Below are 182254 nucleotides of genomic sequence, written 5' to 3' on the forward strand. Positions count from 1 at the left end.
TAGGGCTTAGGAAAAACCACCAGCTAAGCTGGTGGATATTTATTATAATTAGACAGATTTTTTTCTTATGTTGGCCAGATAATTCATGAGTTCTTCTTTTAAATCCTGTCTCTTTAAGGCATAATGTATGTTTGCCTCTAAAAATCCCAATTTATCTCCGGCATCATATCTTTTTCCATGAAAATTATAAGCATACATGGGTTCTATTTTTGCAAGGGATTTCAACGCGTCAGTCAGCTGTATTTCTCCATTTTTATCTGGTTTGGTTTTGTCAAGAATTTCAAATATCCCTGGTGTTATTATATATCTTCCCAGAATGGCAATATTTGAAGGAGCCTTTTCTATCTCGGGCTTTTCTACTAGATCATTCACTTTATAAACCAGATTCTCAATTTTTGTTCCACTTACAATGCCATATTTGGAAATCATACTTTCACTTACTGGCTGTACTCCTAAAATGGATCCATTGTGTTTATCATAGCAATCCATTAATTGTTTAAGACAAGGTACTTTGCTGTCAACTATGTCATCACCTAACATAACTGCAAAGGGTTTGTCTTCTATAAAACTTTTAGCCAGGCTTATGGCATGACCTAATCCTCGTGGTTCTCTTTGTCGTATATAATATATATTCACCATGTTGGATATATTTTGAACGAGCTTCAGTAAAGTCACTTTATTGCTTCTTTTAAGCTCATCTTCCAATTCAACGGATTTATCAAAATGATCCTCGATAGCTCTTTTGTTTTTACCTGTAATTATTAATATTTCCTCAATACCGGAAGATACTGCCTCTTCCACTATATATTGAATAGTTGGTTTATCAACTATGGGCAGCATTTCTTTAGGTTGGGCCTTTGTAGCTGGCAAAAATCTTGTCCCCAGGCCAGCAGCAGGAATTATTGCTTTTTTAATACTCATATTTTAGCTTTAATGGAAAGCCATGTTCCCATTAAGTATTCACTCCTCTCTATGTTGACTGTGTAAGGTATATACATTAAGATAAAAAATTTCCTTATTATTAATTTTTGTCTTTTAACCTTAAAAACCCCTTAAAAAATCCATACTAAATGTAAACTAAGTTTAAATATTATGTAACGGTTTATTATTGTCTGAAATAGTATAAGTTTTTCCTCTAAAAGCAATATCAATTAGTATCTTTGCCAGATAAAAAAACAGGATGATATTTAACAGGGAAATCCCATCAGTTATCAGACTGTGTGAATTGGAATTCATACGCCCTAAAGCTCCAAAGAGTATATGGTAAATGTTGCCGTATATGGTGATAGTGTATCCTAATACCAATGTGAGAAATCTTTTATCCTTTAAATAGATGAGAGCTAAAATACACAGTGCAGCAGCCGGAAATAAATATCTTTCATGCATTCCAGTAGAAAAGGTAAAAACTCCTGAAATCTGAATAAGTGCGCAGGAGAAAGCCAGTGTTCTGCTTTTTAACTTGGCGTAGATTATCCACGAAAATACCGTGATCGCAATAATTGCAGCCATTCCCCAGATCTTATAACTGAATATGAAAAATATATTTGAGTTCTTTTCATAATTTGCTCCTATTAAGTTAAAAAAGTTAAATCCGTTTACAGATGCATAAGGGTATTCGGATATGGTATTTGAATATAATTTAAAAATCCACAGTGCATTTTGATTGGAGGAAAATGGAATTATGAGTACTAAAGCTGTTGCAAGAGCTGCAGCCATAGACTTCAATATGATCTTTAGGTTTTTTTCCCGTACCAGTTCAAATAAAAGCACAGGGAGGAATATAATCCCCTGAGGTTTCATAAGTACTGAACAGGTAAACAATATGGAAGAAAAAACAGTTTTCCTTTCCGATAATAATAAAAATGCAAGTACTACAAGCAGCGTAAAAAATGAATCCACCTGTCCCCAAAGGGCAGAATCTATAAAAACAGCGGGATTAAAAATGTAAAATGCACTTAGAAAGATACTTATCCCTAAAGGAAGATATTTTTGAGCCAATTTATATATCAAGTAAGCTGTAGCTACATCCGCTATTATTGATGGGAGTTTTAAAAGCAGAGTATAGTAGGGACTTATTGAACTTATACTTGCTGCCTTGCCAATGAAGAAGAGTACATATATATAAAGAGGCGGGTAGTCGCTGGATCTAGAATTTACGTAAAACTGAGAAAAACTATTTGCTGCAGAAGAGGCCCAACTTTTAAACAAACTTACGTCTCCACCATAGCCTTCCATAGAGGTGGATAATGCAATTCTCAAGAACAAGCCTATAAAAAGCATTGAAAATACAAGCATTTTAGTATCTTTAGTATTTATTTTCATATTTTTTCGGGTGAAAAAATAATAGATCGCAACACACAATACAAGAAATATTGCCAGATATACAGTGAGCAATGGTGCAAATTTGTTGCTTGAAGAAGTAAACCCATTTTCACCGTTTACACCAGGCCTTGTCATATTGCCTCCCTTATTTTGACTTTGTGCATTGCCAGAAGATGCAGTCCCGTTTCCATTATTCTGATTTTGTACATTGCCACCAGATGATTTCCAGTTTCCACTTGGAATGTTTCCATTATTCCTTTGACCGGTTGAATTTTGGTTTCTGTCCCTATTTGCCATATGACCATTGAACTGATTAAATTGCCCTGTTATATTTTTGGATGGTGTGTTGAATTTATAATGTTTTATACTGTAAAGGCATAAAAACAGAGATAACAGTGCCAAAAAAATCAGAATTATCTTAAATAGACCTTTTTTTGAAAGTATTCTTTCCATACTGTTCTAAAACTCCTTTCATGAAATTTAGTATAGTTGTATAATTGTCATATATATATTTTCCAGGATGAAGCTTAAAATAGCCTTAAAAGCTTATCTCTTATTTAGAATTTGAATATTTTCCCTTTAGTATGATATAATTTAAGTTAAGTAGGAGTAAAAGGAGGAACTTTATGGAAAAAATTGCACTTTTGACAGACTCTGCTTGTGATATAGATTGTGAAACCATAAAAAAGTATAATATAAGTATTTTACCTTTTAGAATTATATACAAAAACAGGGAATACATAGATAAGATTGAGATTACTCCAAAAGAAGTATATGATAATATGAACATTGAAATTTCAAAGTCCTCCCTGCCCTCAATAGAGGATATGGAAAAGGTTTTTGATAAGTTGGAAAAAGAAAATTATACCCATGTAATAGCCGTGGCGATTTCCAGCGGGCTTTCAGGCACATATAATGCATTGAAAATGGTAAGCCAAAGGCATAAAAAATTAGTTACATATATTTATGATTCCAAGTCAACTTCCCTTGGAGAGGGAATTATTTTAAAGGAATGTGGAAATCTCATTGAACAGGGCAGGAGCTTTAATGAAATTGTAGATGATATACCAAAAATAAAAAGTAAAATGCACTTCCTTTTTGTTTTTGGAACACTTGAGTATGCCAGAAAGGGCGGGCGCATAGGAAAAATATCCGGTACCATAGGTGAAGTATTGGATATAAAACCCATAGTATATTTTGATGATAATCAGGGAGTATGTTTTACCTATGACAAAGTAAGAGGCAGAAAGAAATCCTTAAGTAAGATGATAGATATAGGCAGGCAGTTTTTGAGTAAATCTCCCTGCGATGTATATATAGTTCATGGCAATGCGCAGGAAGATGCTGAAAATGTCTATAATAGAATTTCCAAATTGCCCAATGTAGAAAATACATATATGATAGGACAGATAAGTCCTATAGTAGGAGTTTATTCCGGACCTGGAACTGTGGGAATATGTTATAAAGAACAAAATTATAGCCATTGACTTAATAAATGTAAATAGTTATAATTAATAAAACAATAAATATAAATCTTGAACTTATCAAGAGAGGTGGAGGGAACAGGCCCTTTGAAACCCGGCAACCAGTACATTGTATAGTGGTGCCAAATCCTGCAGCGGAAGCTGAAAGATGAGAATGTATTTTGCAATTTTAAGTCTGAGGTGTTTCCCCAGACTTTTATTTGTTTACGGATATTTATCCCATCCTTATGAGCAGGCTCCGTCTGGACCTAAAAGAATCACTTGACTATGGAATTATTTGAAAGGATGTGTTTGTATGCCTCAATTAAGTAAAAAACTAGTTAATTTTACTGACTCGGTTATAAGAAGAATGACCAGAATATCGAATAAATATGGAGCAATTAATTTATCCCAGGGTTTTCCGGACTTTGATCCACCTAAAGAAATAAGAGAAGCACTTAAAATAGCAGCGGATAAAGGGCCTCATCAATATGCAATTACCTGGGGTGCACAAAACCTGAGAGAAGCTCTTGCAGAAAAACAATCCAGATTTATGGGACTTGATATAGATCCTGAAACTCAAATTGCAGTTACCTGTGGAAGTACGGAAGCGATGATGGCCTCTGTTATGACTGTATGTGATTCCGGAGATAAGGTAATAGTATTTTCTCCTTTTTATGAAAATTATGCGGCAGATGCAATATTAAGCGGAGCGGAGCCTATATATGTACCCCTTTACCCGCCTGATTTTTCTTTTAACAGGGTTGAACTCGAAAATGCTTTTAAGCAAAAGCCGAAGGCTCTTATACTGTGCAATCCATCCAATCCATCGGGTAAGGTGTTTACTTATGAGGAATTGAAATTCATAGCCGGCCTGGCAGAAAAATACGATTCTTTTGTAATAACTGATGAAGTATATGAGCATATTGTGATGGATCCGCATAAACACGTTTATTTTGCTTCACTTCCAGGTATGTTCAACAGGACTTTAAGCTGCAGCTCTTTTTCCAAGACTTATTCTATAACCGGATGGCGGATAGGTTATGTCATAGGTGATGAGAGAGTCATAGAAAATGTAAGGAAAGTACATGATTTTCTTACGGTTGGGGCGGCGGCGCCGCTTCAGGAAGCAGTTGTAGCCGGACTTAAATTGCCTATGGAATACTATGATTGGCTGAAAAATTTATATACTAAAAAGAGGGACTTGTTTCTTCAGGGATTAAGCGAGGCAGGACTTAAATATGTCAAACCACAGGGAGCCTATTATGTTCTCATAGATGTTTCAGAGTTTAATGTAAAGGATGATTTGAAATTCTGTGAGTGGCTTGCAAAAGATGTGGGAATAGGTGCGGTGCCTGGCTCAAGCTTCTTTAAGGAGGATATAAATTATTTAATAAGACTGCATTTTGCAAAAAAGGATGACACTCTTTTAAGGTCTATTGAAAAACTGAAAACACTCAGGGAAAAAGCTGGATTTTATAGAGAGGGATAAGCAATTGATAATTCACAATTCACAATTGATGATTTACAATTGACAGCGGACAATGCACAATTCAAAGTTCAGAGAACAAAGATTAAAGTTCAGAGTTTAAAGTATAAAGTTAAAGACAATCCGGGGTCAGATTCCCAATTGTCTTTTTTCTTTAAACTTATTTTTTAAAACATCTACTTAATGGCATTTTGATAAGCTGATTTTAAAATAATATATTAAAAATTATTGCACTATTATTCTATCTGTTATATATTATATATAACAGATAGAATAGGAGGGCAGTTATGATAATTAAAATAGATTTTGAGTCAGAAGTACCTATATATGAACAGCTCAGAAGACAAATTATAGAAGGAATAGCCCTGGGAAATCTAAAATTGGGAGAAAGTCTTCCTTCTGTAAGACAGCTGGCGGAGGATATCGGAATAAACCTTCATACGGTAAATAAAGCTTACAATGAATTAAAGTCAGATGGCTACTTGAATATAGACAGAAGGAAAGGAGCCGTAGTAAGCGAAACACTTCCTGAAAGTACGGAAGATTTTGATAAAAAACTTGAGGAAGGGTTCACTTATTTAATATCAGAGGCTTATTTGAGGGGTAAAAAAATAGATGATATTTTACAGCTGTGTTCTGGCATATTTAAAAAATATATTAAAATCGATAAATGAATCATTAAGGTAGGTGAAATTAGATGAATGAGAACTTGTTTATGTGTATATATTTATTCTTTATTTTTATTATAATACTTGTAATTACTATATTGACTCCCAAATTTACGAGAAAAGAAATTGTTTTTGGAGTGAGAGTTCCAGAAGACGAAGCTGATTCAGATGAAATCAAGCATATAAAAACCCAATTTATAAGAAACAATTTAGTGGTAGAAATTCCTTTTATTCTGTTGTTTAGTTTTTTAAACTATAAATTCTTGAATGTAGGCATGATTTTGTTTACTACATTTGCTTTTGTTTTCATAAATTTTTTAGTATATATGATATCCAATAGAGCTGTAAAAAATCTTAAATTACAGAAGTTGTGGCTTCAGGGTAAAAAACAAGTTGTAACAATAGATATTGATTTTTCCAAGAAAAAAAGTGACATGCTGGTGTCAGTCTGGTTTTTCATGATTCCGGTATTTATAATTATAATAAATATAATTTTAGGTTATACCCATTATTCTTCTTTGCCCTATAAGGTACCCACTCACTGGGATTTTTCGGGAAATATTACAGGCTACCAGATAAAATCTAAATTTTTGATCTGGGAGATGCCGCTTGCACAAATTATAATCACTTTTATATCTTTTATAGTTTACAAGGGAATTGGATGGTCAAAACAGCAGATTAGTTCTTTAAATCCGGAAGAATCCGTAAAGAAGAACAGTATATTTAGGAGAAGCTGGTCTATATATATGGTGATCCTTGCTTCTGCCACTGATATTTTGTTAAGTGTTGGTACAATTCAAATATTTAAAGTGATTGATGTAAGCAGTGCATTTTCCAATGCTGTAATAATAGCCTTTTTAACAATTACAATCTTAGCCAGCATAATTCTATCATTAAAGATCGGACAGGGAGGCAGTAATATAAAAATGGGGAAAGACAGCCTTCAAAGAGATGAATCTGAGCTTACAAATAAAGATGATGATGATTCCTGGAAACTGGCAAACACCATATATTATAATCCTGAGGATCCATCCATATTTGTAGAAAAGAGATTTGGTGTAGGTTGGACAGTAAATGCGGGAAGACCAGCTGGAATGGCAATATATATAGGTATTATTATATTTACAATTGTAGTTATAGGTATTTCAATTTTTGCTCAAAGTTAAGAATTGTGAGTTGAAGTTTAGTTAGGAGTTTATAGTGAAGAATAAATTGTAAATGAAAGTTTCCGGCAGCATTCGAAAATCAACCAAAACTATTAATTCATGACTATAAACTCCTAACTTTGATTAATCTGTAGCTTGTCCGTTGTTAACTGTGAATTGTGCATTGACAAATGAATATAGATATCAATTATATTACCAGGGACGTTTATGATCCAGCCATCCCTGATTTTGCCAATATTTTTTATCAACAGTATTGAAAACAAATCTTTTTTGAATAAAACGCATAATATAGAAGAGAACTTTTACTTTTAGACTAGGTTTTACATTACCATAACCATATCTGTGTAGAATTTTAGAAGATAATTTTGTCATATCCCTGTAAATTTCTATCTTTTTCTTTTCACTTACACCTTGCCAGTTTACGGCGGCAACTGCTTTACCGTAGGTAAATATTTTACCTATTCCCCAAAAAGTTAAGCTATCCACAATATCTTTATTTGTTGATTTCATTCCTTTGCCGGCAGCTGTTGAAATGACTAGAGCCATTTTGGAGAACATTGTTTTATTAGGACGGTGTACCATCCATTGAAAGCCAAAATGATCTAATAGTGTTTTCATCTGTCCGCTCACATGAAACACATATACAGGACTTGTAAAAATAATCAAATTTGCCTTTTCAATTGCTTCTCTGATTGGATTGACTTGATTATAATGGGGGCATGCTTCTTCGCTCACAGTAAAACATGAACTACATCCACAACAAAAATTTGGCATATCTTTAGGCAGAAAAAATTCTATAATTTCACTTGTTTCCGATTGCAGTTTTTCTAAAAATAGCTGGGAAATATTATAAGTACTTCCTCGATGTTCCGTACCGTGTACTACTACGATTTTCATAAGCTTCTCCTTATTTTAGTATGTTAATTTATTTATATAATTGAGTTTATCAAGATTATAATCTAATTGCAACTACTTGCTTACACTCACTGGATTTATTTGATCTCTAACTTTAATATTTTGCCAATTATGAACTGTTAATTGTACCTTTGTATTGTAAGCTGTCAACTGTCAATTGTACATCGTAAATCGTTGTGTTAAAATATTTTTATAGTCTCAAATATCAACTGTGATATTGGAGTTTTAACATCTGAACTTTGTTATTTGAACTTTAAATATAAGGGGGGAAAATTCTGTGATATCTGATAAAATGAAAGAATATGTGTCCAAGAGTTCTGTAATAAGGGCCATGTTTGAGGAAGGGAAGAGACTGTCTTCAATTTATGGGGAGGAAAATGTATTTGATTTTAGTCTTGGTAATCCCAATGTAGAACCACCTGAATCTATAAAAGAGGCTGTATCTGAAATCTTCAGGAAAGAGTCTCCTAACTTAGTCCATGGATATATGAACAATTCCGGTTATGAGGATGTGAGGGCTAAAATTGCAGAGCATATCAACAAAAAATACAATTTAAAATTAACTGAGAATAATTTGATAATGACCTGTGGTGCAGCGGGCGGATTGAATATTATTTTGAAAACCCTTTTAAATCCAGGAGACGAGGTTATTACCTTTTCACCATTTTTCGGGGAATATGAGAACTATGTAAAAAATTTTGATGGTAAACTTGTAATTGTGCCTTCAAATACGGAGACCTTCGAACCTGATCTAAATGAGCTGGAGGATAGAATAAATTCCAATACTAAAGCTGTAATAATAAATTCACCCAATAATCCGACAGGAGTGGTTTATTCAGAAAAGCTTATTAAAGACTTGTCGGAAGTTTTAAATAGAAAACAGCAGCAATTAAGCACCAGCATATATCTGATTTCTGATGAACCCTACAGGGAAATAGCATATGATGGAGTAAAAGTACCTTATATATTGAATTACTATAGAAATTCACTTGTTGGATATTCTTACAGCAAATCACTTTCCATTCCTGGAGAGAGAATAGGATATGTAGTATGTAATGGTGATGCAGATGATTTCAATGATATAATGCAATCTTTAAATGTTGCAAATAGAATTTTGGGATTTGTAAATGCACCTTCACTGTTTCAAAGGGTAATTGCAAAGTGTCTGGATTCGGAAGTGGACGTAAATATATACAAGAAAAACAGGGATCTTCTATATAATCACCTTGTTGAAATAGGGTTTTCCTGTGTTAAACCTGAAGGAGCTTTTTATCTGTTCCCTAAATCACTGATACCGGATGATGCTCTATTTGCAAAAGAAGCAAAGAAATTTAATCTGCTTATAGTTCCGGGATCCTCTTTTAAATGTCCAGGCCATTTCAGGCTTTCCTACTGTATTTCCTACGACAAAATAAAAAAATCCCTGGATAGTTTCGATAAATTGGCTAAAGAGTATTTGTAAAAATTGTTAAGGGGTCAGACCCTCTGACATTTATTGTCAGGGGGTCTGACCCCCATCCAAAAAAAGGAGATAATTATTGTGAGCGAACAAAATCAGATTTGTGCTTTTATAAATTGCAATATAATAGATGGTAAATTTGAAAATGAATTAATAAAAGAAGGTATTATAGTAGTAGAAAATTCAAATGGCATTGGTAAAATAAAATGCCTGGGAAATAAAGACGAGGTGAGCATACCTGAAAACTGTAAGATAGTTGACTTGAAAGGTAAATATGTGCTCCCGGGACTTATAAATGCTCATGCCCATCTCTTTGGAAACGGGAATCCTTTTATAACGGGAGAGGTGAAGAGAACTCCTGATGAGAATCTGGAATTTATGAAATCATCACTTGGAAAATACCTTCTTAAACAGGGAATGAAAAAGAATGCCATGGCCGCACTTCATGCAGGAGTGACTACTTTTAGAAGCGTTGGAGATCCTTTTTACTATGACATAGAAGTAAGGAATGAAATAAAAAATTCCGGAGAAATTGGACCAGATATGCTTTGCGCAGGTCCTATGATATGTATAACAGGTGGACACGGATATAAATTTGTGTCTGAGGCTAGTGATTCACCTTGGGAAGGAAGAAAAAAAGTAAGGGCCCGTATTTATAATGGAACTGACCTAATAAAGATAGCCAGCACGGGAGGAGTTACTGATTCTAAGAGAATAGGCGAAGCAGGAAGGGTGCAGATGACCTATGATGAAATTGCAGCCATATGTGATGAGGCCCATAGAGCAGGTTATCTTGTAGCAAGCCATTGTCAGAGCACCAGAGGACTTAAAGAAGCTCTCAGAGCAGGAGTTGATACTATAGAACATGGTGCTTCTATGGATGATGAAATAATACAGCTTTTTAAACATAATCCTAAATCCTTGAGAGGATACAGCGCTCTTATACCTACCTTTGCCGCTGCAGTTTATGTCTCGGAAATCAGCACGGAGTACACTAAATTGGATAATGTTCAGCTTACCAATGGTAGAATTATAAGAGATAAAATGACGGAAGGATTTAAAACAGCTGTTAAAGAAGGCATCAGAGTTGGCCTTGGTACCGATGCAGCCATGCCTTTTGTAACCCACTATGGTACGTGGAGGGAATTGCACCTTCAAGTAAAATATGGTGGAATTTCAAATGCACAGGCCATATCTTGTGCGACCAAATCAAATTCTGAAATTTTAGGAATTGACAGTGAAGTGGGGACATTGGAGCCTGGAAAATTTGCAGATTTTATTGTTTTACAAGGCAATCCTCTTGAAAACTTAAATTATTTTGAAAATCCAAGCATGGTAGTGAAAAAGGGGAATATTATAAAGAGTACCCAGGATTATATCATACCTGAAGTGGAAAAATTTATAAAAGATATTTAGACAAAACGGGGTCTGACCCACTGACAAAAAATGTCAGGGGGTCAGACCCCTAGCTTGTCCTTTTTAATAATAAGTAAATACCATTTTTCCGTCTCTTAAGGCAATTGGTTTTGACCACAGCCATTTGTTTGTGGTACTGTCATCAAAATAATAGAGTGCACCTTTTGTGGGATCATAGCCGTGAAGTGCATCGTAGGCCGCATTTCTTGATTCCTGGGTAGCAGGTTTGTTTATCCACCCGTTTTCCACTGGAGTGAACTGGTAGTATCCGCCTGATTTTTCGTATATCACATCTTTTATAGTGGATGGAAATCTTGAGTCCCGGACTCTGTTTAAAACTACGGCAGCCACACCAACCTTAGCCCTATAGGATTCACCTTCGGCTTCTGAATTTACCAGCCTTGCAAGTAAATCCAGATCACTCTCACTGTATGGTACTACAGCAGGAGAAGTTGTTGAGGTACCCTTAAAAACAGAACCTGCAGGTATATTCAGTACCTGACCTGGGTAAATATACTTGTCCACATTAGAGTTAGCTGCAATCAATGCATCAAGAGATATATTGAATTTTTTTGCTGTTAGATAAAGGGTGTCATTAGCTTGTACAGTATAAGTTTTTGAAGTTACATTTAAAACTTCACTTGGATATATTTCAATTCCACTTAAATTGTTATCCCGTATTATTGTATCTGCACTGCTTTTAAATAACACACCTATTTTAAATAGAGAATCACCGGGTTTTACTTTGTAACTTGCTGCGTGAACCTGGGTAAAAGATATGGTACAAAGAGATACTGCAAAAAACAGCGTACTGATTTTTCTGAAATTCATATTATGTTGTCCCCCTTAATTTTGCCTACGAGGTTAGTTGACGGGTTCGGGAATGGGATACCCCTACTTTTTGACAAAAAGATTCACCCCTGAATATTATCCCCCGCATTTCATCTCTGAAATTTAGGCTTGTCTTGTTTGTCATTTTAACAGCATTTCCAGAAAATATCCATATGGAATTGGTGGGATCCATGGCAGGTGAAACCATAAACCCCACTATATTGTTAATTTAGAATTTTAAAGTTTGAATTGACCTATTATTTTTGCAATATTCTGTGCAAGTGCTGCCAGACTTTGAGCTGAATCAGCTATGCCTGTTGAGTATTTTCTCAATATAAAGTAACATAAGTTAATAGTTATAATACTATATATTAAGCAGGACTTTAGTTGATTGTTGAAACCTTTGTTTTTATGCTACATAAAAACAAAGGAGGTGTTATTTTGAGAAATGAATGTATTCATCGTAGAAGAATTCCAATGGACTTAAAGCATTGCAAGTATTTAGGAGAAGGTCATAGTGGACAAGTATATCTCATGCCCGATGGAAGGGTATTAAAAATATTTAACAATTCGCAAAGCTGCAGAGATGAATTTTATATATTAAAAGCAGTAGAGAAAAGCGGATATTTTCCAAAGGCCTACGAACTTGGAAGACATTATATCATAAGAGAATATGTAGGTGGAATGAATGTAGGGGATTACCTGAAAAAATATGGATTAAAGAGAGAATTCGTTATAAGGTTGGCAGATTTGATTGATAATATGAAAATGATGGGATTTAAAAAACTGGAAGTCAGATTCCCTCACTTGTTTGTCCAGGAGGATGGATCACTTATGGTAATAGATCCTAGAAAAAGTTATGAAGAAAATATACCTTATCCAAAATCTTTTTTGAGAGCATTAAAAAAGATGGAACTTCTGGAACAATTCATGGAGATACTAGATAAGGAAAGGCCCGATATGGATTGGGGTGAATATATCAAAACTAAGAAATAATTAAGTTGAAATAAAATGCAATTAAAAGAGCTTATAGTGAATTAAACTCCTGTAAGCCCTTTTTTATTTTTCCAGGGAATATATATCGGAGAATTCTATATTTATTTTTTCTACATTGGTTTTAAATGATGCATTGTTTTCAGCACTATTTTCATCAATCAGTTCTGCAGGCAGCTCTACGGAAAATTTACTGCCTTTTCCCTCGGTACTTGTAACGCTTATTATCCCATGATGTAAATCCACCAGGGATTTCACCAGATACAACCCTATGCCGCTTCCTTCACAATCTCTTGAAAGAGAACGGTTTGCCTGGCCAAAACGCTCGAATATAAGTCCCAATTTGTCTTTTGGAATACCCTTGCCGTCATCTTCTACGGTAATCAATACGGTTTTATCCCTATCTTCTACATTTACGTATATGTGTCCTTTGGAGTCCGTATATTTAAAAGCATTGGACAGCAGATTTAACATTATACGCTCAAGTTTGCTGTGATCAAAAGCCATGATTTTTTCTTCTACATCTGTGTCAAATATAAGTTCTATATCCTTGCTGTTTATATAAGAAACTACGGATTGGGTGATATCTTCAACCACGCTTACTATATTGTCATTTTGTCTGGTTATTTTAATAGCACCTGAATCCAATCTGGTTATGTCCAGCAGATTATTTATGAGCCTTATTAATCTGAGGCAGTTCTGCTCCATGGTTCTTAAATAGAATTTGCATTTACCCATATTTTCATCAGAGCATTTATTCAAATATATGCTCATGGTCTGAATGGCCACATATATGACGTTGATGGGAGTTTTCAGCTCATGGGACATATTTACGAAAAAGTCTGTTATAAGAGTGTTGAATTCTCTGGTCTCATTCAGCAGTTTTAAGTTTTTTTCTGCAGTGTTTTTTAAGTTTTCCATCTGTTTTTCAGGTGTCAGATCCAGTAGTAAGGTCATTACTGCCCCTCTGCCGTCGTAGACAAAAAATGAAGAGGTATTTCTTACTGATATGATATTGCCCTGGCAATCCAGTATATTTTCTTCCGTAGTGACTTTGGACAGTTTTTTATCTATAATATCAATACATTTCTTCTTGGAATTCATTATACATTCCTTGGAATAATGTTTATACAATAATTTATCATTCAGCTCCAGGGGGCTTGCATATCCTAAAAGCTTTGCAGCACTTTCATTTGCGTATACTATTTTACCTCCTTCATGGACTATGATGGAATTTACGGAGTTCTCAAAAAGCATGTCGAAACATACCTTGTTTTTCAGCAGGGAGGATTCCATATCTTCTCTTTTTATATTTTGTTCCCTCAATTTGTGGCTGAGCAAATTGAGCCTGGAGTCCTTGTCTTTATTATTTTCGGCTTCTATGTCCACATAATATCCCAGCACCCAGGATATGAATATGAATATACCCACCAGTATCAGATCCCTCTGGAAGTAAATATTTATACCATTGACAGTGGGGGCATACAGTAAATCTGCCGTCAGTACGAAAAATGAACAGAAAAAAGAAGTTATAATTCCATATCTGGAGCCGTATTGTATTACAGAAGACAGTATCAAAAGCAAAAACAGGTATTTGTACTCATTTTCATAGGAAGTGGATATATATATGGGTATGGAAATAATCAAGGTGAAAAATAAAGTTTCTATAAGCCAGGATTTTTTAAATACATTTGAGGAACGTTCTAATTTGATGTTTATTATTAGCGAAGCTATGTAAATTGACAACATAATGCATAGTATAAATATAGTGCTGTATAAATTGAAATGACTATTAAAATTAACTTTTAAATCTAAGTAATATTCAGGTAGATCAATACATATTATGATGACAATAAACACTATTATGGCTATTTTTATAATAGACAGCATAATGGATATATTGTTTGCAATACGTTTCATGAATGAATTCCCCCCAAAGTATAGATAAAAATTCAAGTTAAAAAGTAAAAATTACCAATTATATAAATCAGTAATTTTTACCATAAAGCTGTTTAAGTTTTTTGATTACTTTCTCAAACATTTAGGTTCTTCTGGTTGATAGGTGAACCAAGTGCATGCTGAAGCTGAAATTGTAAATGCCATAAGTGTGCATACAAGAGCGGATAAAGTGATGAATACTTTTGCAATTTTGCCTTTCAATTAAATTACCCCCTTTCCGTTATGTTTTTTAAGATTAAGTCAGCTTTTTTAAAAGCTGTTGTTCCCCTGTCTGTTAAAGTTAAAGACTGCCACAGGAAACCAAGGCTTATGCAATCTATGATTTTTAAATAATACAATTTATAATTTGTATTATAAAATAAGCACAAGATAATTATGATTATAGAAAATACTAATATTGTTATAATGGAATTTTTTTTAAACATCTTTTTCATATTTATATCAGTAATGGGTTTTTGAATACTGTCCACTGGAGCTTTTAAAAATACTATTATAAAGCCAATTACCATGCAGAACATACTCATGATTATAGTAAATGAAAAAGAAAAGCTGTAAAAAAATCTGTCCACTAAAAGCCCAACTGCAGCAGATACAACAGTGCCAAATATAATGCAGCGATTGGGAGAAGAAGCATGTACACCACCGGAGTATTTTCTCAATATGCTTGCTGAAGCGGAAAATATAAAAGCTTCATACAGTACTCCCAGAATAAATCCCACAATCACCACCCATAGTATAGAAAAAATGGTCTGAAGCAAATTGATTGCCCCGTATACTATAATTTCCTCTTTATCTTTGTCAGCATTTAAAATGATTCTGGACTTTTTTCCCAGAGAAACTGCCAGTCTTTCAATTAAGTGCATTTTTAGTTCTCCTCTTATTTAATAAATATTTCATTATCATCAGTATTAAAAGCATAATTATCAATGAAGGGATTCCCAATAGAGACTTTTTAATAGGGGCTATGGAATTAAGGTTTATATTAATAGCTAATAATTTAAGTATTAGCATATTTAAAAATTCGCTTAAAGAAAGTATTAGAAGCATAAATAATGTTCCGTATATAGAAGTAATTATTGGAATACCTATAAGTACCATTATACTTATAATCAGAATAAGCATAATCAGAGTATGTACTCCAAAATATATGGGGAGCTCTCTTAAAAAAAAGACAATTATACTCATTATAATACTTAAAGGTATACATTTTTTTGCATTAAAAGGTTTTTTAGCTATCATGTGTATTCCCCAAATCATTAAAAGCATTTCGGGAATACCTCTTAAAAAAAGTTCTATCCAATTAACTCCCAGCATATTCAAGCCTCACTTTTGATATCTAGTGTTTTAAAAATATTCGACAATTATATACATTTTATGCATTTATTTCACAGCATTTATATATAATATTCTACGTAAAAAACAAAATTCCTTCTTTAAAATTAAAAAATTCCTATAAAAAAGATATGTTATAGGAGATAAAATATTATTTGCATATATTTGAATGTACTTTTTTTATAATATACTGTATTATCATGACGGATAAAAATACGATAATCAATGAGGGAAAAGTCAATATGGATTTTTTAATGGGATCCATGTTAAGGACTACTCTTATATTAAAGAAACGCAGCAGCAGCATATTTAAAGATTCTCCTGTTATAAGTATTAACAGCATAAGTAATGTGCTGTATATTGAGGTAATTAATGGAATACCCTGGATTATCATGATACTTATGATTGTAACTGTTATAATTATAGTGTGAACACCAAAATATATGGGGAGCTCCCTCACGAGAAAGGAGTACAACCCCATAATAATGCTTAAAATTATATAATTTCGTCTTTTAAAAGATCTTCCAGCAATTACGTAAATCCCCCATATCATTACCAACATTTCAGGAATGCATCTTAGAAAAATCTCTATCCAATGAAGTTTTAACATATTAAATGTCCTTTCCTGTAACTACATTATTTAAATATTTTAGTAAAAAATGTACAAAAATGTACATTTTGTTTACATTAAGGAATTCTACATAAAAAGTAAAAATCCTGCTTAAAAAATCTTTTAGTATATAATTAAAAAGCATTTTTCACTGTGGAGAAATACATACTATTGATGTATAATTTTATTTACAACTATTATAACTTATGGGAGAGAAATAAAAGTGATCTTGATAAGAAAAGATGTATTTAAATTAGCAATTCCTATTCTAATGGAGCAATTATTTGTAATGTCATTGGGTATGGTAAATACCATGATGGCAGGACATATTAATAAAGAAGCAGTTTCCGCCATAGGCATGGTGGATTCAATCAATAACATATTCATTGCTTTCTTTTCAGCCTTGGCAGTAGGTGGAACTGTAGTAGTTGCACAATATGCAGGGAAGAAAAAAATAAGGCGGGCAAATGAGGCGGTGAAGCAGGCGCTTTATTCTGCAGTATTGATATCCCTTGCAATTACCAGTATCATGTGGATATTTAGAAAGCAGCTTGTAGGCATCCTATATGGCTCGGCAGATGTACAAGTTATAAATTATGCATATACTTATCTGAAAATAACTCTATTAACCTATCCTCTCATTGCACTGGATCTTGCAGCCAATGGGGTGCTGAGGGGGGCAGGTGATACTAGAACACCTATGAAGATCACCATGTTTATGAATATTATAAATGTAATTTTGGGCTATTGCCTGATTTATGGAGTAAATATAAAAAATCTTCATATCTCAAGCTTGGGAGTAGAAGGCGCTGCCATTGCAATTGCTACGGCAAGAACATTGGGAGCAATTATGGTATCCATTGTATTATTAAGAGGTACAACCATTGTAAAATTGACTAAAATAACTAAATTTAAATTCAACAGGGAATTGCTGGGACCCGTATTTCATGTGGGGATTCCTGCCAGTGTAGAATCATTTTTATTCAATGGGGGAAAGCTTATAACCCAGGTTTTTATTGTAAATATGGGCACTGTGTCCATAGCAGCCAATACTATTACGAATTCCATAGCAAATATGCTTAATATACCTGGAACTGCTCTGAGCATTGCAGCTACTGCATTGGTGGGGCAGTATATGGGAAGAAACGACAGCAGCGGGGCAGAAAATTGCTTATCCTATTTAAATAAGGTATCTACAGTATGCCTTGTTGTTTTAGCACTTCTTTCCGTGCCTGCTGCAGGATTTTTATCCTCTCTTTATACTACAAATTCCACAATAATACACTTGTGTGTAAATTTATTGAGAATAAATGCATTGTTTATTCCACTGTGGTCCATTTCCTTTGTCCTGCCGGCAGGATTAAAAGGAGCAGGAGATGCCAAATATACCATGGTAACATCCATCATAGGCATGTGGATTTTCAGGATAACTATGGGTTATGTACTGGGAGTACCTTTAAAGATGGGTGTTATAGGAGTTTGGCTTGGAATGTATACGGATTGGCTTGTGAGAGGTATATTATACTATATCAGGTTTAAAAAGGGAAAATGGAAAAACTTTGTACTTATAAAAAACTGATGGATTACACCAACTAAAATATATTTATGCTTGTGGAGAGAATATGTAATTTGATGAATATTATAAATTACCTGTAATATAATTTACTGGTAATTTTTTTTATGAATTTTTATATGATTTATATTTTCATTGGTTAATAAATTATTTATTTGAGGTGAGGAAAATGGCGGAAGACGTCAAAAAGAAGAAAAAATTAACACTAGTTCCACTGGCATTGATGTGTGTTACCACTGTATTTATGTTCACCAACATACCTAGGTCCTTTTTTCTTATGGGATATTTTGCAATTCCATGGTATGTTTTATCGGCTATTGCATTTTTTGTTCCATTTGCTTTTATGATAGCAGAATATGGAGCTGCCTTTAAAAATGAAAAAGGAGGAATATATTCCTGGCTTGAAAAATCTGTAGGTCCTAAGTATGGGTTTATAGGAATTTTCATGTGGTATATTGGATGGCTTGTATGGGTAGTATTGACCTGTAGTTCTATATGGGTCCATTTTTCTACTATATTATTTGGAAATGATACCACATCAACATGGGGTTTATTTGGATTGAATTCAACCCGCAGCTTAGGAATATTATCCATAATTTTTATTGTAACTCTTACCTTTATAGCAACTAGAGGATTGGATAAGATAATTAAAGTAACCTCCCTCGGAGGAATTTCAGTTGGATTTATAAACATTGCAGCTTATGTGGGAGCTGTAGTTGTACTTTTACTTAATCATGGACATATAGCACAGGCTATTAATGTGCAGACATTTCTACATTCACCAAATCCGGGTTATTCTTCTCCTGTAGCTATATTATCCTTTGTAGCTTTTTCAATAGTCGCCTATGGAGGTATAGAAGTAGTTGGAGGAGTAGTAGATCAAACCGAGGAACCGGAAAAAACCTTTCCAAAGGGAATATTGATGGGTGCTGCCTTTATTTCCATGGCATATGCAGTAGGCATATTTGCAGTAGGTATATTTACTAACTGGGCTCATGTGCTGTCAGGTAAAAATGTAAATATGGTAAATGCAGTAATTATAGTAATGAATAATTTGGGGTATGAAATTGGCTCCGGACTGGGTCTTACTCAAGCAGGAAGTCTGACTTTTGGCAGATGGGTGGCAAGATTTGCAGGATTATCTATGTTTTTAACCTATGTGGGATCACTTATAAATGTATCCTACTCTCCGCTAAAACAGATGATAGAAGGTGTGCCAAAGGAATTATGGCCGGGCAAATTGGGGAAGCTTTCCGATGATATGCCTAAAAATGCCATGTGGGCACAATGTGCTTTAATAGCAATCATTCTTGCCCTGGTAAGCTTTGGAGGAGAAGGTGCCAATAAATTTTTTAATAAACTGGTATTGATGACTAATGTGGCCATGACATTACCTTATATGTTTATAACCGGGGCATTTCCGAAATTTAAGAAAAATGAGTCTATTAAAAAACCTTTCAGCATGTTTAAAAGTTGTAGAAGTGTTTTAATATGGTCTGTAATAGCTACTCTTACTGTAGGTTTTGCCAACTTTTTCCTAATAATTCAACCGGCTACCACAGGGGATTGGAGTACTACTATTTGGACTATAGCAGGTCCGGTAGTGTTTTCGGCAATTTCTCTGTTGATGTATAAAAGATATGAAAATATAATGAAAACTAAAGAGAAACAGAAAAATTGAGAGGGGAAGTGAACTTTAATGGGTTGGGGAATTTTATCACCTTTCCCATTAAACATATTGATGAAAATATTTGATGGACATTCTGATATTTTAACTGATGTAACTATTAAAAGAATGGAAGGCAAAAAAAATATATTAAAAAATTACCACATTGACAGATTGAAAAAAGGAGGAGTCGGGGCATCAATACTTGTAAACTGGGTAGACCCTCCTTTTGATAAGAACCCTATGAATAGAATGATTCAGGTTTTAGGTTCAACTTTTGAAGAAATTCAAGATATGGCAGATTGTGCTGCCATTGCCTATAATGCTGAAGATATTGAAAAAATTAAAGAAAATGGCAAATTTGCTATAATTTTGGGATTTGAAGGCTTGAGTGGCCTTGGTAAAAATGTAAGTTTTTTAAATGCCCTCTATTTCCTTGGAATAAGACATTCAATGCTTACGTGGAATGAAGAAAATGAATTTGCAACTGGAGTTTTAAGTCCTCATGAGGATAGGGGAGTTACAAAACTTGGAGTACAAGCTCTTAAAAAAATGGAACAGCTGAAAATGATAGTGGATGTATCCCATGCTAATGAAAAGACATTTTGGGATATATATGAGAATACCACAAGACCTTTTATAGCATCACATTCCAATTGTTATGCAATCTGCCCTTCAAATAGAAACCTGAAAGATGATCAAATCAAAGCCGTGGCAGAAAGAGGCTGTGTAATAGGAATGAATGCATGGCCAGATTTTATAAGCAATGATGGAAATCCCACACTGGAAAAATTTGCATATCATGTAGATCATATTGCAGACCTGGTGGGAATTGATCATATAAGTCTTGGATTTGACTTTTGTGATTTTTTAGGGACTGATTCTACAGAAAGTTTTCAACAAGGTAGTTTAAATGCTACTCCTGGTATTGAAGATGCATCCAAAATCTCCAATTTTCTAAAAATACTTAAAAAAAGAGGTTATACTAAAGAACAAATAGAAAAAATTTCTTACAGGAATATAATGAGAGTCATTAGGGAAATTTTAGGTTAAAACAATTTATATTAAAACATTTTAAGTCAAGGGCAATCTCTGAGTCTTCAGGGTATGTGCCCTTGACTTATCTTGCAATTTAAACTCTAACTTTAATCCATATTGTATCCAAATCCATATTTTTGATAATTCAGATTAGCGATTATTGTAAATTTTATACATAATAAATAAAAATTGCAAAAATATTCTTATTATAAGGTTTATTTTTAGGAAAAGAGGTGATATAATTACCTTGAATATATATTATAAATTAAGTTATATTTGTAATTATAATTTTATATAATATGTAACAAACCTTTTTGTAAAGGTTAAATTTCTGGATCTTAATCTTATTAATTAATTGTTTGAATTAAGAGATGTTTTTTTCTAAACAGTTCATATAATACAATAATTATCAATATAATTTATATGTAGTGCAGTTTTGTGTAATAAAAATATAATTATTAATGATATGGAAATGGGTGTGAGAATATGAATAGTTTTAGTGAACAGAGTAAAGGCAATTATAATAAATTACAAAAACCTTCTGTATTAGATGTTTTTTGCGATATGACTTTGGAAAAACAAGTTCAAAAGCTTAAAAATGATGTAGAAAAAAATACTGAACTTTTAAATGAAAGCCAGGAGTTTAATAAAAAAATTACGGAATTCATATCCAATGTTTCTCATGAGTTAAAAACCCCTCTGAATGTTATCTTTTCTGCGATACAGGTATTGGGACTGTGCAAGGATTATACAGATAAGGAATACATAAACAAGCAAGATCAATACCTGAAAATAATGAAACAAAATTGTTACAGGCTCATGAGACTTATAAATAATTTGCTGGATGTAAGCAAGCTGGATTCGGGGTTCATAAAATTAAATCTTCACAACAGGAATATTGTAAGTGTAGTTGAGGATATTACATCTTCATTGGTTCCCTATATGGAGAGCAAGGGAATTAGCTTGACTTTTGACACCAATGTGGAAGAAAAAATAATAGCTGTGGATTCAGATAAAATAGAGAGAATAATTTTAAATTTACTTTCAAATGCAGTAAAATTTACTTCTGAAAAAGGTGAAGTATATGTAGCTGTTCAGGATGAAGGGGACAATGTGTATATTACAGTGAAGGATACGGGCATAGGAATACCGGAAGACAAACTTCAGGTTATATTTGAAAGATTTGCCCAGGTGGGCAGAGATTATATAAATGACAGCAAAGGCAGCGGTATAGGTCTTTATCTGGTAAAGTCATTTGTGGAGCTTCATGACGGTGAAGTCAGTGTAAAAAGTACCTTGAATGTAGGCAGTGAATTTACCATAAGACTTCCTGCAAGGCTTGTAAAGGAAAAGTGTTTTGAAGAAGCCAGCTGCGAAAATAGAAAAGAACAGATTGGTATGGAATTTCCGGATATATATTCTAAAATTTAATACTACATTCCACCTTTATAAGTGATATAATATTTTGGTAAAGGCGGGGTGATGGCATGAGTGAAATTGGAGGAACTGGATGCGAAATATTGGTTCCCTTTAACGAGAGAAAACCGTTAAAAGAAATAGAACATAGTATTACTAAAAGGTATAGGACACATATATGGTCAAAGTTTGTAAAGGCCATAAGTGAATACGATCTGGTGGAAGAGGGAGATAAAGTTGCAGTAGCAGTATCCGGAGGCAAGGACAGCCTGCTTATGGCAAAATTATTTCAAGAACTGAAAAAACATTGGAAGGTTGATTTCCAATTGGAGTTTATTTCCATGGATCCCGGCTATCATAAAAGTATTAAAGAACTTTTAATAAGCAATTGTAATTATTTAAATATTCCCATACACATTTTTGAATCTGATATTTTTCATGTAGTAGATAATATTGCCAGGGATTATCCCTGTTATATGTGTGCTAAAATGCGAAGAGGGGCACTTTATACTAAAGCTCAGGAGCTTGGATGTAATAAGCTTGCATTAGGACATCATTTTAACGATGTAATAGAAACCACACTTTTAAACATCCTTTATTCTGGGAGCTTTAAAACCATGCTTCCAAAATTGAAGGCTAAAAATTTCAAAAACTTGGAACTCATAAGGCCTCTTTATTATGTGGAAGAAGCATATATTCAGCGTTTTATACAAAACAGCGGTATATGGCCCCTTAACTGTGCCTGTATGGTTGCAGCAAAGAAGATCGGAAGCAAGCGCTATGAGATCAAAGACATGATAAAAGAATTGAAAAAGAAGTTTAAGGATATAGACAGGTCAATCTTTCATGCAGCTGAAAATGTAAATTTGGACGGTGTGCTGGCCTGGGAGAAAAACGGCAAAAAACATTCTTTTTTAGAATCCTACGATAAGGGTGAAGAACAAAATATAAAGAACAAATAACAAAAAATGAAGATTTTCGGCAGTATCTGAAAATCAACCAAAATCGATATTTGAACTTTGATATTTGAACTTTGAATTATGAATTGTGAATAAATATAGGGGAGTACAAATGATAAGAATATGGGGAAAGATAATTAAAAATAATAAAATAGTAAAAGATAAAGTGGTTGAATTTACAGGCAGCGGAAATTACCAGCAGGATTTGAAAAATTCTATTATAGAACTGTGCAATAAATTTGATATTGAAAAACCATATTGGCTTCCCGGTAATTTGGATGAGTACAATAAGAGAAGCAAAACCATCTTCACCCAGGATAACTTTATGGATGAATTTCCCTTTGATAAATTTGTCATAGAAGAACTTGATTCAGACAATACAAAATAAATAACCAGCGAAATTAAGTCAATTCACTTCACTGGCTGAGTAAAAATTAGACCGGCAGCATTATAAACTGTCGGTCTAATTTTTTTATGGAGTATCAAATATAACTACAAATTTTATAGAGTATATATCTGCCAGTTCACTTGCATTTGTACCTTCCTCTCTTAGTATTATATAGCTTATTCCTACGTTTTCCAGTATACCCGTTCGGTCCTGGAGAGTTCCGGTACCCAGTAAAAATGTAACCCTTACTCTTTTTCCTATTTGGGTTCTTAAGTAACCTTGAATATAATTTGTATCCTGCTGTATGGGAGAGCCGGGAGCCATCTCAAAACTAGTAGGTGTCTGAGTAATGTGAGGTGTTTGAGAAGGTGTGTGATTTTGTCTTACCTCAATTGTTTCTGTCGGGGATGTAGTTTTGGACATTTCAATTTCAGGCATTACTTCCGGAGTCATTGGCATAGTCCTAAAATAATTAGGATAATTTGAAATCATTAAAATACCTCCATATTATATTGGTTATTAATAGTTAACATTTAACTGCCCATATATTTTATCTTTCAATTAAGTTTGAGCATAAAGTTCTGTTGGATCATAAAAACAGTGGTTCAATACTTTTATTTGAAAAGTTCCTACGCCATTATAAGGGAATATACCGGGACATGGAGCATAAGGATTAAAATACCATAGTGAGTAACCTATGTTAAACAACCTGTTTCCGGCTAATGCCCAATCCGCTATATCATAGTGTATTTGATCAGGAGGAGTGGACCAGACATTCTGATTATTAACTACTCCGTTTATTTCCGTACGCATACAGTCGAATTGACCGGTTTGGTAAAGTATCCGTCTCAAATCCCCCTGGCCTATTCTGTGATACTCACCATAAGGGACTCTAACCCTGTTCATAATAGTGGTAGCTACAGCTCTCATTCCAACGTCTCCCTCTCCGCCGGCTTCGCACTTTACAATTCTAGCCAGTAGTTCTCTATCTGAGAAAGCCATAGATTTTCACCTCACACATTTTACTTACAATATTATTTTATTTATAAAAGTTTAAAAAGTTACAACTATTTATCTTTGCTAAAAATTAAAGCTATGACAATAAAGTGTACGGTAAAGCGGTTCCCGGATTCAGATGAAATTTGTCTATAAGCAGGGGTAGCATCTGATAAAGAAATTCCTATATTTACTGTAAAAAAATTTCTCGGTGTTATATAATAACTATATGAATTGATAATGATTGAAAGAGAGGTAAATTGATGGTGAACAGGAAAAGATTTTTAAGTCCGGTACTGACTGCATTGGTATTATCCCTGACACTTGGAGCTGTAACTGTACAAGCACAGACAACCAGTGCAAAAGTAACAAGAATAGGACAGGGAGATAGAATAGGTACTGCCGACCAGGTAGCATTGGATTCATTTAAAAGTGCCCAGAATGTAGTGCTTGTAAATGGATATGGCTATGCAGATGCGGTAAGTGCCACTCCGCTTGCAAAACAGTTGGGTGCCCCAATACTTTTAACTCATGGTGATACTTTGGAATCCGAGGTATCTTCAACTATAACAAGTCTTGGAGCAACAAAAGTATACATAGTAGGAGGTACAGGAGTTGTATCACAATCCATAGAAGATAATTTAAAATCCAAATATGGAGCAGGACAAGTAGAACGTATAGCTGGAACTACTGATAACACCAGAATGGGTACAAACGCAGCAGTTGCAGAAAAAGTTTTAAGCACAAGCAATCAAAAAACAGCAGTGCTTGTAAATGGACAGGATGGGTACGCAGATTCTCTTTCAGTTGCTTCTATTGCAGCTCAAAAAGGATATCCGGTTTTATTTGCGGATAAGACAGAAGTACCGGATGTAGTTAAAAATGTAATAACATCAAAGAGCTTGAGTGTACAAGCTGTAGGCGGAAGTACGGTTTTGCCGCAGACTGTAGTAAGTTCAGTAGGCGGAACTAAAGTCACCAGTGATTCCGATACGGCAAACAGATTTGCTACAAATTTGGCCGTGCTTAAATACTTCCAAAATAATGGCGGATTGGATTTCAGCAATATATATGTAGCAGCCGGAGGAGCAGCAGATGATCAATTTGCAGATGCCCTGGTAGCCTCCGCAGCAGCAGCCAAAACAGGTTCGCCTGTTGTGCTTACGGGAGTTGGTGCAGGAGATACTCAGATAGAAAATGCAAATGTATATATATTATCCAATGCCAATGACAATTCCAACGTAACAATAGTAGGTGGAACAGCTTCTGTTTCACAGGATATACAGTCAACACTTGAAAATGATGATTTTCAAATTATAGGTATTGAGTAAAAAAGAGCCATAGGCTCTTTTTTTTTATATCCATTTCTAATAAACATAGTCATTTGCATGGCAAATGATCATGTTTATTTAAAATGACTATGTTTAAGATCATATTTATTATATAATTGCTTCTCAAAAATGGAAAGAATAATTGACTTATATAGTTGATTTTCGGCTATGATCGAAAACCTTCATTCTCTGTTCTTTTGTATAAAGTATATTTAGATAATTTTTAACAGCAAATTTTCAATTCATTAACAATTTAAAAAAGGATTTTTATAGATTTTGTAGAATAATATATCAAAGATGCAAGTATAATTAACTAGTTTATTGATAAATAACCATATTTTTAGGAATATATTTCTTGTAACGCCTTAAATTACTAAGGATTAAAGTATGGAAAAATTAGAAATGTTGTTGTATAATTGAAATATGCCTTGACAATGCTAATTCATAAATTATATATCATAATATATAAACTATAGAAATTATGGATTTATTATGTTATAATGGGGAATGAATTATTGAAAGCAGAATTAAAAATGTAAATATTAAATTTTTATGAAAAATCATGTTAAATTGTACAAGATTAGTAGAATGTACAATTCATATATGATATAATAAATTCTGTTTCAGAAATGTTGACCAAGCAGTATGGGTTTGAAAAGGATAGGACTGCAATAGTACATATAGATGAATGGACATATCTATCACACTTGGAGAGGCATTTTGAGAAAGTATATATTTAAAATATATATATATATATAAAGAATTTTAATTAAAATTCACTTAAATCGAGGAGGGTATTACAATATGAGTAAGAAAAGTACAAAGGCACTTGCAAGTGCTGCACTTATGTCTTTAGTTTTAACTACAGCTTTATCAGCTGGTCCGGTTAAAGCAGCAGCAGGACAGGTAACAAGAACAAGCGGCACTACAAGATATGCAACAGCTGCTCAGGTTGCTACAACAAACTGGACAAGTGGCAGTGACAATGTAGTATTGGTATCAGGAGAAGGCTATGCAGATGCAGTAAGTGCTTCAGCATTAGCTAAAAAATTAAATGCACCGATACTTTTGACTACACCTGACACATTGAGCGCAGATGCTCAAACAGCACTTACTACATTAAAACCAAAGAACATATATGTTATTGGTGGAACTGCTTCAATTTCCCAGAGTATAAGAGATGGACTTAAGGCAAATTATACTTTGACAGAATTAGGCGGAGCTAACAGATATGAGACAAATGCAGCAGTAGCTGACGAATTGGTTAAATTGGGAGTTGATCCTAGCAACGTTATGGTTGTTGGAGGACAGGGATTCTCAGATGCTCTTTCAGTAGCACCAGTAGCAGCAGCAAAAGGACAGATATTGTTATTGGCAAGCAATGACCAAGCTTCAACTCAGCCAGTAATTGATTTTATAAAAGCAAATAATTCAAAGGCTACAGTTGTTGGAACTTCAAATGTAATAAATGATACTATCTACAATGCTCTTGGAGCAACTACAAGAGTAGATGGTGGAACAAGCAGATTTGATACAAACTTAAAGGTATTAGCTGCATTCAAGGACAGCTTGAAGACTGATAAATTATACATTGCAAATGCAAGTGCAGCAGATCCAGACAACCTGTATGCAGATGCGCTTGTAGCATCAGCAGTAGCTGGAAAATACTCAGCACCACTTGTATTAGTGGACAAAGATCCTTCGGCAAATGTAGCAACTAGTCCAGATACAACAAATGCAACAGATAATGCAATAGCTTATATCAAGGGAAATACTACATCAAGTACTGATTTACAGTTAGTTGGTGGAACTGCAGTTGTTTCACAAGCTACTCAAGATGCAGTGAATGCTATTTATAATCCAACTGGAAATATAGATCCAGAAGTTTCGTCAATTAGTACTAATGGATTAAGACAAATAAAGGTTGTATTTAATCAGGAAGTTGATCAGGACACAGCTGAAGAAGTAAGTAATTATAAATTAGATGGATCATCACTTACTGACGATAAAGCAACTGCATCACTTCAGGATGATAATAAGACTGTTTTAATAACTCTTGCAGATGCAAAAAAACAATCTGATGATGTAGATGTTACAGTTAAAAAGGGAATATTGACAGCTGATAAAGCACAGACTGTTCCTGAATTTACACAGAGTGTTACTTTTTCAGATACTACAGCACCTACATTGACTTCTGTAGAAGCTAGAGGAAATAATAAGTTGACAGTTGAATTCTCAGAACCTGTTAATTTTGGAAGTACGGTAACTTCAGCAGTAAACAAATTAAAAATAAATGATAAGAATCTAAGTTCATTTGGACTTAATACAACTGGAACAGATGGAAATGGAAAAACTCTTTCAAAAATAGATAATTCTGCTACAGATACTGCTGGTAATGTATGGTCAAATAAAATTGAACTTTATTTTGATTCAGCACTTCCAACAGGAAATAATACTTTAAAAGTATCAACTGGAGATGAGACAACATTAGAAGATGCAGCTGGATTCCCAGTACAAGAAACTACACAGGATTTTAATGTTGATACATTGGCAAGTACTCCTGTAATAAATAGTATAACAGCTAGTGATGATGGAACGGTTTATATTAATTTTGATAGAGCAATGGATGCTAAAACAGCTACACAAAAAGCTTATTATGCAATAAATGGAGATAGCACTGGCAATTTTACTAAGGCTGAACTTAAAAAGAATGACACACAAGTTAAAATTTCAGGAGCTACTCTTAATAAAAACTCGAATACTATATACATTAAGAATAGTGTAAAAGATGCCTATGGAAATAAAGTGGCTGATGATACTTATGAATCATTTACATTAACTGAAGATACTACTAAGCCAGCAGTAAGTTCCATATATGCTCTTGATGATAGCACAATTCGTGTTAAATTCAATAAGAGCGTAGATGCAGTCTATGCTGTAAATAAATCAAATTATAAATTACAGGACAACAGTGGAACTGATATAACTGATGAAATAGTACCAACAGATTCAACTTCATCTTATCAAGATACAAATGCTATTACTATTCCGGGTAATACAAGTGCACCTGTTGATGGTGACACTACAGATGTAGTTGATATACATGTACCTTCAAAATTAACTGATTCTCAGTATACTATAACAATTAAGAATATACAGGATAGAGCTTCAACACCAAATGTAATGGATGATTATACTACTACATTTGCAGGATCTAGTGATGTAAATGCAGAGGTAACAGGAGTTTATGCTGTAGATGATTCAACTAATTTGGGCAGAAAGATCACTCTAGTATTTAATAAGGAAATGGATTCAAGCACACTTGCTGATACATCGAATTATCAGTACGTAGATAACTCTGGAAATACAAAGGTACTTCCAAGCAACTCTGATATTTCAGTAAGCTCGGATAACAAGAGTGTGACTATTAAATTACCTTCTTCATACACTTATTACTATGGTGGCACTGCAGGAAATCCTGCCATAACTTCTAAAGATAATCAGGTAACAGCTGTATATGCAACAGGTGTTAAAGATACTAATGGAAATGTGTTACAGGTTGGAAGTTATGGTGGAAAGATACAAGCAGCCGGTAGTGGAGCAACAGTAAAGGCTAATTCATTGAAAGTTTATTATGATGGCGATGATTTAAAAGCTGATGTAAGTTTTACTAATCCAATTGATTCGGATACTTTAACTGCTTCGGATTTTGAATTGGCTGGTCAACCAGCAAGTTCAGCTAGTGCTAATGGAAGCAAGGTAACTCTTACGTTTAATAATAATGATAATGATGCCAGTGATCCAACTACTTTGATTAATAAAATTAAAGCACAAGGTGAAAATGCTACATTAACAATCGTAGGTTCTAATACAAAGGATGTAACAGGGGCTGTAGTTTCAACTACTGGAGTAACGCCTTATTTCTATGATGCTGCTCCTAAGACAATTGTAGAAAAAACTAATGGTGCAGTAACTAATTGGATTGCAGATGCAACTGCTAAGACAGTTAGTGTTCAATTTGATACTCCAATAGAACCTAGCAGCGTTAAACCATCAGATTTCACATTTAATGTAGGTGGAACTACTTTAAGTGCTAAGACAGCAGCGGTTTCGAGTACCGACAGCAAGACGGTTGTATTTACATTTGATACTACTAATAGTGATGTAATTAGTAATTTTAAAGCTAGTAATACAATTAAAGTTACTCCTAAGACAACATCACAAATTTCAACACTTGAAGATAAAAACAATAGTTATGCTTACTATGTTCCTTCTTCTGATGATTTAAAGGGCATTAGTATTACTATAACTGATTCAGGTGCAGCAGCACAAACAGCAGTAAATGCAGTAGCAGCAGGTATAACTTCATTTACTCCATCTACAGCAGCAGCAGGCACTATAGAATTACCTACAGTACCTGCGGGATATACTATTTCCGTTAAATCAACTGATACTCCAGCAGTATATGATGCTAATGGTAAGATCCAAGCAGCTGGTGCAAGTAATGTAGTTTATACAGTAACTGATACAGCAAGTGGAAAAACAGCTGATACTATTTTAATTCCAGTAAGTGTTACAATAGGATAGTAGCACGTTCGACCTTGCTTCACAAAGTTCCCTGGGGTTAATGAACAAGGCGTGAACAAAAAGGGAACGGACAAAACAATATAAAAAGAGGACTGCCAGGAGTGATATGCTTCCTTCTAGGTAGACAAGTGAAATAATAAAAACTTGTTTACTTGGAAGGGAGCATTTTTATGTCAGAAAATAAAATAAGTCCAGATGAAAAGATTTGTGCAAGAATAATATTTTTAAAGACTTTTTGTAAGAACTAATGTTTGTATAAGACTAATTTTTTATGGCCATAATATGTGATATAATAAAATAAATAGAACTAAGGCAGGTGATGGAGCTGGCAGATGAAAAGATAAAATGGCATCCAGCCTTTGCAGCAGCGATGCAGCTGGAGCTAAAAGAATACAGAGAATATTTGGAGTTTACAACAGAATATCAGCTGACGGATGAGCCGCTTAGGATAGATGTACTGGTTATAAAAGAAGATATACAGATAACTAAATCCATAGGAAAGATATTCAGAAAATACAATATACTTGAATACAAATCTCCAACAGACTATATATCAGTAGATGATTATTACAAAGTAAGGGCATATGCCTATCTATACAAGGCATTGTCACAGAAAACAGATGCTGTGGATATAGATGAAATGACTGTTACCCTTACATCAAGCAAATATCCAAGAAAATTGATGGATTATCTAAAAAATAAAAAGAAAACATCAGTGGAGGCTGTAGGTGATGGAATATATTATATAAAAGGCACAGATGTAGAAACACAGCTTATAGTATCAAAAGAACTGAATGACAATGAGGCAAAATATCTGAAATTACTTCAAATCCAGCAGCAGGATAAAAGTTTAATGGAGAACTGGATGGAAGAATACATAAACAATATAAAAGATCCATTATATGCAATGATAATGGATGTGTTGGCAAAAGCAAATCCAAATAAGATAATGGAGGTGTATAAGGATATGAGGAAAGTAGAATTAAATGAGGATAATAGAGTGTTTTTACTTGATATGATGAAAAAATTTAAACTTGATAAAAAACTTAAGCAGGAGGGAATAGATGAGGGGATAGAAAAAGGAATAGCTGATACTAAAGCAGTATAAAAAGGGACTTTCAGTGGAGTATATAGCGGATATAAATGATATTGACGTTGAATATGTAAAGAAAATTATAAAGGGATTTTCAAAAGAGGTCTGATTCTCAATGAGGAAGAATCGTCAGAGATGGCGATCTTTTTTAATTATTTGATTTAAATTCACGAGGCCAGCCAGGGGTTTGTTCCTATAAGTTCACTAATAAATTGATGGGATAAGGAATTGGCAGAAAGAGCAGAGTCATTTGCTCTTTTTTTAAAAAATGTTTTCTATAAATTCAGCCCATATGGTACAATATTCATATAATGCTAAAAAGGACTGGAGGTAGTAAATTTTATGAATAAAAATACCATGAGAACTATAGGGAGTACTGCTGTATTTTCATTGGTCGTTACTGCAGCTTTTCCCATGCTTTCTGTAAAAGCCTCAGGAAATCAGCTTAATCAGTTAGGTGGCTCGGACAGCTATGAGACTGCAGCAGCTGTTGCGGATTCAAATTGGACCAGCAGTGACAATGTGATCCTTGTGTCCAGTGAAGGCTATGCGGATTCTATAAGTGCAGTGGTACTTTCCAAACAGCTTAAGGCACCCATACTTTTGACTGGAAGTTCCAGCTTGAACAGTACTACATATGATGAGATAAGTAAGTTAAAACCGAAGAATATATATGTAATAGGTGGACAAAATGTTATATCTAAATCCATAAGGGATGAACTCAGAAGTAAAGATTACAATTTAATTGAACTTTCCGGCAGTAACAGATATGAAACCAATGCAGCCGTTGCAGGTGAACTTGTAAAACTTGGAATGGATCCTTCCAATGTAATGATGGTGGGTGGAGAGGGATTTTCCGATGCACTTTCTGCAGCTCCTGCAGCATCAGCCAAAGGTCAGATGCTTCTCCTTGGTGTTAATAATAGTACAGCCATGACTCCTGTGACTAATTTTGTGAAGAAAAACAATTCAAAAGTAACAGTAGTTGGTACAAGCAACCTTATAGATGACAGTACCTATAAGGCAGTGGGTGCAGTAGGCAGGATAGATGGTGGTCTGGATAGATTTGCAACTAATCTCAACGTGCTTAAAGCTTTTGACGGTGATTTGAAATCGGGCAGCATATATGTGGCAAATGCCAGCGGCGACAGATATGCTGATGCCCTTGTAGCAGCTTCTGTTGCAGGAATAAATTCTGCACCTTTAGTACTTGTAAACAACGAAGGAGACATCCAGACTGAAGATGCATTGAACTATATTAAATCAAAGTCTAGTTCTTCTACAGCACTGAATGTGATATCTCAAAAGGGTGTCATTTCAGACAGCACCGTTTCGGACATCAAGAATGCAGCAGGAGGAACAGTAAATGACAGCCCCACGGTTAATTCTGTAACTGCAGTGGGATTAAATCAAATAAAGGTTGTTTTCAACACTGCTGTGGACAAGAGCTCTGCTGAGAGAGTTGCAAATTATCAGATAGACGGCAATTCTCTTGGAGCAGAAGCACAGACACAGTCCTCTGCTTATCTTCAGGATGATGACAGAACTGTTGTAATTACCTTTAGAAATTCATTTTCACAGGGAAAAAAGGTTACTTTCACTGTTAAAGACAATGTACTCACTGATGGTGTATCTTCCAGCATAACTAAATATGAAAAGGAGGTCACATTTCAAGAGACAGGTTCTCCTTCTATTGACTCTGTAAGTGCAGTGGGAGGCAATAAACTGGCGGTAAAGTTTTCAGAACCTATAAGGATGGATGAAAGTGATTTGTCTTCTATGAAGATAAACAAGAGAAGCGTTAAAAACTATGGACTTGATACCTCATATACAGAACTTACAAATCAATGCGGGGACTGGGCGGATGGCGTGAATTTATATTTTGATTCCACACTTCCCATAGGTGACAATACTTTTACTATGCCTTCCGGTACCTCAGGCAGCAAGTTTGACAATGGAGCCAATATCCCTATACAGAGTCAGTCAAAAGATTTTACCGTTGAATCCGTATCGGGCAGCCCTCAGGTTGAAAGTGTTACCACCAACAACGCAGGAACCATATATATAAAGTACAACAGGGCTATGGATACGGACACAGCTCTTGAGCCTTCAAATTACGAGATAAATGGAACTACGGTAAGTGTGGATTCCTCTTATGTCACCTTTGACTCCGGATCAGGAGACAGCGTGGTGAAGATAAAAAATGTGGGAAGCATGCTGAATCAGGGCACAAATACCGTTTTGGTTAAAAGTAATGTAGCGGATACTTTTGAGAATACAATTACACAGACAAGTACTACTCTTTATTATGGAAGCAGCAGCCAGAAACCTGCAGTTGTATCTGCAAATATTTTGGATGAAAATACTATAAGAGTTAAATTCAATAAAGATGTTGTGAGAAGTTATGCTACAAATATTGGAAATTATACTATTGTGGATTCCGATGGAAATGATGTGAGTTATAAGCTTAACAACGTAAACACCATAACCGTGGATGGGAACAATAACAGAACCTTTGATCTCAAATTTGATGATAATGCATTAAATGGTTCAAAATATACCCTCACTGTGAAAAATATCATAGATACAGAAGCAGTGCCAAATATAATGGATACTTATACTGCTGTGTTATCAGGCATGGACAATGAAGGATTTACAGTTACTGAAATAGTTAAAAGAGCCGACAATGACCAGGCTGTTGCAATGTTCTTCAACCGCACTATGGATGATGATTCCATATCAAATAAATCCAACTATGTGTTCAGGGATGGAACAGGAGAGGTAAGAAGTCTACCTGGTGGGGCAACTGTAACATCTGCCTATGATGACAAGAGCGCGACTATTGAATTCCCTTCCAGCTATACTATAGGAAGCGGAACTTCATCTACAAGTGTAATTCAGGTCGGTGTTAAAAATGTGGTTGATCAAGATGGAAATGCTCTCGATTTAGGATCATATATAGGGGATATAAGTACATCCAGCAGCAGTGGACCTGGAATTATATCCGGTGCCGCTAGCATGACTTTCAGCGGCGATGACATAAGGGTTAAGGTTTCTCTTTCATCAGCACTGGATTCTCTTGATTTAAATGACTTCAGGGTTGATGGGTGTAGTCCTGACAGTGGTACTATAAGCGGGAATGATGTGATTTTAATATACAAATCCGGTGTAAAAAACGGTGAGAAGATAGATGATATAAAGAACTGTGGTGAAAGCACTACTGTAAGTGTAGTAAATAATAATTCTGTGGATTCTGCAGGGCGTAATATAAGAACAGGTTCCACTAAAGTCTATATACCTCCTGTAACAAAATCTGATCAGTTTACAGCAACCAGTGCTTCAAATACAGATACTGTAAATGTGGTTTTCAATCAGAATGTGGATACAGCTGTACAAAATCAATATAGTGACGATTTTGTATTTACAGATGTGACTACTGGGAGAGCACTTACTCCAACCTCTGTAAGTGTTGACGGAAAAACGGTTATCTATAGATTCAGCGCTTCTTCCTTTGACAAGGGTGACAGCATCAAGGTTGCTGCCAGCGGCAATTCCTCAAATATAAGCATAAGAAGTGAAAAGCACGACAACGCTGCATACACCACCTACTCGCCTTCCAGCGATGATTTGAGCGGGTACAGCATTACTGCAAAATAATACCAGAGGGTCAGACCCCCAACCAATTTTTGGTAAGGGGTCTGACCCCATTCCATTTTTTGCTTTTGTTTTCAGAAGTTCTGATTAGAAGCAGATATTCATGAACATAATGAAAAACAAAAGGAGTGGAGGAAAAATGGCCAGAAAAAAGAGAGAATGGTATGCAGGGGCAAGATATCATATAATGTGCAGAGGGAATCATAAAAACGATTTGTTCTTAGATAAAAAGGATTATCAAGTTTATTTAAATATATTGAAACATGTAAAGAAAAAATTAGAATATGAATTATATTGTTATTGTTTTATGACAAATCATGTTCATATGGTTATTGAAACTGAAAAAATACATATAGGTACTATCATGAAAAGAATAAATATGATTTACTCAATTTATTTTAATAAAAAATATAACCTAATAGGTCATTTATTTCAGGATAGGTATAGATCAGAGCTGATAAGAGATGACAGGTATATGGTTGAAGCAAGTAGATACATACACTTGAACCCTGTAAAAGCCAATATAGTGAAAAATCCTGAAGACTATAGATGGAGCAGTTACAAAAGCATCATAGGATTATCTGAAGAAAAAATAATAAATTCACAAAGGATACTTTCTTATTTTAAGGCTGTTAGAAATAAGGAAAGCTATAGAGAGTTTGTTGAAAGCGCCATAAAGGAATAAAGTGGGCGAATAAAGGGGTCAGACCCCCAACCAAATTTTGGTAAGGGGTCTGACCCCTTTCCAAATCTTGCCAAAAAAATAAAAGGATTTGTAAGCACCTCGAGGGAATTATAATATATAAGATAATAGGGAAATATAAAGCAGAGAAAATTTTTTATGTCAGGAGAGGATAAAAATGGATGGATGTTTTGTAAGAAATTCAACGGCACCACTAAAGAAGGTACTCATGTGCCCGCCTATCTATGCGTATTTGAAGAAAAATGTAAGCGGGGATGACGGAGTTGAAATAGATGATGAGCTTTGTATTAAGGAACATGATGAGCTTGTGGATGCGTACAGGTCAAACGGGGTGGAAGTGGTTTTGATGACTCCGGATCAGAAGCTCCATGATCAGGTATTTGCCCGGGATTTTGGTGCTTGTATAAAAGAAGGCTATATTCTTGGAAACTTTAGAATGCATGACAGAAAAGGTGAAACAAAATCTTATCAGGAGAAGATGGATGAGCTTGGAATTCCCTGCGTCGCAAAATGCAGCAATGGTCACTTTGAAGGCGGTGACTTCTGGATGCTGGATGATAAAACTATGGCTATAGGAATACTGGAGCGTACTGATGAAACCGGTATTGATGAAATAAGAGGGCAGGTAGGCAGGTATGGTTATGAAATAATACCGGTTAGATCCTCGGAGAAATGTCTGCACCTGGATATGTGTTTCAATATAGTGGCGGAAAAACTTGCTGTAATATGCAGTGAAGTTCTGCCCCGTGATTTTTTAAATATACTGAAGGACAGAAACTTCAAACTTATAGAAGTGGATAGGAAATATTTGCTGGAATGTCACTGCAATCTTCAGGCACTGGGAAATGAAAAAGTAGTGTCCTTTAAGGACAACAGGGAGGTAAACAGTGCCATAAGGTCATACGGAATTGAAGTAATAGAAACCCATACAAGTGAAATGTTTAAGCACGGTGGCGGAATACACTGCATGACCTTTCCATTAAGCAGGGGATAATACGGTACCACGCACTTTGCAGATAGATGAAGATAGAGGACAGCTGGGACAGCTGCTTGCCGGTAATTGAAAGCTTGATTTGATATTTAAATGCAGCCTTATAAATGTTATAATAAAAAGAACAATATGTTTATTGGTGGTGAAAAGTTTGGATAAAGAGGCAAAACAGATGTTTGAACTTGTCCTGCAAAAGCTGGATAACATGGAAGGTAAGCAGGACAGCATGGAAAGAAAGCTGGATGAAATGTATTTAATTCAGAGATCCTTGGAGGAAAACATCAAAGTGACAAGAGCAGAACAGGATAAAATGACATACATACTTTCGGATATTCAGGGAAAAGTAACAAAATTAACTGAAAAAGTAGATGAACATGAAGCGGTAATTGAGCAGATTAGAGCAATCAAGTGATTCCTGGGTTCAGGTGGAAGTTTGGGTCATAAGGAATACTTTTTCGTACCTTAACCTTAAAAGAAATTATCCAGGGGCGCAGTATTTGCCTGTCCACTTGTGGGAGTTTAGCAATAAGCAATAATAGTCACCGGATAAAATAATCTTATTATAAGAAACAGCCCTTTAAAAGGCTGTTTTTGTTTATTAAATTTAAATTTTTTCATTTTTTCTAGGAACTATCAGAAAAGCATCAATATATACAGTTTATTTTCAAATATAGTGTTTATACTAAATTATATGGTTATTGCTTTTAATGGCTGATAGTTTTAAAGCAAAACTGTATTTTTTAGACTTTGACTTTCTTTGACCTTTGTTGTATTATAATAATTGTAATAAGGATTACCGATACAGAAAGTAATTCAGAAGAATAGAAAATATATTATGATAGCTTACAAGGAGGTTGTTTATTATGTTCGATATGATTCCATTCAGAAGAGATAATTCTTTAAGCAGAGGTGATGAATTTGACAGATTCATAAAATCTTTTTTCAATAATGATTTTTCACCTATTGGTATAAATGGTTTTGGCAAGGATTTTAAAGTTGACCTTAAAGAAAATGATAATTCTTACGTAGTTGAAGCAGATCTTCCTGGAGTAAATAAAGATGCTGTAAATTTAAGCTTTGAAAATAATTATTTGACTATATCTGCAAAAAGAGAAGATTCCAAAGAAGATAAAAAAGAAAATTTTGTAAGACGTGAAAGAAATTATGGAGAATTTAGAAGAAGTTTTTACATTGACAATGTAGATGACAAAAACATCAGTGCATCTTTTAAAGATGGAGTTCTGAAGGTAGACCTTCCAAAATCTGAGAAACGTAAAAATGAAAGTAAAAAAATTGACATTAACTAATATATCACAGCACTGTGATTAATTTCACAGTGCTATTTTTTTTATGTTATAATTAAATATTATAGGATGTTAAATAAAATGATTTGATTAAGGGGTTTATTTTTTATTTTCTTTCATATAAGTATAAGTACAAGAGGTGATTTTATGAATAATCAGTGGGAAATGATACTTAGATTGGTCCTTTCAGGAGTACTGGGAGCTTTAATAGGTTTTGAGAGAAGAAGCCACTTCAAGGAAGCAGGGCTTAGGACTCATTTTGTCGTGGCAGTGGGAAGTGCACTTATTATGCTGGTATCTAAATATGGTTTTGGGGATTTGGTAAATACACCTTCAGTTTCCTTGGATCCAAGCAGAATAGCTGCCCAGGTTGTAAGCGGAATTGGATTTCTTGGAGCTGGCACTATAATAGTAGAGCATCAATTTGTAAGAGGATTGACCACTGCTGCCGGTTTATGGGCTACTGCAGGTATTGGTATAGCAATTGGTGCAGGCATGTATATTCCCGGCGTCAGTGCGACTGTGCTTATACTTATAGGGCTTGGAATATTTAATAAGTTTCAGAAAAATGTTACTTATTCCATTGGCAAGGCAGATCTCTCGGCAGAAGGAATCAATCCTGCACTGGATACCTTGAAAAATTCAAAAGTAAAAATATCCAATATACAGGTAAACAGACATCATAATAAAATTGACAAGGACTTGGAAACAAGGCTTACCTTTAGGATGTACAGCAGAAATCAGAATGAAATGAAAAAAATTATGGTAAGTCTTTTAAAAATACCCTATGTAAAAAATGTAAATGTAGAATAATATAGTAGTATATAATAAAAAACACATAATAATATTATTATTAAGACTGGGTGTTGTCGGTTATACACCGGTTATGTAAAGAAGGTGTGGAGTATATGATTATTAATTGTGATAAATTGTTAAAAGAACACAAGAGAATAAGAACTAAAAAAACAGCGAAAAGAGTAAACTTTATAGGAATATTTAACAAGGATGTGTATAATATAACAGCTCCTTTTTTAAATAATGGCAGGATTGTAATAGCTGGAAGGGTTGAGTCCAAAATGGGCAGGGATTCCATGGTGTTGTTTTTCGAAAAGTATGAGAATGCCTGGTGCCATATAGTGGAATCACCTATTATGGAGCTGGAGGATCCCTTTTTCACCAGAATAGGGGATGAAATAGTAGTAGGAGGTGTGGAGATATTTAGTAATATAAACAACCCCTATAATCTTATATGGAGAACTATAATGTATAAGGGAAGGGATATTTTTCACCTTAAACTTTTCTTTGTGGGTCCTGACGGTATGAAAGATTTACGTATAGCCGAACTTAAAGATGGAAGTATAGGTGTTTTAACCCGTCCTCAGGGAGCCAAGGGTGGAAGGGGAAAGATAGGATTTATAAAGATTAGAAGGCTGAACGATCTGAGTATGGGAGTTATTGAGGATGCCCCTATTTTAAATGACTTTTTAAATGATGATGAGTGGGGGGGAATAAACAGCATATATCCTATTGACAAAGACAATATAGGGTTGCTTGGACACATAGCCAAAATGGATGAAAATGGAATGAAACATTATTATTCCATGACTTTTGTACTGGATATGAATTCCATGATTTATAAAGATGTAAAGATAATTGCAGCCAGGGAGGATTTTCTGCCTGGACCAAGCAAGGATGAGAGCCTGTATGATGTTGTATTCAGCGGAGGTCTGGCATTTAAAAATAAAAAGGCGGTTTTATATGCAGGCATAAGTGATATTGAAGCTCAGACTATTGAAATAGACAATCCTTTTTACGATTATATGAATAAAAAAGGGGAAGTGTAAGAATGGGTATAAAAAGGCATGAGTCCAACCCCATTATAACTTGTGAAGATGTAAATCCCTCCAATGAGGATTTTGAAATTATAGGTGTATTTAATCCGGGAGCAGCCCGGTACAAAGGGGAGATAATACTTGCCATGAGAATTGCAGAAAGATTTATGGACAGCGGCAATGATTATATAAAAGTTCCTGTTATTGATAGGCAAAGCGGCCTTTTGAAAATTTTGAATGTAGATAAAGGGGATAGCAGATATGATTTCAGTGATTCCAGGGTAATTAAAGAAAAAGGAAGTCCCTATGATTTTGCCTGTCTTACATCTATGTCCCATATAAGACTTGCCAGAAGTGCAGATGGAGTGAACTTTAAAATAGATAGCAGGCCCTTTATCTATCCGGGAAATGAATATGAGAGTTTTGGAATCGAGGATCCAAGAATAACTGAAATAGATGGCAGCTACTATATAACCTACAGTGCAGTATCTCCATATGGCATAGTTACCGGCCTGGCTGTGACTTCTGACTTTAAAAACTGTAAAAAGCTTGGCAATATTTTTGGTACGGAAAATAAGGATGTGGTGATTTTCCCGGAAAAAATAAATGGCAGGTATTTTGCCTTGAACAGGCCAGTATCAAAAAGTACGGGTGATCCCGTAATATGGATATCAGAATCTGACAACCTCCTTTATTGGGGGAACCATAAAGTTCTGGCATGTAATAGAAAAGGTTTTTGGGATTCTAAAAAAATAGGGGCGGGAATACCACCCGTAAAAACGGATGAAGGCTGGCTGGAGCTGTATCATGGAGTAGATGAAAGGGAGCATTATAGTATGGGAGCACTTTTGCTTGATATGAACTGTCCCTCAAAAATCATTGCCCGCAGTGAAAAACCTCTTCTTAAGCCCCAGGAGGATTATGAAACAGGAGGATTTTTTTCAAATGTGATTTTCCCCTGTGGCGCTGTAAAAAGGCAGAAAAAACTGTATATATATTATGGAATATCAGACAATTCTATCGGGCTTGCAGTTACAAGTGTGGAGGATATTTTAAATACATTGGTATAACAGCTGAATATATATCCTTTTAAGTAAAAAGTAGATCTATAGTTCTGCTATTATATTTCCTGTTTCAGTAAGATCGTATCCACCAATGCCTGAAAGCTCCTGCTTGAATTTGTCGGACTGCAGTATTTCAATTATTGATTTGAAAGGAGGATTATCCATATCCTCTTTTTTTATTACAAGTTCATATCTTTCTTTTTGGAGAGGTATGAAATCTATATTTTGAACCTGCAGTCCGGTTTTTTCATTTCCAAGTCCTACATCTGCATCTCCTCTGGCTACGGTACTGGCTACGGCCAGATGGGAGAGACACTCGTTGTTATAACCCCTTATGTCTTTGCCATTAATTTTAAGCAGTCTTAAATGTTCATCAAGGAGAATTCTGGTGCCGCATCCTTTTTCCCTGTTTATTAAGTTGATATCCGGTCTCTCAAAATCCTCCCAGCCCTGAATATTTTTAGGATTTCCCTTTGTTACATAAAAGCCCTGTATCCGGCAGGCCAAGTGAATTACAACAGTGGGGATACCAGGGATCAGCCTTCTTACAAAAGGTATGTTGTATTGACCGGAGTCTCCATCCCATAAATGGGCGGTAGCCGCCTGTACCTTTCCCATATAAAGTCCCAATAATCCATTATAACTTCCTACATATGAACGAAATATTCTAATCCCCGGCGAGCACATCTCTATATAACGGGATAATATATCCAGAAGCACATCCTGGCCGCAGATTACAAAATCATCTTCCATATTATTTCCCGGGTAAAAGGTATCTGAAGATGAAAAATTGCGGCTTTCAGGCATGCCAACCTGATTATTGCCCTTATTTTTTTCTCTGTTTTTATATTCTTCAACATCTTTTGTATCCACTCGAATTTTTTTGCCTACTTTATAACCTTTTAGATCTCCTCTTTTTATCAGCTCATATACCGTGTTTTTGGCTATTTTCAGCATATCTGCAACTTCCTGTGGAGTCAAGGCAGTATTCTCTATCATAATGTATCACCTCCATATGATTTTAATAATAATTTTAGTACATATACTCCAAAAACACAACCTCAGCTACTTTCCCCGAAGTGCTTATATTATTTAGCAGCGCATTTTAAAACTGTTTGTTATTTTACTGAATATAATGACTATGTTAAAATAAATAATAAATATGTTTTTTGGTTTCAGCAGCAGTCTTTATTACCTGTGAGACTTAGAGGGAGGAAAAAATATGAAGATAGCAGTTATTTCTGATATACATGGAAATCTGGAAGCCCTGAAGGAGGCTTTCTCCAATATAGAAAAGAGGAAGACAGACACTATAGTATGTCTTGGAGATTTAGTAGGATATGGCCCTTATCCCAATGAAGTAGTAGAGTTTGTAAGAGAAAATCACATATTAAATATACTGGGAAACTATGATGCAGCAGTGCTGGAGAGAGAGTTCAATTATATAAGAAACACCAGGATAAATGAATTTTGTATGCCCTGGGCTGCAGGCGAGCTTAAAGAGGAAAATATAGACTACTTGAGTACACTTCCAAGAGAAATAAATTTTCAATTTCAGAATAAAAAAGTTTGCTTTGTCCATGGAAGCACCAGATCCATAAATGAATATCTCAAGGAAGATTCCAAAGAAGCTGAAGAAGTTATGGAAGCTTTTACGGGAGATGTTCTGGTATGTGCTCATACCCATATACCTTATGAAAGTAAATATGGCTCCAAAATACTTTTAAATGACGGAAGCATAGGAAAACCCAAAATAGGCAGGCCCAACGGAACCTATATAATTATGGATGTAAAAGATAAAAATGTATATGCTGAGATGATAGAATTCACCTATGATTATGAAAAAACTGCAGCTGCCATGGAGAAAAAGGGTATATTAAAAGCCTGCATTGACAACATAAGAACAGGAATGGAATAACTTAAGTCCCCCGAGACATTTATAGAGACCGTAAGCACCCTAGAGAAACTTACAATATTTTACAGAATATTTTAAATAAAAAAGGTATACCGCTGGGTATACCTTTTAAAACTATTGGTTTAAGTTATTTAAAGCATCTGTAAGCCTTGTATATAAACTGTATATTCCGCTATTGCCATCTTGGGCATTTGAAATGCTGCTCATTTCCTGGCTCAGGTCTTGTAATTTTTGAGATTCAGTTTCTATTTTGTTGGCATCTAAAGTGTCTATCCCGTCTTCGATGGAATTCAGTATCTCTATACAGTTGTTTGCGTAATCTATAGACTGATTTACAGAATTAATTTGGACATTTATGCTGTCTATATACTGCGTGTTTAAAGTCTCCAGACCTTCAGGTACTGACAGCTTGGATACAGCATCTCTGTATACCGTCAGATTATTTTTATAAGTTGACAAATCAGAACTGCCCTGTTGAAGTGTCTGAATCATCTGATCCAGATACTGGCGCATTTCATCCACACTGCTGGCAGAATCTAGATTTGACATGGTATTAGTGGCATCACTATAGGTCTGGTTCAATTCATCCAAAGTATTGGAAGTCTCATTTTCATAAGATTCACAATAGGTTTTTAAACTGCTTACATAATCTTTTTCAGCTTGTGGCACTGCTGAAGGAGCTTTTAACAGATATTCAACAGGTAAATCTATTGAACTTATTCCTCCAAGGAGGGTTATATCCGTATATCCTTTTTCATCTATAAAGGTTTTTTGATTTGATATATCACTTCCGTCGGTTAAAATTATAGGTGCATTTAATTTAGCAGCCAGTGCGCTTCCTGAAAGTGCATCAGGAAAGTTTGTGCCATTTGCAAGTACTGCTGTATTTGAATTAAAATTGAAATTTTTACATATGCTCATAGATGTATCATATCTTGTAGTTCCGCCCAACCTTGTTATGTTATCATCAGTTAAAGATGGCAGTTGGGATTTTAACTCATCTATGGCAGATTCAGACACAGAAGCTTGTCCTCCGATTACATATACCTTGGATGGATTTATAGATGAAATCAAGTCCTTGGTTTCTGCCGGCAGGCTGTCCGTGTTTACCATGAATATGGGATATCCATTTGATGCAGCTATGCTGGATATGCTCAATGCATCTGCAAATCCCCATCCGTTTGCCAGTACTATTGGAGTTCCGGTTTTTACACCCATGGAATTGATTATGGATTTGTTGGTGTCAAATCTGTTGGAGCCGCCTAGTCTTGTAATATTCTGGTATCCTAATTGTTTGATGTAATTTAAAAGGTCTTCACTTATGGATGAACTTCCCCCAAGAACATAGATATTTCCGGAAGTACTTAAATGGTTCTTTATATAGTCGAAAGCATCTGAATTATCATCTATGCTGTCATTTAATAAGAGTATGGGAGCATTGTATTTTTTTGATAGAACACTGCCGCCCAGTGCATCTGGAAAATCTCTTCCACTCGCAAGTATTATGTTTTGCAGATTTCCACTTTGAAAACTAGTTGCAATTTTTACAGATGTTTTGTATCTGTCAGTGCCGGCAAGTCTTGTTACATTATATGTAGTTTTGGCATAAGCTGGAACTGAAGTACAAAGTAACATGGTCAAACCTACAACTAGTCCTACTATTTTTTTCATCATATGTATTTTCCTCCTTTGAAAAGTATATACCTAAATTTTAGCACAAATGTGGAAAAAACTATATAAGAAAAACCTGGAATTCACACTGCATATTGTGTAAAATTATAATTATAACTATGGAAATATAATTATAGTTATGGTAAAATTAGTCCATTATTGAAGTATTATCTTCATTTAAGAAAATATTATCATATATTTTCAAAAAAATGGATTATCAAGTAAACAATTCAATACATTAATATGTGAAAGGGGGAAAATATGAACAAATTAAAAATATTTGCTGCAGCAGTTTTGATGACCTTTTGTACAAGCACTGTGGCTTTTGCCCAGGGAAATACTTTGGATATTGATGCCTCCATTGATACTGCAGTGACGGAATCTTATGAATTGAAAAATGCTGACATTTCAATACAGCAGGCCCAGAATTCCTACGATCAGGCAGTAAAAAATGCCAGCAGTTATGCGGATCAGCTTGATAAAGGAGGTTCAAATTTAGACAGTTATACCAGGCTTACACTTATGCAGGGCATAGGGAACCCTCCCGCAGAAGCAAAATTCTCCATATATAAATACTCCAATATGGAAAAAGTTGCTGAAAATCAGGTAAAGTTGTCTGCATATACTGAATATACGACTCTTATGGATGCAAAAGATGCTCTTGATCTTGAAAAACAGAAATTTCAAACTGCAAAAGAACAATATGACAGTTCACAGCTGAAATTAAATTTGGGAATGGCTTCGCCGGCAGATGTAAAGCAGGCCGAAGTATCTTATTATAGTGAAAATGCCCAGCTGAACAAAACTCAGAGACAATACGATTTGGAAGTTATGAAGATGAATAAGGTTTTGAATACGGACATATATACAAAATACGATGTACTGCTTAAAGATAAAATTACAGAATCACCTTATATAAGAAATTATAATGATTATGTAAATGATTCACTGAAAAATAGGGCGGAAATTTTAAATGCACAGGAAAATATAAACCTCAAGAAATTTGAATACAATGTTATAAAGGGAATATTTCCTTCTAAATATGATAATATGAATCAGATTGGACAGTATAATGTGGATCAGGCAGGAGATGCTCTTGATCTTGAAAAAATAAATATACCTATTGAAATAAACAGCCTTTATAATGACTTGCAGAACAAATCAAAAATGCTGAGCTCTAAAAAGGATGCACTCAATCTGGCGCAGAGAAATTATGACACTGCACGGGTAAAATACAATGTAGGTGTGATGAGTAAAATAGATTTTGACGCCCAGGCAGATAATTTGAAATCTGCACAAAATGATCTGAAATCCTTTCAAAGAAATATATGGATGGCACAGCTCAAATTGAATCTTGCCTGCGGCATCGGAGACGATACATCAAAACTCACCAATTAGTAGAAAATTAAATTATGTAGGGAGGCAAAAAATTGAAAAAAAAGTTAAGTGCAATAGTTGGACTTGCCACAGTCTTGGTACTAAGCATGGGAAGCACCTGTTTTGCGGAAACAGCTGTTGCAGCTCCTGTTAATGCTGCAGCTGCAGCCAGTACTTCAGATAGCAGCAGTGCGGATCTCACTTTAGACGGGGTGCTGGGCGGTATAGAGAAAAACAATGTGGAAATTCAGATGTATGATCAGAAGATACTTCTTTATCAGAGGCAATTTGACAGGGATCAGCAGAATGCGTCTTTAAATAGTGATAAAAGTCCTGTGAATTATCCTGCTGGACAGTATGCAGCTGTGAAAATTCAGATAGATGTGACACCAAAGCAGGATGAACAAAATATTAAAGATGCAAAACATGACAGAGATGATGCACTGCAGAACCTGAAATTTTCCACAGAACAGCAGTATTTAAATGCAGTAAGCGCTCAGGATCAGATAAGTACAATAAATGCTCAATTGGCGAATCTGGATAAACAGATTGCCCAGACAAATGCCAAAATACAGCAGGGGCAGCTGACAAATGATGCCCTTCAGTCTCTTCAAGTTCAAAAAAGCCAGCTTGAGGCGTCTCTTAATACTCCGAAGTCCCAGCTTCAGCAGTGTGAACTCAACATAAAGCAGGCCATAAACATGGACTTGAATACCGATGTGACCTTGGTCCTGCCTGCAGCGAAACAATTTGTAAAATTTGATGATTCAAATATTCAGTCTCAGATTGACAATGAAGTGAATAATTCCTATGATATGGCAAAGATAACAAATAATATTGCCATACTTAAAATTCAGCAGGACATATACAAGCAGTATTCCTATAATGATGCTACAGGAGAGGTAAATACAGGCCTCAGCATACAGAACCTTCAAAACAGCCTTTATAATACACAATTAAATCTTAAAATCAATTTGTGGAACAGCTATTATTCACTGAAAAACAGCGAGGATTTGGTGCAAACGGAAAATATAAAGGTTGAAAATGCACAGATGAATTATGACAATGCTTCAGCTAAAGTCAAAGCAGGAGTACTCACTGAAGTTGATTTGGATTCCGCTGCCCTTGCCCTGCAGAGCGAAAAGATAAATTTGAAAAATGCCCAGGACAATTACATGATAGCTTCAGAACAGCTTCAATATAATCTTTCCAAGTAAATTTTTTATGAATAACCTAAAGGACAGATGTTAAATTCCAGTAAATATGATAGAATGTAACCGTAAGTAAGGGGCTGCCCAAGCTTAATTAATTGGTTATATAGGGAGAGATAATTGATGAGAGACAAAATTAAATCACTGGGAATTACTGCAATTATTATGATGCTGGTTATATCTTTTACAGCTTGTTCTTTTGGAAATAAATCGGCACAGGGAAATAATAATTCTAAGAAGACGACCCAAACTTCTGGGCAAACTAAAGGACCTAAAATCACTGAAGATGCAACCAAGACTGCACAGCTCAAGAAGGAAAAGCCCATACTCAATGGAAAAGTATATGTGCAAAGCAACAGGGCTATAGCAACCATGGTAATTAAAGATGGTGTCAGTGATAAGGAAGCAAAGGATCTGGCGCAAAAATATGCCAAGGATTTAAAAAAGAAGTATAAGAATATGCAGGTTAATGTAATGGCAGTAAGGGATAATAAAAACATAGCAAACATAACTGTGAAGTAAAACAGGGGAGCGTATCCAGATTTATACAAATCAAGGTGCGTTCCCTTTAAATTATCAGTTGCTTATTGAAAATGGTATTTCTATAACAGAAGGTTTTAAAGTATTTCCGTTTTTGTCCTTTATATTGTATTTATTGTTGCTCAATATGGTAATGGTATAATCCTTGGAAGTTTCATATCCGTCATAAGGTGGATTTATTGTTATGGTGTTTGGATTTTCCAGTGTAAAGGACACATTCACATACTTTCCATCGCTGTCTGTAACCTTGATGTTGTCTGTCATGGTCATATCCATATCGTTTATTACAGTGTCATCATTTTTATCCTTGGTTACTTTATCATCAAGTGATTTGCTGAATTTTATTTTCCAGATCTTAAAAGGGTCTTTTGCAGTGAGGTCTGGCATGAATTTTATATCGGAATTTTTTATAATACTGCACTTATTGTCTTTTAATACCAGGGCAGTACCACCATTAAAAGAGGAAGCACTGTCAAAATCATAGGATATAAAAGTAGATCCCAACCTGTCAATATAACCCCACTTTATATATTTTTTTATAAGAGCTGTATCACCTGAATCTTCAATACTTGAAGATCCTGTATTTTTTTTCACTGCCGCATAACCTTCATTAAAATCCGAGGCATCATCAAATACAGGTTCTATTACGGTATCTCCCTTGTCATCTATGAAACCCCACTTCTTTCCCTTCTGCACTCTGGCAAGTCCTTCGCTAAAGGCATATATTTTATCAAATTCAGATTTGTATTTTATTTCTCCGCTGGTATTTACAAACCCATATCTGCCGTTGGATGTTACAATGGCCTTTCCCTCCTGATAGCTGTCTATCCAGTCAAGTTCAGGCTGGACAATTATTTTGCCGGAAGCATCTATGATGCCGCATTTTCCGCTTTTGATTATTTGGGATAAACCATTGCCTATAGGTGTGATGCTGTCATAGCTTAAATCCAGGATCAATCGTCCGTTTTTGTCAATGATGCCATATTTGCCGCCGCTGGACACCTTTATCAGATTCTTACCTAAATAAGATATGTCCTTGTATTTAGGCTCCAGTACTATTTTGCCATCCATATCGGAAAGTCCCCATTTGCCGTCAGCTTTTACAGGAACAAGTCCCAGCACAGGTGATTTTATTTCATCAAAGTTAAAAGCTTTAAAATTTCCTTCGGTATCTACTAGTCCCCAGTAGTTGTTCACTTTTACAGCGGCATAGCCATCTTGAAAATCATAGGCATTATCGTATTTACAGTCTAAAAATATATTTCCAGAAGTATCTATAAAACCATATTTTCCACCTTCTCTTACTCTCATGAATCCCTGCTGGAATCCGTATACTGCATCAAATTCAGGCTGTATAACAACGCTGCCTTTAGTATCTACAAATCCCCACTTTGAATTTGTGCTCACTGCCGCCAGGCCCTCTCCTGAAAAATCCAATTCATCTTCATATTGGGGCTGTACTATGACTGTGCCATTTTCATCTACAAAACCAAACTTCGTACCCTTGGAAACTTTTGCATATCCGTTCTTGAAAGAACCTATGGAAGTAAATTCAGGCTTTGTTTTTATTGTGCCTTCTTTATCCATTAATCCATAGTAATTGCCATCTTTAAATTTTGCAAGTCCATTTTGAAATGAGTATATATTGTCTGCGGATATGTCCAAATCTGTAATTGTATACTTTTTATTGTCTGCTGCCTTTACTCTTGATGAATTCCATGTAAATGTGCTGCTGAAGATAAATAGAAAAGCAAGTATGATCCCAAAACATCCTTTAAAATTTCTCTGCAAGACCCTTCCCTCCTTATATATGTTTTTAGGTTATTATACCATTAATAGAAATTAATCACTATCCTTTTTACAGCCTGAATTGTGCTAAAGTTTTAGACTTTTTGCAGCAGGTGAAGAAAAAATTCATTAATTATTAACTATCTGCTTTTAACTCATCAACGGTTTAAAAATGCGTTTGATTTTATAAAATCGTTATGATATATTAAGTTAAGATAATCAATAGAACTGTATGGATAAATGTGTTATTATAAAGAATTTGGAGGTATAATATGGTTAAAAAAACACAGCATGACAAGGAAAATAACGGTGAAGAATATGTTTCAACTGTTCTTTCACTTTTAGATCAAGAGGAAAATGTAGTTTCGGATGTACAAAAGGAAATCTTTATAGATGAGATAAAGGAACTGCCCCCAATAAAAGAAGGAGAGCTCAATGTATCAGGTGTATATGCTTATGATGCAGGAGATAAAGTTGAAGTTAAAGTATACATTAGAAACGGACTTTCATATAATTTAAATCTACAGAAAATACCCTTTTTAATTGTAAATTCCAAGGGAGAAACTCTGGCAGCCCAGACCTTTAATCTCTCCTCTTTAGGACAACTTCCACCTCATTCTGCAAGGCCTGTAAAACTTTATTTTAAAAAGGAAAATCTTAAAGTTGATAAAATACCTGCAGATGATTGGGAAATTGTTTTAAATGGTGAATTCAATGTAACTTCCAAAGTCAGGCCAAGATATGAAGGACTGCCTGATGAAATAAGTGTTGAGGACAAGCTTGTTTTTGACAAGTTTTTAGATGAACTGCCGGAAATGGAAGAAGGAGAATTCAGTATATCCACTTTTAGCGTAGGGCTTCAGACAAATGGAAATATACTTGTAACAGCAGTTATGAGAAATGCTACAAACAAGCCAATTACCATTAATAAAATGCCTATGACTGTACTTGATAAAAACAGAAGAGCTGTTAAGTCGCAAAATTTTATAATGAAGGATTTTACAGTGAACCCTTACAGAGCCAAGGTATGTAATTTTGCATTCCCAACAGATGTCCATCCGGAAAATGATCAAGCTTTAGATGGCTGGTCGGTAGTCTATAAGTTGGTAAACATAGATGGCGGCAAACATATAAAAAGAGTATAGAGTATTATAAAACTATGAAGTTATTTTAATTTATAAAAAGTGATTTCATAGTTTTTTTATCAATTGCTTCTTGGGTGCGGTGCAATTTCTCCATGAAGGAATGATTATCCTATCTGAACCTTATAAAAATTTATCCAGGAGTTCAGCATTGATTATTGGCCTGTTTTGAAGCATTATCAATGGCAGTCACTGGGTGAATTTCAAATAACCCCTAAAATAAGTTGGAAAATGAACGAATATAAATAGTGAGCAATACTTTTATACAAACTGTTGGAAAATAGTGATTTCAATAGTATAATGTAAATATGTCAAAATTGTAAACATGAAATGGCATATTAGGATATTTTAAGGACAACCTATAGATAACTTCAACTTATGTCAGAGGTGGAACTATGTCAGTAATCGACTTAGTTGCAAATTGACTTCCATCTACAAAGAGGCTTGCAGAAACAGACAGATACGAGACCAATATAGCTGTATTGAAAGAATTTGCTTCAGATTTTAATTCTGGTAATATCTATTCAGCACTTGGCAATGGACTTACAAGCGATGAATTTGCAGATGCCCTGATAGGCGGTGCACTTGCAGCCAGGGGCAAGTGCCCTTTGATAATAACAGACTACACATTAAGTTCTGAAGCTGCAGATTTCTTGAAGGAAAAAAGGATATTCGGGAACTAAACTTACAGTGTTGGGTGTGACACTTGACATATGGTAAAAATTTAATCAGTGATTTAAAAGGTAGTTGACTTTATACTAGCTAATCAAAATTTTAAATACATAGCTCGGGCTGACCCCTGTGTTTTGTTAATAAAGAATAGAGAACATATTATGAATTGAAAAGAAAGGTGTTACTTATGATTAAAAAAAATAAAATGTTTTTAAAATTTATACTTGGAGTATTTTTTGTATCCTCTGCAGGTATTGTATTGCCGCAAAAAGCATTTGCAGATGTACCTAGACTTGGAGGACAGGACAGATACCAGACTTCAAGCAAAATATCCCAAAGTGGGTGGGACACTTCGGATTATGTAGTACTTGCCAGCGGTGAAAATTATCCGGATGCACTTTGTGCCGCACCTATAGCTAAAAAATATTCAGCTCCTATACTTTTAACTACAAGTAAAACTCTTAATGGTGATATTAAAGATGAAATAACAAGACTTAAAGCAAAACATGTAATAGAAATAGGTGGAACGGCATCCATTTCGGATGATATAGAAAATGAGCTTAAAACAATGGGACTTGATCCTCAGCGAATTGGAGGACAGGACAGGTTTGAAACCTCGGTAAAAGTGGCAGAAGCTCTTGGAACTGTTACAAATGCAGTTGTAACTTCAGCTTATGGTTTTGCAGATGCTCTTTCCATAGCACCCATAGCTGCAAGTGAAAATATACCTATACTTTTAACAGGATCTGGTTCACTGCCTGATGTAGTAAAAAATTATATAAGTGAAAATGCATCATCCATAAAAAGTTCTTATGTAATTGGAGGAAATGCCGTTATAAGCGATAATGTAGTATCTGAGCTTCCTTCAGCTGAAAGAATAAGTGGACAAAACAGATTCGAAACCAACGTGAATGTCCTTAACTATTTTAAAGACAAGATTAAATTTGACAATTTATATGTAGTCCAGGCTGATGGACCTACGGGAAATGAATTTGCAGATGCACTTTCAACTTCTGTACTTGCTGCTAAAACAGCTTCACCAATAATTTTGACCTATAATTCAGTGAGCCTTCAGACAGAAAATTTTCTGAAAGCCAATGCAGCACAAGATGCTAAAGTCACTGCCATAGGAGGAATTATTGCAGTACCTGAAAGTATTGTAAGTTCACTTCAGGATATTTTAGATGGAAAGATCCCTGAAAATCCTGCACCTGGAGCTGATGGTTCGCAATCTGACTACGATATCTTCAGTTCTGCTTTGGAAAAACTTAAAACCATAGATACCTCAAGCAGTTTATCACTTAATGATACTCAAAAAGAAATAATATCGGATACAATAACTTCCATAGGTAAATATGTGGCGAATTCAAGTTATAATTATAAACAGGATGCTCCAAATATAGAAGCCCTTTACAATACACTTTCAGAAAGCCAGAAAAGTAATTTAAAAAGTGTTATAGTAAATTCTGGGATTACTCCTGCTGAAGGCTTTACCCTTATAGACAAATTTGGGCTGTAGAGGAAGATATTAATCTCATTATTAATTCTAAATTTACATATAAGTTATCTAAAGATGTGCTATAATAAGTAATGTATTTTTGGATAACTTATATGTCTTTTGGTTGATTTTATTTTTCAAATTTACATAGTTAAATTAGGGCATTGATTGATATTGCCTCAATATTTTAAATTTTGGGAGAAAGTATATGAAAAATTGGAAGAAAAGTAAAAAACCGATATTTTTAATTGTGATTATTGTTTTAATTCTGGCAGCAGCTGTTTTTGCAAAACTTGCCTTCTGGCAGTCTTCTTACAGCCCGCCTAAATATAAATTTTCAGTAGGGTTATTTGACAAGATAATCAAAGCCCAGGATACAGGCGGCACTGCAGAACTTACAAAAGATGAAGTAAATCAGATTATATCCTTGTATTTTAAAGAATACAGAGGTAGTGATATTACGGTAAAGGCAGTGGAAGCAGATTTTAGCGGTGATAATATGAAATTCTACATACCGGTGACTTATAAGAATTTTAATGTGCTGCTTACATCTGAGGGAAGTATTTTCAAGGAAAGTGATAAAATCAAGTACACTCCCCAGTACTTTAAAGTGGGAAAAATTACTTTACCAAAATCCTATGTGATGGAGAAATTAAAAAGTAGATTAAAAAATTCGGCAACTGTTGAACAGGATTCCATAATGGTCAGCACCAAGGGATTTCCGGTAGGTATTACTGCACTAAGTGTTAAAAATGAAAAACTCTTAGTTACGCTGGAAAAAAGGCAGTTGAACATTGAAGATATACTCAAGGGAAAACTTGACTCTATAAGAGATTTAATAAAAAATTATTCCAGTATAAAGAATTTAAATTTGCCCACGAAAATTAGTGGCGGAAATCAGGGAGCTGTAGAAAACAGCAGCACCTTGAATTCTGATGGCACTTCAAATTCAAATACCTCATCAGGAAGCAGTTCTGCTTCAAGCGAGAGGCAGCAGGCAATTGGCAAGGTGCTAAGTGGATTAAATGCAGCTTCAGGATCCGTCAGTACAGGATCTCAAAAGGCAGTTATATCCCAGATGATATCCGTGGTAGAGAGTATGAAGGATCCATCATACAATCCTTATTCAGCAGAAGGCAGTGTCAAGGCCATGTATGGGAAATTATCCTCTGGTGAGAGAGCACAGCTGAAAGCTGCAGTATTTTCAAACGTAGATACATCATCTGCAGACATACTGGCCAATATGATTGAAAAATAGAAAAGTTAATTTATGGAAAGGCATGAAGATTTTTAGTATGAAAATTATCTTTATGCTTTTATTTTTTTGCAAAAAATTTTTGCCTGCTTTTCAAAAAGAGCATATATACTGTATGAAAGGAGGCGATGAATATGGCCATAAATTCAACAATGCTGCAGACCACAGTGGTATTAAGCTATAAAGATGGTCTGGATGCACAGGGAAAAGAGATAATTAAAAAGCAGAGCTTTTCAAATATAAAAATAAATGCATCTGCCCAGGATATCTATGATGTTGCCAGGGAAATAGAAAAACTTCTTGGAAAAACGCTGGATGAACTTGTAAGGCAGGATGAAAGCGGGATAACAAACGCTTAAACAGTGAACAGTAACGCACAATTAGTGTAGGGGATTTCCTACAAAAAATCTATAATGTAGATTTTCTGGAACACAGCTAAAGAAAATCCTCCTTAACTGTGAACTGTCAATGGTGAACTGTAAATTGTGAATTGAAAAAAGGGGGTGATTTCATGTCTAAGTCACTGATTATGAATTTTTTAACTGAAGAAGGAAAAAAGACTTCTATAAGAGTTGCCAATGTAAAAGAAGATATAACGGATTTGGAAGTAAAAACTGCCATGGAAGCAATTATTGCAAAAAATATATTCACTTCAAAAAACGGTGATTTAAAATCTATAGACTCAGCTCATATATTGGACAGCTCAACTACTGAACTTGAAGTGAAATAAGCACAGATAAGCAGATGGATTTAGATTGTACATTACTGTCTAAATCCATCTGTTTTGTACAAATTCTTCATATAATCACCAAAATCTAAATTTATAATACAATATTTAAGACAAGAAATATATACCTGGCAGAAATAGTTAAATTCAGGAAAACTAATGAAGAATTCACAGACTATCAAGTGATTCTTAGGTTTAGGATAAATTTAAGATTAGGGAGAGAATAATATGGTGTATAAATTCAAACCCAATGCTATTATGGACAAGCATCCTGATATTAAAGTCAATACAGACTATGATTCACTGAAAACACTTAAATTGGAAGAACTACTGATAAGAGCTAAAAATGGTGATAAAACTGCGGCAGGGGAAATCTGTGAAAGGTTTAATGGAATGATTATAAATCTGGCCAGATCCTTTTATATAAATGGATATACCATGGAAGACATGATGCAGGAAGGAAGGGTTTCTCTTATAAAGGCCATTCAAAAGTATAACTTGGATTCCAGGCACCCATTTGCATCCTATGCTGCAAGTGCTGTTAAAAAAAATTTTTACTGCAAGATAAGGGATAATGTTAAAAAACTAAGCTGCTGCAGTATTCACAGCGTGAACAGCAATGGCAATGAACTCATAGGCATGATAGCTTCAGAGGAAAATATTGAAGAAGACTTGATAAAAAGGCAGCAGCAAGGGGATCTTTGGAAGGCTGTAAAGAAACTTCCCAAAGAAGAAAGAGATATAATAATCTGGTATTATGTACAGGACAGAAATTTAAAGGAATATGGAATAAAAAAGGGAATACCCTATAGAACAGTAGCTTATAGAAAGAGAAAAGCAATGGAGCATTTAAAAAAGGCGACTGTAACCCGAAATAAAAAGTAAATTTATAAGAATTTATTAAGTAATGATTGAGAAGAGAAACGTATCTGGATTTCATTTAAATAAAATCTAGATACGTTATTTTAAAAGCCTATAAAAAATTTTGTGTAAACTGAATAAAAATCACTCTTTCTTGGCAATAATTTCAGATAGCTGAGCCACAATTTTTTACAAGTATGATAAATATAATATATCTGAAAAACAAACTCAAAACAGCAGGAATTTATATTTTAAAAAAACTATAAATTCAGAGATGTATAATTCACCAATTAAGATCCAGTATGAAATACATACCTCATAAGGATAAAAAAGAATTTGCTAAATATTTAAAATCCGTTTATGGAGCAGTAAATAAAGATACTACACTTGAAAATCTAATGGCTGCGAAAGAAAAATGGGATACCAAATATCCAAATGCCATAAAAAACTGGGAAGATAACTGGGATAATCTCATAACTCTCTTCATGTTTCCTGAGTATATTTGAAGAATTATGATGTTAGTATAAAAGTGTAGACATAAATTAATAGATTTACTGAAGATATATAATAAAATTAAGGAAAGTGTCTACAAATGGTAAGAACATCTAGAAGTTATACGGATGGATATAAAAATACTATTGTTGAATTATTCAATTTCCCTGTAAATATAAGGGCCTGTACGTTCGTGGCACTTTCCAAAAACTCTGGCCTGAGGTATTTGTGCTTCTGAATCAAAAGATACTGCATATACCGCAAATGTATGAACTGTTTCAAGCCGCCTAGATATGTACCACCTAGTATAATTAGGATTCAAAGATGCCCACTGAATTGCTAAGTCAGCTGTGAGAGCTGTTCTTTATTGATTTTCGCGTAAACTACTGTACTGTCCAAAGATTCGTGTCCAAGTATGTCAGCAACCATTTTTAGTGAATTTTCTCTATTTCTGTAAATGATCCTTCATATAATGAGCACGTGCATAATCCCATTAAAATATAGTAATTACAATTCGATGGAATTTCCGGCCTGGAGTAGCAAATGTAAGCATTTTAGGTTTTATTTTCACTTGTTGTAAATGTTTTTACAATAGACAAAATGTGAACAAATTGTTACAATATAATAAAATATTCACAAATAAAAGGTGGGATTATATTGGATAATAATAAAATGACTAAGTGTAAAGCTTGTGGTGCCGATATCGCAAAAGGGGTAAAAAAATGTCCACATTGTGGCAAGGATCAAAGAAACTTTTTCATGAAACATAAAATAATAACTTTTATAATAGCAATTATATTAATAGGTGGAATTGGATCGGCATTAAGCGATGGAAAAGATAAAAAGGATACATCGGTTAAAACCAGTACAAAAGAGGTATCTCAAAAGAAACAGGATGAACCAAAGAAAGATGAATTAAAAGATTTTTATAATGTTGGGGAAACAGCAAATTATAAAGGAATTCAAATGACAGTAACGAAAGTGGACAAGTCCAATGGCTCAGAATATGATAAACCTAAAGAAGGAAAGGAATTTGTTATAGCCACTGTTAAGATAAAAAATGGTTCTAAAGATAAAATATCATATAATCCATTTTACTTTAAGATTCAAAATAGCAAAGGACAAATTGAAGATGGTACGCTTTCTACAGTTGATCAAGATACTGCCTTAAAGTCAGGAGAATTAGCACCAGGTGGTGAAGTAGAAGGTACAGTAATTTTTGAAGAACCAATAGGTGATAAAGGAATGTTATTGCAGTATCAAGATAATATTTTCAGCGATAAAATTAAAATACAATTTAAAATTAGTTAAATATGATACTAACTGTGATTTAGGATGAAAAGGAAAATAACAGTTACTTTAAGAAGTAAGTAACTCAGTATGAATATCTTTTCCGGTGGCTTGAAATATGGAAGCTGCCAGATTTTTTATAGGTAACTTTGATTTAGTATTGAATAAAAATATATTGGTGGTTATTGATAGTTGAAAAATGTAGAATTCCTTTATTATTGTGTGAGGAACTTTTCCCGGATGCAGTACAAATATTAGATTTTTATCATTTTAGCGAGAATGTACATGAATATGCAAAAGCAATTTATCCTGAAAATGAGGTAATAAGAAAAGCTTGGGTGAATAAGCTTCTTGGTTTTGTTACTAGAGGTGAGGTGACAAAAGCTGCTAACTTTATAGAAAAACATACTTTAATAAATCAGCCTGAAGGCACAGTAAATCTACCTTTGTATATAAATAATAATATTAAAAGGATAGACTATAAATATTTTAAAGACAATAAATATTATATTGAAAGTGGAAATAAAACTGTAATACAAAAAAGAATGAAACAGTCAGGAATGTGGTGGAGATTGTCTGGAGGACAGTATATAGCCACCCTGCGAGGTAAATACAAAAGCGATCTTTGGGATGAAGTAAAAAAGGCAATAGAAGCTTTATGAATGATTGGAGAGTCATAGAATAATGGATTTCCGATATGGACAATGTAAATTTAGCTGATATGTTTACCTACTATCAATATTATTTATTGGCAAGTAATCCCAAACATTCTTTGGTTGAAGAATTAAAAAGGCAGTTTAAAATAAAGATTCCAACAAGGTATTGGCCGATTTTAAAAAATTTGTCAATGAGTATAAAAATATATATGAATCTTCAGATAAGGTCACAAATAGTTTTTGGTATATATCATGGAGTATTTATTGCCTGACATCACTCATTACAGCCCAGCATGAGAAATATGCTGGAATGGATAGGTTGAAAATAGTATTGAGATGATTTTATTATTTGTGTTTAATAGCAGGAAAAACTCTTAACGGCATCAAGCAGACCTGTTTTAATATTATAGCTGCAATAAAAAATAAAGAAAGCATTGAAAACATTGAAAAAATCATAAATGAGAAGTTGAAAAAAGATAATATAATAGGAATTGCCATGGAAAAGCTGAATGGGGAAGTTTACTTTGAAAATTGGATTAAGCCCATTCTTTTATTGGTGGAATATAAGCAGAATGACAGCAATTCTGAAGGAATTACGAGTTTTAGAATAACCCAAAAAATTGTAGATGACTATAATTTAGATAAATATCAAAAATTCTGGAATGTACAATCAATAATAGACAGACACGATTGGCTTATTAATGAAATTAAGGAAATTAGTGTAACAGGGTCAGACCCCATTACATTTTTTGGAAATAAATTATAATAAGCACTACTTTAATCGTAAGGATAAATTATGCTCTAGATTGTTTTGTATATATGATTAAGTACAAACTCCAAATACTAAAATCCCTAAATGCATATTATAGGGCATAAAGTATCTGGAGTTTCAATTATTAATTGTTTATTCATCGGCAATTTACTGCTATTTCTGGGAAACTCTGGTTTTAAGTTTGTTTGCCTGGTTATAGAAATAAGTGGCGGTTTTAATATCCTAATGGATTAATAGGAGATGATGAATTTAAGACATGTAGAACGCATGTAAAAATAAAAATCTGAAAACACTGCATTGCAACAAAAAATTTCTACTATACAAAATACAGCTGGAATTGCAGTACAGAAATAATTTAAACCTAGGATAGTTTAAAAGTTATTCTAGGCTTTATTTTTTATAAAATATGATTTAAAATAATAAATAGGGTATATCTGTATTTTTCTGTGGTATCTATGAAAGCATATTTTTTCATATGGGCAGCATCTCCATTTCAAATTTTTATCAATAAGTATTTATTCTTCAATAATATTCAAAAATCCTGCTGTAAATCACCCTGTGAGAATAATGAACAACATATTTTTATCCACAGTGTGGATTATTTTAATATGTTTTGATAAAATGAAGATATAAAGCTTAAACTTAATGATATCTTAGATATGGACGGAAGATTTAATAAAAAGGTTTATATTTAAGGTATATGTTCTTAATAAAATAATTTCTGAGCAGTTTGACATATTGAAAGTCTGGCTGAAAAGTATAATGAAACCCAGGATGGATGCAGAATCATTGCAATATATATGTTGTAATACTGGTCATTATGTAAATGTGATATCCAGGAGGATACAAAATGATAGGTGTAATTGTTAATACCATGGCTGTTATAGCAGGCAGCATTATAGGACTATTGTTTAAAAAGGGAATCCCTAAGAAAATTACCGATTCGGTTATGATTGGAATAGGCTTATGTACTATTTATATTGGAATATCGGGAACATTAAAGGGTAAGAATACTCTGATACTTATAATCTCCATTGTTATAGGTACTGTCATAGGAACATGGATTGATATTGACAAGAGAATAAATGCCATGGGGGAGTATATTGAGGAACACTTCAAAAAATCTTCTGACAATGCTGTTTCAGTTGCCGAAGGCTTTGTTACAGCCAGCCTTCTATTTTGTATAGGTGCAATGACTATTGTGGGTTCATTAAATGCAGGCCTTACTGGAGATAATACAATGCTTTTTACAAAATCCGTACTTGATTTGATATCGTCTGTAATACTTTCTGTAAGCCTTGGTATAGGTGTATTATTTTCTGCTTCTTTTGTTTTCTTATTTCAGGGTGCCATTGTTTTTCTGGCACAGTTTTTACAGCCGGTTCTAACTAATTCAGCTATTGGAGAAATTACTTGTACAGGCTCTCTGATGATTATAGCACTTGGATTAAATATAATTGGTGTTGCTAAAATTAAGGTGGCAAATTATTTACCTGCAATTATTGTGACTCCGGTTTTATGCTGGATAGTAACGCTAATGTGAAATATTAAATTCTGCGTTGTAGGGGGCTCACCACCTGACAGAAAATAGGAAAACAAAGTATCTGGTTTTGGACTGTGCAAACCCAGATACTTTTCAATAGCTGGAATGTATACTTATCATACAAATATTGACTTAATTTTGATTTTTTACAGTTGGTTTCACTACATTTTGCCTTCCATCTTATTTCTGGCTTTAGTGATATCATGTTCATCAAGTCCTGTAATTTCTTTTATCTCTCCCATGCCTATGCCCTTATCCAGCAGATCTTTGGCTTTTTCCATGGCCTTTTCATGTAATCCTTTATTTTTATGCCATTCCATACTTGTCCCTCCTTTAACGGTTTCTTCTTATTATTTTTAATTTACTTTTTATGGACTCAAATTATTGGATAAACTTGTAATTTGTTTTTTATATAGATTCTATTGCAAAATATCAGCTATTAAAAGCTAATCCAGATGTTTTTCTGATGGAGAGCCGAATTTTGCTCTCGAGCTTTCAGCCTGAGGGTCATGATTTATATTTTTCTTCTTAAATTTACCATCTTCTTTTTTATTGTTGTTGTGCTTTGTTTTATTATGCATAAATATACCTCCTTTCCTAATATAGGTTTTCCTCAGGTGTTGTTTTTATGCTGAAGTATAAATGGTTAAGAATAATATAAATTCCTTTATTGTATACTATTTTAAAAAAAAGGGAAAAGGTGAGTAATCCAGATCATTTTACTCCGCTTCCCCGGGCGGCAATTATTTTATCCGCATTTTTTACAGCTTTTAAAATATAATGGCCATTTTCCCTGCCCACAGGGTCTAAAATATTTTTCAGGCATTTTGCATCAGTGGATCTGTATGCAAAGAGATTTACTATTTCCAATGATCCGAAATCTCAGCGCCTTGCAAAAGAGATACATTTTTTAAGGTTCTATTGGAAAAGGAAAGTGGCGTATTATCAGATAATAATTGCTTTTTAGTTCATCAGATTTTTAATAAGATGCCCCGTTTAAACTGGGCTGACATTAATGATATTCCTTTTAACGATTGCTCAAATCAAAGACTTTATTAAACAAATTTTAGACAGGTCAAAAGAAGACAATCTTGAATATATTGATATTGCATCCGGTGATATTCATCTGATTTGAAGCTTTCTGCAGTAAAAGACTATCTTGCTGGAATGGGTTCACAAGATGATATTTGTATGAAATATGGTATTCGTTCAAAAAGTAAATTACAAAAGTGGATTAATCAGTATAATAGTAATGAGGAGTTTAAAACTTCTGGAACAAGAGGAGCACCTATCATGACTAAAGGACGAAAAACCACTTATGAGGAATGAATTGAAATAGTTCAATACTGTATTCAACATGAAAATAAATATGTTGAAACAGCTGAAAAATATCAAGTATCATACCAGCAGGTTTATACTTGGCTTAAAAAATATGAGGCAGATGGAGTTAAAGGACTGCTTGACCGTAGAGGTCGTACTAAGCCTGAAGATGAAATGTCAGAGTTGGAAAAACTTAGCGCTGAGAATCGTCTGTTAAAGGCAGGAGGGAGCTACCATGGAATATGAAGGTATTGTATATAGACCTCCTAGTGAGGCCGGAAGTTTTATAATTCAAGTTACTATAGGTTGTGCACACAATAAGTGTACCTTTTGTGATATGTACAAAGGGAAGAAGTTTAGAATAAGAAATATGGAGGAAATATACAGGGATTTGGAAGAGGCAAGAGAAATATATGGACATATAAATAGAATATTTTTAGCTGACGGAGATGCACTTGTACTTCCAATGAAAAATTTAAGAGATATATTGCTTAAGATAAAATTGCTTTTTCCGGAATGTAACAGGGTTTCATCCTATGCTGCTCCAGGGGATGTATTGGCAAAATCCCAGTATGAAATGAAGAAGTTAAAAGACTTGGGACTTAAAATGATATATATGGGTGTGGAAAGCGGAGGTGATGAAATATTAAGGAAAATAAAAAAAGGAGCCAGTTCCAGGCAGATAATAGAGGCAGGTAAAAAGATTAAAAACAGCGGCATAAAACTTTCAGCTACATTTATTTCCGGGATAGGCGGAAAGAAGTATTGGAAGGAAAACGCAGTGGAATCAGCAAGAGTTATAAATTCCATGCAGCCTGATTATGTTGGCCTGCTGACTCTTATGGTTGAGGATGGGACAGAACTGTGCAGAGACGTGAGAAGTGGAAAATTTGAACTTTTAAATCCCAGAGAGATTATGCTTGAAACCAGGCAACTTATTAAGAATATTGATATAAGCAATTGTATTTTTAGAAGCAACCATGCTTCCAATTATGTAGCTTTAGGTGGGACTCTTTCTCAAGACAAACAGAAATTGATTGATAAAATTGACGGAGTTCTAAAAGGGGATCAGGGATATAAACCTGAGGAATTCAGGCTGCTGTAGTTAAGAATTTATTTGTTTGTCTGCGTATATCCTTTCTAATAGGTATTCGTATTGAAGACCTTGTCATTACAACTGAAAATGGCTGCGAAGTATTGAATGAATATACAAAGGATATAATTGTCGTTTCTGAATGTAAATAGAAAAGAGGAGATTATATTTATGAAAATTACTGAAGGTTATATGCCCTATTTAGAATATAAGACTTATTATCGTATAGCAGGTGAATGTACAGGAAATAAAAAGCCATTGCTTTTGCTGCACGGTGGACCAGGCTCTACCCATAATTACTTCGAGGTACTTGATAAAGTTGCAGAAGATGGGCGAGCAGTTATTATGTATGACCAATTGGGATGTGGATTATCTGCAACACCTTCCCGTCCTGACCTATGGTGTGCAAAGACATGGATTGAAGAATTAATCCAGCTGCGTAAATACTTAGGCTTAGGCGAAATTCATCTATTAGGGCAATCCTGGGGGGGAATGCAGGCAATTCAATATGCTTGTGAATACAAGCCCCAGGGAATCAAAAGTTATATTTTATCCAGTACTTTACCATCTGCTGCAATATGGGAAAAAGAACAGCGCAGAAGAGTTGCATACCTTCCTCAGGAAATGCAGGATGCCATTTCAAAAGCAGAAAAAACTGATGACTATTCGTCAAAAGAGTATAAGAAGGCAGAAACAGAATTCATGCACCGTTACTGTGCAGATCCAGCAGGACCAGAATCGCCGGAATGTTTAACACGTCCAAAGATTGTTGGAACAGAGGCTTATACAACTGCATGGGGTCAAAATGAATTCACTCCATCTGGCACATTAAAAAATTTTGATTTTATGGAACAGATTGGAGATATTCAGGAACCCTGCTTAATTACCAGTGGTCTGATTGATCTTTGCTCACCGCTTATTGCCAAGACAATGTATGACAAGATTCCAAATTCAGAGTGGCAATTATTTGAATTCAGCCGCCATATGCCCTTTGTAGAAGAAAATGAGAAATATATAAAAGTGCTTAATAAATGGATGAATAAAAAGGATTAATCTTCTGCCGCAGTTAGATAACTATTATTATAATAAAATAGCTTAGCAGCAAAAATTTTTCTGGCTTTTGCTGCTAGGTTAAATAATTTTATAGCAGATTAATTCATTTAGGCTGAGTACCAGCTTAAAGACAGCGGAATCAAGTTATTTAAAATGGGCAACAGGGGTACCTGCTATACGGAATATTTGGAAACGAAAATTCCCCATAATGGGAAACTGGGGTTTGATGGACGTGTCATTACCATGCAGGAAGGAGAAGAGCTGGTTCAACGGCTTGCTGATAAGAATGTGACGGTTGAGTACAATCATGATCTTATTAACGGAGTGTGGGAAAATCGTCCTGAGTTGGCAAATGAACCTGTTTTCCTTCTTGAAGAAAAGTATTCTGGTGAAAGTACAATGTCCAAGCTGCGCAGAGTAAGGGATGTGATGAAAGAAGCAGGTGCAAATTATCATGTTTGTAGAAGGTTAGAATTGTAACTGTATATGATATATCTTTGAATATTATATATAGGTCATATAAGTAGTAAAGTTTTGTGGTACGGAGATGTATTAAAGTAATAGGATTTTATGATACGAAAATAATTATGGAGAATAAATTTGAAAAAGGTATATCAGCCGTTATTAACACTTAGAAGAGAAATAGCTTCAAGTTTTCCCTATTAAAACATACTTAAATATCTAATATCTAGTTCCATGTGATAAAATATAAATAAATAGGAATATAATTTCAATTATGGGTGATTAGTTATTTTAAAAATAGAAATTCTGGAAAATATAATTCCTACACAAGAAATTATTAATTCCTGCAAAATTTTTAAAAAAGCGGATTCACAATTGCACTGGATGATTTCATATTTGATGATAAATATGTTGAACTTGTTAAAATAGCAGATATTATAAAAGTTGATTTCCTTATAATTAAGGAATATGAAAGAAAAAAAGTGATAAATTGAGATATTAAAGTTGATAAATTCTTCAAAATATTTTTTCCAATTAATGCATACCTAACAGGGATCATATCACTTATGGATGTGATTTTATAAAAACCTCTATATGAGATATTGGATGAACTGATGATCCCACAGGATATAAAATATGCCTTAATGGGTAGAGAAAAAAATTATTACAGCAAAATACTTGATATAGTTATTGCATATCAAAGGGGAGAGTGGTCAAAAATTATAATAATGGCATCTTATCTTGGTTTCAATAGAGAAAATTATTTTTTAAATATGGGGTCTGACCCCAATACAAAAAATGGAAATTATTTATAGCTTGAGAAGCAAAGCTGTTACAATTGTTAACCAGGGTACCAATTTAACTATTATAGAAAGTAAAATAAATAAAATTGGTGAATTTTATATAGGATTATTTTTACCTGCTTAAGGATCCTGAAATCAAGTATTTTCATCAATTCTGGAGCGATGGCAGTGTTTTCTTCCAGGTGAAGGATAGTTTACAAGAAAGAAGTGGTATTTTGAATTTGATAAGTGAAAGACAAATAGAAAAAATCAGGAGTGGAAATGAAAGACGAAAAGTAAAATTGCCTGATGGCACTTTTGTACCTGCACTGGGACAGGGAACCTGGTATCTGGGAGAAAATGCCTCAAGCAGGGAACGTGAAATAAGGACTCTTAAGCTTGGAATAGAACTTGGAATGACTCTTGTGGATACTGCCGAGATGTATGGTGACGGTGGCTCCGAGCGTCTGGTGGGCGAAGCAATAAGTGGAATCAGGGATAGTATATTTCTGGTGTCAAAAGTATATCCTCATAATGCAGGATTTAAAAATATATTTACTGCCTGTGAAAATAGTTTAAGAAGACTGGGTACGGATCATTTGGATATGTATCTGCTTCATTGGAGAGGAAACATACCTTTTGAAGAAACCATAGAGTGTATGGAAAAACTCAAAAAACAGGGGAAGATTTTAAGATGGGGTGTGTCAAATCTTGATACAACCGATATGGAAGAACTCATGAGCTGTAGAAGCGGCGAAAATTGTATGGTCAATCAGGTACTGTATCATCTTGGTTCACGTGGTATTGAGTTTGATTTGCTGCCATGGCAGAGAAGGCATCATATGCCTGTAATGGCCTATTGCCCCCTGGCAAAAGGCGGCAGATTAAAAGAACAGCTTCTTAAAGATAAAGTGGTAAATGAAATAGCACTGAAATATGGTGTGAAGCCTCTGCAGATACTTCTGGCCTGGGTTATAAGAGAAGATGATGTAATAGCAGTCCCCAAGGCTTCTCGGGAAGAGCATGTGATAGAAAATGCAGAATCAGGATCTATTGTCCTGTCAAAAGCTGATCTGGATAAACTTGACAAGGTATTTCCAGAGCCGGACAGAAAGATGAGCCTTGAGATATTGTAACAGGGTCTGACTTCCATACAAAAAATAGAAATTGTGCAGGCATGATTTCAAGGCAGTACAAATTTATAGTTTTTCAAAAGGGATAAAACCCGGTGGTATTTATTATACAGGTTACCTCCATTTCCCCGGGCGGCAATTATTTTATCCGCAATATTCAAAAGTCCTGCTGTAAATCACCTTCCGAAAATCATGAACAAAATATTTTTATCCACAGTGTGGATTATTATAAATTATTTTGATAAAATGAAGATAATGAATATGTGTTTAAATGAATAGGAACTTATGTTCTGGTAAATCCTAATAATACAGTAATATAGTATTAGGAGGAAGATGATATGCCGGGAGATAGAGTTCATCATGAACACGATGTAGGCTACAAGTATATATTTTCCCACAAGGAAACATTTCTGGAGCTATTACGGGGATTTGTCAAAAAGGATTGGGTTAACCTGATAAAAAGTGAAGATCTAATGCTTGTAGATAAATCTTATATACTTGAAGATTTCAGTGAAGAAGAATCGGATATTGTATACAAGGTAAATATAAAAGGGCAGGAAGTGATATTTTACATCCTTCTTGAATTCCAATCCAGTGTGGATTACAGGATGCCCATGAGGCTGCTGTTTTATATAGTAGAGATATGGAGAGAGATACTGAAGAATACTTCAAAATATGACAGGCGCAGAAAGGATTTCAAACTCCCGGCAGTTGTTCCCATGGTGCTTTACAACGGTAAAAATAAATGGACTGCTTATAGAAATTTTAGAGATGTATTAAGCGGCAGTGAGTTGTTTGGTGAAAACATGATAGATTTCAGATATATATTGTTTGATATTTACAGATATGATGAAAACCAGCTGGAGAGTATGGCCAACATGGTATCTACGGTATTTCTGCTGGACAAGGAAATAAGTAAAGAGGATCTGATGAAGAGGCTTAGACTGATGGCATATGTCCTTAAAAAGATAACCCCTGAGCAATTTGACATACTTAAAATCTGGTTGAAGGGTATAATGAAACCCAGGTTGGACAGGGAATCTAAAATAAAGGTAGAACAAATATTGGAAAAATCCAGTCAAGGGGAGGTGGATTCTATGGTATCTAATTTAGGTAAGACTATAGACAATATTATAAGAGAGGGTAGAAAAACAGGCTTGGAAGAAGGCAGAAAGGAAGGCAGAAAAGATGGATTACTTCAGGGATTGAAAAAATTATTGGGTATTAAGTTTTCAGATACTTCCTATATGAGTAAAATAGAAAAGATAGAGGATGAAAATACTTTGAACTCTGTATTTGAGGATGCAGTTAAGAGTAATTCCATTGAAGAATTTAAAGAAAAATTGAGACAAAGAAAATTGAATTAAGAATAATGGATTTGTCTTTGCAGGGCAGATCCTATTTTTTAATATGGGGTCTGACCCCAATACAAAAAATGGGAAATGATTATAACTTGTGAATATAATCTGCTTACTGCTGGAACAACCAAAACTGCAGGTGTAATCATTATAGGACTGTTTGTTCCTTCCGGGTTATTAGCGAAAAATAAGACCACTCTGATCTGATGAATGGCCTTTGTTTTTACAAAATAATCAAACTCCATCTGAACCTAAGAATGACGTTATTCTGTTATAATCTTGTGAATTAAAATCGGTTTCTCTGCATGATTGCTAATAGAAATATTTTCATAAATCTTATTTTCTACATCTTCTACATCTTCACGATTTGAATAAATGGTCATAAGTGATTCACCTTTTTCTACCTTGTCACCTACTTTTTTGTTGAGAACTATTCCTACAGACAAATCGATTTTGTCCTCTTTTGTAGCTCTTCCCGCACCTAAAAGCATTGCTGCCATACCGATCTGGTCCGCTACTATGTTTGAAACGTATCCGCTTTCTTTTGCAGGAACAGAAATTTTATATTTTGCTTGTGGTAATTTTTCAGGATTGTCCACAACTGATGGATCTCCGCCTTGATTCTGAAGGAATTCCTTGAATTTTTCCAGGGCTTTACCGCTTTTTACTGCTTCAAGCAGTTTTTCTCTGGCTTCTTCCAGTGTCTCTGCCTTCCTGCCAAGTACCACCATCTGGCTTCCAAGGGTTAAAACAAGTTCTGTGAGATCTTCAGGACCTTCACCTTTTAATGTATCAATGGCCTCCTTTACTTCAAGGGCATTTCCAATTGCAAATCCCAGGGGCTGGGACATATCGGAGATTATTGCCATGGTATTTCTTCCAACGCTGTTGCCTATTTTAACCATGGCATGTGCAAGCTTTTCCGAATCTTTCTCTGTCTTCATAAAAGCTCCTGCACCAGTTTTCACATCAAGTACTATTGCATCTGCTCCTGCTGCAATTTTCTTGCTCATTATTGAACTTGCAATCAGTGGAATGGAGTTGACGGTTCCCGTTACATCCCGGAGAGCATATAATTTTTTATCTGCGGGAGTCAAGTTGCCTGTCTGCCCCATAACTGCAATTTTACTGCGGTTGACAAAATCAATAAATTGTTCTTTTGTAAGCTCCACATGGAATCCCTTTACTGATTCGAGTTTATCAATGGTTCCGCCTGTATGTCCGAGACCCCGTCCCGACATTTTTGCAACAGGAACTCCCAGGGAAGCAACCATAGGTGCAAGAACAAGAGTTGTTGTATCTCCTACTCCTCCCGTTGAATGTTTATCAACTTTTACACCGTCAATTGCTGAAAGATCAATGGTTTCTCCGGAGTGAACCATTGCAATGGTAAGATCTGCTCTTTCCCGGTCCGTCATATCCCGAAAATAAATTGCCATTGCAAGTGCACTAGCCTGATAATCAGGAATAGTTCCTTTTGTATATCCTTCTATAAAAAAATTGATTTCTTCTGCAGTTAGTTCTCCGCCTTCACGTTTTTTTTCAATTACGTCCACCATTCTCATTTTTACATACCACCTTTATATTAATTTTTGTAAAAAACTTTCACCGTATTTTGGCATTTTTACTTTAAAATTATCTGCAACTGTTGCACCCACATCTGAAAAAGTTTTGCGGATTCCAAGATCCCTTCCTTCTTTAAATCTCTTTGAATAAACAAGTAAAGGTACATATTCCCGGGTATGATCCGTTCCCGCGTATGTTGGATCGTTACCATGATCTGCTGTAATAATGAGCAAATCATCTTCTCTTAAATTTTCAAATACCTCAGGAAGTCTTTTGTCGAATGCTTCCAGGGCATCTCCATATCCTATGGGATTACGTCTGTGGCCATAAGACGCATCAAAATCTACTAAGTTGGCAAAACTGAGTCCGTGAAAATTTTCATCAAGTACTGAAATAAATTTATCCATGCCGTCCATGTTTGATTTGGTCCTGATTGCTTTTGTAACTCCTTCACCGTCAAATATATCCCGAATCTTTCCAATGGCAATGGAATCCAGATGGTCATCCTTCAAGTAATTCAGCACTGTTTTGCCAAAAGGTTTTAGTGCATAATCATGCCTGTTTGAAGTTCTCTTGAAGGTATCCGCTGTTTTACCCACAAAGGGTCTTGCAATTATCCGTCCCAGTTTATAGGGCTCATCAAGTGTTATGTTCCGGCAATACTGGCATATTCTGTACAGTTCATCCAGTGGTATGACTTTTTCATGTGCGGCAATCTGAAGTACAGAATCTGCAGATGTATATACTATCAGTTCACCGGTTTGGAGCTGCCTTTCTCCAAGTTCCTTTATGATTTCCGTACCGCTGGCAGGTCTGTTTGCCATAACTTTTCTTCCGGAAAAATCCTCGATTTTTTTAATCAATTCATTTGGAAAACCCTTGGGGAAAACTCTAAAAGGTTTGTCGATATACAGACCCATCATTTCCCAGTGACCTGTCATGGTATCTTTTCCGCGGGAAGATTCCTGCATTTTTCCAAAATAGGCTCTGGGGCGGGAAACTTTTTTTACCCCTTTGATTTCATATATGTTGGATAATCCCATGGACTCCATATTGGGGAGTTTCAAACCATCCTTCTTTTCTGCAATGTGTGCCAGCGTATTAACTCCAAAATCATTGAAATCTTTTGAATCCGGTGCTTCGCCAATACCCACAGAATCCATTACTATAATGTGTATTCTCTTAAATTCATTCATCAGAATCCCTCCTTACATACATTATACAATTAATCCTATAATAGTTGCAGTAAGTACACTTACTAGTGTTGCTCCATATAATAGTTTTAATCCAAAACGTGCAGCTGCATTACCCTGTTTTTCATTTAAGCTTTTGACTGCGCCTGCTATAATTCCAATTGACGAGAAATTTGCGAAGGAAACCAAAAATACAGATACAATAGCTGTTGCCCTATAAGACAAACCCAAATTTCCCTGGGCAAGTGTAGTCATTGCCACAAACTCATTTGATACAAGCTTTATGGCCATTATGCTTCCTGCTTTTACTGTCTCATTAAATGGAACACCCATGAAAAATGCAAAGGGGGAGAAAATATATCCCAGAATATCCTGGAAGGAGATACCGCATATACCTTTGAATATCGCATTAATCAGGGCTATTATTGAAACGAATCCAATAAGCATTGCAGCAACTGTAATAGCAACTTTAAATCCGTCCATAATATATTCTCCAAGCATTTCAAAGAATGATTGCTTTTCCTTTTCTTCAACTTCAAGAATATCTTCTTCCGGTTTCACAGTATATGGATTTATAATTGAAGCTATAATGAATCCGCCGAATAAATTTAATACAAGTGCTGTTACAACGTATCTGGGTTTTATAAGCAGCATATAAGAACCCACAACAGATGCGGATACTGTGGACATAGCTGATGCACAGAGTGTATATAGACGATTTTTAGGTAATAGACCAAGTTGTTTCTTTACTGAAATAAATACTTCTGATTGACCAAGAATGGCCGATGCCACTGCATTATAAGATTCCAATTTACCCATGCCGTTTACTTTGCTTAAAGCTAGTCCAACATACTTGATTATGAAGGGCAGTATTTTAGAATACTGTAATATACCAATTAAAGCAGAAATGAATACAATGGGCATGAGAACGCCTATGAAAAATGTGAATTTTCCTGCATTCACCATATCACCAAACACGAAATTTACACCTTCCGCCGCACACTTGAGAAGTGCTCCAAAACCGTCTGCCACTCCACCTATGAGAATATTGCCTGCTTCGGTATTAAGTAATATAAATCCAAGAATAAACTGCAAAACAACCATTATTATCAGTGGTTTTATCTTTATTTTTTTCCTGTCACTGCTGGCAAGCAGTGCAAGTCCCATTACAATAGCCAATCCAGCTATTCCGATAATGTACTTCATCTTATGTACCTCCTTGAAATTTTTAATTTGAATACATTTAAATACCGATTACATCTTCTTTAATTGGCATCTAGGGATTGAATATAAAACTGAATATACTCTTGCAGGGACTTATTCAGATACAATGGCAATACCTGCACTTGCACCTATACGGCTTGCACCTGCTTTAATCATCTCTAAAGCTTCCTGTCTAGTATGAATGCCGCCGGATGCCTTGACTCCCATATCTTTTCCAACGGTATCACGCATTAGTCTGACATCTTCTGCTTTAGCTCCGCCTTTTGAAAATCCTGTTGATGTTTTTACAAAATCTGCACCAGCTTTTTTAGCTATCCTGCAGGCCCTGACTTTTTCTTCCCGTGTTAGAAGACAAGTCTCTAGAATAACTTTTACCAGTGCCTTTCCTTTTGCAGCTTTTACAACGGAATTTATATCATTTTCCACATAAGCATCATTTTTATTTTTTAATTCTCCAATATTAATGACCATGTCAATTTCCTGTGCACCATTTTTGATTGCATCTTTTGTTTCAAATACTTTTGTTTCAGTTGTACTGGCGCCCAGAGGAAATCCAATAACTGTACATACTTTGACTTCGCTGTCCTTTAACTTTTCACTTGCCAGTTTAACCCATGTTGGATTTACACAAACCGAAGCAAAATTGTACTGTTTTGCTTCTTCTGTCAATTTGATTATCTGACTTTTTGTTGTTTCCGGCTTTAATGCCGTATGATCAATGAGTTTAGCAATATTCATATAAATCTTCCCTCCTGTTGCAATATAATATGGATTTTTTGAACATTTGTATATTGCATGATAAAATTTTGTTCACAATTTTTCAAATTAAAAGCATTCCTTGTAAGCTTGTCACAAAACAAAAGAACACTTTTTATAACTGCGTATTTATTTATTTAAATCTTCTTTGGTAAAAGCTCCCGGCAGCAATTCCTCAAGGGTTTTAACCAAATATTCATCTTCATTTTTCCCCAATATTATTTTTGTATCCTTTGAAGCAAATTCCGATATGACCTGTCTACAGATACCGCAGGGGTATGTATAATCGTTTTCTATTCCCACAATGGCAATGGCCTTTATAGCTCTGTTGCCTTGAGATACAGCTTTGAATATGGCAGTTCTTTCTGCACAATTTGTTGCACCATATGAAGCATTTTCTATATTGCATCCCGTATAAACTTTTCCATCTTCAGCAAGTACTGCGGCACCAACTTTGAATTTGGAATAAGGAGCATAGGCATTTTTCCTTCCCTCAAAAGCCTTGGACACTAAATCTTTATAATCCATTGAAAATATATCCTCCTTTCAATATCTATTACGAGTACATGATAAACCTTTTTTGAACAATTGTAAATAGGTATATGAAATTTATTTCACATACCTATTTTAAAAGTTTTCTGGCGGTATATTTATCTGTAATAAGTATATTGGCATTTTTACCTTTTAAAGCTCCCCGGATTGCCTTGATTTTGTGTGAGCCTCCTGCAACTAAAATTGACTTTTCCTTTTTCTTTAAATTTTCCAATGATATGCCTATAGTTCGGTTGTTTATCTCCTCATCACAAATTTTCCCGTTTTCATTGAAAAATCTTGAACAAATATCTCCTACACCCTCTCTTTTCAGCCTTTTTTTCTCGGATTCATTAAGATATCCAAGTCTAAATAATAATGCTTCATCTCTTACAGTACCAACTGTGAAAATTGCTATATTGGCGTATGTTCCCATTTCTATAATACTCTTGATATTTCTATCATTTTCAACCATTTCTTTTACAGTTGCATTGTCAAAAATTACAGGCAGGGGCAAATACCTGGGTACTGTGTGAAAGGCTTCAGCAAAGAGTTCCATAGTCTCAAAAGCATAGGTATTTACTTCTGAATAGCTAATGCCCCCTTTTAGTTGAATTACTTCAATACCTTTGAGATTTTGAGACTGAAGATTTTTTGCAACTTCATACATGGTAGTTCCCCAGCTCACCCCAAGTATGTCTCCATTTTTTAAAATTTCACTTAAATATTCTGCTGCCTCTTTGCCGATATACTGCCTTATAAGTTCATAGTCGTCTTTTGGAGAAAATACAACTCGAACATCTTTCAGTTCATATTTTTCCCTTAGTTGATGGGACATCTTATCCAAATCGTCAAAGGGATCTACAATATCGATTTTTACAAAGCCTTTATCTTTGGCGTATTGGAGAAGTCTGGATACCGTAGGTCTTGATATTCCAAGCTGGGATGCAATCTCCTGCTGGCTGTAGTCTGATTTATAGTACAGTCTTGCTGCTTCAATACTCAATTGCTGCTTTTCGCTGTCCATAAAATTCACTCCTTATCTTTTGAGTTTCCTAATCTTATTATATAGTCTTTTTCAAACAAATCAAAAATTAACGGGATGAATTTGAGATGAAAGTCAATGGGGGTAATATGAAGAAAAAATAAAACATCTGTAATGATCCAAAGGTTATTGATAGACTTTGCATAAAGATTATAATTATCTTTATTTTCTATATAGGGTGAAAATAAGAATTTACAAAAAATAAAAAATTATATATAAAGTCTATTTACTTTTGGTAATTACTATGATAATATATAAACATAATATAACTTGCATGCAAGTTGAATACAACTTAAATATAAGTTGTATTCAATAAGCTTTATTATAAAAGGAGATATTAAGATGAATGAAAAGTATGAGGCATGTAATGCACTTCTAACTACCTGCTCTAATTGTAAAAGAGATGAGAATATCTTAATTGTAACTGATCCATCAAGTTTTGAAGTGGCTGATAATATGTGGAATTCCATGGGTGAATACACAAATAAGTCTCTTATATTGATGGATGAGCGTACAATGCATGGACAAGATCCTAACAAAGTTGTTGCCGCAGCAATGGCTGAGGCTGATGTCATATTTGGATGTACTAAATTTTCATTATTTCATTCCAAGGCAAGAAGAGATGCTGCTGCTGCTGGTGCAAGGTTTGTTAACATGGCGGATTACAGTGTATCAATGTTGAAAAAAGGAGGCCTTTATTGTGACTTCGAATCAATTGGCAAAATTTGTACACAGGTTGCTGAAAAATTAGAGGGTGGGAAGGTATGTCATATATCTACGGCCAGCGGCAGTGATTTTACATGCAGTATCGCTGGCAGAGCTCCTACTCCGCAATATGCCAGAAGCTTGATGCCTGGAGAATCATCTTCCCCTCCTGATATTGAATGTGCTACATGTGCCGTAGAAGGTACTGGAGAAGGTGTTGTCTATATAGATGGAAGTATACCCCATCCAGAACTTGGGCTTATTACTGACAAGATTAAGTTGACTATTAAAAAGGGTCTGATTGTGGATATATCCGGAGGAAACCAGGCAAAAAAATTAGAGAAAATCATGAAAAAATTTAACGACCCCAATGTATATAACATAGGGGAAATTGGTATTGGATTAAATTCAATGTGTGAATTGAACGGCAGAATGCTTGAAGATGAGGGATGTGGTGGAACCGTTCATTTCGGATGTGGTGATAACAGAGGCTTTGGAGGAGTTGTCCCAAGTGCCTACCATCTGGATATGGTATTTAAAAATCCAACACTGACAGTAGATGGGAAGACTATACTTCAAGAAGGTAAAGTCGTTTAAAATTTATTAGTTGAAATAATTACAAAATTAAAAATGAAAGGAAAGTTTATTATGATTGATACAAGTATACAAGAAGGAATACTTTTTAGCGATGAATTGCAGAAGGAAGTCAAGGAAAAATTTTGGCATGTTGATAAAGATCCATTAAGGGAAGGCAGAAGAATATTTTTTGATAATGCTGGTGGAGCATTTAGGTTAAAAAGCGTAGTAGAATCTATAGCAAGAATTGATGCAATTCCAGACTGTCCTGAAAGAGCACATGCTACAGCCCGTTATCTTCAAAAGGTACAAGCTGATGGTGAAAAGGATATAAGAATTATTTTAAATGCAAAGGATGGAAGTTTGCTTACCACTCTTACAGCTTCCCAGGCTATGTTTGAAATGGTGGGAGCCGTTGCTGAAAATGTACCGGGTACAAACATTGTATCTACTGTACTAGAACATCCTTCAGCTTATGATGCGGCATTTTATTATGCTAAAAAAACTGGAAAAGAATTTAGACCTGTTAAAACAAACCCTGTTACAGGTGGTGTGGATGTTGATGAAATTGTAAGCAAAATTGACTGTAACACTTGTCTTTTGAGCTTTATGTATGCATCCAACATTTCTGGTGCCATTTTCGATGCCGAAGCTATTATTAAGGCTGCAAGAGCAAAAAAACCGGACCTTTACATCATAATTGATGCGGTTCAGCACGCTCCTCATGGTGTTATTGATGTTGAAAAGCTTAAGGTGGATGGAATGAATTTTGCCCCATACAAGTTTTTTGCCAATAGAGGATCAGGTATTGCATATGTTTCGGACAGGCTTTCAAAACTGCCTCATCATACACTTCTTGCAAAACCCGAAGGTACTTGGGAGTTAGGATCTCCTGCACCATCCCAATTTATAGCTATAACCGAAGTTGTAAATTATGTATGCTGGCTGGGTGCCAAGTCTATAAATAGCACTGATAGAAGAGAATTATTCGTTGAAGGCATGAACAGAATTAAGATGCACGAAAGAGGGCTTATGAATAGAATGCTTAATGGCAGCGATAAAATTGAGGGCCTTAGGAAAATGAAAGGTGTAGATGTTTACCTTGACTACCCTGATATGACAAAGAGAGATCTTATTATTGCTATGGGAATTAAACGTCTGGGATTTACAGAGGCTGTTAGAGAGTATGAAAAGAGAGGCATTATTGTATATGAAAGAATTAATACAAGCCTATACTCAAAGAGAATGCTTGATTCTTTTGGTATGGAGGGATGCATCAGGGTGTCACCATTGCACTGCAACAGTATAGAAGATATTGATGCATTTTTGGAGACTACAAAAGAATTGGCTTAATACTAAATATTTCCGATATTGTACGCCGTGCAAAATCAACGCAGTTTTTGACTTGAATCCTCTATGTAAATGTTTTCTCAAAAGTTCACAAAAAGAAATTGTCATACTTTCAATTGTTCTGTATTGTTCATAGGGATAATTGATAAATAGGGTTATTTCTTTGGAAATTTGTCCCATTAAGTTGATCTGATGGTTTTAATTCAAGTGAATGTTTGAGTATGATAAAATGGATATTTATCATACTCAAACCACCAGATTAATACAGGATTGTAATAATAAAAATTAGTATATATTTAGGAGGTCATTTCTGTGAGTATAAAAAGTAGTATAGGTCCGAGAATGGATAGATTACCTACATCAAAATGGTTCTACAAAGTTTTTTGGATGATTGGCTGCGGTCTTTTAATAGATGGTTTTGATAATTATTCTGGTGGTGCAATTCTAGCTCAACTGGTAAAAAACGGATGGTCTAACAACTATCTAAATGCTGCTTTTACGTCTACTACGATGATAGGACTTTTTTTTGGTTCCTTGTTTGCAGGATTTTCGGGAGACCGTTGGGGAAGAAAATTTGCTTATCAGGTAAATCTTCTTATATTTGGTCTGGCTACATTAGTAGCAGCGTTTACTCCCAATATGACTGTATTGATTGGCCTAAGAGGAATAATGGGGTTTGGTCTTGGTGCGGAGCTTGTTGTTGGTTTTGGTACATTTGCTGAATTTGTGCCCGCAAAGACTCGTGGAAAATGGACGTCAACATTATCTCTCTTAGCAAATATTGCACCACCTGTAGCAACTTTAATTGGTTTGTTTGTTATGTCTGCATTGGGACCCCAATATGGCTGGCGTGGAATGTTTGTTATTGGTGGAGTCTGTGCATTGATATTGTGGTATATACGTCATGATTTTCCGGAGTCGCCGCGATGGTATGAATCACGTGGTGATGTGGAAAAAGCAGATGAAATACTTACAGAAGTTGAGAAGCAGATTGAAAGAGAAAAAGGAATTAAACTGCCGCAAGTTGAAGAAACGGAAGAAATAAAATTACATGACGAAGTAAAACAGATTCCCTTTTCAAGTTTGTTTAAAGGTAATTTATTGAAGTGTACAATACTTGGCAGCTGCCTGCTTATTGCTATGAATACAGCAGTGTATAGTATTACTACATGGATTCCAACAATATTTGTTAAATCCGGTATCACTGTTACCAGATCTGTATTTATGACTACAATAATTTTATTTGGTGCTCCATTTGGTGTATTTATTGCATCACGAATAATGGACAAATTTCCCCGCAGGCAGATGGGAGTAGTTCTTTTAATTACAATAGCTGTACTTGGATATATTTATTCATTGCAAAAACAGGAAACTGTAATTATTATAGTCGGATTCATCTTGATTTCCGTTCTTTACATGTATGTTTGTTTTGCCTGTTCTGTATATGCTCCAGAATTGTGGCCCACTGAAATACGTCTCAGAGGTTTGGGAGTATGTAATGCAATTGGAAGAGCTGTAACAATTTTTACTCCTTATGGAGTAGCAATGATTATGACAAAGTATGGATCCGTTGCAGTTTTCATAGCAATTGGAGTGATACTGGGCCTGGTGGCATTGGTTATACTTATTTTTGGTATAGAGACAAGACAAAAAACAATTGAGAAAATAGGACAGGAAGCAATGGATAAAAGTTGTGTTTAGTTATGGAAAGGCTGAAATTAAAAATATGAATTGTTACTGGAATAAAAGAGGTACAGCATGTTTTGCGCCTTGAACAAAGCGAAGGGAATGATTATGAAAATGAAAATTGTTGTATTGGATGGTTATACTTTAAATCCTGGAGATATTAGTTGGGACAATATGAAAAAATTGGGAGAGCTGAAGGTATATGATCGTACTTCATATGATTCCAGCAAAGAAGATTTAATAATAGAGAGAGTGGGAGATGCTGAAGCAGTATTTACAAACAAAACTCCCATTACAAAAAATACACTTGAGAAAATGCCTAATTTGAAATTTATAGGTGTGCTGGCAACTGGATTTAATGTTGTAGATGTAGATGCTGCAAAAGAGGCAGGAATAGTTGTAACTAATATACCTACATATGGTACGGATTCAGTATCACAAATGGCTATAGCACTGCTTCTTGAAATATGCCATCATGCAGGGGAACATAGTAATTCGGTCAAAGCTGGTGACTGGACCAATAACCCCGACTGGTGCTACTGGAATTATCCTTTGATTGAACTTGCTGGAAAAACTATGGGAATAATAGGCTATGGCAGAATCGGGCAGAGAACAGGAAGGATAGCACAGGCTCTGGGTATGAGAGTACTTGCTTATGACAAATATAAAAACCCGCTTCTTGAAAGTGAAACCATGAAATATGTCGAATTTGCTGAACTGACAGCTAAATCAGATGTAATTGCTCTGCACTGCCCGTTATTTGATAGTACTAGAGGTATAATAAACAAAAATTCAATATCAAAAATGAAAGATAATGTAATAATAATTAATAATTCCAGAGGACCTCTCATAGTGGAGGAAGACCTTGCTGAGGCATTAAACAGCGGAAAAGTTAGGGCAGCAGCAGTAGATGTAGTTTCCACAGAGCCTATAAAAGTTGACAATCCACTGCTTAAAGCAAAAAATTGCATTATTACCCCTCATATTTCCTGGGCTCCTAAAGAAGCCAGAGAGCGGCTTATGAATATTGCGGTGGAAAATCTGAAACAATTTTTATCAGGTACTCCCGTTAATATTGTGAATAAATGACTTGATTCTTATTGATGATTGTTTTAATGCATATTGACAATAGCTTAGAATTGTTATATTATAACTTTGCCATGGTATTATTGAAATTTAACTTACATGCAACTTGAATTTTAGACTTATTTTACAATTATCCGGGTAAACTACTATATGTTGAGGATGAAATTATAATTGCAAAATTAATTTTGCCATTGGGAAAGGGTTAGTTAAATGGAAACAAATAAAGTTGAAAATAATAATTTAAATGGTTTGACTAAAACTGCATATGAAATAATTAAAAAAAAAATAATAATTGGTGAACTTAAACAAGGAGAGGTAATTAGTATATCTGCCATGAGTAAAAAATTAAATATAAGCAGAACTCCTGTTACCTATGCTTGTCAAAGACTTGAATATGATAAATTTCTGACTATTGTACCTAAGCAGGGAGTAATTATAAATACTATAACCATAAATGATGCTAGAGAAATATACGAGTTAAGGGCTGCAATTGAAACATATGCTGCTAAACACGTTTTTGATCATATTAACAAAACTGACATTGATTATTTGGAGAATTCTTATAAAAAGCAAATCCAGGATGTAGAACAAAATGATCCAAAGCTATTTATGTTAGAAGATATTGATTTTCATAAATACATTCTGAAAAAATATGAAAACTCACATTTCTTTTCTATTATAGATAATCTTTTTGATAGAGCATATTTATTAGGTATTGAATCCTGCAAAAATTCAACAAGACTTAGAAAAAGCCTGGAGGAGCATAGAAGAATCATTGATTGCATAACAAACAATGATAAAGATTGTTTTGTGGAAGAAATAGAACAAAATATCTTAAATGGTTACATCAGTCTTACAAGCGGCTATATGATTTAATTGTCAAGATAAATGCAAAATTAATTATTTAAAGATGCCTGATTAAGATTATTTATTATTAGGTATCTCTTTTTGTAATTTTAAGAGGTGTAAATAGGATAAAAAATTTGTTGACTTATTTAAACGTTTACTATATAATAAGATTGAGAAGAAGGATAGGCTTTCTTCTTATAATCCTAACTCAGAAGAGTACTTGAAAAAGTATTTTAAGAATAAAAAATTTAAGAAAACCATATATTAATAAAATTTACTAAAAAGAGTTAAGTAACAAAAATAATTATGAATAGTTCATTTGCAACAATGTTTCAAAGAGATAAATAACTTTTGTAGATGCTGTGAAATATACAGATATAGTTTTAGAAGTAAGTTATTTATTGAAATGTCAATTAATAATTAAATTTATCTGCTGGAAGTGTATGTGAAAAATAATTTTTATAATGTAACACTTAATAGAAGGTAATTGAAAAAAGGGTGATAAATATTCAGATAGAATCGGAGTGCTCGGATGAGTTAGGGATTTCTTAACCACCAATTAGTATAACAGCTAATTGGTGGTTTTAACTTCTGCAAATTCCCCCGAGATACAGGAGATAATTTCCTGTACCTCGGGGGAATTTGTTTTATGAAGTATGTTTAAAAGTTGTTAAGCTTTTGATTATAGCTTCCTCTTGTTTTTGTGTTATTGTTCCATTATTTACAAGAGTATCAAATTTATGTTTGAAAAATACGGTCAGGTTATCAATATGCTCCTTTCTACAAGAAATCAATAGATTTTGTACGGAAGCCTTTTGATTTTTATTTATGGTACCCTTATTTACTAGATCGTCCAAGCCATTGTCAAAAGAATTTCTAAAATTTTTCCCCTGCTTTTTAGAAGAAGAAAATACTTTTTTTATGGAAGATTCCTGTTCTTTAGTTATGGTTCCATTTTCAACCAGAGTATTCAATTTATTTTTTGAACACTTGTGATTTTTTTTCATGAATTCACGAAAGTCATCGGATTTTATTAAATCCAGTGCAGCATTTTCCTGCTTTTGAGTTATGACTTTATCCTTTACTAGCGCATCAAGACGGGATTTATAATCATGATGTTTATGATTATTATTTTTTTCCAATGTGGTTTGACTTATTGCAGAGATATCCTTAGCTGATGAAGCTTGAACCGTCATGAAACTAATATTTAATGATGTCAAAACAGTTAAAGCAGCTATTATTTTAATATTTCTTTTTAACATTTTATTTTCCTCCCAAAATAGATTTATTTATAGTTTGCCGATTTATGTGGTAATTATTCGCAAAAATTGTTTAAAAGTTGACATGTAAAAACGTTTACCATATAATGAAATTGTAAAGTTGTTTAATCACTAATTAGTTTGCAGTTACATAGCTAATTGGTGATTTTATTTTAAACTTTTCTATAGTTTTAACTTAATATGGGGGGGAATCGTTGTTAGTATGGATAATAATATATTACTGGTGGCTCCATATGATAAGCTTGAGAGGTTGGTACGGGACATAAGGGATAATATAAATGTACCATTTTCTATAATAAAGGGAAATTTTATAGGAAAGAAATGTGAAAAGATAGGTGATATATATAAAAGTATTGCTCATGGTACAAAAATTATAGTTACAAGGGGCGGAACAGCAGCATATTTAGGGACTAAGATAAATATACCTGTGATAGAAATTCCAGTAACTTCATTTGATATATTGAGATCTATAAGCAGTGTTACTAATAGAGGTTATAAAAAAATTGCAGTTGTTACCATATCCAATATTATCTATAAAAAGAACTATTTTAATAATATATCGGATATCAATGTTGAATTTGAATCCTGTAATAATGTGGAGGAGATTCCGGAGGCAGTGGACAAAATTATAAAAAACAATAAAATAGATGCCCTGATAGGAGATGTTATAGCTGTTTTAGAGGCAAAGAAACACGGCATTTACAGTGAAATACTTGAATCAGGTCAGGAAGCTGTTGTACAGGCACTGAATCAGGCTGTGAGAATGATTCAATATAATATTGAAGAAAAGGCCAGGGTAAAAGAAATAGAATCCATATTGAATGTAATAGATGAAGGTGTACTGACAGCGGATAAGGATAATAGAATCAGTGTTTATAATAAATCCGCTCAAAAGATACTAGGGTATCCTCAAAGTGAAGTAATAGGTAATAAAATGCAGAACATCTTTCCGGTTCGCTGCTTTGAAAAGATTAACAAGGGCAGCCCAATTGAACTTGGAAAATTGATAAAATTAGGTGACAGGAGAATTGTCTCCAATATAATAAAAATTCTGGTTGACAACAAGATCCAGGGAACTGTGGCAATATTTCAGCAGGTGGATGATATTCAAAAACTGGAATTGAATATAAGAAAGAAGCTCAATGAAAAGGGACTTGTAGCTAAATATAATTTTGATGATATTATAGGAAACAGTGATAGTATAATGAAAACTAAAAGTTTGGCATTTAAATTTGCACATTCTGAAGGCACTATACTTATAGTCGGCGAAAGTGGTACTGGAAAGGAGTTGTTTGCACACAGCATTCATAATGTGAGCAGAAGAAAGAATGGTCCCTTTGTATCCATAAATTGTGCCTCCCTAAATGAAAATCTGCTTGAAAGTGAGTTATTCGGGTATGAAGAGGGTGCCTTTACGGGTGCTTCAAAAGGGGGTAAAAAAGGACTTTTTGAAATTGCCCATGGAGGAACATTATTTTTGGATGAGATTGGAGAGATATCTCTTAATTTTCAATCCAGACTCTTAAGAGTACTTCAGGAAAGGGAAATAAGAAGGGTGGGGGCAGAAAAAATTATACCGGTAGACGTAAGAATAATCTGTGCTACAAATAAAAATTTAAGAGATGAAGTAATAAATAAAAATTTTAGAGAAGATCTGTATTACAGGCTCAGTGTATTGGAGCTTAGGATTGATCCCTTGAGAAATAGGAAAGAAGATATAATACCAATGGCAATATCCCTTATGGAGAAAGAATGTGCAAATGAAAATAGACATTTGTACTGGAAAAATGAAGATGTATTTAAGTGCTTGCTGGATTATAGCTGGGCAGGAAATGTCAGGGAGTTAAAGAATTTTATTGACAAGCTTGTTATATGCAATGAAGGAGAAGAGATTACGGAGAAGTCGTTAATGGAAATCCTAAATTATAATTTTAGGGATAGAGACTGTAACAGAGAGATGAAGATAAGGGTATCCGATAACTTAAAGGAAATGGAAAGTGATATTATATATAATTTACTGAAAGAATATAACGGAGATAAAGACAGATTATGCAGGAAGCTCAATATGAGTAAAACCACTCTATGGAGAAAATTGAATTTCAAAAATGAAAAATAGATTTCATTTCTGAAATAAAAAAATATATATCGGATAAAGGGAAATCCCATGACAAGGGTTTCCCTTTATTTTTTCAGAAGTTTTAAAATTGGCATGGATATTGCTGTGAAAACTATTGCAGGATTATTTGTAAAAATTATTGTATAAGGAGATGAATTGAGATATGTACAGTGGAATTTTCACACCGATGATAACAGTCTTAGACGAAAACAGGGACATTGATTTTAAAGGTAATGGAGAGCTGATTGACTATATTATTGGAGGCGGAGTCAATGGAATCTTGATATTGGGAAGTACAGGAGAATTCTTTAGTATACCTCTGGATAAAAAGAAAAAATTTATCAGCTTTGTGATTGAAAAGGTGAATAAAAGAGTTCCGGTTCTGGTTGGAACAGGTGGAACAGATGTAGATGAAGTAGTTGAACTTACAAAATTTTGTAAAAAAGAAGGAGCGGATGCAGTAGTCGTTGTCTGTCCATATTATTTTAAACTAGGTGAAGACAGTCTGTATAGTTATTACTCTGAGATTGCAGAGAATACTGATATACCAATTATCATGTATAACTTTCCTGATAGAACCTGTGTCAATATGAGTGCAGAGCTTATATTAAAATTAGCTCTAAAATACAAGAATATTGTGGGAATTAAAGATACTGTAGATAATATGAGTCATACCAGAAAGGTAATTCAAGTTGTGAAATCACAGCTAAAAGATTTCATGGTATTTTCAGGATTTGAAGAATACTTTATCCCAAATTTAATTTCGGGTGGAAATGGATTAATCGGAGGTCTTTCAAATTTTGCTCCCGAGTTATTTTCGGAGATCTTTAGTGTATACAATAAAGACGATTTTAAAACGGTAAAAGTATTACAGAATAAAATAAATAAATTTATGGGACTGTATGATATTGCACAACCTTTTATACCTACTATTAAGACAGCGGTATCATTAGTTAAAAAGGATATAAAACCGGTGAGCTGCAAGCCTCTGGGAACTTTAAATGAGGTACAGGCTGCAAAATTAAAAGAAATTCTTAAAAATGAAATCGATTTTTAGAAAGGAAAATAGCTATGAATGATAATATAAATTCTTTGATTGTGGACAAGAAGGATAATGTAGCTGTAACCATGATGGAATTAAAAATTGGGGATACAGCTGTGTACAAGATTGGTGATGAATTGAAAAAAGTTTCTATTATAAACAATATACCTGTCTATCATAAATTTTCAGTATCCAATATAGATAAAGGCGAGGAAATTTATAAATACGGTCAGGTGATAGGAAAAGCCATAAAGGATATAAAAATAGGAGAACATGTTCATTTACACAATTTAATAAGTATAAGAGAAAATATATAGCAAAATAGTGGACAGGAGGATAACGTTATGAAATTTATGGGATATAGAAGACCTGATGGAAAAGTCGGAATAAGGAATAAAGTTCTTGTACTTCCTACTTGCGCATGTTCAAGTGAAACCTGCAGGATAGTAGCGGAGCAAGTAAAGGGTGCTGTTAATATAGTTAATCAAAATGGGTGTGGTCAGGCTAAAGGGGATTTGGATATCACTGTGAAAGTGTTGGTAGGCTTAGCGGCAAATCCCAATGTGTATGGTACAGTTCTCATAGGACTTGGATGCGAAAATGCCCAGCCTGATGAAGTTTCAAAACTAATAGAAGCTGTGACGAATAAACCTTTAAAAAAATTGGTTATTCAAGAAGAAGGAGGAACAAGTGCTACTATTGCAAAGGGTATTGAGTATGCCAGGGAGATGGCACAGGAAGCATCAGAACTTAAAAGGGAAGAGGCTGATATATCTGAACTCATAGTGGCTACGGAATGTGGAGGATCTGATCCTACTTCCGGGCTGGCGGCCAATCCGGTTCTTGGTGACATGAGTGACAGACTTGTGGATCTGGGATCGACTTCAATACTATGTGAAACAACTGAATTTATAGGAGCAGAACATTTACTTGCGGCAAGAGGAGCTACTCCGGAAATTAGCGATGAAATTATATCCATAGTTAAAAGATATGAGAACCATTTGAAGACTGCAGGGGAAAACTTAAGGGAGGGTAACCCTTCACCTGGAAACAAAGCAGGTGGTATAAGTACTATTGAAGAAAAATCATTGGGATGCATACACAAAGGCGGACATAGACCTATAGTAGAAGTGGTGGATTATGCTGATTTTCCTAGTAAAAAGGGATTGGTTATAATGGATACCCCAGGGTTTGATATAGCATCGGTAACCGGACTTGCAGCTGGTGGATGCCAGATAATAGTGTTTACTACAGGAAGGGGAACTCCTACAGGCAATATAATATCTCCAGTATTAAAAGTAACCGGCAATAAATATACTTTTGAAAAGATGAAGGGAAATATAGATTTTAATGCAAGTCAAGTTATATCAGGAGAAAAAACCATAGAACAATTAGGTGAGAATTTGTTAAATGAAGTCATAAATGTGGCAAATGGCAAAGTTACAAAGGCAGAGGCATTGGGTTTTAATGATACCGCAATAAGCAGATTGTGTAATTATGTATAGATTGTTTGTATAAATGTGGGAGTTGAAATAATATGGAAACGTTTATTATATTAAGGGGGAGTATAAATGCAAGAAAGTATAGATAAAGTAATACCTAGTGGGCGTTGGCTTCATATAATTCCACCTACAATACTGGTTTATATAGTAGCTTTTATGGATCGTACAAATATAGGCTTCGCAATGGCAGGTGGAATGAGTAAGGATCTAGCTATGACGGCCAGTGTTACAGGTCTTGCTGCAGGAATATTCTTTGTAGGATATCTGTTTTTGCAAGTGCCGGGTGGACAAATAGCTGAGAAGGGAAGTGCCAAGAAATTTATAGCCTGTTCAATAATGGCTTGGGGAGGACTTGCAGTTATATCCGGATTTGTTCAAAATGTGCCCCAGCTGCTTGCAATTCGTTTTTTACTGGGAGTCGCTGAGGGTGGTGTGTGGCCGGCAATACTTACTATTATAAGCCACTGGTTTCCAAATGAAGAAAGGGGCAGGGCAAATGCATATTTCATAATGAATGTGCCAATAGCTTCCATAATAACCGGTCCCCTTTCCGGATGGATTATAACTGTATACAGCTGGCGTGCTGTTTTTATAATAGAAGGTCTGATATCTCTTGCATTAATATTGGTTTGGCTGCCGCTTATAAGTGATAGACCTGAAGATGCCAAATGGATATCTAAAGAAGAAAAAGAGTATATCACACAAAAAATAAAAGAGGAGCAGAAAAATGTAAAAGATAAGGAAGGAACTGCGGTATCTCTTAAAGACATATTTTCCAATATAAATATGTGGAAATTAATTGTAATATATTTTTGCTATCAGACCGGAATATACGGGTTTTCACTCTGGCTTCCAACTTTGATAAAAGAACTTACTAAATCAGGAATGAATGGCGTAGGGTGGCTGTCCACATTGCCATATGTGGGTACCATAGTCGGGTTGTATGTCTTCTCTCATCTATCTGACAAAAGCGGAAATAGAAAACTGCATACTGCATTGCCCCTGATTGGATTTTCCATATGTCTGTTATTGTCAGTTCAAACAAAATCCAGTATATGGTTGTCATTTGCTTTTTTAATTGGCTGCGGTGTATTTCTTCAAGCGGCTTCAAGTGTATTCTGGACAATACCTCCAATATTGTTTAATACTGAGATGGCAGGAGGTGCCAGGGGAGTTATAAATGCACTTGGAAATTTGGGCGGTTTCCTGGGACCATATATAGTTGGATGGTTGACTATGAAATACAGCTCGGGTATAGGGACTTATAGTTTAGTAATAATTTTAGCAATTGGATTTTTAGTAACGGTATCATTGCCAAAAGAAACATCTAAAAGTGAAGGACTGTAATAGTGAAATAGATTATTTCGAGTATATATAAAATATTATATAAGTGGGAGATGTAAATATGGAGTCTTTGGATTTAACTAAATTTCCTAGGATAGAATTGCCTAGATTTTTAAAAATAAAACAGAATTTTGAGAAGGATAGAGTTGAAAATATAGAACTTGAAGTAGCAAATAAAGTAAAACAAAGTATAAAAAATATGAACCTGAAAGACAAGAGGATTGCAGTAGGAGTTGGCAGCCGTGGAGTTGCAAATATTGCTAAAATGGCAAAGACAGTTGTGGACTGTCTGAAAGAAGCTGGAGCAAAGCCTTTTATTATACCTGCAATGGGAAGCCATGGAGGAGCTACACCAGAGGGACAGGCAGGTATTCTGGCTTCCTATGGTATTACAGAGAAAACAATGGGAGTTAAAGTGGATGCATCTGTAGATGTTGAGCCAATTGGAGAATACGAGCCTGGATTGACTGTCTATGTTGCCAAAAGTGCACTTGAAGCGGATGGAGTAATTATAATTCCAAGAATAAAACCGCATACCTGTTTTAGAGGCAGAGTTGAAAGCGGTGCTTGTAAAATGCTTGTTATAGGGCTTGGCAAACAGCGCGGGGCGGATTCAGTCCACAGCAAGGGATTTGAAAGATTTCATGAATTGATACCTGGAGTTGGATGCATGATAGCTAAAAAAATTAAACTGCTTTTTGCAGTATCCACAGTTGAGAATGCCTATGATGATACTTACAAAATCACCATACTTACAAAAGATGAAATACTTGGGCTGGAGAAGGAAGCAGCTCTTCTTGAAGAGAGCAGAAAAAGGATGGCCCAAATACTCATACCGAAGTTTGACGTACTTATAATAGGAGAGATAGGTAAAAATATAAGTGGAGATGGACAGGATCCAAATGTAACGGGATTATATTTTACCAAATGTGCCAGCGGGGGACCTGAATTTAAAAAATGTGTTATATTGGATGTAACAGATGAGTCTCATGGAAACACAAATGGAGTTGGAATGGCTGATGTTACAACTAGAAAATTGTTTGATAAAATAGACTTTATTTCAATGTATACAAATTGTTTTACCAGTACGGAAATAGAACCTGCTAAAATACCTATGGTTGCCAGAAACACTGAGGATGCTGTGAGAATAGCAGCTAAATTATGCAATGGAATACAAAAGAAACAGCATAAGATAGTCTGGATTAAAAATACAATGGAGTTAGGAAAAATATGGGTAAGTGAGCCTTTGCTGGGTGAGGTTGAAAAAAATTCCAAGTTGGAAATCCTAACTGAACCGAAAGAAATGGAATTTCAAAATGGCGAACCCATAAATATATGGTAAGCGATTGCTGGCAAAAATGAGTTAGAAGTTTTTTAACCACCAATGAGTGAGTGTGGATTTGTGCAAAAATCAAATCCATGCTCATTCTATTTTTTACATTTAAAATTATGAAGTGTGCTTAAAGGTTGTTAGGCTTTTGATTATAACCTTCTTTTGTTTTTGTGTCATTGTTCCATTCCACTGTAAAATGCTTTAAAATCAGCGTGTTCAGATAAGTTAGGAGTTCCTGATCACCAATTAATCTTTGGAGATAAAGCTAAAATGGAAAATATAGTTTTAATATACCCCCAAAAAATGATAAAATCTGCGTATATATTAATAAAGAACAATACAAAAATGAAAATTTTGGTTTAATTGAGTACCAGTATTTTTATAGGTAGGTTAAGATTTGCCTGACTGCCAATTAATTTTTAGAAATAAAGCTAATTGGTAGTTTTAATTTTTTGAAAGAAGAAAATAAAATATTTCAGATGAAAAGAAGAAATATTTGAAGATATCCAGTTTGGCTAAAAGACTATTTTTGTTAGCAATAATAAATATGTAGGGCAGGGGGTAAGCTATTGAAGAAATTTATAATATTTTCTGGAATTATTATTCTATTATTTTTTTTAGCTTTTAAGTATATGTTTATCGTTAGAAATAAACTTTCTGTATATAAAAATGATAATATATCATATATTTCAAAATTGGACAGTAAATATTTCTACATATATAGGTATGGTAAATGGCAAAAGTTGTTTATTAAAGGAGTAAATGTCGGTGCTTCAGAGCCTGGTTCTTTTCCTGGGGATCTGAGTATAACTGAGGATCAGTACCTGAGATGGTTTAGGGAAATAGCAGGTATGAATGCCGATGCAATAAGAGTGTATACAATACTTAAACCTGAATTCTATGATGCCTTATATGAATACAATAAAAGTGCATCAAAGCCGCTGTATGTTTTTCAAGGTGTATGGATTAACGAAAATGATATATCAAAATTTGAAAATGCATACAGTCCTATAATTAAAAATAATTTTGAAGAAGATATAGAAAGTACTATTAATATAATACATGGTAATGCCAAGCTTCCTGTCAGAAAAGGCTATGCCAGTGGAACATATACTAAGGATGTATCCCCTTATGTTATAGGATGGATTTTAGGTGTTGAATGGGATCCGACTTTTGTGCAGAATACCAATAAATTAAATCCAAATAAAAATAGTTTCGATGGCAGGTATCTGTATACAAAAAATGCTTCACCTTTTGAAGCATTTTTAAGTGAAATAGGAGATTATGCTGTTAGGTATGAAACTGAAAAATATGGAATGCAGAGACCTTTGAGTTTTGTTAACTGGGTTCCTACAGATACTCTAAAACATCCCAATGGGCCTTTAAAAGATGAAGATATGGTTTCAGTAAATACAGAACACATAAAAAAGAAGAATTCCTTCAAACCGGGATTATTTGCATCCTATCATATATATCCATATTACCCGGATTTTATGAATTATCAACATGAATATGCTGATTATAGGGATAAAGATGGCAAAATAAATACTTACAGAGCATATTTGAAGGATTTGATAAAAAACTATAAAGTACCGGTTTTGGTAGCGGAATTTGGTGTGCCGTCATCCAGGGGAATGGCTCATAGAAGTATTTATATGGGATTCAATCAGGGAGATGTAGATGAAAAAAGTCAGGGTGAAATGGATGCCTTTATGCTTCAGAATATTTCCGATGAGGGTTATGCAGGAGGTTTGGTTTTTACGTGGCAGGACGAGTGGTTTAAGAGAACCTGGAATACCATGGATTTGGATTTGCCGGATAGAAGGCCTTACTGGTCCAATCCACAGACAAATGAACAGGAATTCGGAGTTTTAGCTTTTGATCCAGGAGAAAACAAGAGTACATGTTATGTGGATGGAGATATATCAGACTGGAAAAAAGACAAGCCTTTGGTAGATACCGGTGGTATGAAGTTATATGTGAAAAGTGATGAAAAATATTTATATATAATGGGGGACATAAGTGGATTTGACTTTGAAAAAGATAAATTGTTTCTGCCTATTGATATAACTCCAAACTCCGGAAATTTAAAATATAATTATTACAATCTGAAATTTAAGAGACCCACGGATATGGTGATTGTGTTGGATAAAAAAGCTGGATCAAAAATAGTTACGGATTCTTATTATGATGTTTTTTACTATATTTATGCTCATCAATTGAATGTGATTAGCAGGAATGCAGCTTATGAAAAAAAGAACAGTGGTATATTCAATCCCATTTATTTGTGTCTGAGCGGGTCATTGAATTTGCCCCAGGATAAAAAAACAATCCCTCTGGAAAAATATGAAACGGGCAAACTGGTTTTAGGAGATGCTAATCCGAAGCATGATAGTTACAATTCTTTAACTGATTATTCTGTGAAAGGAAATAAAGTAGAAATCAGAATACCCTGGCAGCTTTTAAATGTCATGGACCCTTCTACCAAAATGATCATGGATGATTTTTATAACAAGGGGAAAATAACTTCCATGAAAATACCGGGACTTTATATAGGAGGTATTTTAGTTAAAAATGATGTCGTAATGGAGAATAGTAATATGGAGTTATACAACTGGAAGGAATGGGATACTCCCACTTATCATGAGAGATTAAAGCCCTCCTATGATATTCTTAAAAAAGCTTTTAAGTCAATTGGGAATGATTAGACAAGGAGGTAAATATGGAGCAATATGTATATTTCTCAATAGTGTTTTTTTCCTTAATAATATTTTTTTTATACATTTATATAATATATGAGAAAATTGCGGAAGTCCATAAAAATAAAAAAATTGAAAAGTATAAAAGAGAAGTGACACCTTATGTTAACTTTAATATAAACAAGGTTATAAATGGACAAGATATAACTAGTGATATACTGAAAAATATTAAAAGATACTGTAAAAATAAATATAAAAGAGAGATAATCAGGAAGAGGTTAGTATACTATCTTGAAAATTTTAAGGGCGATTTTTCTCAAAATATAACAAAAGTGTGTGAATATATTGGAATTGTTCAATATGAAATCAATAATTTTCAACATGGAGATAATTTTAAAAAGGCATTATCTGCTAAAAGATTGGGGCAATTCAGAAGTAAGAATGCAATCGAACCACTTCTGGAGGAATCTGATATTTCAGATAATGACGTTAAATACAATATTTTATTGGCTCTTGCGAAGATAGGAGAGGAGGAGACTTTCATTAGGGCTTTTGAAAATGTTGATTCATCAGTGGGTTTAAGTGAAAGAGGTTTAATAGAAATAGTGGATAGTTTTGAAGGAGACAAAAATAAAATTTATAAGAAAATGATACATTCAGATAACAGTTTGGTTGCCCGTGTGTTTATTAAATCAGCAGGAAATTATAAGCATGCTTCATTGAGCAGGGACATATCAAAATATTTATTTAGTGAAGATAAAGAGAGAAGAATTGCAGCTGTAAAAGCTATTGGCAGTATTGGCGATGCAAGATATTTAGATGATGTTATAAAACTTCTGAAGGATAGTGAATGGGAGGTAAGGGCTGTAACTGCAAAGGCGCTGAATAATTTTACCAATAGTAAAATACTGATCCCGCTAGCTAGATCACTTTCTGATAATAAGTGGTATGTAAGGTATAACGCAGCTATGTCAATATTAAATTATGAGAAAGAAATAGGAATGAGTATAATTTCTTATGCTTTTCAAAGAAAGGATAAATTTGTTAGAAATATAATAATATCTGCCATAGAAAATTCATCAAATAATAAGTTATATTTATATGAAACTTCAAAAGATAATACCAAAAGGGCAGTAGAGTGTATAACAATGGAAAAAAAGGATGAGGAATATGAATATAATGTTAATTAAGCAGATAATTATGTATTTTAATTATTTCTTGCTTTATTATGTATTGTGTATCAACACCATATATTTTATACAGTTGATATTGTCTGCGTTTGGCCTGTATGATTATATAAAGAAAATGCATTACTCCGATTACAAAAAATATATTACTTCTCATAATATGATACCAGTTTCTATATTAGTTCCTGTATATAATGAGGAAAATACCATAGTAGACAATATAAAATCTTTATTGAATTTAAATTATCCGCTGTTTGAAATTATTGTGATTAATGATGGCTCAAAAGATGATACCTTGAAAAAAGTAATTGAAACCTATAATTTGCTTAAAATAAATCAACCAGTGAGATATCTGTTAAAAACCAAAAAAATTAAAGGTATATACAAGAATATGGATATTCCATGGTTTACTTTAATTGATAAGGAAAATGGCGGCAAAGCAGATGCCCTTAATGCCGGAATAAATGTGTCAAAATATCCGATATTTACATCTATAGATGCGGATTCAATACTTGAAAATGATTCTTTAGTCAGAGTGATTATGCCTTTTATTGAGGACAAATCAACAGTTGCAGTTGGTGGAATTGTCAGAATTGCCAATGGTAATGAAATTGAAAATGGAAAGATAAAAAATGTTGGATTGCCCAACAATAAATTGGTAATGTTTCAGATTGTTGAATATTTAAGAGGATTTCTCAGCGGGAGAATGGGATGGGATGCTCTAGGGTGTTTGTTGATTATTTCAGGGGCCTTTGGAGCATTTAAAAAAGATACTGCCGTGCAAGTAGGGGGATATACCAATAATACCATCGGAGAAGACATGGAATTGGTAGTTAAGATGCATGAATATTTGAGAAAAAATAAATTAAAATACAGAATTAAGTTCATACCTGATCCTGTCTGTTGGACACAGGCACCTGAAAAGATAAAGGATTTGAGAGTTCAAAGGAGACGCTGGCAAATTGGATTGATGGACAGCTTATTTCGCCATAAAAAGTTATTGTTGAATCCTAAATATGGTGTTATAGGTATATTTGGAACTCCATATTTTTGGATATTTGAAATGCTTGGACCCATAGTTGAAGTGTTAGGGTATATATTTATTCCACTAGCTTATATTTTAGGACTGCTTAATATCCAGTATTTTGTGATGTTTCTGGCTGCATCAGTACTTTATGGCATAATACTGTCCATAGGTGCGATTTTGCTGGAAGAATATACTTTCAGCAGCTATCAATCCATTAAGCAGCTATTTAAAATTTCATGGTATGGAATATTAGAAAATTTTGGATACAGGCAGATGACAACATTTTTTAGGGTATATGCAATCATAAGGTTCAAAAAGTTTAAAAATAGCTGGGGAAAAATAAAGAGGAAAAGTTTCACATAAATCCTAATTGTATGTCTGCTGCAAATCATGCCTGAATAGTAAGTGTAATAAAGTTGTATAGTGTAGTGCACATTATAAAGAAAATTAGAAAAGAGTGATGGATATTCAAATAGAGCCAGAGTGTTTATATGAGTCAGGAGTTGTTTGACCACCGATTAGTCTATAGAATTATAGCTGATTGGTGGTTTCAATTTTTGCATATAATATAAAGTGAATACAATTATTAAGATGATAAAAAGCATTGACAAAAATTTATCATTATTATATAGTAGTATTAAATGATACTACTAATCGTATAAGAGGAATAATTGAGGGATAATTATGGATAGAATATTGGAATTGTTAAAAAACTTTGATTTAACAGATGTTGAAGCAAAGGTTTATATAGAATTATTGAAAAATGGGCCGTCTACAGGTTATGAGATAAGTAAAATATCGGCAGTACCGAGATCAAGAGTATACAATGTACTTTCAAAATTAGTAAAAAATGGATTTGTAGTAGCCTCAAAATCTAAAAATCCTACATATTATAATTGTATATCTGTTGATGAATTTATAAGCAACAAAAAATTTGAATATAATTCATTATTTTCGGAAATGTCCAATGAACTGAAGAAAGTTGAACGATCAAATAATATGGATTACATATGGTATATAAATGGTTATAACAATATATTCAACAAGTGCCGAAATATTTTAAAAAAATCAAAGAAAGAAGTATATGTGCAGGTATGGATGGAGGATGTACCACAAATACATGAAGAATTAAAAACATTGGATAATAAAGATATTCCACTATTGACGGTGTTGTATAGTAGTGAACATAAATATAAATTGGATTTAAAGCTAGTATACAGGCATGGCTTTGAAGATGAAAAACATGCAGAATTAGGCGGGAGATTAATTTCCCTTGTTTCAGATGATAAAGAAGTGGTCTTCGGACGCATATTTGACAACGAAGAATCAGAAGTCATATGGACTGAAAATCGTTCTCTTGTATTTTTGGTTAAAGAATATGTAAAACATGATGCTTATTGTCTTAAATTGATTGATTCTGTTGAAAAATCAAATTCCAATAAGTTAAATCAATGTATATCAAATATAAGAGATATATTTTAAATTAAATATTATAAAAAGTAAAGGAGACAATTTCATAATTGCCAGGGGTTGTAACAGCAGTTATATTATATTCAGGATTAACAATGCTCATTAAAGAATTTAAAACAGATAAATAAATGTTTAATATTAAGGGAGGATGCTAAGTTATGTTGTTGCTTAATAAAAGCGATATAAAAAAGGTTTTTAATATGAAAGAGGCTATTGACGCCGCAAAAGAAGCATTATCTATATTTTCAGAAGGTAAAAGTGTAGTTCCCTTGAGAACAAATATTGATGTACCAAAATATGAAGGCCAGAGTTTATTCATGCCAGCATATGTGGAGGGGCTTGACAGTGTTGGTATCAAGATTGTTTCAGTTTTCCCGAAGAATATCGAAAAGGGCGTACCTTCAGTACCGGCTAAAATGATATTGCTTGATGGTAAAACCGGTGATGTAATATGTATCATGGACGGTACTTATCTGACTCAACTCAGGACAGGGGCCACATCTGGGGCGGCAACTGATATATTGTCAAGAAAAGATGCAAAAAATGGTGCACTGTTTGGAACCGGTGGTCAAGCAGGGTCCCAGCTGGAAGCAATGCTTACTGTAAGAAATCTTGACAGGGTAAAGGTATTTGATATTGATAAAAAAAGAGCTGAAGCTTTTGCTGAAAGGATGAGCAAAGAACTTAACCGCTTTTCTACAAAAATTATTGCCGCCGAAAGTTCGGATGATGCTGTTAAGGATGCTGATATTATCACTACAGTAACTACTTCCAAAAAAGCTGTTTTTAATGGAAAACTTGTAAAAAAAGGAACACATATAAATGGAGTTGGATCATACACTCCTGTTATGGAGGAACTTGATGAATATATAGTTCAAAATGCTGATAAGATTTATATGGATTCAAAAAGTGCTGTTCTTTCTGAAAGCGGTGACTTTATAATCCCTATAAAAAAAGGACTTATTGATGAAAGCAAAGTCAACGGTGAATTGGGAGAAGTAATTTCTAAGAAAATCGAAGGAAGGACTTCAGAAGATGATATAACTATTTATGAAACTGTTGGAATTGCTGTAATGGATGTGGTCACAGCATATAAAATCTATGAAAAGGCACTTAAAGCCAAAATCGGTATAAACATAGAATTGTAAAGGCCCAAAGAGAAATTTAAAGGTAATTGTGATGTGGGTAAAGTACGGCAAATAAATGACTTAGAAGGAATTTGATTTCCGGCAGCTTGAAATATGAAGGCTGCCGGATTTTTTATGTTGAAGTTATTTATCAGACAGTAATTTAGGAGGGAATTGCCTTTTACTGATACTGTAAGCTTGAAATAATATTTGAAAAAACACTTGACGTATATAAAGGTTTAACATAGAATGAAATTAAGAAGAAGATAAAACTTCTTCTAGTACTCCTGATCCAGAGAATGTCCACAAATAAATGGCATTCTACGGTAAAATTTTATGGCAGTGAAAGATAATTTGATGTAATTTGTTATCGGCAATTGCTGTAGGAAAATATCTAAAAATATGGGTGAACATGCGGCCTATGATGAGTGTTCATCAGTATAGGGTGGCAGTTGACAGAATCAGTGGCCTGAAAAATATATGATGTTGGATATATTTGAAAGGAATGATAGCTGTTGGTGCTGCTGAAAGAATAATATAGTTGAGGAGATGGTTGTAGAAAGTTAGAGTTATAACTGTATATGATATATCTTTGAATATTATATGTATAGGTCATGTAAGATCATAAAATTTTAATTTTATGGTACGGAGATGCGTTAAAGTAATAGGATTCCATGATACGGAAATACTATGGATAATAGTTAGAAAAAGGTGATAGAAATTCAAATAAAATTAAATAGTGCGGATGGGTCAGGAGTTACTTGACTACCAATTGGTTTTTGAAATAAAGCTGATTGGTAGTCTTAATTTTTGTAAAGGACAAGCTTAGGGTCTGACCCCTGCTTGGGGATGAAATTTATAGAAAATTACAATCAAAATTGTAGTATAATTTAAGGTAGAATGTAATTTACAGGTAAAATGAGAATGGGGGTTTTAATTTATGTTGATACAGTGTACACAAAAGCTTTTGAAACAACTTAATATAAAGCCGGCAGAAGTTGAATATGGTGACCCTCTTTTTTCCTGCCATGCCAATTTGATGATGGTTAATCGCAGAAAAGCAGTAGTTTTTGTCAATGATAAAAACAGGTATGTTATTGTTCTATATGGACTTAAGACTAAAGATTTTAAAAAGCTTGATGAGCTTTTCATAAAGGCTGTCCGTGAGGTATTGGAGAATGAATGTATAAAGAATTATTTTATAGAACAGTTTATAAATTATTCCCCGAAAATTGTTTATTCAAAAACAAGGGATAGAAAGTCCGTGGCCAGAATGAACAAATCATGTGAGGCTGTATATTATTATGCGGATTTTCTGACAGCAGATTCAATTTACCAGAGTGCATTAAGCAAAAAATTAGGACGTTATCTTGTGGGAAATGGAAAGAATAATTTTATAACTCCAGTAGAAGAAATGTATAAGGATCTTGAGAATTTTTTCAGAAAACCTATCTTTAGTTGCAAAGCTGTACAACTGAAGATAACTTTGGAACTTTGTAAACATAAAGTCTGGCGAAGATTGGTAGTTCCTCTAAATATCACCTTTGATAGGCTGCATAAAGTTCTACAGAAATTGTTTGGCTGGAAGGATTATCATCTGCATGAGTTTTATATTTATGACAGTACAAGTTTTTGTAGTAAATTGTCTATAAATGATTCTGCATATAATGAGCACTCGTATAATCCTATCATAAAATTGGTTTGTGATGAAGAGGCTTTTGAGTATCCGGATGATATACAGACGAAACTTGAGACAGGTATAAAGCTGTCAGAGTATATTCCCCGATATAAGTGGTTGAAATATGATTATGATTTTGGGGACAATTGGCAGCATTATATTGAAGTGGAAAAGGTTATAGATGACTACAATCTGAATTATCCTGTCTGTGTTGATGGGAATGGGAAGGCTCCACCGGAAGATGTGGGCGGAGACCCCGGTTATGAAGAATTTCTTGGAATCTTACGAGATAAAAATAACCCTGAATATGACAATATGCTGGCCTGGGGGTCAGGTCAGGGATATGAAGATTTTGATATTGAAGCAATAAATAGCAAGATTAGATATATTTGAAATCTAGATTAATATAATATCTTGAAAAAAATGATTTTTCCAACCTCACACATAAATTCAAGTGACATAAGCCTTGAAATATAAAGACTTATGCCACTTTTCTATATCAACCATTAAAAAATAGAAGGCGGTTGGAAAAATTTCAACTGATCTCTTTATTATGAGTGCTTTTAGGGATATAATAAAAATAAAGAGCGGCTATTTCACACTGGTTGAACCTTAACATGGGATGTATTTAAATAAAATTATTTTTTGCGGAGGCTCCGAGATTTTTTCGTTGAACTTCAGCATAAGATGTATTTAAATAAAGTGCTGAGGTTTAGTACAACTGGTTTCTGCCTGTTGAACCTCAATATGAATACTGCTTAATGTGTGGTAAATGTGTAAAAAATTATCCAGTTAATGCAATATCCATAAAAAACGGGAAAAACCATAATATATGTTCTGAATTCTTGAATGAGACAGCTGAAAAATACAGACCTAGATATGGTTGTGGAAAATGTCGGGTAAATGTACCCTGTGAACATAGAATACCTGATAACTTAAAAATTCTATAGGAGGGTTCATGTGAATGTTAATTTTAAATTTAGTAAATTTATTTGTATACTGTTGTTCTTAAAATCAATGTATAGGAATTATTTTTTTAAATGTTTTAAATATACTTTTATATTTTATTTCTTAATAATGATAACATTTCAGATCAAGATTTATTAGAATTAAACTTGAATTTATTTGATGGTGTCAGTTTCAGCAATGAAAGTCATAAGTGCAATAGCTGCGGCTTTGTGTTATCCATTACAAAATGGTTGGATCCCATTTCTTTTACAGGTGCACCAATAATATGTTTCATAATATAAGCTGTACAGGCCAGGGAAAATGGCAGAGAAATTGTGATAAATCATCTAAAAAATAAAGCCTGGCCCTTGCTTATAATTAAGCTGTAATACCTTTCAGTCCAAACTTAGGTTTCATAAAAGGTATTTTTGTTTTTTGATAAACATTTATATCTCCAGTAACTTTTAAATTTTTTAAGACAAACAACTTGACTCCTTCATATTCATATATATCATACAGCTCTTGGTCTGCCACTTCCGTTTCAAATAAAACCTTGATTTTAAGAGTTTTGACATTGTTATGAATATTTCCACAGTCACAATCTATTGACGTATTTTTAACACATACTACAAAGCATAGATTTTTACCGTGAACATAATCCAAAGACTTGTTATCAATTTTTATCATAATTTAATACCTCCAATTACATATAATTAATTAACATTTTTTATTCTTGAATTTTAGTGAGGATCTAATTCTAACATTAAAAATATAACAGTTTTGCTATATTATACGTTATTGATATGTAGATTTTATGAAGATAGAAAATATAAATTTTTAATGAACCACCTAAAAAATAACAAAATCTACGTATATATTAGCAAAAGACAATATAGAAATTTTGGTAGTAGCTTGATTTTAGCAATAAAAAAGAAAAAGTTATTTGGGAGGTAAATAATGGTTAAGTCAGAGATTAAAAAATTTATTTTCAGTAAATATTTAATTTTTAGCTGCCTGAAAAAGGACGTGAATATCAAAAAGCTTATCAAGAAAGCAATGGTATTTACCTTTACTGGAGTGTTACTTTTAGGGAGTGGATATCCGGCTTTTGCGAAGGAAAAAGACAATATGGATTACAAAAACACTTATGATATTTCTCATATCACCCGTTATGACATGCTTAAAATACCTGGACAGCAAAATAGTGTACAATTTAAGGTACCTCAATTCGATGCATCAACCATAAAGAATATCTCTTCAGCAAAAGGTTATGATAAGTCAGGTAACTTAATCAATCTAGATGTGTGGGATAGCTGGCCACTGCAAAATGCAGATGGAACGGTGGCAAATTATAATGGATACAATCTTATTTTTGCTTTGGCAGGTGATCCAAAAAACGGGAATGATACTTCCATTTACTTGTTCTATCAAAAAATCGGTGACACATCTATTGATAGTTGGAAAAACGCTGGTAGAGTATTTAAGGATAGTGATAAATTTGTTCCAGATGATCCTTATCTTAAATATCAGACACAAGAATGGTCAGGATCTGCAACATTAACATCTGATAATAAAGTTCGTTTATTCTATACAGATTTCTCGGGTGCTCTAGAAGATGGAGGAACAGGTGACGGGAACCAAGTATTGACAACAGCTCAAATCAATTTATCTGAACCGGATGCTGATACGCTTAAGATTGACGGAATAGCAGATCACAAATCTATCTTTGATGGTGGAGACGGTACGATTTATCAAAATGTTCAACAATTCAGGGATGAAGGCATGTATCTTTCAGGAGATAATCATACTTTAAGAGATCCACACTATGTTGAAGACAATGGTTATAAATATCTTGTTTTTGAATCCAATACAGGGACAGCAGATGGCTATCAAGGTGATCAATCTTTATACAATAAGGCTTACTATAGCGGAAGTGAAACTTTTTTCCGGACAGAAAAAAATAATCTGCTGCAGAGTCCTAAAAAGCAACTTGCATCCTTAGCCAATGGTGCATTAGGCATTGTTGAATTAAATGATGATTATACAGTTAAAAAGGTCATGAAGCCATTGATCACATCAAATACAGTAACAGATGAAATCGAACGTGCCAACATATTTAAAATGAATGGTAAATGGTATCTATTTACGGATTCGAGAGGATCAAAAATGACCATTAATGGGATAGGTGACAAAGATATTTACATGTTAGGTTATGTATCAGGTTCCTTAACTGGCCCATATAAACCATTAAATAAAAGTGGACTTGTATTAAACATGGATCTTGACCCTGCTGATCTTACATTTACTTACTCTCACTTTGCTGTTCCGCAATCCAGCGGCAATGATGTAGTCATAACAAGTTACATGACTAACAGAGGTTTTTATGCAGATCATAATGCCACCTTTGCACCTAGTTTTTTACTTAACGTTCAAGGCTCAAAGACGTCTGTTGTACCAAACAGCATCCTTTCACAGGGACAGTTGATAAGTAATCTTCATTAACTAGTTTGATATTAATATTTTTATATATGAATTAGTATTTACCTAACCACCAATTAATTTTTAGAAATAAAGCTAATTGGTGGTTTTGATTTTTTGTAAAAACTAATTCGCTATAAAAAATTATTGTTAAATCCCCAATATGATAAAAAAATTTTGCTTTATAGAAACATATGTTCTATAATATTATAAAGGAAAATAAGGGGATGATTTTATGGATATGTTTCATAAACTTAAAATTCTCACTGATGCAGCAAAATATGATGTGGCATGTACCTCAAGTGGAGTGGACAGAAAGGCTGCAGCCGGTGGCATTGGAAGCTCTGAAGCCTGTGGCATATGCCATAGTTTTTCAGCAGATGGAAGGTGTATCTCTCTGTTGAAGGTTTTGATGACGAATGTCTGTGCTTATGACTGTAAATATTGTGTCAATCGCCGTTCAAATGATGTGCCAAGAGCTTCTTTTACACCTAGAGAACTGGCGGATCTTACAATGAATTTTTATCGCCGCAATTACATTGAGGGCCTTTTTTTAAGTTCCGGTGTGCTGAAAAATCCTGATTACACCTGTGAACAAATGATTGAGGTACTGCGAATTTTAAGGCAGGAATATAGATTTTTTGGATACATCCATGCAAAGGCCATTCCAGGATCAGACAGTGTGCTTATTGATCATCTTGGCATGCTGGCAGACAGGATGAGTGTGAATATAGAGCTGCCTTCCCAGAACAGCTTGAAGCTTCTGGCTCCGGATAAGTCAAAACATTCTATTTTAAAACCCATGGGATATATTAAACACCGCATACAGGAAAATTCCATGGATCTGGTAAAGTATCGAAGCACACCTAAATTTGTGCCCGCAGGTCAAAGTACTCAGATGATTGTCGGGGCAACGGGTGATACAGATTTTCAGATTTTGAATTTAACTGAAGGCCTTTACAGAAATTACAAGCTGAAAAGAGTTTTCTTTTCTGCCTATGTTCCAGTTTCTGAAAACTCTCTGCTGCCTCAGATAAATAGAGAGCCTTTGCTTTTAAGGGAACACCGCCTTTACCAGGCGGATTGGCTTATAAGATATTATGGCTTTAAGGCAGGTGAAATTCTGGATGGGAATCATCAGAGTTTTAATCCTTACATAGATCCAAAATGTAATTGGGCATTGAATCACAGGGAATACTTTCCTATAGATGTAAACTATGCACCCTATGAAGATTTATTGAGGGTACCGGGTATTGGAGTTAGAAGTGCCAGACGGATTGTAACTGCCCGCCGTAATTTTTTATTGAATTTTGACGGCCTGAAAAAACTGGGGGTTGTGCTTAAAAGAGCACGGTATTTTGTGATTTGCAGCGGTAAATCGGCTGAGAATCTTAATACAACAAGGGATGCTGTAATTAGATCCCTAATGTCCAAAGGAGCAGCGGACAGATATTACAAGAATTTTGCCTCTCATGAGGACTATGAGCAGTTATCTTTTTTGGATAAATTATCATTGATATAGTAGGAGGATTTATAAAATGCCTGGAAAATCGAATCTTATTTATAAATATGATGGTAGTTTTGATGGACTCATGTGCTGCGTATTTGAAAGCTATTACAAAAGGGAAATACCCATGGATATTATCTCTCCTGTCCAGCTTCAAACCACCTTTTTCCCACTAAAGGAAATTAAAACAGATTTGCGGAAATCCAGCAGGGTAATTGACTCCATACCTAAAAAAATCAGCATTTCAGCACTGGATTTTGTGAGACATGCTTTTTTAACCTGTATGCCCCAAAAAGAATTATATATATTTTTGTTTTTGAGAAGGGGATATCATTATGGACCACCTGTTATGGAGATGTTGGCGGATGATGTAGTAAGCAGTCTGTTTAAGGCTGTAAAATATTTAAAAAATGAAAGCCACCTTATAAAGGGTTTTCTTAGATTTTCTGTTTTTAAGGGCGGGCTTGTGGCGCAAATCGAGCCTAAAAATTATGTTCTTCCTCTTATCACGCAGCATTTTTGTGAGAGATATCCTGAGGAATATTTTTTGATCTACGATAAAAATCATGATATGGCACTTGTATATAATACCCATGAACCTGCTATTATCCCTGCTGAAGATTTGCAGGTGCCGGAGCCGGATGCCAGGGAGAAGTATTATAGAAAATTGTGGAAGCTTTTCTACAATACCGTTGAAATTAAAGAGCGGAGGAACCTTAAATGCCGTATGGGAAATATGCCAAAACGCTATTGGAAGTATATGACAGAGTTTGCTTCTTACCAATAATTTTTTTATACTCAATGTTTAATGTTGTATTTGGTGGTTATTGGGTTTTATAGAAGGATAATTCATAGTATAATGGATTTATTCAATCGGGAGCCAGTGAAGATGGATTATAAAATGTTAATTTCTAAGGCTTTTCAGGGAAGAAAAAATGCTTATGCACCTTATTCCAAATTCAAGGTGGGAGCGGCCGTACTAACTGATGATGGAGAAATATATACAGGATGTAATATAGAAAATGCATCTTATGGTGCAACTAATTGTGCAGAAAGAACTGCTATAAAGATGAAAGGAAGATTTGTGATGAATATTGCTGAAATGATTGATCACACAGCTTTAAAACCGGATACTACAAAGAAACAGATAATTCAATTAATAGAGGAAGCAAAGCAATATCAATTTGCTTCTGTTTGTATAAATCCGATGTGGGTTAAGCTGGCAGGTGAGAAATTAAAGGATAGTGGAATTAATGTATGTACCGTTATAGGATTTCCCCTTGGAGCCAACACAACTGAAACAAAGGCATTTGAAGTAAAGAATGCTATTAAAAATGGGGCGTCGGAAGTAGATATGGTTATAAATATAGGTGAACTGAAAGATAAAAATAATGTTTATGTAGAGAGGGATATAAGGGCTGTTGTCGAGGCAGCAAAGGGAAAAGCTCTGGTAAAAGTCATTATTGAAGCTTGCCTTTTAACACAGGAAGAAAAAATAAGAGCTTGTAAAATAGCTAAAAAGGCGGGAGCCGATTTTGTAAAGACGTCAACAGGATTTTCAAAAGCTGGAGCTGCAGTGGAAGATGTTGAATTGATGCGGAAGACAGTGGGTGATGATATGGGGGTCAAGGCTGCCGGTGGTATTCATACTGAAGAAGAAGCCGTGAAAATGATTGAAGCAGGTGCAAATCGTATTGGAACAAGTTCTGGAATTTCCATTATGTCCGGAATTTGAAAAAATTGCAGCAGGAGCCGATGCCATAGTATTGGTTGTATTGGCTGAAAAAGCAGATACATTGAAGGAGGCAAGAGAAAAATTTGTTGAAGCAATAGAAAAAAACCGATATTAATACACAAGATAATTACGGAATAAATATAGCTGCTTTACATGAAAACATCTATATTTTTCCGTTTTTTTTGCAACAAGGTTTTTAATACATTGAGGTTTTGCTTTAGTTGCTTTAATTCAGCCTTATATTTTTTTGAATTAAACTAAAGTTCACTTGAATTCAGTGTCAGATAAATAGATTAACATTTGAATCCTCAGCTTCACCTAGATAGTAGCCGACACCTCCAATTTTAATACCATCAATAAGCTCTTCTTTTCTAAGTCCCATAACATCCATGGACATTTGACATGCTACGATCTCTATGCCATTGTCCAAGGCTGATTTAATTAAGTCTTCAAGGGAGGTTACATTTTTATTTTTCATGACCTTTCTTATCATTTTCGCACCCATTCCCATCATGTTCATTTTAGACAGCTTTAATCTTCTGCTGCCTCTTGGCATCATAAATCCGAACATGGAATCCATAAAGCTTTTTTTAACAGATACCTTTTCATGTTTTCTCAGAATATTTAATCCCCAGAATGTGAAGAACATGGTAACCTTTTTACCCATTGAAACGGCTCCGTTTGCTATGATAAAAGAAGCTATGGCCTTGTCTAAATCACCACTGAATACTACCAGGGTTTTGTTGTCTCTTATAGAAGAAGCATTTTGAATGTAATTTTCTACTTTAGTGCTGCTTTTTTTTATAAAAGCAGTGATAGTGCTTTTATCTCTATTTAAATCAACAAGTTTATTGCTGGTTCTTTGACACCATGCCTTTATATCTTCATAAAAGCCGGGGTCAGAAGCGGTTACTTTAAGAATTTGGCCTTCCGTCAAATTATCCATAGATGCTTTAACCTGCATGAGTGGACCGGGACAGCAAAGGCCGCAGGCATCAAGACTCTTATCATAGTCTAATTTATCCAAGGCCACCTCTGATTTTACAGTCTGTGTATCCTGGTCTAGAATTTGTTTTTGAGAAGTATGACTGTTTTTATCATACTTTTTAGGAGTAAAGTTTAAAATTGATAGGCTTTTGTATCCACCAGTTAAGTTTTTAGCTTTGTATCCATGCTGTGAAAGTATTCTTGATGCAATATATCCTCTGAGACCAATTTGACAATATGCAATGATTTCTTTATTTTTATCCAATTCTCCAAGTCTTTTTCTTAAATTGTCTAAAGGTATGTTTAAAGCTCCTTCAATGTGACCATTACTGAATTCTATCTCTGAACGTACATCTAAAAGAATAGTGTTTTCTCTATTATAATTTAAAAATTCTTTTGGAGTAATAACATCCGTTTTTCCAGAAATAACATTTTCAGCTACAAAACCTGCCATGTTTACCGGGTCTTTTGCTGAAGAAAATGGCGGTGCATAACACAATTCCAGTTCTGTTAAATCTGATACTGAACCGCCAAGTCTTATTGTTGCAGCAATAACATCAATCCTTTTATCAACACCGTCATAACCTATAGCCTGAGCGCCTAGGATTTTACCGTTATCAGTAAATATAAGTTTTAATGATAGGGGAAGAGCACCGGGATAATAAGATGCGTGAGAAGCTGGGTGAATATAAATAACTTTGTAAGGTATACTAAGCCTTTTTAAAGTTCTTTCATTATTTCCTGTGCTTGCAGCTGTTAAACCGAAGATTTTAATTATTGCAGTACCTTGAGTGCCTTTATAAGTTGAATTCAATCCTGCTATATTGTCTGCAGCTATTCTCCCTTGTTTATTTGCCGGCCCAGCCAGAGGTATTGCAGTATTTTGATTGTTGACAAAATCAACTACTTCAACGGCATCTCCAACAGCATAAATATTTTCAATATTTGTTTTCATTTTATTGTCAACTAGTATATGTCCCCTGACTCCAAGATTTATTCCACTATCTTTTATAAAATTAGTATCAGGCCTTACTCCAATTGCCAATATAACTAAATCAGCAGTAATTTTTGTATTACTGTTCAGGGTAACTTCAATACTATGTTCACTATCCTTAAAGGATTTTACTCCATCATTTAATACTAAATCTATGCCGTTTTCCACAAGTTCTTTTTCAGCCATGACTATCATATCTGAATCAAAGGGCGCAATAATATGTGGTGCGGCCTCAACTAAAGTAACCTGCAGTCCTCTTTTTTTCAGGTTTTCAGCCATTTCAACACCTACATAACCACCGCCAATTACTACAGCACTATTTACTCCACTTTTATCAACTGATGATTTTATTCCATCTGTGTCCGGTATATTTCTTAAAGTAAAAATTTTATTGCTGTTTATACCCTCAATTTTTGGTTTAATGGCCTCTGCACCAGGAGACAATATTAAATAGTCATAACTTTCTTCATAGATTCCACTATTTTTGCTTTTTACTTTAAGTATCTTTTTGTCGACATCAATACCTAAAACTTCACTATTAATTCTTACATCTATGTTAAATCTATCATGCATGCTTTCAGGTGTCTGAACCAGGAGCCTTTGTCTTTCTTTAATTGTTCCGCCTATGTAATAAGGCATTCCACAATTTGCAAAGGATATATATTCATCTCTTTCAAATATTATTATTTCAGCATTTTCATCCAATCTTCTAAGTCTTGCAGCCGCGGATGCTCCGCCTGCAACTCCGCCCACAACCAATACTTTTTTACTCATAGAAATTCCTCCTTTTATTTGTGTATTGCTGGTATCAGTTAAACTTTTGATTTTATATAAAGATTAGAATAGAACTTCAAGCAATTTGATAACTATTGGATTGCAAATTTTATAGTTGATTTCAAGACCATTTCGTTCACCTTTTATAATTCCTGCAGTTCTTAGTTTTTGTATGTGCTGGGATAATGTAGATTGGGGTATTTCAAGACAATGCTGCATATTGCTGACATTGCAGGTTCCCTTTTCTAATAATCCTTTAACAATGCACAGCCTAACAGGATGTGCCAGTACTTTGAGAATTTCAGCTTTTTCATTGTATTTCACAAAATCCTTATCCATAATTCTACCTCTTTCAAAATATATATATCGTTATATTTATATATTACGATATAATGATGAAATTTTCAATAGGTCTAATAGGAAAATTTATATATTTTTTTTGCATTATAAAGGAGCTGCCTCAAAATTTATTTTGGGGCAGCTCCAGTTACCTTTTTAAATCTTTTCTGTTTCTAAATTAACTTTTAGGCGTTTCTTTTTATTTCTTTTGCTTAAATAGGTTACAAGTATCGGACAGAGAAATGCTGTAATTACCACAGATGCAGATACCTGTATAGTTGCACTCTGGGCAAATTGAGCCAAAGATGGATCTATAGCTGCTATTGCCATAGGGGTAGCTGTAGCAATCCCCGCTGTAGTTCCTATGGCTGCGCCAATAGCCCTCTCGCCATGAAATATTCCATATACAAAATAACCTGCAAAACCTGTAAGTACAAGTGTAGTTATTCCCAATATTAATCCTGGAGCACCTGCATTAATTATGGATTGAAATTTCAGCGAGGATCCAATAGAAAATCCTAAAAATGGTATTAACATGTTCCCATGTGATAATAGATCTCTCCACTCTGAATCTATGTTTCCAAGTATAAACCCAACTACAACTGGTATTAATACGGCAATAAATGAAGTGAAAGGTATATTTGCGAGCCCTGATGTACCTAGTATGATCATTGAAAATAGAGGTCCATTATTAATGGCTATTATAGATACTGCACCAACATCCGTATCATCACCTGTTTCACCGGCTATAGCAGCAAATAGAGAACTATTTGAATTTGTCATGGCCGGAATTATTGCAAGAATACTCAATCCCCAAATTCCTGAATTTCCAAATACTTTACCTATTAGTAAACCTATACAGGCTCCAACCAGGATTTTTGTTATTGTCAGTATAAATCCCTTTCCAAGAGCTATTTTAGCTTTCCTTATATCTATTTGTGCACCGGCGCAAAGCATAAAAAGTGCGAGGAATGGTGTAGTAGCACCCTTAAAAAGGGCAGTTGTAAAACTACCGATTTTTAGTGCATCAGGGAATGTGCTATTTATTGTCAAACCAATAATTGCAGGAATTAGCAAGACCCCTCCAGGCATTTTTCTCATTGCTTGCATTACCTTCATAAAAAATCCCCCTTTATATTATTAAAATCGTTTACCCATGTTAAAAAATTATACAGCATTGATTTTATAATTCTATAGTTATGGACGAAATACTATTTTTATTGCAGTATCATCCTTGTCAGCCATATCAAATCCCTTTTTAATATCTGAAAGCTTAAATTCATTAGTGATAAGGGATTTAACATCTATAAGGCCCTGCTGCAATGGTTTTAAAGTATCGGGTACCCATACATATCTGTGATGCCATGTGTGATGAACAAGACATGTATTGATGAATTCAAGACCATCATCATGCCATCTGCTGATATCTAAGGTAATTGGTTGAGTTACCCAACTGTAAAATACAAACTTTCCATTATGTTTTATAATGTCACTTGCCATGTTAAATGATTCCTGAGTACCTGCAGCTTCTACAACAACGTCAGCACCGGTACCATTTGTAAGTTCATCTATGACTTTTTTGACATTTTCTTTCTTTAAATTGATTGTCATATCTGCACCGAGTTCTTTAGCCAGTTTAAGTTTTCCATCAAGAACATCTACCAGTATTACTTTATAGGCACCTTTTTTCTTTGCACATTGTGCAATAATTTGTCCTGCAAATCCTCCTCCCATTACTACGACGATATCACCGAGCTGAACGCCACAGTTTAGTCCGGAATACATTGCACAGGATATAGGCTCTCCGAGACTCGCAATATCCATATCCAAGCCATCTGGGACAGGCTGAAGCTGCCATGTTGGAGTTTTGAAGTAATCGGCATAATTATTGTTCCAGCCAAAGGCAATAACTTTATCTCCAACTTTGTAGTCCGTAACTTTACTTCCAGTTTCTACTATTACTCCTCCGCTTTCATGCCCCAGTTCAAAAGGAAATTTAGGATCCTTTCTAAATTCTGCTGTTTTTTTAGGCATAAGACCTCTGTAGAAATTTTTGTCTGATCCGCATATACCGATGAGATGATTTTTTACTATGACTTCATTTTCACCACAAACTAATTCCTTTTCCACCAGCTCAATATCATATGGGCCCTTTAAGAGGGCTGCTCTTGTTATAACACTCATTTTTTATTTCTCCTCTCCGACGTGTAAATTTGTTTATATTATAAATATAAGCAACTGCTGTGCCAAAACTTAAGTTCTATTAATTCTCAGAAAGTATTGCTTATGGATTAAGCTTTATGAAGTAAAGGTTTATTGAATATAGAAATGTTAAGTGCTGTGTTTTACACCATTGCAAATGTTTTCATAAAGTTGTATGATTGAAATATATTGATGTTGCATCTGCAACACATGCAACACTTTTAATAATTATTGGAGTGATTATTAATATGATTAATATAGTGTTTGTCGTACCATATCCCGAGATGGAGGAAACAGTAAAAAAAATATTTAACACTCACCCCCAGAAGAACATACTGTATGAAAATATTTCTGTTGTATATGCTGAAAAAGTCAAGGTAAATGAACTAAAAGGGGATATTGTAATTGCGAGGGGACTGACATTTCAAAAAATAAAAAAATATAAACCATTAATGCCTAAAATTGAATTATCAATAAGTGCACTGGATATAATAAATGCATTAAGACAATGCATTAAAAAATATAACCCTGAAAAAATTGCTCTTATAGGGAATTATTCTTCCATAGCAGAAGCTGAACCTTTTTTTGATCTTTTAGACTGCAATATAGAAGTTTTTAATAAAGATATTTTAAAAAATATTTCTTCAACATTTAAGCTTGCAAAACAGCATGGTTGTGATGCTTTTATAGGTGGCTATTCAGTATACATATATGCAAAAGAAAGAAATGAAAAATGTTTAATTATAAAAACTGGCAAAGAAGCCATTTTAAATGCTATCAATGAGGCAATAAGAACCTATGAAATTTTAAAAAATAATAAAATCTTCAAAATTATTATAGAACACTCAAAATCAGGTATAGTTTATGTAGATAAATATTTTAAAATAACTATTATGAATGAAGAGGCACAAAAATATCTAAAAAACTCTAAAACAAATAATTTTTATCAAAAACATATTAAAGATGTATTTGACTTTATGTTAGATGGTATTAAAAATGTTTTTTCAAAAGGAAAAGAGATAGCCAATGAACTTCATAAAATTGGAGATGTTAAAATAACTGCAACGTATATGCCAATATTTATAGGAAATATTGTGACAGGAGTTATAATAACTTTTAACAATGTGGAAAAAATTCAGCAGGATGAAATCCAAATCAGGAAGAAATTGAGCTTGAAAGGATTATATGCCAAATATACATTCAAAGATATCATATATAAAAGTAAAATAATGGCTCAAACTGTTGAACAAGCAAAAAAAATAGCTAAGGTTTCATCAAATGTACTCATAATGGGCGAAACCGGAACCGGGAAGGAACTTTTTGCTCAAAGCATACACAATGCAAGTTCTCGTAAAAATGGACCTTTTGTGGCAATAAACTGTGCTTCTCTCCCTGAAAATCTAATAGAAAGCGAACTGTTTGGATATACCAGTGGAGCATTTACAAGTGCAGTTAAAGGTGGAAAAACTGGACTCATAGAACTTGCACACAATGGTACATTATTTCTTGATGAGATTTCTGAAGTACCTATATCATTTCAAAGCAAATTATTAAGAGTTCTTCAGGAACATGAAGTTAGAAGAATTGGTGATGATAAAACCATATCAGTTGATGTAAGAATAATATCTGCACTTAATAAAAATATATATCAGCTTGTAAAAGATGGACTTTTCCGCAGAGATCTTCTCTATAGGTTGGATGTATTGAGGCTGTATACTCCTCCACTTCGCTCCATGCCTGAAGATATAATAGAGTTATTTATGTATTATGTCCGCGCTTTTAATAGAAAAATAGGAAGCAAAATCACACATATAACGCCTAAAGCTGCAAAACTTTTGGAAAATTATAAATTCGAAGGAAATGTACGGGAAATGAGAAATATAGTAGAGCGGGCATGTGTCATAAGCAGCTCAGCTGTTGTAAATTATGATGATATGTACAATGCGCTATATAATAAAAATGTTGTGTACAATAACTCAAATATGAAAAATAAAATATCAAATATAAAAAATAAGGATTCTGAAAAACAGATTATAGAACAGACCTTAATAGAAACAAAGTTTAATAGAAAGAGAGCAGCAGAACTTCTTGGAATGGATCGTACTACCTTATGGAGAAAAATAAGAAAAATGAATATAAGAATTTAAAAATCAATATTGTAATTTGACAGGAGCAAGGCCTGAAATATATAAAGGTTTTGCTCTTTTTAAATACTTTTCTTATAACTTTACAGAGGACTGCCAGTCATGTTATAATGAGAATTATTTTTAAAGGGGGTTGGTGGAAAGTGTATTTCAGAAAATAGCAGAAAGGACAATAGCGAATTTTATGAAAATATTAAAAAAATTTTTGCAATATTACAGGCCTTATAAATTTCTTTTTTATGCTGATATATTTTGTGCACTTATAGTCTCATTGGTGGATTTGACATTTCCTTTAATTCTAAGTTATCTTTCAAAAAATGTTTTTACAAAAGATAAAATGGTAATACTGAATTCAATAGCGTACATTGGTGTAATTTTACTTGCAATTTATGTACTTAAATATTTCTGTCAGTATTTTATCGCTTCCTGGGGACATATAATGGGTGCAAGGATGGAAAATAACATGAGAAAAGATTTGTTTTACCACCTCCAGAAAATGTCTTTTTCTTATTATGATGAAAACAATACAGGGCAGATGATGTCAATACTTGTATCGGACTTGTTTGATATATCGGAACTTGCTCATCATGGACCTGAAAATGTATTTATATCTGCAGTTAAAATAATAGGCTCTTTTATAATATTGATGCTTATCAATTCTAAAATGACTCTTATACTTTTTGCGGTAACTGTAGTAATGGTTTTATTTTCAGTTTGTGAAAATAAAAAAATGCAGAGGATATTTTTTGATAATAGAAAAAAGATGGGTAACATAAATTCATCTGTTCAGGACAGCCTTTTGGGAATAAGGGTTGTAAAGTCTTTTGCCAATGAAGATATTGAAAGGGAGAAATTTGACAGAAACAACAATGCATATCGTGTGTCAAGAGAAAAAAGTTATAAAATAATGGGCAGATTTATAGCGGGAAATACTTTTTTTGAAGGCCTTTTATATATGGTGATACTTGTTACGGGAGCATTTTTTATAGCAAACGGTTCATTGAGAATATCGGATCTTGCCGTTTATGCTCTATATATAAACATATTTATAAATCCTATAGATATACTCATAAATTTTGCAGAGCAGTTTCAGAAAGGATTTGCTGGATTCAAAAGATTTTTGAATATTGTAGATACCAAACCTGAGATAGTGGATAAAAAAGGTGCCATACTTCTAAAGGATGTAAAGGGAAATATAGAATATAAGAATGTTTCCTTCAGTTATAATGAAAAAAAGCAGATACTTGATGATGTGAATGTAAAAATAGAAGCTGGCAGAAAAATTGCATTTGTGGGACCTTCAGGAGGAGGAAAGACAACGATTTGTTCACTTCTTCCAAGATTTTATGATGTTTCATCGGGTTATGTAATGATAGACGGAGTGGATGTGAGGGATGTTACTCTTGAATCACTGAGAAATTCCATCGGAATAGTACAACAGGATGTATATTTGTTCTCTGGAACTTTGAAGGATAATATAAAGTATGGAAAACCTGGAGCCTCTGATGAAGAAATAACAAGGGCAGCTAAGGAAGCCAATATTCATGATTACATAATGAGCCTTGATGATGGATATGATACTTATGTAGGGGAAAGAGGAGTCAAGCTTTCCGGCGGTCAGAAGCAGAGAATTTCAATTGCCAGGGTGTTTCTTGAAAATCCCCCTATTTTAATATTGGACGAGGCCACATCAGCATTGGACAATGAAAGTGAGAGCTTCATACAGAGATCTCTCGAAAAACTTGCTAAAAACAGAACTACCATAGTTATTGCCCACAGGCTAAGTACTATAAGGAATGCAGATGAAATAATAGTTATTGATGATGAGGGAATCAAGGAAAGGGGAAGCCATAGTGAACTTCTTAAAAAAGGAGGAATTTACTCTTACTATTATAACATGCAGTTTGAAGGCCTGGATATAAGGTAAAGCAATAAAAATGCTCTCTTTGTCATTAATAATTTTTTCTGATAGATATCAAATCCAGTGGAGCCTTTCTCTCAAGGAGGATAGGTATCACAGGAAGCTTGTTGAAACTTCGGATTTGTGAATGATATTGGCAAAGGGAGCATGATTATTTATTTAGTTTTTTATCATTATAGGTTATTATCCAGTCCTTTTATTAGCTCTTCAACTTCAGGTATGATATAGTCATTTGTTTTCTCTAAGATATTTCCACTTTTAACTACCATGTATGGATTGCCTAAATAATTTAAATCCTCAACAGGATTTCCATCAACTGCAATAAAATCTGCAAATTTCCCAGGTTCCAGTGTACCGACTTCTTTATCTATACCTAAAATTTCAGCATTTGATTTAGTTGCGATCATTATAGCTTGTTCATTTGTAGCTCCGTATTTAACATCAAGTTTTAATTCTTTCCATGTACCATAATGAGTTACATAAGGCATGGCAGCATCAGTACCAAGGGCTAATTTAATTCCTTCTTTAAGTGCTGTCTTAAATCCTGAAATCATACGTTTTTCTATAATTTTTCCATTGGCAAGCTGAATATCGGTTAGTTTAGTATATTTTGTACTTAGCCCTGATATATAATATATTGTAAGGAATGTTGGAGTAAGAGAACTATACCCTCTTAAAGAATTAGGATTGTGTTTAAATAAGGATATTACTTCATCGTCCATTTCAGCTCCATGTTCTATAGTATCCACTCCTCCTCTAAGGGCTTCTTTTAATCCCTTAGTACTCTGACAATGACTTGCTACAAGATAACCTGCCCTGTGTGCTTCATCACATATAGCTGCAATTTCATCATAGGTCATTTCCGCTCTTCCAGCTTCACCTATTTTCTTGGAATCGGTGACTCCGCCGGTGTTGGCTATCTTTATTAAATCAGTACCGTTGTATATATGATTTCTGACTTCTTTTCTTCCTTCCCAGGGGGAATCTATAGCTTCAGATACGAATTTATATCCATGGCCTCCAGTTATGCATATCATAGGCCCTGCACATAACATTGTAGGCCCAACTTCTGCACCATTTTTTATTTCATCCCTGACTTCTAGGTCATAATAAAAAGGATCCCCTACACTCCTAAAGGTAGTTACTCCTGCATGAAGTGCTGCCATTGCATTTTTTTTCATGGTTTCCTTAATTAAATATTTTCCAACAGAAGATTTCATATATTTTAAATTTTCATCAGGGGTTCTCTTTACTTCCTCTGGAGAATTAGGTTTTCCATCTCCAAAAAGATGAACATGGGCATTTATAAGTCCTGGAAGCACATATTTCCCCTTTAGATCTACAATTTTGCAATCCTTTGGAATACTAACTTCATTTTTATTTCCTAAAGATTTTATCTTTCCTATACCATCAGAATTTTCTACTAATATCACACCTTCTTTTATCATGTCATTTTCAAATTTACCATCAATTATATTACAGTTGATAAAAGCACAGATATTGTTTTGCTTGTCCATAAAAACCATCCTTTCTTAGTTACATCCTTGAAACTTATAATATTGTCCAGGGATCTTTATAATGACTTATTTATATGATATTTTAACACATTAACTTGCAAAAGTTAAATTTTATTTGAAATAAATAAATTATATATTGATTTAAACATATTTACGAAGCAGCGGCAGCCTTAAAATAAACCAATAAAATAGCAGGTGTAGAAAAATTGAAATACTTGTGATAAAATTAACCTATAATTGGTAATACCATAATACCAGTATTTATATCTGTAATATTAAGCAGTATATACGATTTCGCTGAATTGTAGAAAGGAAGATTTAGTTATGCCAATGATAAAATTACCCTATAATAAAAAAATTATTGAAATTGAAATTGATAATAAAAATCTCGCTGCAGTACTTGAGCCGAAACCATATAATTGTAAAACAAAACTTACGCAATCTGAAATAGTTGAAAAGTCATTAGATAATCCCATAGGATCTCAAAGTTTAGAGGAACTGGTAAAAAATAAAAATAATATGGTTATAATAAGCAGCGATCATACAAGACCACTTCCAAGTAAAATTATAATGCCTATACTTTTAGAAAGAATAAGGAAGGCAAATCCTCATATTGATATAAAGATTTTAATTGCTACAGGATTTCATAGAGCTACAACTAGAAAAGAGCTCATAGACAAGTTTGGTGAAGAAATAGTTGAAAATGAAAATATAATAGTACATGATTCCAGAGACGATAGCCACTTAGTTAAAATAGCCACATTTCCTTCCGGGTGGGAACTTATAATCAATAAAACAGCTGCAGAGACGGAACTTTTGATTGCAGAGGGCCTTATAAAATCCCACTTTTTCGCAGGATTTTCGGGAGGAAGAAAAAGCATACTCCCTGGAATATCTTCAGCAAAAACTATTATGTCCAATCATTGCTCTGAATTTATAGCAAGTCCTTATGCCAGAACGGGTAATCTGAAAAACAATCCAGCCCATAGGGATATGCTTTGTGCTGCTGAAAAAGCAGGGTTAGCTTTTATAACAAATGTAGTTACAGATGAAAATAAAAAAATTATAAATGCGTTTTCAGGTGATTGTAAATTGGCCCATGAAGAAGGTTGCAGATTTGTTACAAAACTGTCCAGAGTTGACAAAGTTGAAGCAGATATTGTTATTTCAACTAATGGAGGATATCCTCTGGATCAAAATGTATATCAGGCTGTTAAAGGGATGGTTGCTGCTGAAGCAACTTGCAGAAAAGGTGGTGTAATAATAATGGTAGCTGCCTGCAATGATGGCCACGGAGGCAAGGGCTTTTACGATAATCTGGCAAATGTGAAATCCCCTGAAGAATTTTTGAAAAAGGTTTCTAAGGTTCCAAGGGAAAAAACCACACCTGATCAATGGGAATCTCAAATACTTGCGAGAATACTTAGTAAATTTACTGTAATTATGGTTACTGACATGTGTGATGCTGAGATCATAAAGAATATGCATATGCAGCATGCATATACGATTAAAGAAGCTCTTAAAAAAGCTTACGATATTGCGGGAAAGGACGCAAAAGTTACTGTTATACCGGATGGAGCTGCTGTAATTGTAAATTAAATCATATTATATCAATTGATTTTTGGGTTCAAGTGGTGGAGTTTACCAATAATGAATATTTTTCGTATCTGAAACTTAGAGAAACTTATTCAGCGATGTAGCAGTGGTTACCCTCAACTTTACGAAGCTGGGGGTATTGGCATTGGCAGCTTTTGGATAAAACTATCAGATAAATATCAGTGTATTAAAAAAATTCAAAAAAATCAGTTGACATATTTAAACGTTTACTATATAATAAAATTAAGAAGAAGAATAAAAACTTCTTCTAAGCACTCCTAACTCATGAAGAAGATTGAGAAAAGGGTTTTAGACAATAAGAAAGTTAGGGCATCAGGTAGTGAACGCTTATAGTATACAGAAGTAAATATGATAGTATATTGATGGAAGTAAACCTTAGGAAAGTATCTACTGAGAGATGCTGGTGAACATTTCAATTACGAAAGTGTTCATGGTGAGTAGTATTTGATGATATGAGCTGTAGAAAATGCAGAAGGTCAATGTTTAATTGAATGTATGATCTAGAAGTTGGTATTTACAGATGCTATAGGATGTATCAGGTAAGATGAAGGAAGATATTTGTGAAAGAACAATTGTCAATCAATTGTATATCTGTTGAAAGTTGAATTTAGGTAAATGCAATAAATTTTTATAATGTACTGTACATTATAAAAAGTAATTGGAAAAGGGTGACGAATATTCAAGTAGAATCAGAGTGTTTAGATGAGTTAGGAGTTGCTTGACCACCAATTAGTCCGTGGATATATGGCTAATTGGTGGTTTTTATTTATCAAAAAATGGTGCTGCAAGTGATATTTAAGTGATATCGTATATAAGTTTAAAGGAAAAATATAAATAAGCTTATATTTCTTCATAATATCTCCACAACAATATCATATTATTAAATCAATAAAATAAGTGAGGAGTATTTATATGAATTGTCATGGAAGTAATAATATGAACAATAAAAGTGGCCACAGTGGAATAAGTCATATGCTTATGATGGTTCTTTGCTGTGCTATTCCAATAATTTTAGTAGCATCTTTACCATTTTTAGGGCTGGCACCAAGATTTAAGATCATGCTTGCAGCAGCAGCTCCGTTTATATGTCCCATAATGATGCTTTTAATGGTAATAGTGATGTTCATGCATTCTAAAAAGAATAAATGCTGTAATGATATGGAAGAAAATAAAGAAAATACAAATGTTAAAAAGGTTAATGGCTAGATTATAGATATTAACTATAAAGGGCTGCAGGAATGTAAGCAGATTTGTTTTTTACATGAATCCACTTACATTTCCCAGCTTTTTTTACTATATAAAATTCATTGTTTTGAGTCTCTTATACTTCCAAATTTATAACCTATTTTGACTACAGTGATTATATATTTTGGAACTTTACTATTATCTTCTATCTTTTTCCTCAAATTTTTGATATGGGCATCTATAGTTCTGTCGGATCCTTCAAAATCGATGCCATAGATATTTCTTATAAGTTGTTCCCGGGATAGAACTTTACCTTCGTTTGAAGCAAGAGTATACAAAATGTCAAATTCGTTGGGAGTGAGAATTATATATTTACCTTTTACCTGAACACTTCTCCTTTCTTTATCAATTTTAAGCCTTCCGTTGTCATATGAAAGTATTGTTACTTTATTTGAATCTACCCTTCTAAACAGTGCGTTTACCCTTGCTGTCAGTTCTCTTGGGCTCAATGGTTTAGTTAGATATTCATCAGCTCCAATATTAAGTCCTTCAATTTTATCACTTAGCTCTACCTTTGCAGTAAGCATGAATATATGCACATCTGATATTTCCCTTATAATTTTACATACCTCTTCTCCGTCAATATCCGGCAGCATCAAATCCAATATGACAAGCTGAAAATTTATCTTGTTGAATAAACTGATTCCATCATATCCTTTGGCTGCACAGTGTACGTTATAACCCTCTCTTTGAAGATAAGCTTTAATTACTTCCGATACTTTTACTTCATCTTCAATTATCAAAATATTATTCATTATCATTCTCCTTGTCTTTGTTAAAATATAATGTAAATGATGTTCCTGTGCCAAAAGTACTGTCAACATCAATAGTGGCGGAATGAAGAGTAAGTATTTTTTTTACAATAGTTAATCCAATACCGCTTCCTTCTATTTTACGTCGGCTTTTATCTCCTCTGTACAACCTTTCAAAAATATAGGGAAGATCATCCTTCTTTATACCCATGCCGTTATCTTTTATTTTAACTATGATTTTATTCACATTTGTGTATAAATCAATCCATACAGTTCCTCCAGATGGGGTAAATTTAATGGCATTGGATAATAAATTTATAAAGACCTGCTTCAACCTGTCTTCATTTCCTAGTACTTGAAATTTTTTATCACTTTCAATATTTAGTATGAGATTAATATTTTTATTTTTAAAATCAATGGAGAGTTTGCTGCTTACAGCAGAAACCAGTTCATCCAAAGATATAGTCTCCATCATATCCAGACCTAATTTTTCCTCTTCAAATTGCTTTAAAATATTTAAGTTGTTTAACAGTTTGCCAAACCTTATGACCTCCTGGTTTAAATAATTTAAACGTTCTTTATTTACAGGAAATATTCCGTCAATCATTGCTTCTAAATTATTTTGAAGAATATTTAATGGAGTTCTTATTTCGTGGGAAATATCTGAGACCAGCCTTCTTCTAATGAGATCCTGCTCTTTTAATATTTTCCCCAAGGTATTTATGCTCTCAGTTAAATTATTCAGTTCTTTTATATTACTTTTTATATTTGATGTGGAGTCATATCTGCCCCTGGAAAGTTTAACAGAAGTATCCGAAACGGATTTAATAGGTGATGAAAATTGTTTTGATATGATTATGCTGATTATAACAGCAATAATAATTGCCGCTATAACACTTATAATAATACTCCTGTTTACGGATATCTTAAAATCTATGTCCTGCTGTGTCAGCAAAATCGGAGAATATTGTCCAATTACCACATAGCCCACAACTTTACCATGGAATTTAATTTTAAGGGAGCTTGATGTATAAATTCCCTTGTTATTATAAACCTTTTGCATCATTATATGAGCTTTTTCTTTTATATCATTGGAATTCATGCCCCAAATTACATTCTTATCAGCATCTAAAAGGGTTAAACAGTAATTGCTCATATAAGCTTCATGCATTATTTCCTCCCCGGAACTTGTAGTCCATTTTTTATCTCTTTTATATATTTGCTGAAAATAATCCACAATCCTGCTGTTTCTGTTATTCTGGGTGTCCATCATATATTTATTAAAGGTGCTGTTTATTGTAAAGTTAACGGATAATGCCAATAAAACAACAGAAATAATTGAGCAGAAAATAATTATTATACTTAATCTTTTCCTAATACTTTGCAAAAATATCACTTCCAAACTTGTAGTAACTTTATTATATTTTACAGGTAATTTTATATATTTACAATTTTAGTACTAAATATAATTTTAAATTAGTTTACCAAATTAGTATGTTGTTTTTATGAAGATTTTAGTGCTGATTTTTATTTTTACTTTCATAATATCTTCATATGAAATGTATATACTTGACTTATTAAATTGGATTTTTATCTGCATAATTTTATTTTATATTTAAATAATGAAGATTATATAGGAGTTGAAGATGTGAACGTTAAAAAAGAAAAATTTAAAGTTTTTGATATGACATGCGTTTCCTGTGAATTACGGGTAGAAAAGGCAGTTAAAAAATTAGACGGTGTAAAAAATGCTGTAGCAAGCTTTAACGAAGAATCTTTAGTTGTAGAATATGATGCAGATCTCTGCAACTCTGAAGATATTAAAACCGCAATTAAAGCAGGCGGCTATAGTACTGAAAGTTCAGATAAGTATAAAATAGCCGGTATATTTGTAATTGCAGCTGCAATTATATTGATTGGAAATTCAACAGGCGGAGTGGATATGACCTCCAGACTTAATGGTGCCACGTATTTGGTTTTGTTTATGGTTGGAGTACTTACATCAATACATTGTGTGGGTATGTGTGGTGGAATAATGCTGTCACAAAGTATAAATAGAGATAACAAGAGTAAAATTGATTCTATTAAACCTGCTGTTTTATACAATGCAGGAAGAGTTTTATCTTATACGGTAATCGGTGGGATAGTTGGTGCCCTAGGATCAGTGTTTTCTCTATCCATATCCGTGAAAGCTGGACTTCAAATATTTGCCGGTATATTCATGATAATAATGGGACTTAACATGAGCGGTTATAGTTTCTTTAGAAAATTAAACATAAAACTTCCATGGTCTGCTTGTTCAGTAAAGAAAAAACCCAAGGCACCCTTTCTAATTGGTGTTCTCAATGGACTTATGCCATGCGGTCCACTTCAGACAATGCAGTTGTACGCCTTGGGAACAGGAAGTGCTCTTAATGGAGCAGTATCCATGATGGTATTTTCTCTTGGTACAATACCTTTAATGTTAAGCCTTGGTGCATTATCAGGTCTGATGAGCAGAGAATATACAAAAACCCTATTAAAATTTAGTGGAATACTAGTGGTGGTTCTGGGTATTATAATGGGAACCAGGGGACTGGGATTAGCTGGTGTAAACATACCAACCGTATCCACATTGGCAGCTGGTTTATCTGATAGCAAAACATCCACATCATCTTCAAACCTTGCTAAACCAACTGTAGAAAATGGAGTTCAGGTAATTAAAATGACAGCAGATGATGCAGGATATACTCCAAATGGATTGTATGTTCAAAAAAATATGCCTGTAAAATGGATAATTAACGGCAAAGCGCTTAACTCCTGTAACGGACAAATTATTGTACCTTCCTTAAACATCCAAAAGAATTTACAATCTGGTGAAAATGTAATTGAATTTACACCAAAAGATAAAGATATAAATTTCAGCTGTGGAATGGGTATGATTAGGGGTGTAATTAAGGTGGTTGACGATATTTCAACTGTAGATACTTCAAGACCTGATTCTTCAATACCGGCTCCATCCAGCGGAATGCCTGGTTGTAATATGAATGGGTCAGCTGCAGGATCAGGAGATTCTACAGCTAAAGAACCAAGCATTTATGGTACAGATTTAAGTAAAGTTGAGACTAGCCGATTGATTCAAAAAGCTGCAGACTCGGGAAACAGGCAGACTGCTTCAATTAAAGGGACAGGATATGAGTTTGAACCATTGATTGTAGTTGTAACAAAGAATGTTGACACAATTTTGAACTTCGATTTAAGTAATTTTGATACTCCAGAGGGAACTTTTATAATTTCATCTCTTAATACAGGTAATTCAATTGCTTCTTTTCAAGGCAAAAAAGGAATTGTTGAAGTTGATATTTCTTTTAATGAGAATGATATATATACAATTTCAAAGGATGGCAATGTTATAGGAGCTATAGTTGTAGTGGATAATTCGAAAAATGCAGATTTGGAACAGATTAGAAAAGAATATATAGGCAGTTGAAATTAGCTATTTTCAAAGTTACTACCTTTTTAATAATTTATGGAATATATGGTTGTGATGAACTATGTACCTTTATGTAAATCTTTTGCATAGTATAATATCGTAAGAAAATTTTATCGGAGGTTTTTATGTATCCATATATACATCCAGAGATGGAAATCATGCCAATGTGCTGCTATTGCAGAATGAACAGCAGAATTATGAATAGGCCTGCAATGCCGAGGAAATACAAATCCATGTTCAGAAATGAGGAACCTGAAGAGAATAGAATGGATAATGAAAGTACAACACCACCTATGCAGCATATGCCTGATATGGGACAAAAAATGCAAGACATGACGGAAAATATATCAGAGGCAGACAGGGAAAGAATACGAACAGATACTCAAGAGATTGTAAGGATGTTTGAGTGTCATCATCCAGAGTTATTAACCACATTGACAAATTGCAGCATGTCAATGACTCAAGCAAGACAATATTTAAGCAGAGTTGTTGAAATGGCACTTATGCATCAGNTTAACCACATTGACAAATTGCAGCATGTCAATGACTCAAGCAAGACAATATTTAAGCAGAGTTGTTGAAATGGCACTTATGCATCAGCAGATGTAAGATAATTCCCCCAAGGCATTGACAAAATTTTATAGTACCTCGGGGGAATTTTATTGACAAAAAAATTGTAGAATTATATAATGAACATATAAAATTTAATAATTAGTTCTTATCTAGAGTGACCGAGGGACTGGCCCTATGACGTCCGGCAACCTGAATTTATTTAATGCATGGTGCTAATTCCAGCAGACTACGGTCTGAAAGATGAGAAAAAAGTATGGCTTTTTTGTATCTCATTTTACAAAAAAGCTTTTTATTTTACAAAAGTTCCTAGTAATTTAAATTATTTAGATTTAGGAGGGTTTTAAACAATGAATTCTGATGAAAATAACCATTATCATCATGAACATGATCATAATGATGAACATGTCCATGAACACCATCACCATGGCGGCGTTAATGATTACATGAAGGCAGTAGCCGAATATAAAAAGACTTTTGCATCAAAACAGGATGTCCTTGACAAGACTCCAGATCCGGCAGTAAAGGAAATGATATTGCACATGGAACAAATAGGATGTGACACAACTTTTGATAGATTTGACAGGCAGAAACCACAATGCAGTTTTGGTCTTGCAGGGGTATGCTGCCGGATTTGTTATATGGGGCCTTGTAAAATTACTCCTAAAAGCCCCAAGGGAGTATGTGGAGCTGATGCAGATCTTATAGTGTCCAGAAATTTGTTAAGAGGTCTTGCAGGGGGAGTTGCAGCCCATGGAATACATGCGAGAGAAGTTATTCTTGCTTTAAAATATGCAGCAGAAGGTAAACTTAATTTGCCTATTGAAGGAAAAGATAAGGTGCTGAAAACCGCAGAGCAATTTGGAATAGATACAGAGGGAAAAACAGTAGAGGAGCTTGCATCAAAAGTTGCGGATATTTTATTGGAGGATATATCAAGAACTGTTCCAGGTGAGTATAAAACAATACAGGCATGTGCACCTCCTGAGAGAATAAAGGTATGGAGCAATATGGATATATTGCCTATAGGAGCCTATCATGAAGTGTTTGAGGCACTTCATAGAACAGGTGCTGCAACGGATGGTGACTGGAGAAATGTGATGAAGCAATTTTTAAGATGTGGACTTGCATTTGTATGGTCAGGTGTTGTAGGATCCAATATTGCAACGGACAGCCTTTTTGGTATAGGAGGCAGGAGAACTTCCAAAGTCAATGTAGGGGCACTTAAAAAAGGTTATGTAAATATAGCAGTTCATGGACATTTACCGGTTCTTGTAAGTGAGATCATAAAACAGGGACATAGTGAGGAATTTATTAAACTTGCTAAAGAAAAAGGAGCTAAGGGTATACAATTTTATGGAATATGTTGTTCCGGGCTTTCAGCAATGTATAGATATAATGGGGTAATTCCGTTGTCAAATGCAGTAGGTGCAGAATTGGTGCTTGGTACAGGAGCTTTGGATCTATGGGTGGCTGATGTTCAGGATGTATTTCCGTCAATTATGGAGGTGGCAGCATGTTATAAAACCGTGGTTGTCACCACAAGTGATTCCTCAAGGCTTCCGGGAGCTGAGCATTATGCCTATAACCATGATCATTCCAATATAAATGAGACCCAGGCCATTGCAAGAAAAATAGTTACAAGGGCAATCGAAAGTTTTGAGAACAGAAAGGGTATGCCTGTATTTATACCGCCTTATGAAGTGGATGCAGAAGTTGGTTTTTCTCTTGAATATGTACAGAATAGATTTAAAGGGATGAAGCCGATTTTAGAAGCACTGAAAAGTGGAAAGATTTTAGGAATTGTAAATCTGGTAGGATGTAATAATCCCAGAGTGATTTATGAAAAGGCAGTCGTAGATGTTGCAGATGTATTGATTAAGAACAATGTTCTTGTATTGACTAATGGCTGTGCATCATTTCCACTGTTGAAATTGGGATATTGCAATGTTTCAGCACTTGAAAAAACAGGTCAGGGTTTGAGAAGTTTTCTGGAACCGGATCTTCCACCGGTATGGCATATGGGAGAGTGCATAGATAATGCAAGGGCTTCAGGAGTGTTTTCATGTGTAGCCGCGGAAGCCGGGGAAGCAATTAAAGATATGCCATATGCACTGGCAAGTCCTGAATGGTCCAATGAAAAGGGAATAGGAGCAGCACTTGCTTTCAGACTTTTAGGAGTAAATTCCTATCATTGTGTTCATGCACCAGTACAAGGGTCGGACAATGTTATGAATTTTATATTGACTGGAACTAAAAAGTCACTGGGTTCTACCATGACTGTGGATGTAGATCCAATTAAACTGGCAAACAGGATAATTGATAATTTAAAACAAAAGAGGAAAGCCCTTAACTGGGATTAAAATTTAGTTTAAGTGAGGTTGATCATTATGAAAAGATTGGGAAGACTTATTATAGGTACACTTGTGTTGAGTCTTGTTTTAGGGCTTACTGCATGCGGAGGTAAAAATACAACAGGAAGTAATGAAAAGAAAACAATTAAAATAGCATATTTACCTATAACTCATGCCGTACCTTTATATGTAGAAAATGAGGATGCAAAGGTCAATAAGAATCAATTTAAAGATGTGAATATTGAACTTGTTAAGTTTGGAACATGGCCGGAGCTAATGGATGCTTTAAATACAGGAAAGGTTGATGGAGCTTCTGTACTTATACAGCTTGCAATGAAAGCTAAAGAGCAGGGTATAGATTTAAAAGCTGTTGCACTTGGGCACAGAGATGGGACAAATATTATAGTTTCCAAAGATATTAAAAACATAACTGATTTAAAGGGTAAGACTGTTGCAATACCTCAAAAGTTTTCTACCATGAATATTTTGCTTTATCAGGCACTTAAAAATGCAGGAATTAATTATTCCGATGTAAAAACAGTAGAGCTTACTCCTGCAGAGATGCCTTCCGCATTGGCTGAAGGACGTGTTTCTGGATATATAGTTGCAGAACCTTTTGCTTCTAAATCCGTAGTAAACGGCAAAGGAAAGATATTGTATACATCTGCAGACATATGGAAAAATTCAATTTGCTGTGGATTGGTACTTAGAAATGATTTTATAAAAAATAATAAAGAAGCGGCACAGGAGTTTGTAAATGGATATATTAAAGCGGGAAAAGAAGCTGAAGCCAAGGATGAAAAGGTGCAGAAAATAGCATCAAAATATATGAGTGTTGATAAAAAGGTATTGGATGCGTCTTTAAAGTATACATCTTATACTGATTTGAAAATTGAAAAAAGTGATTATGATGTTTTGACAAAATATCTTATAAATATGAATTTATTGAAAGATCCTCCTAAGTATGATGATTTTGTTGATAATTCACTGATTAGTAAGGCTGAGTGATAAAAATGAGCAAGTTGAGAAAGATTGCAAATGTATTTATAGGATTCGGAATTTTATTAGCTGTATGGGAAGCTCTGGTTTTATCGGGTAAATACGAGCCATCGCTTCTACCCTCACCTGCCAAAGTGGTAGAGGGGATGAAGGAGCTTATTGTTAATGGTGTGCTGTTTACTGATATAAAGGTAAGTTTGTTTCGATTTTTCCTGGGATATTTATCAGCAGTGGTTAGTGCAATAATTTTGGGACTTGTTTTTGGATGGTTTCAAAAACTCTGGGGCATTTTTGATCCTATTGCCCAGATCTTAAGGCCTATTTCTCCTATTGCATGGTCACCTTTTATTGTATTGTGGTTTGGCATAGGAGATATACCAGCTATTGTGATAATATTTATTGCTGCTTTTTTTCCGGTTTTGCTTTCTACAGTATCAGCTGTAAAAAATATAGATAGAACTTATTTGAAAGTTGCTAAAAATTTTGGTATAAAGCAGCCCAGTATATTGACCAAGATAATATTTCCGGCTGTTTTTCCCAATATAGCTACCGGACTGCATATAGCTGTTGGAACTGCATGGATATTTCTTGTAGCTGGTGAAATGGTGGGAGCCCAGTCTGGACTTGGTTATTTGATTGTAGATTCAAGGAACTCAATTAGATCCGATCTTCTGCTTGCAGGAATAATATTCATCGGGATTTTAGGGTTGCTGCTGGATAAGCTAATTGTTCTTTTCGAAAAGTGGATAGGAAAGACCTGGGGTATTGCAGTACCTGGACAGGGAGGTAAATAGTGTGTTTATAGAAATAAATTCAGTTAAAAAGGTGTATGGAAATAAAAAAGAGACACAGTTTACAGCTCTAGACAATATAAATTTGAATGTAAAAAAGGGAGAATTTATTTGCCTTTTGGGCCCCAGCGGCTGTGGAAAATCTACTCTTTTAAACTTAATAGCCGGATTTGACAAGCCTTCTTCAGGAAATATATTTATAGATGGTAAAGAAGTAATTGAACCTTCCATAAATTATATAACCATATTTCAAAATTATGGCTTACTTCCCTGGAGAACAGTTAAAAAAAATGTGGAGCTTGGACTTGAAGTTAAAAATATCGGCAAGGAAGAGAGAGGTAAAATTGCTGATGAGTATATTGAACTTGTGGGTCTCTCAAAATTCAGCAAAAATCGTCCTTCTGAACTTTCAGGGGGCATGCAGCAGCGGGTAGCTATTGCAAGAGCTCTGGCGGTGGACCCAGAAGTAATATTTATGGATGAGCCTTTTGGAGCTTTGGATGCAATGACAAGAATGAACATGCAAGATGAGATATCCAATATATGGGAAGAAAAGAAAAAGACAATAATTTTTGTTACTCATGATATTGATGAGGCAGTGTTTCTTGCAGATAGAATTATAATTATGACCCCAAGTCCGGGAAAAATAAAAAGTATAATAGACGTACCCATACCAAGAAAAAGAGATAGAATTGGAAAGAAATTTCTGCAAATAAGAGATAGAGTGTTCATGGAATTTAAATAGAAGATAGTTCCCTCGAGGTCGTGATAAAGATTTACAGCGCCTCGGGGGAATTTTGGAGTATAATTAAAAAAGGAGGTGGATTATTAATGAATGAAAATTTATGGAATAAATGTGTGGACTTCCATGGTCATAAATGTCCTGGATTAGCTATAGGTTTCAGGGCCTGTGAAGCAGCTGGGAAAAATATGAACATAAATTTTTCTACAGATGAAGAAATAGTATGTGTCACTGAAAACGATTCCTGCGGAGTTGATGCAGTGCAGGTTATGACAGGGTGTACTTTAGGAAAGGGCAATTTAATATACAGGGGAACAGGAAAGATGGCTTTTTCATTTTTTAACAGGGAAAATGGAGATAGCATAAGAATCGTGTCAAAACCTTCAAAAATAAGGATGGATAAAGAGGAGAGACAAAAATACATTTTAGAAGCACCAATAGAAGATATTTTTTATATTAAAAAGCCAGATTTTCAGATGCCCAAAACTGCAAGGGTTTTTAAAACTATGACGTGTGAAATATGCGGTGAGGGGGTATCCGAAAATAAAATAAGAATGGAAGATGGAAAGAAAGTCTGCCTTGACTGTTTTCATAAATATTCAAGAGGATGGTAGTAGTTCCCCCGAGGTGGTGGTAAAATTTTACGGCATCTCGGGGGAAATTTAATTAAGGAAGCGATTTTATGAAACCAAGAATTGCAATTATGAGCTATGATAGGCTTACTAAGTCTGTCAAGTTAAATGTAGATAATTACACATTAAAAAAAATGTATATAATAAATTCAAAATTTAAAGATACTGTAAATATTGCAAAAAATTTATGGGATAATGATAAAGTTGATGTATTTGTAAGCGGAAGCAGTAATTTGGAAATGCTCAAATACAATATTCCAGATGCTCCTATTGTAGATATAAAAATTTCAGGTTTTAGTATGATGGAAAATCTTGCTGTGGCAAAGAAAAATTCAAATACCGTGGCTATAGTAACTTACAAAAAGCCTATAGTAGATTTTAATTTACATCAAAATATATTTAGTATTAATATAATACAAAAGTGTTTTAATGATGACAATCAATTAAGAAATATATTGAATGATTTAAAAAAATCAGGGGTTAATACTATAATAGGCGCCAGCATGGTATGTGATATTTGTGATGAAATAGGTTTGAATTCCATTTTTATTTATTCTAAGGATAGTATAATAAATGCAATAGGATATGCAATACAGCTTAGGGAATCCATTGGCAAACAAAGATATAAAAATATTCAGTTAAATGCTATTTTAAATTATGCTTATTGTGGAATTATGGCAACGGATGAGAATAATATTATACAGGTGTATAATCCAATGGCTGAAAAGATTATGGGAATATCTAAAGAGAATGTCATAGGAAAACCTGTTGACAAGACTATAGAAAATACAAGGCTTGATAAAATAATAATTACTAAAAAAGAAGAGATAAATCAGATACAAAAAATAAATAGGCAGACCATTCTTACGAATAGGCTGCCTCTTACTATAGATGGTCAATTTAAAGGAGCAGTGGCTACATTTCAGGATATAAAATCCATACAGAATTCAGAACATAAGGTGAGAAGGGAAATTTACACTAAAGGACTTGTGGCAAAATATACTTTTGATGATATAAAAGGAAAGTCCAGGGTTATAAAAGATTGTATAACATTGGCTAAAAAATATGCCAGAAGTGACTTTACGGTCCTTATTACAGGTGAATCGGGAACGGGAAAGGAATTATTCGTCAACAGTATACACAATGAGAGCAGGCGTAAAAATGAAGCATTTGTTGCTGTCAACTGTGCAGCATTACCGGAAAATCTTCTCGAATCGGAATTATTTGGATATGAAGAGGGAGCTTTTACAGGGGCAAAAAAAGGAGGGAAAATTGGATTATTTGAATTAGCACATAATGGCACTATATTTCTTGATGAAATAGCTGAAATGCCTAGAAGTCTTCAATCAAGATTTTTGAGGGTCATACAGGAAAAAGAAGTTATGAGACTTGGAAGTGACAAAATAATTCCCATAAATGTAAGAATAATCAGTGCTACTAATAAAAATTTATGGGAAGAAGTATTAAACAAAAGTTTTAGAGAGGATCTTTATTATAGATTGAGTGTTCTTGAACTTAATATACCTCCACTTAGAGATAGAAGAAAAGATATACCCGAAATTTCAAGAGAGCTTATAACAAAAAGATTCGGAGATCTTTATAAAATGTATAGAGAGAAGTGGGAGAAAATATTTGAAATACTTATGAATTATGATTTCTTAGGAAATGTAAGAGAATTAAAAAATGTTTTGAAAAGAATATCTGTATTTATTGAAAATGAAGATGAAAATTATTTTAGTGCAGAAGAATTAGTAGATAAATTATACAAGAAAAGACAATCTATAAATATGGAAAATAAAAATAAAGAAGTTGAATGTATTTTAAAGGCTCTTTCTGAATTTAATGGTAACAGAGAGAAAACTGCTAAAAAGCTCAATATGAGCAGGACGACATTATGGCGTAAAATAAAGGACTATGGGATCTTATAGATGTTAAAGGGGCTGTGGGTAAAATTCTCCCGAGGTAATGGTGAATTTTGTATCACCTCGGGGGAATGTACATTCGGATTAAAGTTTACGAGCAATTTCATTTAGTCTTTCTGACATGGTGGTTATTTCTTCTATACTTGCTGTAATTTCTTCTGTGGCAGCAGCCTGTTCCTGGCTAGAAGATAATGAGCCTTTACTCTTTTCACTGGATTCTTCAACTCTATCCTTAATATCATCTGTTAATTTTTTGATTTTAGGCACTGTACTTTTAGCTTGATCTGACAACTTCCTAATTTCATTTGCCACAACTCCAAAACCACTACCTGCTTGTCCTGCTCTAGCTGCTTCAATTGCAGCATTTAATCCCAGCATTTTTGTCTCATCCGAAATACTTTCTATGAAAGAAGTCACTTCATTTATTTCTTCTGATAATTTTATTATTTTGTTAATGTCGCTGTTAAGTTCCTGCTCATTGGTATGAATTTGTGACGCAGATGCCGCTAATTCTTCAATAGCAGAAGATATACCAGTAATATTCTCCGTAAGATTACCGGACATATCCTTTAAGTTTACCGCAACTTCTCTTGGTGTTATTATGGAAAATGTTCCAACAACATCGTTAGTATCTTCATCAATTAATGGAAAGCTAACATTTCTTACAGGAATTCCAAATTTTAAAGCATCCAATTCCTGTTCTTTTTCTTTTCCCGTTTTTATAACTTCACCGCTCAAAAAATCACTTTCAAATTTATCTCCAACTTTTATAGAAGGTATATCGAATTTTTTTGAAGATTGTACCTTTACAAATTTTTCTAGGTCAGTCAAACATAAAAAGACACCTTCTGGAAACATTTGAGATAATATTGGTGCAAACCTATCAAAAGCTCCGGCTACAGGATGTAATCGTGGAAACGCCATGGAAAATGCACCGGTAGCTTTACCAGTTTCATCTACAATTGGAATTGAAATTATATCCAATCTTGTCCCGTAAACAGAGCGTGGAATTTTTTGAGTTAATGTCTTTTTCTCACGAATGGCATTACGAGTTATACTATCTTCTCTTAGTTTTTGACCAACATAAAACACATTTATATTTAAAGATTTGGAATATTGTACCCATTCCATGGTATCTCCATTTATAATTCCATATACAATTCCCCCAGGTATCAAATCAGCCTGTGTTTCTGCTAATTTTTTTAAATCTTCCAATGCATTTATCGAAATCATAATATGCTTCTCCTTTTCTACTATTATACTTAAAAATTTCCCCTGTTATTTTGCATTAGTGGAATAGACTTTTTTTGCGTAGATTTTTATTTTTGACATTAAATTCAACAAATTATATGATTTATTATACCATAAATTATCTAAAAATGTATTTTTTTATTAATATATGTGTATAAAAATAGTATGACAAAAAAATTTTTCTAATAAAATAATATTTTTAATTCAAATATTTATGAAATGTAAACAATACAATACATTTGGATTTCAGGGCAAAACTTTTTTAGATAAATATTTAAAGAAATATAATATAACAAATAGTTCTGAAAGCATATTTAAAAGTCAAAAATGCAATTAATTTTAGTTAATTCTTATAAAAGATAAACTTAAAAAATAATGGGTTACCTCAAAATTTACTCTGAGATAATCCACTTATATTAGTTCATATCTAGATGTTGTTGTATTTTTTTTCAGTTTGTCTTATTTTACTTAATTCAACAATTTCATTGAATTCAGGAAAATCTATCATGTCACTTATCTTGCCTTGAGTTGTACCTGTACTTTTAAGTCCTTGCAGAAGAACTTTAACTGCTTTTGTCATAACATATAAGGTTGAAACAGGATATATAGCTATTGCAAATCCTAAATTCTGAAGTTCTTTAGCCGAAAGTACGGGAGTTTTTCCGCCTTCTATCATATTGGCAAGTATAGGTGCTTTCACTAATTTGGGTATTTGTTTTAATTTTTCTACATCAGGAGGTGCTTCTACAAATATGACATCTGCTCCTGCTTCCTTGTATAAATTACCTCTTCTTATTGCTTCGTCAAATCCTATAGGAGCAAGTGCATCAGTTCTTGCTATGATAACTGTATCTTCATCCTGCCTTGCATCCACTGCTGCTTTAATTTTTGCTACCATTTCCTCGGCAGGTATAACTTGCTTACCATCCATATGACCGCATCTTTTTGGCCAGGATTGATCTTCTATCTGTATAGCAGCAGCTCCTGCTCTTTCGTATTCTTTAACAGTTCTATACATGTTTAATACATTTCCATATCCAGTATCAGCATCAGCAATTATAGGTATATTTACTGATTCGCTCATGTATGATAGGTGTTTTGTCATTTCAGATACTGAAAGCAGTCCTATATCCGGTGAACCTAAGAGATTGGCAGCAGCACCATAGCCCGTCATATAAACGGAATTAAAACCAACTTGTTCTACTATTTTTGCAGAAATACTGTTGAATGCTCCTGGTGAAACCAACAAATCTCCCCTTTTTATATAATCTTTTATTATTTTTCCTTTACCCATAATGATTTCCTCCTAAAAATTTATTGTTTTATTTTGGTTAAGATACATAAAAATAATATCTTAAATTTCGTCTAATGGTTTTTGTTTTGTTTCTACCCCAAATACAGCAATAATGAGTGCAGTTAAGGCTAAAAGTACTCCAAGAGCTGCGAATACTGGTTTTGAACCATAATCATTCAATAGCCAGGCAACTCCATAAGGGCTGAATATGGTAGCACATCTGCCAGCAGCATTTGCAAATCCAGTTCCCCTGAGTCTTATTTTTGTTGGAAAGAGTTCGGGTACATATACTGCAAGTCCTAGTGTTACCAGTATATATATGGCTATTGTCAATAAGAAGCCTAGTACTAGTATTGTGAACATATTTCTTTGAAGTGGATATGCATATCCTAAAATACCTGCCAAAACCATAAATAATACAATACACCATTTACGACCATATCTATCTACAATAAAGCTTCCTATTATTGCACCCAGTGGTGCACCAATCATCATTATAGTAGTGTAGCCTAATGACTTTGAAAGATTTATACCGCTTTTCAAAAATAATGTAGGAACCCAAGTTATAAAAGTGTATATAAGTGTATTTATAGTTATTAAAGTTATAGAGCCGACTATTGTTCTTGATAAGGTTTTGCCTTTAAATAAATCTGAAAACTTTCCTGGGGTAGTAGTAATAGTTCTCTTATTTACATGTATTTCTGATGGAGATATTGGTTGAAGTTTTATGTTGTTATCTTTTTCTACACTTTTCTCAAATATTTGAATTGTTTTTTCTGCTTCTTCCATTTTCCCTTTTGATTCATACCATCTTGGAGATTCCGGAATTACCTTCCTCAAGTACCAAACAATTAATGCTGATATGCCTACAAATACAAACATGTATCTCCAACCTATAGTTGGTATGATAATTAAGCCCAATAATGCAGAAACAGGTACAGCTATATTAGTTATCAATGACAACATGGAAACCCATCGTCCCCTAACTTTTGCAGGGACAAATTCTCCAAGAAGAGCATATCCTGTAACTATTTCGGCTCCAAGACCTATACCTATAAAGCCTCTGCATACTATCAAAAAACTCATATTTGGAGAAATTGCAGCAACTAAGGATGCACCTCCAAAAATTAAGAGATTAAGTCTGTACACAAATTTACGTCCATATTTATCTCCAAGAAATCCTGTTATAAGAGCTCCTATTAAAAGTCCTATAAATGATACTGAAATGAAAGTGGCATTTAAAGTTATTGTGGACCATCCATTTTTTAATAAAGCACCTAATACACTACTTGCCAAATATATATCAAAGCTATCTAGAAACATCCCAAGTCCAGTTAAACATAAGATTTTATAATGTATTTTTGATACTGGCAGACGATCCATTCTTTCAGATATAAAATTATTATCTATGATAGAATTGGCATTCCCCATTTACAATTACCTCCATCTTTTAATAAATAATTTGGTATTTTGCAAAATCCAATATATATGACATCATAAAAGCAATATTTGTGCCAATAATAAAAAGAGCCAATATGTAAATCTTTAATATAATTGTTTCATTTATGTTTAAACTTGTTTTAATTTAAATAAAACAATGAAAGGAGTAAGTTGCAATAGAATATATAATAATATATATTATGGGATCTGCAGGCTGTCTTTAGATAAGATGTATTGTTTTTGTTTCATGTTCATCTACATCTATGCAGGCCTTGTACTGGATGTCACTTATATAAGTTTATTTAGCAAGAAGAGATAGTAATATATAGAATTTATGTGGTATATTGATATTAAGGTCATCATATAGGAGGGGGATGGTATAATGAATTCAGTTAGGGTAAAAAATAATGATAATCCCTGTAATATTATAGCGAGCATACCTCACAGTTCAAGTAACATAACTTTAGAGATGAAAGAAAATATGAAAAAGGGTGTAATACTCGCAAATAATGATTGGTTTTTAAAAGATCTATACGATTTTTTGAGTGAATTAAATATAAATTCAATTTCAGCTAATTACAGCCGATATGTAATAGATGTAAATAGGGATATTAAAAATAAACATGTACATGATGAATATACAAAGTCTTTGATATATTACAATACCACATTTAATAGGGAAATTTACAGTAAAGCACTTGATGAAAATATAATAGAAGATAGAATAGAAAAAATATATAAACCCTATCATTTAAGTCTCTATAGACAGATAAATAAAATTTTAAAAATAAAAGGAAATGTTTATCTGCTGGATTTACACAGCTTTTTTGAACAATCCAAGGCAGACATAATCCTTGGAACTCGTGAAGGGAAAACCTGCTCCAGGGATTTTTTAAATATTGTATATGATTCTTTTTCAGACAGTGGATTTAATGTAAAGATTGATGAGAAGGGGCTTAGAGGTGGATATATTACATCCCATTACAGCTCTCTAAATGATGTACAAACTATGCAAATTGAAATAAGATACACTACATATATAGAAAACAGGTATTTTGGTGAGGAAGAAGTTAAAGATATAGATTATAGGCTATTTAATGATGCCAAAGTGCGTTTAAATAAAGCACTTTTAGAGATAAAGAGAAAATTGTGATTCCTCTGAGATATGGCAAAATTTTGAATCACCTTGGGGAAACTTTATTTGACAAAAAATTGATTCTAATATAATATAAAAGAAATTAAATAGAAAATTAAATCTTATCAAGAGTGGTGGAGGGACTGGCCCTGTGAAACCCGACAACCAACATTGTTATTTCACAATGTATGGTGTTAATTCCAGCAGAATTTTCTGAAAGATAAGAAAAATATCTTGTGCAATTAAGTTGTTTTTCTTATGGAAGACAACTTTTTTAGTATGATTATTTATTAAATTTATAAGGAGGAAATATATGAGCAGGGAAACTAGTTTTATAACAAAGTGCATACATGTAGGTAATGGTGTTGATAAGGAGACAGGTTCTATTAGACGTCCTATAACTATGGCGAATTGCTATAGACTTCCAGAAGATGCATCATCAATTAACTGGAGTGATCCAAATCAGATACTCTATACTAGAAATACTTCTGCAAATCAATTGTATCTCCAGCAGAGATTGGCCGCACTTGAAGGTGGAGAGGATTGCGTAGTTCTGGCAAGCGGAGTTGCTGCACTTGCAGGCGTGTTTTTTACATTTTTGAGTAACAAATCACATGTAATTTGTTCAAATGTTTCGTATATAGCAGTTTACAGGCTGCTTAATCAGTACTTGCCGGATAAGTACGGGGTAGAAGCAACTCTTGTAGATACATCCAATTTAGAAGAGATAAAAAAAGCCATAAGACCTAATACAAAACTTATTCATGTTGAAACTCCGGGAAATCCAACTACAAAAATAAGTGATATTGCAGAAATATCGAAAATTGCTAAATCCATTGGAGCATTATTCAGTGTTGACAGTACTTTTGCATCTCCATATCTGCAGCATCCTCTTGAACTTGGGGCCGATCTTGTGGTACATAGTCTGACAAAATACATAAATGGACATGGTGATGCCATGGGCGGAGCAGTAATAGGAAGAAAGGATCTTATAGATAAAATAAAAAGTCAGGCAATGGTTAACCTTGGAGGCACTATAAGTCCTTTTAATGCATGGCTTATAATGAGAGGAGTTGTAACACTTCCACTTCGCATGAAACAGCACAGTGATACTGCACTTAAAGTCGCCCAGTATCTAGAATCAAATCCATCAGTGAAATTTGTTGCATATCCGGGACTTAAAAGCCATCCACAGCATGCAATTGCTAAAAAGCAGATGAAGATGTACTCGGGAGTTATAGCTTTTGCACTTAAAGCAGACGGTAAAACCCACAATAAATTTATAAATTCACTTGAACTTATTGTGCCTGCAGTTTCTCTTGGACATGATGAAAGTCTTATTGTTTATACGGGTCCAGATGATGAAAGAATTAATTTCTATCCAGAAGAATTTAGAGATGGATATATCAGATTCAGTATAGGACTTGAAAGTGCGGAGGATATTATTTATGATTTAAAACAGGCACTAGAAAAATGTGGATTATAAATTGATATTTGAATAGTATTTAAAAAGGGCTCAAAAATTTTTGAACCCTTTTTATCATCTAGTTATCTGTGAAGAGATGTTTGATAAAAATATATAGGAAAATATGGCTTTTTCTGATATAATAAAAAAAGGTGTTTTAAATTGAAACAGGAGGAGAAGATATGAAGATTGTGGCGATTGCTCCTTATAATGGATTGAAAGAATTAATCCTTCAATTAGGTAAAGATCAAAAAGATATTGATTTACAGGCAGAGGTTGGGGATTTAAATGCAGGAGTGGATATAGCAAAAAAAGCACAAAAGATGGGTGCTGATATTATTATAAGCAGGGGTGGCACATCAGAATTAATCCAGAGGGAAGTAAATATTCCTGTGGTTGATATAGAAGTTTCCGGCTATGATATGCTGCGTGTTGTAACTCTTGTAAGCGGTGGATTGAAGGGAAAGGCTGCCATTGTCGGGTTTCCAAAAATATCGGAAGGTGCAGCTACAGTCTGCTCATTGCTTGATATTGATATTCCAAGTTATGTAATTTACAGCGAAGATGAGGTAGTATCCAAATTACAGGAAATTAGCAAAAAAGATTATCAGATAATTATCGGTGATGTAGTAACTACTCAGAAAGCGAAAAAATTAGGCTTTAATACGGTATTATTCACATCCGGCAAAGAAAGTGTTTTGAAATCCTTTAATGATGCTAGAAAAATTTACAATGTTTTAAAGACAGTTAGAAGAGAACAGATGATACCAGCTGCTGTTATTGAACAGGTAAACGAAGGAATTATAGTTTTGGATAAAGAACTGAACTATGTTTATTCCAATACTTATATGAATAATGTATTTGAGAACAAACTGGATTTTATAAAAAGAGAATGGGCAATTGCAGTATTAAATCAGAGTAAATTTAATACTATAATTCAGCTTAATAATTTTGTATGGAGAATATCAGGAAGTCAAATAGAAAGCGAAGATAAAATTTATGTACTATTTAAGTTACATAAGATATCCAATTATTCAAAGGATAAAGTTCATGGAATTACTATAAAAAACAGTAATACAGGTAAAACATTGTCATTGCTTTTAGAAAGTAAGTATATGAAGAATATATTGAAAAAGGTAAATAAATGTAAAGATACCAATATACCTATCTGGATTTTTGGAGAAAAGGGTACTGAGAAAGATGATCTGGCAGAATTTTTACATTTTGGTTATGGTACTAAATCTGGAGCTTTTATTACTTTGGATTGTAATCTGATTTCGGAGGAAGATTGGAATAAAATAGTTTCCACCCATATGTTGTCAGACAGTATGTTAAATATGGATAAGGGTACTGTTTATTTTAAGGATATACAGGAACTTTCAGAAAACGGCCAAAATATTTTAGTGAAATTTTTTCGCTGTAACAGTAATTTGACTTCTAGATTTGTAGTGTCATCTTTAGACAATATGGAGAAATTGGTAAAGGATGATAAGTTCAGTGTAGAGCTGTATTATATGTTTTCTCTTATTACTTTAAAGGTTCCTCCCCTTAAAGACAGAATGGATGAAATGGATAGTTTAGCTAGACTTTTTATCAATGAATTCAATACTTTCTATGGAAAGCAGATCGTGGGCATCAGAGATGATGCACTTTTTAGATTAAAGGAATATAAGTGGATTGGAAATACACTTCAGTTTGAAAAGACCATAGAACAAATTGTTATATTTTGTAAAAACGATTATATAGAATTAAATGATGTGGAACAGGTACTTGATAATATACCTTGTAACCATGGACTGGAAGATGATAGTGTTGAATTAAAAGGAACATTGGAAGAAATTGAAAGAAATATCATCCAAAAGATGTTAAAGAAAAATCAAATGAATCAGTCCAAGGCGGCAAGAGAGTTAGGAATCAGTCGCTCAACTTTATGGCGCAAATTGCAATAGCGCCTTTTTTTATACAAAAAAATAATGAAAACTATTGCATTTTAAAACATATGTATATATAATATAAGTGTAATCGATTTTATAATGTTTTAAAATGAAACACATTAATAAATTATTTATAAAAATATGTTTCGTATAGATAAGGAGGAAATTGAAATGGACTTAAAGGGAATTATTACTGCAATGGTTACACCTATGACGAAAGATCAGAAAATTAACATTGAGGTTTCAAAGAAGTTGGTAAATCATCTTATTGATTCAGGGGTCAATGGCATTTTTATTCTAGGGACTAATGGTGAATTCCATTTATTGAGCAGGGAAGAAAAACTGAAATTTGCTGAAATTGTTATTAAAGAGGTAAATGGAAGAGTACCTGTTTTTGTAGGTACAGGTGGCAATGGCACTAAAGAAGTAATTGAACTTTCTAAAGAAATGGAGAAAATAGGGGCAGATGCTCTTTCAATTATAACACCTTATTTTATAACTCCAAGTCAAAGTGAAGTAATCCAGCATTATAAGTCAATAGCTGAATCCGTGTCTCTTCCAATACTTTTATATAACATACCTGGGAAAACAGGGATGACGCTAGAACCTGAAACAGTAGCTGAATTGGCCAAAGTAGATAATATAATTGGTATTAAAGACAGCAGCGGCAAGTTTGAAAATATTCAAAAATATATAGAAATTACTAAAAATGAGAAATTCTCTGTACTTGCAGGTACAGATTCATTGATACTTAAAACTCTTATGGCAGGAGGAACAGGAGCAATAGCTGCTACTTCCAATATGCTTCCCGATGTGGTTGTATCAATTTATCAGAATTGGTTAAAGCGAAATATTGAAGAAGCTGAAAAGGCTCAGAAAAAAATTCAACCTCTTAGAGATACATTTAAATATGGAACCCTTCCATCGGTACTTAAAAAAGCGGTTGAACTATACAGCATTCCGGTAGGACCTCCAAGACTTCCTGCAACTGAGCCAACAGGTGAAGCACTTGAAAAAATTAAGGAAATGGTTAAATTTTATAAAAATTAAATATAAACAAATTGAAAGAGAGGGACTATTATATGCAGAAAATCTATAAATTTCAAACAGCAGATAATATTATTGCAGGGCAAAATTCTATTGAAACTTTAAAAGACAATATAGGTCTTATAGGAGATGAAGTGAAGTCAGTTCTGGTTATTACTCAAAAGCCCATGCAGGATTTAGGGTTTGTGGATATTATAACCAGGCAGTTAAATGAAAAGGGAATTAAAGTTGATGTTAATATAGATACTATTCCAGAACCTACTGCCCAGAGTATAGAAGATATATCCAGTAAAATTAAGAAGGCACATTATGATGTGTTAATTGGAATTGGTGGAGGAAGTGTTTTAGATACTACTAAAATTCTGGCTGTGTTGGAAAAAAACGATAATACCATAAAGGAAATTCTGGGTACGGATCTGGTTAAATATCCGGGAACTCCTACTATATTGATTCCAACAACTGCAGGGACAGGCTCTGAAGTGACTCCAAATGCTATTGTTACTCTTCCCGAGGAGCAGTTAAAGATAGGAATGGTAAGCAGATATCTACTTCCTAAACTTGTGCTGGTGGATCCTAATCTGACCGTTGGTCTGCCTAAGGCCATCACAGCTTCTACTGGTATGGATGCTTTTATCCATTCACTTGAGTCTTATATTTCAAATAAAGCTAATCCAATAAGCGATATGTTTGCAATGAGATCCATGAAGTTAATTTCATCCAGTATAGTTGAAGCTTATGAAAATGGAAAATCCATAAAGGCAAGAGAAAATATGATTTTAGGATCACTTTATGGAGGTATGGCATTGACAGCTGCGGGAACAGCTGCAGTTCACGCATTGGCATACCCCCTTGGAGGAAGTTTTAAAATAGCCCACGGTGTAGCCAATTCAATGCTTTTACCTCATGTGATGGAATTTAATATGGATTGCATTATTGACAGGCTCTATGATGTGGCAGAGCCTATGGGAATTGATCGAAATCTTCCGGCAAATAAAGTTGCAGAAAAAGTAATAGAACGTCTTAGAGAATGGACTAAAATACTTGAAATTCCACAAAACTTGAAAGAATATGGAGTTAAGAAAGAAGATATTCATGGATTAGCTGTAGCTGCCTCTAAGGTCACCCGACTTCTGGGCAATAATCCTAAAAAATTAGGAATACAAGATATAGAGAACATCTATAATAAGTTATTGAAATAAATAGATGGAGAAGATATATGAAAATAGCAGTTATTTCAGATGATTTAACGGGTGCCAGTGATTGTGGAGGACAGTTAGTTCAGTATGGGTTGAATGTTTCTGTGATTTTAAATTGGAATAAATTATCTCTAAAAAGAAATGATGCAATTATATGCAATACAAATAGCCGTGATATATCTGGAGAAGAAGCCTATGCCAGGGTAAGAGATATTTCTGAATGTTTGAAAGATAAGTATTTTGATATGGTGTATAAAAAAATAGATTCTACAATGAGAGGAAATATTGGACAAGAAATTAACGCTATGCAGGATGTGTTCCAAAAGGATTTTGTTATCATCGCACCAGCTTACCCTAAAAATGGAAGGCAAGTAATAAATGGAGTTTATTATTTGAATCATAAAAAATTAACTGAGACAGAAGTGGCGAGAGACCCAAAGACGCCTGTAAAAGATTCTGTTGTTTCAGAGATGATTAGAAATCAGTCAAATAGAAGTGTAGGGCATATTTCTCATAGGGATTTAGATAAAGGTTATGAACATGTTCTTGAATGTTTAATTAATTTTAAAAGCAACAATATATTTTATATTACAGTAGATACAGTTGATGAAAGTGATTTGAAGAAGATAACTGCTTTTATAAAAATGACTAAATTTTCTGTTATATGGTGCGGCTCCGCAGGGCTTATGGAGTTTTTACCGCCAACTTATGGATTTAAAGAAAAAATGGATAGAGCTGAGGTGCTGCCTGAAAACCACCATAGGATTTTATTTGTAATTGGAAGTGTTAGCAAATCCAGCAGAAAGCAGTTGAATGAACTGTTGTTATCTACAAATACTATGGGAATAGAGATTAAATCAACCGAGGTTATTTTAAGTGATAAGAGTAGAAAATATGAGCTTGATGGAATAATGGAAAAAGTGTCTGATGCTGTGAATTTAAATAAAAACATTGCTATATTTTCCTCTGCTGAAGTAAAAGAAACTCAAAAAATAGGAATAAAACGGGGATACAGTTTAATTGAAATAAGTAATATGATTTCAAAATTTCTAGGAGAAGTATCGGCATATGTGATTGACAAATTCAAAATAAAGAGCTTGTTTGTTACTGGAGGGGATATAGCCTATCAGGTATTTAAAAGGTTAGATGTCAGTGAATTCAACTTGCTTGGAGAGGTGGAACCCGGAATACCATTTGGAAAGCTAAAAAATGAGGGTGAGATTTTGGCTGTAACAAAGGCAGGAAGTTTCGGATCGGAATCAGCTATGGTTAAATCCATTTCTATATTACAGGGAAATATATTGAAAGATGTGAACAGAGGATGCGTTATTAGAGGGCAACAATAAAAACATTCAAGTTGGTATAGCTTAAATATTACCGGTTATGCCGACTTGATGGAAAAATTTAAAAAAGGATGTGTTAAAAATGAAGGTTATATCTACTTCACCTTCTTTTGCAAAGTACTCGAAAGAACCTATTGAATATTTGAACAAATATGGAATCCAGGTAGAATATTTACCTGCTGACATTGAAGAGGACAAGTTTATAAGCAAGATACAGGATGTAGATGCTTTGATAGTAGCTTTTACCCAGATCAACTCAAAGGTTTTAGATAATGCACCAAAATTGAAAATCGTATGTAAACATGGTGTGGGCGTGGACAACATCGATTTAGCAGCAGCTAAAAAAAGGAATGTATATGTAACAAATGTTCCAAATGCTAATAGACATGCAGTTGCAGATTTTGCTTTTGGACTTGTGCTTTCTATTGCAAGACAGATACCTCAAGCCAATGAACTTACAAAAAAAGGTGAATGGCCTAGAATTTTTGGATCTGATGTATATGGGAAAGCTTTGGGAATTATAGGACTTGGGAGTATTGGAAAACAAGTAGCGTTGAGAGCAAGGGGATTTAACATGAAAATATTGGCTTATGATCCCTATCCAGATAAAAAGTTCGCATCTGAAAACGGAATTCAATTTGTATCACTTGAAGAAGTGCTAAAACAAAGTGATTTTGTTACAATTCATATTCCGTTGATGGAAAGCACCAGGAACCTAATTGATTATGAAAAAATGAAATTTATGAAGAATACTTCTTATTTAATCAATGCTTCACGTGGTGAAATTGTAGTAGAAGAAGATTTATATAGATCATTAAAAGAGAAAATTATTTCAGGAGCTGCTCTTGATGTTTTTTCAGAAGAACCTATGAAAACGAGTCCATTGTTTCAATTGGACAATTTTATTGCATCACCTCACATAGCGGGATATACTGCAGGAGCGGTCAATGCACTTGGAATGACTTGTGTAGAAAATATTGTAAACGTGTTAGTCAATAAAGAAAAACCTAATTTTGTGGTCAATAAACTTTAGATGACACTATAAATCAATGGATGATAGGGAATATGTCACAATATTTAGGCTAATTTGTTTAAAGGGGGAATAAGTTTTGAAAGTTAATTTGAAAAATGATAAAATGACAAATGTGCGTTGGGTTGTTGGTATGCTGATGTGGGCTGCAATTGCAATTAATTATATTGATCGTACTGTACTTTCGGCTGCTGCTCCACATATTTCAAAAGAATTTAGTTTATCATCTGGTGAAATGGGAATTCTAATGTCTGGCTTTTTCTGGTCATATGCATTATTACAGATCCCAGCAGGATGGGTTGCGGATAGGTTTGGACAAAAAAAGACTTTGGGTTTTGCAGTGGGTTGGTGGTCATTGATGACTTCCATAACAGGATTGGCAGTTGGATTTAAGTCACTGTTGGGTTTTCGTATAGGATTGGGAGCTGGAGAAGCAGGTGCTTATCCTAGTAATGCAGGTATTACTTCAAAATGGTTTCCAGATAAAGAAAGAGCTACTGTTTCGGGACTTTTTGATAGTGGTTCTAAATTTGGAGGAGCCGTTGCTATGCCCCTAATTGCCTGGCTTATTTATAAGTTCGATTGGAAGTTAACATTTACATTTATAGGCGTATTAGGTATAATTTGGACAATAATATGGCTTTTATATTTTAGAGAGACACCAGAAGAACATAAAGGTGTAAATAAATTAGAGTTAGAGTATATTAATAAAGGAAAGAAAAATGAAATTACTGATACAGAGCAGCCTATAAAGTGGTATCAATTGCTTAAGTATCGAAATATCTGGGCAATGTGTATAGGATTTTTTATGATTAATTATAATTCATATTTTTTTATTACCTGGTTGCCTACATATTTAGTTAAAGAAAGAGGCATGAATTTAATTCAGATGGGTTTTGTAGCATCATTGCCATTATTGTGTGCTATGGTAGTAGAGGTATTATCTGGATATTTATCTGATAAAGTTTATTCTAAAAAATTATTATCCCTCACTGCGACTAGAAAATTATTCTTAATTTGTGGATTGATTATGGCATCCTGTATAGGAATGGCAGCTTTTACTAAATCAGCAGTTTTGGCAGTTGTACTACTTTGTATTGCTAAGTCTGGTAATACTATGGCAGCTTCCCAGGTTTGGGCTCTTCCGGGAGAAGTAGCACCTAAGAATATGACTTCAGTAGTAGCAGGAATGCAAAACACTGTTTCAAATATGGGAGGAGTTGTAGGACCTATAATTACGGGATTTATAGTAGGAAGTACTGGTTCATTTGTTCCCGCACTATTATTCTCTGCTTTTTTAATTATAATTGCAATTTTTAACTATATATTCTTACTAGGAAAAGTTGAACGTATCGAACCAAAGGAAAAGATGATCATATAGATGAATTTAAACAATGAAAGGATGAAAAAAATGATTGATAAAAAACCGATACTTGGTATTACAATGGGTGATCCTGCGGGCATAGGTCCGGAGATTGCTGCAAAAGCTTTGGTAAAGGAGAAAATATACGAAATATGCAGACCCCTTGTTGTAGGTGATGCCAATGTTATGATACAGGCAGTAGAAATTGCCAATGTGGATCTGAAAATAAATAAGATCTATGACGTAAATGACGCAAAGTTTAAATATGGTGTTATGGATGTATATGATCTTAAAAATACGGATATGGAGCATCTTGTTCATGGTAAGGTATCTGCTATGGCAGGCAAAGCCGGTTTTGAATCGGTGAAAAAGGTAATTGAACTTGCCATGGATAAAAAAATAGATGCTACCATAACTGGACCTATTAATAAGGAAGCAATGAATCTTGCGGGATTTCATTATTCAGGTCATACTGAAATATATGCACACTATACAAATACAAAAAATTATACTATGATGCTTGCATGTGATAACTTAAGGGTTGTTCATGTGTCTACTCATGTATCTTTAAGAGAAGCTTGTGATCGTGTAAAAAAAGACAGAGTATTTGAGGTAATAAAACTTGCAAATGATACGTGTAAAAAACTTGGAATAATTAATCCAAAGGTGGGGGTAGCAGGTCTGAATCCACATGCAGGGGAAAATGGAATGTTTGGATTTGAAGAGAAACAGGAAATAGAACCTGCCATAGAAGAGGCAAGAAAGCTTGGAATAAATGTTGAAGGACCAGTACCTCCTGATACAGTGTTTTCAAAAGCAAAAGGTGGTCAGTATGACATAGTGGTTGCAATGTATCATGATCAAGGTCATATTCCAATGAAGGTTGTTGGATTTAACTGGGATGAACAAAAGAAAAAATGGACTTCGGTAAGTGGAGTTAATATAACTCTTGGGCTGCCTATAATAAGAGTTTCAGTAGATCATGGAACAGCTTTTGGCAAGGCAGGAAAAGGTACGGCTAATGAAGAAAGCCTCATTAATTCTATAGAATATGGAGTTAAATTCGCTAACTCTAACATTTAACATAAAGTTCCCCTGAGACCATGGCAAGATCTAATGGTCTCAGGGGAACTTTACTGGTTTTCCCATTGTCGTTTTTTTACTGATATAGTAATATTAATATGTAATATTTCAATTAATATATTTATTTACTGTATTTAAATTATAAGGCAGTTCCTAAAATTAGAGGAACTTTGACTTTATTTTTAGTAGAAAAACAATCAAATAGGAGGAGTTATGCTATCTAAAAAAAATATCACTATTTTATTAATTGTTGTAATAATAATATTTCTTAAACCAACAGCAATCAAAGCTGAATCTCAACCGGCAACTATGACCAGATTATTTGGTGTGGACAGGTATTCAACCAATATGAAAGTAGCTGACTATGGCTGGACTGACCATTCTGATTATGCCATTATAGTTTCAGGTGAGAATTTTCCGGATGCAGTTTGCTCGGCACCTCTAAGTGTTAAATACAATGCGCCGCTGCTCATGACTGCAGGAAATACTTTAAGCACTGATGTACAAAATAAGCTTACAAATCTTGGTGTTAAGAAGGTATTTCTAATTGGAGGGACTGGTGTTATTTCCAGCGAAGTGGAAAATGAATTGACTCAAAAAAACATAGATGTTCAGAGATTAGGTGGAAGTACCAGAATTGAAACATCTATTGAAATTGCAAAACAAATTGGGGGCAATGAGCTATTTGTTGTTTCATCTGAAGGATTTGCAGATGCTCTGTCTATTTCTCCATATGCTTCAAGTAAAGCTGCGCCTTTGGTATTAACTCCCAGCAGTGGTGTGCCGGAGGTAGTTAAAGATTATGTAGATACTGTAAAACCTTCAAAGGTCTATATAATTGGTGGACAAGGTGTTATACCGGACAATACAGCTTCTTATTTTGGTGATTATGAAAGGCTCAGTGGTCAGGACAGATATGAAACCAATGCAGATGTGATAAGCAAGCTTTATAATATTTCAAATATACAAAAGATATACATAGCAGCAGGGATAAATTATCCAGATGCATTATCTATTTCTCCTCTGGCTGCAAGAGACAGCTCACCTGTGGTTTTAGTAGATGACAACATGTCTCAAAATCAGGTGAGGATGATTAGAAGCAACAGGAACACATTGAAAGAACGTGTAATAGCAGGTGGCGAAAGTGTAGTACCAGATTATCTGATAAATAGGCTTTTTGTGGATTCTGATGACATTACTCCAGCTGATTTTATAAATTCATATAATGGACAAGTCTCTTCTGATGAGCTGACTGCCTTTAAAAATATAGTTTTAGGTCTTTCATTATACCCTAATGACTACAGTTTAAAATCAGCTTTTGATAATGGTGCATCTCATTTACTGAATACTGCAGTAAAGGCCCATAATCAGGGAAATTATGATGCAGCCTTGAATATCTACAATTATCTGCTTCAGTTGCAAGTACCTGAAGACATAAAAGTCAATGCAACTGTATATAAAAATGTTGCATTATCAAAAAATCCTATAATAAGCAAATATGTTTATAAAGAAAGCTCCAAGGCAATAGTTCAAAATGCCCTTGAAGAATACAGCAAACTTGATTTTAATTTTGACAATCCAATTGGTTATACAGCTATGGGTGAGTATTTAAATTTCTCTACAAATGATCGTTTTACTACAAACAAACCGGATATATTGACCTTTGATGAAAATGGAATTCCAATGGTAACATACCGGGAGTTTGGAACTCAGTATAATTTTGTAACCATATGTCAGTATGCGCTATATCTGCATGCGAAATATTTGCAGGGGGATACTTCAGTGATGAATCAGTTTGTAAAATGTGCTGATTTTCTTGTAAGTCATATGGACAGCGACGGCAGTTTCAGGTATAAGTTTCCTTATTATTCATATGAGTCCCTTGGAAGCAATTGGACTTCAAGCATGGCTCAAGGTCAAGCTTTGAATGTTTTTGCACGCGCTTATGAAATGACAGGAAATAAAAAATACATAACTGCAGGTAATAAGGCATTTGATTACTTAATAACACCAATAAGTCAGGGCGGCGTTATGGATACTCTTGGAAGTCTCGAACCTAGATTTAAGAGTGATATATTTTTTCAGGAGTATGTAAATACAATACCTACATATACCCTTAATGGATATATGTTTACATTACTGGGCATATATGATTGGTCACAGCTTGCAAAACAAGTACCTTCTGCTATTAATGGCAGTCAGGTTGATTATTATTTTAATGAAGGAATTAAATCGCTTAAAATAGTACTTCCCTACTATGATATAGGTGGATTTACAAGCTATGATTTAAGTCACCTTATGACATCCAGAGATGCCAATCCCGCTTTGGATTACCATAAAGTTCATATAGATTTGCTTGACGCAATTTATTCCATAACCAGCGATGAGTATTTTATGAATATTAGGAATCAATGGGTTGATTATATTAAATTTTAAAAATAGTGACAGTGGTATGTACTGTCACTATTTTTTCCCTCGGGAAAACTAACTTATACATTTGCTGATAAAGGCAGACAGGAAAAAATTTGCAGCACCTTGGAGGAAGGGAACATATTTTATTCTATTGCCTTGACCTTTATGATGTTTTCATAAGAAGATAATAGTGGTATCCTGAAGCCATAGGTTTTGATCTCATATTTTCTGTTAATTCTAAACCCTCCATACACATCCTCGGAGTTAAATTTAAATTCCAATAAACTGTTTGTATTTTTAAATACTCTCGTGTCACCATTTCCTATTTGGGTATAAATTAAATATTCAGTACTGTTATTTTGTTTTTTTATTTGTTTACTGGCAATTGTCACTGTATAAGTATTTCTGAAAAAATGTGGGAAGGATATAAATATACCTGATAGTATAATGATTCCGATTATCATTGCACCAATCTTAAATTTTAAAGATCTTAAAGATTTATTGGATTTAAGTCTATGAAAATTATTTTTCCTCATGAGATCTCCTTAATATTAACAAATATAGTATCTTTTATTAATATTATTTTTTTCTGTATATTATGTCAGATCGGCTGTAATAATTCCTAGACGACTTTTTATGTCCAAATGTCATTTTTGATATTAATAAGTTACGGGTAATTGATATAATAAATAATAAAGTAGGGGGAATAAAAATGGAGCGATATGTTATTGTATGCGCTATAGGAGGTTCTGCATTAAAATTCCATGAAAAACTAACCAGTAGTGTATGCTATAAATTTAATAAAAGGCGAACCAAGCTGCCTGCACATTTTACAATAAAGGCACCTTTTGAAACTGATAGAATTCAAGATGTAAAAGATGTACTTGAAAGGTTTTCTGAAAATAATAGTCAAACACCTATAAAATTGGACGAATATGGGAAATTCAGAGAAGATGTAATTTATATGGCTGTAAAGATGTCATCCGAGGCAAAAAAAGTTCACGATGACCTTATATCTCAATTACACAAAATACCATGGATGAGTTTCAAAAGAAATGAAGGGAAAAATAAAATATTTCATTGTACAGTAGTTTCAAAAAAAATAAAGGATAATTTTATGGATATATGGAATTATGTATGTAAATATCCCTTCGATTTTAATGAATACTTTGATAATATATCTCTTTATCATTGGAAGAATAATACATGGGTGTTGTTAAAAAAATATAAACTTATTTAAAAAAACTTTATTGGAGGCATTTGTATGGCTAATTGTGTTGAAGGAAAAATTAAAGCTTTTGATGGTATTGAATTATTTTATAAAAAGAGCTTAGTAGAAAAGCCAAAAGCTGTATTGGTAGTTGTTCATGGATTATGCGAACACTTGGGACGCTATAATTATTTTACTGAGAAATTAAATGATTTTGGTTATAACGTATATAGATTTGATAATAGAGGTCATGGAAGATCAGGTGGAGAGAGAGGTTATGTAGATGATTTCCAGCATTTTTTTGATGATGCAGACTTGTTTGTAAATATGGCCAAAATTGAAAACAAAGGTATTCCGATATTTATGTTTGGTCATAGTATGGGAGGATTTATAACTGCCGGTTATGGAATGAAGTATCAGAATAAATTAAATGGACAGATACTTTCAGGTGCGGCAGTAATAGATTTGCCTTCTTTTGAAGCTGTTAAAAATAAAGGGGATTTTTTTGATAAACATCCTTTTGAAAAAGTGCCAAATGCTCTTTCCAATCTCATAAGCAGAGATCCAGAAGTTGTTAAGGCTTATGATGAAGATCCGCTTGTGTTAAAGGAAAGCAACATTAAATTATTAGGTGAAGCTTTTGTAAAAGGGCCAATTTGGATTGAGAATAATGTGAAAGAGTATAAGTATCCTTGTCTTATACTCCATGGAGGCAATGATCAAATAGTAATAAATGAAGCTTCAAAGTGGCTATACAAAAATATATCTTCCAAGGATAAATCTTTAAAAATATATCCAAAGTGTTATCATGAAATTTTAAATGAGAAGGATGAAAAGGACAGTATTATAGAGGATATTCATAATTGGATTAAAGAGAGAATATAGTAAAAGAAAGGTCTGCCGGGATTTTAAGGCAGGTTTTTTTTATATAGCTGAAAATCAAGATATCTTCATAAGATCTACACACCTTTTTGATAAAATACTTCTGTACTAATATAAAATTTTTTGGAGGTTATAAATTATGAATATGACACACTATATGTCTTTGCTGATGAATAATCAGCCATGGAATTTAATTATTTTTATGGCTGTACCGGTAATATGTGCTGAAGCTCTCACTATTACAGAATTTTTTATAATTTACAATAGAATTGAACGAGGGGCTATAAGAACTTTAAATAAAATTGTGGGGATTTTTGATGGGTTTTATTTTACAGGAATATTCATTTACCTTTTTGTAAATGTTGTAATACCCCTTACAAGCGGTGGTGGATGGCATACATGGGTGGATGTAGTTGCAGTGGGTTTTTATTTAAGTGGTGTAGTATTTTTATTACCAATAGCATTGATGGAACTAGGTATAATATTCAGAAATAAAAGCAATGAGGAAAAATTGAAAGTTCACTTTATTCTTGTAGGCGGATTTTTAATAGTTGCACATGTTGCGATGATTTTTGGTATGGTAAATCCCCAGATTATAAGTAACATGCCGGGAATGCACAAAATGTAATATGGATTAATGAAAAGATTTAAAGGGTTTACTTAGCCAGAGTAGATCCTTTTTTTTATAAACAAATTTCACCTGAGTCTAAGAATCATTTGATAATTAAAGGTTATAGCTGAAATTGACTGTAGTGAATATAAAATTGCACGAAATATAATAATGGTGTAAAAAAATTAAAATTACTGATTATATAGCAAATCATAAAAGAGGGGGTTTTAAATTTGGATATAAGTAAAAAATCCATAAAAATAAAGCTCTGTATAATGTTTGTCATATTAATTATTAGCACTATAATAATTTCAGAAGTTTATACAATATTTAGTTTTAAAAAAGTGATACTTGCACAGACCGAAAATGATGGTTTAAAAATTGCAAAAAATATCTTTTTAGGAAAATAATTACGAAACTAAATAGGGATAGTTACATAATCTCAGTACCTTATAAACAAAGTAATTCTAAAAAAGGAACTGTATTGGTATCAATGTCTACTAAAGAGATGAACAGTAAGTTTGAAAAGGCACTGGTACTTTCCATAATAATCACATTGATTTTAATTGCCATTGTCGTTGCCATAATTAATAAAGTCATAGCTAAAATTATCAGCCCTTTAACAGAGCTTGCAAAGATTTCCGAGGAAATATCAAAGGGAGATCTGACAAAAGAAGTTAAAATACTAGAAAATGATGATGAGATAGGAAAACTCTCACGAAACTATGAAAAAATGATGGATAATTTGAAAAGTATAATAGCTGATATTAAATATTCTTCTAATAATATTATAAATTCATGTGATGAACTTGCAGCTTTTTCGGAAGAAGTCAGTGCCACAGCAGAAGAAATTACAGGCAGTATACAGTCCTCTAAGAAAAATGCCCGGGTTCAAAATGAAGAAGTGGGTTATGCAAAAGAAAGTCTTGATAATTTATCTGAAAAAATTGCTCTTATAAATGAGGTAATTGATAATTTAAGAAATTCTTCAAAAATAACCAGTGAATTAACTATAAGCGGCAAGCAATATTTAGTATCTTTAAATGAGAGTATTAACAACATTGGCAGCTCATCTAAAAATATAAATATTAAAATTGGGAAATTACATGATAAATCTTCTGAAATATCCACAATAGTACAGGTTATAAATTCTATATCGGAACAGACAAACTTACTTGCTCTAAATGCTGCAATAGAAGCAGCCAGGGTGGGAGATGCAGGTAAAGGATTTGCGGTAGTGGCAGATGAAATACGTTCTCTTTCAGAGCAGTCCGGAAAAGCCTCTGATCAAATTGAAAAATTAATAAAAGATATATTAAAAGAATCCAATGAAACAGTTAAATTCACCTCGGACTCAGAAAAAATTATAGGGGAAGGTATATCCACTGCTAAAAATACAGAAGACTGTTTTAATGATATAATACAAAATATTCAGTCTATGATTCCACATATACAAAAAACCACAGATTTTATTGAAGGTATAAACAAAAGTAAGGATAGAGTTATAGAAACCGTAGACAATGCGGCGGAAGCAAGCAATGATATCAATGAATCCTTTACTCAAATTTCTACAGTAGCAGAAGATCAGAGTTCATCTACGGAACAATTGGCCAATATAGCTTCAAAATTAAATGACATGTCATTGAAGTTAAAGCAATATACTGATAAGTTTAAAATATAGATAATATAAAAGAGCAGTGAATACTCTATAGAACAGATTCTAAAAAAGTCTACTCTATAGGGTATTTTTGTACATAAAGGTATATGGTATAATAAAAAAAACGTAAAAATATAATAGAGAAATTAAACAGTTAATAATTATTATATTATTGAGGTAGGAGTGGTATGTGTGAAAATTGTTGTATTGGATGGATATATATTAAATCCAGGAGATTTAACCTGGAAACCATTGGAAAGGTTTGGAGATTTAACTGTTTATGACAGGACTGTATATGATAATAGCAATGATGATCTGATAATCGAAAGGATAGGGGAGGCAGAAATTGTATTTACCAATAAGACTCCATTGTCTGAAAATGTATTTAAAAATTGTCCTAAACTGAAATTCTTAGGAGTGTTAGCTACGGGATATAATGTGGTAGATGTGGATGCAGCTAGAAAACTTGGTATTACAGTGACCAATATTCCCAATTATGGCACGCAATCTGTGGCCCAAATGGCTGCGGCATTATTGCTGGAATTGACCAATCATGTGTGGATTCACAATGAAGCTGTAAAAAATGGAGAGTGGAACAGAATTGGAGAGTGGTGCTTTTGGAAGCAGCCATTGATGGAGCTGGATAATAAAATAGCTGGAATTATAGGATATGGAAGAATAGGCCAGGCAACTGCTAAAATAGTACAGTCCATGGGAATGAAGGTAATAGCCTATAACAGGCATGAAAATAAAGAATTGGAAAGTGAAAATATGAAATATGTCAAATTGGAAGATATATTTGAAAAATCGGATGTAATTTTTTTGCACTGCCCTCTGTCCGATGATAATAGGGGAATGATTAACAGGTCCTCCATAAGCAAAATGAAAGATGGGGTTATAATAATAAATAATGCACGGGGACCTCTGATTGTGGATCAGGACTTAGCTGATGCCTTGAACAGCGGAAAAATTAGAGGAGCAGCCTTGGATGTCACATCTGAAGAACCCATAGATAAAGATAATCCGCTCTTAAGGGCAAAGAACTGTATAATTACTCCTCATATATCCTGGGCAGCCAGGGAAACAAGGCAAAGGCTCATGAATATTGCAGCGGACAACCTAAAAAATTTTTTGGAGGGAATATCCGTAAATGTAGTGAATAAATAGAGTAGTTCAATATAGAAATAAATGTATTAAAAAGAAAGGTACATGGATTTGCGTAAATCAATCTATGTACCTTTCTCTTTTTTGGGGCTAGTTTTTTGGCTTGCGCTAATGCAGGGGCCAGAGTGCTATTCTCTATAGGAAGGCATAGAATAGTAAATTCCTCCGTGGCAAATGTTCATCATGGCAATAAAACTCCAGCTGTATCTATTTCGGTGATCTCATTAATTTTTTCATTAATTCCAATAATTTTAATAGCTTTTAATAATAAAATATCTGACGTCTATGGCTGGCTTGGAACAGTTGCAACTTTTGGTTTCCTTTTTAATTATGTACTTGTCACAATAGCTACACCAATATATTTGCATAAAGAAAAACAATTAAAAATTAAAGACATAATAGTTTCCTTAGTAACATTCGGCATACTTTTAATTCCTATTATAGGAAGTATATATCCTGTCCCTAGCTATCCTTACAATCTTTTCCCATTTATATTTTTGGGTTGGTTGGCAATAGGTGCTATTTGGTTTACTGTGCAAAAATCCAAAAATCCGAATTTAATTGCTAATATACAATCCGATGTGAATGGAATCAATGAACAATTTAAAATGGATATAAAATCCTCAAAAGTTGTATAGCATATTTTTTAGATATTTATAATAGAAAAATTCATAGGGCATTTTTAGTAGAAATTCATTTGCACCTATTAATGAATCCTGGGGGTATGATAATCGCACAACAGCTGTAAGAGCATTTCTTAATAATGGAAATGGCAGCAGATTAGAACAGAGGATGGGATCGGCAGATGCAAATCCTTATTTGGTAATTGGGGCAAGTCTTGCAGGAGGATTGTATGGATTGGAAAATGAACTTGATTTACGTGAGGATGCATCTACTGATGCATATCAGGGAAATGGGCGACCATTGCCAAAAACTTTAGAACATGCTTTGAATTATCTTGATAAAAGTAAGACGGCAAAAAAATATTTCGGAGAGGAATTTGTAAAATTAATTCTGCAAATAGGTAGAAATGAAGTACGCCTTTATGAAGAAGCCGTTACAGATTGGGAATTCAATAGGTATTTTGAGTATAGCTAGATTATGACAAATCCATCTAAAAATTAAATTATAGATGGATTTGCTACTTTTAAGGCTTTGCATATATACAAATTACCTAATGGTCTCTTTAATAGTTTTAGAACAAGCACAGGGCTCTATTTTTTTCTTTAAGATAAAAGAAATCATAATGCTTATAATCATGATTGAAAATATAATTACTAAAGATATTATTATTGAAACATTTATATGGAAAAAGGTAATTGAAAGTTTAACGCCTGTAAACATCAGTATACATGCAACTCCATATTTAACATAGGCAAAATTATTGTGAAGTTTTTCAAGGAGAAAATACATATTCCTGAGCCCTAATATGGCAAATATATTGGAGGTATATACTATAAAGGGATCTGTAGTTATAGAAAACACAGCAGGAATTGAATCTATGGCAAAAATTATGTCTGAGGACTCTATCAATATCAGTATGGCAAATAATGGAGTTGCATAAAGAACTTTATTCCTTTTAATAAAGAACTTTTCTCCTGCCAATTCTCTGGAAACTGGGATTATTTTATTGATAAGTCTAATTATTTTGCTGTTGCTGAAATCATTTGAGTTGTCATTCTTTAGAATCATTTTAATACCGCTTATTATGAGAATAAGGCCAAATATATAGAGCATCCAATGAAATTTATTGACAATGGTCACACCTAAAATTACAAAGATAAGTCTCAATACTATTGCTCCAAAAATTCCATAGGTGAGCACTCTTTTCTGATATTGCGGTTTTATTGAAAAACTCTCAAATATAAGCAGGAATAAGAAAAGATTATCCAGGCTTAGACTTTGTTCAATTACGTACCCACCCAGAAAAGATAGAGCTTTTTCTTGTCCCATGAAAATGTAGATCCCAATATTGAAAAGTAAAGCTGTTCCTGCCCAGAAACAGAGGTGCAGCAGTGATTTTTTTGTGGACATAAATTTACCTCCTAAATTTAGTGATTAGTAAAAAAATAAAGACCTCCAACATAATTCATATTTAAAATAGAATTATGTTAAAAGTCTTATTACCCGTGGGTTTACAAAACCAGATTTAAAAAATAAATCGAAATGTTGATTTTGTAATTTTAATTACTCCCTTTTAACTATAAATATTCAATTCCTATATTTATATAATAATATAAATTTTTAATATTATCAAGTTAATAATATAATATTAAAGGAGTTGTTTTTAAGATAGAGGGAATAAAAGAGCTAATGGAAAAGGAAGGTGTAAGTATGCAGAAAGTGATTTTTCTTGTAGATATGAATGCTTTTTTTATAAGCTGTGAGGCAATAAGACACCCCGAGATTGTTGATAAACCTGCTGCGGTGGCAGGAGATCCTAAGAATCGAAGAGGAATTATTTTGACTGCAAATTATAGAGCTCGAGAATTCGGGGTCAAAACCACCATGATTTTACGGGAAGCATTAAAGCTTTGTCCTAATTTACTTATTATTCCTCCTGACAAGGATTTTTATAAACAAAAATCCTGTCAGGTCATGGATATACTTTCTTCCTATAGCCCTGTTATCGAGCAAAATAGTATTGATGAGGCATGGATTGACATGACAGGATGTGAGAGAATATTTGGAAAGCCAATGGAATCAGCAGAACTTATCAGTTACCATATTAAGAATAAACTGGGACTTGGATGTTCCATAGGCATATCCGAAAATAAATTTCTTTCAAAAATGGCTTCTGAAATGAAAAAGCCACTGGGAATTACAGAGCTTTGGAGAAAGGATATCGAATTTAAATTATGGCCCATGAGCATCCAGTCCATGTATGGGATCGGGAAGCAGACTTCACAGAAACTGCAGGGCATGGGGATTAGTACTATTGGAGAACTGGCGCTTTTTAACAGAACATATCTTATAAAAAGACTTGGAAAGGTTGGAGAAAAAATTCATCATCTTGCCAATGGTATTGATGATTCGAACTTGAAACCACGTCTGCAAAATGATGTGAAATCCATTGGAAAGTCTATTACAGTGCCTCATGATATATTTAACATGGAAGATGCTAAAATTATTTTGATGCAGCTTTCTGATGAAGTGGGAATGGCTGCGAGAAAATATAAGAAAAAGGGTCATACAGTACAAATCAGTATTAAATATTCAAATTTCAAGTCTATTACCAGACAGACAACCGTTGTGCCGACTTGTCTGTCTAAAGAAATTTATTCAGCAGGAATCCAGCTGCTTGAGAAAAGCTGGGATGGACAATTGCCAATACGGCTGCTTGGAATAAGCATCAGCGGATTTGTGGATAACTGGAGGATAAGGCAAATATCCATGTTTGACACGATAAAAAAGGATTGCGGAAAGGATCATTTAGACAAGGACAATAAAATAGAAGATGTTATTGATGTCATACGCCAAAAATATGGTCCGTCAATAATTAGTCGTGCAGCTTTGATAAAAAATAAAAAGAACAGAGGGTAGGCAAATTAACCTTTGTCTACCCTTTTTAGTTATTTTTATAGATTTGAATTAAAAATTAGCTCAGAACAAAAAATCGATATTTTTATAGTAAATTACAAAGAACATGAAAATTTTGCATATATAATTAAATGTTTTATTTAAGCTTAATTATGTAATTATAGCTGTAAATAACTTCTTTATGATGGCACAATCTATATATTTTAGACTTTGACTTTCTTTGACCTTAGTTGTATTATAATAACTGTAATAAGGATTACCTCTACAGAAGGTAATCATAACAACATAATGATTTATGAGGAGGTAGAGATTATGTTTGATATGGTTCCATTTAAAAAGAATAATTCATTAACAAGAGGTGATGTATTTGATAACTTTGTAAATTCATTTTTTAATGATGATTTCTTTGCACCAATTAATATAAATGGATTTGGCAAAGGATTTAAAGTTGATCTTAAGGAAAATGAAAAAAGTTATGTAGTTGAGGCTGATCTTCCAGGAATAAATAAAGACGCAATAAATATTGATTATAGCAATAATTATTTGACTATATCCGCAAAGAGGGAAGATTCCAAGGAAGATAAAAATGAAAACTTTGTAAGACAAGAGAGAAGTTATGGAGAGTTTAAAAGAAGTTTTTATGTTGATAATGTAGATGAAAATAACATTAATGCTTCTTTTAAGGATGGAGTATTGAAAGTAAATCTTCCAAAGTCTGCAAAGGGCAATGATAATACCAAAAAGATAGATATTAAATAGTTAATATAGATAAAACAGGGTACTGTCGGAAATTTTGACAGTACCCTGTTTTATTTTATTATCTGGGTATGTATGATTTTACCTTCTGCATATTTTATTAGGAGCTTCTTGCAATAGTCCATATATTCTTCCAGATTTTTATCTCCGTTGAAGGAGACTATGTTCATCAAAAGCCTTTTGGTATCTTCTGTCACCATGGCTCTTATGGAGTCAGAGGTGGTGCTTCCAAACTTACCCCTGCCATCCTCAAATACAGGCATATTTGATAAATTCACCTGACCCTTGCCGATACCCTTATAGCATTCACCTTCACTTCCTATGGTAAAGTAAATCTTTGAATCTATCTTGTCTAAATCATAAGCACATACTGAATGAAAGGAGTAGATGGAAATCAAATTGTTTATATCCACTATGTTGTTGACTTTATAGAGTTTATTTCCCTTTACTATACGCCGTGTCAAGGATTCAGATGAGACCCTGTATCTGCTGGGATCTTTTCCGAGTTTTTTGTATGCATCCCTTGCTGCACGTATATTAGCGATCTTTAAAACATCCGGTAATTTATACTGCGAGGCTATTTTATCCGATAGTAATGATATTTCTTCTGTCAACATATCATCTGATTCTTTCACCTTAACAGCTGCCTCTATAGAACCTATGACAATTTTATTGCAAAGTATATTTTTTAGGTAGTCATGAATTTTTATGTTTATCATAAATTATATTTAGTGAAGGATTGTACCTGAAATACAAAGCTTTCACTAAAGCTCGCCTCCTTTTACTATAAATATAAATTGACTTTATGAAGTTATTATAACACATATGCAGAGTTCGAATTTTACTGACAGAAGAAATTATGATAAAGTAAAATCAGAGACATGTAATAGAGGGGTGAAAAATTTATGAAAGCTAATTTTGACAATCTGGTAAAAGAAGCACTGAAATTAAATGTTCACAGTGTGTCCATGGTGGATACTTCAAAAATTAAATTTTCTACAGAGTATAGAAATGCCTGTGAATCAAATGTGTGTGGTATGTATGATACCAATTGGATGGGACCTCCGGCGGTGGGACCTATTGAAGAATTGATAGATAAGGCAAGACAGTATAGACAGGGAATCTTAATACAGACAGTGCATGAGCTGTCTGATTTATATGATACAAAAGCTGTAGAAGAGGCAGAAAAATCTCATAATGAAGTATTTGGGAGAATTGTCCAAAAAGTTAAAAACGAATACGGGTTTAAAGATACTCTTCCTTTAAGTGTAGGTTGCTGCAAGATATGTAAAAGATGTGCCTATCTTGATGGAGAAAAATGCAGAAATCCTGACAAAACTTTTTCTTCATTGGAAGCCTATGGCATTAATGTGATGGAACTGGAGGAAAGCTGTGGAATGTCTTATTATAATGGGGAAAACAGCATTAGTTATGTAGGGCTTATACTTTTTAATGAAGATTAAACATCTAGATGTGAATATATTTTATGTCAGGAGGTAATTTTGATATATCTCCTGACGATAAGTAAACAAAATGCTAAAAATCAACTTGTATGTTATCTATGTTTGACTGGAATGCCCAGCATAAAAGCATCCCCTTTCACAATAACCATAGGAAAACCATGTGCAGGTAACACAGATTTCTTTGAAGCTTTTCAAAGTTAAATTTTTCCTTATTATATCCAATAAGATTCCATATGGATACATATTATTTACTTTGATTTTCAAAGTTTCTAATACACTGGTGTCAAAGAAAGAAACTTTATCTTCGCTTTCACAGCAATCATTTTCTAATGCATGAGGACATGCTATACAGATGTCATCAACTTTTGATATAACTTTTATTAAAGTGGTGTCTTTAAGTGAGTCCACTACTTTGTCCATATTTTTTACAAAAGCCTTACTATAGCCTTTTCCCAAATATCCTTGAATACATAGCAGATGATGAGCTCTTAAAGTTAGCATTTTATCAAGTTTGCCTTTAAAAGAGATTGTTTGATCTTATGTCCAGCTAAGTAGGCAACTATGATTTTTGCAGTATCAAGAGGGACAAATGGAGCTACACAGAGTAATATTGACTTTTGAATTGGTACATTTGTTACAAAGTGGAATTGAATTGTCCCTATAGAATAACAAATTATTAAAGATACTATAAGGCCTAAAATTGACATTATAGGATTAAGATCCTTTTCTGAAATTTTCCCAATGATGTATGATATTATTGGATAGCTTATTAAAAATCCTCCGCTTGGTCCAACTATGGTTTGCAGTCCACCGGTGAAACTTGCAAACACGGGTATTCCAATTGCTCCAAGAAGTAAGTAGATGATCTGAGATAATGTCCCTAGACGACTGCCCAAAATTATAGCAGATATATATACTGCAAATATTTGAAAAGTAATTGGCACAGGGGTAAAGGGCAGCGGTATGGAAATTTGAGCTAATATTGCTGTTATAGCTGTAAAAATAGCGGCAGTGCTCATTTCCTTAACTGAAAAATGTAAATTCATAATAATAGCATCTCCCTGAAATTGATTGTTAACGTATAATATAATTGAGGTTAACAATTATATTATACTTATGGTATAAGTTTTTGTCAATAAAACATTGAAGGTTTACACGTTTTCTTTGAAGTGGGGATAAGTACTGCTGTACCCCGGTATGAGTTCCTCTAAGATCCTGAACCTAAAAATCACTTGATATATACAAATAAGCACTGGTAATCAGTGCTTATTTGTAGTTGCCATATGTCAAGATATTTATATATTATCCTGATCCGTTAAAATAATAGGACCATTATCTGTTATAGCAATAGTGTGTTCATACTGTGCAGATAAGCTCCCATCTGCAGTACGTGCAGTCCAGTTATTAAGGTCTACAGTAACTTCATAAGTGCCTATGTCTATCATGGGTTCTATGGTAATTACCATTCCATCTTTTAGCTTTAGACCCCTTCCTGGTTTTCCGTAATGGGGAACAGCTACATCATCATGCATTACCTTACCTATACCGTGACCTGTATAATCTCTTACCACCGAATAACCAAGGGGCTCTGCATAAGATTGTATTTCATGACCTATGTCACCTATTCGGTTTCCCACCAATGCTTTTTCAATACCCTTATAAAGGCATTCCTTTGTAACTTTCATAAGATCCCGGGCTTCTTTTGAAATATTGCCCACTGCATAGGACCATGCAGAATCTGCCAGCCAGCCATTTAAGTTTACAACCATATCAATGGTTACGATATCCCCTTCCTTTAAGGGCTTTTTATTTGGGAAGCCATGGCAAACTTCATCATTTACTGAGGCACATGTGGCATATGGAAAACCCATGTATCCTTTCTGTTCCGGCTTGGCATGGTTTTCTTTCAAATATTTTTCTACAAAAGAGTCTATTTCCATGGTGGTTATACCAGGTTTTATCATTTTTCCTATTTCTTTATGGCAGGATGCAAGTATTTTACCTGCTGCTGCCATATATCCTATTTCTTTTTTAGTTTTTATATATATCAAAATTCTCGCCTCTATTTCAAAAATTATTACATGAACACTTATTATTTTAACATATTCTTTTATAAAAAAAACTGTTATTGATTTTTTTTTGCAGTTAACCATTGTATCAGTATAAAATTATAGGCTGTTCATTATATTATCTGCAAAAATTTTTGCCTTTAGCTCTATATCCGGTATTTTGAATATAGCTTTGGGATCATTGGCAGTCTCCATGATTATTGAATTGGGGGGCAGCCTGAATCCTTTATTTATATTCAATGATCCTATAAGTTGTTTTGCTACGGAGTCACTTCCTGAATTTCCTGAAATTATTATTCCAAATAAGGCCTTATTGTAAAAACTTATCTTATGGTATAAAACAGTCAACCTGTTTATAGTGGCAGTTAAATTGGCACCAATGGAATCATTGTAATTTGGACACAGCCATACCACTGCATCCGAGGATTCTATAGAAGGCAGTACATTTTCTATCATGAATCCCCCATAAAAGCAACTGTTTTGTTTGCCGTAATGAAGACAGAGCCTGTAGTGACAACCTTTGCAGTCAAGTATTTTGCCGTTTTCAATCTGCAGTTCCTCTATGGATATTTTTTTTAAATATTTAGAGGTCAAATGCCACAGATCAAGTGTATTGGATATTTTATGAGGGGATGAGTATAAAACTGTTATTTTTTTACCCACTGCTGCAGGTTTATATTCTGCCAGTCTTTTCCCCAGTTTGGAACTTAAATTTGTACATATTTCATCCAGGGGAAGCTTAAGGGATTTCTGCCAGGTTAAAAAGTTTTTAAAATTGGCGGTAGCTTCCACTAGAGGATGGCCTATAAAATTACACCCCATATTATTGGCCATAAAAATTATATCCTGGGCAGCTCTTTTTGTTCCAAGATCAGAGCTGCTGTGAATCAGAAGGGCTGCAGTGGAGCCCTGAAAAATATTTGTGGATTTTAGATCTAAATTGCTGAAAAAATTCAGCATGGGTATATCAAAGCAGGTATTGCCCAACTCCAGTAAAAATAACATTTTTTTATCTTTAAAATTGCTGCAATGGATACTGCTTATATAGTGTATAATATCAAATTCTTCTATAAAGCTGTCTAACATTTTCTTTAGTTGAGCAGATATTTTGTCATTTGGGCATATAACGTAAAGTTCTTCCATAATTTCACCCCCATAAAGAATGTTATAAGCAGATTTAGTATTTAAATTTCAATAATTGGTTATAGGTTTTCTCCAATCTATAGAATAGTGGCTCTTTCATATCTTTGTAATATTCCAATTGTGTTCCATAAGGCAGAAGTTTGTTCCTGCATCCCATAAAAGCTCCTCCCAAGAAAGTACTGCTGTAGTTCCACTCACTTTTTATAGTGTTTATAATGGAAAAACCGCCAGAAGACATAGCAGGGGCAATATAGGGTTTAAAACCCACAGCACGCATGTGGAGATTGGCATTTTTGGCTTTTTCCGTCAAATAATCGGAGACTTTTTCATCATAATGTTCAATACTGTTTGCAACTACAAGACCTTCACCATGGGGACCAAAGCATCTTCCATCCTGAAGGAAATTTTCGGCACCATTAATTTTTGCAGCATAATAGTTGGCTCTTGCATTCATTACACCTAGACCATATCCTCTTATTTGATCAGGTGATAACCCCACATTAAATGCTGATTTGCACAGTAAATCCACAGGATCTGAAACTACTGCAAATATACCGGAAAAATTACAATCCCTGGCTTTTTGGGCATAGCTTTTTATTATTTTTGAATTCCCCTCAAATTGCATGAGCCTTACATCGGATACTTTTTTACCTACTTCAGGCACACCTACTGAAACACAAAATACAAACATATGGCATTTAAATAAATCATTTTCCTTTTCCAAAGGCAGGATCTCAGGAAATACAGTATGTGGATTTGAATCTATAATTTGATTACATTCATATTCCCATCTCTTGATTTTATTTTTATCCCTGTCATATATTGATATGGTATTTATACAGCTCCCTCCTAATATTCTGAGACCTGTAATTAAAGTTCCACCTACATCTCCCAGACCTACTATGGTTAAATCCCATTTGCGGAAACCTTTATTTTCATAGAATACCGGAATAGTATGGCCTAACTTTTCTTCCCAATTTGGGTAAGCCGTGTTTAAACATAGAAGTCTGTTTTCCTCAATAGATCTTAAGATCCACTTTGGCAGCTTATAGATAATCTGATTTTTATCCCATATTAAACCCAGACTTTCATATTTTGAAAATATTTGAGAAGGATGGGTTATATAATAACATAGCTTAGATTTGCTGGTGTCTGTATTTATTAGTCTGTAAATATATCCGTTGTAAAGGGAAGCCGCCTTTTCAGTAAGGGGCTTAAAAGGGAAGGGGACATCAGATATAAGTAATTTGTTTTTATAAAGATAATAGTAAAATTGCATTTTAACACCTCATTTTCTAAGACTAATATATATTTTACTGAAAATAATTAATTTTATCTACTCAAAAGCATGATTCATTCTGATTAGAAGCTCCAGATCGTTTTTGATGTAACTGGATGCAGGTAAATTCAGATTATAGCTGATGTTTTCTCCCAGGTCAGGACATCTGGGTATGGCAAATACCTGGCCTAAAGAAGATAAGGTTAAGTTCTTTTCATGGATAATATGATACTCTTTTTCTATTGTCTCCAATATATTCAAACTGTTCTCCAGACAAGTCTTTGATAAATTGTATATGTTGGATTTTGGAGTATTTCTTATAAATGCAGGATATGTGTAAGGTAAAATTAAATTTATTGAAGGAAGGAGGTTCCTTTCAGGATAACTTCCTCTAAAAAGTGCATCACCACCTATAAATGGATATAGGGAGTTTTCATTAAACCATAATTTCAATCTGGGAATAAAATATACGCTTTCTACGGATCTGCCCTGCATATCCATGAGATCTTTGCCTCTCCCGGATAAAACTGCTACAATAATTTTTTTTACCTCTATGTCTTCATGTTTAAGAATAGGGTCCACTGCTTTTATCCTGTATCCTTTATGCAGTAAATCATCTACTAATATTACAGGACGCTGAAAAGCCTTTATCATTTTTATCTGGGTACTCAGGTTCAGGCAATGGGGAAATTCACCTATTATAAACTTCCTCATATCGGGGAAAAATAATTTTTCCGTGTGCAGTGCCTTGGTGACGGTATTTGGTATAACATATCGCTCCAGTATATTTCCATAAGGTACACACATGGCTTCACCTAGCTTTCTAGGTATTAGATTGTCAGTGGGCACCATATTTTCCTTGCAGATTTTTCTTATTAGACATTGATATACGAAATTCACATTAAAGGAAATTATTAGCTCTCCAGGATGTAGTTTAGCTATACCTTCAATTAATTTTTTACGACATTCAGTTAAAGTTTCCATAATCTTGGGATTACTCCTAAAGGGTTCTTTTATAATATTTTGTATATCAAAATTAATTATGGAGGGGGTGCTCATGTTAACTGCATATACGGGATTATTGTCATCACAAAATGGCACCTCTGTAAATCCATACAACTTTAATAGGGAAAAAATATCTTTGCTGCATAGTTCTTTATTAAAAGCATTTCTGTATACAGCGTATTCATAATCTTTTGATACATATAGAGAAATAGCTTCCGTGAGAAGAATCTGGGAAAGTTCCTCGCTTTTATATCTGTCCTTAATGCAAATCCCATCTATTGATATAATTCTGCCTGTACTGTTTTCACGTATATATTGAGATACAATGGTGCTTTTAAATTCATCATACAATGTAGAAGAGTGAATCCAATGTAAAATACAAAAACCCAGAATTTCCTCTGTGTTGGTATTTTTAAGAAATACAATACAAAAGGAAGGTTTAAGGGATATCTCTTTGACTTTACGTATAAACTTGTCAGTGCAATCGGGAATGCACTGACTTATTTTCCTCAGAATTTCATCATTAAACTCTTGGAAAATTTCACTGTCAAGCCATAGTGAGCTTATGGAATATTTGTCCTGAGATTCCATTTGATAGAATCCATTTGCATATATGTACTGTTCGGCCATAGGGTCTACCAAAGTGGAAATGTCCCTGTTGTCGTCGATGGAAGTTCTGATCTGGCTGGAACTTATGCTTGAATACTTTGAAGTCAGACTTAGCACGATTACATTTCCCTCTATTTTTTTTGCAGCCAGTTTTAAGTCATTATCTTTCCCTCTTTCAAATATTATATGGGAAAAGGTGTGAATGGAATTTCTAGTTTTAGGAGCTTTATAACTGGAGGCATTCAAAAGAACATCACTGCCTATGCACATGTAAACTTTTGAATCCGGGAAATTTTCTCTCAATGTTTTTAAGTTTGACCGGTTGGATATATTTGTGGGATACATATCAGGGTAAACATATATGTTCAATTCGCTGGCTATGGACATAGTTACTATATTTCTTCTTAAAAGATTGGGCAGAGTCTTTTTGGACCAGGAAAATTCATCTATGGCCAAATATACTTCAAAGCCTAAATCACGAATGTATTTTGCTATTTCCTTGTGGCTTAGGGAAAAGGGATCAAAGGTTCCAGGGAAAAAAGCTATTTTTGAAGGAACGGGTATATCTATGTCACCATAAAAGAAATTAAAATCCGATATAAATCTATATATGTGATTTAAACTGGCGGATCTGGTTAAAAACAGTATCTCCTGATTTTCATTGTCTGTAATTAATGTGAGTACTTTCTTAGCTATGAGTTTAAATATCAATTCTTTTTTTGTCAAATCCATAAAGGGGGTATCAAAAATTTCCTTGCCTATAACACTAAAGGCAGATTGTTTAACTTGGGGATTATAGTCGCCCAGGCCATTTAACAATATACCCAGCATTTTATTCAATCTTTTTAAATAAGTGCTTTCGGTTTCTTCAAAACGATCATTGTAAAGCTGGTAATGGGATATAATAGTCCCAACAGTTTTAAAGATTAGAGATTTCAAATTTGAATTTGAAGTTTTAATCTTATAAATTGAATCATCTATGAATTCATCCAGCTCCTTTGGCTGAAGCCATAAAGCTGCCTGTCCTGTGTATCTTGGAATGTATTCTGTAAATCTATTTCCCTCTATCTCCAAAGCTCTTAAAAGTTCCACTGCAACTTCATTCCTTTCAGCTAGTGAAAGATAGGGCATAATCTTTAATATAGCAGCTCCAGCGGTATTTCTAACACTTTCTATGGCACTTACTTTTAGCAGGTTGCAAAAATGTATAGCTGTATGGAGACCTATGGATTGGGGATTATCAAGGGCATGATACAGGAGAAGTTCCACTTGGTTTTTTTTCCTTATCCAATCTGTGTCAGTTTTTAGGTTGCTTAAAAATATACCTGTTACAACTTTGGGGTTCAAGTCACAGTAATATTTAAATATATCCTTGTTATCAGCTAAATTCAGCTTTTTATTTATCTTATATAAAAGAAAATTTTCAGCTGAGATTTTACTTCTGGTAGTTATGGAATTAAAATAATTCTTTATCTTTTCAGCAAGATGTCGTTTTTGCAAAAGTTCATCCGAAAATACCAGTATGATTTCCAGAGCTTCCATTCTTGTTGTACTGTTTCTCTTTTTAAGCTTGGAAAATATATAAGAAAATAAAATCTCTTCATTTTCTTTAGACAGGTAATTCCAGGGTATATATTTAGAAGTCTCAAGCAGAAAAATTTCATAATTTGTACCTTTGTATTTTTCATCTTTAAAAAATCCCAGGAGCACATCAATATATTTTACTATGAATGATTCTTTACAATTTGTGAAAAGTGAATTTATCATAATGCTTATACTGTAGCCTATATTGAATTTATGGGCTGAAATTATTTTATAACTGGGAGACAACATAATGTCCATGTATTTTTTAAGAAGACTTGTACTGGATGTAATCGGAGGCGGTATTTTTACATCCAGGGGCAATTCTTTTCTGTAGTCTTCATCAAAGGTGGCTATGAGAGTTCCCATCAATTCCGCGCAATGTCTCCTTATATCGTCTTCAGGATGAATAAGGTTTTCATATAAAAATTTTAGGGTTTGAAGTTTTTGCTTCTGGGTAAGATAAGTGGAATATTCCTGAAATATTCTTATGTATTCCCGGAATACCTTCCAGTCATTTTCACTTCGTGTCATTTCCAGTATGGCATCCAGGGAGTATTCATCCCTAAGCTGATACATGAGATTTATATTATGATTTATTGACAGATATTTCAGATTTTGAACTATATCATTTCCCTGAAGTAAAGTATAATTTTTAATTTTTGTTTCCACAAAATTGCATGCCTGTTTTGGATCTATATCAATTCCCATATCCAGAAGAAAATTTTCAAAGTCTTTTAATTTGGCATATACTCTTTTATATCGTTTACTTTTTCGTAAATTCATATTTTCCAATTTATCTGAAATTATATAAAAAGATTCATCCAGAGAAAATAACTTCATATAAGATTTGCCATTTCCAGATGCATTTTTTATCCTGAAATCAGAATATATAAGAAGTAAGGATTCCAAAGAAAGGTTTTCCAGCTCCAAATCCCACACGGAGTGATTTATAGCTATATTTCTTATATAATTTATACCGCACCTTTTAAACCATTGGTCTGTATAGTAATAGTGCAGATGAGGAACCCGTTTGGATTCTATATATTTACACCCGTATTTTCCTATATCGTGACCGGCAGCGGCACCGGATACTCTTCCAAGATCTACAGGAATATCTATGCTTTTTAGCTGTCTTGCTATGTAAAGGGATAAATAATGTACCCCGCATATGTGCTCCAATGTGGTGAAACCGGTTATCTCGCCGTTCATTTTCATCATTTCGTAGGTGCATTGTGATGAAAAAGATTTTATAAACTTTTTGTACTCTTCAGGGTGCTCCAATTCTGATTCTTCTTTTAAGGTTAAGAATTGAAGGGGATAGTGACTTTCCCAGGTGCCATCTTGAGAACTTTTTTGTATTTCACATAGTACATTAAATATGGTGAGATATAGTTCACAGGCCTCAGTTAGCTTTGGATCCATTTTTACAGTTGCATTTTCAGGGAAGTTTTTACGTAGAGTGTATTGGTATAAATATAAGAGCCAATTATCAGGTGCTCTATGCTCTGATAGTGCATCCAGCATGGGGTTACATAATTTTATGGTGCTTTTGGCAGAAAAATCTTTATTATTGATTTGATTTTTAAGGGTATCTTTGAATTTGCTGCTTTTTATGTTTTTATCCATAATATATTTATTTATATTATGTTTTTTAAGCCATTTTGTATTTGTGATTTTTCTAAATATTTTATTATAAGCTTCCATATAAGATATAGGGTTCATAAATTACCTCCAAATATACTCTTTACAGAAATTATATACTTTTTATAAATTTTTTTCAAAAGAAAAGTGAGTTATAGTAACTTGCAATTTTTTATTATCAATATTTGTGATATAATCAGTAATAATAATTAAAAATAAGGTGGTTTTACCACATGTTATTTTATATTTTAGAATGTATTACATATGGAGGTAATGTATATGAAACCAACAAAAAATAAACTTGTAATAGTGGGTGCAGGACATGTAGGCTCTGCAGTATTAAATTGTGCACTTTCGCTTAATTTAATGTCTGAAATTGTCACTATTGATAAGATTAAAGAGAAAGCTGAAGGAGAAGCATTGGATTCCACTCATACCACATCTTTTACTTATAGTCCAAATGTAAAAATTCATTCTGGCAGTTATGAAGAATGCAAGGATGCCAAAGTCATCATAATAGCTGCTGGGCCGAGCATAATGCCAAATGATAAATCTGACAGGACGGTTTTGGCAAAGAAGAATGTTGAAACGATGAAAGATGTAATGTCTTCTATAAGCAAATATACAAAGGATGCGGTGATTATAATAATAACCAACCCGTTGGATACCATGGTGTATTATGCTGAAAATTATTTTGGATATCCAAAGGATAAAATATTTGGCACAGGAACCAGCCTTGATTCTTCACGTTTCAGGAGAATTATCGCCAATAAATACAATGTAGATCCTAAAAATGTTCATGGATATATGCTTGGAGAGCACGGTAATTCATCTTTTCCAACATGGAGCCTTTTAAATATCGGAGGAGTTCCCTGTGATAGATTGGATGAATATTTTAAACCGGAAGAACCGCTGGATCGTGAAAAAATAGCTACCAAGGTGGTGGATGTAGCTTATGATGTCCTTCATCTCAAGGGATTTACCAGTGCAGGAATTGCCATGGCAGCTTGCAGGCTTGCAAAGGCAGTTTTGTTAAATGAACATAGTATCATGCCTGTTTCAACTACTCTTGAAGGAGAATACGGGTTGAAGAATGTGGCATTAAGTCTTCCGTGTATTATAACCGAAAATGGAGTGGAAAAAAGAATTGAAGTGCCGCTTTCAGATGATGAAGTGATAAAGTTAAAAGCCAGTGCAGAAAATATTTTAAAAACAATGAAGGTTGCAGGGCTGGCAAAATAGTTTTTACCATTAGAGGGACTTTTAGTCCTTTTATTATATCTGCATAGAAATAAAAATAATCATACAAAGTAAATAAATTGTAGTAATTTGTTATTTCGTGATTGTATTTCCTATTTTAATATGATATACTTTAAAACATATTGTCTACTAATTTATGTTATGTAATATTTAATATTAATTAGTATTAAGTAGCAGCCAATATGAATACAGAGAACTTTGAAATAAAATATTTTCAAAGTTAAGTTTATTATACGAGGGGGAAGTACATATGGAATGGTTTAATAATTTAAAAATAAAGAAAAAACAGGTACTGGGATTTTTCTTTATATCAGTGTTTATTGTAGTTGTGGGTATAATTGGCACGGTAAATATGGAAAAAATAAATACAGCTTCCAATCAGTTGTACAACGAAGATTTACAGACTCTCAGGAATTTGGATAAGTTTGATTCAAATACAATGCATCTCAGGTTAAGCATAATAAATCTTGTGGAGAGCAGGGATAAAAGTAAAACTCAGGATACAATAAAGACTACGGATGCCTACAAAAAAGAAAATAACAATATATTGAATACATATAAAAAATCTAATTTAACTTCTCAGGAAAAAAACCTGCTTCCCAAATTGGATACTCAGTTAAAGGATTGGAGAGATATATGCGATAAGACGCTTAATCTTATGGAGCAGGGCAAATATGATGAAGCATATGAGTTAAATAGGGATGCAGCATCTTATAGAGACAAATTAACCAAAACCATTGAAGAATTGTCTAAAATCACTCAGCAGAAGGCTTACAATAATAATTTAAATAGTAACTCCATATATAGGAGTTCACTTTATGTTATAATGTTTGTAACTCTCCTTGGATTGATAATAGCTTTGATTTTAGGCAATAAGATTGCTTCTGGAATTTCAAGGGAAGTTGAGAAAATTTTATCTTTTGCAGATTCCTTGAGCAAGGGCGAATTGGGTCAATCTGTAGAAGTATCTAATAAAGATGAAATAGGAATATTGGCACAGGAATTAAATAGTGCCAGCGACAATATAAAGGAACTGGTAAAAGAAATATTACAAGGTACTGAAGATATGAGTGCCTCCAGTGAAGAGCTTTCTGCCACTACTCAGGAGATTTCATCCATGATGACTTCTGTAAGCGAGTCCACGGATCAAATATCAAAAGGATCTCAGAATTTAAGTAATATTACAGAAGAAATAAATATTTCTTCACAGAAAATGGAATCAAATACTCATGAACTTTCCAATAAAGCCGATGAAGCTACCAGATCATCTTTGGATATAAAAAAGCGTGCTGAGGATATAAAAGTAAAAGCTTCCAATAGTATAAAAGAAGCTAAAATTATATATGATGAAAAAGAAAGAAATATTATGAATGCCATTGAAGAGGGAAAAGTTGTTTCAGAAGTTAAGATTATGGCAGCTTCTATTGGAAACATAGCGGAACAAACTAATCTTCTTGCATTAAATGCAGCTATTGAAGCTGCCAGGGCAGGGGAGCATGGAAAGGGATTTGCAGTAGTGGCCGATGAAGTTAGAAAGCTAGCGGAGCAATCTTCCAGTGCAGTTGGAAATATAAATAAAATGGTACTGTCAGTAGAAAGTGCATTCAACAATCTGTCTCAGAGCGGCCAGGAAGTTTTGGATTATATAGCAAATATAGTTTCACCTAATTATAGGCTTCTTATGGATACGGGAATCCAGTATGAAAAAGATGCGGAATTTATAAATAATATGTCAGAACAAATAGACAACTCTTCGAAGCAGATGAAAGAGATAATGAAAAAATTAAATAGTACCATTGAAAATGCAGCTTCTACAGCAGAAGAATCAGCTGCAGGATCTGAGGAAATACTAAGTAGTGTAAATGAGGTAACTAAAGCAATTGAAGATATAGCTAAATCTTCTCAAAGCCAGGCAGAGTTTGCAGAAAAACTAACAGTTATGGTAAATAAATTTAAAATATAAAAGGAAGTAGCATTGTATGAGGAAATTTAAATTTAGAATTTGGGATAATGAAAATAACTGTTTTTATATAAGTGAAAATCCTTATCTTGAAGATGGAACAAAAGAGGAAGATAGATTTATAACTACAGAGTTTACAGGGTTAAATGATAAAAATGGGAGAGATATTTATGAGGAGGATATTATAGGAATAAACAGAGAGGAAACTTCACTGAGATTGCCTGTGAAGTTTGGAAGATATTCTTTTGATAAATTAATAGGTGAGTGTGGAGAAATTAGCGAAGCAACAGAATTATATGGTTTTTATGTGGAAAATGAATATCTGTATATTCAGATGCTCAATGGAAATGTAGAAGTTTTAGGTAATACATTTCAGAATAAAAAAGCTTCAGACTAATTTATAAATACCAGATTAAAATATTTCCTATAATATTTTAATCTGGTATTTTTTTAAATGTACTTTTCTCCCTCCCGGAGAAAAATATTTGTGGTTTTATCGTCATGATTGCACATGACAATGGTTTTTAAATCCACATCGCCCTTCTTCAGGAATTCCACTGAAGTTTTAAGAAGTATTTCTGCACATTTTTCTTTTGGAAACCTAAATACACCGGAGCTTATGGCTGGTATTGATATGGAAGTTAAATTGTAATATTCCGCCAGATTCAGTACGCTGGTTACAGCCTTTTTTAATTTCTTTTCTTCATTTCCCTCTCCCATTATAGGGCCTACAGTGTGTATTATAAATTTACAGCTTAAATTATGGCCATATGTTATAACGGCTTTTCCAACAGGTAAAGTACCTATTTTTTTTATAAGTTCATCACTGTCTCTTTGTATTTCAATTCCACCTGCTCTCACTATAGCCAGAGCTGCTCCACCTCCATGATTCAGAGAACTATTTGCAGGGTTTACTATAGCATCACTTTGCTCTTTTGTTATGTCTCCCTTTTTGATTAAGATTTTTTTATCACCTATTTCAATCATGGTAATTACCTCCCCTTAAAATATTTCAAGGCAGTTAATAGTTAATAATTGAGACTGAAATTTTAACTCTTAACTATAAATAATATAGTCATTGGAATTTATGTGGAAAAATTGGCATATACCATTTATTTCATGGAGAGTCACATCGTTTATTGGAATTCCATTTTTGATTTTATCATTATAGGACTCTACTTCTTTTTCACCGTGGGTGTATATTCTAACTGCTCCTTTTGCCTTCTTGGAATTTCTAAGTTCATTTAAGTATTTGGAAAGTCTATTTTCAATGGATTTTTTATCCCCAAATATGCCATAGTCTATTGCACATAAATAATGGCAGGTACCTGATCCCCCAGAACCATCTAGATGAACATAATTCCCGGTAGCGCCATCTGATAAAATTGCCGTAAATATTTCAACTGCCAGAGCGAAGCCATATCCTTTGTGTCCACCTGTTAATTCTTTAGAACCTCCCAGTGGAAGTAATCCTCCCCCCAGTTTTTTCGGCACATTGTACAATATGTCATAGGGATCCGTAGTGTCTTCTCCATCCTTATTTAATGCCAGTCCTAAAGGCAGAGGTTCCTGCTTTTTATTATAAACTTCAATTTTACCCCTTGTAACCACACTGGTAGCCATGTCCATTAGAAATGGGTAGGGTTCAGCTGGCATGGATAGGGCAATAGGGTTCGTGCCAAGCATAGCTTCCTTACCAAAAGTAGGAACTATAACAGCTGGGGAATTAGTCATGGATATTCCCATAAGCCCTGCTTCTTCTGCCATTTTGGCATAATATCCTGCAATACCGTAATGATTGGAGTTCCTTACGGAAACCATACCAATTCCAGAAGCTCTAGCTTTTTGTATAGCAAGGTTCATGGCCCTTTTACCTGTCAACTGTCCCATTCCTGCCTGGCCGTCTATAACCGCCGATATGGGCGTTTCTTTTATGATTTTTGGGCTGGAGTCTACTATTATTAATCCTTGCTTTATTTCACTGTAATATTTCACTAACCTTTGGATGCCATGAGATTCAATACCAAATAAATCCGATAATAGCAATACGTCTGTAATAGTTTTGCTATCCTCCTGACTGAATCCAAATTTTTCAAAGACAATATGGCATAGCTTTTTCAATCCTTCATATTTAACTTTTGAATATGACATTTTTAGCCTCCTATAATAATGTATTAAAAATCATATACATGTATTAAAGTGTTAGTATATAATTACATATTATAATAATATATTTTGCTGTTTAATTCCAGTGAATTTTAGATAGGAATAATATTTTTTAAATTATTGAGGTGAAATATTATGAATACCTGCAATATTATGTGCTTTCTTGATAATGACAATATTTTGAGGCATATTGAATTTAAAGGCCTGATGAAAAAAAATGAGAAATTGCAGATTTTAAAAGAGTATTTAACATAATTAGAGGTAAGTCAGGATACATTCGTGCCTTTGCAAAAATAGGGAAACAGTATGCTTTTATGCCCACTGCTCCCTATGTATTTCTGGATGAAAACAAATTTAATTCATGCTTTTTATTAAATTGACCATTTCGATAGCTGACAGTGCACAATCATAACCTTTATTGCCTGCTTTTGTACCGGCTCTTTCAATTGCCTGCTCGATATTTTCTGTTGTGAGCACACCAAAAATAACAGGAATGCCAGAGTTTAACGAAACCTGTGCGATACCTTTGGATACTTCATTGCATACATAATCATAATGTGATGTAGCTCCCCTTATTACTGCTCCCAGGCAAATAACTGCATCGTATTTACCTGACGCTGCCATTTTCGATGCAATTATAGGAATTTCAAATGCTCCAGGAACCCATGCCACTTCAATATCATCTTCATTTACGTTGTGCCTTTTAAGTCCATCTAATGCCCCATCCAGCAGCTTTGAAACGATGAATTCATTAAACCTTGCGGCAGCAATGCCAATTTTAATGTCTCTTGATACTAAATTTCCTTCATAAACTTTCATTTACTCGTTCTCCTTTAACATATTAATAATTTAAAATATGACCCATTTTTTTCTGTTTCGTTTTCAGATAAAAAGTATCGTATTGAGATGCTCTCATCTGAATTGGTACTCTTTTAACAATATTTATACCATAGGCAGACAACTGCTTTATTTTATCAGGGTTATTTGTCATTAACCGTATTTGGTTTACCCCCAAATCTTTCAGAATTTGTGCAGCAATATAATAATCTCTTAGATCTTCCTCAAAGCCAAGGGCAATATTTGCCTGAACAGTGTCTAAACCTGTATCCTGCAATGCATAAGCTTTCAATTTGTTGATTAGCCCAATGCCACGTCCCTCCTGGCTCATGTATAAAAGTATGCCCCTTCCTTCTTCTTCAATTTGAGTCATGGCCTTTGCATATTGCTGACCACAATCACAACGAACTGATCCAAAGGTGTCTCCGGTTAAACATTCAGAATGTACTCTGCATAAAACTGATCTGCCGTCTGAAATATCACCCTTCACAAGTGCAACATGGTGCTCTCCGTTAATTTTGTTGATATATCCATAAGCTGTGAATTCACCGTATTTTGTAGGCATTTTTGTATTTACCACTTGTTCGACAAACTTTTCTTTTTGCTTTCTGTAATACTGCAGGTCCTTAATTGTAATAAATTTTAAATCATGTTTTTTAGCAAATTCAATTAGGTCGTCAGTTCTCATCATGGTGCCGTCGTCTTTCATTATTTCGCAGCAAAGTCCACACTCTTTAAGTTTTGCCAATTTCATCAAATCAACAGTAGCTTCCGTATGGCCATTACGTTCTAGAACACCATAGTCTTTGGCAAGCAGCGGAAACATATGTCCCGGCCTGCGAAAATCTTCTGGCCTGGAATTATCTTCTACACATTTTAAAGCGGTTATGGAGCGCTCTGCTGCTGAGACTCCTGTGGTTGTAGTTATATGGTCAATGGATACAGTAAAAGCTGTTTCATGATTATCTGTATTGTTTGAGACCATTTGTGGAAGGTTTAATCTGGAAACCAGTTTACTGCTCATAGGCATACAGATAAGGCCTTTTGCATATGTTGCCATAAAATTTACATTTTCTTGTGTGGCAAACTCTGCGGCACAAATTAAATCTCCTTCATTTTCCCTGTCCTCATCGTCGGTGACTACTATAATCCTTCCCTGTCTAAGATCCTCTAAAGCTTCTTTAATTGTATTAAATTGAAACATAGTATTATCTCCTTTAAAATATTAAAATCCATTCTTCAACAAAAAATTCATGGTAATGTTACCTGGGTCAGTTTGTTCTGATTTGTCAATGGCTAAAAATTTTTCTATATATTTGCCTATAATATCAACCTCTAGATTCACAGTTTCTCCAATGCTTTTTTCCATGAAAGTAGTAGAATTTACTGTATGTGGTATGATTGATACTTGAAAACTATTTGTATCTGTTTTTACAACGGTTAAACTGATTCCGTCTATTGTAACAGAGCCTTTTTCCACAATATATTTCATTATATTTTTGGAAGTGGTTACTGTAACCCAAACAGCATTGTCATCTTGCCTTAAGTTGCTTATAATCCCTGTCCCATCTATATGTCCAGATACAATGTGACCGCCGAAACGTCCATTTATTGACATTGCCCTCTCAAGATTTACATTGGTTCCAGATTTTAAGGATCCTAATGAACTTCTATTTAAAGTTTCGCTCATTACATCTGCAGTAAAAATTTTGTTTTGAAAACTGCACACCGTAAGACATACTCCATTTACCGCAATACTGTCACCTTTTTTTAAATCATTAAATATATTGTCTCCTCGTATGTATAATCTTGAGGATCTTTGACCCTTTTGAACAGAAACAACTTTTCCTATTTCCTCTATAATCCCTGTAAACATTTATTCACCTCCTTTTACATGAAACTCCAATAAAATATCTTCACCTATAACAGTAATTTTTTTGTTATCAAGTCCAAAAGCGTCTTTGAGTCTGTGGATACCAATGCCACCCACAGGTGTTTTTGCCTGTGAACCTCCCAATATTTTAGGGGAAACATATGCCTGCACTTTATTTACAATGCCGCTGCTTAAAGCACTGTAATTTAGTGTAGAACCTCCTTCAAGTAATATGCTGTCTATATTTTCTCTGCCAAGCTTTATCATTAATGCATTTAAATCCAAATGCTTGTCTTTTTTAGGTGTTTTTATGATAAAACAGCCGCTGTCAATAAGCCGTTGTATCTTCCACGTATCTTCTGAATCAGTGGCAACATATGTTTGAAATTCTTTTGCCGTTTGAATAATTTTTGATGATGACGGTATTCTCAAATTAGTATCACATATGATGCGCTTTGGATTTTTCCCATGAGGCAGCCTGCAAGTAAGTAATGGATCATCTGCAATGACCGTATTAATTCCAACCATAATGGCCGAATATGTGTGCCTTGACATATGAACATGTTCTCTGGCTGCTTCTCCTGTAATCCATTTGGATTCTCCTGTACAGGTAGCAATTTTCCCGTCCAAAGTCATGGCATATTTCATTACAACGAAGGGAGTTTTTGTTTTGATATAGTGGAAGAATACTTGGTTTAATTCCATACATTCATTCTGAAGAATACCCGTTTTTATTTTGATGCCGTGTTTTTTTAAAATGTCAATCCCTTTACCGCTAACTAAGGCATTGGGGTCCTTTGTACCTATTATTACCCTGCTGATTTCATTTTGAATAATGGCTTCAGTGCAAGGGGGCGTTCTTCCCCAGTGACAGCATGGCTCCAGGGTAACATACATGGTTGAACCCTTTGGTGATTTTGTACAGGATGCAATAGCATTTCTTTCTGCATGGAGCTCACCGCATTTTTTATGATAACCAGTGCCGATTATTTCGTTATTTTTTACGATGACAGCACCTACCATTGGGTTGGGGCTTACCCATCCACGGCCTTTTTTAGCTAATTCTATTGCAATTTTCATGTAGTTTTCGTCCGTCACATATAACAGCTCCTTTTTGAAATAAAATAACGCCTTGAATATATTCAAGGCGTTTTAAAATAAAAGAGATATGTAGGTACATAATAAACTGGAATGATATACGCTGAAATAACAATGGGCTCTGAAATGAAAACATTTCAGAGCCCGAAATCACCAGTATATATACATACTATAAATATGCGAATACATAATAATCTTCTTTCATCCAGACTGTACTGTCGGCTTCGGAATTTCACCGAAATCATGCCTTGCGGCTCGTGGGCTATACCACCGGTAGGGAACTTCACCCTGCCCTGAAGACTGATATTTAATTTTTTAAATTATAGCATTTGACAAGTGAATTGTCAAATGCTAAACAATTTGCAGTTTATGTAATTTTACAACCACAAATCATATTTCACAATTGTTATATTTATTTGTATATTCTTTAATGTTTTGTTACAATAAAATTGTTCAGGACAAAGTTGGTGAGACATGGGGGAATATATTTTATTTTACTATTTGTATTTATAAAATAGAAAATAATGGGGGTAAAAATTGTGAATAAAATATTGAAAATAGGTAAAAAAAATTTTGAAATTGGTAGAAGAACTTATATTATGGGTATACTCAACGTTACACCAGATTCCTTTTCTGATGGAGGGAAGTTTAATAATTTAGAACTGGCAGTAGAGCATGCTAAAAAGATGGAAGCGGAAGGTGCAGATATAATAGATGTAGGTGGAGAATCCACAAGACCAAGTTATGAACCCCTAGGGCAGCAGGAAGAATTGGAAAGAGTTATTCCTGTAATAGGGACATTGACAAAATATATAAATGTACCAATTTCCATAGATACATATAAAGGAAAGGTAGCAGAAGAGGCAATAAAAGCTGGAGCATCTTTAATAAATGATGTATGGGGATTCAAAAGAGATCCATATATGGCTGAAGTGGCAGCTCATTATAAAGTGCCCTGTTGTCTGATGCATAATAGAAATAACACGGACTATAAGAATTTAATGGAAGACATATTAGATGATTTAACAGAAAGTATAAATATAGCTTTAAAAGCTGGAGTGAATTCAGAAAATATAATAGTAGATCCAGGTATAGGATTTGCAAAAAATTATGAACAGAATTTAAATGTCATGAATAATTTGGAGCAGCTTTCCAAGCTTGGATATCCAGTACTTTTGGGAGCTTCTAGAAAGTCAATGATAGGAAACACATTAAAGCTCTCAACGGAAGAAAGGCTGGAGGGCACTATAGCCACAACAGTAATAGGAATAATGAAAAAATGTGATTTCGTAAGAGTTCACGATGTGAAAGAAAATAAAAGGGCATCGTTGATGGCAGATGCCATATTGAGAAGATAATTGTATGGAAACTGTATTGTAATCTATTTTAGGTATTGTAGGGAGGGGAGTATTGAGTATTTATTACTCAGTATCTTATTATGATGGATGATAATAAAATTAAAAAAGCAGTAAAAATGATTATTGAAGCCATAGGGGAAGACCCTGAAAGAGAAGGGCTCCTTGAGACACCAGATAGAATTGCTAGAATGTACAAGGAAATATTTTCTGGATTAGGGCAAAGTCCTGAAAAGCATTTAAAAAAGGTATTTACGGTGGACAGTGATGATATAGTATTGGAAAAGGATATTGTATTTTATTCCACATGCGAGCATCATCTTATGCCTTTTTATGGTAAAGCTCATATAGCCTATATTCCCAATGGTAAAGTTGTTGGTTTAAGTAAATTAGCTAGAACTGTGGAAGTTTTTGCAAAAAGACTCCAACTTCAGGAAAGAATGACCATTCAAATTGCAGATTCAATAATGAAATATTTAAATGCAAAGGGAGTTATGGTTGTTATAGAAGCAGAACATATGTGCATGACTATGAGAGGAATAAAGAAACCTGGCAGTAAGACTATCACAGTTGCCACTAGAGGCAGATTTAAAGATGAACTTAAATTTAGAAGTGAAGTATATAAAATGATTAAAATGGAATAGAAAGTGGTGCTGTTTTTGAAAAAAATAAATGCCATTTTAAATAATAACAGATTTCGTGAATATTTAAATGAAATAAATAAGCTTGAAAAGCAGAGAGAGTTCTGCAAACACGATATTTCTCATCTGTTGGATGTAGCTAGAATTGCGTATATAATCACACTGGAGAAAGATGTTGATGAAAAAAAAGAAGTTATATATGCAGCTGCTCTTTTGCATGATATAGGAAAGGGGATACAGTATGAAAAAGGTATACCTCATGAGTTGGCAAGTGCTAAATTAGCAGCGGATATTTTAGAAGAATGTGGATTTAGCGGAGATGAGAAAAATAGAATAATAGATATAATATTGAATCATAGAAAAAAGGATCCTGATAATTTATTAAATAGTATATTTTATTCAAGTGATAAGTTTTCTAGAAATTGTTTTATATGCAGAGCTTTTTCTGAATGTAATTGGCCAGATGAAAAGAAAAATTTTATTATTAAATACTAATGGTTTTAAATGATGCGGGAGATGTTTGTAATGGATGTAATGTACATAAAGGATTTGGAAGTGTATGCATATCATGGAGTAAATCAGGCTGAAAAGGATATGGGGCAGAGATTCCTCATATCTTTAAAGATTTTTATGGATTTGAGTGAAGCGGCAAAGGAGGATGATTTGAATAAGACTTTAAATTATGCCGATTTATGCTGTCAAATAGAAGATGAATTTAAAAGGGAAAAATACAATCTTATTGAAAGAGCAGCGGAATCTTTAGCAAGTTTCATATTAAAAAAATACGAAATAGTAAATAGGGTAATAGTTAAGGTAAAAAAACCATGGGCCCCTATAGGAAAATCACTAAAATGGGCAGGAGTGGAAATAGACAGGTGCTGGCATAAAGCATATGTTGCCGTGGGTTCAAATGTAGGTAATAGGGAAGAAAATATAAAAAATGCTATGGATATAATAAATTCTTCAGCTTGCAATAAGGTGATAAAAATATCTAGATTGTATAATACTAAACCTGTAGGATACTTAGATCAGGATGATTTTTTAAATGGAGCTCTGGAAATAAAAACTTTAATGAATCCTGAAACATTAATGGACTTTCTATTAGAAATAGAAAACAAGTTAAAGCGTAAAAGAACAATAAAATGGGGACCGAGAACTATGGATTTAGATATAATTTTATATGATGATCTGATATTATCTCAGGAACGCATTGTGGTACCACATCCTAGAATGCAGGAAAGGCTATTTGTGTTAAAACCACTATCAGATATTGCACCTTTTGTTGTTCACCCAATTTTAAAGGTTAGAATTGTGGATCTAATGAACAAATTGCAGAAAAAAGATGGAATACAGTGAATAAACGTATCCTTGAGTGTCTATATTAGAAAAACATTGAAATATTTAGTAAAAGAAAGGTATGGTAATATAAACAGTTATTATTGAATTTCAGTATGATGCACATGTTAATGTAAATGATATAATAACTATTGTTGTCTTGAGGTTGATAAAACCAACTCAAATCAATGGGTTTTAAATCTTAAAAATAAAGTTTGAAAATAAGATTAAAAAGTTGTTGACAAAGAGGAAAACAGATGATATACTATAAAAGCTGTCTA

158 protein-coding genes, 4 pseudogenes and 5 riboswitches are annotated in these 182254 nt (G+C 33.9%); of the genes and pseudogenes, 113 read left to right on the plus strand and 49 right to left on the minus strand.

Annotation, left to right across the window (positions count from 1 at the left end):
- Positions 1-48: 48 nt before the first annotated feature.
- Both galU and AB8U03_RS09470 read right to left on the minus strand, forming a co-directional pair.
- Positions 49-921: a UTP--glucose-1-phosphate uridylyltransferase GalU gene (gene galU, locus AB8U03_RS09465; protein ID WP_369704308.1), complete on the minus strand. Its 873-nt coding sequence runs from the start codon at positions 919-921 to the stop codon at positions 49-51.
- Positions 922-1083: 162 nt separating this feature from the next.
- A complete protein-coding gene (locus AB8U03_RS09470) occupies positions 1084-2775 on the minus strand; it encodes a hypothetical protein (RefSeq protein WP_369704309.1) in 1692 nt (563 codons plus the stop codon).
- A 173-nt stretch (positions 2776-2948) separates the two neighbouring features.
- Between AB8U03_RS09470 and AB8U03_RS09475 the strand changes: the two genes are divergently transcribed.
- The 4 genes from AB8U03_RS09475 to AB8U03_RS09490 all read left to right on the plus strand — a co-directional run bounded on the left by AB8U03_RS09475 (position 2949) and on the right by AB8U03_RS09490 (position 7108).
- On the plus strand, positions 2949-3809 hold the full coding sequence (locus tag AB8U03_RS09475) for a DegV family protein (RefSeq protein WP_369704310.1): 861 nt from the start codon (positions 2949-2951) through the stop codon (positions 3807-3809).
- 51 nt (positions 3810-3860) lie between these two features.
- A riboswitch (SAM riboswitch) is annotated at positions 3861-3961 on the plus strand.
- Between the two features lie 140 nt (positions 3962-4101).
- Complete coding sequence (locus AB8U03_RS09480; protein ID WP_369704311.1) at positions 4102-5277, plus strand: pyridoxal phosphate-dependent aminotransferase; 1176 nt, start codon at positions 4102-4104, stop codon at positions 5275-5277.
- A gap of 284 nt (positions 5278-5561) precedes the next feature.
- Entirely contained in the window at positions 5562-5948 is a 387-nt protein-coding gene (locus AB8U03_RS09485; RefSeq protein WP_369704312.1) for a GntR family transcriptional regulator, read from the plus strand.
- 23 nt (positions 5949-5971) lie between these two features.
- Positions 5972-7108 (plus strand): DUF1648 domain-containing protein, encoded by a 1137-nt coding sequence (locus tag AB8U03_RS09490; protein ID WP_369704313.1) that lies wholly within the window; start codon positions 5972-5974, stop codon positions 7106-7108.
- 192 nt (positions 7109-7300) lie between these two features.
- Here AB8U03_RS09490 and AB8U03_RS09495 read toward each other — a convergent pair whose 3' ends face one another.
- The gene (locus tag AB8U03_RS09495; protein WP_369704314.1) at positions 7301-8005 is read right to left on the minus strand and encodes a flavodoxin family protein; all 705 of its coding nucleotides are present in this window, start codon (positions 8003-8005) and stop codon (positions 7301-7303) included.
- 295 nt (positions 8006-8300) lie between these two features.
- Between AB8U03_RS09495 and AB8U03_RS09500 the strand changes: the two genes are divergently transcribed.
- Entirely contained in the window at positions 8301-9485 is a 1185-nt protein-coding gene (locus tag AB8U03_RS09500; protein WP_369704315.1) for a pyridoxal phosphate-dependent aminotransferase, read from the plus strand.
- Positions 9486-9563: 78 nt separating this feature from the next.
- Entirely contained in the window at positions 9564-10898 is a 1335-nt protein-coding gene (locus AB8U03_RS09505; RefSeq protein ID WP_369704316.1) for an amidohydrolase family protein, read from the plus strand.
- Positions 10899-10961: 63 nt separating this feature from the next.
- On the opposite strand, the gene AB8U03_RS09510 is transcribed toward AB8U03_RS09505, so the two are convergent.
- Entirely contained in the window at positions 10962-11729 is a 768-nt protein-coding gene (locus tag AB8U03_RS09510; RefSeq protein WP_369704317.1) for a cell wall hydrolase, read from the minus strand.
- 7 nt (positions 11730-11736) lie between these two features.
- Positions 11737-11869, minus strand: a riboswitch (cyclic di-AMP (ydaO/yuaA leader).
- Positions 11870-12170: 301 nt separating this feature from the next.
- Between AB8U03_RS09510 and AB8U03_RS09515 the strand changes: the two genes are divergently transcribed.
- Positions 12171-12725: a protein kinase gene (locus tag AB8U03_RS09515; protein ID WP_369704318.1), complete on the plus strand. Its 555-nt coding sequence runs from the start codon at positions 12171-12173 to the stop codon at positions 12723-12725.
- 63 nt (positions 12726-12788) lie between these two features.
- On the opposite strand, the gene AB8U03_RS09520 is transcribed toward AB8U03_RS09515, so the two are convergent.
- The 4 genes from AB8U03_RS09520 to AB8U03_RS09535 form a co-directional block, all read right to left on the minus strand.
- Complete coding sequence (locus AB8U03_RS09520; protein ID WP_369704319.1) at positions 12789-14642, minus strand: ATP-binding protein; 1854 nt, start codon at positions 14640-14642, stop codon at positions 12789-12791.
- 105 nt (positions 14643-14747) lie between these two features.
- A complete protein-coding gene (locus AB8U03_RS09525) occupies positions 14748-14882 on the minus strand; it encodes a cyclic lactone autoinducer peptide (protein ID WP_369704320.1) in 135 nt (44 codons plus the stop codon).
- 5 nt (positions 14883-14887) lie between these two features.
- Complete coding sequence (locus AB8U03_RS09530; RefSeq protein ID WP_369704321.1) at positions 14888-15544, minus strand: accessory gene regulator ArgB-like protein; 657 nt, start codon at positions 15542-15544, stop codon at positions 14888-14890.
- On the minus strand, positions 15531-15995 hold the full coding sequence (locus tag AB8U03_RS09535; protein ID WP_369704322.1) for a hypothetical protein: 465 nt from the start codon (positions 15993-15995) through the stop codon (positions 15531-15533). Before AB8U03_RS09535 ends, AB8U03_RS09530 begins: the two co-directional genes overlap by 14 nt.
- A gap of 218 nt (positions 15996-16213) precedes the next feature.
- On the opposite strand from AB8U03_RS09535, the gene AB8U03_RS09540 reads away from it, so the two are divergent.
- The 7 genes from AB8U03_RS09540 to AB8U03_RS09570 all read left to right on the plus strand — a co-directional run bounded on the left by AB8U03_RS09540 (position 16214) and on the right by AB8U03_RS09570 (position 23663).
- Complete coding sequence (locus tag AB8U03_RS09540; protein WP_369704323.1) at positions 16214-16444, plus strand: hypothetical protein; 231 nt, start codon at positions 16214-16216, stop codon at positions 16442-16444.
- 402 nt (positions 16445-16846) lie between these two features.
- Entirely contained in the window at positions 16847-18202 is a 1356-nt protein-coding gene (locus tag AB8U03_RS09545; protein ID WP_369704324.1) for an MATE family efflux transporter, read from the plus strand.
- A gap of 163 nt (positions 18203-18365) precedes the next feature.
- Positions 18366-19877: a glutamate/gamma-aminobutyrate family transporter YjeM gene (gene yjeM / locus AB8U03_RS09550; RefSeq protein ID WP_369704325.1), complete on the plus strand. Its 1512-nt coding sequence runs from the start codon at positions 18366-18368 to the stop codon at positions 19875-19877.
- Between the two features lie 18 nt (positions 19878-19895).
- Positions 19896-20915, plus strand: coding sequence for a dipeptidase (locus AB8U03_RS09555; protein ID WP_369704326.1), 1020 nt, complete (start codon positions 19896-19898; stop codon positions 20913-20915).
- Positions 20916-21386: 471 nt separating this feature from the next.
- On the plus strand, positions 21387-22331 hold the full coding sequence (locus AB8U03_RS09560; protein ID WP_407064934.1) for a sensor histidine kinase: 945 nt from the start codon (positions 21387-21389) through the stop codon (positions 22329-22331).
- Between the two features lie 56 nt (positions 22332-22387).
- Complete coding sequence (locus tag AB8U03_RS09565; RefSeq protein WP_369704327.1) at positions 22388-23278, plus strand: tRNA 2-thiocytidine biosynthesis TtcA family protein; 891 nt, start codon at positions 22388-22390, stop codon at positions 23276-23278.
- A 109-nt stretch (positions 23279-23387) separates the two neighbouring features.
- The gene (locus tag AB8U03_RS09570) at positions 23388-23663 is read left to right on the plus strand and encodes a hypothetical protein (RefSeq protein WP_369704328.1); all 276 of its coding nucleotides are present in this window, start codon (positions 23388-23390) and stop codon (positions 23661-23663) included.
- An 84-nt stretch (positions 23664-23747) separates the two neighbouring features.
- Here the strand turns inward: AB8U03_RS09570 and AB8U03_RS09575 are convergent, their stop codons facing one another.
- Both AB8U03_RS09575 and AB8U03_RS09580 read right to left on the minus strand, forming a co-directional pair.
- Positions 23748-24155: a hypothetical protein gene (locus AB8U03_RS09575; protein ID WP_369704329.1), complete on the minus strand. Its 408-nt coding sequence runs from the start codon at positions 24153-24155 to the stop codon at positions 23748-23750.
- A 69-nt stretch (positions 24156-24224) separates the two neighbouring features.
- Positions 24225-24665: a cell wall hydrolase gene (locus AB8U03_RS09580; RefSeq protein ID WP_369704330.1), complete on the minus strand. Its 441-nt coding sequence runs from the start codon at positions 24663-24665 to the stop codon at positions 24225-24227.
- A gap of 257 nt (positions 24666-24922) precedes the next feature.
- On the opposite strand from AB8U03_RS09580, the gene AB8U03_RS09585 reads away from it, so the two are divergent.
- The 11 genes from AB8U03_RS09585 (at position 24923) to AB8U03_RS09635 (ending at position 41224) form a co-directional block, all read left to right on the plus strand.
- The gene (locus tag AB8U03_RS09585) at positions 24923-25990 is read left to right on the plus strand and encodes a cell wall-binding repeat-containing protein (protein ID WP_369704331.1); all 1068 of its coding nucleotides are present in this window, start codon (positions 24923-24925) and stop codon (positions 25988-25990) included.
- Between the two features lie 804 nt (positions 25991-26794).
- A complete protein-coding gene (locus AB8U03_RS09590) occupies positions 26795-30577 on the plus strand; it encodes a cell wall-binding repeat-containing protein (protein WP_369704332.1) in 3783 nt (1260 codons plus the stop codon).
- A 319-nt stretch (positions 30578-30896) separates the two neighbouring features.
- Positions 30897-31685, plus strand: coding sequence for a hypothetical protein (locus tag AB8U03_RS09595; protein ID WP_369704333.1), 789 nt, complete (start codon positions 30897-30899; stop codon positions 31683-31685).
- 327 nt (positions 31686-32012) lie between these two features.
- The gene (locus AB8U03_RS09600; protein ID WP_369704334.1) at positions 32013-35327 is read left to right on the plus strand and encodes a cell wall-binding repeat-containing protein; all 3315 of its coding nucleotides are present in this window, start codon (positions 32013-32015) and stop codon (positions 35325-35327) included.
- Between the two features lie 136 nt (positions 35328-35463).
- Positions 35464-36009: a transposase gene (locus AB8U03_RS09605; RefSeq protein WP_369704335.1), complete on the plus strand. Its 546-nt coding sequence runs from the start codon at positions 35464-35466 to the stop codon at positions 36007-36009.
- A 175-nt stretch (positions 36010-36184) separates the two neighbouring features.
- The gene (locus tag AB8U03_RS09610) at positions 36185-37021 is read left to right on the plus strand and encodes a dimethylarginine dimethylaminohydrolase family protein (RefSeq protein ID WP_369704336.1); all 837 of its coding nucleotides are present in this window, start codon (positions 36185-36187) and stop codon (positions 37019-37021) included.
- A gap of 148 nt (positions 37022-37169) precedes the next feature.
- Positions 37170-37430, plus strand: coding sequence for a hypothetical protein (locus tag AB8U03_RS09615; RefSeq protein ID WP_369704337.1), 261 nt, complete (start codon positions 37170-37172; stop codon positions 37428-37430).
- Positions 37431-37881: 451 nt separating this feature from the next.
- Positions 37882-38325, plus strand: coding sequence for a heat shock protein Hsp18 (gene hsp18, locus AB8U03_RS09620; protein ID WP_369704338.1), 444 nt, complete (start codon positions 37882-37884; stop codon positions 38323-38325).
- Between the two features lie 144 nt (positions 38326-38469).
- On the plus strand, positions 38470-39135 hold the full coding sequence (locus tag AB8U03_RS09625) for an MgtC/SapB family protein (RefSeq protein ID WP_369704339.1): 666 nt from the start codon (positions 38470-38472) through the stop codon (positions 39133-39135).
- A 95-nt stretch (positions 39136-39230) separates the two neighbouring features.
- Complete coding sequence (locus AB8U03_RS09630) at positions 39231-40166, plus strand: DUF1861 family protein (RefSeq protein WP_369704340.1); 936 nt, start codon at positions 39231-39233, stop codon at positions 40164-40166.
- A 2-nt stretch (positions 40167-40168) separates the two neighbouring features.
- A complete protein-coding gene (locus AB8U03_RS09635) occupies positions 40169-41224 on the plus strand; it encodes a glycoside hydrolase family 130 protein (protein ID WP_369704341.1) in 1056 nt (351 codons plus the stop codon).
- Positions 41225-41260: 36 nt separating this feature from the next.
- Here AB8U03_RS09635 and AB8U03_RS09640 read toward each other — a convergent pair whose 3' ends face one another.
- On the minus strand, positions 41261-42217 hold the full coding sequence (locus AB8U03_RS09640) for a substrate-binding domain-containing protein (protein WP_369704342.1): 957 nt from the start codon (positions 42215-42217) through the stop codon (positions 41261-41263).
- A gap of 223 nt (positions 42218-42440) precedes the next feature.
- Here AB8U03_RS09640 and AB8U03_RS09645 point away from each other — a divergent pair, with 223 nt between their 5' ends.
- The gene (locus AB8U03_RS09645) at positions 42441-43136 is read left to right on the plus strand and encodes a metallophosphoesterase family protein (RefSeq protein ID WP_369704343.1); all 696 of its coding nucleotides are present in this window, start codon (positions 42441-42443) and stop codon (positions 43134-43136) included.
- A 111-nt stretch (positions 43137-43247) separates the two neighbouring features.
- On the opposite strand, the gene AB8U03_RS09650 is transcribed toward AB8U03_RS09645, so the two are convergent.
- Positions 43248-44807: a cell wall-binding repeat-containing protein gene (locus AB8U03_RS09650; protein WP_369704344.1), complete on the minus strand. Its 1560-nt coding sequence runs from the start codon at positions 44805-44807 to the stop codon at positions 43248-43250.
- Positions 44808-45065: 258 nt separating this feature from the next.
- On the opposite strand from AB8U03_RS09650, the gene AB8U03_RS09655 reads away from it, so the two are divergent.
- From AB8U03_RS09655 to AB8U03_RS09665, 3 genes are all read left to right on the plus strand, one after another.
- Positions 45066-46202 carry a TolC family protein gene (locus tag AB8U03_RS09655; RefSeq protein WP_369704345.1) on the plus strand — a complete coding sequence of 379 codons (1137 nt, stop codon included), beginning with the start codon at positions 45066-45068 and terminating at the stop codon, positions 46200-46202.
- Between the two features lie 32 nt (positions 46203-46234).
- On the plus strand, positions 46235-47398 hold the full coding sequence (locus tag AB8U03_RS09660; RefSeq protein ID WP_369704346.1) for a TolC family protein: 1164 nt from the start codon (positions 46235-46237) through the stop codon (positions 47396-47398).
- A gap of 117 nt (positions 47399-47515) precedes the next feature.
- Complete coding sequence (locus tag AB8U03_RS09665; RefSeq protein ID WP_369704347.1) at positions 47516-47914, plus strand: hypothetical protein; 399 nt, start codon at positions 47516-47518, stop codon at positions 47912-47914.
- A 54-nt stretch (positions 47915-47968) separates the two neighbouring features.
- Here the strand turns inward: AB8U03_RS09665 and AB8U03_RS09670 are convergent, their stop codons facing one another.
- Complete coding sequence (locus AB8U03_RS09670; RefSeq protein ID WP_369704348.1) at positions 47969-49723, minus strand: WG repeat-containing protein; 1755 nt, start codon at positions 49721-49723, stop codon at positions 47969-47971.
- 269 nt (positions 49724-49992) lie between these two features.
- On the opposite strand from AB8U03_RS09670, the gene AB8U03_RS09675 reads away from it, so the two are divergent.
- The 13 genes and pseudogenes from AB8U03_RS09675 to AB8U03_RS09735 all read left to right on the plus strand — a co-directional run bounded on the left by AB8U03_RS09675 (position 49993) and on the right by AB8U03_RS09735 (position 60628).
- On the plus strand, positions 49993-50865 hold the full coding sequence (locus tag AB8U03_RS09675) for an SLAP domain-containing protein (protein ID WP_369704349.1): 873 nt from the start codon (positions 49993-49995) through the stop codon (positions 50863-50865).
- Between the two features lie 449 nt (positions 50866-51314).
- Positions 51315-51545: pseudogene (locus AB8U03_RS09680) on the plus strand (cell wall-binding repeat-containing protein); the annotation flags it as partial.
- A gap of 176 nt (positions 51546-51721) precedes the next feature.
- On the plus strand, positions 51722-53053 hold the full coding sequence (locus AB8U03_RS09685) for a cell wall-binding repeat-containing protein (RefSeq protein ID WP_369704350.1): 1332 nt from the start codon (positions 51722-51724) through the stop codon (positions 53051-53053).
- A 187-nt stretch (positions 53054-53240) separates the two neighbouring features.
- Positions 53241-54290, plus strand: coding sequence for a DUF2140 domain-containing protein (locus tag AB8U03_RS09690; RefSeq protein WP_369704351.1), 1050 nt, complete (start codon positions 53241-53243; stop codon positions 54288-54290).
- Between the two features lie 131 nt (positions 54291-54421).
- Complete coding sequence (locus tag AB8U03_RS09695) at positions 54422-54646, plus strand: DUF1659 domain-containing protein (protein WP_369704352.1); 225 nt, start codon at positions 54422-54424, stop codon at positions 54644-54646.
- Positions 54647-54798: 152 nt separating this feature from the next.
- Positions 54799-55017: a DUF2922 domain-containing protein gene (locus AB8U03_RS09700; protein ID WP_369704353.1), complete on the plus strand. Its 219-nt coding sequence runs from the start codon at positions 54799-54801 to the stop codon at positions 55015-55017.
- Positions 55018-55242: 225 nt separating this feature from the next.
- A complete protein-coding gene (locus AB8U03_RS09705) occupies positions 55243-55899 on the plus strand; it encodes a sigma-70 family RNA polymerase sigma factor (RefSeq protein WP_369704354.1) in 657 nt (218 codons plus the stop codon).
- 242 nt (positions 55900-56141) lie between these two features.
- A pseudogene (locus tag AB8U03_RS09710) lies at positions 56142-56378 on the plus strand (transposase); the annotation flags it as partial.
- Positions 56379-57024: 646 nt separating this feature from the next.
- Positions 57025-57678, plus strand: a complete 654-nt coding sequence (locus tag AB8U03_RS09715) for a DUF4352 domain-containing protein (RefSeq protein ID WP_369704355.1) — start codon at positions 57025-57027, stop codon at positions 57676-57678.
- Between the two features lie 164 nt (positions 57679-57842).
- Positions 57843-58319, plus strand: a complete 477-nt coding sequence (locus tag AB8U03_RS09720; protein WP_369704356.1) for a hypothetical protein — start codon at positions 57843-57845, stop codon at positions 58317-58319.
- Positions 58320-58354: 35 nt separating this feature from the next.
- Positions 58355-58585, plus strand: a complete 231-nt coding sequence (locus tag AB8U03_RS09725) for a hypothetical protein (protein ID WP_369704357.1) — start codon at positions 58355-58357, stop codon at positions 58583-58585.
- A gap of 77 nt (positions 58586-58662) precedes the next feature.
- The gene (locus AB8U03_RS09730) at positions 58663-59079 is read left to right on the plus strand and encodes a hypothetical protein (protein WP_369704358.1); all 417 of its coding nucleotides are present in this window, start codon (positions 58663-58665) and stop codon (positions 59077-59079) included.
- 856 nt (positions 59080-59935) lie between these two features.
- Positions 59936-60628, plus strand: coding sequence for a DUF554 domain-containing protein (locus AB8U03_RS09735; protein ID WP_369704359.1), 693 nt, complete (start codon positions 59936-59938; stop codon positions 60626-60628).
- Between the two features lie 161 nt (positions 60629-60789).
- Here AB8U03_RS09735 and AB8U03_RS09740 read toward each other — a convergent pair whose 3' ends face one another.
- The 3 genes from AB8U03_RS09740 to AB8U03_RS09750 form a co-directional block, all read right to left on the minus strand.
- Positions 60790-60948, minus strand: a complete 159-nt coding sequence (locus tag AB8U03_RS09740; protein WP_369704360.1) for a hypothetical protein — start codon at positions 60946-60948, stop codon at positions 60790-60792.
- Between the two features lie 126 nt (positions 60949-61074).
- Complete coding sequence (locus tag AB8U03_RS09745) at positions 61075-61209, minus strand: CPC_1213 family protein (protein ID WP_369704361.1); 135 nt, start codon at positions 61207-61209, stop codon at positions 61075-61077.
- 133 nt (positions 61210-61342) lie between these two features.
- Positions 61343-61498, minus strand: coding sequence for a DUF1643 domain-containing protein (locus AB8U03_RS09750; protein WP_369704362.1), 156 nt, complete (start codon positions 61496-61498; stop codon positions 61343-61345).
- 261 nt (positions 61499-61759) lie between these two features.
- On the opposite strand from AB8U03_RS09750, the gene AB8U03_RS09755 reads away from it, so the two are divergent.
- The 8 genes from AB8U03_RS09755 to AB8U03_RS09790 all read left to right on the plus strand — a co-directional run bounded on the left by AB8U03_RS09755 (position 61760) and on the right by AB8U03_RS09790 (position 67838).
- A complete protein-coding gene (locus AB8U03_RS09755; protein ID WP_369704363.1) occupies positions 61760-61957 on the plus strand; it encodes a helix-turn-helix domain-containing protein in 198 nt (65 codons plus the stop codon).
- A 6-nt stretch (positions 61958-61963) separates the two neighbouring features.
- Positions 61964-62194, plus strand: a complete 231-nt coding sequence (locus AB8U03_RS09760; protein ID WP_369704456.1) for a helix-turn-helix domain-containing protein — start codon at positions 61964-61966, stop codon at positions 62192-62194.
- Positions 62184-63053, plus strand: coding sequence for a radical SAM protein (locus AB8U03_RS09765; RefSeq protein WP_369704364.1), 870 nt, complete (start codon positions 62184-62186; stop codon positions 63051-63053). Before AB8U03_RS09760 ends, AB8U03_RS09765 begins: the two co-directional genes overlap by 11 nt.
- Before the next feature lie 159 nt (positions 63054-63212).
- Entirely contained in the window at positions 63213-64094 is an 882-nt protein-coding gene (gene pepI / locus AB8U03_RS09770; RefSeq protein WP_369704365.1) for a proline iminopeptidase, read from the plus strand.
- Positions 64095-64247: 153 nt separating this feature from the next.
- Positions 64248-64574 carry an aminopeptidase P family N-terminal domain-containing protein gene (locus AB8U03_RS09775; RefSeq protein WP_369704366.1) on the plus strand — a complete coding sequence of 109 codons (327 nt, stop codon included), beginning with the start codon at positions 64248-64250 and terminating at the stop codon, positions 64572-64574.
- Positions 64575-65158: 584 nt separating this feature from the next.
- Positions 65159-65371 (plus strand): hypothetical protein, encoded by a 213-nt coding sequence (locus tag AB8U03_RS09780; protein ID WP_369704367.1) that lies wholly within the window; start codon positions 65159-65161, stop codon positions 65369-65371.
- 203 nt (positions 65372-65574) lie between these two features.
- Entirely contained in the window at positions 65575-66474 is a 900-nt protein-coding gene (locus AB8U03_RS09785) for an aldo/keto reductase (protein ID WP_369704457.1), read from the plus strand.
- A 335-nt stretch (positions 66475-66809) separates the two neighbouring features.
- Positions 66810-67838 (plus strand): Rpn family recombination-promoting nuclease/putative transposase, encoded by a 1029-nt coding sequence (locus AB8U03_RS09790; protein ID WP_369704368.1) that lies wholly within the window; start codon positions 66810-66812, stop codon positions 67836-67838.
- A gap of 254 nt (positions 67839-68092) precedes the next feature.
- Here the strand turns inward: AB8U03_RS09790 and AB8U03_RS09795 are convergent, their stop codons facing one another.
- From AB8U03_RS09795 to AB8U03_RS09820, 6 genes are all read right to left on the minus strand, one after another.
- On the minus strand, positions 68093-69394 hold the full coding sequence (locus AB8U03_RS09795; protein ID WP_369704369.1) for a pyrimidine-nucleoside phosphorylase: 1302 nt from the start codon (positions 69392-69394) through the stop codon (positions 68093-68095).
- A 15-nt stretch (positions 69395-69409) separates the two neighbouring features.
- Positions 69410-70591 (minus strand): phosphopentomutase, encoded by a 1182-nt coding sequence (deoB, locus tag AB8U03_RS09800; RefSeq protein ID WP_369704370.1) that lies wholly within the window; start codon positions 70589-70591, stop codon positions 69410-69412.
- Between the two features lie 21 nt (positions 70592-70612).
- The gene (locus tag AB8U03_RS09805; protein ID WP_369704371.1) at positions 70613-71794 is read right to left on the minus strand and encodes a NupC/NupG family nucleoside CNT transporter; all 1182 of its coding nucleotides are present in this window, start codon (positions 71792-71794) and stop codon (positions 70613-70615) included.
- 111 nt (positions 71795-71905) lie between these two features.
- Positions 71906-72550, minus strand: coding sequence for a deoxyribose-phosphate aldolase (gene deoC, locus AB8U03_RS09810; protein ID WP_369704372.1), 645 nt, complete (start codon positions 72548-72550; stop codon positions 71906-71908).
- A gap of 147 nt (positions 72551-72697) precedes the next feature.
- Positions 72698-73096: a cytidine deaminase gene (locus AB8U03_RS09815; RefSeq protein WP_369704373.1), complete on the minus strand. Its 399-nt coding sequence runs from the start codon at positions 73094-73096 to the stop codon at positions 72698-72700.
- A gap of 94 nt (positions 73097-73190) precedes the next feature.
- Entirely contained in the window at positions 73191-74126 is a 936-nt protein-coding gene (locus AB8U03_RS09820; RefSeq protein ID WP_369704374.1) for a sugar-binding transcriptional regulator, read from the minus strand.
- 360 nt (positions 74127-74486) lie between these two features.
- On the opposite strand from AB8U03_RS09820, the gene AB8U03_RS09825 reads away from it, so the two are divergent.
- The 5 genes from AB8U03_RS09825 (at position 74487) to AB8U03_RS09845 (ending at position 80423) form a co-directional block, all read left to right on the plus strand.
- Complete coding sequence (locus tag AB8U03_RS09825) at positions 74487-75446, plus strand: aminopeptidase (protein ID WP_369704375.1); 960 nt, start codon at positions 74487-74489, stop codon at positions 75444-75446.
- A gap of 51 nt (positions 75447-75497) precedes the next feature.
- Positions 75498-76778: an aminotransferase class V-fold PLP-dependent enzyme gene (locus AB8U03_RS09830; protein WP_369704376.1), complete on the plus strand. Its 1281-nt coding sequence runs from the start codon at positions 75498-75500 to the stop codon at positions 76776-76778.
- A 309-nt stretch (positions 76779-77087) separates the two neighbouring features.
- Positions 77088-78476: an MFS transporter gene (locus AB8U03_RS09835; RefSeq protein ID WP_369704377.1), complete on the plus strand. Its 1389-nt coding sequence runs from the start codon at positions 77088-77090 to the stop codon at positions 78474-78476.
- Between the two features lie 99 nt (positions 78477-78575).
- Positions 78576-79550, plus strand: a complete 975-nt coding sequence (locus AB8U03_RS09840) for a D-2-hydroxyacid dehydrogenase (protein ID WP_369704458.1) — start codon at positions 78576-78578, stop codon at positions 79548-79550.
- 207 nt (positions 79551-79757) lie between these two features.
- Complete coding sequence (locus AB8U03_RS09845; RefSeq protein WP_369704378.1) at positions 79758-80423, plus strand: GntR family transcriptional regulator; 666 nt, start codon at positions 79758-79760, stop codon at positions 80421-80423.
- Positions 80424-81043: 620 nt separating this feature from the next.
- Here AB8U03_RS09845 and AB8U03_RS09850 read toward each other — a convergent pair.
- Positions 81044-81658 carry a hypothetical protein gene (locus AB8U03_RS09850; RefSeq protein WP_369704379.1) on the minus strand — a complete coding sequence of 205 codons (615 nt, stop codon included), beginning with the start codon at positions 81656-81658 and terminating at the stop codon, positions 81044-81046.
- 220 nt (positions 81659-81878) lie between these two features.
- Here AB8U03_RS09850 and AB8U03_RS09855 point away from each other — a divergent pair, with 220 nt between their 5' ends.
- From AB8U03_RS09855 to AB8U03_RS09915, 13 genes and pseudogenes are all read left to right on the plus strand, one after another.
- The gene (locus AB8U03_RS09855) at positions 81879-83792 is read left to right on the plus strand and encodes a sigma 54-interacting transcriptional regulator (RefSeq protein WP_369704380.1); all 1914 of its coding nucleotides are present in this window, start codon (positions 81879-81881) and stop codon (positions 83790-83792) included.
- 163 nt (positions 83793-83955) lie between these two features.
- Entirely contained in the window at positions 83956-84849 is an 894-nt protein-coding gene (gene dapA, locus AB8U03_RS09860) for a 4-hydroxy-tetrahydrodipicolinate synthase (protein ID WP_369704381.1), read from the plus strand.
- Between the two features lie 14 nt (positions 84850-84863).
- The gene (locus AB8U03_RS09865; RefSeq protein ID WP_369704382.1) at positions 84864-85151 is read left to right on the plus strand and encodes a UxaA family hydrolase; all 288 of its coding nucleotides are present in this window, start codon (positions 84864-84866) and stop codon (positions 85149-85151) included.
- Between the two features lie 27 nt (positions 85152-85178).
- Complete coding sequence (locus tag AB8U03_RS09870) at positions 85179-86339, plus strand: UxaA family hydrolase (protein ID WP_369704383.1); 1161 nt, start codon at positions 85179-85181, stop codon at positions 86337-86339.
- A gap of 66 nt (positions 86340-86405) precedes the next feature.
- Complete coding sequence (locus AB8U03_RS09875; RefSeq protein ID WP_369704384.1) at positions 86406-87683, plus strand: MFS transporter; 1278 nt, start codon at positions 86406-86408, stop codon at positions 87681-87683.
- 58 nt (positions 87684-87741) lie between these two features.
- Positions 87742-89022, plus strand: a complete 1281-nt coding sequence (locus AB8U03_RS09880; protein WP_369704385.1) for a nickel pincer cofactor-dependent isomerase, group 22 — start codon at positions 87742-87744, stop codon at positions 89020-89022.
- 560 nt (positions 89023-89582) lie between these two features.
- Complete coding sequence (locus tag AB8U03_RS09885) at positions 89583-91721, plus strand: family 2 glycosyl transferase (RefSeq protein ID WP_369704386.1); 2139 nt, start codon at positions 89583-89585, stop codon at positions 91719-91721.
- 14 nt (positions 91722-91735) lie between these two features.
- Entirely contained in the window at positions 91736-92902 is a 1167-nt protein-coding gene (locus AB8U03_RS09890; RefSeq protein ID WP_369704387.1) for a HEAT repeat domain-containing protein, read from the plus strand.
- A 157-nt stretch (positions 92903-93059) separates the two neighbouring features.
- On the plus strand, positions 93060-94289 hold the full coding sequence (locus AB8U03_RS09895; RefSeq protein WP_369704388.1) for a glycosyltransferase family 2 protein: 1230 nt from the start codon (positions 93060-93062) through the stop codon (positions 94287-94289).
- Between the two features lie 321 nt (positions 94290-94610).
- Positions 94611-95408 (plus strand): TrmB family transcriptional regulator, encoded by a 798-nt coding sequence (locus AB8U03_RS09900; RefSeq protein WP_369704389.1) that lies wholly within the window; start codon positions 94611-94613, stop codon positions 95406-95408.
- A 146-nt stretch (positions 95409-95554) separates the two neighbouring features.
- Positions 95555-96544 (plus strand): ornithine cyclodeaminase family protein, encoded by a 990-nt coding sequence (locus tag AB8U03_RS09905; protein ID WP_369704390.1) that lies wholly within the window; start codon positions 95555-95557, stop codon positions 96542-96544.
- A gap of 919 nt (positions 96545-97463) precedes the next feature.
- Complete coding sequence (locus AB8U03_RS09910; RefSeq protein ID WP_369704391.1) at positions 97464-98594, plus strand: plasmid pRiA4b ORF-3 family protein; 1131 nt, start codon at positions 97464-97466, stop codon at positions 98592-98594.
- Positions 98595-98947: 353 nt separating this feature from the next.
- Positions 98948-99151, plus strand: a pseudogene (locus tag AB8U03_RS09915) (epoxyqueuosine reductase); the annotation flags it as partial.
- Positions 99152-99527: 376 nt separating this feature from the next.
- Here AB8U03_RS09915 and AB8U03_RS09920 read toward each other — a convergent pair.
- Complete coding sequence (locus AB8U03_RS09920; RefSeq protein WP_369704392.1) at positions 99528-99836, minus strand: hypothetical protein; 309 nt, start codon at positions 99834-99836, stop codon at positions 99528-99530.
- Between the two features lie 369 nt (positions 99837-100205).
- Between AB8U03_RS09920 and AB8U03_RS09925 the strand changes: the two genes are divergently transcribed.
- The 6 genes and pseudogenes from AB8U03_RS09925 (at position 100206) to AB8U03_RS09950 (ending at position 104984) form a co-directional block, all read left to right on the plus strand.
- Complete coding sequence (locus tag AB8U03_RS09925) at positions 100206-101651, plus strand: glycoside hydrolase family 68 protein (RefSeq protein ID WP_455423796.1); 1446 nt, start codon at positions 100206-100208, stop codon at positions 101649-101651.
- A 211-nt stretch (positions 101652-101862) separates the two neighbouring features.
- On the plus strand, positions 101863-103149 hold the full coding sequence (locus AB8U03_RS09930) for a putative DNA modification/repair radical SAM protein (protein ID WP_369704393.1): 1287 nt from the start codon (positions 101863-101865) through the stop codon (positions 103147-103149).
- Between the two features lie 16 nt (positions 103150-103165).
- Positions 103166-103921 (plus strand): TIGR03915 family putative DNA repair protein, encoded by a 756-nt coding sequence (locus tag AB8U03_RS09935; protein WP_369704394.1) that lies wholly within the window; start codon positions 103166-103168, stop codon positions 103919-103921.
- A 102-nt stretch (positions 103922-104023) separates the two neighbouring features.
- Positions 104024-104206 (plus strand): annotated as a pseudogene (locus AB8U03_RS09940) (cytidine deaminase); the annotation flags it as partial.
- A gap of 15 nt (positions 104207-104221) precedes the next feature.
- Positions 104222-104869 (plus strand): deoxyribose-phosphate aldolase, encoded by a 648-nt coding sequence (gene deoC, locus AB8U03_RS09945; protein ID WP_369704460.1) that lies wholly within the window; start codon positions 104222-104224, stop codon positions 104867-104869.
- Positions 104829-104984: a hypothetical protein gene (locus AB8U03_RS09950; protein WP_369704395.1), complete on the plus strand. Its 156-nt coding sequence runs from the start codon at positions 104829-104831 to the stop codon at positions 104982-104984. The genes deoC (AB8U03_RS09945) and AB8U03_RS09950 overlap by 41 nt, the downstream gene beginning before the upstream one ends.
- 165 nt (positions 104985-105149) lie before the next feature.
- Here the strand turns inward: AB8U03_RS09950 and AB8U03_RS09955 are convergent, their stop codons facing one another.
- From AB8U03_RS09955 to AB8U03_RS09970, 4 genes are all read right to left on the minus strand, one after another.
- Complete coding sequence (locus AB8U03_RS09955; protein WP_369704396.1) at positions 105150-107624, minus strand: CoA-disulfide reductase; 2475 nt, start codon at positions 107622-107624, stop codon at positions 105150-105152.
- A gap of 63 nt (positions 107625-107687) precedes the next feature.
- Positions 107688-107963, minus strand: a complete 276-nt coding sequence (locus AB8U03_RS09960; RefSeq protein ID WP_369704397.1) for an ArsR/SmtB family transcription factor — start codon at positions 107961-107963, stop codon at positions 107688-107690.
- 156 nt (positions 107964-108119) lie between these two features.
- Positions 108120-109082 carry a 2-keto-3-deoxygluconate permease gene (locus AB8U03_RS09965; protein WP_369704398.1) on the minus strand — a complete coding sequence of 321 codons (963 nt, stop codon included), beginning with the start codon at positions 109080-109082 and terminating at the stop codon, positions 108120-108122.
- 78 nt (positions 109083-109160) lie between these two features.
- The gene (locus AB8U03_RS09970) at positions 109161-110147 is read right to left on the minus strand and encodes a zinc-dependent alcohol dehydrogenase (RefSeq protein WP_369704399.1); all 987 of its coding nucleotides are present in this window, start codon (positions 110145-110147) and stop codon (positions 109161-109163) included.
- A gap of 266 nt (positions 110148-110413) precedes the next feature.
- Here AB8U03_RS09970 and AB8U03_RS09975 point away from each other — a divergent pair, with 266 nt between their 5' ends.
- Both AB8U03_RS09975 and AB8U03_RS09980 read left to right on the plus strand, forming a co-directional pair.
- Positions 110414-112312 carry a sigma 54-interacting transcriptional regulator gene (locus AB8U03_RS09975; protein WP_369704400.1) on the plus strand — a complete coding sequence of 633 codons (1899 nt, stop codon included), beginning with the start codon at positions 110414-110416 and terminating at the stop codon, positions 112310-112312.
- Positions 112313-112493: 181 nt separating this feature from the next.
- On the plus strand, positions 112494-114236 hold the full coding sequence (locus AB8U03_RS09980) for an ABC transporter ATP-binding protein (protein WP_369704461.1): 1743 nt from the start codon (positions 112494-112496) through the stop codon (positions 114234-114236).
- A 167-nt stretch (positions 114237-114403) separates the two neighbouring features.
- Here the strand turns inward: AB8U03_RS09980 and AB8U03_RS09985 are convergent, their stop codons facing one another.
- Positions 114404-115747 (minus strand): amidohydrolase family protein, encoded by a 1344-nt coding sequence (locus AB8U03_RS09985; protein WP_369704401.1) that lies wholly within the window; start codon positions 115745-115747, stop codon positions 114404-114406.
- A gap of 324 nt (positions 115748-116071) precedes the next feature.
- On the opposite strand from AB8U03_RS09985, the gene larA reads away from it, so the two are divergent.
- Positions 116072-117346 (plus strand): nickel-dependent lactate racemase, encoded by a 1275-nt coding sequence (gene larA / locus AB8U03_RS09990; protein WP_369704402.1) that lies wholly within the window; start codon positions 116072-116074, stop codon positions 117344-117346.
- Positions 117347-118300: 954 nt separating this feature from the next.
- Positions 118301-118570, plus strand: a complete 270-nt coding sequence (locus AB8U03_RS09995) for a hypothetical protein (RefSeq protein WP_369704403.1) — start codon at positions 118301-118303, stop codon at positions 118568-118570.
- Between the two features lie 98 nt (positions 118571-118668).
- Here the strand turns inward: AB8U03_RS09995 and AB8U03_RS10000 are convergent, their stop codons facing one another.
- On the minus strand, positions 118669-119364 hold the full coding sequence (locus AB8U03_RS10000; protein ID WP_369704404.1) for a response regulator transcription factor: 696 nt from the start codon (positions 119362-119364) through the stop codon (positions 118669-118671).
- The gene (locus tag AB8U03_RS10005; protein WP_369704405.1) at positions 119357-120748 is read right to left on the minus strand and encodes a sensor histidine kinase; all 1392 of its coding nucleotides are present in this window, start codon (positions 120746-120748) and stop codon (positions 119357-119359) included. Before AB8U03_RS10005 ends, AB8U03_RS10000 begins: the two co-directional genes overlap by 8 nt.
- Positions 120749-121009: 261 nt before the next feature.
- Between AB8U03_RS10005 and AB8U03_RS10010 the strand changes: the two genes are divergently transcribed.
- The 7 genes from AB8U03_RS10010 (at position 121010) to AB8U03_RS10040 (ending at position 130849) form a co-directional block, all read left to right on the plus strand.
- The gene (locus tag AB8U03_RS10010; RefSeq protein ID WP_369704406.1) at positions 121010-122830 is read left to right on the plus strand and encodes an urease accessory protein UreH domain-containing protein; all 1821 of its coding nucleotides are present in this window, start codon (positions 121010-121012) and stop codon (positions 122828-122830) included.
- Between the two features lie 718 nt (positions 122831-123548).
- A riboswitch (SAM riboswitch) is annotated at positions 123549-123653 on the plus strand.
- A 100-nt stretch (positions 123654-123753) separates the two neighbouring features.
- Positions 123754-125766 (plus strand): anaerobic carbon-monoxide dehydrogenase catalytic subunit, encoded by a 2013-nt coding sequence (gene cooS, locus AB8U03_RS10015; protein ID WP_369704407.1) that lies wholly within the window; start codon positions 123754-123756, stop codon positions 125764-125766.
- A 27-nt stretch (positions 125767-125793) separates the two neighbouring features.
- Positions 125794-126765: an ABC transporter substrate-binding protein gene (locus AB8U03_RS10020; protein ID WP_369704408.1), complete on the plus strand. Its 972-nt coding sequence runs from the start codon at positions 125794-125796 to the stop codon at positions 126763-126765.
- A 5-nt stretch (positions 126766-126770) separates the two neighbouring features.
- A complete protein-coding gene (locus AB8U03_RS10025) occupies positions 126771-127550 on the plus strand; it encodes an ABC transporter permease (protein ID WP_369704409.1) in 780 nt (259 codons plus the stop codon).
- Position 127551: 1 nt separating this feature from the next.
- Positions 127552-128292, plus strand: coding sequence for an ABC transporter ATP-binding protein (locus AB8U03_RS10030; RefSeq protein ID WP_369704410.1), 741 nt, complete (start codon positions 127552-127554; stop codon positions 128290-128292).
- Between the two features lie 86 nt (positions 128293-128378).
- Positions 128379-128903 carry an FmdE family protein gene (locus tag AB8U03_RS10035; protein WP_369704411.1) on the plus strand — a complete coding sequence of 175 codons (525 nt, stop codon included), beginning with the start codon at positions 128379-128381 and terminating at the stop codon, positions 128901-128903.
- A gap of 68 nt (positions 128904-128971) precedes the next feature.
- Entirely contained in the window at positions 128972-130849 is a 1878-nt protein-coding gene (locus AB8U03_RS10040; protein WP_369704412.1) for a sigma 54-interacting transcriptional regulator, read from the plus strand.
- Positions 130850-130927: 78 nt separating this feature from the next.
- On the opposite strand, the gene AB8U03_RS10045 is transcribed toward AB8U03_RS10040, so the two are convergent.
- From AB8U03_RS10045 to AB8U03_RS10055, 3 genes are all read right to left on the minus strand, one after another.
- Positions 130928-132076: a methyl-accepting chemotaxis protein gene (locus AB8U03_RS10045; protein WP_369704413.1), complete on the minus strand. Its 1149-nt coding sequence runs from the start codon at positions 132074-132076 to the stop codon at positions 130928-130930.
- Between the two features lie 445 nt (positions 132077-132521).
- Positions 132522-133388 carry an isocitrate lyase/PEP mutase family protein gene (locus AB8U03_RS10050; RefSeq protein ID WP_369704414.1) on the minus strand — a complete coding sequence of 289 codons (867 nt, stop codon included), beginning with the start codon at positions 133386-133388 and terminating at the stop codon, positions 132522-132524.
- 60 nt (positions 133389-133448) lie between these two features.
- Entirely contained in the window at positions 133449-134819 is a 1371-nt protein-coding gene (locus AB8U03_RS10055; protein WP_369704415.1) for an MFS transporter, read from the minus strand.
- A gap of 391 nt (positions 134820-135210) precedes the next feature.
- Between AB8U03_RS10055 and AB8U03_RS10060 the strand changes: the two genes are divergently transcribed.
- The 10 genes from AB8U03_RS10060 (at position 135211) to AB8U03_RS10105 (ending at position 148860) form a co-directional block, all read left to right on the plus strand.
- Positions 135211-135981 carry an N-formylglutamate amidohydrolase gene (locus AB8U03_RS10060; RefSeq protein ID WP_369704416.1) on the plus strand — a complete coding sequence of 257 codons (771 nt, stop codon included), beginning with the start codon at positions 135211-135213 and terminating at the stop codon, positions 135979-135981.
- A 101-nt stretch (positions 135982-136082) separates the two neighbouring features.
- Positions 136083-136190: riboswitch (SAM riboswitch) on the plus strand.
- An 86-nt stretch (positions 136191-136276) separates the two neighbouring features.
- The gene (locus AB8U03_RS10065; protein ID WP_369704417.1) at positions 136277-137449 is read left to right on the plus strand and encodes a trans-sulfuration enzyme family protein; all 1173 of its coding nucleotides are present in this window, start codon (positions 136277-136279) and stop codon (positions 137447-137449) included.
- A 161-nt stretch (positions 137450-137610) separates the two neighbouring features.
- Positions 137611-139377 carry a PrpR N-terminal domain-containing protein gene (locus tag AB8U03_RS10070; protein ID WP_369704418.1) on the plus strand — a complete coding sequence of 589 codons (1767 nt, stop codon included), beginning with the start codon at positions 137611-137613 and terminating at the stop codon, positions 139375-139377.
- 156 nt (positions 139378-139533) lie between these two features.
- On the plus strand, positions 139534-140412 hold the full coding sequence (gene dapA / locus AB8U03_RS10075) for a 4-hydroxy-tetrahydrodipicolinate synthase (RefSeq protein ID WP_369704419.1): 879 nt from the start codon (positions 139534-139536) through the stop codon (positions 140410-140412).
- Positions 140413-140444: 32 nt separating this feature from the next.
- Complete coding sequence (locus AB8U03_RS10080; protein WP_369704420.1) at positions 140445-141608, plus strand: iron-containing alcohol dehydrogenase; 1164 nt, start codon at positions 140445-140447, stop codon at positions 141606-141608.
- A 17-nt stretch (positions 141609-141625) separates the two neighbouring features.
- On the plus strand, positions 141626-142951 hold the full coding sequence (locus AB8U03_RS10085; protein ID WP_369704421.1) for a four-carbon acid sugar kinase family protein: 1326 nt from the start codon (positions 141626-141628) through the stop codon (positions 142949-142951).
- A gap of 79 nt (positions 142952-143030) precedes the next feature.
- Complete coding sequence (locus AB8U03_RS10090; RefSeq protein ID WP_369704422.1) at positions 143031-143981, plus strand: phosphoglycerate dehydrogenase; 951 nt, start codon at positions 143031-143033, stop codon at positions 143979-143981.
- 76 nt (positions 143982-144057) lie between these two features.
- Complete coding sequence (locus AB8U03_RS10095) at positions 144058-145359, plus strand: MFS transporter (RefSeq protein WP_369704423.1); 1302 nt, start codon at positions 144058-144060, stop codon at positions 145357-145359.
- 33 nt (positions 145360-145392) lie between these two features.
- The gene (gene pdxA / locus AB8U03_RS10100) at positions 145393-146424 is read left to right on the plus strand and encodes a 4-hydroxythreonine-4-phosphate dehydrogenase PdxA (RefSeq protein WP_369704462.1); all 1032 of its coding nucleotides are present in this window, start codon (positions 145393-145395) and stop codon (positions 146422-146424) included.
- 213 nt (positions 146425-146637) lie between these two features.
- Positions 146638-148860: a cell wall-binding repeat-containing protein gene (locus AB8U03_RS10105; protein WP_369704424.1), complete on the plus strand. Its 2223-nt coding sequence runs from the start codon at positions 146638-146640 to the stop codon at positions 148858-148860.
- Between the two features lie 119 nt (positions 148861-148979).
- Here the strand turns inward: AB8U03_RS10105 and AB8U03_RS10110 are convergent, their stop codons facing one another.
- Complete coding sequence (locus tag AB8U03_RS10110; RefSeq protein WP_369704425.1) at positions 148980-149372, minus strand: DUF1523 family protein; 393 nt, start codon at positions 149370-149372, stop codon at positions 148980-148982.
- A gap of 176 nt (positions 149373-149548) precedes the next feature.
- Between AB8U03_RS10110 and AB8U03_RS10115 the strand changes: the two genes are divergently transcribed.
- From AB8U03_RS10115 to AB8U03_RS10150, 8 genes are all read left to right on the plus strand, one after another.
- The gene (locus AB8U03_RS10115; RefSeq protein WP_369704426.1) at positions 149549-150076 is read left to right on the plus strand and encodes a 2'-5' RNA ligase family protein; all 528 of its coding nucleotides are present in this window, start codon (positions 149549-149551) and stop codon (positions 150074-150076) included.
- Between the two features lie 24 nt (positions 150077-150100).
- Positions 150101-150931: an alpha/beta hydrolase gene (locus AB8U03_RS10120; protein ID WP_369704427.1), complete on the plus strand. Its 831-nt coding sequence runs from the start codon at positions 150101-150103 to the stop codon at positions 150929-150931.
- A 136-nt stretch (positions 150932-151067) separates the two neighbouring features.
- A complete protein-coding gene (locus tag AB8U03_RS10125) occupies positions 151068-151556 on the plus strand; it encodes a DUF6803 family protein (protein WP_369704428.1) in 489 nt (162 codons plus the stop codon).
- 215 nt (positions 151557-151771) lie between these two features.
- Positions 151772-151948, plus strand: a complete 177-nt coding sequence (locus tag AB8U03_RS10130) for a hypothetical protein (RefSeq protein ID WP_369704429.1) — start codon at positions 151772-151774, stop codon at positions 151946-151948.
- Positions 151949-152046: 98 nt separating this feature from the next.
- On the plus strand, positions 152047-153219 hold the full coding sequence (locus AB8U03_RS10135) for a methyl-accepting chemotaxis protein (RefSeq protein WP_369704430.1): 1173 nt from the start codon (positions 152047-152049) through the stop codon (positions 153217-153219).
- 168 nt (positions 153220-153387) lie between these two features.
- Positions 153388-154362, plus strand: a complete 975-nt coding sequence (locus AB8U03_RS10140; RefSeq protein ID WP_369704431.1) for a D-2-hydroxyacid dehydrogenase — start codon at positions 153388-153390, stop codon at positions 154360-154362.
- A gap of 95 nt (positions 154363-154457) precedes the next feature.
- Positions 154458-154997: an APC family permease gene (locus AB8U03_RS10145; RefSeq protein ID WP_369704432.1), complete on the plus strand. Its 540-nt coding sequence runs from the start codon at positions 154458-154460 to the stop codon at positions 154995-154997.
- 40 nt (positions 154998-155037) lie between these two features.
- Positions 155038-155457 carry a type I glutamate--ammonia ligase gene (locus tag AB8U03_RS10150; RefSeq protein WP_369704463.1) on the plus strand — a complete coding sequence of 140 codons (420 nt, stop codon included), beginning with the start codon at positions 155038-155040 and terminating at the stop codon, positions 155455-155457.
- A gap of 72 nt (positions 155458-155529) precedes the next feature.
- Here AB8U03_RS10150 and AB8U03_RS10155 read toward each other — a convergent pair whose 3' ends face one another.
- On the minus strand, positions 155530-156393 hold the full coding sequence (locus AB8U03_RS10155; RefSeq protein ID WP_369704433.1) for a TerC/Alx family metal homeostasis membrane protein: 864 nt from the start codon (positions 156391-156393) through the stop codon (positions 155530-155532).
- Positions 156394-156693: 300 nt separating this feature from the next.
- On the opposite strand from AB8U03_RS10155, the gene dinB reads away from it, so the two are divergent.
- A complete protein-coding gene (gene dinB / locus AB8U03_RS10160) occupies positions 156694-157902 on the plus strand; it encodes a DNA polymerase IV (protein ID WP_369704434.1) in 1209 nt (402 codons plus the stop codon).
- Positions 157903-158211: 309 nt separating this feature from the next.
- Positions 158212-158658: a heat shock protein Hsp18 gene (hsp18, locus tag AB8U03_RS10165; protein ID WP_369704435.1), complete on the plus strand. Its 447-nt coding sequence runs from the start codon at positions 158212-158214 to the stop codon at positions 158656-158658.
- A 50-nt stretch (positions 158659-158708) separates the two neighbouring features.
- Here the strand turns inward: hsp18 (AB8U03_RS10165) and AB8U03_RS10170 are convergent, their stop codons facing one another.
- Positions 158709-159374, minus strand: a complete 666-nt coding sequence (locus AB8U03_RS10170) for a B3/B4 domain-containing protein (RefSeq protein ID WP_369704436.1) — start codon at positions 159372-159374, stop codon at positions 158709-158711.
- Positions 159375-159560: 186 nt separating this feature from the next.
- On the opposite strand from AB8U03_RS10170, the gene AB8U03_RS10175 reads away from it, so the two are divergent.
- Complete coding sequence (locus AB8U03_RS10175) at positions 159561-160118, plus strand: DUF2284 domain-containing protein (RefSeq protein WP_369704437.1); 558 nt, start codon at positions 159561-159563, stop codon at positions 160116-160118.
- 96 nt (positions 160119-160214) lie between these two features.
- On the opposite strand, the gene AB8U03_RS10180 is transcribed toward AB8U03_RS10175, so the two are convergent.
- The 6 genes from AB8U03_RS10180 to AB8U03_RS10205 form a co-directional block, all read right to left on the minus strand.
- The gene (locus tag AB8U03_RS10180) at positions 160215-160619 is read right to left on the minus strand and encodes a DUF1284 domain-containing protein (protein WP_369704438.1); all 405 of its coding nucleotides are present in this window, start codon (positions 160617-160619) and stop codon (positions 160215-160217) included.
- Positions 160613-161164 carry a biotin transporter BioY gene (locus tag AB8U03_RS10185; protein WP_369704439.1) on the minus strand — a complete coding sequence of 184 codons (552 nt, stop codon included), beginning with the start codon at positions 161162-161164 and terminating at the stop codon, positions 160613-160615. The genes AB8U03_RS10180 and AB8U03_RS10185 overlap by 7 nt, the downstream gene beginning before the upstream one ends.
- Positions 161165-161413: 249 nt before the next feature.
- Positions 161414-162169, minus strand: a complete 756-nt coding sequence (gene map / locus AB8U03_RS10190) for a type I methionyl aminopeptidase (protein ID WP_369704440.1) — start codon at positions 162167-162169, stop codon at positions 161414-161416.
- Between the two features lie 117 nt (positions 162170-162286).
- Positions 162287-163330: a flavodoxin family protein gene (locus tag AB8U03_RS10195; protein WP_369704441.1), complete on the minus strand. Its 1044-nt coding sequence runs from the start codon at positions 163328-163330 to the stop codon at positions 162287-162289.
- A 34-nt stretch (positions 163331-163364) separates the two neighbouring features.
- The gene (locus tag AB8U03_RS10200) at positions 163365-164609 is read right to left on the minus strand and encodes a lactate/malate family dehydrogenase (RefSeq protein ID WP_369704442.1); all 1245 of its coding nucleotides are present in this window, start codon (positions 164607-164609) and stop codon (positions 163365-163367) included.
- Positions 164610-164666: 57 nt separating this feature from the next.
- Positions 164667-169529: a cytidyltransferase gene (locus AB8U03_RS10205; RefSeq protein WP_369704443.1), complete on the minus strand. Its 4863-nt coding sequence runs from the start codon at positions 169527-169529 to the stop codon at positions 164667-164669.
- 198 nt (positions 169530-169727) lie between these two features.
- Between AB8U03_RS10205 and AB8U03_RS10210 the strand changes: the two genes are divergently transcribed.
- The 3 genes from AB8U03_RS10210 (at position 169728) to AB8U03_RS10220 (ending at position 173065) form a co-directional block, all read left to right on the plus strand.
- A complete protein-coding gene (locus AB8U03_RS10210; protein ID WP_369704444.1) occupies positions 169728-170690 on the plus strand; it encodes an L-lactate dehydrogenase in 963 nt (320 codons plus the stop codon).
- A 268-nt stretch (positions 170691-170958) separates the two neighbouring features.
- Positions 170959-172671 carry a methyl-accepting chemotaxis protein gene (locus AB8U03_RS10215; protein WP_369704445.1) on the plus strand — a complete coding sequence of 571 codons (1713 nt, stop codon included), beginning with the start codon at positions 170959-170961 and terminating at the stop codon, positions 172669-172671.
- A gap of 16 nt (positions 172672-172687) precedes the next feature.
- Positions 172688-173065 carry a YopX family protein gene (locus tag AB8U03_RS10220; protein WP_369704446.1) on the plus strand — a complete coding sequence of 126 codons (378 nt, stop codon included), beginning with the start codon at positions 172688-172690 and terminating at the stop codon, positions 173063-173065.
- Positions 173066-173118: 53 nt separating this feature from the next.
- On the opposite strand, the gene AB8U03_RS10225 is transcribed toward AB8U03_RS10220, so the two are convergent.
- From AB8U03_RS10225 to ribD, 6 genes are all read right to left on the minus strand, one after another.
- Complete coding sequence (locus tag AB8U03_RS10225; protein WP_369704447.1) at positions 173119-173655, minus strand: macro domain-containing protein; 537 nt, start codon at positions 173653-173655, stop codon at positions 173119-173121.
- Between the two features lie 69 nt (positions 173656-173724).
- Entirely contained in the window at positions 173725-174819 is a 1095-nt protein-coding gene (locus AB8U03_RS10230; RefSeq protein WP_369704448.1) for an Ldh family oxidoreductase, read from the minus strand.
- Between the two features lie 369 nt (positions 174820-175188).
- The gene (gene ribH, locus AB8U03_RS10235; RefSeq protein ID WP_369704449.1) at positions 175189-175653 is read right to left on the minus strand and encodes a 6,7-dimethyl-8-ribityllumazine synthase; all 465 of its coding nucleotides are present in this window, start codon (positions 175651-175653) and stop codon (positions 175189-175191) included.
- Between the two features lie 22 nt (positions 175654-175675).
- A complete protein-coding gene (locus AB8U03_RS10240; protein WP_369704450.1) occupies positions 175676-176875 on the minus strand; it encodes a bifunctional 3,4-dihydroxy-2-butanone-4-phosphate synthase/GTP cyclohydrolase II in 1200 nt (399 codons plus the stop codon).
- A gap of 21 nt (positions 176876-176896) precedes the next feature.
- Positions 176897-177547, minus strand: coding sequence for a riboflavin synthase (locus tag AB8U03_RS10245; RefSeq protein ID WP_369704451.1), 651 nt, complete (start codon positions 177545-177547; stop codon positions 176897-176899).
- Positions 177548-178642 (minus strand): bifunctional diaminohydroxyphosphoribosylaminopyrimidine deaminase/5-amino-6-(5-phosphoribosylamino)uracil reductase RibD, encoded by a 1095-nt coding sequence (ribD, locus tag AB8U03_RS10250; RefSeq protein ID WP_369704452.1) that lies wholly within the window; start codon positions 178640-178642, stop codon positions 177548-177550.
- Positions 178643-178831: 189 nt separating this feature from the next.
- A riboswitch (FMN riboswitch) is annotated at positions 178832-178947 on the minus strand.
- A gap of 246 nt (positions 178948-179193) precedes the next feature.
- Here ribD and folP point away from each other — a divergent pair.
- The 4 genes from folP to folK all read left to right on the plus strand — a co-directional run bounded on the left by folP (position 179194) and on the right by folK (position 181994).
- Complete coding sequence (gene folP / locus AB8U03_RS10255; RefSeq protein WP_369704464.1) at positions 179194-180000, plus strand: dihydropteroate synthase; 807 nt, start codon at positions 179194-179196, stop codon at positions 179998-180000.
- Positions 180001-180083: 83 nt separating this feature from the next.
- Complete coding sequence (gene folE / locus AB8U03_RS10260) at positions 180084-180641, plus strand: GTP cyclohydrolase I FolE (RefSeq protein WP_369704465.1); 558 nt, start codon at positions 180084-180086, stop codon at positions 180639-180641.
- A 6-nt stretch (positions 180642-180647) separates the two neighbouring features.
- Positions 180648-181133, plus strand: coding sequence for an HD domain-containing protein (locus AB8U03_RS10265; protein ID WP_369704453.1), 486 nt, complete (start codon positions 180648-180650; stop codon positions 181131-181133).
- Between the two features lie 30 nt (positions 181134-181163).
- Complete coding sequence (gene folK, locus AB8U03_RS10270) at positions 181164-181994, plus strand: 2-amino-4-hydroxy-6-hydroxymethyldihydropteridine diphosphokinase (RefSeq protein WP_369704454.1); 831 nt, start codon at positions 181164-181166, stop codon at positions 181992-181994.
- The last annotated feature ends 260 nt before the right edge of the window (positions 181995-182254 follow it).

The organism is Clostridium moutaii (assembly GCF_041205085.1).
In the GTDB taxonomy this organism is placed as follows: Bacteria; Bacillota; Clostridia; order Clostridiales; family Clostridiaceae; genus Clostridium_B; species Clostridium_B moutaii.

What these genes read in the sequence shown, in the direction of transcription:
- galU (WP_369704308.1), bottom strand. Translation starts at nt 921, where the DNA reads ATGAGTATTAAAAAAGCAATAATTCCTGCTGCTGGCCTGGGGACAAGA.
- AB8U03_RS09470 (WP_369704309.1), bottom strand. Translation starts at nt 2,775, where the DNA reads ATGGAAAGAATACTTTCAAAAAAAGGTCTATTTAAGATAATTCTGATT.
- AB8U03_RS09475 (WP_369704310.1), top strand. Translation starts at nt 2,949, where the DNA reads ATGGAAAAAATTGCACTTTTGACAGACTCTGCTTGTGATATAGATTGT.
- AB8U03_RS09480 (WP_369704311.1), top strand. Translation starts at nt 4,102, where the DNA reads ATGCCTCAATTAAGTAAAAAACTAGTTAATTTTACTGACTCGGTTATA.
- AB8U03_RS09485 (WP_369704312.1), top strand. Translation starts at nt 5,562, where the DNA reads ATGATAATTAAAATAGATTTTGAGTCAGAAGTACCTATATATGAACAG.
- AB8U03_RS09490 (WP_369704313.1), top strand. Translation starts at nt 5,972, where the DNA reads ATGAATGAGAACTTGTTTATGTGTATATATTTATTCTTTATTTTTATT.
- AB8U03_RS09495 (WP_369704314.1), bottom strand. Translation starts at nt 8,005, where the DNA reads ATGAAAATCGTAGTAGTACACGGTACGGAACATCGAGGAAGTACTTAT.
- AB8U03_RS09510 (WP_369704317.1), bottom strand. Translation starts at nt 11,729, where the DNA reads ATGAATTTCAGAAAAATCAGTACGCTGTTTTTTGCAGTATCTCTTTGT.
- AB8U03_RS09520 (WP_369704319.1), bottom strand. Translation starts at nt 14,642, where the DNA reads ATGAAACGTATTGCAAACAATATATCCATTATGCTGTCTATTATAAAA.
- AB8U03_RS09530 (WP_369704321.1), bottom strand. Translation starts at nt 15,544, where the DNA reads ATGCACTTAATTGAAAGACTGGCAGTTTCTCTGGGAAAAAAGTCCAGA.
- AB8U03_RS09535 (WP_369704322.1), bottom strand. Translation starts at nt 15,995, where the DNA reads ATGCTGGGAGTTAATTGGATAGAACTTTTTTTAAGAGGTATTCCCGAA.
- AB8U03_RS09540 (WP_369704323.1), top strand. Translation starts at nt 16,214, where the DNA reads ATGACGGATAAAAATACGATAATCAATGAGGGAAAAGTCAATATGGAT.
- yjeM (WP_369704325.1), top strand. Translation starts at nt 18,366, where the DNA reads ATGGCGGAAGACGTCAAAAAGAAGAAAAAATTAACACTAGTTCCACTG.
- AB8U03_RS09555 (WP_369704326.1), top strand. Translation starts at nt 19,896, where the DNA reads ATGGGTTGGGGAATTTTATCACCTTTCCCATTAAACATATTGATGAAA.
- AB8U03_RS09560 (WP_407064934.1), top strand. Translation starts at nt 21,387, where the DNA reads ATGAATAGTTTTAGTGAACAGAGTAAAGGCAATTATAATAAATTACAA.
- AB8U03_RS09565 (WP_369704327.1), top strand. Translation starts at nt 22,388, where the DNA reads ATGAGTGAAATTGGAGGAACTGGATGCGAAATATTGGTTCCCTTTAAC.
- AB8U03_RS09570 (WP_369704328.1), top strand. Translation starts at nt 23,388, where the DNA reads ATGATAAGAATATGGGGAAAGATAATTAAAAATAATAAAATAGTAAAA.
- AB8U03_RS09575 (WP_369704329.1), bottom strand. Translation starts at nt 24,155, where the DNA reads ATGATTTCAAATTATCCTAATTATTTTAGGACTATGCCAATGACTCCG.
- AB8U03_RS09580 (WP_369704330.1), bottom strand. Translation starts at nt 24,665, where the DNA reads ATGGCTTTCTCAGATAGAGAACTACTGGCTAGAATTGTAAAGTGCGAA.
- AB8U03_RS09585 (WP_369704331.1), top strand. Translation starts at nt 24,923, where the DNA reads ATGGTGAACAGGAAAAGATTTTTAAGTCCGGTACTGACTGCATTGGTA.
- AB8U03_RS09590 (WP_369704332.1), top strand. Translation starts at nt 26,795, where the DNA reads ATGAGTAAGAAAAGTACAAAGGCACTTGCAAGTGCTGCACTTATGTCT.
- AB8U03_RS09595 (WP_369704333.1), top strand. Translation starts at nt 30,897, where the DNA reads ATGGAGCTGGCAGATGAAAAGATAAAATGGCATCCAGCCTTTGCAGCA.
- AB8U03_RS09600 (WP_369704334.1), top strand. Translation starts at nt 32,013, where the DNA reads ATGAATAAAAATACCATGAGAACTATAGGGAGTACTGCTGTATTTTCA.
- AB8U03_RS09605 (WP_369704335.1), top strand. Translation starts at nt 35,464, where the DNA reads ATGGCCAGAAAAAAGAGAGAATGGTATGCAGGGGCAAGATATCATATA.
- AB8U03_RS09610 (WP_369704336.1), top strand. Translation starts at nt 36,185, where the DNA reads ATGGATGGATGTTTTGTAAGAAATTCAACGGCACCACTAAAGAAGGTA.
- hsp18 (WP_369704338.1), top strand. Translation starts at nt 37,882, where the DNA reads ATGTTCGATATGATTCCATTCAGAAGAGATAATTCTTTAAGCAGAGGT.
- AB8U03_RS09625 (WP_369704339.1), top strand. Translation starts at nt 38,470, where the DNA reads ATGAATAATCAGTGGGAAATGATACTTAGATTGGTCCTTTCAGGAGTA.
- AB8U03_RS09630 (WP_369704340.1), top strand. Translation starts at nt 39,231, where the DNA reads ATGATTATTAATTGTGATAAATTGTTAAAAGAACACAAGAGAATAAGA.
- AB8U03_RS09635 (WP_369704341.1), top strand. Translation starts at nt 40,169, where the DNA reads ATGGGTATAAAAAGGCATGAGTCCAACCCCATTATAACTTGTGAAGAT.
- AB8U03_RS09640 (WP_369704342.1), bottom strand. Translation starts at nt 42,217, where the DNA reads ATGATAGAGAATACTGCCTTGACTCCACAGGAAGTTGCAGATATGCTG.
- AB8U03_RS09645 (WP_369704343.1), top strand. Translation starts at nt 42,441, where the DNA reads ATGAAGATAGCAGTTATTTCTGATATACATGGAAATCTGGAAGCCCTG.
- AB8U03_RS09650 (WP_369704344.1), bottom strand. Translation starts at nt 44,807, where the DNA reads ATGATGAAAAAAATAGTAGGACTAGTTGTAGGTTTGACCATGTTACTT.
- AB8U03_RS09655 (WP_369704345.1), top strand. Translation starts at nt 45,066, where the DNA reads ATGAACAAATTAAAAATATTTGCTGCAGCAGTTTTGATGACCTTTTGT.
- AB8U03_RS09665 (WP_369704347.1), top strand. Translation starts at nt 47,516, where the DNA reads ATGAGAGACAAAATTAAATCACTGGGAATTACTGCAATTATTATGATG.
- AB8U03_RS09675 (WP_369704349.1), top strand. Translation starts at nt 49,993, where the DNA reads ATGGTTAAAAAAACACAGCATGACAAGGAAAATAACGGTGAAGAATAT.
- AB8U03_RS09685 (WP_369704350.1), top strand. Translation starts at nt 51,722, where the DNA reads ATGATTAAAAAAAATAAAATGTTTTTAAAATTTATACTTGGAGTATTT.
- AB8U03_RS09690 (WP_369704351.1), top strand. Translation starts at nt 53,241, where the DNA reads ATGAAAAATTGGAAGAAAAGTAAAAAACCGATATTTTTAATTGTGATT.
- AB8U03_RS09695 (WP_369704352.1), top strand. Translation starts at nt 54,422, where the DNA reads ATGGCCATAAATTCAACAATGCTGCAGACCACAGTGGTATTAAGCTAT.
- AB8U03_RS09700 (WP_369704353.1), top strand. Translation starts at nt 54,799, where the DNA reads ATGTCTAAGTCACTGATTATGAATTTTTTAACTGAAGAAGGAAAAAAG.
- AB8U03_RS09705 (WP_369704354.1), top strand. Translation starts at nt 55,243, where the DNA reads ATGGTGTATAAATTCAAACCCAATGCTATTATGGACAAGCATCCTGAT.
- AB8U03_RS09725 (WP_369704357.1), top strand. Translation starts at nt 58,355, where the DNA reads ATGGACAATGTAAATTTAGCTGATATGTTTACCTACTATCAATATTAT.
- AB8U03_RS09735 (WP_369704359.1), top strand. Translation starts at nt 59,936, where the DNA reads ATGATAGGTGTAATTGTTAATACCATGGCTGTTATAGCAGGCAGCATT.
- AB8U03_RS09740 (WP_369704360.1), bottom strand. Translation starts at nt 60,948, where the DNA reads ATGGAATGGCATAAAAATAAAGGATTACATGAAAAGGCCATGGAAAAA.
- AB8U03_RS09745 (WP_369704361.1), bottom strand. Translation starts at nt 61,209, where the DNA reads ATGCATAATAAAACAAAGCACAACAACAATAAAAAAGAAGATGGTAAA.
- AB8U03_RS09765 (WP_369704364.1), top strand. Translation starts at nt 62,184, where the DNA reads ATGGAATATGAAGGTATTGTATATAGACCTCCTAGTGAGGCCGGAAGT.
- pepI (WP_369704365.1), top strand. Translation starts at nt 63,213, where the DNA reads ATGAAAATTACTGAAGGTTATATGCCCTATTTAGAATATAAGACTTAT.
- AB8U03_RS09775 (WP_369704366.1), top strand. Translation starts at nt 64,248, where the DNA reads ATGGGCAACAGGGGTACCTGCTATACGGAATATTTGGAAACGAAAATT.
- AB8U03_RS09790 (WP_369704368.1), top strand. Translation starts at nt 66,810, where the DNA reads ATGCCGGGAGATAGAGTTCATCATGAACACGATGTAGGCTACAAGTAT.
- AB8U03_RS09795 (WP_369704369.1), bottom strand. Translation starts at nt 69,394, where the DNA reads ATGAGAATGGTGGACGTAATTGAAAAAAAACGTGAAGGCGGAGAACTA.
- deoB (WP_369704370.1), bottom strand. Translation starts at nt 70,591, where the DNA reads ATGAATGAATTTAAGAGAATACACATTATAGTAATGGATTCTGTGGGT.
- AB8U03_RS09805 (WP_369704371.1), bottom strand. Translation starts at nt 71,794, where the DNA reads ATGAAGTACATTATCGGAATAGCTGGATTGGCTATTGTAATGGGACTT.
- deoC (WP_369704372.1), bottom strand. Translation starts at nt 72,550, where the DNA reads ATGAATATTGCTAAACTCATTGATCATACGGCATTAAAGCCGGAAACA.
- AB8U03_RS09815 (WP_369704373.1), bottom strand. Translation starts at nt 73,096, where the DNA reads ATGGATTATAAAGATTTAGTGTCCAAGGCTTTTGAGGGAAGGAAAAAT.
- AB8U03_RS09820 (WP_369704374.1), bottom strand. Translation starts at nt 74,126, where the DNA reads ATGGACAGCGAAAAGCAGCAATTGAGTATTGAAGCAGCAAGACTGTAC.
- AB8U03_RS09825 (WP_369704375.1), top strand. Translation starts at nt 74,487, where the DNA reads ATGAATGAAAAGTATGAGGCATGTAATGCACTTCTAACTACCTGCTCT.
- AB8U03_RS09830 (WP_369704376.1), top strand. Translation starts at nt 75,498, where the DNA reads ATGATTGATACAAGTATACAAGAAGGAATACTTTTTAGCGATGAATTG.
- AB8U03_RS09840 (WP_369704458.1), top strand. Translation starts at nt 78,576, where the DNA reads ATGAAAATTGTTGTATTGGATGGTTATACTTTAAATCCTGGAGATATT.
- AB8U03_RS09845 (WP_369704378.1), top strand. Translation starts at nt 79,758, where the DNA reads ATGGAAACAAATAAAGTTGAAAATAATAATTTAAATGGTTTGACTAAA.
- AB8U03_RS09850 (WP_369704379.1), bottom strand. Translation starts at nt 81,658, where the DNA reads ATGTTAAAAAGAAATATTAAAATAATAGCTGCTTTAACTGTTTTGACA.
- AB8U03_RS09855 (WP_369704380.1), top strand. Translation starts at nt 81,879, where the DNA reads ATGGATAATAATATATTACTGGTGGCTCCATATGATAAGCTTGAGAGG.
- dapA (WP_369704381.1), top strand. Translation starts at nt 83,956, where the DNA reads ATGTACAGTGGAATTTTCACACCGATGATAACAGTCTTAGACGAAAAC.
- AB8U03_RS09865 (WP_369704382.1), top strand. Translation starts at nt 84,864, where the DNA reads ATGAATGATAATATAAATTCTTTGATTGTGGACAAGAAGGATAATGTA.
- AB8U03_RS09870 (WP_369704383.1), top strand. Translation starts at nt 85,179, where the DNA reads ATGAAATTTATGGGATATAGAAGACCTGATGGAAAAGTCGGAATAAGG.
- AB8U03_RS09875 (WP_369704384.1), top strand. Translation starts at nt 86,406, where the DNA reads ATGCAAGAAAGTATAGATAAAGTAATACCTAGTGGGCGTTGGCTTCAT.
- AB8U03_RS09880 (WP_369704385.1), top strand. Translation starts at nt 87,742, where the DNA reads ATGGAGTCTTTGGATTTAACTAAATTTCCTAGGATAGAATTGCCTAGA.
- AB8U03_RS09890 (WP_369704387.1), top strand. Translation starts at nt 91,736, where the DNA reads ATGGAGCAATATGTATATTTCTCAATAGTGTTTTTTTCCTTAATAATA.
- AB8U03_RS09895 (WP_369704388.1), top strand. Translation starts at nt 93,060, where the DNA reads ATGATACCAGTTTCTATATTAGTTCCTGTATATAATGAGGAAAATACC.
- AB8U03_RS09900 (WP_369704389.1), top strand. Translation starts at nt 94,611, where the DNA reads ATGGATAGAATATTGGAATTGTTAAAAAACTTTGATTTAACAGATGTT.
- AB8U03_RS09905 (WP_369704390.1), top strand. Translation starts at nt 95,555, where the DNA reads ATGTTGTTGCTTAATAAAAGCGATATAAAAAAGGTTTTTAATATGAAA.
- AB8U03_RS09910 (WP_369704391.1), top strand. Translation starts at nt 97,464, where the DNA reads ATGTTGATACAGTGTACACAAAAGCTTTTGAAACAACTTAATATAAAG.
- AB8U03_RS09920 (WP_369704392.1), bottom strand. Translation starts at nt 99,836, where the DNA reads ATGATAAAAATTGATAACAAGTCTTTGGATTATGTTCACGGTAAAAAT.
- AB8U03_RS09925 (WP_455423796.1), top strand. Translation starts at nt 100,206, where the DNA reads ATGGTATTTACCTTTACTGGAGTGTTACTTTTAGGGAGTGGATATCCG.
- AB8U03_RS09930 (WP_369704393.1), top strand. Translation starts at nt 101,863, where the DNA reads ATGGATATGTTTCATAAACTTAAAATTCTCACTGATGCAGCAAAATAT.
- AB8U03_RS09935 (WP_369704394.1), top strand. Translation starts at nt 103,166, where the DNA reads ATGCCTGGAAAATCGAATCTTATTTATAAATATGATGGTAGTTTTGAT.
- deoC (WP_369704460.1), top strand. Translation starts at nt 104,222, where the DNA reads ATGAATATTGCTGAAATGATTGATCACACAGCTTTAAAACCGGATACT.
- AB8U03_RS09955 (WP_369704396.1), bottom strand. Translation starts at nt 107,624, where the DNA reads ATGAGTAAAAAAGTATTGGTTGTGGGCGGAGTTGCAGGCGGAGCATCC.
- AB8U03_RS09960 (WP_369704397.1), bottom strand. Translation starts at nt 107,963, where the DNA reads ATGGATAAGGATTTTGTGAAATACAATGAAAAAGCTGAAATTCTCAAA.
- AB8U03_RS09965 (WP_369704398.1), bottom strand. Translation starts at nt 109,082, where the DNA reads ATGAAGGTAATGCAAGCAATGAGAAAAATGCCTGGAGGGGTCTTGCTA.
- AB8U03_RS09970 (WP_369704399.1), bottom strand. Translation starts at nt 110,147, where the DNA reads ATGAGTGTTATAACAAGAGCAGCCCTCTTAAAGGGCCCATATGATATT.
- AB8U03_RS09975 (WP_369704400.1), top strand. Translation starts at nt 110,414, where the DNA reads ATGATTAATATAGTGTTTGTCGTACCATATCCCGAGATGGAGGAAACA.
- AB8U03_RS09980 (WP_369704461.1), top strand. Translation starts at nt 112,494, where the DNA reads ATGAAAATATTAAAAAAATTTTTGCAATATTACAGGCCTTATAAATTT.
- AB8U03_RS09985 (WP_369704401.1), bottom strand. Translation starts at nt 115,747, where the DNA reads ATGGACAAGCAAAACAATATCTGTGCTTTTATCAACTGTAATATAATT.
- larA (WP_369704402.1), top strand. Translation starts at nt 116,072, where the DNA reads ATGCCAATGATAAAATTACCCTATAATAAAAAAATTATTGAAATTGAA.
- AB8U03_RS09995 (WP_369704403.1), top strand. Translation starts at nt 118,301, where the DNA reads ATGAACAATAAAAGTGGCCACAGTGGAATAAGTCATATGCTTATGATG.
- AB8U03_RS10000 (WP_369704404.1), bottom strand. Translation starts at nt 119,364, where the DNA reads ATGAATAATATTTTGATAATTGAAGATGAAGTAAAAGTATCGGAAGTA.
- cooS (WP_369704407.1), top strand. Translation starts at nt 123,754, where the DNA reads ATGAATTCTGATGAAAATAACCATTATCATCATGAACATGATCATAAT.
- AB8U03_RS10020 (WP_369704408.1), top strand. Translation starts at nt 125,794, where the DNA reads ATGAAAAGATTGGGAAGACTTATTATAGGTACACTTGTGTTGAGTCTT.
- AB8U03_RS10025 (WP_369704409.1), top strand. Translation starts at nt 126,771, where the DNA reads ATGAGCAAGTTGAGAAAGATTGCAAATGTATTTATAGGATTCGGAATT.
- AB8U03_RS10035 (WP_369704411.1), top strand. Translation starts at nt 128,379, where the DNA reads ATGAATGAAAATTTATGGAATAAATGTGTGGACTTCCATGGTCATAAA.
- AB8U03_RS10040 (WP_369704412.1), top strand. Translation starts at nt 128,972, where the DNA reads ATGAAACCAAGAATTGCAATTATGAGCTATGATAGGCTTACTAAGTCT.
- AB8U03_RS10045 (WP_369704413.1), bottom strand. Translation starts at nt 132,076, where the DNA reads ATGATTTCGATAAATGCATTGGAAGATTTAAAAAAATTAGCAGAAACA.
- AB8U03_RS10050 (WP_369704414.1), bottom strand. Translation starts at nt 133,388, where the DNA reads ATGGGTAAAGGAAAAATAATAAAAGATTATATAAAAAGGGGAGATTTG.
- AB8U03_RS10055 (WP_369704415.1), bottom strand. Translation starts at nt 134,819, where the DNA reads ATGGGGAATGCCAATTCTATCATAGATAATAATTTTATATCTGAAAGA.
- AB8U03_RS10060 (WP_369704416.1), top strand. Translation starts at nt 135,211, where the DNA reads ATGAATTCAGTTAGGGTAAAAAATAATGATAATCCCTGTAATATTATA.
- AB8U03_RS10065 (WP_369704417.1), top strand. Translation starts at nt 136,277, where the DNA reads ATGAGCAGGGAAACTAGTTTTATAACAAAGTGCATACATGTAGGTAAT.
- AB8U03_RS10070 (WP_369704418.1), top strand. Translation starts at nt 137,611, where the DNA reads ATGAAGATTGTGGCGATTGCTCCTTATAATGGATTGAAAGAATTAATC.
- dapA (WP_369704419.1), top strand. Translation starts at nt 139,534, where the DNA reads ATGGACTTAAAGGGAATTATTACTGCAATGGTTACACCTATGACGAAA.
- AB8U03_RS10080 (WP_369704420.1), top strand. Translation starts at nt 140,445, where the DNA reads ATGCAGAAAATCTATAAATTTCAAACAGCAGATAATATTATTGCAGGG.
- AB8U03_RS10085 (WP_369704421.1), top strand. Translation starts at nt 141,626, where the DNA reads ATGAAAATAGCAGTTATTTCAGATGATTTAACGGGTGCCAGTGATTGT.
- AB8U03_RS10090 (WP_369704422.1), top strand. Translation starts at nt 143,031, where the DNA reads ATGAAGGTTATATCTACTTCACCTTCTTTTGCAAAGTACTCGAAAGAA.
- AB8U03_RS10105 (WP_369704424.1), top strand. Translation starts at nt 146,638, where the DNA reads ATGCTATCTAAAAAAAATATCACTATTTTATTAATTGTTGTAATAATA.
- AB8U03_RS10110 (WP_369704425.1), bottom strand. Translation starts at nt 149,372, where the DNA reads ATGAGGAAAAATAATTTTCATAGACTTAAATCCAATAAATCTTTAAGA.
- AB8U03_RS10115 (WP_369704426.1), top strand. Translation starts at nt 149,549, where the DNA reads ATGGAGCGATATGTTATTGTATGCGCTATAGGAGGTTCTGCATTAAAA.
- AB8U03_RS10120 (WP_369704427.1), top strand. Translation starts at nt 150,101, where the DNA reads ATGGCTAATTGTGTTGAAGGAAAAATTAAAGCTTTTGATGGTATTGAA.
- AB8U03_RS10125 (WP_369704428.1), top strand. Translation starts at nt 151,068, where the DNA reads ATGAATATGACACACTATATGTCTTTGCTGATGAATAATCAGCCATGG.
- AB8U03_RS10135 (WP_369704430.1), top strand. Translation starts at nt 152,047, where the DNA reads ATGAACAGTAAGTTTGAAAAGGCACTGGTACTTTCCATAATAATCACA.
- AB8U03_RS10155 (WP_369704433.1), bottom strand. Translation starts at nt 156,393, where the DNA reads ATGTCCACAAAAAAATCACTGCTGCACCTCTGTTTCTGGGCAGGAACA.
- dinB (WP_369704434.1), top strand. Translation starts at nt 156,694, where the DNA reads ATGCAGAAAGTGATTTTTCTTGTAGATATGAATGCTTTTTTTATAAGC.
- hsp18 (WP_369704435.1), top strand. Translation starts at nt 158,212, where the DNA reads ATGTTTGATATGGTTCCATTTAAAAAGAATAATTCATTAACAAGAGGT.
- AB8U03_RS10170 (WP_369704436.1), bottom strand. Translation starts at nt 159,374, where the DNA reads ATGATAAACATAAAAATTCATGACTACCTAAAAAATATACTTTGCAAT.
- AB8U03_RS10175 (WP_369704437.1), top strand. Translation starts at nt 159,561, where the DNA reads ATGAAAGCTAATTTTGACAATCTGGTAAAAGAAGCACTGAAATTAAAT.
- AB8U03_RS10180 (WP_369704438.1), bottom strand. Translation starts at nt 160,619, where the DNA reads ATGCTAACTTTAAGAGCTCATCATCTGCTATGTATTCAAGGATATTTG.
- AB8U03_RS10185 (WP_369704439.1), bottom strand. Translation starts at nt 161,164, where the DNA reads ATGAATTTACATTTTTCAGTTAAGGAAATGAGCACTGCCGCTATTTTT.
- AB8U03_RS10195 (WP_369704441.1), bottom strand. Translation starts at nt 163,330, where the DNA reads ATGGAAGAACTTTACGTTATATGCCCAAATGACAAAATATCTGCTCAA.
- AB8U03_RS10200 (WP_369704442.1), bottom strand. Translation starts at nt 164,609, where the DNA reads ATGCAATTTTACTATTATCTTTATAAAAACAAATTACTTATATCTGAT.
- AB8U03_RS10205 (WP_369704443.1), bottom strand. Translation starts at nt 169,529, where the DNA reads ATGAACCCTATATCTTATATGGAAGCTTATAATAAAATATTTAGAAAA.
- AB8U03_RS10210 (WP_369704444.1), top strand. Translation starts at nt 169,728, where the DNA reads ATGAAACCAACAAAAAATAAACTTGTAATAGTGGGTGCAGGACATGTA.
- AB8U03_RS10215 (WP_369704445.1), top strand. Translation starts at nt 170,959, where the DNA reads ATGGAATGGTTTAATAATTTAAAAATAAAGAAAAAACAGGTACTGGGA.
- AB8U03_RS10220 (WP_369704446.1), top strand. Translation starts at nt 172,688, where the DNA reads ATGAGGAAATTTAAATTTAGAATTTGGGATAATGAAAATAACTGTTTT.
- AB8U03_RS10225 (WP_369704447.1), bottom strand. Translation starts at nt 173,655, where the DNA reads ATGATTGAAATAGGTGATAAAAAAATCTTAATCAAAAAGGGAGACATA.
- AB8U03_RS10230 (WP_369704448.1), bottom strand. Translation starts at nt 174,819, where the DNA reads ATGTCATATTCAAAAGTTAAATATGAAGGATTGAAAAAGCTATGCCAT.
- ribH (WP_369704449.1), bottom strand. Translation starts at nt 175,653, where the DNA reads ATGAAAGTTTATGAAGGAAATTTAGTATCAAGAGACATTAAAATTGGC.
- AB8U03_RS10240 (WP_369704450.1), bottom strand. Translation starts at nt 176,875, where the DNA reads ATGTTTCAATTTAATACAATTAAAGAAGCTTTAGAGGATCTTAGACAG.
- AB8U03_RS10245 (WP_369704451.1), bottom strand. Translation starts at nt 177,547, where the DNA reads ATGTTTACAGGGATTATAGAGGAAATAGGAAAAGTTGTTTCTGTTCAA.
- folE (WP_369704465.1), top strand. Translation starts at nt 180,084, where the DNA reads ATGGATGATAATAAAATTAAAAAAGCAGTAAAAATGATTATTGAAGCC.
- folK (WP_369704454.1), top strand. Translation starts at nt 181,164, where the DNA reads ATGGATGTAATGTACATAAAGGATTTGGAAGTGTATGCATATCATGGA.